The 172,913-nt window shown below is 43.2% G+C and carries 157 protein-coding genes and 2 tRNA genes; 75 read left to right on the forward strand and 84 right to left on the reverse strand.

Translation table 11 applies throughout. The features are described from left to right. Nucleotides 1-127 precede the first annotated feature (127 nt). Genes P8629_RS06020 through ftsY form a run of 3 tightly spaced genes read right to left on the reverse strand, consistent with a single transcriptional unit; the run spans nt 128 to nt 2,933 of the window. Nucleotides 128-790, reverse strand: coding sequence for a transglycosylase SLT domain-containing protein (locus tag P8629_RS06020; protein ID WP_278165225.1), 663 nt, complete (start codon nt 788-790; stop codon nt 128-130). 9 nt (nt 791-799) lie between these two features. Further along, nucleotides 800-1,858, reverse strand: a complete 1,059-nt coding sequence (locus P8629_RS06025) for a DUF2914 domain-containing protein (RefSeq protein WP_278165226.1) — start codon at nt 1,856-1,858, stop codon at nt 800-802. After that, on the reverse strand, nt 1,836-2,933 hold the full coding sequence (ftsY, locus tag P8629_RS06030; protein ID WP_278165227.1) for a signal recognition particle-docking protein FtsY: 1,098 nt from the start codon (nt 2,931-2,933) through the stop codon (nt 1,836-1,838). The genes P8629_RS06025 and ftsY overlap by 23 nt, the downstream gene beginning before the upstream one ends. An 87-nt stretch (nt 2,934-3,020) precedes the next feature. On the opposite strand from ftsY, the gene P8629_RS06035 reads away from it, so the two are divergent. From P8629_RS06035 to P8629_RS06055, 5 genes are all read left to right on the forward strand, one after another. Continuing rightward, the gene (locus tag P8629_RS06035; RefSeq protein ID WP_278165228.1) at nt 3,021-4,382 is read left to right on the forward strand and encodes a M16 family metallopeptidase; all 1,362 of its coding nucleotides are present in this window, start codon (nt 3,021-3,023) and stop codon (nt 4,380-4,382) included. Beyond that, nucleotides 4,382-5,695, forward strand: coding sequence for a M16 family metallopeptidase (locus P8629_RS06040; protein ID WP_278165229.1), 1,314 nt, complete (start codon nt 4,382-4,384; stop codon nt 5,693-5,695). The genes P8629_RS06035 and P8629_RS06040 overlap by 1 nt, the downstream gene beginning before the upstream one ends. A 172-nt stretch (nt 5,696-5,867) precedes the next feature. Further along, nucleotides 5,868-6,224 (forward strand): CidA/LrgA family protein, encoded by a 357-nt coding sequence (locus tag P8629_RS06045; RefSeq protein ID WP_278165230.1) that lies wholly within the window; start codon nt 5,868-5,870, stop codon nt 6,222-6,224. A 3-nt stretch (nt 6,225-6,227) separates the two neighbouring features. Next, nucleotides 6,228-6,965, forward strand: a complete 738-nt coding sequence (locus P8629_RS06050; RefSeq protein WP_278165231.1) for an LrgB family protein — start codon at nt 6,228-6,230, stop codon at nt 6,963-6,965. A gap of 65 nt (nt 6,966-7,030) precedes the next feature. Then, a complete protein-coding gene (locus tag P8629_RS06055) occupies nt 7,031-9,421 on the forward strand; it encodes a transporter substrate-binding domain-containing diguanylate cyclase (RefSeq protein ID WP_278165232.1) in 2,391 nt (796 codons plus the stop codon). Nucleotides 9,422-9,435: 14 nt separating this feature from the next. On the opposite strand, the gene P8629_RS06060 is transcribed toward P8629_RS06055, so the two are convergent. Genes P8629_RS06060 through P8629_RS06075 form a run of 4 tightly spaced genes read right to left on the reverse strand, consistent with a single transcriptional unit; the run spans nt 9,436 to nt 11,109 of the window. Then, the gene (locus P8629_RS06060) at nt 9,436-9,903 is read right to left on the reverse strand and encodes a hypothetical protein (protein WP_278165233.1); all 468 of its coding nucleotides are present in this window, start codon (nt 9,901-9,903) and stop codon (nt 9,436-9,438) included. A gap of 45 nt (nt 9,904-9,948) precedes the next feature. Next, nucleotides 9,949-10,233: an encapsulin-associated ferritin-like protein gene (locus tag P8629_RS06065; protein ID WP_278165234.1), complete on the reverse strand. Its 285-nt coding sequence runs from the start codon at nt 10,231-10,233 to the stop codon at nt 9,949-9,951. Nucleotides 10,234-10,285: 52 nt separating this feature from the next. Beyond that, nucleotides 10,286-10,759, reverse strand: coding sequence for a hypothetical protein (locus tag P8629_RS06070; protein ID WP_278165235.1), 474 nt, complete (start codon nt 10,757-10,759; stop codon nt 10,286-10,288). A 59-nt stretch (nt 10,760-10,818) separates the two neighbouring features. Further along, nucleotides 10,819-11,109 carry a coiled coil domain-containing protein gene (locus P8629_RS06075; protein WP_278165236.1) on the reverse strand — a complete coding sequence of 97 codons (291 nt, stop codon included), beginning with the start codon at nt 11,107-11,109 and terminating at the stop codon, nt 10,819-10,821. Nucleotides 11,110-11,359: 250 nt separating this feature from the next. Between P8629_RS06075 and rsmD the strand changes: the two genes are divergently transcribed. From rsmD to coaD, 3 genes are all read left to right on the forward strand, one after another. Further along, on the forward strand, nt 11,360-11,977 hold the full coding sequence (gene rsmD, locus P8629_RS06080; protein WP_278165237.1) for a 16S rRNA (guanine(966)-N(2))-methyltransferase RsmD: 618 nt from the start codon (nt 11,360-11,362) through the stop codon (nt 11,975-11,977). Nucleotides 11,978-12,039: 62 nt separating this feature from the next. After that, nucleotides 12,040-15,093, forward strand: a complete 3,054-nt coding sequence (locus P8629_RS06085) for a PAS domain S-box protein (RefSeq protein WP_278165238.1) — start codon at nt 12,040-12,042, stop codon at nt 15,091-15,093. A gap of 127 nt (nt 15,094-15,220) precedes the next feature. After that, the gene (gene coaD, locus P8629_RS06090; protein WP_278165239.1) at nt 15,221-15,700 is read left to right on the forward strand and encodes a pantetheine-phosphate adenylyltransferase; all 480 of its coding nucleotides are present in this window, start codon (nt 15,221-15,223) and stop codon (nt 15,698-15,700) included. Between the two features lie 54 nt (nt 15,701-15,754). Here coaD and P8629_RS06095 read toward each other — a convergent pair whose 3' ends face one another. Further along, the gene (locus P8629_RS06095) at nt 15,755-16,699 is read right to left on the reverse strand and encodes an HPP family protein (RefSeq protein ID WP_278165240.1); all 945 of its coding nucleotides are present in this window, start codon (nt 16,697-16,699) and stop codon (nt 15,755-15,757) included. A 170-nt stretch (nt 16,700-16,869) separates the two neighbouring features. Between P8629_RS06095 and P8629_RS06100 the strand changes: the two genes are divergently transcribed. The 4 genes from P8629_RS06100 to modC all read left to right on the forward strand — a co-directional run bounded on the left by P8629_RS06100 (nt 16,870) and on the right by modC (nt 20,374). After that, nucleotides 16,870-17,682, forward strand: coding sequence for a TOBE domain-containing protein (locus P8629_RS06100; RefSeq protein WP_278165241.1), 813 nt, complete (start codon nt 16,870-16,872; stop codon nt 17,680-17,682). A gap of 59 nt (nt 17,683-17,741) precedes the next feature. Next, nucleotides 17,742-18,503 (forward strand): molybdate ABC transporter substrate-binding protein, encoded by a 762-nt coding sequence (modA, locus tag P8629_RS06105; protein ID WP_278165242.1) that lies wholly within the window; start codon nt 17,742-17,744, stop codon nt 18,501-18,503. A gap of 91 nt (nt 18,504-18,594) precedes the next feature. Beyond that, on the forward strand, nt 18,595-19,290 hold the full coding sequence (gene modB / locus P8629_RS06110; RefSeq protein WP_278165243.1) for a molybdate ABC transporter permease subunit: 696 nt from the start codon (nt 18,595-18,597) through the stop codon (nt 19,288-19,290). Nucleotides 19,291-19,294: 4 nt separating this feature from the next. Beyond that, nucleotides 19,295-20,374 (forward strand): molybdenum ABC transporter ATP-binding protein, encoded by a 1,080-nt coding sequence (gene modC, locus P8629_RS06115; protein ID WP_278165244.1) that lies wholly within the window; start codon nt 19,295-19,297, stop codon nt 20,372-20,374. Between the two features lie 14 nt (nt 20,375-20,388). Here the strand turns inward: modC and P8629_RS06120 are convergent, their stop codons facing one another. From P8629_RS06120 to mutM, 4 genes are all read right to left on the reverse strand, one after another. Next, nucleotides 20,389-23,046: an ATP-binding protein gene (locus P8629_RS06120; RefSeq protein WP_278165245.1), complete on the reverse strand. Its 2,658-nt coding sequence runs from the start codon at nt 23,044-23,046 to the stop codon at nt 20,389-20,391. Between the two features lie 195 nt (nt 23,047-23,241). Continuing rightward, nucleotides 23,242-25,935, reverse strand: a complete 2,694-nt coding sequence (locus P8629_RS06125; RefSeq protein WP_278165246.1) for a cation-translocating P-type ATPase — start codon at nt 25,933-25,935, stop codon at nt 23,242-23,244. 83 nt (nt 25,936-26,018) lie between these two features. After that, nucleotides 26,019-26,507 carry a hypothetical protein gene (locus P8629_RS06130; protein ID WP_278165247.1) on the reverse strand — a complete coding sequence of 163 codons (489 nt, stop codon included), beginning with the start codon at nt 26,505-26,507 and terminating at the stop codon, nt 26,019-26,021. Between the two features lie 121 nt (nt 26,508-26,628). Continuing rightward, nucleotides 26,629-27,444: a bifunctional DNA-formamidopyrimidine glycosylase/DNA-(apurinic or apyrimidinic site) lyase gene (mutM, locus tag P8629_RS06135; RefSeq protein WP_278165248.1), complete on the reverse strand. Its 816-nt coding sequence runs from the start codon at nt 27,442-27,444 to the stop codon at nt 26,629-26,631. 149 nt (nt 27,445-27,593) lie between these two features. Here mutM and P8629_RS06140 point away from each other — a divergent pair, with 149 nt between their 5' ends. After that, on the forward strand, nt 27,594-27,794 hold the full coding sequence (locus P8629_RS06140) for a hypothetical protein (protein WP_278165249.1): 201 nt from the start codon (nt 27,594-27,596) through the stop codon (nt 27,792-27,794). A 129-nt stretch (nt 27,795-27,923) separates the two neighbouring features. Next, nucleotides 27,924-30,554 carry a diguanylate cyclase gene (locus tag P8629_RS06145; RefSeq protein ID WP_278165250.1) on the forward strand — a complete coding sequence of 877 codons (2,631 nt, stop codon included), beginning with the start codon at nt 27,924-27,926 and terminating at the stop codon, nt 30,552-30,554. A gap of 102 nt (nt 30,555-30,656) precedes the next feature. Here the strand turns inward: P8629_RS06145 and rpmG are convergent, their stop codons facing one another. The 3 genes from rpmG to radC form a co-directional block, all read right to left on the reverse strand. Then, nucleotides 30,657-30,809 carry a 50S ribosomal protein L33 gene (gene rpmG / locus P8629_RS06150; RefSeq protein WP_011371336.1) on the reverse strand — a complete coding sequence of 51 codons (153 nt, stop codon included), beginning with the start codon at nt 30,807-30,809 and terminating at the stop codon, nt 30,657-30,659. 11 nt (nt 30,810-30,820) lie between these two features. Further along, nucleotides 30,821-31,057 (reverse strand): 50S ribosomal protein L28, encoded by a 237-nt coding sequence (gene rpmB / locus P8629_RS06155; RefSeq protein WP_278165251.1) that lies wholly within the window; start codon nt 31,055-31,057, stop codon nt 30,821-30,823. A gap of 232 nt (nt 31,058-31,289) precedes the next feature. Beyond that, the gene (gene radC / locus P8629_RS06160) at nt 31,290-31,967 is read right to left on the reverse strand and encodes a RadC family protein (protein WP_278165252.1); all 678 of its coding nucleotides are present in this window, start codon (nt 31,965-31,967) and stop codon (nt 31,290-31,292) included. 59 nt (nt 31,968-32,026) lie between these two features. On the opposite strand from radC, the gene P8629_RS06165 reads away from it, so the two are divergent. The 7 genes from P8629_RS06165 to betT all read left to right on the forward strand — a co-directional run bounded on the left by P8629_RS06165 (nt 32,027) and on the right by betT (nt 41,860). Further along, nucleotides 32,027-32,413 carry an acyl-CoA thioesterase gene (locus P8629_RS06165; protein WP_278165253.1) on the forward strand — a complete coding sequence of 129 codons (387 nt, stop codon included), beginning with the start codon at nt 32,027-32,029 and terminating at the stop codon, nt 32,411-32,413. Next, entirely contained in the window at nt 32,410-33,627 is a 1,218-nt protein-coding gene (gene coaBC / locus P8629_RS06170) for a bifunctional phosphopantothenoylcysteine decarboxylase/phosphopantothenate--cysteine ligase CoaBC (protein WP_278165254.1), read from the forward strand. Before P8629_RS06165 ends, coaBC begins: the two co-directional genes overlap by 4 nt. 50 nt (nt 33,628-33,677) lie before the next feature. After that, the gene (locus P8629_RS06175) at nt 33,678-34,004 is read left to right on the forward strand and encodes a DUF4156 domain-containing protein (protein ID WP_278165255.1); all 327 of its coding nucleotides are present in this window, start codon (nt 33,678-33,680) and stop codon (nt 34,002-34,004) included. A 149-nt stretch (nt 34,005-34,153) separates the two neighbouring features. Continuing rightward, nucleotides 34,154-37,561: a PAS domain-containing protein gene (locus P8629_RS06180; protein ID WP_278165256.1), complete on the forward strand. Its 3,408-nt coding sequence runs from the start codon at nt 34,154-34,156 to the stop codon at nt 37,559-37,561. Further along, nucleotides 37,558-38,622 carry an HD domain-containing phosphohydrolase gene (locus P8629_RS06185; protein ID WP_278165257.1) on the forward strand — a complete coding sequence of 355 codons (1,065 nt, stop codon included), beginning with the start codon at nt 37,558-37,560 and terminating at the stop codon, nt 38,620-38,622. The genes P8629_RS06180 and P8629_RS06185 overlap by 4 nt, the downstream gene beginning before the upstream one ends. A gap of 98 nt (nt 38,623-38,720) precedes the next feature. Continuing rightward, nucleotides 38,721-39,812: a hypothetical protein gene (locus tag P8629_RS06190; protein ID WP_278165258.1), complete on the forward strand. Its 1,092-nt coding sequence runs from the start codon at nt 38,721-38,723 to the stop codon at nt 39,810-39,812. Between the two features lie 65 nt (nt 39,813-39,877). Next, nucleotides 39,878-41,860 (forward strand): choline BCCT transporter BetT, encoded by a 1,983-nt coding sequence (gene betT, locus P8629_RS06195; RefSeq protein WP_278165259.1) that lies wholly within the window; start codon nt 39,878-39,880, stop codon nt 41,858-41,860. A 149-nt stretch (nt 41,861-42,009) separates the two neighbouring features. Here the strand turns inward: betT and P8629_RS06200 are convergent, their stop codons facing one another. Next, entirely contained in the window at nt 42,010-43,332 is a 1,323-nt protein-coding gene (locus P8629_RS06200; protein WP_278165260.1) for an APC family permease, read from the reverse strand. A 166-nt stretch (nt 43,333-43,498) separates the two neighbouring features. After that, nucleotides 43,499-44,215: a ZIP family metal transporter gene (locus P8629_RS06205; protein ID WP_278165261.1), complete on the reverse strand. Its 717-nt coding sequence runs from the start codon at nt 44,213-44,215 to the stop codon at nt 43,499-43,501. 150 nt (nt 44,216-44,365) lie between these two features. On the opposite strand from P8629_RS06205, the gene dut reads away from it, so the two are divergent. From dut to P8629_RS06220, 3 genes are all read left to right on the forward strand, one after another. After that, a complete protein-coding gene (dut, locus tag P8629_RS06210) occupies nt 44,366-44,827 on the forward strand; it encodes a dUTP diphosphatase (RefSeq protein ID WP_442908692.1) in 462 nt (153 codons plus the stop codon). A 71-nt stretch (nt 44,828-44,898) separates the two neighbouring features. Continuing rightward, nucleotides 44,899-46,284 (forward strand): phosphomannomutase/phosphoglucomutase, encoded by a 1,386-nt coding sequence (locus tag P8629_RS06215; RefSeq protein ID WP_278165262.1) that lies wholly within the window; start codon nt 44,899-44,901, stop codon nt 46,282-46,284. A gap of 117 nt (nt 46,285-46,401) precedes the next feature. Next, the gene (locus P8629_RS06220) at nt 46,402-47,220 is read left to right on the forward strand and encodes an HDOD domain-containing protein (RefSeq protein ID WP_278165263.1); all 819 of its coding nucleotides are present in this window, start codon (nt 46,402-46,404) and stop codon (nt 47,218-47,220) included. Here P8629_RS06220 and P8629_RS06225 read toward each other — a convergent pair. Beyond that, nucleotides 47,215-48,405 carry an aminotransferase class I/II-fold pyridoxal phosphate-dependent enzyme gene (locus P8629_RS06225; RefSeq protein WP_278165264.1) on the reverse strand — a complete coding sequence of 397 codons (1,191 nt, stop codon included), beginning with the start codon at nt 48,403-48,405 and terminating at the stop codon, nt 47,215-47,217. The genes P8629_RS06220 and P8629_RS06225 overlap by 6 nt on opposite strands. 176 nt (nt 48,406-48,581) lie before the next feature. Here P8629_RS06225 and P8629_RS06230 point away from each other — a divergent pair, with 176 nt between their 5' ends. Both P8629_RS06230 and P8629_RS06235 read left to right on the forward strand, forming a co-directional pair. Further along, the gene (locus P8629_RS06230) at nt 48,582-49,067 is read left to right on the forward strand and encodes a YajQ family cyclic di-GMP-binding protein (protein WP_278165265.1); all 486 of its coding nucleotides are present in this window, start codon (nt 48,582-48,584) and stop codon (nt 49,065-49,067) included. A 237-nt stretch (nt 49,068-49,304) separates the two neighbouring features. After that, complete coding sequence (locus P8629_RS06235; protein WP_278165266.1) at nt 49,305-50,597, forward strand: hypothetical protein; 1,293 nt, start codon at nt 49,305-49,307, stop codon at nt 50,595-50,597. A 35-nt stretch (nt 50,598-50,632) separates the two neighbouring features. Here the strand turns inward: P8629_RS06235 and P8629_RS06240 are convergent, their stop codons facing one another. After that, nucleotides 50,633-51,169 carry a hypothetical protein gene (locus tag P8629_RS06240; protein ID WP_278165267.1) on the reverse strand — a complete coding sequence of 179 codons (537 nt, stop codon included), beginning with the start codon at nt 51,167-51,169 and terminating at the stop codon, nt 50,633-50,635. Nucleotides 51,170-51,359: 190 nt separating this feature from the next. On the opposite strand from P8629_RS06240, the gene argB reads away from it, so the two are divergent. After that, nucleotides 51,360-52,274, forward strand: a complete 915-nt coding sequence (argB, locus tag P8629_RS06245) for an acetylglutamate kinase (RefSeq protein ID WP_278165268.1) — start codon at nt 51,360-51,362, stop codon at nt 52,272-52,274. A gap of 20 nt (nt 52,275-52,294) precedes the next feature. Then, nucleotides 52,295-53,059, forward strand: a complete 765-nt coding sequence (locus tag P8629_RS06250) for a sulfite exporter TauE/SafE family protein (protein ID WP_278165269.1) — start codon at nt 52,295-52,297, stop codon at nt 53,057-53,059. 59 nt (nt 53,060-53,118) lie between these two features. Here P8629_RS06250 and P8629_RS06255 read toward each other — a convergent pair whose 3' ends face one another. The 3 genes from P8629_RS06255 to pyrE all read right to left on the reverse strand — a co-directional run bounded on the left by P8629_RS06255 (nt 53,119) and on the right by pyrE (nt 57,935). After that, nucleotides 53,119-56,619 (reverse strand): methyl-accepting chemotaxis protein, encoded by a 3,501-nt coding sequence (locus P8629_RS06255; RefSeq protein WP_278165270.1) that lies wholly within the window; start codon nt 56,617-56,619, stop codon nt 53,119-53,121. A gap of 99 nt (nt 56,620-56,718) precedes the next feature. Continuing rightward, the gene (locus P8629_RS06260) at nt 56,719-57,246 is read right to left on the reverse strand and encodes a SixA phosphatase family protein (protein ID WP_278165271.1); all 528 of its coding nucleotides are present in this window, start codon (nt 57,244-57,246) and stop codon (nt 56,719-56,721) included. Between the two features lie 44 nt (nt 57,247-57,290). Continuing rightward, nucleotides 57,291-57,935 carry an orotate phosphoribosyltransferase gene (gene pyrE / locus P8629_RS06265; RefSeq protein WP_278165272.1) on the reverse strand — a complete coding sequence of 215 codons (645 nt, stop codon included), beginning with the start codon at nt 57,933-57,935 and terminating at the stop codon, nt 57,291-57,293. Between the two features lie 294 nt (nt 57,936-58,229). Here pyrE and P8629_RS06270 point away from each other — a divergent pair, with 294 nt between their 5' ends. Further along, nucleotides 58,230-58,727, forward strand: a complete 498-nt coding sequence (locus P8629_RS06270; RefSeq protein WP_278165273.1) for a hypothetical protein — start codon at nt 58,230-58,232, stop codon at nt 58,725-58,727. Between the two features lie 135 nt (nt 58,728-58,862). Continuing rightward, complete coding sequence (locus tag P8629_RS06275; RefSeq protein ID WP_278165274.1) at nt 58,863-59,960, forward strand: hypothetical protein; 1,098 nt, start codon at nt 58,863-58,865, stop codon at nt 59,958-59,960. A 2-nt stretch (nt 59,961-59,962) separates the two neighbouring features. Here the strand turns inward: P8629_RS06275 and ppx are convergent, their stop codons facing one another. The 3 genes from ppx to yidD all read right to left on the reverse strand — a co-directional run bounded on the left by ppx (nt 59,963) and on the right by yidD (nt 64,115). Beyond that, nucleotides 59,963-61,471 carry an exopolyphosphatase gene (gene ppx, locus P8629_RS06280; protein WP_278165275.1) on the reverse strand — a complete coding sequence of 503 codons (1,509 nt, stop codon included), beginning with the start codon at nt 61,469-61,471 and terminating at the stop codon, nt 59,963-59,965. A 99-nt stretch (nt 61,472-61,570) separates the two neighbouring features. Next, nucleotides 61,571-63,682: a polyphosphate kinase 1 gene (ppk1, locus tag P8629_RS06285; protein ID WP_442908693.1), complete on the reverse strand. Its 2,112-nt coding sequence runs from the start codon at nt 63,680-63,682 to the stop codon at nt 61,571-61,573. Nucleotides 63,683-63,839: 157 nt separating this feature from the next. Next, nucleotides 63,840-64,115, reverse strand: coding sequence for a membrane protein insertion efficiency factor YidD (yidD, locus tag P8629_RS06290; protein ID WP_278165276.1), 276 nt, complete (start codon nt 64,113-64,115; stop codon nt 63,840-63,842). A 179-nt stretch (nt 64,116-64,294) separates the two neighbouring features. Here yidD and P8629_RS06295 point away from each other — a divergent pair, with 179 nt between their 5' ends. The 4 genes from P8629_RS06295 (at nt 64,295) to P8629_RS06310 (ending at nt 69,233) form a co-directional block, all read left to right on the forward strand. After that, nucleotides 64,295-65,629: a dihydroorotase gene (locus tag P8629_RS06295; protein WP_278165277.1), complete on the forward strand. Its 1,335-nt coding sequence runs from the start codon at nt 64,295-64,297 to the stop codon at nt 65,627-65,629. A 204-nt stretch (nt 65,630-65,833) separates the two neighbouring features. Further along, complete coding sequence (locus tag P8629_RS06300) at nt 65,834-67,036, forward strand: EAL and HDOD domain-containing protein (RefSeq protein WP_278165278.1); 1,203 nt, start codon at nt 65,834-65,836, stop codon at nt 67,034-67,036. 44 nt (nt 67,037-67,080) lie between these two features. Beyond that, nucleotides 67,081-68,451, forward strand: coding sequence for an NAD-dependent succinate-semialdehyde dehydrogenase (locus P8629_RS06305; RefSeq protein WP_278165279.1), 1,371 nt, complete (start codon nt 67,081-67,083; stop codon nt 68,449-68,451). Continuing rightward, on the forward strand, nt 68,451-69,233 hold the full coding sequence (locus tag P8629_RS06310; protein ID WP_278165280.1) for an EI24 domain-containing protein: 783 nt from the start codon (nt 68,451-68,453) through the stop codon (nt 69,231-69,233). Before P8629_RS06305 ends, P8629_RS06310 begins: the two co-directional genes overlap by 1 nt. A 16-nt stretch (nt 69,234-69,249) precedes the next feature. Here P8629_RS06310 and P8629_RS06315 read toward each other — a convergent pair whose 3' ends face one another. The 4 genes from P8629_RS06315 to ppnN all read right to left on the reverse strand — a co-directional run bounded on the left by P8629_RS06315 (nt 69,250) and on the right by ppnN (nt 73,119). Beyond that, nucleotides 69,250-69,708 carry a hypothetical protein gene (locus P8629_RS06315; protein ID WP_278165281.1) on the reverse strand — a complete coding sequence of 153 codons (459 nt, stop codon included), beginning with the start codon at nt 69,706-69,708 and terminating at the stop codon, nt 69,250-69,252. Next, complete coding sequence (locus P8629_RS06320; protein WP_278165282.1) at nt 69,705-70,334, reverse strand: TetR/AcrR family transcriptional regulator; 630 nt, start codon at nt 70,332-70,334, stop codon at nt 69,705-69,707. Before P8629_RS06320 ends, P8629_RS06315 begins: the two co-directional genes overlap by 4 nt. 120 nt (nt 70,335-70,454) lie before the next feature. Beyond that, entirely contained in the window at nt 70,455-71,660 is a 1,206-nt protein-coding gene (locus P8629_RS06325; protein ID WP_278165283.1) for a DEAD/DEAH box helicase, read from the reverse strand. Between the two features lie 85 nt (nt 71,661-71,745). Next, nucleotides 71,746-73,119 carry a nucleotide 5'-monophosphate nucleosidase PpnN gene (ppnN, locus tag P8629_RS06330; protein ID WP_278165284.1) on the reverse strand — a complete coding sequence of 458 codons (1,374 nt, stop codon included), beginning with the start codon at nt 73,117-73,119 and terminating at the stop codon, nt 71,746-71,748. 40 nt (nt 73,120-73,159) lie between these two features. Between ppnN and P8629_RS06335 the strand changes: the two genes are divergently transcribed. Both P8629_RS06335 and P8629_RS06340 read left to right on the forward strand, forming a co-directional pair. Beyond that, a complete protein-coding gene (locus P8629_RS06335) occupies nt 73,160-74,263 on the forward strand; it encodes an AI-2E family transporter (RefSeq protein ID WP_278165285.1) in 1,104 nt (367 codons plus the stop codon). 144 nt (nt 74,264-74,407) lie between these two features. Further along, nucleotides 74,408-75,511, forward strand: coding sequence for an MBL fold metallo-hydrolase (locus P8629_RS06340; protein WP_278165286.1), 1,104 nt, complete (start codon nt 74,408-74,410; stop codon nt 75,509-75,511). A gap of 113 nt (nt 75,512-75,624) precedes the next feature. Here the strand turns inward: P8629_RS06340 and P8629_RS06345 are convergent, their stop codons facing one another. Further along, nucleotides 75,625-76,497, reverse strand: a complete 873-nt coding sequence (locus tag P8629_RS06345) for a tetratricopeptide repeat protein (RefSeq protein WP_278165287.1) — start codon at nt 76,495-76,497, stop codon at nt 75,625-75,627. 129 nt (nt 76,498-76,626) lie between these two features. Beyond that, the gene (locus P8629_RS06350; protein WP_278165377.1) at nt 76,627-78,249 is read right to left on the reverse strand and encodes a 2-isopropylmalate synthase; all 1,623 of its coding nucleotides are present in this window, start codon (nt 78,247-78,249) and stop codon (nt 76,627-76,629) included. Between the two features lie 231 nt (nt 78,250-78,480). Here P8629_RS06350 and P8629_RS06355 point away from each other — a divergent pair, with 231 nt between their 5' ends. Continuing rightward, nucleotides 78,481-78,954, forward strand: a complete 474-nt coding sequence (locus P8629_RS06355) for an Lrp/AsnC family transcriptional regulator (protein ID WP_278165288.1) — start codon at nt 78,481-78,483, stop codon at nt 78,952-78,954. Here the strand turns inward: P8629_RS06355 and P8629_RS06360 are convergent. The 5 genes from P8629_RS06360 to P8629_RS06380 all read right to left on the reverse strand — a co-directional run bounded on the left by P8629_RS06360 (nt 78,951) and on the right by P8629_RS06380 (nt 83,872). Continuing rightward, the gene (locus P8629_RS06360; RefSeq protein ID WP_278165289.1) at nt 78,951-79,688 is read right to left on the reverse strand and encodes a hypothetical protein; all 738 of its coding nucleotides are present in this window, start codon (nt 79,686-79,688) and stop codon (nt 78,951-78,953) included. The genes P8629_RS06355 and P8629_RS06360 overlap by 4 nt on opposite strands. A 238-nt stretch (nt 79,689-79,926) precedes the next feature. Beyond that, complete coding sequence (folE2, locus tag P8629_RS06365; protein WP_278165290.1) at nt 79,927-80,874, reverse strand: GTP cyclohydrolase FolE2; 948 nt, start codon at nt 80,872-80,874, stop codon at nt 79,927-79,929. A 176-nt stretch (nt 80,875-81,050) separates the two neighbouring features. After that, nucleotides 81,051-82,061: a CobW family GTP-binding protein gene (locus P8629_RS06370; RefSeq protein WP_278165291.1), complete on the reverse strand. Its 1,011-nt coding sequence runs from the start codon at nt 82,059-82,061 to the stop codon at nt 81,051-81,053. Then, nucleotides 82,045-83,385, reverse strand: coding sequence for an FAD-dependent oxidoreductase (locus tag P8629_RS06375; protein WP_278165292.1), 1,341 nt, complete (start codon nt 83,383-83,385; stop codon nt 82,045-82,047). Before P8629_RS06375 ends, P8629_RS06370 begins: the two co-directional genes overlap by 17 nt. A gap of 112 nt (nt 83,386-83,497) precedes the next feature. Continuing rightward, on the reverse strand, nt 83,498-83,872 hold the full coding sequence (locus tag P8629_RS06380) for an ArsR/SmtB family transcription factor (RefSeq protein ID WP_278165293.1): 375 nt from the start codon (nt 83,870-83,872) through the stop codon (nt 83,498-83,500). A 181-nt stretch (nt 83,873-84,053) separates the two neighbouring features. On the opposite strand from P8629_RS06380, the gene P8629_RS06385 reads away from it, so the two are divergent. From P8629_RS06385 to P8629_RS06420, 8 genes are all read left to right on the forward strand, one after another. Next, the gene (locus P8629_RS06385) at nt 84,054-84,983 is read left to right on the forward strand and encodes an MBL fold metallo-hydrolase (protein WP_278165294.1); all 930 of its coding nucleotides are present in this window, start codon (nt 84,054-84,056) and stop codon (nt 84,981-84,983) included. A 23-nt stretch (nt 84,984-85,006) separates the two neighbouring features. Further along, entirely contained in the window at nt 85,007-85,969 is a 963-nt protein-coding gene (locus P8629_RS06390; RefSeq protein WP_278165295.1) for a permease, read from the forward strand. Between the two features lie 11 nt (nt 85,970-85,980). Further along, nucleotides 85,981-86,463 carry a DUF6428 family protein gene (locus P8629_RS06395; protein ID WP_278165296.1) on the forward strand — a complete coding sequence of 161 codons (483 nt, stop codon included), beginning with the start codon at nt 85,981-85,983 and terminating at the stop codon, nt 86,461-86,463. Between the two features lie 92 nt (nt 86,464-86,555). Next, nucleotides 86,556-87,179 (forward strand): MTH895/ArsE family thioredoxin-like protein, encoded by a 624-nt coding sequence (locus P8629_RS06400; protein ID WP_278165297.1) that lies wholly within the window; start codon nt 86,556-86,558, stop codon nt 87,177-87,179. Nucleotides 87,180-87,262: 83 nt separating this feature from the next. Continuing rightward, nucleotides 87,263-88,285, forward strand: a complete 1,023-nt coding sequence (locus P8629_RS06405) for an ArsJ-associated glyceraldehyde-3-phosphate dehydrogenase (protein WP_278165298.1) — start codon at nt 87,263-87,265, stop codon at nt 88,283-88,285. Nucleotides 88,286-88,292: 7 nt separating this feature from the next. Further along, a complete protein-coding gene (arsJ, locus tag P8629_RS06410; protein ID WP_278165299.1) occupies nt 88,293-89,489 on the forward strand; it encodes an organoarsenical effux MFS transporter ArsJ in 1,197 nt (398 codons plus the stop codon). 72 nt (nt 89,490-89,561) lie between these two features. After that, nucleotides 89,562-90,260 (forward strand): dihydromonapterin reductase, encoded by a 699-nt coding sequence (folM, locus tag P8629_RS06415; RefSeq protein WP_278165300.1) that lies wholly within the window; start codon nt 89,562-89,564, stop codon nt 90,258-90,260. A 108-nt stretch (nt 90,261-90,368) separates the two neighbouring features. Further along, nucleotides 90,369-90,611: a hypothetical protein gene (locus P8629_RS06420; protein ID WP_278165301.1), complete on the forward strand. Its 243-nt coding sequence runs from the start codon at nt 90,369-90,371 to the stop codon at nt 90,609-90,611. Between the two features lie 3 nt (nt 90,612-90,614). Here the strand turns inward: P8629_RS06420 and P8629_RS06425 are convergent, their stop codons facing one another. The 3 genes from P8629_RS06425 to hemH form a co-directional block, all read right to left on the reverse strand. Further along, nucleotides 90,615-91,388 (reverse strand): FRG domain-containing protein, encoded by a 774-nt coding sequence (locus P8629_RS06425; protein ID WP_278165302.1) that lies wholly within the window; start codon nt 91,386-91,388, stop codon nt 90,615-90,617. 4 nt (nt 91,389-91,392) lie between these two features. Beyond that, nucleotides 91,393-94,128, reverse strand: a complete 2,736-nt coding sequence (locus tag P8629_RS06430; protein ID WP_278165303.1) for a class I SAM-dependent DNA methyltransferase — start codon at nt 94,126-94,128, stop codon at nt 91,393-91,395. A gap of 181 nt (nt 94,129-94,309) precedes the next feature. Continuing rightward, entirely contained in the window at nt 94,310-95,446 is a 1,137-nt protein-coding gene (hemH, locus tag P8629_RS06435) for a ferrochelatase (RefSeq protein ID WP_278165304.1), read from the reverse strand. A 178-nt stretch (nt 95,447-95,624) separates the two neighbouring features. On the opposite strand from hemH, the gene P8629_RS06440 reads away from it, so the two are divergent. Both P8629_RS06440 and P8629_RS06445 read left to right on the forward strand, forming a co-directional pair. After that, entirely contained in the window at nt 95,625-96,623 is a 999-nt protein-coding gene (locus tag P8629_RS06440) for a YbgA family protein (RefSeq protein WP_278165305.1), read from the forward strand. Nucleotides 96,624-96,826: 203 nt separating this feature from the next. Continuing rightward, entirely contained in the window at nt 96,827-97,036 is a 210-nt protein-coding gene (locus tag P8629_RS06445) for a cold-shock protein (protein ID WP_011371279.1), read from the forward strand. Between the two features lie 290 nt (nt 97,037-97,326). On the opposite strand, the gene P8629_RS06450 is transcribed toward P8629_RS06445, so the two are convergent. Next, nucleotides 97,327-97,403 (reverse strand) — tRNA-Arg (locus P8629_RS06450). A gap of 186 nt (nt 97,404-97,589) precedes the next feature. Between P8629_RS06450 and P8629_RS06455 the strand changes: the two genes are divergently transcribed. The 4 genes from P8629_RS06455 (at nt 97,590) to P8629_RS06470 (ending at nt 102,565) form a co-directional block, all read left to right on the forward strand. Then, the gene (locus P8629_RS06455; RefSeq protein ID WP_278165306.1) at nt 97,590-99,476 is read left to right on the forward strand and encodes a sensor domain-containing diguanylate cyclase; all 1,887 of its coding nucleotides are present in this window, start codon (nt 97,590-97,592) and stop codon (nt 99,474-99,476) included. A gap of 206 nt (nt 99,477-99,682) precedes the next feature. After that, complete coding sequence (gcvH, locus tag P8629_RS06460) at nt 99,683-100,072, forward strand: glycine cleavage system protein GcvH (RefSeq protein ID WP_278165307.1); 390 nt, start codon at nt 99,683-99,685, stop codon at nt 100,070-100,072. 148 nt (nt 100,073-100,220) lie between these two features. Then, nucleotides 100,221-101,417, forward strand: a complete 1,197-nt coding sequence (locus P8629_RS06465; protein ID WP_278165308.1) for a class I SAM-dependent rRNA methyltransferase — start codon at nt 100,221-100,223, stop codon at nt 101,415-101,417. A gap of 11 nt (nt 101,418-101,428) precedes the next feature. Further along, nucleotides 101,429-102,565, forward strand: coding sequence for a hypothetical protein (locus tag P8629_RS06470; protein ID WP_278165309.1), 1,137 nt, complete (start codon nt 101,429-101,431; stop codon nt 102,563-102,565). A gap of 56 nt (nt 102,566-102,621) precedes the next feature. Here P8629_RS06470 and lysA read toward each other — a convergent pair whose 3' ends face one another. Next, nucleotides 102,622-103,878 (reverse strand): diaminopimelate decarboxylase, encoded by a 1,257-nt coding sequence (gene lysA / locus P8629_RS06475; RefSeq protein WP_278165310.1) that lies wholly within the window; start codon nt 103,876-103,878, stop codon nt 102,622-102,624. Further along, nucleotides 103,875-104,069: an LPS translocon maturation chaperone LptM gene (lptM, locus tag P8629_RS06480; RefSeq protein WP_278165311.1), complete on the reverse strand. Its 195-nt coding sequence runs from the start codon at nt 104,067-104,069 to the stop codon at nt 103,875-103,877. The genes lysA and lptM overlap by 4 nt, the downstream gene beginning before the upstream one ends. Before the next feature lie 142 nt (nt 104,070-104,211). Here lptM and P8629_RS06485 point away from each other — a divergent pair, with 142 nt between their 5' ends. Beyond that, on the forward strand, nt 104,212-104,883 hold the full coding sequence (locus P8629_RS06485; protein ID WP_278165312.1) for an alpha/beta hydrolase: 672 nt from the start codon (nt 104,212-104,214) through the stop codon (nt 104,881-104,883). 69 nt (nt 104,884-104,952) lie between these two features. After that, nucleotides 104,953-105,879 carry a hypothetical protein gene (locus P8629_RS06490; RefSeq protein WP_278165313.1) on the forward strand — a complete coding sequence of 309 codons (927 nt, stop codon included), beginning with the start codon at nt 104,953-104,955 and terminating at the stop codon, nt 105,877-105,879. Here P8629_RS06490 and P8629_RS06495 read toward each other — a convergent pair. From P8629_RS06495 to P8629_RS06540, 10 genes are all read right to left on the reverse strand, one after another. Beyond that, entirely contained in the window at nt 105,871-106,296 is a 426-nt protein-coding gene (locus P8629_RS06495; protein WP_278165314.1) for a hypothetical protein, read from the reverse strand. The genes P8629_RS06490 and P8629_RS06495 overlap by 9 nt on opposite strands. Before the next feature lie 9 nt (nt 106,297-106,305). Continuing rightward, nucleotides 106,306-107,247 (reverse strand): PilZ domain-containing protein, encoded by a 942-nt coding sequence (locus P8629_RS06500; protein WP_278165315.1) that lies wholly within the window; start codon nt 107,245-107,247, stop codon nt 106,306-106,308. Between the two features lie 108 nt (nt 107,248-107,355). Beyond that, nucleotides 107,356-107,628, reverse strand: a complete 273-nt coding sequence (locus P8629_RS06505; RefSeq protein WP_278165316.1) for a FeoC-like transcriptional regulator — start codon at nt 107,626-107,628, stop codon at nt 107,356-107,358. Nucleotides 107,629-107,650: 22 nt separating this feature from the next. Then, nucleotides 107,651-109,960, reverse strand: a complete 2,310-nt coding sequence (feoB, locus tag P8629_RS06510) for a Fe(2+) transporter permease subunit FeoB (RefSeq protein WP_278165317.1) — start codon at nt 109,958-109,960, stop codon at nt 107,651-107,653. Then, nucleotides 109,957-110,205 carry a FeoA family protein gene (locus P8629_RS06515; protein ID WP_278165318.1) on the reverse strand — a complete coding sequence of 83 codons (249 nt, stop codon included), beginning with the start codon at nt 110,203-110,205 and terminating at the stop codon, nt 109,957-109,959. Before P8629_RS06515 ends, feoB begins: the two co-directional genes overlap by 4 nt. Before the next feature lie 82 nt (nt 110,206-110,287). Continuing rightward, entirely contained in the window at nt 110,288-110,905 is a 618-nt protein-coding gene (gene metW / locus P8629_RS06520) for a methionine biosynthesis protein MetW (protein WP_278165319.1), read from the reverse strand. A gap of 3 nt (nt 110,906-110,908) precedes the next feature. Then, complete coding sequence (gene metX, locus P8629_RS06525) at nt 110,909-112,072, reverse strand: homoserine O-succinyltransferase MetX (protein ID WP_278165320.1); 1,164 nt, start codon at nt 112,070-112,072, stop codon at nt 110,909-110,911. A 103-nt stretch (nt 112,073-112,175) separates the two neighbouring features. After that, nucleotides 112,176-112,748 (reverse strand): YggT family protein, encoded by a 573-nt coding sequence (locus P8629_RS06530; RefSeq protein ID WP_278165321.1) that lies wholly within the window; start codon nt 112,746-112,748, stop codon nt 112,176-112,178. Beyond that, the gene (proC, locus tag P8629_RS06535) at nt 112,745-113,602 is read right to left on the reverse strand and encodes a pyrroline-5-carboxylate reductase (protein WP_278165322.1); all 858 of its coding nucleotides are present in this window, start codon (nt 113,600-113,602) and stop codon (nt 112,745-112,747) included. Before proC ends, P8629_RS06530 begins: the two co-directional genes overlap by 4 nt. A 128-nt stretch (nt 113,603-113,730) precedes the next feature. Continuing rightward, nucleotides 113,731-115,005: a Glu/Leu/Phe/Val family dehydrogenase gene (locus P8629_RS06540; protein WP_278165323.1), complete on the reverse strand. Its 1,275-nt coding sequence runs from the start codon at nt 115,003-115,005 to the stop codon at nt 113,731-113,733. A 347-nt stretch (nt 115,006-115,352) separates the two neighbouring features. On the opposite strand from P8629_RS06540, the gene P8629_RS06545 reads away from it, so the two are divergent. Further along, the gene (locus tag P8629_RS06545) at nt 115,353-116,363 is read left to right on the forward strand and encodes a hypothetical protein (protein ID WP_278165324.1); all 1,011 of its coding nucleotides are present in this window, start codon (nt 115,353-115,355) and stop codon (nt 116,361-116,363) included. Between the two features lie 104 nt (nt 116,364-116,467). Here the strand turns inward: P8629_RS06545 and P8629_RS06550 are convergent, their stop codons facing one another. Next, complete coding sequence (locus tag P8629_RS06550; RefSeq protein WP_278165325.1) at nt 116,468-117,151, reverse strand: YggS family pyridoxal phosphate-dependent enzyme; 684 nt, start codon at nt 117,149-117,151, stop codon at nt 116,468-116,470. Nucleotides 117,152-117,317: 166 nt separating this feature from the next. Between P8629_RS06550 and ppk2 the strand changes: the two genes are divergently transcribed. Further along, on the forward strand, nt 117,318-118,109 hold the full coding sequence (ppk2, locus tag P8629_RS06555; RefSeq protein WP_278165326.1) for a polyphosphate kinase 2: 792 nt from the start codon (nt 117,318-117,320) through the stop codon (nt 118,107-118,109). Between the two features lie 20 nt (nt 118,110-118,129). Next, the gene (locus P8629_RS06560; protein WP_278165327.1) at nt 118,130-118,354 is read left to right on the forward strand and encodes a hypothetical protein; all 225 of its coding nucleotides are present in this window, start codon (nt 118,130-118,132) and stop codon (nt 118,352-118,354) included. A 19-nt stretch (nt 118,355-118,373) separates the two neighbouring features. On the opposite strand, the gene P8629_RS06565 is transcribed toward P8629_RS06560, so the two are convergent. From P8629_RS06565 to metK, 11 genes are all read right to left on the reverse strand, one after another. Next, nucleotides 118,374-118,970: a hypothetical protein gene (locus P8629_RS06565; protein ID WP_278165328.1), complete on the reverse strand. Its 597-nt coding sequence runs from the start codon at nt 118,968-118,970 to the stop codon at nt 118,374-118,376. Between the two features lie 15 nt (nt 118,971-118,985). Beyond that, on the reverse strand, nt 118,986-120,272 hold the full coding sequence (locus P8629_RS06570; RefSeq protein WP_278165329.1) for a dihydroorotase: 1,287 nt from the start codon (nt 120,270-120,272) through the stop codon (nt 118,986-118,988). Next, complete coding sequence (locus tag P8629_RS06575; protein WP_278165330.1) at nt 120,269-121,288, reverse strand: aspartate carbamoyltransferase catalytic subunit; 1,020 nt, start codon at nt 121,286-121,288, stop codon at nt 120,269-120,271. Before P8629_RS06575 ends, P8629_RS06570 begins: the two co-directional genes overlap by 4 nt. An 18-nt stretch (nt 121,289-121,306) precedes the next feature. After that, nucleotides 121,307-121,711 carry a Holliday junction resolvase RuvX gene (gene ruvX, locus P8629_RS06580; protein WP_278165331.1) on the reverse strand — a complete coding sequence of 135 codons (405 nt, stop codon included), beginning with the start codon at nt 121,709-121,711 and terminating at the stop codon, nt 121,307-121,309. Further along, nucleotides 121,704-122,270: a YqgE/AlgH family protein gene (locus tag P8629_RS06585; RefSeq protein ID WP_278165332.1), complete on the reverse strand. Its 567-nt coding sequence runs from the start codon at nt 122,268-122,270 to the stop codon at nt 121,704-121,706. The genes ruvX and P8629_RS06585 overlap by 8 nt, the downstream gene beginning before the upstream one ends. A 63-nt stretch (nt 122,271-122,333) precedes the next feature. Further along, complete coding sequence (locus tag P8629_RS06590) at nt 122,334-123,389, reverse strand: FAD:protein FMN transferase (protein ID WP_278165333.1); 1,056 nt, start codon at nt 123,387-123,389, stop codon at nt 122,334-122,336. A gap of 125 nt (nt 123,390-123,514) precedes the next feature. Then, nucleotides 123,515-124,480 carry a glutathione synthase gene (gene gshB / locus P8629_RS06595; protein ID WP_278165334.1) on the reverse strand — a complete coding sequence of 322 codons (966 nt, stop codon included), beginning with the start codon at nt 124,478-124,480 and terminating at the stop codon, nt 123,515-123,517. Beyond that, entirely contained in the window at nt 124,477-125,787 is a 1,311-nt protein-coding gene (gene gshA, locus P8629_RS06600) for a glutamate--cysteine ligase (protein ID WP_278165335.1), read from the reverse strand. Before gshA ends, gshB begins: the two co-directional genes overlap by 4 nt. 68 nt (nt 125,788-125,855) lie before the next feature. Continuing rightward, nucleotides 125,856-126,593: a 16S rRNA (uracil(1498)-N(3))-methyltransferase gene (locus P8629_RS06605; RefSeq protein ID WP_278165336.1), complete on the reverse strand. Its 738-nt coding sequence runs from the start codon at nt 126,591-126,593 to the stop codon at nt 125,856-125,858. Between the two features lie 20 nt (nt 126,594-126,613). Then, nucleotides 126,614-127,471, reverse strand: a complete 858-nt coding sequence (gene metF / locus P8629_RS06610; protein WP_278165337.1) for a methylenetetrahydrofolate reductase [NAD(P)H] — start codon at nt 127,469-127,471, stop codon at nt 126,614-126,616. Between the two features lie 83 nt (nt 127,472-127,554). Further along, entirely contained in the window at nt 127,555-128,712 is a 1,158-nt protein-coding gene (gene metK, locus P8629_RS06615; protein ID WP_278165338.1) for a methionine adenosyltransferase, read from the reverse strand. A gap of 340 nt (nt 128,713-129,052) precedes the next feature. Here metK and P8629_RS06620 point away from each other — a divergent pair, with 340 nt between their 5' ends. From P8629_RS06620 to P8629_RS06630, 3 genes are all read left to right on the forward strand, one after another. Further along, on the forward strand, nt 129,053-130,852 hold the full coding sequence (locus tag P8629_RS06620; RefSeq protein WP_278165339.1) for a GGDEF domain-containing protein: 1,800 nt from the start codon (nt 129,053-129,055) through the stop codon (nt 130,850-130,852). Between the two features lie 151 nt (nt 130,853-131,003). Continuing rightward, the gene (gene purE / locus P8629_RS06625) at nt 131,004-131,519 is read left to right on the forward strand and encodes a 5-(carboxyamino)imidazole ribonucleotide mutase (RefSeq protein WP_278165340.1); all 516 of its coding nucleotides are present in this window, start codon (nt 131,004-131,006) and stop codon (nt 131,517-131,519) included. Between the two features lie 116 nt (nt 131,520-131,635). Next, the gene (locus tag P8629_RS06630; protein WP_278165341.1) at nt 131,636-132,745 is read left to right on the forward strand and encodes a 5-(carboxyamino)imidazole ribonucleotide synthase; all 1,110 of its coding nucleotides are present in this window, start codon (nt 131,636-131,638) and stop codon (nt 132,743-132,745) included. On the opposite strand, the gene P8629_RS06635 is transcribed toward P8629_RS06630, so the two are convergent. From P8629_RS06635 to P8629_RS06645, 3 genes are read right to left on the reverse strand one after another with little or no spacing between them, the layout of a single operon-like run. Further along, complete coding sequence (locus P8629_RS06635; protein ID WP_278165342.1) at nt 132,746-134,218, reverse strand: NAD(P)H-hydrate dehydratase; 1,473 nt, start codon at nt 134,216-134,218, stop codon at nt 132,746-132,748. It abuts the gene before it with no gap. Nucleotides 134,219-134,248: 30 nt separating this feature from the next. Further along, a complete protein-coding gene (locus tag P8629_RS06640) occupies nt 134,249-135,016 on the reverse strand; it encodes an undecaprenyl-diphosphate phosphatase (RefSeq protein ID WP_278165343.1) in 768 nt (255 codons plus the stop codon). A 13-nt stretch (nt 135,017-135,029) separates the two neighbouring features. Continuing rightward, nucleotides 135,030-136,217 carry a class I SAM-dependent methyltransferase gene (locus P8629_RS06645; RefSeq protein WP_278165344.1) on the reverse strand — a complete coding sequence of 396 codons (1,188 nt, stop codon included), beginning with the start codon at nt 136,215-136,217 and terminating at the stop codon, nt 135,030-135,032. A 142-nt stretch (nt 136,218-136,359) separates the two neighbouring features. On the opposite strand from P8629_RS06645, the gene P8629_RS06650 reads away from it, so the two are divergent. Continuing rightward, the gene (locus tag P8629_RS06650; RefSeq protein WP_278165345.1) at nt 136,360-136,824 is read left to right on the forward strand and encodes a FliG C-terminal domain-containing protein; all 465 of its coding nucleotides are present in this window, start codon (nt 136,360-136,362) and stop codon (nt 136,822-136,824) included. Between the two features lie 33 nt (nt 136,825-136,857). Continuing rightward, a complete protein-coding gene (locus P8629_RS06655; protein ID WP_278165346.1) occupies nt 136,858-137,322 on the forward strand; it encodes a FliG C-terminal domain-containing protein in 465 nt (154 codons plus the stop codon). 70 nt (nt 137,323-137,392) lie between these two features. Here P8629_RS06655 and folB read toward each other — a convergent pair whose 3' ends face one another. Continuing rightward, nucleotides 137,393-137,755 (reverse strand): dihydroneopterin aldolase, encoded by a 363-nt coding sequence (folB, locus tag P8629_RS06660; RefSeq protein WP_278165347.1) that lies wholly within the window; start codon nt 137,753-137,755, stop codon nt 137,393-137,395. 101 nt (nt 137,756-137,856) lie between these two features. On the opposite strand from folB, the gene plsY reads away from it, so the two are divergent. Further along, nucleotides 137,857-138,462 (forward strand): glycerol-3-phosphate 1-O-acyltransferase PlsY, encoded by a 606-nt coding sequence (gene plsY / locus P8629_RS06665; protein WP_278165348.1) that lies wholly within the window; start codon nt 137,857-137,859, stop codon nt 138,460-138,462. Nucleotides 138,463-138,497: 35 nt separating this feature from the next. Here the strand turns inward: plsY and P8629_RS06670 are convergent, their stop codons facing one another. After that, nucleotides 138,498-138,740 carry a helix-turn-helix domain-containing protein gene (locus P8629_RS06670; RefSeq protein WP_135796443.1) on the reverse strand — a complete coding sequence of 81 codons (243 nt, stop codon included), beginning with the start codon at nt 138,738-138,740 and terminating at the stop codon, nt 138,498-138,500. 356 nt (nt 138,741-139,096) lie between these two features. Between P8629_RS06670 and P8629_RS06675 the strand changes: the two genes are divergently transcribed. Beyond that, entirely contained in the window at nt 139,097-140,413 is a 1,317-nt protein-coding gene (locus P8629_RS06675) for a Wzz/FepE/Etk N-terminal domain-containing protein (RefSeq protein ID WP_278165349.1), read from the forward strand. A 46-nt stretch (nt 140,414-140,459) separates the two neighbouring features. Here P8629_RS06675 and tsaD read toward each other — a convergent pair whose 3' ends face one another. Beyond that, nucleotides 140,460-141,536, reverse strand: coding sequence for a tRNA (adenosine(37)-N6)-threonylcarbamoyltransferase complex transferase subunit TsaD (tsaD, locus tag P8629_RS06680; protein WP_278165350.1), 1,077 nt, complete (start codon nt 141,534-141,536; stop codon nt 140,460-140,462). Between the two features lie 183 nt (nt 141,537-141,719). On the opposite strand from tsaD, the gene rpsU reads away from it, so the two are divergent. The 5 genes from rpsU (at nt 141,720) to P8629_RS06705 (ending at nt 146,416) form a co-directional block, all read left to right on the forward strand. Then, nucleotides 141,720-141,935: a 30S ribosomal protein S21 gene (gene rpsU / locus P8629_RS06685; protein ID WP_278165351.1), complete on the forward strand. Its 216-nt coding sequence runs from the start codon at nt 141,720-141,722 to the stop codon at nt 141,933-141,935. 26 nt (nt 141,936-141,961) lie between these two features. Continuing rightward, nucleotides 141,962-142,414: a GatB/YqeY domain-containing protein gene (locus P8629_RS06690; RefSeq protein ID WP_278165352.1), complete on the forward strand. Its 453-nt coding sequence runs from the start codon at nt 141,962-141,964 to the stop codon at nt 142,412-142,414. Nucleotides 142,415-142,578: 164 nt separating this feature from the next. After that, nucleotides 142,579-144,309 (forward strand): DNA primase, encoded by a 1,731-nt coding sequence (dnaG, locus tag P8629_RS06695; protein WP_278165353.1) that lies wholly within the window; start codon nt 142,579-142,581, stop codon nt 144,307-144,309. Nucleotides 144,310-144,446: 137 nt separating this feature from the next. Then, the gene (rpoD, locus tag P8629_RS06700; RefSeq protein ID WP_278165354.1) at nt 144,447-146,231 is read left to right on the forward strand and encodes an RNA polymerase sigma factor RpoD; all 1,785 of its coding nucleotides are present in this window, start codon (nt 144,447-144,449) and stop codon (nt 146,229-146,231) included. 108 nt (nt 146,232-146,339) lie between these two features. Beyond that, nucleotides 146,340-146,416: transfer RNA gene (locus tag P8629_RS06705), tRNA-Ile, on the forward strand. 2 nt (nt 146,417-146,418) lie between these two features. On the opposite strand, the gene P8629_RS06710 is transcribed toward P8629_RS06705, so the two are convergent. Further along, nucleotides 146,419-147,585, reverse strand: a complete 1,167-nt coding sequence (locus P8629_RS06710; RefSeq protein WP_278165355.1) for a nucleotide sugar dehydrogenase — start codon at nt 147,583-147,585, stop codon at nt 146,419-146,421. 275 nt (nt 147,586-147,860) lie between these two features. Between P8629_RS06710 and P8629_RS06715 the strand changes: the two genes are divergently transcribed. From P8629_RS06715 to glnT, 7 genes are all read left to right on the forward strand, one after another. Further along, nucleotides 147,861-148,874, forward strand: a complete 1,014-nt coding sequence (locus P8629_RS06715; protein ID WP_278165356.1) for a fatty acid desaturase — start codon at nt 147,861-147,863, stop codon at nt 148,872-148,874. A gap of 18 nt (nt 148,875-148,892) precedes the next feature. Next, on the forward strand, nt 148,893-149,675 hold the full coding sequence (locus P8629_RS06720; protein ID WP_278165357.1) for an N-acyl homoserine lactonase family protein: 783 nt from the start codon (nt 148,893-148,895) through the stop codon (nt 149,673-149,675). 5 nt (nt 149,676-149,680) lie between these two features. After that, nucleotides 149,681-150,529 (forward strand): sugar phosphate isomerase/epimerase family protein, encoded by an 849-nt coding sequence (locus P8629_RS06725; RefSeq protein ID WP_278165358.1) that lies wholly within the window; start codon nt 149,681-149,683, stop codon nt 150,527-150,529. Nucleotides 150,530-150,558: 29 nt separating this feature from the next. Continuing rightward, complete coding sequence (locus P8629_RS06730; RefSeq protein WP_278165359.1) at nt 150,559-151,413, forward strand: DMT family transporter; 855 nt, start codon at nt 150,559-150,561, stop codon at nt 151,411-151,413. A 181-nt stretch (nt 151,414-151,594) separates the two neighbouring features. After that, on the forward strand, nt 151,595-152,572 hold the full coding sequence (locus tag P8629_RS06735; RefSeq protein ID WP_278165360.1) for an ABC transporter substrate-binding protein: 978 nt from the start codon (nt 151,595-151,597) through the stop codon (nt 152,570-152,572). Nucleotides 152,573-152,724: 152 nt separating this feature from the next. Then, the gene (locus P8629_RS06740) at nt 152,725-153,492 is read left to right on the forward strand and encodes a creatininase family protein (RefSeq protein WP_278165361.1); all 768 of its coding nucleotides are present in this window, start codon (nt 152,725-152,727) and stop codon (nt 153,490-153,492) included. A gap of 15 nt (nt 153,493-153,507) precedes the next feature. Continuing rightward, the gene (gene glnT / locus P8629_RS06745; RefSeq protein WP_278165362.1) at nt 153,508-154,863 is read left to right on the forward strand and encodes a type III glutamate--ammonia ligase; all 1,356 of its coding nucleotides are present in this window, start codon (nt 153,508-153,510) and stop codon (nt 154,861-154,863) included. 73 nt (nt 154,864-154,936) lie between these two features. Here the strand turns inward: glnT and P8629_RS06750 are convergent, their stop codons facing one another. The 13 genes from P8629_RS06750 to P8629_RS06810 form a co-directional block, all read right to left on the reverse strand. Next, entirely contained in the window at nt 154,937-156,892 is a 1,956-nt protein-coding gene (locus P8629_RS06750) for an alpha-amylase family glycosyl hydrolase (protein WP_278165363.1), read from the reverse strand. 58 nt (nt 156,893-156,950) lie between these two features. Then, on the reverse strand, nt 156,951-157,832 hold the full coding sequence (locus P8629_RS06755; protein WP_278165364.1) for a carbohydrate kinase family protein: 882 nt from the start codon (nt 157,830-157,832) through the stop codon (nt 156,951-156,953). Further along, the gene (locus tag P8629_RS06760) at nt 157,816-158,682 is read right to left on the reverse strand and encodes an HAD-IIB family hydrolase (RefSeq protein WP_278165365.1); all 867 of its coding nucleotides are present in this window, start codon (nt 158,680-158,682) and stop codon (nt 157,816-157,818) included. The genes P8629_RS06755 and P8629_RS06760 overlap by 17 nt, the downstream gene beginning before the upstream one ends. Then, nucleotides 158,682-160,856, reverse strand: a complete 2,175-nt coding sequence (locus tag P8629_RS06765) for an HAD-IIB family hydrolase (RefSeq protein WP_278165366.1) — start codon at nt 160,854-160,856, stop codon at nt 158,682-158,684. The genes P8629_RS06760 and P8629_RS06765 overlap by 1 nt, the downstream gene beginning before the upstream one ends. 228 nt (nt 160,857-161,084) lie before the next feature. Continuing rightward, on the reverse strand, nt 161,085-162,884 hold the full coding sequence (atzF, locus tag P8629_RS06770) for an allophanate hydrolase (RefSeq protein ID WP_278165367.1): 1,800 nt from the start codon (nt 162,882-162,884) through the stop codon (nt 161,085-161,087). Further along, entirely contained in the window at nt 162,884-166,504 is a 3,621-nt protein-coding gene (uca, locus tag P8629_RS06775; RefSeq protein WP_278165368.1) for an urea carboxylase, read from the reverse strand. Before uca ends, atzF begins: the two co-directional genes overlap by 1 nt. 49 nt (nt 166,505-166,553) lie before the next feature. Continuing rightward, nucleotides 166,554-167,198, reverse strand: coding sequence for an urea amidolyase associated protein UAAP2 (locus P8629_RS06780; protein ID WP_278165369.1), 645 nt, complete (start codon nt 167,196-167,198; stop codon nt 166,554-166,556). Beyond that, the gene (locus P8629_RS06785) at nt 167,185-167,949 is read right to left on the reverse strand and encodes an urea amidolyase associated protein UAAP1 (protein ID WP_278165370.1); all 765 of its coding nucleotides are present in this window, start codon (nt 167,947-167,949) and stop codon (nt 167,185-167,187) included. The genes P8629_RS06780 and P8629_RS06785 overlap by 14 nt, the downstream gene beginning before the upstream one ends. Beyond that, the gene (locus tag P8629_RS06790; RefSeq protein ID WP_278165371.1) at nt 167,942-168,415 is read right to left on the reverse strand and encodes a CopG family ribbon-helix-helix protein; all 474 of its coding nucleotides are present in this window, start codon (nt 168,413-168,415) and stop codon (nt 167,942-167,944) included. Before P8629_RS06790 ends, P8629_RS06785 begins: the two co-directional genes overlap by 8 nt. Continuing rightward, nucleotides 168,415-169,326, reverse strand: a complete 912-nt coding sequence (locus tag P8629_RS06795; RefSeq protein ID WP_278165372.1) for an ABC transporter ATP-binding protein — start codon at nt 169,324-169,326, stop codon at nt 168,415-168,417. Before P8629_RS06795 ends, P8629_RS06790 begins: the two co-directional genes overlap by 1 nt. 12 nt (nt 169,327-169,338) lie before the next feature. Then, the gene (locus P8629_RS06800) at nt 169,339-170,319 is read right to left on the reverse strand and encodes an ABC transporter permease (protein ID WP_278165373.1); all 981 of its coding nucleotides are present in this window, start codon (nt 170,317-170,319) and stop codon (nt 169,339-169,341) included. Nucleotides 170,320-170,511: 192 nt separating this feature from the next. Further along, nucleotides 170,512-171,339 carry an amidohydrolase family protein gene (locus P8629_RS06805; RefSeq protein ID WP_278165374.1) on the reverse strand — a complete coding sequence of 276 codons (828 nt, stop codon included), beginning with the start codon at nt 171,337-171,339 and terminating at the stop codon, nt 170,512-170,514. Nucleotides 171,340-171,349: 10 nt separating this feature from the next. Beyond that, nucleotides 171,350-172,489 (reverse strand): histone deacetylase, encoded by a 1,140-nt coding sequence (locus P8629_RS06810; RefSeq protein ID WP_278165375.1) that lies wholly within the window; start codon nt 172,487-172,489, stop codon nt 171,350-171,352. Nucleotides 172,490-172,913 lie beyond the last annotated feature (424 nt).

Genomic DNA, 172,913 nt, shown 5'->3' on the forward strand with positions numbered 1-172,913 from the left:
TTGGGGAACTGAAAAGGTAGCTCATTAGCTAACCTTTTTCTATTCCTAGGTGTTGCACTTGCTTGTTGAATCTATGACTTATAAAAAAGGCCGCTTTTGCGGCCTTTTTTTATTGCGGAAATTCACTTTAACAGTATGGCCACGCTGCTCGACATTGAGCATTTCCTTTGGTCGGTTTAGAAGGCGTGTAACTTGATTTTGTGTACCGGCTACAGTTTTTAAGTTGTGCTTTATAGCGCACAGACTGTTTGGTTACTTTGTAAGCAACTTTCTTAAGCCAAGGTTTTTTCAAGTAGGTTTTACGGGAATATCCACCTTGCCCTTCGTGATACGCTAGATAAAGGCTATAAGTATCATGTCGAGAGATACCGTTGCGTTTGTGAGACTGATAGTTATACCAACCAATGAAGTCCATAGTGTCGTCAATATTGTTCCGTCTTGCTGACCAGTTTCCAGTCGATTTTTGGTAATCATACCAAGCCGGATCTTGCGCTTGACTGTACCCATAAGCAGAAGATCGTCTAGGCAAAGGAATCATGCCTAATGCATATTCTCTTGCAGGTTGAGCGTCATGCGTAAAACGTGATTCCTGATGAACAAACGCCATTAAGATATAAGCAGGGGTTCCCCATTTTTCTTCCGCGTCCTGAGCCGCTTCTTGCCAGTCTGAATCATGGTCAAAGACTGAACAAATATTATTATAAGACGACTTAGGCGGGTTACTTGAACAGCTAGCCAACAACAAAGCGCTTAGCGAGATCATAATGAGGGTAGAAAATTGTTTTAACATATGGCTTTTTTACTCTATATAGCAAAATGAATAACGGGCGATGACATTTTTTTGCTGATTAAGTACTTCAACATGCCACTGTCCTTTCCAAGCACTGGTTAATCGTTTGCTCGACCAAGTACGATAAAGAGGGCTTGTTATTTTTAATGGCACTGTTGCCATCACTCGGTTCTGATAAATCCAACGATGATAAATAGTCAGATCTTTTGCATTGGCAATCTGGGTGAAAAAATAAAGTTTGCGGATATATTTTGGAACCACATTAGACATTGTCGTAGTCGGTTGGTGGTTTTTAATTTCAGACGTAAATTGTGCAGCTTTAATGACTATGCCACTGTCTAGAATTTTTGCCAATGGCTGCTGTTGCGCAGTTTTAGCAGCTTGTTTTTCTTGTTGGCTCGCCGCTAAGTCAGTGCGTTGCTGTTCGGATAAAAGCGTTAAGCTATCTGTTTCCGGTTTTGATTGAGTCGATTCTTCTTTAGTAGATAATAATTGGTTTTCTGGGGGGATCGACTCTTTGTCGAGTTTTAAAGGTTTGCTCGGCTTAACATCTTCAACAGGCATTTCAGGATCAATTAAACTCAAAGATTCATCAATGAAGACGATTTTATCAGAGGGTGTTTCAGGCAGTTTTGGCAAGGCTTCTTTAGGTGAAGTCGATGCTTTTAACGAAACAGGTTTTGATTCTTGTGAGGGTGTCTTGTCTGTTTGAAACAGGCTTTGATCAATACGGTGTTGTTGCTCTGTTTTATTGTCATTGATGTTGCTGATCATTAAGGACGCGGTACCTATCCCAGCAAGCATCATCATTAGAAACCATGCAAAACGGTTTCGCCAAGGTGGCTTTGCTTCCATCTCGTTGGATGCGGCTACCTCTTCATGAAGTTGGCCCCAGCCTTGTTGAAAATACTTTCGCATTTCTGAATCACGTTTAATCGAGCTTGGCATATACGACAACGGTTTCCCGTCCATCGCCATGCGATAGCCTTTTTTAAAAGCATAATGATGATTTGCATTGGCTGTTTCAGGCGTATTCATGGATGTTTTAACCGTTGTTAGATTGGTCAAATAAAGCCTCTGAAAATTCATTGGCATCAAAAGGACGAAGGTCATCAATTGCTTCCCCAACACCAATAAACCGCACAGGGATGCCCATATTTTCAGCAAGTGCGAAAATAATGCCTCCTTTTGCAGTTCCATCTAGTTTGGTGAGCGTCAGTCCGGTAACTTCCACCGCTTCATAAAATTGTTGCGCTTGGCTCAAAGCATTTTGTCCTGTTCCAGCATCTAACACCAGCATGACTTCATGAGGTGCAGTGTCATCGACTTTCTGGATAACGCGTTTGACTTTTTTGAGTTCTTCCATCAGGTTGGATTGTGTATGAAGTCTGCCTGCTGTGTCGGCGATTAGGACATCAATGTTTTTAGCCGTGGCCGATTGAATGGCATCAAAAATCACCGCAGCAGAATCCGCTCCGGTTTTCTGAGCAATTACAGGGACTTGGTTACGTTCTCCCCAGGTTTGGAGTTGTTCAACTGCCGCTGCTCGGAAGGTATCGCCAGCAGCCAGCATCACCGACTTACCTTCATTTTGAAATTTTTTCGCCAGTTTTCCGATGGTGGTTGTTTTCCCGACCCCATTGACCCCGACCATTAAGATGACAAAAGGTTTTTTATTTTCAGGTAAAACCAGAGGCTGTGTTACCGGTTCCAGTATGGTTTCAAGCTGCTGTTTCAATGCTTGAACCAACTTTTCGGGTTCCTTTAATTCTTTACGGGATACTTGTTCGGTGAGGCTCTTGATAATTTTATCAGTCGCTTCAACACCGACGTCTGCGGTTAATAGAATCATTTCCAATTCATCCAGCAAGTCATCATCGATTTCCTTCCGACCCATTACCAAGGTCGCAAGGCTTTCGGTAAATCCGCTACGCGTTTTGCTTAAACTGTTTTTTAAGCGCGTGAAAAATCCAGGCCTGATGGTTTTTTCTGCCCGCTCGCTGGTATCTGGCGTGTCAGTCGTAGCAGCTTCTTCGGGTAATGGTACCGTTTCCACTGTATGTTCAGTGAGGCTCTCGTCATGGACGTCTTTTTGCGTCTCTGGTTCAACGGGTTTATCTTTGCGTTTTAAAAAACTAAACATGTGTCTTCCTGTTTTCAAGTTTCGTTCATACTTGAATGATTTATTTCGGTTATTATAAATGAAATTACGGTTATTTTAGGAGATTCAATGATGATGCGAATCGGTTTATTTGGACTGATTTTAATTTTTGCTTATCCCGTGCAGGCAACTGTTTCAATGTTTAAGTTGGATAACGGGATGAACGTTTTGGTCAAAGAAGATCATCGTGCCCCTGTCGCGGTGCAACAAGTTTGGTATAAAGTGGGCTCCAATTATGAACATGGAGGCATTTCAGGGCTTTCTCATATGCTTGAGCATATGATGTTCAAAGGAACGAAAACGCTTGCACCGGGAGAGTTTTCAAAAATCGTTTCTAAATTGGGCGGACAGGATAATGCCTTCACGTCTTCAGACTACACCGCTTATTATCAAGTGGTTGGTAAGCAGCATTTAGAAAAAGTGATGTCATTGGAAGCCGATCGAATGCGAAATGTCGTGATAACCGATGCAGAATTTCAGAAAGAAAGGGATGTGGTTACCGAAGAACGCCGTTGGCGAGTAGAGGATCAGCCTGAATCAAAATTGTATGAACTGTTTAAAGCCACCGCTTTCGTCAACAGCCCACAACATCACCCAGTGATTGGTTGGATGACCGATATTCGGCATTGGACAGTGGAGGATGTTCGTCATTGGTATCAAAAATGGTATGCGCCGAATAATGCAACCCTGGTTGTTGTTGGAGATGTGGATCCACAACAGGTTTATCAATGGGCTAAGAAATACTATGGAGCTCATCAAGCGGAACAGATTACGCCTCCAAAGCCACGTATAGAACTTGAACAGGCTGGTGAACGTCGTATTCAACTTAAGGGGCCAACGAAATCACCGAGTGTGATGATGGGGTTTCATGCTCCAACGCTTGTGACAGCCAAGACCCCAGAAGAAGTGTATGCTTTGTCCGTTTTGGGAAGTGTTTTGGACGGGGATGACAGTGCTCGATTGACTAAAAACTTGGTGCGAGGTTCAAAAATCGTGGCGGGCGCCTCAACAAGTTATGACGAGACCAGTCGCTTAGAGACGCTATTTCGTTTTGATGCAACGCCTTCGGCAGGAAAAACCTTGCAAGAGGTCGAAGCTGCATTGTGGACAGAAATTGAGAAACTGAAATCAACGCCGATATCTCAAAAAGAGTTACAACGCGTGTTGTCTCATGCCGAAGCACAGTATGTTTTTCATCAAGATTCTATTCAGACACAAGCGATGATTTTGGGGTCTTTGGTCAGTGTTGGGCTGCCTGTTGATACCTATGATAATTGGATTAAAAATCTTAGAAAAGTGACTCCTGAGCAAGTGCAAAAAGTGGCTCAAAAATATTTGAAACGGGATGCGGTGACGATTGCGACTTTATTGCCGAATGGTGAAGAAGCCAAACCCCGTTCTGGTCAAGCGATGCACGGAGGGATTCGATAATGAAACAATTAGTCATTAAATTGATGTTGCTAACGAGTGGGTTATTGCTGTCTTTGCAAGTGTCTGCGACTGTTAATATCCAAACGTGGGAAACCACTAAAGGCAGTAAAGTGCTGTATGTACACGCGCCTGAATTGCCCATGATGGATGTAGAAGTCTTGTTTGATGCGGGCTCTGCCAGAGATGGTCAAAAGTGGGGTATTGCTTCATTAACTGCAGGTTTAATTGGTACTGCAACGCCTAAGCATAACGAGAATAGTATTTCTGAAACCTTCAATAAACTCGGTGCTCAAATTGGATCCTCTGCAGGGCGTGATACTGCAAGCCTTCATTTGAGAACGCTCACCCGACCTGAAATTTTAACCCCGGCGTTAGGCTTGATGTCAGAAACGCTGAGCCAAGCGATTTTCAGACCGTCTATTTTGGCAAGAGAAAAAGCGCGATTGTTGATTGGGTTAAAACAAAAAAGTGTCCAGCCGCAAGCGATCGTATCGGATGCCATGTGGGCAAAACTATATGGAGACCATCCTTATGCTCACCCAACCGTGGGTACCATTAAGACCGTTCAAAAAATCACGCCACAGCAACTAACCGATTTCTATCATCAGTATTATGTGGCACGTAATGCACAAGTAACGATTGTCGGGGCAGTTGACCGTACTGAGGCAGAAAAAATAGCCGAACAATTAACGCGTAATTTGCCCTCTGGTCAAAAACCTGCGGCATTGCCAGAGCCTAAACCGCTCAAGCAGGCGCAGAACGTCTTGACCCGTTTTGATTCTTCACAAACATATTATGCTTTGGCTCAGTTAGGGGTTAAACGTGGGGATCCGGATTATTATGCGTTGTTTTTAGGAAATCATTTGTTAGGAGGCAGTGGGTTTGGCTCTTTATTAATGGAAGAAGTGCGCGAAAAACGTGGGCTGGTTTACGGGGTCTCGAGTGGCTTTTTTCCGATGAAAGTTGCCGGCCCCTTCCAAATTGGGTTGTCGACCAAAAATTCGACTGCTGCAGAGGCAAATAACGTCGTTAAGAAAACCTTATCTGACTTTATGAAAGACTTTTCTGATCAGAAATTAGCAGCAATTAAAAGTAATCTGATTGGTGGCTTCCCTTTGAGAATTGACAGTAATTCGAAGATTGCGGGATATATTTCAATGATCGGGTTTTATAACTTGCCTTTGAATTACTTAGAACAGTTTCCGAAAAAAATCGAATCTATCTCTAAAGCTGATATCTTAAAAGCGTGGAATAAAAAGATTCACCCTGATAAGTTGTTAACTGTCATGGTGGGGCAACCTGATTTGAAATAAGCATGGAATCTTTGTCATCAAAAACCGCCAGGCCTGGCGGTTTTTTTATGCCTATCAAAAATCCCGCAATATGATCAAGGTTGTATTATCGTGAAATATTGAAAGGCATTTTATAGAATAGGGCTTCTTTGGGACGTTTGAGAATGTTTTTTGTGACAGATAAGGACAAACAATGAATTTTTTGCATGGCATTACCTTACTGCTGATTTTTCAACTTATCGGCGAGATGACCGCAATTCTTTTCAATTTGCCGATTCCCGGGCCGGTGATCGGTATGATTCTGCTGTTTGCCATACTGTTATGGCGAGGTCGCTCCAGTGAATCGCTTGATGACGTTTCAAATGGGCTACTCAGCCACTTGTCGTTGTTGTTTGTGCCTGCAGGTGTGGGCATTATGGTGTATTTTGATCGTATTGTCAGTGAGTGGATTCCTATTGGGTTGACCTTGGTTTTTAGTACTTTGGCAACCATGATGGCCACCGCGTTTGTCATGCTATGGGCGCAAAAAAATTCTCTAAAAAGGCGGTGAGTCATGACTGAAAATCAGTTGAGTCACCTATGGGTTTATTTATCTGCCTCGCCTTTGATGGGGTTAACTATGACTTTGGTTGCTTATTCTTTGGCGATAAAACTGTATGAAAAAGGGCATAAGAATGCATTATTGCATCCAGTGGTTGTTGCCATAGCATTACTCATTCTTTTTTTATCATTGTCAGACATGTCTTACGAAGATTATTTTGAAGGCGGTCAGTTCATTCACTTTTTGTTGGGCCCTGCAACGGTTGCTTTGGCGATACCTCTTTATCGGCAATTTAGTAAATTGAAACAGAATTGGTTACCAATTAGTTTGGCTCTGTTCTCAGGGGTTGTTATTGGTGCGATCAGTTCTATTGTGATTGCTCGCGTTTCCGGCGCCAGTTTGGAAACCCTTTTATCTTTGGCCCCTAAATCGGTTACGGTACCGATTGCGATGGGGATTTCAGAAAAAATAGGAGGCTTGCCATCGTTAACCGCAGTCTTAGTGGTGGTGACTGGGATTTTAGGCGCGATTATGGGCATTAAGTTGTTCCAAATCCTAAAAATAAAAGATGACAGTGTGAAAGGCATTGCAATGGGGGTGACGGCACATGGCATCGGAACAGCGCGTTCATTTCAAGAAAGTTCCGAAATGGGCGCTTTTTCAGGCTTAGCCATGGCTTTGTCAGCTGTTTTAACGGCGCTTATCTTGCCTTACCTGGTGACGTTTTTACACTGGCTGGATGTTTTTTAAAGAAGCGCTGACAACCGAGTTAGAATTGTTTATGATGGAATTATAAACAATAATGAGAAAAGCAAGTGGTACAACAAGTCTTGAATACTGTTCTGAACGGGGTGTGGCCTGAAAAGAATGACATGATTTTCAAGCGTGGATTGATTGGAATTGTATGGTTTTGTATAGGATTGAGCATTTTTTTATCAAATGCCGCTTATGCAGATCCCCCATCCAAACTCAATGAAAGCGCGTTGGAAAAAGTAACGCTGCAATTAAAGTGGCATCATCAATTTCAATTTGCTGGCTATTACGCTGCGCAAAAAGAAGGCTATTATCAAGCCGAAGGACTGGACGTTGACATTCAACCTCGTGACCTTCATGAAAATAACATTCAACAAGTCATCGACAACAAAGCCCAATATGGGGTTAGTGATTCCATCTTGTTGTTGTATCAAGCTAAAAATGCACCGGTAGTCATTGTTGCCCCCATTTTTCAACATTCCCCGCAAGTGTTATTCACCCTAGCCTCTTCAGGCTTAGGCAGTCCTTATAAACTCAAAAATAAAAAAATCGCTTTGTATCAACAAGATACCGATGGGTTTTCGGTTTTAGCCATGTTACACGAAGCCGGTGTTTCCCCGACCATTGAACGAACGATCAAGTCTGATATGGGGATGTTGGTTCAAAATCAAGTCGATGCCTACTCTGGGTATTTGACCAATGAAGCATATGCGTTTCAAGAGAATAATATTCCAATCAATGTGATCAATCCAATTAATTACGGCGTTGATTTGTATGGCGATATGCTTTTTACCAACCAGAAAGAGCTTGCCAATCATCCTGAACGGGTTGAGAAAATGCGAAAAGCCACTTTGAAAGGGTGGCGATATGCCATGAACCATAAAGCAGAAATGGCGCGCTATATTCAGTCTCACTATAACGTGAAAAAAAGCTTTAGGCATTTAATGTATGAAGCGAATGCGATTGAAGATGCAATGTCTTTAAGTACTACGCCTATCGGAAAGCTAGATGAGGGCCGCTTACAGTTTATTGCCAATTTATTTCAAAAACACGGATTGATTGACAGCAAAGTTAACTTGAAAAAGGGGATATATCGTTCTAATGAACGGGCAATCGAATTTACACCCCCAGAAAAAAAATGGCTTAACGAACATCCTGTCGTTCATCTAGCGATTGATCGTTTTTATGCGCCCGTCGAGTTTGTGGATGAAAATGGCCGTTATTCAGGGATCGCCAAAGATATTTTTCAAGTCATTCAGCAGAAAACAGGGATTCAATTCAAACCCGCGATGCATTTGAGTTGGCCTGAGGCGACTGAATTTATGAAACAGAAAAAACTGGATGTGTTTTCTGCGGTGATTGAAACAGAGGAAAGGAAAGAATATGTTAACTTTACCAAACCTTATTTTAAATTGCCGATGGCGATTGCCACTCGTGAAAGCACGCCTTATATTGCAGATTCAAAGCAATTAAGCGGTAAAGTGATTTGTGTGGTCCGGGGTTATGCCTCTCATGCAAAATTAAAACGATTTTATCCGAATTTGTCTTTGTTGTTGGTGGACACTCCGAAAGAAGGCATAGAGGCGGTCGCCAATGGAAAGGCGTACGGGTATGTGGATAATGTTGCGGTCATCGGGCATCATATCAAAAACAGTGGGTTGGCTAACGTTAAAATATCAGGCGAAATGCCGTTTAGAGCTGATATTGCCATTGCGGTTCGTGATGACTGGCCCGAGCTGTACAGTATTATTCAAAAAGTATTGCAACAGGTTTCCTCGGAAACTTATACCGATATTTCAAATAAATGGCTGCAAGTCAGTTATCAAAAACAATATAACTGGCAGCAAATGACGATTGTGTTAACACCGTTTTTTTTATTGTTACTGGTGTTTGCATTTTTTAACCGTAAGCTTCGAAATACACAAAAAAAATTAAAAGAAACAAACAAGCAACTTTCGGTTTTATCGGTGACGGATCATTTAACGGGTGTTTATAATCGACAGTATTTAGATCAGTGTTTGGATGGTGAAGTTGAGCGAGCCAATCGCTATGATTCAACGTTCAGCATTATTATGATGGACTTGGATTATTTTAAAAAAGTGAATGATCAATACGGTCACTTAGTGGGCGATGAAGTTCTGGTTGTGAGTACACAAACGATTGAGACCATAATTCGTAAAACCGATATTTTTGGCCGCTGGGGGGGAGAGGAAATTATTTTAATTTGCCCTGAGACCTCTTTAGCACAAGCAACGCGCTTAGCCAAGAAAGTACAGAAAACGATTGAACACCAAACATTCCCAGAGAATATTTCACAAACCTTTAGTTTAGGTGTGGCGGAATATCAGAAAGGAGAAGCCATTAATGATTGTTTGAATCGTGCAGATCAAAATTTATACAAAGCCAAACAGCTTGGCCGAAACCAAGTTTGCCCAGCTCTTGAATTAGATTGAATAAAAGGAACCCGTTAAGGTTTCTTTTCGATTGAGGTACTGAGTTTTTGATAAACCCCTAAGCCGACAATCAATACCACGGCAGCGATAATCATTGAGGTTGGATATAGTAGCAAGGTAATGTCTCGACTGCCCGCTTTAAAGATAAAAATCAACCCTTCAATGCCCACCGCAATAGAGAGAATTACAATGACCTTGGTAATGGTCTGTCGGGCTTCTTTAGGGGAGCGTAGTTCTTTGTTTCGGAAAACTTCTTCTTCTACCATGTATTTAGCAACATCGATAATGGCAACCGAAATAACGATCGCACCGACAGACTGCAGCATAATCGAGACAAATTCACCACTGAGCAACTCATCATTGTCTACTTGCATGATGACCTCATAAACCGACCAGCCAATGGTGGTAAAGGCCATGCCAAATAACACTAAAGCTGCTAAGGAGTAGCTTAAGGTCATAATAAAATCAAAAAACTTTTTCACTGTGAACCAGTCTCCATTTTCTAAAAGAGGTAACAGGTGCTCTCTTTATCCTTTGTCAGTAATTGGTTTGTCAGTAAAAAGATACTCTTTCATCTGTTGATCCAACGCTTTATCTTTACGACGAACCCATTCCAGCATCATGGAAGCATGTTCTTTTTCTTCATCACGGTTGTGAATTAAGATAGATTTTAGCGCTTCATCTTGACAGGTTTCGATTCGTTGATTGTACCAATCAATGGCCTCGAACTCCTCCATGATTGACATTAATGCGCGGTGCATATCTCGTGTTTCATGTGATAGTTCGTTCACCGGTTCATGGTATCCTGACATAAACGTATTCTCCTTTTTAAGTGTTTTAATCTAAAAGTTACACGAAGCTCAATCAATCGGCGGACTGAAAGGCTTCAACAGACTTTTCCCAGGCATCGTTAACAGATTGGTAGGCATCAGAAAACCCTTGTTTAATATGATTCCAACTCTCCGCGGAACTATTTTTAAGGCTTCCATACCATTCCGCGACTTTGTTTCGCTGTCTGTGCAATGCTCTGAGACTTTTTTGTGTTTGTTCTTGGGTGGCTTTATCCATCGCATTCCAGTTTTCTCTGACGTCTTCTTCCAAGCGTTCAATGCGCGCGTCTATCTTGTCTAAAGCTTTTTTGGTCGCTTGCACAGCTTCATCTTTCTGATTGGCAGAATAAGATTTCAACGACTGCAATAATTCCTGTGATTCCTTTTTAACCTCTTTGAAAGACGTGTCATGCTCTGCTGCCAGCACTGAAGGGCTGTTTGTCATAAAACTGAATGCCATGATGCTCACTAAAGCAGATACAGCGAGGTTGCTTCTTTTGATTTTCATATTAATACCTCGTCTAGTTGATCTTGAGTGTAAGTAACGTTAGGAAAGGGGGTAAGAAATTAGAAACGATCTGTTGCAGACTTGATAGCCGCTTGTAGGCTTTTCCAGGCATCTTCAGTACCACTTTTTAGATCTTGCCAAGCATCATCACTGGCTGACTTAAGTTCTGATAATTTTGAATTGGCTTGCGCTTGGTAAGATTTGAGCGTTTCGATTTCTTTGTTGTAATCAATTTGTGCATCCGCACTTGCCTGACTGGCTTTGGCTTTTAACTGATCAATCTCAGCAGACCATTCGTCAAGTTGCGCTTGAAGTTTTTGTTGGTAGGCTTGTTTGTTACTTGTGCTCATAGTCACTCCTAAAATTTGGATGAATTGTGTGCATGTAACGTCATTCATTTAACGTCTGTATTTAAATGAACTTGGTATTACCTTACCAATTGAGTCGGTGATTTGTCAAATTAAGTATTACTGCTTAATTATATAAGCTGGGTTTACCCTGTGATAGTCAGATTTTGTCTGTTTTTTTTAAACGCAAGTAAATTGAGTCCGTTATTATATAACTATAAGATTTTATAAAAAATATACTGAAACACGATAGATGAAAAAACGAATTGAAAGAAAACCGAGTCGAAAGCAATCCAATCAAGCTGGCGGGAGTCTTCGTATTATTGGCGGCGATTTTCGGGGTCGAAAGTTACCTGTTATGAATGCAGAAGGACTCCGCCCCACCTCTGACCGTGTTCGTGAAACGCTTTTTAATTGGCTGCAGTTTGATATTTCAGGTGCGGAATGTCTAGACGTTTTTGCCGGGTCTGGCGCTTTGGGATTGGAGGCGCTTTCTCGAGGCGCGAAATCAGTCTGTTTTTTAGAGCTGAACAAAGAATCAGCTCAACAGATTCAGCAGAACTTAGACACTTTGAAAATACCCGGCTCAAAGGTCATACAAACGGATAGTTTGCAATGGTTGCAACAAACGCCGTCTAAACCGTTTGATGTGATTTTTTTAGATCCTCCTTTTCATCAAGGGTTGATGCAGCCCGTGGTGGATCTTCTTTTTCAAAAGCATTGTGTAAAAAATGACCAGGCCTGGCTGTATTTAGAGCAAGAAAAGGCGCTTGAATGGCCTAAGTTACCAAATGGTTGGTGTTGTCATCGTGAGAAAACAACATCAGAAGTTAAATATGGTTTATTTAAATTTGAAGAGAAGAGTAATTAATGGGGTGTATAAAAGTGAACAATTCTTTTTATAGCATGATTTCGTTAACAGTTGATTAAACTATGATTCTTAACGTGATGAAGTTGGTTCGTCCACCTTTTTTGGTGTTGGCAATGGTGTGTTATGTCGGTGTGGCTTATGCCTTGCCGACGTTTGACGATTTTTTTGAGCGTCAGGGCGCAGTGATGCTGATTATGAACCCAGTCACGGGAAAGATTGTTCGTGCTAACCGGGCGGCAGAAAATTTTTATGGCTATGCTCGTGAAGATTTAAAGCAAATGTCCATTCAGGACTTGAATACCTTGACGCCGAAGCAGATATCGAAAGAGTTGGCGTTAGCGCGTGAAGAAAAGCGTAATTACTTTATTTTCCGTCACCGTTTAGCAGATGGAACTACTCGCAAAGTAGCCGTTCATTCTCTGCCTTATTCCTTTGAAGGCCAGTCTCTTTTAGTTTCGACCATTCATGATCTATCCACCGGTCGTCATCAAGAAAAGGATCTGCAACATTACCAAAGGAATTTGGAAGAATTATTAGTACTCCAAGAAAAAGAACTTCAAGAAAGTCATGAGCGTCAATCCTTAATTCTTGTCTTGGCAGTTTTTGCGCAAGCTATTTTAATTTTGTTTTTGTTCTTCGATATGGTTCGTCGTAAACAGTTACAGGCTGAATTGAAACAGGTTGCAACCACCTTGACCAATATTATGGATGCCTCAACCGAAGTAGCGGTGATCGCAACGGATACTGACGGTGTGATTACACAGTTTAATTCCGGCGCGCAAAAGCTTTTGGGGTATTCCGCTGAAGAAATCGTGGGTAAGGAAACCCCTTTAAAGTTTCATCTGGAAAAAGAAGTACAAGCACGGGCTCAGAAATTATCGGAATGCCTAAAACGTCCCGTAGAGGGATTTCAAGTTTTTATTGAAAAATTAGAGAATGAAACGTCTGATGATCACAGGTGGCATTATCTCCGTAAGGATGGTGTTTCCGTTCCCGTGTTTTTAATCATCACTCCGATTCTCGATGAAAATCAACACAAAATTGGTTATTTAGGGGTGGCTCAAGACGTGTCTGAACTAGAGCGATCCCAACAAGCTTTAATTGATGCTCGAAATCAACTGTCAGCCACACTGGATACAATCCCTGATTTATTGTTTGAGGTAGATCATGACGGTTGCATACTCAACTTTCATACCGCCGATATCAGCAAGTTGTATTTAAACCCCGAACAATTTCTCGGAAAAAAAGTTAATGAAGTACTTCCTGAAAGTGTCAGCGACGTGATCTTTCAAGCGATGGCTGAGGCTAGGAGCACAGGAACGTCACACGGCCTGGAATATTCTTTGGAGATAGAAGGTAAGACACGTTATTACGAGTTTTCTGTCGCGGCGAAAACCAATTATAAAAACGAAGTAGTCTCTTTTATCTTTTTATCACGAGATGTGACGACAAGGGTGCTGCAATCTAAAGAACTGGCCGAAAAAGATGAACGCCTGAACTTGATTCTGTCTGCCAGCAAAATCGGACAATGGGATTGGGATATCAAGAATGACGTTATGCTTTGGGATGAACGTTCTTATACCATGCTGGGTTATGAGCCGGGTGCCTTTAAAGTGGATCATGATAAATGGTTATCATTATTGCACCCTGATGATCTGTATGTGTCTGAGCGTTTAAGGGCTCATCTGGATAAAGAGGAAGCCTATAGTGTGACTTACCGGTTACATTCGCCAGAGGATAATTGGGTTTGGATTGAGTCACAAGGACAAATAGTAGAGCGCGACTGGGAGGGTAACCCTCGCCGTATGGTTGGAATCCATATGGATATTACAGACCGTAAGGTGTCGGAAGATTTATTGATCAAAAACGAAGAACGCCTACGCACCATTTTTGAAATCTTACCCATCGGCGTGACTTTGACAGATAAGCATGGACAGATAGTAGAGTGTAACTCTGCGTCAGAGTCATTGTTAGGGATTTCACGTGAAGAGCACTTGGCTCGTAAGTACGATGCTGAGCAATGGAAAATTTGTCGGCCGGATGGCACGATAATGCCACCAGAAGAATATGCCAGTGTACGTTCATTAAAAAATCAAGAGACAATCAAAAACCAAATTATGCACGTTCGTCATCCGGGTGGGTGTGTTTGGTTGAGTGTGAGCGCAACGCCTTTAAATCATCCTACTTATGGGTTGGTGGTGAGCTATGTGGATATTTCTGACAAACGTGAAGCCGAAGAACGTTTGAATTTAGCGGCCAGTGTTTTTACTTATGCGCGTGAAGGTATTATGATTACCGATAGTCATGCGCGCATCGTTGATGTGAATGAGGGCTTTACTCAAATTACGGGATATGATCGAGAAGAGGTGCTGGGCAAAAATCCGAATATTTTAAACTCAGGTTGTCAATCGAAAGAGTTTTATAACTTAATGTGGAAGTCATTGTTTGAAAAAGGGCATTGGACGGGCGAAGTTTGGAATCGTAATAAAAGTGGTACTGTTTATCCTCAAATGCTTACCATCAGTACGATTAAAAATAGTGAAGGAAGTACACAAAATTATTTGGCGCTATTTACTGATATTACCTCTCAGAAAGAGCAACAAAAGCAACTTGAGCATATTGCGCATTATGATGCGTTAACTGAGTTGCCTAATCGATCCTTATTAGCCGATCGATTACAGCAAGCCATTTTTGCCTCTCAGCGACATGACTCTATGTTTGCGGTGTTATTCATTGATTTGGATGGATTTAAACAAGTGAATGATCAACATGGGCACGAAGCGGGAGATGAACTGCTGGTTGAGGTTTCAAATCGTATGAAAACGGTCTTGAGAGAAGAGGATACTCTGGCTCGCATTGGCGGGGATGAATTCGTGGTTGTGTTAGCCAACTTAGAAGACTTTAATGATTGTGAAATGATTTTAGGACGTTTGTTGGAATCTATCTCTGAACCGATTGACGTTCAAGGGGGCACGGTGGGGGTGACGGCCAGTATTGGGGTGACTTTTTACCCTAGAGATAATGTCGATGCCGAGATATTAATACGTCATGCTGATCATGCCATGTATCAAGCTAAACAGATGGGGAAAAATCAATACCGTTATTTTGAGGTTTAAATTGGGAAGGTTTGTTTCTTAAAAAGTTGGTAATGAAAGGTTTAATACGGATTCAAGCTAGAGAGATGGTTTATTCTCAAGTAGAATAGCTCCATTCCATTTTTTGTGAAAAAGGTTAAGAGAAGTTATGTCAATCACCGCAGTTTATCCTGGTACATTTGATCCCATCACCTGTGGACATTTTGATCTGATTGAACGTGCCGCCCGGTTTTATGATCGCTTGGTGATTGCGGTGGCAGATAATCGTAATAAAACGTCATTATTCTCGTTGGAAAAACGGGTGGCGCTTGCGAAAGAAGTGACAGCGGATATACCGAATGTTGAAGTGATTGGGTTTAGCGGATTGCTGGTCGATTTTGTCAGAGAAATTGACGGTAATGTTTTGTTGCGAGGGTTGCGAGCGGTGTCCGATTTCGAGTATGAGTTTCAGCTTGCCTCAATGAATCGAAAGCTAGCACCAGAAGTCGAGACGATGTTTATGACGCCTGCGGAGCAATATGCTTTTATTTCATCTAGCTTGGTCAGAGAAATTTCCGCGCTGGGAGGCGATGTCTCGGATTTTGTTCACCCAGTGGTTGCAAAAGCGCTGAATGAAAAGCTCTCTTGACTTAGCTTTGTTTGCAACGCTTCGCTAAGAAGCGTCTTATCTGGACCGATTCTCTTAATCTTGTGGGCTTTTCCGGCGCCATAAGCCATTTTCTTTAATCATTGGATATTGTGCCCAATGCGCAAATTCTGATCGCGTAATGCAGTCAGAGGTCTTTTTTGCCTGCCCCGCAATTTGTTTGAAAATGACATAGTCTTTTGACGGTTTTTGACTGCGTGATTCATCGACAATTTGTCGCATCGACCAATCCTTTCCGACCTTACCATTACTATAAATCTCTCCAAGTTGTATGTCTTCTGGGGCAAGATGGGTTGTATGGGCATTTAAGTTAGCCAGTTCAAAGATACGCTTTAATTCATGCTCATTAATATCGACGAAAGAATCAATTTCTTTTAAGGCGTGAATAAAGTCTTCATGCGACAAATTTTCATGAGATGGATCGCTTGGGTAAGAACTTTGTTGAAAAGAGGCTGGGTAACGACGCCAATGGAAAAGCGCATTAAAAATCATCGCCACCACGAGAATGGACAGTACATTTAATAGCACTGGTGTGACTATAAATTGATACCCCAATGCGTGAATACTTTCCCCCCCAATGGCTGCGGTTAAGGCTGTGGCTCCGCCTGGAGGATGAATGCATTTAAGGTAATACATCGCTAAGATTGCTAAACCAACCGCGGAACTTGCCGCTAAGATGGGTGGGTCAATCAGCAGTGCGCAGCTCACACCAATGAAAGCGGAAATGAGATTACCGCCCACCAGTGGCCAAGGTTGAGATAGAGGACCATGTGGCACAGCAAACAATAAGACAGCAGAAGCCCCCATAGAAGCCACCAAGGCGACACTGGCAGAGAGCTCTAAAAAGGCGCGGCTGATCAAAAGAATCAGTAGAATCGACAAAAAACCGCCTAGGGCAGAAATGAGTTTTTCATGATGGCTAGCCTGAGTCTGGTTGATTCCCCAAAACTCTTTGAATGAATGCAGTTTGCTTCGAATCATAAACTTTTGGACCCTGTTTTAAGCGGTATAAATAAGAAAAATAACATGATGCTGACAATTAAACAATTACTTCATGACAAAGAACTGTGAATTTATGGAAATGTTGCGTCATGGACTTTTCTGTTTTATACTTCGATATGTATTTAAGGTAATAACGAGAATAACCTCTAATGTCTTCTGAGCAATCATCCGAACAATTAGTGCAGTCATTTTTAATGGGCAGTAAACAATCCCAGTCAGGACAGCGTCGTTTGGATTTGTTAAATAAAATTGACGCGCTAGGCTCTTTATCAGCAGCGGCCAAGGCATGCGGTATGAGTTACAAAGGTGCCTGGCAGGCCGTCGAAGCGATGAATCAATTATCCGGTGTGCCATTAGTGACTCCTCAGAAAGGGGGCGCAGGCGGGGGCGGAATGGTTCTGACACAAGCAGGACGCTCTTTGGTGGCAGCTTATCAATTATTCAACGAACAGATGCAACATTGGTTGAGAGAATTGGAAACAATGTCTCCTGATGTGCTAAGTCAGCTAGATTTAATGAGGAAGATTTCGATGAAAACCAGTGCTAGAAACTTATTCCATGGTTCTGTGACAAAAATTGAAAAAGGTGCTGTGAATTGTGATGTTACCTTAGCGATAGGGGGCGGCAGTGAAGTTGTTGCACAGATTACGCGAGGAAGTTTGGAGCGGTTGGCGCTAGAAGTCGGCTCTGATGCCTATGCTTTAATTAAAGCAAGCTGGGTCATCTTGATGGAACCGCAAAAAGGTGCGTTCAAAACAAGTGCCAGAAATCAATTCTGCGGTTCCATCATGAAGATAGACGTCGGTGAGATCAACAGCGATGTTTCCATTCAGCTGGAAGGCGATCAGGCTATCTCTGCCATTGTCACTAATCAAAGCGTTGCAAGCTTAGGTTTGGTGGCGGGGCATCGTTGCTGTGCTTTGGTTAAAGCCAGTCATGTATTATTGGCCGTTTCGGATTAAAATTTTTTACATTTCGATATGTACCAAAGGTAATAAAGATTAATTTAAGGGAGGTTAGGATGAAAAATTTGATTGGTTGGGGGAGTCTGGTCGTGAGCATATTGTTCAGCACTGTGGTTTATGCTGAAAGTGCAACCATTGCAGTGGCCTCAAATTTTACCAAAACAATTGAAGTCATTGGGCAGGCTTTTGAGAAGGAAACCGGGCATCAGATTAGGTTTTCTTTTGGCCCGACCGGCAAGTTGTATGCCCAGATTAAAAACGGCGCACCGTTTGATGCGTTTTTCGGTGCAGATGAACGCCGTCCAAAAAAGACCATTGAGGATGGACTTGGCGTTAAACAAAGCTATTTTGTTTATGCACAAGGTCAGATTGTTTTATATAGCGCAAAATACCCTGTCGATAGCCAACCGATTGAGGTTTTAAGGTCGGCTGATTTTAAACACTTGTCTATTGCCAATCCTAAAACAGCACCTTACGGAGAAAGAGCAGTGGCTTTTCTAAAGAAAAAAGGGCTTTATGAGCACGTTAAATCTAGAATCGTCAATGGAGAAAGTATTGCTCACGCTTTTCAATATGTGGCGACGCATAATGCACCGATTGGCTTTGTTGCCATGTCTCAAGTGGTCGACCCCAAGAGCCCAGTTTACCAAAAAGGTGCTTATTGGGTGGTACCAGCTTCAGATTATGCCCCTATTAATCAGGGCGCTTTGGTTTTGAAACGTGGCGAGAACAATGTAGCTGTTCAGGCTTTCATGAACTTTATGAAAACCCAAAAAGCAATTACGATTATGAACCGTTATGGCTATAAGGTGGATTAAAGAACGCGGTATAATGCGTTCAAAAATAGCCAGGCCTGGTTATTTATAAAGGATTTTGGTTTTCTAAAATAGGATTAAAGCAGGGAAGAACATGCTTGAACTTTTCGGTACAGAAGTCAATTTAGCGCCTATTTGGCTAACGCTTGAAGTCGCAACGATGACGACTTTGATTCTACTGGTGGTGGGCACCCCTTTAGCTTGGTGGATGGCTCAAATGCGTTCTTCCAATAAGGTGTTGCTGGAGGCATTGGTCGCTTTGCCTTTAGTGCTGCCGCCCACGGTATTAGGGTTTTACTTGTTGATTGTCTTTAATCCAACAGGCCCAGTAACAGAGTTCCTTCGCTGGTTTGGTTTTGAAGGTCAACTGACCTTCAGCAAAACCGGCTTGGTTATCGGATCGGTTTTTTATTCATTACCTTTTGCCGTGCAACCTTTGATGCATGCTTTTGAAGCGATCCCTCATCGTTTACTGGATGCAGCCGCCACTCTGAGAGCCTCTTTTTTAGATAGATTTAGAACCATAGTCTTGCCATTATCTCGGCGAGGTATTCTGATTGCTGCAACTTTGACGTTTGCGCACACCGTGGGGGAATTTGGTGTGGTCTTAATGGTAGGCGGTAATATTCCTGGTGAAACGCGTATGGTTTCCATTGATATTTTCGATCATGTGGAAAGTATGGAATATACTCAGGCGCATCTGCTATCCGGCATGATGTTGGTATTCTCCTTGGCTGTTTTGATGTTGGTCTATGGCATGAATCGACGTTTTGGCGTTAAGGTAGGATGATCTGATGAAGCAATCGATACAGATGCAGGGCAATCTCCAACTCGAGTTGGGTCACTTTAAACTCGATACGGGTCCTTTCGATTTTCCTTTGCAGGGCATTACGGTTTTGTTTGGTCGATCGGGAAGTGGTAAAAGTACATTGCTGCGAGCAATTGCTGGACTGGATAAACGAACGAATGGTGCTTTACAAGTAGGGGGTGCCGTGTGGCAGGTTGGAAAAAGTCATGTAAAAACTGCTTCTCGAGATATTGGTTTTGTGTTTCAAGATGCTGCCTTATTTCCGCATATGACGGTGCGTGAGAATTTGTTATATGGTCTTAAACGCTTGCCTAAAAGTGTGACCCCGATGGATTTTGATTCCTTGGTAGATAAAGTCGGTATTCGCGATAAATTGGATCGCGCCGTGACCTACTTGTCGGGTGGGGAGCGTCAGAGAGTGGCAATTGCGCGCGCATTGCTCATGCGCCCGAAGTTGCTTTGTATGGATGAACCGCTCTCGGCGTTAGACTGGCAAGCCAAGGCAGAAATGTTAACGCTGCTGGAAAATCTTATTGCTGATTATGGTATTCCGGTGTTGTATATTACCCATGTGCCTGCAGAGGTTGAGCGCTTAGCTGATCGGGTGGTGTTTATGTCGAAAGGCAGAATAGAGTCGGTCGAATCGTTACAAGAGGCTTTGAATCGAGTTGATTCTCCTTTGTTTGATGAACAGGGTGCTGTATCGGTCATTCAGGCAAAGATGTTGTCACCAGAACATGGCCTAACCCCTGTGCAACTCGGTCAGGATACGCTTTGGCTCTCCGGCCCGGCTTTATCAGACAAGAGTGCTGTGCGAGTTAGGGTGTTGGCAAAGGATGTCAGCCTGGCATTGTCAGACCCGCAAGCTTTGAGCATTATTAACCACCTTGAAGTCACCATTGTGGAATTGATCCCGCAAGGGTCACATCGTTTATTAGTGCGATTGAGGCTAAGAGATGGTCAAAATTTGTTTTGTGAAGTGACACAGCATTCAGCTGACCGCTTAGCGCTGAAGCCAGGCTTGGTGGTTTTTGCATTAATCAAATCTGTTGCGGTCACCAATTAAATTAATGACAATCGTCAAGCATGTTGTTGCTCTTTAATGATTGAAATAATTTCGGCCACATTGATCGGTTTGGTGAGGTATTTATCGAACCCTTGGGTGAGCCCTTTTTTTACATCTTCTTTCATGGCATTTGCTGTTAAAGCATAAAGCTGGGCTCCTTGGCTCATCAGTTCAGGAATGGCTCTTAATATTGGCAATGCCTCATCGCCATTCATGCCTGGCAAATTGATATCGACGAAGACAATATCAGGCAGGGTTTGCTGTGCTTTGACAATACCATCTTCCGCATTGGCTGCAATGACCAGTTCACAACCCTCAAGCGTTTCGATGATATTGGCCATCAGTTGCATGTTGGCTGGGTTGTCTTCGATATACAATATTTTTAAGCGTGTTGTATTTGGCGAATCGCTTTTCAAAGCAGGTTCATCAATCAAAGTTTCTGTTTTTGAAGAACATTGTTCTAATGACTTTGAGTCCATGTCATTTGCGATTGGAATCTCGAACCAGAATTTAGAACCAACCCCTTCCGTACTTTCGAATCCAACTTGACCGTGCATTTTTTCTATAAGGTCTTTCGTGATGGCTAGTCCGATTCCTGTGCCTTCAATGGTTGAAGTTTCATGACCCAGTCGGTTAAATGGCTGGAAGAGTTTTTTCTGATGTTTTTCAACGATACCATAGCCAGTGTCCTGGATATTAATCCTAATGCAATCCTTTGACAAAGCGGAATTCTCGTGTGATTTTTTTTCAGCGAATAGGGTGACTTCGCCATATTCACGATTATATTTGATGGCATTTGTTAAGAAGTTTACTAATACTTGTTTGAGACGTAAGTGATCAGCGATTACAAAAAAGTTACAGTTAGATTTTTCAGCAATATTGATTTTGATATGATGCTTTTCAGCCGCCGTGTGAACCATTTGTAAGCATTCTTCTACAACTGGTTTGAGCTCAGTTTTTTCAATTGAGAGTGAGATCTTACCCGCTTCTATTTTTGCCAATTCCAGTAAATCATTAATCAAATGCAAAAGATGTTCGCCACTGGTGGAAATGTTTTTTAATTGTTTTTTCTGTTTTTCCGATAAATCAGAAAGCTCTAGTAACTGCGCGAAGCCGATAATTGAATTTAAGGGCGTTCGTAATTCATGACTCATACCAGATAAAAATTCTGACTTGGCTTGGTTTGATTTTTCAGCGACCAGTCTTTTTTCTTCAGCATCTTGTTTGGCTTGTTCAAGAGAGTGTTCCAAGTTAACACGTGCGGTGATGTCTTCTCGAATAGACAAATATTCTTTGATATTTCCGGCTTTATCCAGCAGAGGCATGATGTAAGACATCACATAATAGGTTTCCCCATTTTTTCGTAGGTTTTTTATTTCACCCGACCAGATTTTTTTGGATTGTATGGTTTTCCAGATATCTACAAACGTACTTTTAGGCATGTCGGGGTGGCGAACAATATTGTGAGAATTTCCAATAAGTTCTTCTTTTGAATAGCCACTTATCTGACAAAAGTTGTCATTGACATAGAGTATCGTGCCTTGCGGATCCGTTTGGGAAACAATTAAGGTCTGGTCTATGGCTTTTTGTTGATAATTAATCGAGTAGATCAGCTCGTTGATTTCAGACAATAACAGATTGAAACGATGTTTCATCTGTCCAATTTCATTGTTCTCAAAAATTTCTACTTTCTGGTCAAACGCTTTGCTTTGAATGATTTCACTCATAACATGATCTAATCGACTGATTGGTTTGATGATTTCTTTACGCATCATGGCTAGTAGCATCACACTCAGGCCCAGCAAGATAATGAAAATAAAAGCAAAGACGATAATGTAGTTTTGGGTATTTTGCCAAGCTTCTGATTGGAGGACTTGATTCGGTTCAGAAACGACAATGGCAGCTTTAATCTTGCCTTGGTTATCAAATAAATTATGGGTGTAAAGGACCTGATGTTTTTGAAAATGCAAAGTATTATTGAGTAAGTCTCTCTCCGTAAAAGAGAGATTTTGTAGAGACTGTGTGTCATAAATCGGATTGTCATCCTGTACAAACTCTACTGGGGTTTCATTATCAGGTCGAATCGCTTTATAAATCGCAAACTGAAACCCGGATTGGTTCATGGTTTCTAGGATAGAGATGAAGCTTTGGGAAACGCTGATGAATCCAATCACTTCTTCTGGGTCGTCATCGGCAAAAGCAGGAATCATATCGATAAGCCGGTAATTGGTGGAAGCACCGCCTATGTCGATTCCGCTGACATTTTTTCGGGTTTTCATTACTTTTTGAATCAGGTTGTGTCCCGTTAAATCCTGATTGTAACTGGGAATGTCGTAGCTTCTAATTAATGTGCGGCCATCTGCTGTAATGATATGCATACTAATTTGTTTAAATCGCGTCCATCGGGCAAATTTTTGTCGAGTGTTTTGTAATTCTTTAATTAAGAAATCACGGTCTTCAAAGGCCATTGCTTTTTTGAGTTGGCTATTGTTCACGTATGAGAGGTTGATGGCCTGACCGACGTCAAATTTCTTTTTAATTTGCTCATCCAATAGGGTAGAGATGACTTCACTGAAGTGTTCTTCAGCTTGCTTAAGATGAAACTGGTGTAAAAAGAAAGAAGCAGCGCTAAACAAAATAAATAAAATGACAAACAGCCATAGAATAAGCATGAACGGTTTTCGTAGCAAAGAGGACTTATTTATCATAGTGTCAGAGGCTTATTTTTATTATGGTTAACGAAAGCTTAGTTTATCGAATTGTTCATTGAACTTTATTTAAAGTTTTTATACCCTTTTTATTTTCTTAATCACACACTAATAAAAGGGTTTTGTCTTGAGCCAAAAATAACCAGGCCTGGCTTTGTGTTATAACCATCTGACTTTAAAGAGTTCTTTGATGGCCGATAAGATGAATGTTGGCAGGGCCGCGATAAAGAAAGTCATGACCAGGTGTTGTAGCTGAAGAGGCGTCGTTCCCAAAGCTAAATTGCCGAAAGGTGTATAAACCATGAGAATGGACAGCATTCCAGACGCAAAAACTGCCAATAGTAAGAGTCGGTTAGTAAAAGGGTTGCGTCGATATAACGTCGAGAATGTTCGGGCATCAAATACATGAAATAATTGGCCAAATATCAATGTCATGAACGCAAGCGTTTGGGCATATTCTACTGTCTTGCCGATATCGAGCGCATACTCAAACATCCAGAAGGTGAAGATCCCCATAACCAGTCCTCGGGCGATAATTCGAGTTCCTAGATTATCAGCAAAAAAACTGTCTTCCCGAGCACGAGGCGGGCGAGCCATGACATCGTTTTCGGCAACATCCACTCCTAAGGCTAAGGAAGGCATGCCGTCACTGATGAGATTGACCCACAAAATCATTAAAGGGGCTAAGGCGAGAAGAGGGTCGCCCGTCATTAACAAGAAAGCAAATAGAATGGCGGACACTTCACCGACATTGGCGGTCAGGTCTTGACGGATGAATTTACGGATATTGTCATAAATTCGACGACCTTCTCGAACGGCCGTTACTATGGTCGCAAAATTATCATCAAGTAAAATTAAATCAGCGGACTCTTTTGCCACGCCAGTGCCGGTATTGCCCATAGCGATGCCGATATCTGCTTTGCGTAAAGCAGGAGCATCATTGACACCATCCCCTGTCATAGCAACCACTTCTCCCTGGCTCTGAAGCGCGTTGACGATGCGTAATTTATGCTCTGGGGTAACACGGGCATATACAAAGGTTTTGCTTACCAGCTGTCTAAGCGCATCATCTGATAAGGTGTTTAACTCCGATCCGGTGATGACTATGGCGTCAGCCGAGTCAATGATGTGCATTTTGTGTGCAATGGCACGGGCGGTGATGGCATGGTCGCCGGTAATCATCACCACTCTAATGCCGGCTTCATGGCACTCTTTGACCGATTGGGTCGCTTCAGGTCTAGGTAAGTCCAGCATGCCATGCAGGCCGGTGAATGTCAGTTGGGTTTCAAGCTCTTCCTGAGGAAGATGAATCTGGTCGTCAGACAAAGATCGGTAACCAATGGCAAGGGTTCTTAATGCTTGAGAGCCAAAATCGTGAATGACGTCATTCACAAGGTGTTGGTTGCTGGTGGCATCCAAATGCTTGTCTTGAAATTCGATGATTTCAGAGTGGTTTAGCAAGACATCCGGCGCGCCTTTAACGATGAGTTTGTAGTTTCCATTGGCCTCTTGTATGACGACGCTCATCATTTTTCGTTTGGGATCAAAAGGAAAGGTGGCGATTAGTTTTTGCTGTTGCAGTAATGTCTCTTTATCAATATCGGCTTTAGCCGCTGCGACCACCAGAGCGCCTTCAGTTGGCAAGCCTTGGATAAGGTAGTGACCTTCCTGTTCGACGAGTTGCGCCTCACTACACAATGCCGACATTTCTAACAGGTGTTTTAAATGGGGGTGACGTAGCGGGTTCACGACTTGTTGTTGGTTATCGCTAAAATCACCAATAGGGCGGTAACCTTCTCCTTGGATATGATAATGTTCGCCGCCAGCCCATATCTGAACGGATTGCATTTTATTTTGCGTCAAAGTGCCTGTTTTATCAGAGCAGATGACCGAGGTGGAGCCTAATGTTTCAACCGATGCCAAGTATTTCGCTAAGGCGTTATTACGCATCATGTGGTTAGCACCTAGCGTTAAAACGATGGTCACAACGGTCGTCAGGCCCTCAGGAATGGCTGCGACGACCAGAGAAATGCTGGTATCAACCATGCCAGAAAGATTGAGTCCTTTATAAAACCCGATGCCGACAATGATTGCAACAATAAAAAGTGCTGACCAGATAAGGGTTTTCGATAAAGCATGAATACGTGTTTGTAAGGGGGTGAGTCGATGTTGTGTGACCTGCATTAAGCGAGCGATCTTTCCCACTTCTGTTTTCATGCCGGTCGCCGTTACGATTCCAATGCCTTTTCCGTTATGAATAGGCGTACTCATGAAGCCCATATTGAGTTGGTCGCCTAACGTTAAATCAGATGACTCTATAGTGGATGTATGCTTTCTTATTAGATTCGATTCACCCGTGAGGGCCGATTCGTCCACTTCAAGTTGTGTTGTTTCAATTAGGCGGCAATCTGCGGGAATAATATCTCCCGTTTTCAGGAGGATGGTGTCTCCCGGTACAAGCTGTACTGCGGGTAGCTCTTGCCAGCCCCCGTCTTGCATGACATGACATTTTGGTGCAGACATACCTTGTAGGGCATCAATGGATTTTTGAGCTTTATATTCTTGAACAAAGGTAATTGAGGCGTTGATGAAAATGATGGTGCTGATGGCAATCGCATCAATATGGTGGCCTGTGTAAAATGACAGCAGTGCGCCTAATGCGAGAATGATCAGTAAAGGGTTTTTGAGTTGAGTAATGAAAATACGCAAGGCCGAGGCATGTTCGGCCTGGTGGATTGTGTTCAGCCCATAAGATGTTTGACGTTCTAGTCGTTGAGCTTCAGACAGGCCTTTTGTCGTATCCGCTTGTAGGGTTTTAATGACGGAATCGCTAGACTGATTGAACCATTGCATAATGTCATTCCCAATTGAGTGATTTTTAGTTTGACATAATTTGTGCCGAATTCAAATAGTGATTTCTTGAGTGACAGTATTTGTTATCGGGTTCGAGTGGTTAATGCAAATGGTGCTTGAATGAGAGTTTGATTTTTGCGTGTGATGAGAACGGATAAGTGCCAGTCCATTTTGTCATTGGTACAGAAAGCCAGCATAGATTGTCCTTCATAGAGATTAGGTTGGTCTTTTACAGGTGTCAAGGTAACGCGGTTATAGCCCATGTACATATTCTGGCCGGTAATGTCCAACTCTACCATTTCTGCTTGAATGTCGGTTAGCTTAACGCGAACGTTTAGCATTCGAGCCACTCGAATTGGTTTGGGTTCGATGTCTAAAGTGATGGATTTGTTTTGGACTGAAGTGGTACAAGCAGAGGCATTTAAATCACAGGAGGAATTAACGGACCATTGTATGAGTTTTTTATCAGTAGGCAAAAAATCAGAGTTGCACCCTGAAAGAACGATGGAGACAAGCAGCAGGGGCACTAAAACAAACAGTTTCGGTAAATGACATAATTTAGCAAAGTGCATATTTTTCGTCTCTAAATCTCAAAAAGAGTTTTTCAGCCATATTAATGCTTTTTAAACCCCTACTCAATTTTGGGGTGCTAGAAATACCCTCAAGTCATTTTATCTTAACAGTTGATTCAGTTTACTTTTGACAATTTGAGCAAAAGTAAGCCGCTCGTTGATTTAGAACAATTTTTTCAATCGCCGAGTCACACAAAGGGCAAGGCAACCCCTCTTTGCCATAGACATTTAATTTTTGTTCGAAATAGCCTGGTTTGCCATCAGGCGTTAAGAAATCTTTTAAAGTGGTTCCGCCTTGTTCAATCGCCGCACTTAAAACCGTTTTGATATGACCCGTTAATTGGGTGGTTTCTTTTATAGTTAAACTGTGTGCTGGTCTGGTAGGGTGTATACCGCTTAAAAAAAGCGACTCATTCGCATAGATGTTTCCAACCCCCACCACAATATGATTATTCATGATAAACGTTTTGATTGCCGTTTTACGACCTTGCAGCTTTTGGAAAAGATAGTCCGCGTTAAAATCATCTGTTAAGGGTTCAGGACCGAGTGCTTTCAGTAAAGGATGTTCTTGTAGAGGCTTATCTGTCCATAGCCAGCTTCCGAAACGTCGGGGGTCGTGGTAGCGCAATAAAAAGCCATTGCCGAGTATCAGATCTATGTGGTCATGTTTGATGGCGGGTTCTTGTTGCGGAAGCACTCGCAGGTTGCCCGACATACCTAAATGAATAATTAAATGTCCTTGAGTGGTTTCTAAAAGAAGATATTTAGCGCGACGCCTGACACTTAAAATGACCAGGCCTGGAAGTTTTTTGACCAGGTTCTGCTCTACTGGCCATCGAAGTTTCCCGTTGCGGATAATAATTTTTTGAATGGTCTGGCCTTCAACCTTTGGTTGAATGCCTTTTCGGGTGGTTTCCACTTCAGGTAATTCTGGCATGCTTATTTCTTAGTTTTTATAGAGAAGTCGATATTTTAAAGAAGTTTGGATGAAATGACACTGGGTTATCGTTTTTTGTTTCATCTTTAAATGTAGGCGGCCGATAAATTAAATAAGGGCACTCTATATAGAGAGGGAGAATCTTTAAAATGACAGAACAAAATTATTATGTTGATTGCGATGATTTAGGGTATTGCGTTAAAAACTCAGAAGGAACCATTGCGAGTTTTGCAATGATTGAAGATGCTTATGCTGCCTTACGAGAATTTCAATCGAAAAATTTTCCAGAAAACTGGGCTAAGATTCCACCGGCAATGCAGTTGGTGAAACTACGTTGTTATGGTGAATGAGTTAAAAATATTTTAAACATTTCTTGTTTGAATAAAATGCTGTTAAATAAGTAAAATTATTCATATAATGTTTATATGGATATTCATGGAATTTCAGTTTGTGCTTATTTGCGTAGACTTATTTTATTGATGTCATTTTTCTTTTCGGTTAATGGCTATGCAGCCCCACAATCGAAAATACCCTCTCCTGATTCTCCCACGCTTTTGTCGGTTCAAGTTAACTGGAACCATCAATTCCAATTTGCCGGGTTTTATGCCGCCCTTAAACAAGGGTATTACCAAGATGCGGGATTGAGAGTGACTATTAAGGATTGGCGGCCTGGGGTTCGTGTGCTTGATGAAGTGTTATCGGGGCGTGCCGATATTGGTGTCGGTTACAGTTCGATGATTGCCGATTACGCCAAAGGTGCCCCCATTAAACTCATTATGAGTTCCTTTCAATTTTCTCCTATGGTTTTGCTTTCCCATAAACAGATTAATGATCTCACTGAGCTCGATGGTAAAACGGTGATGCATTACAGAAATTTGCAAATTCTGGGGTTAATTGATAAAGCCAGTAGCGTAGTGAAACACCCAATTATTTCTGTGGATTCTTCCGGTAATTTACAAGATTTTATTGATCATAAGGTTGACTTGTATGGCGCCTATGCCACCAATGAACCGTTTCGTTTAAAACAACAAAACAAGAATTTTTTTGTGGTTGATCCTAAATCATTTGGCATACAAAGTTACGGCGATTTAGTTATTACGTCAGAGTCTTTCGCAGCGAAGCATCCAGATTCCATTCAAAAGTTTAAAACCGCCACGGTAAAAGGTTGGGAGTATGCCATTTATCACCAAGCTGACATGGTGGACTATATTATGCAGCACTACCCTGTCGTGAAATCACGGGAGGCTTTGTTGAATGAAGCGATGATAACGACGCGTTATGTCAAATCTGGATTGGTTCCGATTGGACAGATCGAACCGGCCAAGTTATTGGCGACTGCAGCCGAGGCAAAAGAAGTCGGGCTGATTTCTCAAAAAGAATTTAATCAGTTGAATATGGAACAGTTTATTTTCAACGCGTCGAAGTATGCCTATACAGCAGAAGAGTTGGCCTATTTAGCGGAGCACCCTGTTATTAAGTTGGCCAATGATATTGACTGGGAACCATTCGAGTTTATTGATAAGAAGGGGCAATATCGAGGGATTGCAGCAGATTATTTTGCATTGCTGGGACAAAAATTAGGCGTTACTTTTGAGGCTCAAAAGAATTTGAGCTGGGTCGATGTGCTATCTCAAGTTAAAGCAGGCAAGTTAGAGATTTTTTCATGTGCGGTTGCGACCCCTGATCGCAGGAAATATATGCGGTTCACTAAACCTTATTTGTCTTTTCCAATGGTGTTGGCGGGAAGAAATGATGTATCGTTTATTGAAAACTATGAAGCTTTAGAAGGCGAAAAAGTAGCCGTGGTCAATGGGTATTGGTCACATGAAACTTTAAAACAATATTATCCGGGCATAGAATTGGTGGTCGTTGACTCGGTTAAAGAAGGTCTGGAGGCAGTGATGGATGGCCGTGCTAAAGTGTATTCCGGGAATTTAGGGGCAATTAATTTTGCGATTAACCAGTACGGATTAACGGGTATTCATGTCGTAGGGCAATCAAGTCACCGGTTTGAGCTCGCGATTGGTGTGAGTAAGAATAATCCTATTTTGTTTAGCATCTTACGAAAAGGCTTGGCATCCATTACGGATGAAGATCGTCAGGCCATCTTTAATAAATGGATTCAACTGGAAGTTGTCAATAAGTTAGATCGTAAACAGTTGATTGAAATGGGTAGCGTCATCTTTGTCATTATCATAACGTTGTTGTTTTTCTTATTGATGTTTCGCTATCAAAAAAATCGGCAACAAGCTTATATTGAAAAAATTCATGAGCTGACTTATGCCACCTTAATCAATATGGAGACGTTAAAATTTGACTGGGTCAGTGATTCATTTATACGATTGGTAGGGTATAGCCGTGAAGAAGTAGAAGATATACGTTATCTTGATTTGGCAACAAGCCGTTTATCTCAAGAAGAGCAGAATGCTATTTTAAAACAATTAAATTCCGGCCAGTCTTGGAAAGGTGAAATGGAAGGACGTGCAAAAGATGGCAGTTCTTATTGGGTTGAATTGACATTAACGCCAGTGCAAGATGTGATGGGACACATTAAGCAAGTATGGGCAACCCGGGTTGATATTACGGACCGAAAACGCAATGAGCAGTTATCGATAACGGATGAGCTGACAGGGTTGTATAATCGGCGTTATTTTAATCTGCTGATTAAGCAAGAAATCAACCGTGCTAAACGAGAGAAAAGAAGTCTCTCCGTTGCCATGATGGACATTGATTTCTTTAAGAAGATTAACGATACTCGTGGACACCAAGAAGGGGATGAAGTTCTTAAGCAAGTGGCGGATGTTTTCCGATCATCTTTTCATCGTGCTACTGATTTTGTATTTCGAATGGGGGGAGAAGAGTTTTTCGTCATTTCTTTGTTCAAGAGTGAAGCCGAATTTCAAACCTATTTAGAACAGTTCTGTTTAAGAGTGCAAGCGCTTGGCATCGAAAACAAAGCCTCGTCAGAAGGGGTGTTGACGGTTTCCATTGGGGCTGCTTATTGTGAGGCAGAGGCGCTGGAAAGTTCAGAAGCACTTTATAAAACAGTCGATCAGCGCTTGTATCAAGCGAAGCAATCGGGACGAAATAAAGTCGTCATGGCAGACTGAAAAGGTGAGCGTTTGGTTCGAATAATGAAGCATTAAATAGATTTTAGGCATAAAAAAACCCAGCCTTTTGAGCTGGGTTTATCATTTAAGTTATGGTAAAACTTATTTGATTTTAGCTTCTTTAAAGAGAACATGTTTACGCAAAACTGGATCATACTTTTTGATCTCAAATTTACCAGCCATGTTACGCTTGTTTTTATCCGTAGTATAAAAATAAGCGCTTTCTGTCGATTGAAGTTTAATTTTATCGCGCATGTCGGGCTCCCTTAAACTTTCTCACCACGTGCACGCATTTCTGCAAGCACTGACTCAATACCATTTTTGTCGATAACACGCATTCCAGATGTTGAAAGGCGTAGTTTTACAAAACGGTTTTCGTTCTCAACCCAAAAACGGTGAGTTTGTAGGTTTGGTAAAAAACGACGACGAGTTTTACGATGAGAGTGGGAAACATTGTTACCGACCACAGGCTTTTTACCTGTTACTTGGCATATTTTAGACATTTCTCAATTCCTCTCAAAAACGGCTAGTTATTAAAAACTAACCACACATTAAAAATATTCGAATATTTCTATGTTAAAACAGCCTAATCAAGACTGTGAAAAACAAGAAGCGGAATTATCCATAAAATAGAATAGAAAAGCAAGCCATATCGCAAAGTAATTCAAGATTAAATCGTTTATTCAGAGCGGATTTTCAATGAAACCGTTTTTGAAAGCATTCTGCTTGAGTGATTTACAACAACCCTTCTTGAGTGAAAGAATACCAGCGACCATGATCTCCAAGGATAATATGATCTAGGCAACGTGCTTCAATTAACTGCAATCCCTGTTGAATCTGATGGGTAAGATCTTTGTCGGATTGGCTGGGCGTTGGATCGCCAGAAGGGTGGTTGTGTGCCAGAATGACGGCTGCTGCGTGGTGCTCAAGAACCGTTTTCAACACTTCACGAATATGAACAGTGGCCTGATTGATGGTGCCGGTAAACAAAGGCATAAATTGAATCAGTTGGTTTTGTTGATCGAGTAAGACTAGACCAAAGGTTTCCCGCGATTGATTGCCTATGTGATGTTGAAGCAAACGCGCCACTTTTTCAGGCTGGGTTAAAGCTTCTCCTTTTTTTAGACCGGACTCAAAATGACGGCGAGACATTTCCAAAACCGCTTTGAGCTGAACATATTTTGCCTGCCCCAATCCTTTTGCTTCACAGAACTCGACTTCATCTGCTTTCAATAACACATCCAAACTACCAAAGTGGTCGAGTAAATCCTGTGCGAGTTCCACCGCACTTTTCCCTTTCACGCCGACGCGTAAAAAGATGGCTAATAATTCCGCATCTGATAAATGAGGAGCGCCAAACTTCAACAGTTTTTCTCTTGGGCGGTCATTTTCGTGCCAATCGGTTATTGCCATGTTTTTACTAATTTTTTGGTAAGATATCGCCATCATAATTAAAAGGGATGCCACTGGCAATGTTTAAACTTGAAATGCGCGTTCGCGACTATGAGTGTGATTTACAAGGCGTGGTCAATAACGCGGTTTATCAGAATTATTTTGAGCACGCGCGCCATGAGTTTTTGTTGGCCAATAAAATTAATTTTCCTGCTTTAGCCGAGCAGGGCATTGATTTAATGGTGGTGCGGTCTGAAATTGACTATAAAGCCTCGTTACGTCCACACGACCATTTTTACATTACGGTGGAAATGATTAAAGAAGGGCGGGTTAAAGTCATTTTTTTACAAAATATTTATCGATCCGATGGCACCTTAATGGTGTCTGCAAAAACGTATGGCGCGACCGTTAAAAATGGTCGGCCAGTTCGATTGGTTGAAGAATTGGCGAGTTTGGTGGCAGGATGAAAGTTTTACTCGGTGTGACAGGGGGCATTGCTGCTTATAAATCACTGGAGCTGGTGCGTTTGTTTGTGAAAGCAGGGCATCAGGTACAGGTGGTCATGACGGCGGGTGCCAAGGAGTTTATCCAACCGTTGTCGTTTCAAGCGCTGTCCGGCAATCCTGTTCGTGACCAACTGTTTGACGAAAACCAAGAAGCCGGAATGGGGCACATTGAACTGGCGCGTTGGGCTGACTTGGTTGTGATTGCACCTTGTTCGGCGGAAACTGTGGCAAAATTGAGAATGGGACGCGCGGATGATTTGTTGATGACATTATGTCTGGCAACGGATCGTCCAATGATGCTGGCACCAGCGATGAATCGTTTGATGTGGTCAAATGACGCTACCCAAGAAAATATCGCGATGCTTCAGCAAAGAGGGATGGAAATTATTGCACCGGCAGAAGGTGAACAAGCGTGTGGTGAGGTGGGGGCTGGGCGGATGCCTGAACCGGAAGCGATTTTTGCACAAGCAGAGCGTTATGTAGCAGAGCAGCAAAAAAACGCCCAGGCCTGGGCAGAATTAAGTCCTTTTTGGCGAGGTAAACATCTTTTAATTACCGCAGGCCCAACGTTTGAAGACCTAGATCCCGTGAGATTTATCGGCAATCGTAGCTCTGGAAAAATGGGATTCGCCATTGCTGAAGTGGCTCATAAGCTGGGGGCGCAAGTGACGCTGATCGCCGGTCCTGTGGTATTGAACAGTTCTCCTGACATTTCAAGGGTCAATGTGCGTTCCGCACAGCAGATGTTTGAGGCGGTGCAGTCTCGTTACGCCAAACAAGATGTTTTTATCAGTGCCGCGGCAGTCGCTGACTTTCGCCCAGCCAAGCAATCAATTCAAAAAATAAAGAAAACGACCGATCAAGAAGAGATGACGTTACAGTTGGTCAAAAACCCTGATATTGTTGCTTGGGTTGCCCAGCAAGAAAACAAACCCTTTGTGGTCGGGTTTGCGGCTGAAACTGAAGATGTGCTAAGTTATGCACAATCCAAGTTGAAACGTAAACAATTGGATATGATCTGTGCCAATCAAGTTGGAGGTAATTTAGGGTTTGAATCCGAGCAGAATGCTTTAACACTGATCACCCGTGATACCGTTGAGGCATTGACGGCTTCGAATAAAAAACAACAGGCATTAGAATTGTTAAAATTCATTGCATCGCTTAACCCCCTTTAAGGTGGCATCGTTCATATCACTATGTACTCAACCTAACTCAGGAGTAAGACATGTATCAAATCAAACAGGCTTTTTTAATTTTTATGCTAGGTGGATTTTTATTGGCAGGTTGTTCTTTTAACGAACCGACCGAAGCCTCCAAACGAGTGATGTTGGTAAAAGACTTCAACGTGACGAACTGCGAAAAACTAGGTGATACGGTCGTTAGAGTGAAAGATTCTTTGGGGGGTGTTAAGTTCTCCGAAAAAGAAGTGCAAGAAGAGTTGATTGTCATCGCTAAAAACGACGCTGCGAAAATGGGAGGCGATTCGATTGTGGCGGTATCAGATGTGAAAGGTGGCGTACAAAAGTTTGCTATTTTTCGTTGTCAAAAATAAGGCATTTTCGGTTCTAAATTAACGACCGGTTTCGCTCAGGCGAGCTCTGCCAGTGTCGAAGGTCATTAGCAATAAACCTAATTAATGTAAGCCTTTATGAAGATTGATTGGGGTACCTGTTTGGTGTCTTAAATTTAGGTGTATAATACTTGGTAAAAAACCTAAAACGACTGGTGAAGCCAGCCACTAGAGTTGCCAGAATGAAGCCTGAACCCATAACGCCAGACCTAAAAAATGATTTTATTAATAAGTTATCTAATCATTTAGACAACCTATTGTCAGAGATTCGTAGTTTAAATGTTAAGACAACATTTGGTTCAGATCTTCAACCGTTTTATTACGTTCTTGAATCCTTGTCCTATGTGTCTAGGTCTTACGGCTCGGCCTCTTTTTCAAAAATTCTCAAACAATTAGAAAGTCTCATTTGGCGTCCCAAGGCATTACTGTCTCTTGCTGAAAAAGCAGACTTTATTGCTTCGCTAGAAGCGTTGAAAGAGACTATCTTTGAGGATAAAAATACTCAGCCAAGTGCGCTCCTTTCCCCTCGTATCTGTTTCTATGGCATTGAACCCGAAGAGATTGAAACCGTTTTACAAAACACGTCTGAATTGTTTTTGCGTTATCGCGTGTTCTCTTCGTTAGACGCACTTAAACGTTTAAAAAGCGATGATATTTTAGTGTTTCGGTTAACCGAAGAAGAGCAACAAACAGTCGCTTGTATTCACTCTTTAACGTCGCTGGTTTTTTCAGTCGATCAGGCTATTTATCTTTTGCCAGAAGAAAGTCTCGCCAGTCGATTAAATTTGGCATCTCAAGGTGTTGAGAACCTTTTTATTTGGCCGGATGAAGCCTTTTATTTTCGTCGTTATTTTTATCACCTCTATCATCGGGCATTACCCGTCTGCAAGCCTTTCAAGGTGCTTTTTGTCGGGGTGTCAGAACGGAGTGAAGAACTTTGTGCTCGTTTACAAGCGTTTGGCGTGGACATGCGTCATGTCGGCGATAGTGTGACGGTTCTGGAAAACTTGCAGCAAGTCTCCCCTGATTTGGTGATGATGGACGCTGAAGAAGACGAGTTTGATGTCCAGGCGTTAAGTACCGCCATTCGACAGCTTCCGAATGCAAAACGTTTAATGGTGCTTAATTATCAAACCATTCCAGAGCGTTTAAGACGATTTAACCGTTTAGCGCATTTTGAAGCCGACATTGCGGTTTCAAAATTGCAAACGGTGGACGAAGCCTGTGCTGAGGTGTTGGCGCGTCTGGCGCATCAGCGAGATGTTGTGTTTTTATCGTCTGCAACCGACGATGCACTTCAAAAAACAGCCGACTTTAAAACCGGGCTAGATTTCCATAACATTGTATCGGTGACCGATAAACACGGGCGTATTATTGAAGTTAATGATACGTTTTGCCGAATCAGTGGCTATTCACGTGATGAACTGCTCGGACAGGATCATCGAAAAGTCAATTCAGGCATTCATTCAAAAACCTTTTTCAAAGAAATGTGGCAAACCATTTCGGCTGGTCACGCTTGGACGGGTGAAATTTGTAATCGTGCCAAAAACGGTACTCTCTATTGGGTTGAATCGAGTATTTTGCCAATTTTAGACTCCCATGGATACCCGCAAAAGTACATTTCCATTCGAACCGATGTAACGCATTTAAAGCAAACCGAGCGTAAGTTGACTGAAGCTCAAAACCTGGCAAATTTAGGCCATTGGGAAGCGGATTTGATAACGGGCGCGCTGGAATGGTCAGATACTATTTATGAGATTTTCGGGTTTGATAAAGCGCACTTTTCACCCAGTGTGGAAGCCTTTAAAAAAGCGATCCATCCAGAGGATGTTGAACTGGTTGAGGACAGTGAGCGTGAAGCGGGCATTACAGGGATTCATAACGTGGTTCATCGTATTGTTCGACCAGATGGTGAGATACGTTACGTACATGAACTGGGCCAAGGGCATCGTCAGGATGGAAAATTGGTACGAATGTCGGGAACGGTTCAAGATATTACCGATTTAAAAGAAGCGGAAGCAGCGCTAAAAAAGAGCGAACAAAGACTGAATGTAAGCCAGCGCTTTGCAAATATTGGAACCTGGGATTGGAATATTAAAACCAATGAGCTTTTTTGGTCTGAGCGTATCAGCCCATTATTTGGGGGAGAGCAAGCAGAGCTGGAAACCAGTTATGATAGCTTTTTGAATGCCGTGCACCCCGAGGATCGCCAGAAAGTCATTGAAGCAGTGACAAACTGTATTGAACACGGAACCGAATACGATATAGAGCATCGAGTGATCTGGCAAGATGGTTCTGTGCGATGGATGCAGGAGTTGGGTGATACCGTTCGAGATCAAGACGGCAATCCAACGAATATGCTTGGGGTGGTTCAAGATATTACCCGTCGAAAAGAGGCGGAAGAAAATTTGATTCAAGCACTTGATCGAGCGGAAAAAGCCGATAAAGCCAAATCGGAATTTTTATCGAGTATGAGCCATGAATTGCGGACGCCATTAAATTCAATCATTGGGTTTTCTGATTTATTAAGTATGGCGAACTTGCCGGAAAAGGAACAGCATCAAGTGGACCATATTTCTGAAAGTGGTCATCATTTATTGGCTTTGATTAATCAACTTTTAGAATTGTCAAAAATTGAACAAGGGGAAGTGGAACTTAAGATGGCCGATGTGAGCTTGGAGGACACGGTTCATTATTGTCTGTCGACGGTTGACCCAATGGCGCAAAAATATTCGGTGGAGTTGGAAAGGCCGGACTGGGAAGATTTTAATTATCATATTTACGCGGATGAAATTAAGTTTAAACAGGTGATGTTGAACTTTTTATCGAATGCGATTAAATATAATCAGCCAAAAGGCAAAGTGACTTTGTCTGCCGAGTTAATTGCTGGAGATCACATTCGTATCTTAGTTTCGGATACAGGATGTGGTATTCCAAAAGATAAACAGGCTAATGTATTTAATTCGTATGATCGGTTAGGGCATGAATCGTCTCCCATAGAAGGCACGGGTATTGGTTTGAATATTACGCAACAGTTAGTCTTTCTGATGGGAGGTGAAATTGGCTTTTCCAGTGAAGAGAATAGAGGGGCCTGTTTCTGGGTAGACTTTCCGTTATTCAACATCACGCAAGACAATTTTCAGCAAGATAAGCCCGTTGAACAGAATGTTGAGTCAGATGCTTTGATGAAAGTGTTGTTGATCGATAATCAGCCTCAAAATATGCATGTTATGGCTAGATTGGGTAAAATTGGAGAGTTGATGGAACTGAAGGTGGCGCCTGATTTAGAGCTTGGAATGAGCATGGCTCAAACCCTGAAGCCCGATATGGTTTTTGTGGGGATGAGTTTGACAAAGGAAACTGCACAGACGGCGGTCTCTAATCTAAAGCAGCTGTCCGCTTTTAAAGAAAAAAAGGCTTATTTTGTGACAATCAATCATCCTGATGTGGAGGGGGTTGATGGCAAGCTTTCATCTCCTTTGGACGAAAAAGCAATACAAGTGTTGATTCATAAGGTACAGGAGTCAAGAAAATCATGACACAACTCTATGATGCTCGGGTTTTGGTGTTAGATGACCAGCAAGTCAATTTGGATCTTGTCATGGATCTTTTGACACTGGAAGGTTATGAAAATATTGAACTCTTGAATAATCCACTCCAGTTAAGCACCGTTCTGGAATCTCAAACCATTGATCTGATTTTGTTAGATATCAATATGCCTATCTTGGATGGATTTGCTGCTTTGGCGATGATTAAACAACATTATCAAGACCAGGATATCCCGCCTGTTGTGATGTTAACGGCGCAGAATGATCAAGAGAATCGTCTCAGAGCGTTAAAAAGTGGTGCCAGTGATTATGTGATGAAACCTTTTAATCGTCACGAGTTACTCAAACGGATTGAAATTCAGCTTCAAAACTGGCAAATGAAAATGATGTTGAAAGAACAAAATCGACTGCTTGAACAAAAAGTACAAGAGCGTACGCAAGCATTAGAAGATGCGCATCATGAAATTATTTATCGGTTGGGACGCGCCGCAGAATATCGAGATAATGAAACAGGCAATCACGTCAAACGCGTTAGTTACTTTTCAGAGTTGATCGCACTTAAAGCGGGCTTGGATAAAAAAGAAGCGCACATGATTCGAATTGCCTCTCCGATGCATGATGTCGGTAAGATTGGTATTTCAGACACGATTATGATGAAGCCTGGCAAACTTTCAAATGAAGAGTATTTGGAAATGCAGCGTCATGTTGAAATAGGGGGCGAGATTTTGGAAGGCCATGATTCCGATGTCTTAAGGACGGCTTATGAGATTGCATTAACACATCATGAAAAATATGATGGCAAAGGCTACCCCAAAGGATTGTCTGGAAAAGATATCCCTGTCTCAGGGCGCATCGTTGCCATAGCAGATGTTTTTGATGCGTTAACGTCCGAACGCCCTTATAAAGAAGCTTGGCCTGTTGAAAAAGCGGTGCATTTGATTCAGTCTGAAAAAAATAAACATTTTGACCCTGAGTTAGTGGATTGTTTTCTCGCTGTACTGCCAGAAATTATTAAAATTAAGAAAAAATATTCTGATAAAACAAGTGGTTAATAATTGTTTCCTAATTTGTTTTATTGTTTAGTTCTCCTTGCATCGTCGGCAGTACAGTTGTTAAACTGATTTAAATTCATATTTCGTTAAGGAGAGCCATGATGCGATTATCTTCTTTATCTTTGTCCACATTTTTATCTATTCCGTTTATTTTTTCGCAAGCCCAAGCTTCCAATCAATTGGCCGGGGGTGTTTGGTTTAACTATAACCAGTCGTTTCATTCCGGTGCGAACGAACCCAATAACGGCACCATTGGGGATGAAGCCTTAATTCTGTATGCTGATGGTCAAGCCGATGAAGGGCAAGGCAATTGGTCTTACTCCGCAGAATGGCGAATGGGGCCGGGCAGCTTTACCGACCCTGATAACAACTCAACTGGTGACCAATCAGGGATGCATAAAGCCTGGGTGGGATTTGACTTCAATGATTCTTATAAGTTGATTGTCGGGAAAAGCCAAGTGCCCTTTGGCTGGAAGACTTATAACTTCTGGCCTGGTGATATGTTGCAAGGTGGTTATGGCGATCAAATGGATGTAGGTCTTAAGCTGCAAGGTAAAGCCACTAATCTCCACTATGATGTGGCTTACTATCATCAAGATGATTGGGGGAAAACCAGTACCGATACCATGGATGATAATCGACATTGGGGATCTTCAACCACCTATCGAAAGGTTCAAACCTGGGTGGGAAATCTTGATGTTAACTTAACGAAGAATCACACCGTTGGGGCGGCCTTACAGGCTGGAAAGCTACAAGACTTCAGTTATACGAATAGTAATGATGGTAGTAAAGTTGATGGGGATCATTCTGCTTTAGTTGTTTACTATAAAGGAACATTTGGAAAGACTTTCTTAAACGGGGAAGTTATTCAAGCGCAACGTAATTTACCTGAAAATTATGCAACCAGCAACGGGTTGGAACGTAAGGTTGAAAATACACGTTATGCCTTTGAAGTCGGGCGTTCCAGTGGGAATTGGACGTATTATTTGGATGCTTCTTGGGCTGATCCTCAAACCAAGGGCAATGATGCCAATCTTGTCGCCGCTTATGCGCCCGGCATTAAATATAATTATGGTCCGGGTTGGATTTATGCAGAGTATTTGACGCAAGACGGTTATATTGATCGGAATGGTACGGTCGGTAAAGGCGATTTCAATGCGCTGTATCTAACAATGGACTTTTACTTCTAGTCACCGTTTTCATATTGACAGTAACCCCCTTTTTTACAATCGAACATTACGATGAGGTCTCACGGATGAATCAATCTCCTACTTCAGAACCCGCAAGACTGAACCCCCCTGTTTTTTTTACCGCCTCAGGCCTGGTTATTTTATTGTTGCTCTATGCGGCGATCTTTCCCGAGCAAGCAGATGGTAATTTCAGTCACCTCCAAAACGTGATTGTTGATAATGGCAGTTGGTTTTATGTGCTGACAGTCGCCATTATTCTACTTACCGTGGTATTTCTGGGGCTGTCCCGTTATGGGAATATTAAATTGGGTCCGGACCATGCCTCACCCGACTATTCTAAAATCACCTGGTTTTCAATGCTGTTTTCTGCAGGTATGGGGATCGGTCTCATGTTTTTTGGGGTTGCAGAGCCGGTGATGCACTTTCTTGCGCCGCCTGTTGGAGACCCTCAAACCGTCGATGCCGCTCGTCAGGCCATGAAAATTACCTTTTTCCATTGGGGGCTGCATGCGTGGGCCATTTATGCGATTGTGGCATTGATTTTAGCGTTCTTTAGTTATCGCCATGGGTTGCCGTTAACGATGCGTTCGGCCTTATATCCTTTGATTGGTGAGCGTATTTATGGGCCGATAGGACACGCAGTGGATGTATTTGCTGTTATCGGGACGGTATTCGGGATTGCGACCTCATTAGGGTATGGTGTTCTGCAAATGAACACCGGGTTAAACTATTTGTTTGAAGTGCCTGTCGGGGTTGTGACCCAAGTCATCCTGATCGCAGCCGTGACCGCTCTTGCGGCAGTTTCCGTGGTGACAGGGCTGGATAAAGGGATTCGTCGTTTATCTGAGTTGAATATGAGTTTGGCTGTTATTTTAATGCTGTTGGTGTTGTTTTTAGGCTCAACCATTTTCTTGATGCAAGCGTTGATTCAGAATGCGGGGAATTATTTGTCAGACATTGTTCGCGTGACGTTTAATTTATTCGCCTATGAAAAAACGGACTGGATTGGGGGGTGGACGATTTTTTATTGGGCATGGTGGCTAGCCTGGGCACCTTTTGTTGGTCTGTTTATTGCGCGTGTTTCGCGAGGTCGAAGTATTCGAGAATTTGTGACAGGGGTGCTGTTTGTACCGGTTGGCTTCAGTATGATGTGGTTTACCTTCTTTGGGAATTCGGCCATCGATATGATTTTGAATGGTGGATTGGCAAGTTTGGGGAATGCGGTATCGAATGATGTCGCCATCGCTTTGTTTGCTTTCTTGGATCAGTTTCCGTTTGGTTCTGTGTTGTCGTTTATTGCGATATTAATGGTGATCATTTTCTTTGTTACGTCTGCTGATTCCGGTGCGCTGGTGGTGAATATGTTGTGCTCCAATGGTCGAGATGATACGCCAATCTGGCAAAGACTTTATTGGGTCATCGGTGTTGGCTTGATTGCTGCCATTCTGTTGCTTGCCGGAGGATTGGGTGCATTACAGACATTGACAATCGCCAGTGCGTTACCATTTTCCATTGTTTTATTAATTGCCACTTATGGTTTGATTATGGCGTTAAGGGTTGATATCGCCAAACGGGACAGCTTGCAGATGAATGTGGCGCCAACACCACCTTCTACCTCGGATGGTAACTGGAAAGAACGATTACATAATATTGTCGATTATCCGACCAAATCGGTGGTAAGCCGCTATATTCAGAGTGTGGCAAGGCCCGCTTGTGAAGAAGTCGCTGAAGAGCTTAAAGCACAGGACTTGGATGCTTTGGTCGAAAATGAAAAGGACAATGACCGTGTCCGTTTAATCGTTCGTCATGGTGAAGAAGCTGATTTCATTTATGAAATTCGCAGTCGTTCACATTTGAAACCGGAATTTACTCAAGTTGAAACCGCAATCGATGAGATGGATGAATCGGCGCGTTATTACCGTGCTGAAATTCATTTACGAGAAGGTGGGCAGGATTATGATGTGATGGGGTGGTCAAAGCAGGCTATTATTCATGACATTATTGACCATTATCATAAGCATATGCATTTCTTGCATGTGTTGCGTTAACCTCACCTCGTTTAATGTATGACAATAAAAAAGCCCGTTTAATAACGGGTTTTTTATGCCTAGAGGTTGATTAAGAAGAATCTTATTTGACCATAATAAGGAGTCTTTAGACCACTCTAGAAACTAAAAACAGCCAGGCCTGGCCAATTTTATGTGGCCTTGCGTTGATGGGTTAAAAAGAGCCTTTCTCCGACAAAAATCAACCCTAACCCTATTAGAGCGGCGTAGATAACAAAGGGGTCGGTTTGAGCTTTAACCGCAATCAATGCGATGAGAATGACGATGTCTAAAATGATCGCCGTTATTAAAATGGCGGCATTGGCGTTTACTTCCTCACGAAGATAGCGAAATACCCCCCAATGAATAGCGATGTCCATGATGATATAAAAGATTGCGCCTAATGCTGCAATACGACTTAGATCAAAAAATATCGTGAGTAGCATCGCAATAACAATAGTGTAAACCAAGGTGTGCTTTTGAAGATCACCCGGCATGCCAAAGTGGCGATGGGGAACCAATTTCATTTCTGTCAGCATGGCCAGCATTCGGCTCACCGCAAAGACACTGGCAATGACACCCGAAACGGTTGCGGTGATTGCGAAAATAACGGTAAACCATAACCCTGCACCACCAAAAGCAGGTCTAGCCGCCTCTGCCAAAGCATAATCTTTGGCTTGTACGATTTCTTCAATGCTCAGGTTGGCACCAATCGCAAAGGTCACCAACATATACAAAGTTAGACAAAGTGAAATCGAAATAATAATGGCTCTACCGACATTTTGATGAGGGTTTTCAATTTCCCCGCCACTATTGGTGATGGTGGTAAACCCTTTATAAGCCAATACCGCCAAAGCGACTGCACCCAAAAAATCTGCACTGCTGGAGGCTGCAGGAGGGGTGGCCGAAATGCTTTCAAAAGACAAACCAGAAACCCATAAGCCGGCTAATGCAAAAACAACCAGGCCTGCAATTTTGATGAACGCCATAAAAAAAGAAAAACGTTCAATAAATCGGTTGCTTAAGATATTGATGAAAAAAGCAATGAGCAATAGCCCAACCCCTAAGGCCGGAATTATCCAATCTGGGTATTGCTCAGCGTCAAATAATTCCATGGTGTAGGTGCCAAAGGTTCTGGCGACCAAACTTTCATTAATAACCATTGAAAAATACATTAATAATGCACCCGCACCCGTCATGACGGTTTTGCCATAGGCTTTTTTGAGGAACATCGCAATCCCACCTGCAGAAGGATAGGCATTCGACATTTTGACATAAGAATAAGCACTGAACCCAGCCACAATGGCGGCGGCAAGAAAGGCAAGTGGAAACCAGCTTTTTGCCAGCTCGGCTACTTGTCCGGTTAGCGCAAAAATACCTGCCCCAATCATAACCCCCGTCCCCATGGCGACAGCACCGGTTAAGGTTAAACTATTGGATTGGTAATGCGTTGATTTCATCTGAGAGTGTTCCATAAAATCCTCTTTTTTGAAATGTCGTGACGGTTCTAAAATAAAGGTGGTTGCGTATGCATTCAGTCAGAGAGCTTATTAAAACCGGGATGTCGATAAGCCCATCCTAAGCCAAGAGGGTTTTCGAGTAAAGTCTATGTGAAAAAAAGCCCGTGTGTATTGATGCGATTTAATGCCAAAAAGCCTGACCCAACATACCGAAGCAAAAGCCAAGAATGGCACCCATAGGGGGTGCCCAATGACGATTCATCTTAGCTTGCGGAGCAATATCCTGAAAAATTAGATACAAGATACCGCCTGAGGCAAACAGCATCACTGCGCCCAGTAATAACGTATTGCTACTTAAATAATACCAACCGATGACGGCAATGATCGGACCAAGTAATGCCAAAATCGCCATAAAACCTAGAATCTGTTTTTTACTGGTACCGGGCTTGGCAACAAGTTCACGATAAGCATTGAAGCCTTCAGGTAAGTTTTGCAGCCCAATAAATAAAGCCAGTAAAGGTGCGGAAGCGGCGCCGATTGCAAAAGCCCCACCCAGAGCAAGTGACTCTGGCAGGTAGTCTAATAGCATCGCGGTAAGCTGGGGTTTTTCTCGGCGCTTGGTACCTAAGTATCGCTCCATCAAAAAGAAAAAAATGCCCCCTAGTAAAAAGAGTCCAACACTCCAAAAATCTTGGTTAACGTAACGCTTACCTTCCGGCAATAAGACTAATGCAACAGCGGCCACCAAGATACCTCCACCGAACGCAATAACCGCATGGCGAAGCTCGTTTTCTAACCATTGCGGTCGAATTTTTTCGAAATATCCCAGCAGACCGCCGAGGGGAATACAAGCACCAGCAAACAAGGTATAGAGAATAATTTGAGTAATTTCAGTCACAAAGGCCACTTGCTTAAAAAGGATGAATTGTTATCGTAATTTAAATCTGGGAAGTAAGCAAAAATTGTTATTTTTTATTTAATCCCTATCTAAGGAAGACCCCCTTTTTATTGTAAAATAGCCTGATTAAAAGAAAGAGGAACAAAAAACATGACGATGCAAGTGCAATATAAAATTCTAGACGCTCGTTTAGGGAATGAAATTGAGATGCCGCATTATGGTACAAAAGGGTCAGCCGGATTAGACTTAAGGGCCTGTATTGAAACCGATATGGTCATTGAACCAGGACAAACCGTTCTGATTCCAACCGGGATGGCGATTCACTTGGATGATCCCGGGTTAGCGGCCATGTTGTTGCCTCGTTCTGGGTTAGGGCATAAGCACGGTATTGTATTGGGAAATTTGGTGGGGTTAATCGATTCCGACTATCAAGGGCCGTTAATGGTTTCTTGCTGGAATCGAAGTGAGCAAGCTTATAAAGTTGCTGTCGGTGAACGAATCGCCCAAATGGTGATTGTTCCTGTTCTTCAACCTGTTTTTACTCAGGTGGAAGAGTTTGGCGATGCGACAGAACGAGGTGAAGGTGGTTTCGGTCACACTGGAAGTCATTAAAATAATCATTTTTCTGTAATGTCTGTCAATTAAAATCAATACACAACTCTTATAACTAGTCAGGTAAATGAATGTCACACGTTGAGCCTAGTATTTTCAGAACCTACGATATTCGTGGCATTGTCGATCAAGCTTTCAGTGAAGAAACGGTTGAGCTGATTGGAAAATCGTTAGGCTCAGAGCTGGTTCGTCAAAACGAGAAAGAGATCGTTTTAGGACGAGATGGTCGGTTATCGGGAGACCGTTTTTCAAAGGCAATGACGAAAGGACTGACTTCTGTCGGTGTCAATGTAATGGATTTAGGGCAAGTAACCACCTCAATGGTGTATTTTGCTGCAGAAACCTTACCGAATGTCAGTTCTTGTGTTGTGATAACGGGGTCGCATAACCCTCCAAACTATAACGGCATTAAGATGGTGGTTAATGGTCTGACGTTGTATGGGGATTATATTCAAGCCCTTCTAAAGCGTATTCAACAGCGTGATTTCGTGAACGATGTCAGCTCGGGTAATTATTCACAATACGATATTGCTCCCGCTTACCAACAAAGCATTGTTTCAAATATACACTTGTCACGTCCTTTGAAAGTGGTGATGGATGCAGGCAATGGCATTGCCGGGGCTTATGCACCTGAAATTTTTCGTCGACTAGGCTGTGATGTTATTGAGTTGTTTTGTGAGGTAGATGGACACTTTCCCAATCATCACCCCGATCCAGCTAAGCTCAAGAATCTGGAAGATCTCTCTCAGAAGGTGATTGAGACGCAAGCTGATATTGGGTTTGCTTTTGATGGAGATGGCGATCGTTGTGGTGTGGTTGATGACCAAGGGGTTGCACTTTATCCTGATCGGCAAATGATGTTGTTTGCTCGAGATATTCTGAGTCGACAGCCAGGGGCGGAAATCTTGTATGACATTAAATGCACTGCCTTGCTGCCGAAATTAATTCATGAAGCTGGCGGCAAGCCTACAATGTGGAAAACCGGACATTCTTTTATGAAAGCGAAGATGCGAGAGTCGGGTGCTGCTTTGGGAGGGGAAGTGTCAGGGCATATGTTTTTTAAAGAACGTTGGTATGGCTTTGATGATGGCATTTATACTGCTGCGCGGATGTCGGAAATTGTAGCAGGACAAACGCTGAAAACCTCGGAGTTATTTGCTCAATTGCCAGATGCCTATAACACGCCTGAAATCGATATCCCTTTTGCGGAAGGTGAACACTATGCTTTTATGAAAAAAATTGAAGCCGTTGCCGATTTCCCCGAGGCAGAAATATTTGATCTGGACGGTATTCGTGCCGATTTTAAAGATGGCTGGGGGCTTATTCGCCCTTCAAATACGTCACCGGTTATTGTGCTACGGTTTGAAGGGGAAACGCCACAAGCGTTACAGCGTATTCAACAGCAATTTAAAACCCTGATGTTAAAAGTGGATCCGACTCTGTTACTGCCTTTTTAATAGGGAGTGTATTAACATCTAATAATGTTAGTGAGTTTACGGAGTTTTTTATTGTGAAATAAAGGGTTGCTGATTAGAATACAGTTACTCATTTCAATTAAAGTGAATCAAACGATAATGCAAGAGCGATTAAGAGCGGGTTTAAAAGCGATACAAGGGGTAAAAATCCCAGACTTACCAAAAGAAATCATGGAGTTAGATGCAGCTCTGAGTAGTAAATTTCCCAATAATCAAGCCATAACAGATATTATTGAAAGTAATACGAAGTTATCAGGTGAAGTATTGCGAATCGTAAACTCGCCTGTCATGAAGCTTAAGACGCCGGTGAAATCGATTCGTGAGTCGGTTGATGTACTCGGCTATGTTAATTTAAGAAACCTGGTAATCTCGGCAGCCATTAAGAATCTGTTTAACACCCATGAAGTTGAAGGCATTATCGAGCATTCGAAAGATGTGGCATTTTGTTGCGCCGAACTGTCAGAATACATTGCTGATATTTCACGCGATGAAGCTTATTTGTTAGGGCTTTTCCATAATGGAGGGAGTTTGTTGTTGGCGACCAAAGATGCCGACAATTATGACAAAATGTTTTCACGTTTAAATACGCATCCTGTTTCAGGTGTTCAAAAAGAAATTGATGACTATGGAGCAAGTCATGCCGATATTGGTATTTTATTAGGACAAAAATGGAAGCTTTCGGTAGAAATGCTGAACGCGATTATGTTGCACCATATTCCTGAAAACAATGTCGGCAAAGATAAAGTTCGCGGTATGATTGCCATGTTGAAAGTTGCGAATGTGGTTGTTAATGAAGTTTCTTATGGTGCCTACATGACAGAAGAAGCGCGTGATTATATGGCAGAAGGGCAAGAAGAATTGATGCTGGAAGCCGCTGTCGTGAATCAATTGCGCCGTGTTTTAATCAGTTCATCATAAAGTCGACGTTTCGATAAAGGCGCTGATTTTCTGAACCGCCTTTTTTAATTGATCTTCTGTGGTTGTATATGCCAATCGAACATGGCGGTTGGCTTTGTAAGTACCGAAGTCTGTTCCCGGCGTTAAAGCCACTCCCGTTTCTGCCAGTAATCTTGAACAGAACTGTTCCGAATCATCTGTATAGTTTGAAACATCCCAATAGAGATAAAAGGCTCCTTGAGGCAAAATGCTAGGTGCAATGCCGGCTTTTTCCATGGCTTGAAACAGAGTGTTGCGCCGATTTTCAAATATTTTTCGACGTTCTTCCAGCAGTGTTAAAGCATCTGAATCCAATACTCTTAAAGCACCATATTGCGATGGTGTTGGCGCAGAAAGAAACAAGTTTTGCCCCAGTCGTTCCAGTACCGACATTAAATGAGAAGGCGCCACCAACCAGCCTAAACGCCATCCGGTCATATTAAAAAACTTAGAAAAAGAGTTAATGACAATCACATTTTCAGGGAGTGAGGAATGGCTTAAAATTGATTCAGGTGGACGTTCGTAAACCAACCCTTGATAAATTTCATCGACTAAGAAATAAGCATTTTTCGTTGCTGCAAACTTTGCCATTTTGATAAGCTCATCTTGTTCAATCACGGTACCACTTGGGTTTGCCGGGCTGGCAACCATGACGACTTTGATGCCTTCTTGCCAGTGAGTTTGGAGATGTGACAGAGTCAATTGATAGTTACTGTCAGCGTCGACTGGCAGCAGTACTAGCTGACCATGCAACAGCTGAACAAATTGACGATTGCAGGGATAGGTTGGGTCTGACATGAGTACCTTATCTTCTGGATTGAGAAGGGCGGTCAATGCTAACTGTAATGCTGATGATGACCCTGGTGTCAGCATGATGTTTTCGCTTTTTACTTTGGCATGGTAGAAACTGGCATAAAACGCACTGAGTTTTTGACGGAGTTCAGGTAATCCTAACGTGGGAGTGTAATGCGTTTTCCCTTGGTCTAAAGCATTTTTAACCGCGGTGTGTACACTTTCAAGGGATTCGAAATCCGGCTCACCAATTTCCATGTGAATAATGTCTCGGCCGGCCTGTTCAAGCGCTTTGGCTTCGCCTAAAATTTTCATCACCCGGAACGGTTGGAGGGTTTTAGCCTGGTCTGAAATGCTGGTCGTAAAGTCGGTCATAAGAGTTCTTCAAATCGATAAGATAGCTTATCCTACCATGCCTTTCCAGACGGCTATCTTTATTCACACTTAAAAATAGCAACTGAGAATGACAAGGGAATGTTAAAATAACGCTTTATTTTAGATAGGCTTATAAGGCTGAAAAGCAGCCAGGCCTGGTCATTTTAGGAGAAGATATGCCTTCATTTGATATTGTTTCAGAATTAGACCAACATGAGTTAACCAATGCTGTTGACCAAGCAAATAAAGAAGTGACAACGCGTTATGATTTTAAAGGAACTGATTCTAGTTTTGAGCTAAAAGAATCTAAAGTAACATTAAAAACCGAGTCGGAATTTCAATTACAGCAAATGCTAAATATTCTGATTGAGAAAGCCAATCGCCGTGGGATTGATGTGAAATGTATGGAAATTAATGATCCTGATATTCAGTTAAAAACCTCAAAACAAGTGGTTGAGATGAAAGAAGGGTTAGATGCGCCTCTGGCTAAAAAAATCATTAAAACCATTAAAGAATCAAAGCTCAAAGTGCAAGCGGCAAAGCAGGAAGACTCGATTCGTGTGACGGGTAAAAAACGGGATGACTTACAAGCCGTGATGCAGTTATTGAAAGGAATGGAAGATCTTGAAATGCCATTACAGTTTAATAACTTTAGAGATTAATCTGCCTGATTGACTCAATAAAATGTCTTACTGGTCGATACCCTATTTAAGCTTCCACCAAGAATGAAGCACTCTAAACAATAGAAAAGAAATTGCCAAAGCAATTCGACTAGGCTAATAAGCCGTCACCGTTCATCGACCAGAAATGAAAGTGTGATTCTACGACCTCGTACAAGTTCGCTTGTTGCGGTTAAACAAGGGAAATTTGTTTAATAACGTATCGTGGAGCACTAAAAAATGATTATTCAATCCTCCGCTGTTCGCCTGGAACAGCAACATCAGTTTGACTCGTCTTTATCAGAAAAACAAACCTTAGCCATCGGCGAAAAAATTCGTCCACAGTTGCTGGCCAATAGTGAGCGACGAGTTGATTTTCAACAAACAGAACGTTTTGATTATTTGCATCACAAGCAACGCCAGTTTGAATCCACCAGCCAAGTCACTCAGGGCCAACAAGAAACGGTTTTCAAGCATAATCAAATTGTTCAAGAGTTAGCGCAATTAAGTTTGGCAGGTGAGTCGGCCTCTGTTGCATCACAAAGAGCTTTTCCTGCCAGTGATAAAGCCAGTATTGAAGTCAGTGGTGATGTCGCCTTTTATTTTATGTATCAACTTCACCTGAAAACGTCATCTTTTTCCGCCATGTCTGCTACCGGTCAAGTCTTATTAAATGATGGGCGTTCAATCAATTTCAAATTGCTCACCACTCATTCAGCTCAAACCGAAGTGACTGCTGAAAGCAAAGCATCGCTGAGTGTGGCGATGATGCAAGATCCTTTAGTCATTAACTTTGGTGCGGATTCAGTCACCTTAAAGGATCAAATTTTTGAATTTGATATGCAAGCAGAGGGCGAGCAACAGCATTTTGCACAGTTAGGGACGGGAAGCGGTTTTCTGGTGTTTGATGAAAACCAAGATGGCCAAGTCAATGACGGTACTGAGTTATTTGGGACGCAAACTGGCGAAGCCTTCTCTGATTTAGCGGCATTTGATGCCGATGGCAACGGTTGGATTGATGAGGCCGACCCTATTTTTCAACATTTAAAATTATGGACGGACCAGTCGGATCAAACCAATTTAGTGAGTTTGGCTTCGAAAGGGGTCGGTGCAATTTATCTGGGTAATGCGGCACAGGAAGAAGATTTAATGGGGCAGCAAGGTGAAAAGCTTGGCCATATTAAGTCGGCTGGAATTGTACTGATGGAAAGTGGAGCGGTTCGAACGGCACAAGCCATTGATTTGGCAGAACGTCAATCCCCAGAAAATTCAACAGGACACGCCTTTTTCTCCGTGTCTCAGCAAAACATGTTAAAAGCGTTTGGCGAAGCCATGAATGACCTTCAGCAAATGACGCCGGAACGAAGCGTTGAAACAGTGAACCCAAAGATGTCTTTTGCTTCTTTAGAAAGAGGGCAAGAAGCGGCCCAAGATGCCAAAAGTTTTTTTGAACAATTGCGAGAGCAGATTCAAAAAATGATTGAACAGCGTAAAGCCATATTGGATAGAATTCAGCAACGTTACTCTGCTTAAAAAGAAAAAAGCCTTCTTAAAGAAGGCTTTTTTCTTTAAGCGTTTTTATCCTTGATCATCTGAACTGCTTCTGGTGGCACCATCTGTTTGATTTGGTTTAGGCTATCATCCATCCATTCCAAAAACTTTTGAATTTCTAAAAGTTGAACCTTCTCATCTACAAAGGTAATGGCTGTTTGTACTTGGCCGGCTCTGTTTTCAGGAAGCATTGAAAATTTTGCAAAATTTAAATGGCGATTTAGCGCAATGACTAAAACAAACAGTTCAGGTGAGTGCTGATACTCTTCTTTAATTTCAAAAAGACGAGAAACGATAATGCGACTTAATCCGTCTTCAATAACCTTAGGTTCCATTAAAAAATCATGATCGTTATAGCGAACCAATAACTGTGTGGGTGAAATTGCTTTAGCCGTAAACCCATTATTTTGTAAGGTGGTTACAAGTGTTTCTGTCGCTTCAGAATTGTTTTGATATTGTAAATCAATGGTATTATCCGTTGAAATACGGTGTGGCAGAGTGTCACATCCTGTTAAAAATACCAACGTAAGCAATGCTAAACTCAACCGTTTCATGCTTGTTCCTTTAAAGTTGTTTGATTGTGGCGTGATTGTAACGGTACATGACCATCATCACAAGTGAAAGCTTTCACCATCAAAGCCCTTTTTTAGCAATTAAAAATGGTAAAATTGTGTCGTTATTTTTAGATGATCGGATTCGATTGAGTCGGTTGTTTATTTTCCTTTTTAACCTTAAGAGTCTGTCATGAGAGTTCAAAAAACCATGAATTTAAATAAAGCCCAAGCACAGAATATTGCCTCCGTTTTAGCCGAAGCCTTGCCTTATATCCAACGTTTTTCTGGAAAAACAATCGTTGTGAAATATGGTGGTAATGCGATGACGGAAGAAGCTTTGAAAAATGGCTTTGCTCGTGACATCGTACTGATGAAATTAGTGGGCATGAACCCGGTGGTGGTGCATGGTGGCGGACCACAAATTGGTAATTTGCTTGAGCGAGTCGGAAAAGAGTCTGAGTTTATCCAAGGGATGCGTGTGACGGATGCCGAGACCATGGATATTGTTGAAATGGTGTTGGGCGGTATGGTCAACAAGGAAATTGTGAATCTGATTCATCAGCATAATGGTAATGCTGTTGGGCTAACGGGAAAAGACGGTAATTTGATTCAAGCCAAGAAAATGGAAATGACGGCTTTTAATGAAGATTTAAATGCACCAGAATTAATTGATTTGGGCCATGTGGGTGAGGTTGAACGTATTAATACCAAGGTTCTTGATATGTTGATTCAAGATGATTTCATTCCTGTGATTGCGCCAGTCGGCGTTGATCAGCAAGGGCACTCCTATAATATTAATGCTGATTTAGTCGCGGGCAAGGTTGCAGAAGCATTACATGCCGAAAAGTTGATGTTGTTAACGAATACGCCTGGCTTATTGGATAAAAAAGGTGAGTTATTAACGGGACTGAATGCAGAGTCTGTGGCAGCATTGATTGAAGACGGAACGATTTATGGGGGCATGTTACCTAAAATCCAATGTGCCTTGGATGCGGTACAGAATGGGGTTGAATCTTCACATATTATCGATGGTCGCGTAGAGCATGCGGTCATGCTAGAAGTCTTTACCGATGAAGGGGTAGGGACATTAATTACTTCTCGTTAAGCGGTTTGATACCTTAGTTCATGGAAGGTATTTCTGAACAACTTGCTTTATTTGTTATTTCTCTCATTGCAAACTTGCTTTCAGCCTTAGCCGGCGGGGGGGCAGGACTGCTTCAGTTGCCTGCACTTTTATTCTTAGGGTTGCCCTTCAGTGTGGCGTTGGCTACCCATAAAGTTGCCAGTGTTTTTCTTGGTATTGGTGCGACCACTCGACATCTTCGATCTGCCAAACTTAATTTGCGTTTTGTCTCGATTATTTTAGTTTTTGGATTGCCTGGGGTGATTTTAGGCGCCAATTTAATTCTTCAGTTAGATGACCGTCTAGCGCAAATTGCATTAGGCGTTCTGACATTAGGGTTGGGCGTTTATTCCGGATTAAAGCCTGAGTTAGGCAAGGTTTCTTTAGCGAAGCATCAAAATTTACCAGGCCTGCTGTTTGGGGGGATGGTTCTGTTTCTGATTGGCGTATTAAACGGGTCTTTGACTTCCGGCACTGGCTTATTCGTAACCATTTGGCTTATTGCCTGGTTTGGGTTTGATTATAAAACGGCTGTCGCTTATACCTTGGTATTAGTTGGCATTTTTTGGAATGGATCAGGTGCTTGGACACTGGGGCTGCAAGGTCAAATAGAATGGAGTTGGTTGCCGGCACTCATTTTGGGATCATTAATCGGTGGCTATCTCGGTGCGCACTTTTCAATTGTGCGAGGAAACCAATTGGTTAAACGAAGTTTTGAAGTCGTGACTGTTTTAGTGGGCGTTGCTTTGATTGCCAAAGCGATTTAATGATAGGCATAAAAAAACTGGGCAGAGCCCAGCTTATTGATTTTGATTAAAGTCTCTGTTTAAAAATCACTCCACTCATCTGGATTAATGTCCTTGGGTTGTGAACGCGCGGGTTTTTGGGTGTCTTTATCCATAGTTGACGTTTGACTCGGTTTCTCAACCCCAGCACTTTGTTTAGAATGAGAACTCTCCGTTTTCGCCGGAGCAGCCTTAGAGGGTTGCTGAGTCAGTTTCGATGTCGGCGTTGATTTCACTGCACGCGGTTGGTGAGTGACACGGTGTGTTCTATCGTTTGCCAATGATTGCTCTAATTGCGTAAGACTATGGATCACATTCTCACTGGCTTTATCCAAGTTGTGGAATTCTTTCTTGATGCTCTCAATATCATCCACTTGATGAGCGGCAAGAATGCGTTTAATCGTCGCATGTAACTCTGCGTGCCATTTTTCGAGGGTTTGCATTTCAGGTTTATTGGCATATTGTTGTCCTTCCGGCCCATAGAACCATTGTCCTAAAGCACACTTGTGATGGTCGGTTGCCGCCTCCTTGTCAAACTCAACATCAACCCCTTCTACATAAGCGGTTACCAATCCTTTCCACTGGCTGTGAGCACGTCGTGCATTGGCAAAGGTAAATTCACCGGTTTGCATTGCGGTATCAAACCCAATCTGGTGCAAATCGATTTTAAAGGTGCTGATGACATTATTGACGTCTTCCGCTAACTGACTCATGTCAGTGGTTCTTTCTGCCGTTTCATCCACCAAAGCGGAGTTTTGTTGCGTCACTTGATCAATACTGCTGATTGCAATATTGACTTGCTCAACACCTTTTGCCTGCTCTGCTGTTGTTTGAGAGATTTCACTGACATAGTTACCAATTTTGGCAATAGAGTCGTTAATTAATTCAAGCGCTTTCCCTGATTCATCTGCAAGCTTGGCGCCTTCATGGACCTTTTCAACTGTATTATCGATGAGTTGTCGAATATCTTTTGCGGCTTCAGCCGATTTCCCTGCAAGGGTTCTGACTTCACCTGCCACGACGGCAAATCCACGACCATGGTCGCCAGCTCGTGCCGCTTCGACAGCCGCATTAAGTGCCAGTAAGTTAGTTTGGAAAGCAATGCTATCAATCAAGGTGGTAATTTCTGAAATCTTCGTGCTGGCTTCATTGATCTCATTGATCGAAGCAATGGTTTTTTGAACTACTTGGTTTGCATCTTGTGCTTCGACTAAAGATTCATTTGCCGCATCATTCGCTTCTCTGGCATTATTCGCCGTTTGTTGAATGGTGGAAGTAATCTGTTCCATACTGGCTGCCGTTTCTTCCAATGAAGCTGCTTGTTGCTGTGTTCGAGCAGACAAGTCGGAAATGTCCTGTGAAATTTTGATGGTACCATCAGACAGCTTTTTAATGGAGTAGTTTGACTGTGACAGCAAACTCCCGATATTGGTGACTGAGTTGTTGATTCCAGCTTTTAGAACAGCCAATGTGCCGTTGGTTTCCATCTCAATTCGTTTTTTCAAGTCCCCCGTTCCTTGTGCAATCATGACTTGGGTGGTTTCTTGAATGACGGCTTCCAGCTGATCTAGAGAGGCATTGATGTTGTTTTTAAGTTCTTTGATTTCGCCTTCCGCTTCAGCGGTGATACGTTTTCCAAAGAAGCCTTCAGCTACTTGAGACATCAGTTCGTTCACTTCATAGAAAACGCCTTTTAAGATAGCCATTGCCGCTTCAGCATCTTGCATGGCTTCCTTAAAGTCGCCTTGGGTCTCGTGGGTTGATTCGTAACTAAAGTTTCCTGAACGGATTTCTTTTAGAATGCTTCGAACTTCTCCAAACGTTTTTTGAAGGACTTTCGATGCTTCATTCAAATTGGTTTTCATAACGTTGAAATCACCCACCATTGGGATGACGGTTTGAGTTTTGAGATGTCCTTCCGACATGTCTTTTAACATGCGGCCTGCTTCACCGAGTGAAATCTGTGCGGCTTGCATCTGGTCATTATAGGCTTTGGCCAGTTCGCCCATTTCATCATGACGAGAGTTGTCAACACGGGTACTCAAATCGCCTGAGTCGGTCGCATGGTTCATGCCTTTAACAATTTTACGTAAAGGGTTCGTGACACTGTTTCGAATAATCAATAAGAAAATGATAATCAAAATCAACATGGAAAGGGTGACTTTGACGACGGATGAAATGGCCGCTTCCAAACTCAATTTATTAAGGGCATTGATTTGTGATAAGTCTTCGATAAAGATGTGATATCCGACCAAGCTCTCGTTAGTATCTATGATCGGCATCATGGCAAAGAAATCGGTTGCCGTTGTTAATACGCCTTGGCTTTTTAACTGGTTTAAATCAATTTGTGCTAATTTCTCGACGGCTTCAGGTGCAAAATCCTTGGTGCTGGCTAAAGTCAGATTGCCAAACTTAGGGTTGTCTTTTGCTTTGATCGCAATGTCTAGTGCATTGGGCGTGAAGAGAGAGACATAATTGATAGAATCTTCTTTGAAATGCTTAACTAAGGCCTTGATGCTTGAGACGACCTCAACCGACCCTAAAAATTGACTGCCATCTTTACTGAAGATAGGGGACAAGCTTCGGATAGCTGCGCCTGCACGACCCAGTTCAATCCCTGTTACAGAAGTTTGCTTGTCTCTAACTTGGTTAACGGTATAACGGAATGACTTTAAATCATCGCCGTGTTTGTCACGCCATGAACGAACAAAAGAGTGCCCTTGTGCATCATGGATGTGCGCGCGAACGGTTTGTCCAGAAACGTTTTTGACAAAGTTCAGTTCCTTTTTCAAGGCGGCTCTGGCTGCTTCGCTCGAATCATTTTCAAGTGCGGTGATAATGTCGGAATTTGTGGCTAAGCCCAAAGCAGTATTTAAACTGGTTCTTTCCATTCCTTGAATATAGCTGTTGATATCTCTCTTAACTTGCTGGCTTCGAACTTTACTGTTTTCGGCAACGGTTTTATCATACGTTGAATTGGCGAGAAAGGCACTGGCTAAGAAACCAATAATGACCAAGAAAATCCCCGCTGTGGCCAACTTTCCAAGAATGTTGAATTTTCGGAAAGGGTTCATCTTTAATCGACGATATTCCGATGCTTTGTAAATATGACCTTCTTTTATAATGAGTTTACCGGTATTAATATCTTTATAGGCTTGAGAGGCCAACTTAATTTGTTCTTCGGTGGCGGGAGTTCTAACCGAAATATACCCAGTTATTTTATTGTTTTCAAAAACGGGCGCGGCATTGGCTTTTACCCAGTAACTTCGACCATCTTTCGCACGGTTTTCTACAATTTGTGTCCATGACTTTCCCGCTTGAAGGGTTTCCCAGAAATCTTTAAAAACGGCTTTAGGGACATCGGGGTGACGTAAGATATTGTGAGGTTGACCAATGATTTCATCTGCTTCATAACCACTGATTTCAATAAATTCTGAGTTTGCCTCTAAGATGGTACCGCGCAGATCTGTGCGAGAAATGATGCGGTAATGCTCAGGAATGGTGATTTGTTCATTAATAATCGGTCTGTTCGGGTTTGTCATGTTAATGCGCCTCAAGAGTATCCGTTGTATTTACTTGTTTTTTTTATGGGTATAGCAATTGTCGTGCCTATCTAACAGTTTGAAAATAAAATAAAAAAATCAGACTTCCTTGCAAGAAGCCAATGTAATGTCTTTTGGTCGAATAAAGTTGATGAGTTTGGCATCTCCTATGGATAAGTCGTTCCATTGATTTGGCAGAATAAAGTGGGCCAAAGTTGCCGTTGGAAATAATTCTGGCTTCGTAGGGTCATCCGTTGCCATTAACTGTCGCATCAATTTTTCAAATCCGGGATTATGTCCAATGAACATTACACGACCAAACTGGTCCGGGATTTTTGATAAAAGGGCTTTTAACTGATCGGTGTCAGCAAGATAAAGTAATTCTTGTGTCTCAACAGGAATATCTTTAGGGAGGTTTAGTCTTTTGAGGGTTTGTTGCGCTCGTTTGGCGGGAGAGACCCAAACGAGATCGGGTAGGGCATTATTCTGACTGAGCCAGTTTGAGATCTTACAAGCGGATTTTTTACCCTTATCAGATATAGGTCGGTCTATATCCTGAAGATCGGGTTCTTTCCAGTCAGATTTGGCATGCCTTAGTAGCATTAATTCGCGCAGTTGTTTACTCACTCTGTTTATCCACTGTAATCCGTTGGTGTCTAAAGACGTCCTGTCTAATTTGTAATGCCATACTCTGCTCGATAGGTTTTCATCGAATCTAAAATTGATTGGTTTGCACTATTGTGTGTTTCAAGGTAATCAATAATGTCATTTAAGTTAATAATGCTGATGACAGGAATACCGTATTGTTCTTCAACTTCTTGTATGGCTGATTTATCACTTTGACCTTTTTCCATACGATCTAAGGCGACAACAACGCCTGCTGGGCGTGCACCATTTGCTTGGATAATCTCCATTGATTCTCGAATGGCGGTTCCAGCGGTAATAACATCATCGATGATTAAAATATCACCTTCTAACGGGTGGCCGACAATGTTACCGCCTTCGCCATGATCTTTAGCTTCTTTACGATTGAACGCATAAGGCATGTCTTGTTGAAAATCCTGCGCTAAGGAAACACTGGTTGTCGCTGCAAGCGGTATGCCTTTATAGGCAGGACCAAACAAAACATCGTAGTTCAGCTTGCTTTCAGCAATGGTGGCCGCATAAGCTTTAGCCAGTTCAGCCATTTGCCCGCCAGTATTAAACAGGCCAGCGTTGAAAAAGTATGGGCTTTTGCGCCCAGATTTAAGTGTGAATTCACCCAGCTTTAATACGCCGGCTTGCATAATGAATTCAATAAATTCAGATTTATTCATTGAGGTGTCGAGTTGTCATTAGTCATTAAAAATTAACCTTTATCTTATCATGGGTTAGCTTTTTCTCAAGCATTAGACGATAAAGATTTTTAATACATCAGAGCATTTTTTGAAATAATTCAAAAAGATAATGCGCCTTATTTCTTATGTTTTTGTACTTTTTCTTAAATTGGCACTCAATATGCTTTGAGAGAGTTAATAAAATAATAAATGACAAAAAATTGACACTTCGCTTTTGATTGATGGAAAGTGAAGTGATAATTTTCTTTGACGGACAGACACGAGGAAAATGATATGGCGATTGATTTAAGACAAGTAGAACCATTAGGGTCAAAAAGTGTGCTTCTGGAGCAAGCTTTAAGACGTCATAAAGCGCAATCTAATGCGGAAGAGTACGATGCGATGGATATGTCCGATATGGTTACCCCTGATTTTGAATGGCTGAAAGAAGATAAGTCAGCCGTTCAGAGCCTTGTCAAGCAAATGGATGCCTCTATCGGTCAGCTCGCAGTCCAAATGCGAGATTTAGAGAGTGTTTCTGAAAAATCTCGTGCCAAAATGGAAAAAGAGCAACACTTGCTTTTTAAACAAATCCGAACCTTAAACGGACTGTTAAAAAAACAGGTAGATGTGTTCGGGGCGATTGAGCGTCAAATGTCTGACGTTGAGATTAAAAACAATAATTTAATTCCGCAAATCGGGATTGGGTTGATTTCCGGGTTAATGTCAGCGGTAACCATTCTGGCCACCGCGCCGTGGCTAACGGTTCTGATTGAACATATCCGAGGATAATCCTGTCTATAGCTGGCCCAACTCAGGGCTGGCAAAATTTTATAATATTTCTCTCTCATTTCAGTTTTCTAAAAATTTTGTATACTTATCCAAGCACTTTATAATAAAACCCTGAGTAAAAATAAGGATAGGTGGATGCAAGCGACAGTTTTATTTAATGAATTGCTTACCCCGAATCACCCTGAGAAAGATGTTTATCATATCGCATTGGAAACTGAAGAGCCTTTAGGGTATTTGCCTGGAGACTGGTTGATGGTTTCTGGAGAAAATTCACCTGCATTGGTGGCGCGAGTGTTAGAGACGCTAGGGTTGTCTGGAAACGAAACCATTGAGCTGAGACGACTCGGCGAAATGCCGGTCAAGGAAGCTTTGCACTATCATCTAGAACTCACTCAACTCAGTCCTGCCATCCTGAATAAACTCAAAAGACAGTACGATTTGAATGATTGGGCTGACAGAGCCGAGATGATGGCATACGCTGAAGGGCGCGATATTTTAGATTTGCTCGAGGCATATCCTTTTTTAAAGGGTATTGAAGTCTGTAGTTTGTTAACGCCTTTAGCCCCACGTTATTATTCGATTGCCTCGGCACCGAAAGCAGTGGGGGATAATCGTGTGGATCTGGTGTATCGAAAAGTTTTTTTTGAACGGGAAAACCGTGAGCGACAAGGGGTAGTCACCACCGCCTTGAGCACGTTGGAACCTGGCCATCATCTTGATGTGGCTTTGAGTAAAAATCGAAACTTTAAATTACCCATTGCGTTAGAAGAATCCATGGCACACCATGCTCCGGTCATTATGGTTGGCTCGGGAACCGGTGTGGCACCTTTTATTGGCTTTTTACAAGAATGGTTTTTAGAAGAGAAGCTGGCCAAAAATCACCAGGCCTGGTTATTTTTTGGTGAAACACATGAAGAAAAGAGTCATCTATTCAAAGACATGATGGCTGAGTGGAAAGCCGCGGGCTTGCAATTAAGAACGGCATTTTCTCGAGATCAAGCGCATAAAGTGTATGTTCAAGATCGATTATGGGAAGAAAGGGGAGCCATTTGGAAGCTTTTAGAACAAGGCGCCTTCTTCTATCTATGTGGCGATAAGATTCGCTTGAAAACTTCGGTCGAAGATACCATGCTGTCTATCCTGCAGACAGAAGGAGATATGACAAAAGACGCTGCGGAAGCACTTTGGCATGATTGGAAAAAACAGCGCCGTGTTCAGTTGGATGTTTACTGACTTTATTCGTAAGTCAAAATGAAATCAGCAGCAGCTAAACGCTCAGCTTCAACGTCCAGATCCATTTGTGTCAATGGATGAGCGCTTAACCAATCTTTTTCAAATGCCAAGTGAATGTTTTTTTCACCAGTCGTGTGAAGCAGGATGTCAGGAATATCTTTTTCTCTTCCACGGTGGATTCGAACCGCTAGGCGCAATAACACGGTAAGACATTTCAGTTTTTCTTTATGTGGCGAGGCAAACCGTTCATAAGCTTCCGGCACGAATTTCCCACGATGGTTCAGTAGCATGGTCGCCAGCATTTGTTTTTCTTGCTGAGTAAACCCGGCCAATTCTGAATTTTCAATCAAATACGCACTGTGATGTCGGTAGCGTTTATAGCTCAATGCCATGCCGGCTTCATGAAGCTGAGCAGCCCAGTCCAAGAGTTTTTTGTAGTTGTAGTCCGCATCATGAAGCTGCCAACTATTATGTGCCTGTTTGTAAAATGTTTTGGTGGTATGGGCAATCGCTTCGGCCTGCACGGTATCGATTTTTAACCAGGCCTGCGCGGCAGCAACACTTGTTTCACGAACATCTTCCGCGAAAAGGCGTCCTAAGGTATCAAAGACCAAGCCTTCTCGAAGAGCATTGGATGAGACGTGCATTTGTGCAATTTTCAGTTCTTCAAAGGTGGCAATTAAAATCGCCAATCCGCCAGCGAGTACCGGGATTCGCTCTTCTTTCAAGCCTTGTAAACTGGCGGATTGAATGGAACCGGCTTGAATCAAAGCATCCTTCAGTTTTAGCATGCCTTCCAAGGTGATTTCGCCTTCTGTCCAGCCATTTTCTTTTAGAATGGAACCTATGGATTTGATGCTTCCTGACGCACCGATGGCACTTTCCCATCCAAGGCTGGTCAGTTTGGTTAAGTGAGGACGTATGATTTGTCGACAGTTGGAAATCGCCTTAGTCATCCGCTTTTCAGTGATTTCAGGCTTTGAAAAGAACTGTTGGGTAATGCTGACGCAGCCCATTTCAGTGCTGGTCAAATGTTGATAATTAAAATTTTTGCCAATGATGTATTCGGTACTGCCGCCGCCAATATCCATCACTAAACGCTGTTCATCATTTTGGGGTAAGCCGTGTGCAACCCCCAGATAAATTAAGCGAGCTTCTTCCTGACCCGCGATGATCTGAATTTCATGTCCGAGGACTTTGCGTGCCTTCCTTAGAAATTCCTGACTGTTTTTGGCATTGCGTAAGGTGTTGGTACCGACAGCACGAACCTGATGACCTGGAATGTTTTTAATAAGTTGCCCAAAACGTTCTAAGCATTCAATTCCGCTTTGAAAGGCTTCCGGGGTGAGGTTACCCTTTTTGTCGAGTCCAGAGCGAAGACGAATCATTTCTTTATGCTTATCAATAACCTGGAGTTGTCCATGTACTTCACGCGCAACCATCATGTGAAAGCTGTTCGATCCAAGGTCAATCGCTGCATAAGTGTTTTGTGATTGGGTCGTCTCTGTCATTTTAGGCTTCTAATTTGGCAAAAGGGCGCATAGTGTACTCCCTTTTTGAATAAATGAAAATAGTAACGCCGTCCCTTTCATAGCAGCGTCCATAGCGGTTTAACTGGAGTATTTTTCGATTAACCAGTTTTGCGCACTGAAAGGTAGTTCACCTTTTTTAGGTTCTCTTTTTGAGTAAGTGTCATCCGGTTGAAGAACCCAAGCTCCGACATTGTCGTCTAAATAAATAGCCAGTCCTTCAGTATAAACTTGTTGGAAGTGATTTTTGTCTAAAATCGGAAAACAGGTTTCCACACGGGAAAACAGATTACGACGCATCCAGTCCGCACTGGAACAAAACAGTTCAGGGGTGTTGTCAGAGTTTTCAAAGTAGTAAACACGATGATGTTCCAAAAATCGTCCGATAATGCTGGTGACGGTAATATTGTCCGATACACCTGGAACGCCAGGGCGAAGACTACAGATTCCGCGAATGATCAGATCAATTTTGACGCCCGCTTGAGAGGCGTCATAAAGCGCGTCGATAATACCTTGTTCTTGTAAACCGTTCATTTTAGCAATGATACGTGCGGGTTTTCCTTGGCGTGCATTGTCCGCTTCGCGCTGAATGCGCTCCACCATGCCGGGCTGTAAGGTAAAGGGCGATTGCAATAATACCAATAAGTTATTGGTATCCCCTAGACTGGTTAATTGCTGGAAGATTTTTGAGACATCTCGTCCCATTGACGGATTGGCGGAGAAAAGACCGAAATCGGTATAGAAACGAGTGGTGATGTGATGGTAGTTCCCTGTTCCTAAATGCACATATTGTCTGAGTTGGTCTTCTTCACGGCGTACCACAAGAATCATCTTGGCGTGGGTTTTATAGCCCACCACGCCATACACAACATTGACTCCGGCATCCTGCAACCGATTGGCTTGAAGGATATTGTTGTCTTCATCAAAACGCGCTCTTAACTCAACCACGGCGGTCACTTCTTTACCATTTCGTGCGGCTTTTTCCAAAGCATCAATAATGGCGGACTTTTCACCGGTTCGATAGAGTGTCATTCGAATCGCTAGCACATTCGGGTCTTTGGCTGCCTGTTGCAGAAACTCAATGACGGGCGTAAAAGATTCATAAGGATGGTGCAGCAAAATGTCTTTACGTCTAATTTGTTCAAATAAGGTTTCAGGTTGTTTGCTTCGGCTAAAGAGTTTGAAACCAGCTTGTTTTTTCTTCTTAAGACTCAGTTGTCTAGGAGAATAAGGAGCAAATAATAAGTCAGGACGTTTGGCCAAATCCGGCACCGCATCTAAACGATGTAAGTTAACAGGGCCGTTGACCATATACAGCTGGTCATTATTCATGTCGAACTGATCTAATAGATATTCATACATGTTTTTAGGGCATTGGTCAGAGACCTCGAGGCGAATGGCGCCACCATATTGACGGCTGGTCAATTCACCTTGCAAAGCGCTCATGATATCGTCCACTTCTTCTTCATCGATAAAGAGGTTGGTGTTCCGCGTTAATCGAAATTGGTGACAGCCTGTGACGGTCATGCCCGGGAATAGGTTCGACACGTTAGAGTGCAAAACGGATGACAAGAAGACGAAGTCGTTCGATCCATCTGTCGCTTCAGGCGGCAGTTTGATAATTCTGGGTAAAGAACGCGGTACTTGCACGATCGCTAAACCATTCGTTCGACCAAACGCATCTTTCCCTTCTAAAGACACAATGAAGTTTAAACTTTTGTTTAACAGTCTAGGAAACGGGTGCGAGGGATCTAATCCCATTGGACTCATGACCGGTTGTAAAGACTGAATAAAATACTCGCGTATCCACTCTTTTTGCTGGTCTGTCCAACGATTACGACGTAAAAAGCGGATCTCTTCCTTTTCCAGGTCCGGAATCAGGATGTTGTTCAGCGTATGGTATTGATCTTTGACTAAATCATGAGCAACCTCGGAGAGCATATCAATCGCATCTTGGGGTTCCATGTTATCCGGCTGTGTTCTAGCGGCCGGGTCATTTCTCAATTCGTATAGACTGGCGAGTCTTACTTCAAAGAACTCGTCCATATTGCTACTAGAGATACAAAGAAATTTCAGTCTTTCTAATAAAGGGATTTCAGGGTTTTTAGCTTGTGCCAGAACACGACGGTTAAATTCGAGCAGACTTCTTTCGCGGTTTATATAAGGGGTCTCTGGCGTCGCTTCGGTTTGCATACTGTCCTCTTTATTATTGTTTTTGGTTCTTTTGTGTCTTTATTTTTCGGAAAGACTATCCCTTGATTTTACTCGTTTTGATTCGAGGTGAAAACATTAAAAAACAGGATATCGGTTTTAAATGACGGTTAGGTGACTTTTTCAGATAATCGGTGCATTAAGTTTTATCTGTGTTTTCTGGTGGTTTATTTTGTTTAGAAGTATGACAACCACATTCTGGAACAGGATCAACGCCGCCCGGGTTTCCAGGGTGGCATTTTATAATTCGTTTGATCGCCAGCCAAAGACCGCAAAACACACCATGTTGTTGCACCGCTTCAATCGTGTAGTGAGAGCAGCTTGGATAAAAACGACAACGAGGACCGAGTAATGGGCTAATAAAAAGCTGGTAAAAGCGAACAGGGAGGATAATCAGCCATTTAAGAGGGTTCATAGTTAACTCTGACAGTTGGGAATGATTTAAACGATTCGTGATAAGCTTACCATAAATAGCCTGTGACGCTCGAAAAGCAGTCTATGCGTTAGGGCGTATGGATTGAAATAAAATACTGTTCGAAAGCTGTTGTTAGCGTTTAAAATACCTCTAATTATCGAAATGGACAAAGTGAAGTTATGAAAACGATTCTGATTACCCAAGCCAAAGTTGTGAACGAAGGCAAGATATTTGAAGCAGATGTTCTTATTAAAGATGGGCTGATTCAAAAAATCGCGCCGCAATTAGACGTTTCAGCGGACACAGTTATTGATGCAAAGGGGCAGCATTTATTGCCTGGCTTTATTGATGATCAGGTGCATTTTCGTGATCCAGGACTGACGGCAAAAGGCAGTATTGCGACAGAATCAAAAGCGGCCATTGCGGGGGGTACAACCTCGTTTATGGACATGCCAAATGTAAAGCCAACGACCACGACGCTTGAAAATCTTGAAGCGAAGTTTGAATTAGCGTCTAAAACGTCTTGGACAAACTATTCATTTTACCTAGGAGCGACCAACGATAACCTTGAAGAAGTGAAAGCCTTAGATCCAAATCAAGCGTGTGGGGTCAAAATTTTCATGGGAGCATCGACTGGAAATATGCTGGTGGATCGTGAAAAAGCATTAACCGATATCTTCACACACAGCCCGACTTTGATTACCACGCACTGTGAAGACACGCCGATGATTCAAGCGCAAGAAGCGATTTATCGTGAAAAGTATGGAGAGGATGTGCCGATGAAATACCATCCTGATATCCGGTGTCGCGAAGCGTGCTATAAATCGTCTTCTTTCGCGGTGGATTTAGCGAAAAAAACCGGCGCAGATTTACATGTCTTACACCTTACGACGGCAGAAGAAATGGCTTTGTTTGAACCGGGTCCGGTTGCAGGTAAAAAGATTACAGCAGAAGCGTGTGTGCATCATCTCTGGTTTGCCGAAGAAGATTATGAGACCAAAGGCAGTTTGATTAAATGTAATCCGGCAATTAAAAAAGTGTCGGATCGTGAAGCGATTCGCCAGGCGGTCAGAGAAGGTCGAATTGACATTATCGCAACCGACCATGCGCCGCACACCTGGGATGAAAAGCAGAATAAATATTTCACAGCACCAGCAGGGTTGCCTCAGGTTCAACAGTCTTTAACAGCATTGTTGGAGATGGTGGATCAAGGAGTGTTTGACTTGGAAACCGTCGTACAGAAAACCGCCCATAATGTTGCCATTCGTTATGAAATCAAAGACCGTGGTTATATTCGAGAAGGGTATGCTGCAGATATTGTATTGGTTGATTTGAATAAACCCCATACCGATAATAAAGCCGATAACCTTTATCAATGCGGATGGTCACCTTGGGAAGGGCATACCTTTAAATCGAGTGTGATGACGACCATCGTCAATGGCGAGATTAAATATCATCAAGGACAATTTTCAGAATTTACCCCTGGACAGAGATTGTCATTTGATCGTCGATAACCGGAAAGAATAAAAACAACCAGGCCTGGCTGATTTAAATAAACGACCTTGATCAACTTTACTTCGAAATAAATGATTTTTGCTTGCGTTCAATAAACGTGCGGAGTAAAGTTTTTATAAGCCTGATAAAAGCCTTTAAACAGCGGTTTATATAAGTAAAGGCTGATAGAGGACTCATATTTAGCGATTTTTTAGGGGTTACAAATGTCAGAAGTTTTTATTGGTCGTCAGCCGATTTTAGATCAATCCATGCAAGTCTTTGCCTATGAGCTTGAATTTCATCAAGGGCTCAATCCAAATCAAACCACGGTTGCTGCAACCGAACAGCTTCTTCAAAAAACCGAAGACGAGATCGGGTTTCAATCGATTGTTGGCAAGCATGTTGCCCTGATGCAGTTGCCTAGAGAATTGATTGCGCATGCCAAACTACCTGCTTTTGATTCTAATCACCGTATCGTATTAGAGATTCCAAATGATGTGACGCATGATGTGGAAATCTTGAAAAGTTTGAAAACGCTTAAGATGGAAGGTTCTGCCATTGCGGTGGATAATTTTACCGATGATGAATCGAGTCAAAAGCTGGCCACAATCAGCGACTTTGCCAAGATTGATAATGAAGCCTGCTCAGAAGTGAAAATGAAATCGATGTTAAAATCGCTTCATGAACAAGGCATCAAAGTCATTGCAGAAAAAGTTGAAACGGAAGAAATGTTCAACTATCTAAAAAAGATGGGGTTTGACTATTTTCAAGGTTACTTTTTTACCAATCCTGTGATCATGAATGGGCATAAACTGTCGGGTAACAAGCTGACATTGTTACAATTGGTGTCCAAAATCAACAATCCTAATACTGGCTTTGAAGAACTTTCAGAAATTTTAAGTCACGATGTTGCTTTAAGCCACAAACTGCTGGTTGCGGTGAATAATCCGGCGGCGATGATCCCGATTAAAGTAGAAACCATTGCCGATGCATTAAAGTATATGGGGCTTAAGCGTTTGAAGTTTTGGGTCAATATGATGCTGCTGTCAGACTTGGAAGATACTCCCAAAGAATTGTTGACAACCTCGCTGGTTCGCGCAAGATTTTGTGAAAAACTCGCTGAAAAATCCGGCCATGGTCGAGATAAAGACAGTTTCTTTTTAGTGGGCTTGTTTTCTAATTTAGGTGCATTTTTCCGTGCCCCTATCGAAACAATTGTTGAAGAGATGCCGTTGTCAGATGAGATTAAAACCGCATTAATCGATAAAAAAGGCCCCATGGGAGAGGCATTGAAATGTCTGCAAAAGCTTGAATCAACCGATGCCAGCAGTATTGATTTATGCTTTGAATCGGTTGGCATCAGCGATATTGCCAATATTTTTATGTCGGCATCCGCTTGGGCGCAACAGGCAACAGATAGTATTTAACACTCAATTAACACTAACCATCCAACACAAAGAAGGAATAGGAAATGGCCATGCAATCAATTAACCCTGCGACGGGAGAACTCATCGCTGAATTTGAAACTTGGGATCAAGCAACATTGGACGATGTTGTGACACAAGCAGGGTATGAATTTGCAGACTGGTCAAAACTGACGCCTTTAGAAGACCGCATTGCTTTATTAAAGCGATTAGGTGATGTTTTGATGGATGACCAACAGGTGTTAGCCGAATTAATCACGCTAGAAATGGGCAAGCTCTATTCGGAAGCATTGGCTGAAGTAGAGAAGTGCGCCTTATTATGTGACTACTATGCAGAACATGCTGAAAAATTTTTGGCAGATGAACCGATTGAATCAGGTGCTTCTCGTAGTTATGTCGCTTACCTTCCTTTGGGGGTGGTATTGGGGGTCATGCCATGGAACTATCCATTTTGGCAAGTCTTCCGTTTTGCAGTGCCAACTGTCACGGCCGGTAATATTGCTTTATTGAAGCATGCGTCAAACGTTCCCCAATGTGCATTGGCGATTGAAGAAGTTTTTCGTAAAGCCGGATATCCTGACGGAATTTTCACCAACTTGATGATTGGTTCAGATAAAGTGGAGTCGGTGATTCGTCATCCAGCAGTTAAAGCGGTCTCTTTGACTGGGAGTGAGCATGCTGGACGCAAGGTGGCCAGTGTCGCAGGGGAAGAATTGAAAAAAACGGTTTTAGAATTAGGCGGGTCGGATGCGTTTATCGTTTTGGATAATGCGGATATCAAGCAAGCTGTTGTCGGCGCTGTCAAAGGACGTTTCTTGAATGTGGGGCAAAGCTGTATTGCCGCAAAACGTTTTATTGTTGATAGTATGATCTCAGAGGATTTTACAACTCAATTTCAAAAAGCAATAGAAGATCAATTCACCCCTGGTGACCCGATGGATGCAGCAACCACTCTAGCGCCGATGGCGCGCCAGGATTTATTGGATGAACTTCATCAACAAGTCATGGCATCAGTTGAGCTGGGAGCGAAAATTGTGACCGGCGGTTATCAATTGGATCGTCCAGGATATTATTATGCGCCCACTATTCTGACAAACATCACCAGTAATATGCCGGCCTTTAGTGAAGAGTTTTTTGGCCCGGTCGCCATTATTTTGAAAGCGTCTGAACCAGCACATGCGTTAGGACTAGCGAATGCAACTGATTTTGGTTTGGGCGGTTCTATCTGGGGCGATGACCTGGCAACAGCCGAGACCATGGCAAGAGGCATGGAATCCGGCGCCACTTTTATTAACAGCCCAACCTTTTCGGACCCCCGTCTACCTTTTGGGGGAGTGAAAAACTCAGGTTATGGCCGAGAACTTTCTGCACAAGGCATTCGAGAGTTCACCAACATTAAAACCATTTGGGTGAAATAATGACACTACTATGGAAAACGTTAGTTGATCTAAAAGAACCTGCTATCTTGATTCGGTTGTTCATTCCCTTTGTTGTTGGGTTGATAGTGGTCTCCCTGATGGGGTATGGCCTGTTTGGATTTATTTTGACCAGTGATTTTGTGACACAAAGTACTTTTGTGCAAGACTTTCAAGGTTGGCAACAACAGGCTGAAGATACGATTGGTGCCATTCCGTTGATTGGTGGATTGATCCTTTGGTTTTTAGGGTTTACGGTTGCAGTGATTGCAGGCATGCTGGGCATCGTATTGGGCAGTTATTTAGTGCTGCTGTTTGCAATGATCGTAACAGGCTTTATGACGGATTCATTGGTTAAAGTCGTGCATGACAAACATTATCCCCATACAACTTATCGTGGGCATGGTTCGATGGTAGGCATGATTTGGAAATTAGTGAAATTCGGCTTACTGATGTTGTTACTGATTTTAGTGACTTTCCCTTTGCTGTTCGTGCCATTGATTAATGTCGTTTGGTTCTGGTTGATTGGTTTTTTGTTCTTTCATTATGCGATAGTGCAAGATGTGGGACAGGTAATTTTACCAGAATCGCTGTTTAAACAATTAAAGCCCATTACCAATTGGCCGCCGACGTTTTCCATCGGCGTGTTGTATGCTTTGAGCATTTTCCCTATCATTAGTTTTTTCGCACCGGTGTTGGCTGTTATCGCGTTATCGCACTATTATTTCGATCAACTCTCATTGGAGCCAGAACTGAAAAGCAACGACGACGCAATTATTGACTGAGCGCATAGTTTTACGGCTAATCGGTGGAAACTTTAATTTGATAGGTCGCATGGCAGCTGATACACGTCTGTTGTAACTCTGCCAGCCGTTCCAATATAACAGCCGAGTCCCCCATGGTTTCAGCTTCATAGGCAATGTCTTCAAAACCTTTGTGAATTTTTGGACCTAACGCTTTAAAGCCTTCTGGTAGTTTTTTTGTCAAGCTGGCAGGCGTTGAACGCATTTGCTTAATACCAACCTCACGTGCTGTCGTTTCAACCGATTCCATCTCCTCTTTTAAACTGGCGGCCAATATCTTCTGGCTGGCCACTAGAAACTGACGCATTTCTTTGAGGAGCATGGCTTTTTCATTTTCATTTAACCATACCGCTGTCCGGTTATCTGCTGAGACTGCAGGAAGGGTTGTTCCTAGCAGTAAGACGCTGAGTGCAACCTGTTTTACAAGCGATTGTATGTTAGTTTTGGGTAATGTCATGTTAGACCTCCTTTGGTCTTTTTAATCAGGCCCGATTGCAGGATATCAATCAGTTGCTGGGTGAATTCTTCTAAGGTTGGATCAATTTTTTCGGTACTTTCAATGCGATCACGCATCGGTTGGCTGGTGAGATAAAAACACAAGCTGCCGATAATCATAAAATGTGGGGTTAAGGCATTGATTGGTTCGAAGTTTGGATTAGGGTCTTCTGTGTCTAAGATGAATTTTAAGGTAGATAACAATCGCTGCATTTGATGTCTGGCGGTCACTGGCATGTTGTGTCCGCCTGAAGCAATTTCGCGCATCAAAATAGCGGGCATCGCCGGAGTGGCATTGGCCAGCTTCGCAAATGTTTTTACGAAAGCCTTTAGTTTAGGCGTACCCGGCGTAGCAAGTTCGGTTGCATTGATCACGGCATCGGCTACATTGGCGAATAAATGCGTCAGGCACTGTTCATAGAGATTGGATTTGTCCTGGAAATGGTAATAGATGCTGGCTTTGTTGACACCGGAACGGACTGTTAGTTCATCCATTATTGTGCCATCGTAACCCTTTTCGGCAAACATCTCAGTCGCAGTGGTGCGAATTTTCAACGCGGTAGCATTTTGTTTATTGTTGCGAGTCATGGGGCAGATCGTCCTGAAATGCGAATAATTTAACTATATAGTTTAACTATTTAGTTAAAAATATCTAGATCTCAAATGTGAAAGAAATGTGCGACTCATTAAAAGGTGAGAAAGAAAGATTTATTTTTTCTTTTTCTTGGCGGTCTTTTTCTTCTTTTTCTTAGGCTTTTTCAAGGCATCTTTTAATTTAAAGTTAGCCTCAAGTCCTTTGATCTTGCCGACTGGAAGGGATTGTTGTAGATGGTATTCAATGCGTTGCAAGTTTGGTAAGTCATGACGTTCCACCAAATTGATGGCAATACCGACTTGTTGCGCTCGCCCGGTACGACCGATACGGTGAATGTAGATGTCTCCACGATAAGGCACGTCATAATTGATGACATGGGTGACGTTTAAGATATCCAAGCCGCGAGCAGCCACGTCCGTAGCAACCAATACTTTGATTTTTCCTTGTTTGAATTTTTGGGTTTTTTCCAGGCGTTTGGCTTGGATAAAATCACCATGCAACACTGTGCTGGATATATGTTCATTTTGCAGCCAGTCTGCCAGTTCTATGGCGCGTTCTTTTTTATTGCAGAACACAATAGCGCTTTGACAAGTGTCGTCTTCCAATATCGCTTTTAGCAAGGCTTGTTTATGTGGCTTATCATTTGCCAGGTAAACCAATTGCTGAATCTGGTCGGACTTTTCATTTGGCGCGTTGACTTGGATGATTTCTGGGGAATCCAAGACTTCATTGGCAAATTTTGTAATGCCCGAGCCGGCGAGCGTTGCCGAAAAGCAAGCTGCTTGAAAATCACCCGGAATGGCTTCAATCAATGCTAAAACATCCGGACCTTGACCCATATCCAGCATTCGATCTGCTTCATCAATAATCAATAACTCTATGTCTGATAGATCAATGAATTCCTTACTCATAATGTTTAAAAGACGTCCCGGCGTTGCGACCAGGATGTCGATTTTGGACTGCAGTATTTCCAGTTGTTTGTCTGAGGCAAACCCACCGGTGACAACATTCGATTCAAAAGAGCAGTACTGACTTAATTGCTTAACCACTTTATGGATTTGAAACGCCAGTTCGCGTGTTGGCGCTAAAATCAATACTCTAGGCTGACGGCTTGGTCGAGGGTCATCCAGTAAAAACTGTAATGCAGGTAACACAAAAGCGGCTGTTTTTCCCGTTCCCGTTGCGGCTCCGGCAAGCACATCTTTACTCAACAGCATTTCGGGAATTGCCTTCGCCTGAATAGGCGTTGGTTTGTGATAGTGCTGTTCCTCAATCGCCGTTAGCAGTTTGGGATCAAGATCTAGTTCTTCGAAAGTCATGGCAGCTCTTTGGTTATCAGTTTCAGCTTTTAACGTGTTAAAAGCATCAATCGTACAGAAAAAATAAGGATTGATTCACTCGGAATTAATCAGAAACGATATTATAACAAGGCTCATAGTTTTCCGTTCCTAATTTCATTCGGCGTTGTTGAATGAATTGTTGTAGAAGCTTGTCCATGCGGTGCATAATTTCCGGATCGCCTTTAATTTTAAAGGGGCCATGCTTTTTAATTTGCGCAACACCTTCGGTTTTAACATTCCCTGCAACGATTGCTGAAAAAACACAGCGTAGATGACTGGCCAGTTCATGGATGGGCTGTTTTTTATGCAGTTGTAATTGCGCAACGGTTTCATGTGTTGGGTTGAACGGCTGCTGTAATTCGAGTGGAATATGTAAATTCCAATTGAAGTAATAGGCATCGCTGGTCGCTTTTCGGTGATCTTTAACATCTTGAATACCACGTTGAATAAAATCAGCCGCCTTTTGAGGATGGCCAATTAAGAGCGTCAGTTTGTTAGTGGCTTCAGGACCTAAGGTATAGTCAATAAACTCCATTACCGCATCAAAATAGGCTTTTCCTGATCTAGGCGCCGTCAGCACTACGGGTAAAGGTACGTCTTTATTTTTAGGATGCATTAAGACGCTCAGTAAATAGAGAATTTCTTCCATTGTGCCCGCTCCGCCAGGGAAGATAATAATACCGTGCCCTAATCGCATGAAGGCTTCCAGGCGTTTTTCAATGTCTGGCATAATGGTGAGCTCATTGACGATGGCATTAGGCGCTTCTGCGGCGATAATCCCGGGCTCGGTCAATCCAATAAAACGTCCTTTGGTATAACGTTGTTTACCATGCCCTAACACAGCGCCTTTCATGGGGCCTTTCATCGCGCCAGGACCACAGCCCGTACAAATATCGAGTTTGCGAAGTCCGAGCTGATAACCGGTTTGTTTAGTGTATTTATATTCTTCCAGGGTAATAGAGTGGCCACCCCAACAAGTGACAATGTTCGGAACACAGTCGGGTTTCATGAGTGCGGCATTTCTAGCAATATGAAATATAGCATTCGTGATGCCGAATGAAGTGTTGAGGTCAAACTCGCCACTGTCCATAATTTCGTTTCGAGCGTAGATCAAATCTCGAATGACGGCGGTCAGATGCTCTTGTAACCCTTCAATCATTGCGCCATTCACGAAAGCATTATCAGGTGCATTCTCAATTTCCATCTGTAATCCGCGGCCTTTGATATATACCCGGATCTGAAAGTCTGGGTGTGCTTCTAACAAGGCCAGACCGTTATCATCTTTGGTGCCGGTATTCAGTACAGCCAAACTACATTGTCTGAAAACATCGTTCAGCCCCTGATCAGTTTGGTCGCAAAGTTGTTGTGCTTCTTTATAAGAAAGGATTTGCAGGGCACCTGCGGGGCGAATTAAAGCTTTTTTGATAAGATTATTCATGATAGATTAGTGTTACTAAATTTCTGTCAAGGTTGATATTATGCGCTCAAATGCCCCTTATGAAGAAGGTTTTTTAATTATTTTACTCTTGACCGCGGTTGTCGGGTTATTGTGGTTGTTTTCGCCTTTTTTAGAGGCTTTGCTGTTTGCGATGATTTTAGCCACCGCAACCTATTCCCTGTATTTAAAAGTATTACCCAAAGTAAAGCAATCACCAAATTATGCGTCGGCCATTATGAGTGTGCTTGTTTTTGTAACTGTTATTGCACCCGTGACTTATTTATTGTTGGAGGTTGGTTTGCAGGTGGGGCATATTGTCAGCCAAGCGCAACAATGGTTGTCACAGCAGACGCCTGAAACCTTATCTGAGCTGAATCAAAACCTAGTGAAAGTGATTCCTTTTCCGGAAAGCACCCAAATGGAACTGATTCGTCAAGTTAAGGAAAACTCTGACAAATTGATTACCTTTGCACAAGATACGATTATGTTTTTGGTAAAAGGGATTTTTGGCAGTACAACGTCCTTTCTGACGTTTATCTTTTTAGCAGTATTTGCCTTGTTTTTCTTTTACCGTGATGGTCATCGCATTTCGCATCACTTAAAAATCCTGTCACCATTAGAAAATTATTACGACACGATGATCATGACACGTTTTTCAAATTTATCGACCATTTTGTTGTTGTCAGTACTGGGCGTGGCGTTGATGCAAGGGGCGGTGTTTGCTGTGGTGGCTTGGTTTTTAGGTATGCCTGGCTTGTTTATCGGGATGGCAATTGCCATTACCTCGTTTATTCCAATTGTCGGAGCGGCATTAATCTGGATTCCTTTTGCATTGGTGATGGCGGCTCAGGGAGATTATACGGCCGCTGGTATTGTGGTGTTCTTTGGTGCCGTTGTGAATGGATTCTTTATTGATAATGTCGTGCGTCCAGTTTTGATTCAAAAAATTTCTGCTTCCTTAGGCGGGGCATCAGAATCTTTAGCGGTAGCCAATCACACTTTAATTACCGTGCTTTCAACTTTTGCCGGACTGATTCATTTTGGGATGATAGGGTTGTTTTTCGGGCCGGTCATCGCGGCAATGGCCATTACTATTTTTGATGTTTATGCCCATAAAAACTCTGATCTTTTGGATAGAACCTAATTTATTAGAACGAGCGTATTGAATTATTTTGGCGGCGATTAAAAACCTCAATGAGGTTTTTGGAGTGTAGATGTTATTATCTCTTTACGTATTATTTCCTGTTGCAACAGGTAAAAAATGATTGAACGTAATCTAGGAGGAATAATGAGAAGCGCTTATAAACTAAGTTTTATTGCTTTAATCGCCGGACTGGGTGTTTTGCCTAACGCGAATGCGGAATCCAACCAAGATCCTTATGTCGCCGGATTTGAAGCATGGGCTAAAGAGGTCGGCGGCGGAGGGAGTAATATCCAATCTCAGGCTGCAAAAACTTATGTCAATGATGTAAAAGCGACAGAGAAAAAGGCCGGTTATATTGGGAAAAAGTTGCCTTTACCGCAAGCGGTGAAAGTGACGGATGGGGTGTATACCATTGTCGGTAGTCAGATTTGGCATAATCCGTCCAACTTCGGATTGAATAACAACATTTCATTTGTGATCTTCAAAGATGGCGTGTTTGTCTTTAATGCGGGCGCCAACCCAGCCATCGCGTACAGCGTGCACCAGCAAATCAAAAAAATCACTGACAAACCCGTTAAATGGCTGGTGGTTGAAAACAACCAAGGGCACGCTTATTTAGGCGCGAGTTACTGGGTGGATGTCGGTGTTAAAAATCTGTATTCCAGTGAGTTGGCGAATATGCAATTCGATCAGGCGTTTGATGCCATCAAACAGGAATGGTCGATGCGAGTCGGCAAGGCAATTACCGATTCAGCGCGTAATGTTTCGGACAAGTTCACGACCTTTAACAATAAAATGGAAGTGGATGTCGGTGGTGGTGAAAAATTCATTTTGATGGATTTTGGCCCTGGGCACACCCCAGCCTCCACCAGTGTTTACATTCCATCAAGAAAAGTCTTTTTCTCTGGCGATTTAGCGTTTAATGAACGGATGCCGGTGATGTTCCCTTACACCAACAGCTTTGATTGGATGAACTCGTTTGAAAACATGATGAAAGTCATTCCAAAAGATGTGTTTGTGATTCCAGGGCACGGAACGCCGACCAATATGGCAACGGTAAAAAAACAAACCTATGACTATTTCCGTTACTTACAGAAAGAAGTACAAAAAGTCGTCGATGAAGGTGGGCATCAGGAAGAAGCAGAAAACGTCGATCAGTCGATGTATAAAGATCGTCCGGTGTTTGACCAAGCCGCGAAAAACAATGCCAGAAGAATCTACAATGAAATTACCGGGGGTGATTTTTAATGGATTGCACCATAAAGAAGATACGGTAAATATTAAAAAAGGGCTTTTCAGCCCTTTTTTATTGTCTGCTCGGCATGATTAAATTTAACCAGGCCTGGCTAATTCTAAGTCGGTTACGCGACTAGATTTCCTAGAATTCGACGGAATTCATTCGCTTGTTCCGGGTCGTTCGGTGCCAGCATTTGAATCACACTGACCGTCATTTCTTGCGCTGCACCGTCTTTATAATCCGGTTGCGCTTCCAGAATGGTGAATAGCTGATCCATTGCTTCCATATACTGATGGTCAGCGATATAACAAATCGATAAATCAAACCGCGCATCAAAATCACTTGGGTTGGCTTCCAGTTGACCTATTAGCGTTTCTTTTCCAGCAGTCTTATTCGCCAGCCCTTTAAAGGTGATTTGGCCAACCAAAGCACGACCCGTTTCACTGTCTCTTTCCTTTTCAGGGAGCCTGTTGAACAGTTCGGTAGCTTGTTTCAGGAGCCCTACGTCCAGCATGACTTGAATCATATCCATCGCAATCATGACATTACCCGGGTCTTTTTGAATGGCTTCTGTCAGCAGCTGAATTGCTGTTTCTGTGTCCCCTTCAATATGTTTTTGACGGGCTTGCTCTCGCATATCATCCGACTCACGGAAAATACCAAAGTTTTTTAACAGCACACGTAGTTCATCTAAATCCATTAACCCCACTTCGTGGTGAACAATTTCGCCATCTTTAAAAACTTTTAACGATGGCACATTGACGATGTCATACATTTCGCGTAAATCCACTTCCATGTCTGTGTCAACGCGCCCGAAAACGAATTGTCCTGCAAACATTTCGGCTAAATCCGAAAGCGTGTTTTCCATTTGAATACATGTGCCGATGGAAGGGTTCATGAATAAAACAAATACGGGAAGTTTGTAAGAGTTGGTCAAAACAATATTGTTGAAATTGTTTTTCGAGACTTCAAAGTTGTAGATTTCTGGTTGGCTCATAATGGAATTCTTGCATTAAGGGTTCAAGTTGGTTTAAGGTAATAGCTTGTTATTATAGCAATTTCAGAACGTTCTGCCGTTCTGGTTTGGTTGTGCGAAAAAAAACCGCCAGGCCTGGCGGTTTTACAATTAATGAATGGTGGACAACAAAGCCTGAATCATCGCGGATACGGTGTCTTCTGCCATGGCGATGCCGATGCGCTTGCTGTCTTTGTGTTGCACATACACATACGCAATCGCTTTCGACTCTTTGCCTTCATGTAATGCATGTTCGCTGTAATCCAAAACATCCACTTGCTGTCCGGTGCGTCGTTGCCAGGCATCACACAATGCGCTTAAGGTACCATTGCCTTGGCCTTGCCAAGTTTCGCCGTTCACTTCCACACTTAAATGCTCTTTGCCTTCCTTGCGGGACAATTGGTAATTGTTCAATTCCGCTAAAGATTTGTCCAAACGATAATGTTGGATAAACGCATCATACAGCATTTGATGACTGACAATCCCGCCGGCTTGTTCAGCAATGGTTTGAGCGACTGGGGCAAAATCTTGCTGCACCCATTTCGGTAAGTTCAAATCATATTCCTGCGTCAGTACGAACGCCGCACCGGCTTTGCCGGACTGACTGTTGACGCGAATAATGGCCTCATAGCTTCGATTCAAATCTTTGGGATCAATCGGTAAATAGGCCACATTCCACGGTTCATCGTCTTTCTGGCGCATCAGGCATTTGCGAATCGCATCCTGATGGCTGCCGGAATAAGCGGTGTAAACCGCTTCGCCCACCCATGGATGACGAACATGGGTATCAATTTTGGTGACTTCTTCAATCACCGGCACCCAGCTGTCCGGGTTGGACAGATTAAGTTCCGGGTCAATGCCTTCACTGTAAAGATTCATCGCCAGCGTGACGATGTCCATGTTCCCGGTGCGCTCACCATTGCCTAACAGCGTGCCTTCAATTCGGTCCGCGCCCGCCAGTAACGACAGTTCCGCCGCCGCCACGGCGCAACCGCGATCGTTATGGGTGTGGATAGAAATAATCGCCGATTCACGGTTTTTCAAATGAGTGATGAAATATTCCACCTGGTCGGCAAAACGATTCGGAGAGGTACTTTCCACCGTGGCCGGCAAATTTAAAATGCAGCGGTTGTCTGGTGTCGGTTGCCACACATCCATCACTGCCTGACACACTTCCACCGCATAATCGGTCTCGGTTTGAGAAAAGCTTTCCGGAGAATACTGGAATACCCAGTCGGAATCCGGATGTTCTTTGGCATAACTTTGCACCCATTTTGCGCCTTGAACCGCCATGGCTTTGATATCGGCTTTCGATTTACAGAAAACCTTTTCACGTTGTACGGTAGAGGTGGTGTTATACACATGCACCACCGCTTGCTTCACGCCTTGCAACGCTTCATAAGTACGCTTAATCAAATGTTCTCTGGCTTGCACCAGCACCTGCACCGACACATCGTCCGGAATGCGGTTTTCTTCAATTAAGCGGCGCGCAAAATCAAACTCCAACTGACTGGCGGCCGGGAAACCGATTTCGATGGTTTTAAAACCAATCGCCACCAGTTGATCCCAAAGCTTAAGCTTTTGCTCCACCGTCATTGGGTTGGCTAACGCCTGATTGCCGTCTCGTAGATCGACACTTGCCCAAATCGGTGCCTGGGTAAGGCGTTGGTTCGGCCACTGGCGATTGGGTAAATCGGGCGTGATCGTTGGGCGATATTTTTCAGGCGTCATCATGTTCACAGTTTTTTTTCCTATGGATGTTCGGTTATTGATTGCATTTTCAGCGTTGCGAGCGAAGGTGCTCACCTCTGGAGAAAATTGTAACAATTTGAGGGGGCTATTTAATTGTGAAAAATTGGTTAATTTACGGTAATATCACAATTAAATATCAATATTGTAGTTAAAATAGAAATAAACTGCTTCTATATAAAGTTTTATTAAAATAATTGGATAAAAATAGCGATTATGACAACCGAACATTTCGATAAATACGACAAAGCGATTCTGCGCACCTTGCAAGATAATGGGCGCTTAAGCAATCAAGAACTCGCGGAAGTCATCGGCTTGTCGCCTTCAGCTTGCTTAAGGCGTTTCAAAGCGTTGGAAGAGGCGGGCGTGATTGTCGGCTACCGTGCTTTGTTGGATGCCAAATCGCTGGGGTTGGACTTAATGGCGCTGGTACACATCTCGATGGACAAACACACCCAAGAGCGCTTTCGTGCTTTTGATGAAGCGGTGCAGGCGTTGCCGAATATTGTCGAATGTTTGCTGCTCACCGGGCAAACCGCCGACTATCAATTGAAAGTGGTGGTAAAAGACTTGGAAGCCTATCAAGATTTATTGCTGAATCACATTACTCAAATCGAAGGCGTCAGTGGGGTTCATACCAGTTTTGTCTTACGCAAAGTGGTGGATAAAACGGCGTTGCCGATTGATTAATTTTTTTGGCTTAGTATTTCAAAGTAGCCTTTCACTTCTTCTGAACTAATTGTCGTAAAATTTGGTTTGATGGAAAATCGTCTTTTATGCTTAGTATTTCCAATATCAAGATATGATATATCTATTGTGATATAGGGAATGTTGCGAATATCTGCGAGTTTATTTTCTTGAGGCTTATGAGAATTTATAATTAAAGTCAAGAGAACTGAGATTAAGCTAGTATATGAAGAAGGTAAAAATATTTTTTCAGGTGTTTTGTCTATTGAACTAGGAACTACAAAATCTAAAATTTTAATCTGATGTCCATTCCATATGATAGATGTTGATGTTGTTTGATTTTCTGATTCTAAAATCAGACAACCATCTTTTAATTCAATTTTATATTTAAAAGAGCTATCTTGAACAAGCTGGTTAGCCATTAATACCATTTTTTTTATAGAGTAAGACCATTTTATTTGAACTTCTTTAGCTGAACCTAAGCCAATATTTTGAAGAAGAATATAAATTATTTTTTGTGCAGCTTGCTCGTTATCTGTTTTAGGTTCTTTTAAATAGTCGCTTTTTAAAAACTTATCTTTATTTTCAAGTATGAAGCTTGATCCTATAAGAATTAATTCTGGTTTATACGAAGCTTTACTGTGCTTAGAAGAAAGGTAAACAGCAAAAAGTGCAGCAATAGCAGAAAAAAATGCAGCAACGCTTGTAGCTAAAGATATACCTTGATCAAGTGTCATATGAATCCTAAATTGTTCTTTAGTATAAAGCCTGCTGGTTTTGAAACGAACCTTATTTAGTTAGCGTTAATTATTTTGTCTCGTTTAGGCAATAAAAACAAGAAACTTTCTATGTCATTCGGTTTTTGTATAAATAGCTGGTGGCGTATTTGATGATTATCGCCATTAAGCGAAAGACTAAATTGTAGATATAAAAAACGCCCAGGCCTGGGCGTTTTTTGATTGAGAGTAGAATGACTTAGTTCTGGAAACGTTCCATAAAGTTCGGTTCGTCGGAATACCCGCCCGGCACGTTTTTGGTGACAATCGCCACGGCATCGTGCGGGTGTAAGCTTTCCAAATGGTTGACACGCACCCAGTAGTCTTTGTATTCCGGGCAGCTTTCCAATTTGGCTTGTAAGCGGCGTGCGGCGTCTTCACAGAACATCAGGTTAGTGGCGTTCAAGCGGGCAAATTCTTGCTCGTCTTCTCGTTTCACCGTCGATTGCACCGGTGTCTTAACCGCATCCTCAATCTGGTTGATGACATTGGATAAATTCAGCGGATGCTCGGCATTCACTTTCAATTTCACCTGTGCATAAGAACGCTGGCTGTGCGGCGTGGCACAAATGCCTTCCGGCGTGCCGAGCCATTCCAATACTTGGTTGTAATCCAACGCCTGACCATTGAACTGTTGTTCAAAGGCTTCTTGAATCAGTTGGCGCGAGAGCGCAGCTGAACAAGGGCAAGTGGAGGAATACGGCACGCTGATGCTGATTTCACACTCGAATTGACCGTTTCGCATTTCCCCTCTTAGGGTACAAGGGTAATGTTTCCAACCGGAGTTATCCGATTTGAGCGAGCGACGTCTTTCATAGTAATCAAAACGAAACTCCACAAAGGCATTCTGGCTGAGGCCTTGGTGTGATTCGATGAACGCGGTTAATAGGGTTTGAATGCTGGCCGGGTTAAGAGGCGCATTCGATCCCATTTCATCGAGTATCAAGTACAGACGAGACATGTGGATGCCTTTGCTTAAAGGGTCATCGAGACTGACGTAAGCTTGAACTTGTGATGAAAGGGTTAAGGTTTGCGAATCTTGTTCGATTTTGATTGGCAGTTCTATGCCACTCATTCCGACCCAGTTCAGTTTGCCTTGTGGGTCTTGGTGGGGCTGGCAAGCGATATCGGGCATGTGCTTTGTCATGCAATTTCCTTCGGCTTTTTGAGTGCTTTGGTTTAAAGGGTTTTAAAGCAAAGTCGTGCTCATATTGTAAAAAAGAAGAAAATTATACCATATGTTGTGATTATCTGAGTCAACGACTCAAGTTTATTTATCATTGAGCGTGGTTACTATTCTGCTTTGTAAGCAAAAGTTCGGGGTTATGGGTCGCGAACCAGCAGTGCTTTCTGTAACTCCGTTTCGATGGCTGTCAGTTGGTCGGTGATGTCGGTTTGGTAGATGAGTTCTAAACGGCTGTCTTGACGCCAAGCGATGTCTTCCAGTGTCATTTGGTCATCGATTTGATTGAACAGTTGCCATTCATTGCCAGTTCTTAAAATACCTTTGCCACGGATCAAATTGGATTGTTGGGCGATGAATGCTTTGAATTGGGTGCGGTTGAATTGCACTTGTGGAGTGAACTGCCAACCAATCGTGCTGGTGCTTCCCGTTTGCACTTGTATTTTCAAGCAATGTGGTAAAGTGGATGGATATTCAATTGGCGTATGCTGAGTTTGTTCGGCATGTTCGGCCAACCCTTCCAATAAAGTAAATGGCACTTGGGTTTGTTTAAAATCGACCAGGCCTGGCTGTTTTTCGGCAAAGTCGCCGAATTGTGTGAGCAGGATGTTTTCTTTTGGAGGATAAACGCTCTGCAACAGGGTTTGGGCTTGTTGAAGTTCTTCTGGCGAAGCGGTATCTATCTTGTTGAGCAAAAGAGTGTCGGCCAAGTGAACTAAGTCTCGCATCACGGCGGATTTTTGCCAGCGCTCCGGTGTCAGTTGTGCGGGGGTGATCAGGCAGATAATGCCAGCAAGGTAAATTTGCGGCTGAAAGGCTCTGAGAGTATCAATGATTTTAGCGGGGTGGCCCAATCCTGTTGGCTCAATGAGAATGCGATCCAGCGGATGTTTTAGCAAAGACTGTAATGCCTGTTGATAGCCCATTTGAGCACTGCAGCAAATACAGCCGCCGGAAACGGCTTCAATAATGTCGCTGTCGAGATTGAGGGTGGCGGCATCAATGCCGATTTCACCAAATTCATTGATGAGCAGTCCCCAGGTTTCTTGCGCGGGTTTGTGCTCAAGTAGATGGTGAATGGCGGTGGTTTTGCCACTGCCAAGCAGACCCGTCACCAAGGTGACAGGGATCGATTTAGAGGTCTTTTCCATCCAACAAGTCGTTGATGAGCTCGTCTTTTTTCAGGTTTCTGCCGAGACGTTCGCAAATGATTTGCGCATCCCGATACGCATTCCCTAAGCAAGTGGTGGCACCTGGTGACGGGGTCATGTTGAAAATGACATTGCCGGTTTCTGGAACGATGCTGGCTTCCCCCAGTTTTAACTGTTTGGTGGTTTTGTCGATAACCTGTGGGCGTACACCACCAAAGCCTTCGGCATAAGTCAGATCGTCGGTTGTAAGGTTCGGCAGAATCTTACGCGCATCTTTGACGAATAGTTTTTTGTTTAACCATGGAATTTCAAATAAGAAATTACGGAAAATATAGTTTCGGATGGTGCTGTCTTTTAATAGATCCCAGAAAACGCGTAACACTTTGGTGTCCAGCTTAAGCGTTTTCCAGAAATCCCAGTAAGTGCCGCCTGTGTAGCGTTCCAGTTTTGGTAACGCCAGTGCGGTTGGCCCTAGGCGGGTCTTGCCTGGTTCGGTCAAGTCAGGGTCACCATGCAGCGCAGCAAAAGGCAGTTTGTCGTTTTGCATGGTATACACTTTTCCGTTCAGCATATTGGGTGCAAAATAGAAGCTGCCGGCCATCGGTAAAGTGGATAAGTCCATGCCGTGTCCCATTTGGTTGGCCAGCAATAAACTGTGTGCACCGGCTGAGACGACCACAAAATTTGCCATGAAGGTACCGTGCGCGGTTTTTAATTCGTAATGGTCTTCAAAGTCTTTGATATCGTCGACTTTCGAACTTAAGAATACCTGAATGTCTTTTCCGGTTTTGCGCGCGCTTTCAATAAAAGATTTAGAAAGGATGCCGTAATTCACTGCGGAATATTCATCGGTGCAGCCGCTGGCAAGAATCTTTTCCGGACGCGGTTTGCCATCGATTAAGGCGACATTCGGTTCGACTTCGGCAATTTTTTCAGCATCCCACAGTTCCATGTAAGGAAAGCCATCTTTAAATTCTTCATGACGTTTTTCCAGACGGTCGCATTCTTCTTCACCCACCGCAAGAATCATTTTCGGGTATTTAAATAGGAAGTCGTTTTTATCCACCTGTTCAGCGTACTTCACCAGCATATTGGCGGTACGCTTGACTGAAATCGCTTTTTCCAACGTGTAGTTGGTTTCGATGTCGCCACAATGTAACGTTTGGCTGTTGCTGCGCGCATTGGAATTCAATGGTGCCAGAGAGCCGTACTTTTCCAGAATGGCGATGGATTTGATGTCGGTGTATTTGGCTAGAGTATAAGCCAATGCGGTTCCAGTGATGCCACCGCCAACAATTACCACATCAAACATACGATTTTGCATAGTATTTCAGTCCATTAGAATTTTTTAGCAAGCTGGCTATTATATAAAATTCTTTAGGGTTTGCATAATTAGAATTGCGGTAAGCTATTGTTATTCGGTTAGTCGATGGCTTTTAGGAAGTCAGTTGACAGCTTCTTGGATTGTTTTCATATTGTTTTAACGCGGCTAAATCTGTCTGACACTCCAAGGTTGCATTCAGCAAAGTTTGAAATTGTGGAAGGTTGAGTATGGAAAGAGCCGATTGTTCGATTTGATAATGCATCCAAGTTCCTTCGCGCCAAGAATTGACCAGGCCTGCATTTTTCAGATAGTTGAGGTGGCGTGAAATGGTGCTTTGGCCTTGTTCTAACACGGTGACGAGGTCGCAGACACATAAGGTCTCTCGTTGAAGTAATAAAGATAGGATGCGCAGTCTGAGCGGTTCAGAAAGTGCTTTAAAAAGGCGGGCAGTGTTGTCTAAGGTCACGGTTTTATTTTCAGTTATCATAATTAATTGTTTATATCATATCGTCAGTTTGGATGATTAGGCAACTTTGTTGATTTTTTATCGGCCATATCAAAAAAGTTTACTTTTGAGTGTCGACTGGCGTATTATATATCTGTCTATGCGGATATATGAATTTAATTAAATGGATCCATTAAAGTCCTAAGTTAGGAGGCTTGTTAAAATGAATAAAATTATAAGATGGTTTGGGGTGTTGTTCGCATTCGGGATGATGTCATCGGCTTGGTCGGCTGAGGTTGAGTTTCGTCAAGTGACGCCAGGCGTTTATGCTTTTGTTGGCCCTTTGACAGATCGTACGCCTGAAAACTTAGGGTTGAATAATAATATCGGTTTGATCGATACGTCGGAAGGATGGGTCTTTGTGGATTCCGGTGCCGGTGATCTGGCCGCAAAAGCATTGGAAAAAGCCGCTCAGAAAATTAAAGCGCAACCGGTTGTGGCGGTGGTTAATTTAGGCAGTCAGGATCATCGCTGGTTAGGGAATGATTATTTTGCTCGACAGGGCGCTAAGATATACGCTTACCAAGGCACGGTGAACACGCAAAAAAAGATGTTTGCTCAGCTGCAAGATTCGGTTGTGAAAAAAGTGCCGGCTTTGAAAGGTATGAAAATGAAAACGGCAGATAAGGTGTTTGAATCGACTCAAAACCAATTTTCAATTGGTGGGGTTTCGATGCAGCTTAATTTCTATGGCGACGCCCATTTTTCGGGCGATGCGGTGCTGTGGTTACCGGAACAAAAAGTTTTATTTACCGGCGATGTGGTGTATGTCGATCGAATGCTAGGCATTCATCCCTGGTCGAACGTAGTGTCTTGGAATAAAGCTTATCAAGCCATGCGTGCTTTACCGGCAGAATTCGTTGTGCCGGGACATGGTCGAGTGACAAACTGGCAGAAAGCGGATGCGGAAACCGGCGATTATTTGGCAAAGTTGGTTCAGACCATGACGGAAGAAGCTGAGAACTTCTCAGGTGTGGGCGTTGCCGTATCTAACAATAAGAACTGGCCAGCGTTTAAACACTTAAAACATTACGATTCATGGCATAAAAGAAATTTGAATCGCGCATATTTACAGATAGAAGCGTCGCTTTAAATCCTTAAATAGAAGGGAATTTCATGTTTGAGTTATTGGGAAACCAAATCGCCTATGATGTCCTAAAGCTAGATCCCGCAAGTGCCTTAGGCGCTTCGGTGCAGTTTTTTGTCATGGATACAGTGAAAATATTCGTGATGCTGGTGGTGATTATCTACCTAATGGGGCTGCTACGGGCGTTTGTATCGACTGAGAAAGTTCGGACGATTATTGCCGGAAAACCCAAGTGGATGGGGCGTTCTTTAGCGATTTTATTAGGCGGGGTGACGCCCTTTTGTTCCTGTTCATCGGTGCCATTATTTATCGGGTTTGTGGAAGCGCGTATTCCCTTAGGAATCACGTTTGCATTTTTGATTGCCAGTCCGATGATTAATGAAGTGGCAGTGGTGCTTTTGATCGGTATTTTAGGATGGGAAGTCGCCTTGCTTTATGTGTTGGCTGGTGTCGTTGTGGCGTATGTCGGATCGATAATCATGGAAGCATTTAAGCTGGAGCGTTGGGTGGAAGCTTATGTTTGGGATATTAAAGTACGACAAGCGCAGGAACAGAAAGCGAACACAGGCGGTTTGAGCGAACGTCATAGCTTTGCTTGGAATGAAGTCAAAGTCATTGTGCAGCGTATTTGGTTGTGGGTGGTTATCGGTATCGGGCTAGGGGCGGCATTTCATGGATATGTGCCCCAGGCATGGATTGAATCGACCTTGGCCGATGCGCAAAACTGGTGGAGTGTGCCAGCTGCGGTGTTAATTGGGGTGCCTTTATATTCTAACGCGACCGGGGTAATCCCGATTGTTGAAGCCATGCTTGGCAAAGGCGTGCCGATTGGTACGAGTTTGGCGTTGATGATGAGTGTTGCGGCGTTATCATTGCCGGAGTTATTGATTCTTCGCAAAGTCATCCGTTGGCCAGCATTGATGGTGTTTGTGGGGGTGCTGACGGTAGCGTTTATTGTCGTCGGTTATTTATTTAATTTTTTGTATCCCTAAAGTTAGGAGTGATGATGTTTTTCACAGAGTTTCAACGAATTTTAAAAGAGCATTCATCAAAAAGACTGAAGTTTGTTTTGCCGGATGGTAACTCCGTGCCTGAGCATTTTCATATTACCGATGTAGGAAGCGTCTTTCGGCATTTTATTGATTGTGGAGGGCAGCTTCGAGAGGAGTCTTATGTTCAAATCCAATTATGGTTGGGGGCGGATAAAGAGCATCGGATAACGTCTGAGACAGCCACGAAAATTTTGCAGCAGAGTCAGCCTGTTTTAAACAAAATTCAGCAGTTGGAGAGCTGTGAGGTCATGATCGAGTATCAGACAATGTTAACGGCTCTTTATTCTATTCGTGAAATGAAGAACACAGAGGCCGAGATTATCTTCTTTTTGGAGGCAACCAAGACGCAGTGTTTGGCCGCGTTACGTCATGAGCAAGAAAAGAAACAAGGTTATGAAAGCAGCTGTTGTTCTAAAGACAGTTGTTGCGGTTAACGTTCAACGCGTTGTTTTAAGAAAATGAATTGATTAAAAATCAGCCAGGCCTGGCTGATTTTAGACAGAATTAAAATAAAAGGAGAGACAAGATGAAAGGGAATTTAATGGTGAGAATGATGACGTTCATGATCCTGTTATCAATCGGTTTAGCACATGGATTTGGTCAAGTGAATTTATGGGAAGTGAACTGGTTATGGTTGGCGATATTTGCGAGTGCAATGGGCTTGCAGGCGACTTTTACCGGGTTTTGCCCTTCTAACTTAATCGGTAAGTTATCGAAAACGGGTGAATGTTGTCCTGAGGGGGCTTGCGGTACGACACCTAAAACTGAAAAAACCGATAGCGCGGCATCAAAGTCGAGCTGTTGTGGGTCGGATAATGACACTCAACAGAGTTCTAGTGCGTGCTGTGGTTCGGATGATGCTGAAAAATCCAGCTCTAAAGGATGTTGCGGTTCGCAAGAAGGGCCTATTATTAAGGTGTTGGGTACGGGCTGTGCCAGCTGCGAGAATACGGTGAAGTTGATTCAGTCGGTGGCCGATGAGAAAAAGATTGCCGTGCAGATTGTGAAAGTTGAAGACGTTAGCGAAATCGCTTCTTATGGTGTGATGAGTACCCCAGCCATCGTCATTAATGAAGAAGTCATTCACAGTGGCAGTCTGCCAAGTAAGGATAAAGTGGCTGAATGGTTAGAGAGTTTGGCGTCGTCATAATTCATACAACTGCCATATACGGATGGTTTGTGGGCTATAAAATAAGAATTTAAAACAGATGAACACATAAAAGAGAGAACAACATGATTAAGATTGCCATCAATGGATTTGGTCGAATGGGGCGTTTGGCGTTAAGAGAAGCCTATGATTGGCCGGATGTTCAATTTGTGCATATTAATGAAACGGCGACGGATGTCGTGGGGTCGGCACATCTGTTGCATTTCGATTCGGCACATGGCCGTTGGTGGCATGAAGCCGAAGCGGAAGATGGCAAAATTCACATTGAAGATCAGGTCATTTCCTATTCGTCCAATGAAGCGATTGCCGATACGAATTGGGGGGCGCTGGAGGTGGATATCGTGATTGAAGCGACGGGAAAATTCCGAACGCAAGACAGTCTGCAGGCGTATCTGGATCAAGGTGTAAAACAGGTGATTGTGGCGGCACCGATGAAAGAAGACATCAAGAACATTGTGATGGGCATTAACGATAATGTGTTTGACGCAGGCCAAGACCCGATTATCACGGCAGCGTCTTGTACCACCAACTGTATTGCGCCAGTGATTAAGGTCATGCACGAAAAAATCGGCATTCAACACGGCATGATTACCACCATGCATGATCGTACCAATACCCAGAAAGTGGTGGATCATGGACATTCCGATTTACGTCGTGCACGGGCTTCATTCGAGTCGTTGATTCCGACGACGACCGGGTCGGCCAAAGCGATTGGCACTATTTTCCCTGAATTGAATGGGCGTTTAAATGGGTTGGCGGTGCGTGTGCCGTTGATGAATGCCTCTTTGACGGATTTGGTGCTGGAAATGAAACGCCCGACATCGGTGGAAGAAGTAAATCAGTTTTTAAAACAAGCCTCTGAAAATGAGCTGGAAGGTATTCTAGGGTATGAAGAGCGTCCTTTGGTGTCGGTCGATTATGAAGGCGAAACCTGCTCTTCGGTGATTGATGCGCCTTCAACCATGGTGGTGAATGGCACACAAGTGAAATTGCTAGCATGGTATGACAATGAAATCGGTTACGTCACGCGAATGATGGAGTTGGCGGTTAAAGTGGCATTGTTAAACCGTCACGCAGACGCGGAATAAATTCAGCATGACGTTATCCCCTTTACAGCAATATGGCTTGGTCACGGCCAATTACTGGGCGTTTACCGTTACCGATGGTGCGATTCGAATGCTGGTGTTGTTGTATTTTCACCAGTTGGGTTACAGCCCGCTCGAAATCGCTTTGTTGTTTGTGTTTTATGAGTTCTTCGGCATTGTCACCAATCTGTTCGGTGGCTGGTTAGGCGCTCGATTAGGCTTGAATGTCACCATGAATTTAGGCTTGGGATTACAGATCATTGCTTTGATGATGTTGACGGTTTCTCCGGAATGGTTGACGGTGGCTTATGTGATGGCCGCGCAAGCTTTGTCAGGCATCGCGAAAGACTTGAATAAGATGTCGGCCAAAAGTTCGGTGAAGAGTCTGGCCTCGGAAGCAACCGGGCAGCTGTATCGCTGGGTGGCTCTCCTAACTGGCTCTAAAAATGCCTTGAAAGGGGTTGGCTTTTTTGTCGGAGCCGCCTTGTTAGGGGCGGTCGGTTTTGTAAATGCATTGTATGTATTGACCGCCTTGATTGTGATTCCGCTAATCTTTTCGTTACTTTGGTTGGATGGGTCGATTGGTAAGGCGAAGAACAAACCGAAATTTCGAGAAGTTTTTTCTAAGTCATCGGCCATCAATTGGTTATCTGGTGCGCGTTTCTTTTTGTTTGGCGCACGGGATGTCTGGTTTGTGGTTGCCTTGCCGGTCTATTTGCAGGCGGTTTTAGGCTGGTCTCATACCGCGGTCGGCGCATTTATGGCCAGTTGGATCATCGGTTATGGAATGGTGCAGGCGTTTGCACCGGCGTTGACGGGGCGAGGAAAAGGGCAGGCGAACCCGACACAGCAAACCGCAATGAAGCTGGCGTTGATGCTGGCGTTGGTGCCGGTCACTATCGGATTGCTGTTGTCTTTTTCACCGACGTTTGTGGTGGTCTTTGGGCTGCTGGTGTTCGGTGTGGTGTTTGCGTTGAACTCTTCGGTGCATTCTTATTTGATTGTGTCTTACGCGGATGCCGATGGCACGTCTAAAGATGTCGGGTTTTACTATATGGCCAACGCAGCCGGGCGTTTAATCGGCACGATTTTGTCGGGTTGGTTGTATCAAGTCGCAGGGTTGGAAGCCACTTTGTGGGTCTCGAGCTTGTTTGTGATTCTAGCAGCCTTATTGGTTTTGAAAGCGAAACCGGTACAAACCGTTTAGAATAGAGACAGTCATGAATGAAAAAATAGCCAGGCCTGGCTAATTTTGGAACCGCTTAAGAAAGGAAACCATGTGATCTCGGATGCGATTTTAATCACAGGAGCAGGGCAGCGCATTGGCGAATACCTTGCGCAACAGTTTTTAGCGCAGCATCAGCCTGTTGTTTTTACTTATCGAACCGAGCGCCCCGCGGTTGACGCGTTAGAAGCGCAGGGCGCGCTGGGGTTTCAAGTGGATTTTACTCAGCCAGACCAGTTGACGCAGTTCTTGCAAGATTTGCCGCAACAGGTCGCCAGTCTAAGAGCGGTGATTCATAATGCGTCTTTATGGTTGCCGGATTCTAAAATTGAAGCAGCCGACATGCTATCGGACTTGATGACGGTGCATGTCACCGCACCGTATCAAATCAATCAGGCCTGCGCGCCCTTATTACGAAAAAGCCAAGCAGCGGTAACCGATATCATCGCGCTGTCGGATGCAAAGGTGAGCAAAGGGCACGCTGACTATGCGGGATACTTAGCTTCCAAAGCCGGGCTGGAGTCGTTAACCTTGTCGTTTGCCAAAGCGTTTGCGCCGAACATTAAAGTGAATACGATTGCGCCAGGTCTGGTTATTTTTAATGAAGGGGATTCTGAGGCGTATAAAAAAGCACGCTTGGCCGAAAGTGCCATTCCGGTTGAACCGGGCATGGATTCGATTTGGCAAGCCGTGCAGTTCTTGATGAACAGCCCGAATGCCACCGGTTCAACCGTGTCTCTTGAACCGTTATAAGCAGTAGCATTTTTTCTGCGACCAACTTTGATTACACTTAGTTTTACTGATATCGTATTTTTTGGTAAGTTACATTATAAATTATCCAAAAAAACAGGAGATTACACGATGGGAACTAAAGAATATTTTTCTCAAAAGATGTCGTTAGATAATGAACCTAGAGTTAAGTGTAAGCCTCAATGGGTTGAAGTTTTAGATAACCATTCGATACCGGAAATTTTAATTGGCCCAGTTGATGCGCCTTATGAAGGACGCAGAGCCACGTTTAATGATTGGAAACAGTTTGAGCGTTTTGTAGAAGACCTTAATACATTGAGAAATCGACTTGCTCCAATTCATACCAAGCGATAATTACTATTTCGCATAAGTCATTAAATAGAATGCGTTTATTGACTCGTCCTTAATTAAATCAAATTGTGAATTTTTTGCATCCGCCGCGATACCACCAATCCCTGGATAAATAAAGCTGGTTGAAACGCCAAGCGTTCTTAATACTCTCCGCAACTTAGGCTTTAATTTTCTGCTAAAAGTAATTTTTTGTAACCCTTCCATGTTTAAAGGCTCAAACGGATTTGGTGAACATGCAAATACCGATTGTTGGTTTAAATAACGGCGATCCGTATATTTGGGTCTTACAAATAAGGCGTTTCCAAGATGTCTAACGGTTGACATTTTGGGTGGATTAACGTAGTTAGCAGTATATGGGCTAAACAGCTCGTATTTGTCTTGGATTGAAGCTTGGGTGTAATAGATAAGCCCATCTTTATCATCGTATTGCTCAATAGCAAAATATAGCGCGACTAATGGATTGGTTGACCAATCCAGCAAACGAGTTGGCAGACCATAGTGCTGCGCCAGAAATAACCACTCCCAGTCCGTTTCTGGTGTCTTGTCCAGCTCGGCGGCGGCAAGGCGCTTGAACTCATCCATAATCAAACGCTCTAAAGTTTCGATGCCGTTTTTCGCATGTTTTTCAGTAGTTCGGCCAATCGAGGGTTTTAAATCGTATTCGCTGTCAGCGGCACCTCTAAAAACCAAACTAGCGGATGCTTCTGTGTTTAAAAACCTAGTTGAGTAGTCCAGCCAGAAGCTATCGAAGTCTTGAAAATCGCAGGATTTTTCAGTCATTGTTTTAAGCCTGTTTTATCAGTTGTTGGTATAGCTCGAACAGGTGTTTGACACGGTCAAGTGGGGTTTTGAAGCCTTTTGAGTTGTAGAGTTTATCGACGGCTTTATCCAGCGCTTTATGAGCTTTGCGCAGGGCGGGCGGCATTAAATCCGGGTCGTAGAGGTCGGCGCGGCTGGTGGTTGGGTCTTTATCGAATTCCGCTTGACGCGCGTCCAACACCGCTTGCGCCATTTTTTCGATTTGCGCTTTTTGCTGGTTATTGGTTTGCGGCCAAGGGAAATTGTTATACACCAGTTTGGCGGAATATTGATAATCGCTTTTTAAGCGTCCCGTAACCGTTCGCACCCAGTCCATATGTATCTGGCTAGTTAATATGCCAAATTCATACTTGGTGGCATTGGGAATCATTTGCAACTTATTGCTGGCAATTATTTCGGGGGTGAAGTAACCGATAGGAATATATTCTCTACGTTCAGAGGAAACTTCTGGAATCACTAAGTAGTTAGATTGTGGTTGGCGAATTTCATCAAATAGCCAAGGTGTTTCGGCTTTTTTGCGGGTTGCAGCTTTAGTGCTTGCTAAACGCATTTGTTTAACGGCATCAATACGTTGTTTGATTTCCGGTATTTGCATTAGCTCACGCAGTTCTTTGGTGCTGGCATTCGCCAGCCATAAACAATAACGCTCGCCATTATTTAAAAATTCAACTGAGCCCAACATAGGTTTAATCCAATTAACCATGTCCGGTTGTTTGGCTAATAAGTCATTTTTTTCTTCGGGCGTTAAAAGTAAATTGCCACCATCAGTCGGTTGGCTACCTTTGGTCATAATTGACACATTACAAATGGGTTTAGTTCGATTGCCAACAACCAGGTTGGGCGCGTCAATTAAATAAGGATTTATGTTTTCAACTTGAATTCTGTTAGGCTCTCCTTTGATATTTGGGTAGTCATAAAGCCATTTTTCAGCACAATCAAAATGGGCAAAACCAACAATAATGCAATGCACCGCCGCTTTGCCTTTGGCATCGTTCTCCCAAGCAAAAGTGCGATGGGCAAAATTGATTTTAATGCCCAACTCCAGCATCGGTTGCCAGAGTATGCTGGCTTGTTCACCCATACTAATCGAATTGGTAGATACTAGGCCTGCTTGTATGTGAGTATTGACGCTAAACTGGGCAGCTTTGTAAAACCAACTGGCAACAAAATCTAACTTTTTGAAACTAGCTGAACCTTTAAATACCTTTTCTTGAGATGCGGTTTGTTCTGGTTTTCGATAGACATAACCCACAAAGGGCGGATTGCCAATAATATAATTCAGTTTTTGCGGTTCAATCACTTGCGCCCAATCCAGTTCCAATGCATTGTCGTGATGAATATTGGCGTGTTCTTTTAGCGGTAATAAATCCGGTTCTTCACCAAAAGTTTTGGCGAATTCGACATTCATTTGGTGCTGTGTCAGCCACATCGCGACTTCGGCAATGCGTGCTGGCCATTCGTCGATTTCAATGCCGTAAAAATTATTCAACGGAATGCCGGGTTGAATTTCTAACCCGAGCGCCATTGAACCGCCGTGTTGTGCGTGCAAGACTTTGAGTTCCAAACGGCGCAGTTCACGATACGTAATAATCAAGAAATTGCCGCACCCGCACGCCGGATCTAAGAAACTGAGCGAACGCAGCTTTTGGGTGAACTCAATCAGGCGTTGATTGCGCTTTTTCAGTTGTTTGAGCGTGAGAATATCGTCGAGTTCGTTTTTTAAATCGGTCAGAAACAGCGGTTCAATCACTTTTTGGATGTTGAGTTCGCTGGTGTAGTGCGCGCCTAAATTGCGGCGTGCCTGTTTGTCCATAATGCTTTGAAACAAGCTGCCAAACACCGCCGGGCTGATGTCTTTCCAGTTGAAATAGCAGCACTCAATCAGCTGGGTGCGCATTTCGGCATCAAAGCTGGGCATGTCGATACGTTCGCGGAATAAATGGCCGTTTACATAAGGGAATTCGGCTTGTTCGTCGGGCAGGTTTTTATTGCGCTGGTCGTAAGGTTTGTCGAGCACTTGGAAAATTTTCTGCAAATGCAACTCGGTGTCGTGACCGGTGTCAGCGGTAAACCGTAATAAGTAGCGAATGAATTGGCGCGGGTTAAAGACGCCGGTGTCTTCGGCGAACATACAAAACAAAATGCGCACCATAAACACTTGCAAATCGTGACCTGCGTAGCCACTTTGTTCCAATGAGTCGTGCAGTTGTCCGAGTAACAAAGCCGCGCGTTCGTTGAGTTCGTACTCGGTGATGTCTTGCATTTCCTTACCGAGCATAAAGCTGAATAAATCCAGGTTGTCGGCTAGGTCGGCCAGTTGGATGGTGTAATCGCGTTTGTGGTCAAGATCATAAATTTTGAAGGTATTGAGGTCGCACACCATCACATATCTGGGCAAGTCTTCATCTTTAAGACCTCTGAAATAGCCAATGCCTTGCTGGTAAGCTTTTTCAAGATTTTGGCCTTGCGATTTCATCTCTACCAGTAGCACGCCCGGCCAGAATAAATCGATGCGTTTGGTGCCTTTTTCATCCACTTTGACCGGGAGTTCAAAGCTGGCAACACGGCGCCGAGGAATGCCGAAAATAGCAAAAAAATCATTCAGAAAACTTTGTGATTCAGCGTTTTCTTTGTAGGCTTCGGTATAAGTTTGTACAAATTTGTGCGCGTTGGTGCGCATATCGCGGATGGAAAGAGGCATCTTTTATTTATTTAATCTTTATTGGGTTGTCTATAAAATTCCGTCAATCTTAACGGTATATGCTTTGTTTTGGTAGGTTTTTTACGAATAAATACCCAGGCCTGGGTGTTTTAATGATTTGCCCGAATGCCACCGGTTCCACTGTGTCACTCGGGCAATTACAACACGAAACGTTTTAGCGTTATTGACCAAATTCGTCAGAGAGCTTTTTCTCTAATTGGTCGGCTAACTTGGCTTGTAAAGCACGTTCTTCTTTATCTGCTTCGGCGTCAAAGCCATCTCTTTCCGGCCAGCCACGCGTCTGCTGCAAAATGATTTGCGTTAGCGCCGTGGTATGGTCATCGCGATCATTCAAGGCTGGAATGTAACTGAACTTTTCCCCACCGGCTTCTTCGAAATACTCGCGGTTTTCTTGATCAATTTCTTCAATGGTTTCTAAACAATCGGCCGAGAAGCCCGGGCAGATGACCTGTAAGTGCTTGACACCTTTATCAGGCAGGCCTTTTAAGGTCGCATCGGTATAGGGTTTCACCCATTCTTCCTTACCGAATAAAGATTGGAATGTCACCATGTATTGGTCCGAGTTGAGTCCAAGCTCTTCTGCGACCAAACGAGAAGTGGCGCGACATTCGCACGGGTAAGGGTCGCCATTGTCAAAATATCGTTGCGGGATACCGTGATAAGACATGACCAGTAAATCCGGTTTGCCATGTTCTGCCTGATGTTCGCGAATGCTGTTGGCGAGGGCTTTTATGTAGGCGGGGTGCTTGTGGTAGTTACGCACAAAGCGTAATTCTGGGATCCAGCGCCACTGTTGTAATTCGGCTGATACCGCATCAAAGGTGGAGGCGGTGGTCGCGCCGGCATATTGTGGATAAAGTGGCACAATGATTAAACGCTGCACATTGCGATCTTGCAAGGATTTCAAAGCATCCGCAATAGAAGGGTTGCCATAACGCATGCCCAGTGCGAATTCGACTCGGCCTGAAAAATGGGCGCGTACTTTTTCTTCAGTATCAGCCAGCTGGCGATTACTGATGTCTAATAAAGGCGATCCGTCACCATATTTCCCCCAAACTTCTTGGTACGCTTCGGCCGATTTAGCGGGACGCGTGTTGAGGATGATTAAATTCAGAATTAATTTCCAAAGCCATCTGGCTGGCGGCGGCTCGACCACTCTTGGGTCCATTAAAAATTCTTTTAGATAAGGTTTCAGCGCCTCTTTGGTGGGCGCGTCCGGCGTGCCCAGATTGGTGATGAGAACGCCGACAGCGGGTTCAGAACCATGTTGATAGGCGGTATAGTTTTTGTATTCCATTATGGTATCCCAAAATAATTTTTGGCCATTTTAGACCGATTTGCGTGTCAGGTAAACTGCTCTGATGTATCCTAGTTTGTATTAAAACAGAATAATCAGAAAATTCTACATATTTGTGCAATAATTGTACAAAACTTATTCAAAATGTATTGAATGTCTTATGTTGAGGAGAATCAATATGCCTACATCCAATGTTGATCATACTATTTTTCCTAAGCTTAGAATCGCCGTTTCCGATTGTCTAAGAGGCACCGAGTGTCGTTACAATGGTGGGCATGCACAAGATGATTTTATTAATCATCATCTTGCCCCTTATGCTCAGTTCCTGCCTTTTTGTCCTGAAGCCCCTGTTTTGGGAACCCCGCGTGAAACGATTCGTCTTGTGAATATTGACGGTAATATCCGGGTAAGAGGTACTAAATCTGAAAATGATGTCACCGAAGGGATTCAAAGCTATAACCAGAAGATGATTCCGAAATTGCTCGAGCAGGGCGTAGATGGTGCAATTGTGAAATCACGGTCGCCCACCTGTGGCATGGAGCGCATCAAAGTTTATCGCCCAACCGGAGAGTGGTATGGCTCACAAGATAAAATGGGTCAAGGGTTGTTTACGGCAGAACTGCAACAGCAAGCACCCCAGTTAGCCGTCGAAGAAGAAGGACGATTACAAGACGCTTGGCTGAGAGAAAATTTTATCGTACGCGTCTTTACGGCGGCGCGTTGGCGAGAATTTTTAGAGTCGAATCCAACCGTGCACGATTTGCAGGTTTTTCACCGAGATCATAAGTATCTGTTCCTTTCCAAGTCGGAATCGATTTATCGTGAAATGGGCCCGATCGTAGCGCAAGCTACCCCAGATAATTTAGACGTGCAGTTGGCGAGATATGAAGAAAAGCTTCATGCCCTTTTGGCATGCCGTTCCACCCGAGGAATGGTGATTAATGTGCTGGATCATATTTACGGTTATTTCAAAAAACAGTTGATGGACGATGAAAAAGAACATTATCGAGAAACTTTGGAAGAGTTCCGTGATGGAATTGTCCCGTTGATTGCAGTGATCAAAGTGCTGCAACAATTTTTGAAGCATTACGGGTCAGACTATCTGGCAACACAGGTCTTTTTACAGCCATACCCGGCAGATTTGGCGTTGAGATCTAACGTAACAGCGTATCGCTAACGATACGAAGGTCGAACGAATACCCTTTAAAGAGAGCGCTGGCAGCTATTTGATTGATTTTTATTATAAAATACGAAAAAATAATGAGTATTTCGTTGTAAATTCTTTATAATGGAATTGCTGAAGTTTATTAATACCCTAATTTTCTAGTAATTTTAAGGTGTTAGCTTTAGTTTTAATTATTTGTTAGTAAAGGAAAAAGCATGTCAGAGTTAGTTACAGGTACAGTTAAATGGTTCAACGATGAAAAAGGTTTCGGATTCATCGAACAAGAAGGCGGAAAAGATGTATTCGTTCACTTTTCAGCTATTAACGGTGCCGGTCGCAAATCATTGATGGAAGGCCAGTCGGTTACTATGGAAGTAACTCAAGGTCAAAAAGGGCCACAAGCAGAAAACGTTACTGCTCAGTAAAAATCACTCTATAAGCCCTTTGTTGATTTTTCACTGAAGGGTTTTTTTGTATCTTTTTTTAGCTGTTTTCGTTTTATGGCTCATTTTTTAAATAAAGAACGATTCTTTTTGAGTGTGTTTTATTTAACAAATAAGTCCCTAGAAGGTTTTTGAAATTAGGGACGAGAATTCCCACAACACTTTTACTCCATTCATTTAGGTTTTCTTCTCGAACATTCATTCGTTTGATTTCATGTTATGACAGTATGAGGTGTGTTAGCGATAACGTTAGCAAAGATTGCCGTGTTTAATGGTGCGCCCGAAGGGATTCGAACCCCAGACCTTTGCCTCCGGAGGGCAACGCTCTATCCAGCTGAGCTACGGGCGCATATAGATAATGTAGATTGTTTGCGCGGCTATTATAAGATATTTTTTAGTGAAATACTCAGTCGTCTTTCAATCAATATTGACTGTGTTTGTTCCGTAAGGCGTATTAAATTCACTTATTTTAGTAAGGTTTTGTTTTATTGGACTTATCCCCTAAAAAATAAGAAAATATAAGCCAATAATTATAATGACAACAAAAATATATAACACTCTAAATATGCCGCACTTTGCAAAATTTTTAAACCAACGCCTTTTCGCTTTCAGCACGCTGTCAATCTTAATTGCGCTTCCCATTATTTATTTTTTATATCAGTGGCAAATTGAAACCGCACGAAATCAAGAATTCCAGTTTTATAAAGCCAATTTGACTGAAAAAGTAGATGTTCTAATTCAAGAAAAACAGAGCACGACACATGCCTTAGCCGTGGCAATGACTTCACCGCCTAATTTTAAAGAAGCATTACTGAATGATGATAAATCCATCCAGTCGGAGCTTGAACGCTATAGCCAACGTCTTAAGACATTGACTAAGTATAAAGGGATCTGGATTCAATTAATTGATAAAAATGGAATCAGCATTGCGCGAAGCTGGACTAAAAAGCATGGCGATGACTTAAGTGAAGTTCGACAAGATGTTGCAGCATTAATCCACAACCCACAACGGATGAATAATTTTAGTGTCGGCAAGTTTGCTTTGACCTTCAAATCGATGGTGCCATTGTTTGACGATAATGATAAGTTCATTGGTTTGGTGGATGTGATTTCCCAGATTAATTCAATCGACCATTCTTTGGCTGAAACCAATGGTGTCCGTTCAGTGGTATTGGTGAATAAACGATATCGTAAACAGCTTACCAATGCGTTTACGGGTAAGTTTATTGACGATTATTATGTCGCTAACAGTGATGCGGATACTAGAGACATGGCTTTAATCAATAAATTTGGTGTGGAGAAAATTTTTTCCAGTTCAAATTATGTGTTGTTTGAAAACCAGTTGATGGTGACACGTCCTATTTATGACATTCATGGTCAGCCGATGGCGACTTGGGTGACTATAAAATCATTAAACGATTTTCCTTTTGTGAATGTGCAGAAAACCCAGCGTCAGTTCATTGTGATTACGGTTTTTATCTTTGCTTTGTTGCTGATGTTGTTGGCAATGATGTATTTTAAGCGCCAAGCCGAATTTGAGAAACGTTTCTTTTTTGAGGTGTTCGATACCTCAACCGAAATTGTGTATGTTTCTAACCAACGCCGAATTTTGTTTGCCAATAAACGCTTTTTCGAGTTTTTCAATGAGTTTGAAACATTGGACGAATTTCATAAAAAACATCACTGTATTTGTGAACTATTTGTGCCGGAAGAAGGGTTCTTGAAACGCCATATGAATGGTGTTTATTGGTTCAATCATGTTGTTCAAAATAAGCACGAACCACATTATGCCAAGGTTCAGGTGAACGGCAAAGAATATGTCTTCCTTGTCAAAGCCACTGAGATTTCGAATGCTAATGGGGAGCAATATGTCAGTGTGTTAATGACGGATATCACCGAAGAAGAGCGTTATAAATCACAATTAGAGCATTTGATTATTCATGATGAATTGACCGGCATTTATAATCGACATTATTTTAATCGAACGCTTGAACAAGAAATTAAGCGTCATCACCGCTACCAATCACCGCTTTCAATGGCGTTTTTGGATATTGATCATTTTAAAAAGATCAATGATTCTTATGGCCATGATGTTGGGGATGCAGTGTTATTGAGTATAGCGAAAAGCATTAGCTCGTTGTTACGGAGTTCGGATGTATTGTGCCGAGTAGGGGGAGAAGAGTTTGTGGTGATTATGCCTGAAACCAGCCTTGAAAATGCTTTAATTATTTCTGAGCGTATCCGAACGTCTGTCGAGCAAATTTCCAGCAAAGAAGTGCCTGAAAAAATCACTATTAGTCTTGGGTTGGTTGAACTCCATGACTGGGATAACCTGCAAAGCTTTTACAAACGTGCTGACGAAGCGTTGTATAAGGCAAAAGAAAAGGGCCGAAACCGTATTGAAACCCAAGCAGAAGAGTGAGTTTAAACTCGCTTAATTGTCGTCTTAAGAAAAAATAGCCAGGCCTGGCTATTTTTTAATCTTCCGATATCATTAATCCGCAGTGCTTTTTTGTCTGAAGAAAGCTTTTTCAAGCAATTTTTGGTATCATGCATTTTATTTTTCAGGGCCAACTTATTAATTCTAGCTGGCAACTTTTGACCGAACTTATTAGTGGGAGAGTCGCCGTGAGCGTGTTACCAAGTCATTTAAAATATGCAGAATCGCATGAATGGGTTTATCTGGATGAAGAGGGCAATGCGGTGGTCGGTATCACCGATTTTGCACAAGAATCTTTAGGTGACTTGATGGATGTGCATTTGCCAGAACTGGGTGCGGATATTGATCAAGGTGAAGAAGTCATGTCCTTGGAGTCCGTGAAGGCCGCATCGGATATTTTTTCCCCGTTAAGTGGTGAAGTGATCGCGGTCAATACTGAATTAGAAGATGAGCCTGAGCGAGTCAATGATGAACCGTATGACGGCGGGTGGTTATTTAAGTTGGCACCGCATGATGAATCGGAAATGGATGACTTATTGTCGGATGTAGACTATCAGGGCTTGATTGACCAATCATAAGTTCATTAAGTCATTCATTAGCGAATGACTTTACTCGCGTATGGTTTGAAGAATACGCAAATATGATATTTACAAATAGGGCGTGCGGGATGAGAAGGTGTGATCTATCTTTTTTCATCCACATGCCCTTTTTGTTTCAGGAGAAAGCATGACAATGTCAGCGATAAGGTTAAAGAAAAACGAAGACAAGCGTTTAAAACAAGGTCACTTGTGGATTTTCAGCAATGAAATTGACAATCAGGTCTCGCCCTTGAAGAATTTTGAAGCGGGTCAGGTTGTGACGGTTGAAGCAGCCAATGGCAAAGCCATTGGTGTGGCTTATGTGAATCCGAATACATTGATTTGTGGTCGATTGCTGAGTCGAAACCCGAAGGTACAATTTAACCAGGCGTTTTTAAAAAAACGCATTCAAGCCGCGCAGGCATTACGCGAAGTCAATTTCGATGCCCCCTTTTATCGTTTGGTGTTTGGGGAGTCTGATGGGCTGCCTGGTTTGGTATTGGATCGTTTTGGCGATGTGTTTGTCGCACAGATCACTACGGCTGGCATGGAATCCTTAAAAGAGGAATTGGTTCAAACGATTGAAAATTTATATCACCCGCAGGCGTTGGTATTAAGAAATGATAGCCCCAGCCGAGAACTGGAAGGCTTGCCGCTATATACAGAGGTGGCAATCGGGCCTTTGCCTGAAGAGATTGTGATTGAAGAAAATGGTGCCAAGTTTGCCATTCCGACAGAGAATGGTCAAAAAACCGGCTGGTTCTATGACCATCGTATGGCGAGAGGCCGTTTACAGGATCTTGTCAAAGATAAAACCGTGTTAGATGTGTTCAGTTATTTAGGCGGTTGGGGTATTGAGGCAGCTGTGGCAGGCGCGAAAGAAGTGACGTGTGTTGATGCATCCACTTTTGCGTTGGATGGCGTTGATCGTAATGCGGAATTAAACGGTGTTGCCGAAAAAGTCATTACTATTGAAGGCAATGCCTTTGATGTTCTCAAAGCGCTGGCAAGTGAAGCGCACAAATACGATGTGGTGATTGTTGATCCACCGGCTTTCGTGAAACGGAAAAAAGATCTTAAAGCTGGTTCTGAAGGGTATCGCCGTATTAATGAATTAGCGATGCGTTTGCTTAATACAGATGGTATTTTGGTGTCGGCTTCTTGCTCGCATCATATGAGTCGAGATGCGTTGTTGCAGCAAATTCAACTGGCTTCACGTCATATTGATCGCAATATTCAGATGTTCGATCAAGGGCATCAAGGGCCTGATCATCCGATACATCCTGCGATTCCGGAAACGGAATACATTAAAACCTTTTTCTTTAAAGTGTCTAAAAGCTGGTAAGGCGATTTGATATGAAACCTGTGCTTTCCATTCAAGAAAGACAATTGGCAAAACACTGTTTCTGGGATGAGGAAGATCAGACCCTGTGGGTAGACTGTCGTCGTTGGATGCCGGAATATGGTGTTTTTTCAATTCCCAGCTGGGATGCGATGATGATGGGATCGACGCCCATTCCGGACTATCCTCAGAATTTATCGGTGCTTGAGTGGTCGGATTATTCTCAATTGAGTTATTGGAAAAAACAGATTCCTGCTTGGGTGGTGGAAAGCTGTGCATTATTTCCAACCCATCAATTGCAATTATTGCATTATGTGGGGCGTTACCCTCAGCTGTTAGAGCTGTTAGATCATTCTCCGATGTTGGCATGGCGCCTAGTTGCGTCTAACCTAACAGAGTCCGATATTGTAAATCTGCTGCAAGATAAGCGTACTCATGTGGTTGCACAGTTGGGCTGGCCAGGTAAAAAAGAAACCGTTCAATTTTTACGAAAACTTCGATTACGTTATGTCACCGCAGAAATTTCTGAGTTTGTTGAAACCTGTATTTTAGATGAAGACCGATTATCCGCATTACAAACATTGCCTAGAGTAAATTCGATGGCGCTGTCTTTAGCCGCGCGTTTTCCAGGGCTGATTGGCTCGCGTTTGCATCAAACTTTGGCACAGTTGCCATGTCGTCCGATGCAGTGCCAAAGTATGATTGCGCAGTTGGAAGATACATTTCGGTTGGCTGACTTTTTACAGCTTTCTAAAGAGGAAGTAGCGAAAATTGGCCAATGTCGTTACTTGGTTGATGTTGAAAAAATCTACCAGGCCTGGTGGGAACCTGTTCGTGTTGAGAATGCGGCGGCATTACAGTTAAATGAACAGCCGCAGCAGTTAACGGAATACTCGTCATGGTTGGCATTAAGTAAAGTACAGAAGCATTATTGGCTAACGGATTGGCCTGATTTTCAAGCTGGCAAGCTTTCGTTGTGGGCGGCAAAAATAGAAGGGGTTCCGGTTGCTATTTTGCGAGAAGAGGCCGTTCGTGTCGAACCGGGCGAAATGACTAAGATTCGTCGTATTCGTCAGTCAGATAATCAACTGCCCACTTCTCAGCAGCTTGGTTTCTGGCATTTATGGCAGGTAGGAAAAGATACCTCTTAATGACGGGTCGGTACTCATAAAAAAGCCCTTTATAAAAGGGCTTTTTTGTAGGAATATTATGGAATCAGCTTTTCTTTGCCAATCAAGTCATTATAAGTTTCTCTGGGGCGAATTTCGTAAGCTTGTTTATAGTCGACCAGAATCTCCGCTGCGCGTGTCCGTGTATTGTAGTTTGAGCTCATGGTAAACCCATAAGCTCCGGAGGACATCACGGCTAAATAATCGCCTGCTTTCAGGTTGAGTTTGCGTTGTTTTCCTAAAAAATCACCCGTTTCACAAACTGGACCCACTAAATCCCATTCAACCTCTTCACCATCAGTGCGAGGGGTGACAGCCTGAATGGTTTGGTGTGATTGATACAAGGCAGGACGAATCAAGTCATTCATTGCTGCATCAATGATGGCAAAGTTTTTGTGTTCGGTAGGCTTTAGATATTCGACTTCTGTCACCAAAACACCCGCATTACCGGCAATGGCACGACCCGGTTCAATGATCACTTCAATAGATTGATCATTTAGTTTTTTCAATAATGCTTGGATGTAATCTGCAATTTCCGGAGGAGTTTCATCGGTATATTGAATGCCGAGCCCGCCGCCTAAGTCCAAGTGGTGAATGTTGATGCCTTGGTCTGCTAGTGTATTTTTGAGCTGTAAAACTCGTTCAAGTGCATCCACGAAAGGGGTGATTTCAGTTAGTTGTGATCCGATATGGCAGTCAATTCCGATAATGTCGATATGTGACATGGCTTGAGCGTCAGCATACAAAGCTGGCGCGGTATTAATATCGACCCCAAACTTATTGTCCTTCAGCCCTGTAGAAATATAAGGGTGGGTTTTTGCATCCACATCTGGGTTGACACGGATAGAAATCGGCGCGATTTTATTCAGTTTTTTTGCAACCGTTTGAATGCGATCCAATTCCGCATGAGATTCTATGTTAAAACACCGGATGCCGACGGTCAGCGCGCGTTCAATTTCAGAAGATTTTTTAGCCACGCCTGAAAAAACCACCTTGGAAGGATCACCACCAGCACGCAGTACACGTTCAAGTTCCCCCTGAGACACAATGTCGAAGCCAGATCCTAAGCGAGCCAATAGATTTAAAATTGCAATATTGGAGTTGGTTTTGACAGCATAGCAAACTAAATGTGGTTGGCGGCCAAAGGCTTGGTCAAACGCACGCCAACGGTTCTCAAATTCCTGACGGGAATAAACATACAATGGCGTTCCATATTTTTGTGCCAATGCGTCTAAGGGGCAACCTTCGGCATGGAGGATATTATTTTGATAATGGAAAGATTGACTCTGACTCATGATTGTTCCTGTGCTTTTTCTTGAGTGGGCTGTTCAGATGCGGGAGCGACGTTTGCTTCTTTAGGCGGTTTTTCCGGTAAATATAAAGGACCTTTTTTGCCACAGCCAGTTAAAGATGACAGCATTAACGCGATGGTAAAGGGGATTAGAACGGAATTGATTTTTGGTGTCGTACCAGATAAATGTAGCATTGGGTTATCCAAAACAGTAAAGACGCTATTTTAGCTTATCGCTTGATGAAATTAAAAATTTTAAAGGCTTTGCTGAGCAAAATAATGCATGGTTTTTCGTTAAAATAGACTAGATTAAGCATAATTAAAAAGGAAAAAGAATATGGACTCAATGCTTCCCCCGATTGTTTTAGAGCCGGAAACCAAAGCTGACGCATGCGTGATTTGGTTACATGGTTTGGGAGCGGATGGTCATGATTTTGAAAATATCGTTCCTGAACTGCAGTTGCCGGCAGATCACACGATTCGTTTTGTGTTTCCTACCGCTGGAAAAATGCCCGTAACAGTCAACTTAGGTAGTGAAATGACGGCTTGGTATGATATTCGGTCATTAGATCTTTTGAATGATGTCGATTGGGAAGGCGTTGATAATAGTGTGCAATTTGTGCATACATTGATTGAATCACAGATTTCTTCAGGGATTGAGAGTGATAGAATAATCTTAGCAGGGTTTTCACAAGGTGGAATGATTATCTTGAATGCAGGCTTGACCTTTGAAGAGCCGTTAGCAGGCATGATGGCGTTATCCACTTATTTTCCTGAACCTCGTGGTACAGGCGCTTTTTTTCTACAACCTAAAAGCTGCCCGGTTTTTATGGCTCATGGAATGAATGACCCCGTTTGTCCATTTGTTGCAGCTGAGCAATCTCGGCAGACGTTAATAGGCTTAGGATTGCAGCCACAGTGGCATACCTATCCCATGCAGCACCAAGTCTGTTTGGAGGAGATAAAAGATATGGGGAGTTTTATTCGTCACTGTTTGATGATTGAATAATAAAAAATAAGATTTGGAAGAAATAACATGACACAGCAATTATTAAAAAAGTGTTTTAAGGAAAATTAGATGGCGAATGTAAGGCGTTTTTTTCGATATGACGTTGAAGTACCTTTGTATTTTGAAACGGTGGATGAGCAAGGTTATCTTCTGAAGGTCAACAGAAAAAAATTAATTTCAGAACAAGAAGAAGCGCATCTCGAATATTTAAATTTGGAGATTAAAGCGCTGCTGTCTGAAGCATTTTCTGCGGAGTCTGATGCGTTGCGTATCTTCACTATGCTTAACCATCGTATTAACTACATGGCTTGGTTATTGGATGACTTAATTGATCAGGTAGATCCGCGATTGAGATCTGACTATAAATTTCGATTAAGAGAAGACCATAAGCTTAAGCTGCCAGATGTTCGCAATGAGTCGAAAGTAGGTCCGCTCATAGAAGGGTTTTTCTTACAGTTATCAGAGCATATTCATGAATTGATTGAATCAGTGGAAAACAGTATTGAAGGTAAAATCTTTTTATTTCCTAGAAAAATCAAACCGAATTTTAATGAACAGGATTATGTTAAAAATTTGAAAGAGTTGAGTGATAAAGGTATTGCACCGGCAAAGGTACTGGTTTTATTGGTTGAACGATTAAATTTATATGAAACGATTTTAGGACGTTTAAAAGAAGCTTATCATTCGATTTCTGATCCCGAAACTTGGGCGGTTCAGAAGATTAATTTAAGTGCTGGCGGCTTTAGTTTTTTTACCAATGAGACATTCGATAATTTTGCGCATATGAATATTTTTATGCAGTTAGACGAACATATTCTGGTGTGTCGCGGCAAAATCGTTCTCAATAAAAAGTTAAAAAATGCAACGTTTTTATATCGAGTGGCAGTTGAATTTGTGTTTCTGAGTAATGAACACGCTCAAAAAATCACACTTTTTGAGCAACGTCGTGAATTACAAGATGCGATGAAGATGGTCTCTAACGATCTGTTAAATTAGACCTTTAGACTTAGCGTGTTTAACAAACTCAACGCGGACGTCCTGTACTTGTTTTAACCAGTCCGCAAAAAAGGCGTAATCTTTCTCGACGCGTTTATAGAGCTCGCTTAAATTGGCATCAGGTTCATGTAAAGCGAAGGCGGTAATTTCCAAAAGCTTATTGATGTGCCTAGGCGTCATTTGTGTGGTGACTTCAAAATAACTGACCTTGGTCAGGATGACGGCATCCAGTGCTTGAAGCCATTGAATGGTTTTTAGGTCAAAGCGCTGTTGTAGGTCATTTTTCACGCCTTCTTTACGCATTTTGATTAATTGAGACAAGCGGTAATAATGCAATAGGTCAGCAGCTGCAGGTCTTAGAGTGTTTGGAAGTGAATCTAAAAATCCGGCTTCGACAGAGTGGTTTCTTCCTGGCATAATCTAACTTTAGAGCGTTAAGCTCATGCATTCCTCTAGTTCATAGCGTTGAATTTCATTTTGAAGGAAGTCTTGTGTTTTACCATCTGGAAATTCAAAGTTAACTGCAACCCTTTCTTTGTATTGATCATCAATGCTTCTGACATCAACAATGCTTCCATTAAAGGATAGTGTGGCATTCTGTGATGGAAAATAAAAATAAACATCAACTTTTTCAAAGTTTTTAAACCGTTTGTTCAGCAAAAGGGCTATGCCAGATGCGCTGACATTCGCTTGTTGCAATTTCCATTCTTTCGGGTATTGGCGCATGACATTATCATTGTTAATTTGTCGATAGGCCTCAACATAAGTATCCATGAAAGTGCTTAATGACAGAATAGCCTGAATCAGCGGGATTTTTGCAAACTTGTCGCTTTTAAACATTTCCAATGTTTCATCAATTTTGAAGCCATAAGGCAAATTAATATTGGCTTTGAATTCCGTTGGAGTAGAGTTTGAAATACTGTCGGCAATTGATTGTAAGAACAGCAAGTATTTTTCTTCGATTAATTTAAAGTAACCATAGGTTTTCGGAGAGGAAATCTTGAGGCTTTCAATGGTTTGAAATCCGGTTAGTCGTTGATTGATTTGCATCCAGTATTTGGGGTCTATTTTCGGGTTGATTCCTTTTGAAACCGATTCAGCACATTGGCCAAAAAATTCAATGGCTTCAATCGTTTCTTGAAAGAGCGCTGAGATAATTTCTTTTTGATCTTGGATTCGGTTCACCCAATAAAGGGTTTCATTTTTTTGTCTTTCAATGAGCCGTTTGATGGTCGGCGGGAAATAATCAATGCCAGTGGCAAATATTTCGCGATCTTTGATGGGGGAAGAGGGTGCAATAAATAAACGCACAGGCATATCTATTCGAAAGAATCGCCGCGAGTTACCTTTGTGAAACCATCTATTCATCAATCGTGCTCTTTAAGAATTATATGGGTTAAAAATATGAAATATTGCCATGCAAAGTTAGTGCCAAGCAAGAGATAAGATATTTTATTTCTGAAACCATATACGATTCTAATGAATCTCGAGCGGAATGTGTATAGATTTATGCCGTTGATCAGTCCAAAAATATTCTTTTTGGGCAGTGCTAGAAGAGCAGTTGGTTTGACAAGTTCCTGTACTACAGCCGCCGCCAGCAGGCTGTACTTCTTTAATATGCCCTTGTTCTACCAATGGACGAATCAGGCCTTCCAGTGCTTCCTCTGAGATATCGAAATGGTTTTGGATGTTTTGGGCAGAAACAGATTGATGTTTTTTTATATAGCGTTTGAGTTCCAATAAAATCATAATCCAATCCTTTTGCCCAAGATTATCGTTGACGAGCCGGTAAAGAGGCTTTGCCGATTTGTTTAAGGCCTAAATAGAGCAGTAGGTAACAAAGTGCAAAAAAACTCACCCATAGCAAACTGCTGCTTGGATGTTGTTGATATGTCATGAGTTGGTAAAATGTGACCGCTGTACTGTACCCTAAAAACAAACTCCAACCTCCACTTGAGAGTGCCCAGCGCCATCCCAATTCTTTTCGAATGGCGGCAAAGGTCGCAACGCACGGGAAATATAAGAGGACAAGCAGTAAGTAAGCGTAAGCCCCGACTTCACCATTGAAATGCTGAACCATTTTGGTCAAGGTTGAAGATGCAATATCCAGCTCCGACGAAGCTCGATTACTGTCTTCAACACTCGAGAGAGATTTCAGGCCTAAAGGGTCAGAGAAATCGTTAAAAAACTTGCTGAAGTTGCTGGGAATGGTTTGAACTGCTTGCGTCAGTTTTTTCCCAATGGTGAATTGAGGAGTTGGCTCTTCAGAAGGTGATTTATCAAGCGATTGATAAAGGGCATCAAGCGCACCCACCACGACTTCTTTTGCAAGAATACCTGTGATCAATCCAACGGTTGCCGGCCAATTTTCTTCGTCAACACCGAGCGGTTCTACGATCGGTGTAGCGGTTTTAGCGATACTGCTCAATACTGAATTGCTCTGGTTTTCATTTCCAAAACTGCCGTCAGTTCCCATACTGTTAAAGAAATTGATAAGCAAGACAATAATGACAATGATTTTTCCAGCGCCAAATATAAACCCTTTCAATTTGTTGTAGGTATTGATACCAACATTCATGATTGACGGTTTATGGTAACTGGGCAGCTCCATTAAAAGCGGTGCTGCCTGACCATGCAGCAGTGTGTGTTTTAATAATAAAGCGGTCACGACAGCGGCAGCAATTCCGATTAAATATAGCGAGAAAACCAATAGGGTTGCATGGTCAGCAAAAAAGGCGGTTGCAAATAGTACATATACCGTCAAGCGGGCGCTGCAAGACATGAAGGGGGTCATCATGATCGTCATGATTCGGACGCGTTCATCTGGCAAGGTGCGACTTGCTAACACGGCAGGTATATTGCACCCAAATCCAACGACTAATGGAATGAATGCCTGCCCTGAAAGCCCTAGTTTTCTCATGGCTCGGTCCATAATGAAGGCGGCACGTTGCATATAGCCGGTTTCTTCAATAATAGAGAGCAATAGGAACAGTGCCCCGATGACAGGGATAAATGTGGCCACTACCTGCAAGCCGCCACCGATGCCGTTTGCCAATAAAGCAGTCAACCACTCTGGCGCATTGAGCTCAGTCATGAATTCGGTTGGCGCATCAACAAAGAGTGCTTGTGCACTTAGGTCAAAAAAGTCAATGAATAAGTTTCCAAGTGTGATCGACAAAGCAAACAGTAAATACATGACCCCTAAGAAAATTGGAATTCCCCAAATAGGGTGCAAAGTCCAATGATCGATTAACTCGGTGGTGTCACGGGTGAATTTGTCTGTGTGCGTTTGACTGGCGTGAGCGGCATCATGCGCAAACTGGAAGTACAGGTCTGCAGCAATTAACGCCAGGTCTTCTTCGTAATAGTCTTCCAAACGCTGCTTTTCTTGTTTTGCAAATGCTTGCAATGTGGCAGGCGCATTTTCCGGTTTGATTAGGTAATGTAAAGATTTCCAGCAGGATTCATTACGATTTTGATCCGGTAAACGATCTCTGATGGCATGCACTGAATTATGAAGTTCGTCGGGTAGATCAAAATGAAGTGGGTTATGGCTTTCAAGTATACCGGACAGCATCTCCTTAAGCTCATCAACGCCTTGGTTGTAGTATGCGGAAATCGGAATTACCGGACAGCCAAGTTTTTCAGATAAAACGGTTTCATCTAGTTCTAAGTGATGGTTTTCGAGCTTGTCCATCTGGTTTAAAACCACAACAACAGGCAGTCCCATATGTAGCAGTTGAGCCGTCAAGAAAAGTTGTCGTTCTAAGCAGGTGGCATCAACAACATTAATTAACACGTCAATAGGATGGTTCTGTAGGAAATCACGCGCAACCTTTTCATCCAGTCCGGAACGTGTTGAGTTCTCCAGACTATAGACACCAGGCAAGTCAGTGATGTGGTAGTTATGTAATCCTGCCTGAAAGTCACCGACCTTTTTCTCAACAGTTACACCTGGCCAATTCCCTGTCGTTTGGTTTGATCCGGTTAAACGGTTAAACAGGGTGGTTTTCCCCGAGTTGGGGCTACCAATCAGTGCAACCTGATGAGGGATTTTTTTCTTAATTTGAGAAAGTTTCATGAAAGTAACTGAACTTGAATATGTTGCGCAACACTTCTATCAACCGCAAAGCGACTACCATCGACTGAAATAATTAAACTGTCATTACTGATCATGGCAAGCTTTACATGGCTTTCGGTATGGAAGCCTAGGTTTACCAAATGCAGCTTACATTCTAAGTCACCAGTCAGAGAGATTATTTGACAGGTCTGTCCTTGAAGGCATTCTGCTAAGCTAATTGTCGGTTTTTTAGAAGTATAATTCATAAGGTAAATAATAATTATTATTGATTGCAATTAGCATATTAAGCAAAAAGAAAGGGTTTGTCAAATGAGCATTTTGTCTGAACTAGGTCTTGCGTTGCACCCGATAAAGCGCAATCTCTCCCAGCCAGTTGGGCGCAAATCTCATTGCAAAAGTCGGTTCATGGCGGCTATTGACTACGGTTCGAGCAACGATTTCGATATCTTTTTCTTCACATAAGTCTTCAAAATCATTAAAGGTGCATAAATGAATATTGGGCGTATTGTACCAAGGGTTAGGCAGGCTTTTGTTTTGAGGCATATGGCCACCAAAAAAGAGTTGTGCCCGGTTTCGCCAGTGCCCAAAGTTCGGGAAAGTGATAATACTTTGTTTTCCAACCGCAAGCATTTCATCCAGTAATAAGTCAGGTCGACTAACGACTTGCAATGCTTGGGTCATAATAACAAAGTCAAACGAATCCTCATCAAAGTAGTCACAAATATCATGGCTGTTCAAATTGCTTTGAATTACATTGATCCCGCGTTCGATTGCCTTGATGTTTTTTTGCGGATCAATCTCCATCCCGTATCCAGTAATGCTGCGGTGCTGAATGAGGTAATCAAGTAATTGACCATCGCCACAGCCTAAATCAAGCACTCTGCTTTGAGTATGGATCCAATCGGCGATTAATTTAAATTCAGGAGAAAGTGTTTTTGACGCCATTTCCTATGCTCCTCCTGATTTTGTTTTTGTTTGCTGGTTGGACTCTGCGTGGATTCGATCTATATAGGCACGAAAAACACCTTCATAATGATCATTAGGCAATAAGAAAGCATCATGTCCATGCTGTGAATTGACCTCGGCATAACTGATGTCAGCATCATTATCGAGTAGCGCTTTTACGATTTCATGCGAGCGATCCGGAGAAAAACGCCAATCCGTGGTAAATGAAATAATCAAAAATTTCGCTGTTGCTTTTGAAAGCGCTTTAGATAAATCATCATCAAAGTCCGCCGCTGGATCAAAGTAATCCAATGCTTTGGTCATCAATAAATAGGTGTTGGCGTCAAAATTCTGTTTGGTGGCGAATTTTTCCCCTTGATATCTTAAGTAACTTTCAACTTGAAACTCAACATCAAAATTATAGTTGAGTTTGCCTTCTCGAAGCTCTCGACCAAATTTCGACCCCATCATGTCATCCGATAAATAGGTCAGATGCCCCAGCATTCTTGCTAAAGCCAACCCTCTTTTAGGGGTTGTACCGGCTTCAATAAAACGACCTTCATGAAACTCTGGATCGGTCATAATGGCACGGCGGGCGACCTCATTGAAAGCAATGTTTTGTGCCGATAACTTAGGGGCAGCGGCAATGACGATGGCATGGCGGATTTGATCTGGGTAGTCAATGGCCCACTGTAATACCTGCATCCCTCCCATTGAGCCACCAATGACCGCTGCCCAGGCATCAATGCCTAAATGCTGACGCAGCGTGTTCTGACTGTGCACCCAGTCTTTACAGGTCACAATGGGAAAATCAGGTCCATACACTTTTCCTGTCAGAGGGTTGATGCTGGCCGGGCCCGTTGATCCGTGACAACCCCCTAAATTATTTGAGCAGACCACGAAAAATTGATTGGTATCAATCGGTTTTCCAGGGCCAATATACCCATCCCACCAACCTTTCGTGGATTCTCCTTCATATTGTCCGGCAACATGATGGTTTCCACTTAATGCGTGACAAATTAAAATGGCATTGCTTTTATCGGTGTTTAAGCTGCCGTAGGTTTCATACGCTAAGTCATATTGAGGCAAAGTGGACCCACTGACCATCTCAAGTGGGGTCGAAACGTGAAGTTTTTGAGGGGTTACTATGCCGATTTCGTCTGTCATGGGGTTTATTTTACAGTATCTATTAAAGTCAGTGGGTGATTAACGGGGTCAATTAAAAGCGCTTCTTTACCAAGGTAGCAAAGCGCTGTTCAACATATTAAGTCTAAACCAACATGTTTTGGCCAATCTGTGCAATCGACCCTACAATGACAATCTGTGTTAGCTTAATGGCAATAATGGCGACAATAGGCGATAAATCAAGCCCTCCCATTGGCGGGATTAATCTTTGAAATGGACGCAAAATGGGTTGAGTCATTTGATCAAAAATAGCCGTGTTCGGGTTGTAGCCTTGTGATACCCAGCTGAGAACCACTTGAATGATGATTAACCAAAACATCATGTCTAGCAATTGATTCATAATCTCAGTGACAGAAGAAATCAGGATTAAGCTCACACCAAAGCTCCGATCTGTTAAAAATCCGATTAATATCACTAAAAGCGCTTGCACCAGCATAGCCGTCACGAGGGCGCTCCAGTCCCAACGATTTGGCTTGGGTAAGACCATATTTAAAGGGGCACAAATAGGGTTGGTGACTTTGGCAATAAAGTTGACAATTGGATGACGCCAGTCAACAAAGGTTGCACGCATGACAAAACGTAACAGCAAGGTAAAAATGACCAGGCCTGCTAAAAATTGAATTAAAAACAAACCGCCTTGACCGACTGGTGTCATCATTTTTCTCCTGTTTTATTGTGAAATTCTGTTTGGGTTGATCCCAGTTCATTCGCTAAGCTGATTGCACGATCTTTGGCAGCGCCCATTGCTTCTTCAACAATCTCACGTAATTGATGGCTTTCAAAGCTTTGGATAGCTTTTTCTGTTGTACCGTTTGGTGAAGTTACTTTTTGTCGTAAGGTTGCACAATCATCCGGACTTTCAAGCGCCATTTTCGCCGCACCAAAAGCTGTCTGAATCGTTAATAAACGGGCGGTTGCTTCGTCTAAACCGAGTTTTTGACCCGCTTGTTGCATGGCTTCCATAAAGAGGAAGTAATAGGCTGGACCACTTCCTGAAATAGCGGTAACGATGTCTAAATCCGTTTCTTTGGGCACCCAAACTGTGATGCCAGCGGCACGTAAAATATGTTCCGCTTGTTCTTTTTGCTCTTCATTCACCGCATCATTGGCAAATAAGCCAGTTGCTCCGCTGCGGATTAAAGCAGGGGTATTGGGCATGGTTCTCACGATGGCTGTATTTCCACCCAACCAATAGTCAATATCGGTTGATCTGACGCCGGCAGCAATTGAAATTACCAACGGATGTTTTTTCTGAATCGTCGCGGCCAGTTGCTGACAAACTGATTCAAGCATTTGTGGTTTGACTGCCAAAACGATGATGTCAGATTTTTCGGTGGCTTCAAGGTTGTCTTCTTCGCAGTGAATTCCCATGGATTGTGTTATTTCACGTCGTCTTGCTTCAGATGGATCTGTTGCCAGTATTTTGTCTTTAGGGTAGCCACTGGCAATGAGTCCGCCAATTAAACTGACCGACATGTTTCCGGCGCCAATAAAGCAAATGGTTAAGTTCATGGAAAATCTCTTTCGTTTAAATTTGAGTTTTGCTCAAATGGTTTGAATAGCAAATTTATGAGACCCATTATAACGAATTCTTATAAAATTCGGTAAGTCTGAGCGTTAAAAAAATCACGCTTTTGGTCTTAATTTTTCTTAAATAGTTTGCGGTTACCTCGTTGATTAATCGCGCCAGCAAGTCGTTCAATTCCATGAATGTAAGCAGCTGTTCTTAGAGAGGTTTTATAGCGAATGGCTAAGTCATAGATGGTGTTAGATTCCCGTTTCATGATTTTAGCCAATTTTGTTCGTATTTCATCGGCTTCCCAGTAAAACCCGGCGCGGTTCTGAACCCATTCAAAATAACTGACGGTGACCCCGCCCGCATTAGCCAACACATCCGGAATGATTTGAATGTTCTTGGCATACAGCACTTCATCTGCTTGAGGAGAGACGGGACCGTTGGCAATTTCAAGAACGGTGTGGGCTTGGATTTTATCGACATTCTCTAGCGTGACTTGGTTTTCCATTGCTGCCAACACTAGAACATCAATTTCCAGTTCTAATAAATCTTCATTGGTTAGTTTTTCATGTTCAATGACATTGCAGACAGTTCCATCGCAATAAACCGCTTGCAGTTCAGATGTTTGATCTTTGTATTGTTTGACATCATCAATGTTTAAACCACTGGGCGTCAAAATGGCACCAGAGGAATCAGAGACCGCAATGACACGGTAACCTTCTTGCTGGGCTAAGCTTGCAAAGTTATAACCGGCGTTCCCAAATCCTTGTATCGCGATGGTTGTATTTTTTATGTCCCAGCCTTGGCGTCGTGCATACTCGTTTAGACAAAATAAAGCCCCTTGCCCCGTTGCTTGTGTTCGGCCTTCAGACCCATTCAGGTAAATTGGTTTTCCTGTAATAATACCGGGTATTTGTTGACGAGAGATGATGGAATATTCGTCTGCCATCCATCCCATGATTGTGGCATTGGTATACATATCAGGCGCGGGGATGTCTCTTGTTTCTCCTATGACATCTGCAAAGGCACGAATATACCCTCGTGAGAGTCGTTCGATTTCCAGCTGTGAGAGTTCTTTTGGATTAACGGTGATGCCTCCTTTTGCGCCACCAAAAGGCAATCCTGCGACCGCACATTTCACTGTCATCCAAAAGCTTAAAGACGTGACCTCGTCCTCGTTGACGCGAGGGTGGTAGCGTATGCCCCCCTTGGTAGGGCCGCGGGTGTCATCGTATTGCACACGATAGCCGGTAAAGATACGAAGACTCCCGTCATCCATTCTGACTGGAATGCTCGCTTTGATCGATCTTTTAGGGACGGATAGTCGAGTGATGACCTCCTCTTCAACTTCAATATGTTTAAAAACATCACTCAATCGTTGTTTTGCAATTTCAAACATAACACGCTCTTTTTCAGTTAAATGGGCAAACTTTTAAGACAAGCATTAAGTAAGTTTACTTGTTCGTTAAGGATAAGGGAAAATAGCTGGAATGCAATAAAAATAAAGGGATTGAAGCTGAATCATCAAATTTAGGCCAAAAAATTATATTGAGTTAACACAGGTAAATTCATGTATTAAAAAAGGATAAAAATAGAGAGTGTTAGATAATTTACTAATTTTTTTTGAATTAAAATAAAGTTTTTAGAAAAGTGGCCGTTAACTTTATCGTAAGCTATAAAAATAATAATAAGGGAATCGTTTAGTGAAGACGAAACCCCACTCAGAATTAGAAAAGGAATTTTCTTATGGCAACTATTACACCTCAAAATGATTCTGTCAACTATGCACAGAATCATGACCGAAAATCGGCCCAAGCATTGGATGAGGCTTTAAAAGCAAGACAAAGAACCGAAAGTGTGGCGGTTCAAGATAAGGATTTGCCTTCTGCGCAAACAGCTTCCGATTTCTACTCGCCAACGACGAAAGGAATGCAGGCTGCTTCAGCGGTGGAGAAGTTTCAGCAATCTTATCAATATAGCCAAACGATGACAATGAAGTTGCAGACTCAGGAAGGGGATGTTGTTCAAGTCGATTTTCGACAGTTGTATGCCCAATACCAATCGTATAAGCAGGAGCAGTCCATGCAGGAAGGGCCAAAAGGCGCTCGTTATTTTGAAAGCACTCAAGCCATGGAGGCAACTGCTTTTCAGGAGCGTTTTGGTTTTTCCGTTAAAGGCAATCTGAATGAAGGTGAATTGAAAGCCGTCTATGATGTCTTTGAAAAAGTCGACAAACTGGCGAGCGAGTTTTTTAATGGTGATATTGAAAAGGCCTTTGAAAAAGCACAAAGTTTGGAAATTGATTTTGGTCAGATAAAGAGTTTCAACTTGAATTTACACAAAAGCGAAAGCGCAACGATGGCGTATCAACAAGCTGAAGCCTATAAAGCGACTAAGCAACAAGCCGATGAGCCATCGGAAGAAACAAAAGGACAGATTGCGCAATTGCCGGCTTATTTGCAAAATTGGCAAAATATCGTTGAAAAAATGAATGAAAAATTTGTAAATGCGCGCGAAACTTTTGATCGCTTATTGGCTGGCACCACCGCTCAAAGAGCCGGGGATGAGTCAAATTTTTCCACCTGGTATGATCGGGTAAAGTCTTTTCATGATCGATTAGCGGAAGCTGCTGGTTTAGATAAAAAGTCATTAAAACCCAGTGGGGTTGAGGTGGAACCTTTAATTCACTCTAATGACGTAGAAGGTACTTCAAACGAAGCTACTACTGAGGAAGAAAACAGTTCTTCTAAAACGTAAAACTTCATGTGAAGTGCTTTTTCTCGCAAGCGATGTTGTTCGACACATAAAACCGAATCCGTTTTAAGGTGGATTCGGTTTTTTGTTTTCATGATGACGTTTTTTTAAGTGCGAGCACCAAATATATCCGTTCCAATTCGGACAATGGTCGCACCTTCCTCTATGGCCGCTTCCAAGTCAGCTGACATCCCCATTGACAAAGTGTCTATAGCTTCTTCAGGAAATGCTTTTTGCAAAGATTCTAGCAGCGCTTTCATTTGTTGAAATGGTTGTTTTTGTTCTTCATGTGTTTGCGCTTTGGCTGGAATAGCCATTAACCCGCGCAAAGAAATACTTGGCAGTTTAATAATTTCTTTGGCAATGTCCAAAACGTCGTTTGGAGAAAACCCGGCTTTAGAAGGTTCATTGCTGATATTCACTTCCAATAAAATATTCAGCGGTGGAAGACTCTCTGGACGTTGCTCGGATAAACGACGGGCGATCTTATAACGATCGACACTGTGAACCCACTGAAAGTTTTCTGCGATGGGTTTGGTTTTGTTGGACTGAATGGGGCCGATAAAGTGCCATTCCAAATCCGGTCTTTGTTCTATTTTGTCCAGCGCTTCTTGAACGTAGTTTTCACCAAAGGCCTGTTGTCCAATGTTTGCTAAGGCAATAATGTCTTCAATCGGTTTGGTTTTGCTGACAGCCAATAATTGAATAGGATCTGTTCGGTTGGCGGATTGCATAGCCGAGTCAATGCGTTTCTGGACGTCTTGATAACGTTGTGTCAGAGAGGAGGTCATAAAAATTCCATATATAAAGTCAGTTTGTCTATTTTATTAATATATTTCATTACAGCTTGGATTGCTACCAGCGTAGAATAATAGATAAAGATTATAAAGCTCTCTATTTTAGGTTGTATTCTTTGAGTCGTGTCAGTCATCTTTGTTTAGATAATTAGGAGAATAAATGAAAAAAATTAAATCCAGCGATGTGAGTTATCCCTATAGCGAGAAAATGTCTCGAACAGAGTATGAAGAGACCAAAAAATTATTGCAAATAGAGCTTTTAAAATTACAAAAATGGATAAAGCATAACGGAGAACGTTTGGTGATTTTATTTGAGGGCCGGGATGCCGCTGGAAAAGGGGGGACCATAAAACGTATTATGGAGCATTTAAATCCTCGTGGTGCCAGAGTCGTTGCCTTGGATAAGCCAAGCGAAACTGAAAAAGGCCAATGGTACTTTCAACGCTATGTGCAACATTTACCCACGTCAGGAGAGATGGTGTTATTTGATCGCTCTTGGTATAACCGTGCCGGTGTGGAACGCGTGATGGGGTTTTGTACCCCCCCGCAATACAACCAATTTGTGCATCAAGCGCCTGAATTTGAACGTATGATTGCCGCCAGCGGCATTCATTTGATGAAGTTTTGGTTTTCGGTAAGTCGAGAGGAGCAATTACGACGTTTTAATGCGCGTCAAAATGATCCTTTAAAACAATGGAAGTTGAGCCCGATGGACTTAGCCTCGTTGGATCGTTGGAATGATTACACCAAAGCAAAAGAGGATATGTTCTTTTACACCAATACTACGGAAGCTCCCTGGACGGTGATTAAATCAAATGATAAAAAGCGTGCGCGACTGGAAGCGATACGTTTTATATTGAATTATTTTGATTATGAAGACAAAAATGAAGGGGTCTTACAACAAGATCCGTTGATTATCAGCAGTGGCGAAGATGTTTTTAAAGAAGATTAAATTGGAAAGGAATAATCAGCATGAGTTTACATTATCAAAAGCACGCTAAAGAAGTGGTGGAGCGCTTTCAGAAAATGCTTTCCGACGATCAGGTGAATGTGATTACCGAAGCGCACTTTCAAGAACTGGAAACCTTAATTACAGCCGCTTTAGGGGTGGTTCACTCTGAAGTGTCGCATAAGGCTGCCAAGTCTTTAGAAGCGGTTGCGAAAGACTTGCGGCAAGAGGCGAATGAAACCGATTAAGCCTGACTTAATCATGCGGTTAAAAATCGAGTTGATGACAATCAATGGTTTGCCAATCACTTGGCGGAGACCACCCTGAAAATAGGTCAGAAAAATTCCCTTCATAACTTCCTGGCAGGAAAGCGTCACAACAGAGTCGGTTAGGAATCTTCCAATCCTCCAGTAACGTGGATGCGCCAATCGCATAGGCTGGGAAGTTAGCAAACATAAATCGGGCTGGTTTGATCTGAAAAGGAAACGCGTTTTCAGCATGCAAAATAACTCGAATGTCGAAGTCTTTAGACAAAGCTTTCGAAAGATAAAATGCGGTGGCGATTTTTATTCCAGATGCCAAGATGAGGATGGGTTTCTCTTTAGATAACGCTTTAACGATATCGTTCAAAAATAGCCAGGCCTGGCTGTTTTTGGGACTATTTATTTGGCTTCCGGGGGATAAAGACACTGCCTGTGTGGTCAGAAACTGTAAACGGCTCTGTTGTTGAGCAAACAATTGCAACGCAACACCGTCAACAGTCAGTTGCAAGTTAATGGGCGCAGGTTGGGTATTATCCTGCTCCATTTCAACTAACCAGTAATGATTAGGTTGTTCTGTCTGTTGGATAAACTGAAAAGTCACCGATAACCTGTTTTTTTACACTTGGTTGTTACGATAAACAGGGCGACCTTGGAAGTAAGTCGTTTCAATTTGTCCTGTAAATTCCCACCCTTGGAACGGAGAGTTATCCCCTTTACTGACCATTTCTGCACGATCTAACGTCCAAGGTGTTTCAGGGTTGAAAAGACTGAAATCGGCGTAGTGCCCCTCAATCAAGCTGCCATTATGAATTCCCAATATATCCGCTGGGCGTTGCGTTAAAGCACTGATGGCGGTATTAAGGTCCAATACGCCTTCTTCAACCAGTCTGAGTGTTAACGGCAGCAAGGTTTCTAAACCACTAATGCCTGGTTCACTCTCTCCAAACGGTAATAGTTTGACGTCACGATCCAATGGGGTGTGGTCACTGACAATGGCATCAATGATGCCCATTTTGACACCGAGGCGCAGCGCCTCTTTATCTTCATGTGTCCGTAACGGAGGTGTCACGTTAAACAAGGAGTCAAAATCCATCACGTCGTATTCAGTCAGGTGTAGTTGGTGGATAGCAACATCACAAGTAACGGGCAGCCCCCGTTTTTTTGCTTCAGCAATCATTTCCAATGAGCGGGCAGTTGAAATCTGAGAAAAGTGAACCCGTGCGCCAGTTTCCTCAGCCAAAATTAAATCACGCGCTAATGCAGCGGTTTCTGCCGAAGCAGGAATTTCAGCAAGGCCTAACCGACTGCTGATCACACCGCTGTGAACCACGCCATTATTCTTTAATTCGTCGTCTTCGCAACGCAGCATCAGTAATATCTCATTGCTGGCGGCATAGGCCATGGCATTTTTCATTGTGAGCGGGTTTTGGATTGGTTGGCTTGCTTGGCTCAACGCAATACAGCCGGCATTTTTCAAAGCCGCCATATTACTGAGCATTTTGCCTTCCAGTCCTTGGGTAAGCGCGCCAATCGGTAACACAAACGCGGTGGCTGCTTGGCGAGCACGGCGTTGGATGAGCTCGGTGACCGCTTGAGTATCATTCACCGGGTTGGTGTCAGGCGGGCTGCAGATGGTGGTAATGCCGCCAGAAACGGCCGCTTTGGTTTCCGATGCAATATTCCCTTCATAACGGCTGCCGGGTTCGGCAAGGCGGGCGTGTAAATCTACCAGGCCTGGCAAAACCCATTTTCCGCCACCATCAATGACTTGGTCAGGGGTAAAGCCTTCCGGTACCGTGTCACTGATGGCAAGAATGCGTCCGCGTGAAATATAAAGGTTCGATACTTGATCCATTTGTTGGCTCGGATCAATGATGCGAGCATTTTCAATTAAAAGTCTCAAGAGCGAGCCTCCTCTGTTACTTTTTTCGGGATTTGTTTTTCAGCATTCAACTGTTTGGCGTTATCGATAATGATGCTCATCACCGCCATGCGGACTGCAATGCCGTAAGTGACCTGTTCCAAAATAACCGATTGATGACCATCTGCCACTTCTGAGTCGATTTCTACCCCACGATTCACCGGACCAGGATGCATGACAATGGCATCGGGTTTGGCGTAACTCAATCTTTCTTTGGTGAGGCCGTACAAATTGAAAAATTCTTTTTCACTTGGCAGGAGGGCGCTTTTCATTCGTTCGCTTTGCAAACGAACATTGATAATGACATCGACACCGTCCAGACCTTCTTCAATGTGATCGTATACATGAACCCCAAGCGCTTCCGGGTGTGAAGGCATTAAGGTTTTAGGACCGATCACGCGGATTTCACGTGCTTCCAAGATGCTCAACGCTTGGATTTGAGAGCGAACCACACGAGAATGTTGTATATCGCCGATAATGGCGACCTTGAGATCAAAAATATCCCCTTTATGTTTACGGATGGTAAACATATCCAGCATGGCTTGGGTTGGGTGAGCATGTTGTCCATCGCCAGCATTCACAACGTGAACATGAGGGGCGACATGCTTTGCGATAAAGTGTGCCGCGCCACTTTCACTATGGCGCACCACAAACATATCGACGAGCATGGCTTCTAAGTTCCAAAGGGTATCGAGTAAGGTTTCGCCTTTTTTGGTGGAGGAGGTTTCGATATTCAGATTGACGACATCGGCAGACAATCGTTTTTCAGCAATCTCAAAAGTGGTTAGCGTTCTTGTACTGGGTTCGAAAAAGAGATTCATGATGGTTTTACCATGCAAGCTAGGGACTTTGCTGATATCACCGGTGAGAGGGTTAATGAAACTTTCCGCAACATCTAATATTTCGGTTAAATGATGCTGTTTTAACCCTTCTAGGGTTAAAAAGTGGCGCAACTTTCCTTGTTCATTCAGTTGGAGGTTGGGCGTTGAGAGTCTCATTGAAGTTCCTTTTGATATTTAGAGAGCGTCTAACCAATTTTCTAAAATAATTTGTGCGGCATGGTCATCTACCGGCTGACGGGCTTTTGTTTTTCGTTGTTCTGCTTCGATTGAACTAAGTTGTTCTTCGATATAAAAAACTGGTCTTTGATAACGACCACTTAAGCGTTGTCCAAATTTTCGGGCGGGTTGTGTTAACGCCTGTTCTTCACCATTTAGGCGCATCGGCAATCCCACCACAATGGCGCTGGGCTTCCATTCTTCAAACAGGCGAGTGATGTGTTCCCAATCCGGTTTGCCATCTTTGCTGGCCACAATCGCTTCTGGCGTTGCGGTGCGTGTAATGGTTTGACCAATCGCAACCCCAATTCGTTTTAACCCGAAGTCAAAGCCGATGATGACCCCTTCAATGGGTTTATCCATGCCCTGCATCCATACTCAACGACTCGGGCGAAATACCGAGTGTTTTCAAGGCGACTTGCCATTTTTGCTCACTTGCCACATCAAATAATAATGCTTCATTATAAGGAATCGTCAACCAATTATTGGCTTGGATTTCTTCATTGAGTTGACCTTTTTCCCAGCCCGAGAAGCCTAGGCAGACCACGGTTTTTTCCGGCGCGGTCCCTTCTGCCATCGCTTTCAGGAAATCTTCGGAAACCGTCATGGCTAAGTTGTCTTGTAAGGGTAGGGTTTTCTGCCAATCGCCTTGCGGTTCATGCAAAATAAATCCATGTTCCAAATCAACCGGGCCACCCATTAAAACAGGTCGGTCTGCATAAATTTCCGGGACTTCCACGGGTAATTCGAAGTGATCTAATAATTCAGGAACGGTTAAGTTATGTTCTAAATTGATGACCAATCCCATCGTGCCGTGTTCATTGTCTTCGACAATATAAATAACGGTTTTATCAAACCAGCTGTCCGTTAAATTGGGCATGGCGATAAGAAAGTGGTGTTCCAACGAGTTTAAATGTTCCATAAATTCGAATTATATCAGTTTGTATGGCACATGGCAGATAACATGAAGATTGAAGAGATTTTTTTAATCTGAACTATCATCGTTCACTTGTAAGCGCTTTTTCATGTCATCTGTTATGTACATTTTTTGGTTGTCATCAATCATAAACGCTTCGGTGACGTGCATTTGTCGGGCGATTTTTTGCCAGTGTTTCGGCCCAGCAATCATTAAAGCCGTTGCAGCAGCATCCGCCGTGGTGGCATCTTTGTGAATGACGGTAACAGAAATAAAGTGATCTGCCGGGTAGCCGGTATTGGGGTTAATGATGTGGCTATAACGTTTGCCTTTCCATTCAAAGTAGCGTTGATAAGAACCCGAGGTGACAATGCTTTCATCCCCTTGGATTTGAATCGCGGCTAAGATCTGTCCGGGATGTTTGGGATTTTGAATGCCGATGCGCCAGGCTTGATGTTGATTTGGATTTTTAGAACCAATAATGCGCATATCGCCGCCAATATTCACAATAGCATTTTGAATGCCAACCGACTGCAGGCTATGAATGGCAATATCCAGCGCTAAGCCTTTCGCATTGCCACCAAAGTCGAGCTGAACGTTCGGGTTGTCGCAGAGTAAGCGGTTGTTATTAAAGTGGACATCTTTAATGGAGGGGCGACTGTTCAGCCACTGCTGAATCGTTGCCTGTGAAGGCGGCGGCCCATGCCAGTCTTCGGAATGAAATCCCCATAAATTAATGAGCTGACCAATTCCCGGATCAAACAAATAATCAGACTCCGCTGCCAATTTTTTCGATTTTAAAATAAAGGCTTTGATACTGTCTTGAACGACAATCGGTTTTTGTTGCGCAATGGCAGTATTGATTTTAGCGATGATGCCGCCGGGTTCCCAGGCATGCCAGTCACGATTGAACTTCTGGAAGCGCGCTTCAATGGCTTGAATGGCGTGTTGCGCTTTGTCTTTTGGTGTATCGACGATTTCCACCTGAACTTCGGTACCAAACACATAAAAGGTTTGTTGTACTTTTTCATAGCTTTGTTGGGCGCAGCTGCCAAGCATAGCGAGGATGAAAAACAGGCCAAGCCATTTAATTAGCAAACTTAGAGGATAAGAGAATGAAGTCATAAAACGGTGTGTTTTCTCCAATAAAAAACAGACAACCTAACGGCGTGTCTGTTTGTGAATAGTGAATCGTCACGCGTTATCGGCATTAAAAATGCCCAGGCCTGGGGGTTTTTAAGCCATAAAAACTAAGAACGGAGAGACTCTAAATGGTCAAATAGTTGCCCGGCAATATTTAAGTTGTACTGTGTATCCAGCTCGCGAATACAAGTAGGGCTGGTGACATTGATTTCGGTAATGTAATCGCCGATGACGTCTAGTCCCACAAAGTGGAGTCCTTTGCGCTGTAGGGTCGGGGCAATCTGCTGGCATAGCCAGAGATCGCGTTCGGAAAGTTCAATGCCAACCCCTTTGCCGCCTGCAGCAATGTTGCCACGCGTTTCACCTTCTACAGGAATGCGTGCAAGCGCGTAAGGCACGGGCTCGCCATTGACTAATAGGATACGTTTGTCGCCCTGTTTGATTTCCGGCAAATAAATCTGTGCCATTATGTGATGTTGACCATGATCTGTCATGGTTTCGATGATGACATTGATGTTGGGATCGTTTTGTTTCACGCGGAAAATAGAAGCACCGCCCATGGCATCCAGAGGCTTCAAAATGACATCTTGATGGTCAGCAATAAATGCTTTCAACTGTAGTGCATTTGCAGAAACTAACGTCGGCGGAATACAGTCGGGAAACCAGCTGGCAAATAATTTTTCATTCGCATCGCGCAACGATTGCGGTTTATTAACAACTAAGACGCCTTCTGCTTCAGTCAGCTCAAGCATATGAGTTGAATAAAGATAGTCATTATTAAATGGCGGATCTTGTCGGATCAAAATAATATCCAAGTCGGAAAGCTTGCTTTCGTAACTGGCACCGAAACCATAAAATTGCGAGGTCGTATCGGATTGCGCGCGATCCCAAACCTTGAGCTCACTGATGTTTGCATGAGGTTGACCATTTTTTAAAAAAATATCTTCCGGCTGCATGTAAAAAATTTCGTGTCCACGACGCTGAGCTTCCAAAAGCATGGCGAAAGAACTGTCTTTGTAAGGTTTTATGTTCGCAATGGGATCCATTACGATACCGACTTTACAAGGTTTCATGAGGCTTTCTCAACATCATTGGCATTTTTCGAAGCGGCAATTTCACGTGCTGCTGCTAATAATGCCAAACGCGCAACCACGCCATAAGCATAAAAGCGGTTTGGACCGGCATCAGGGGCTTGGTTTTGGTCTGGCATCACACATGAGCTTTGGAATGAAATGGACTCGAAGTGCATACCTGGAGAGTTTAAATTGTCTGTTGAACCTTTACCTGTATGGACGCGATAAAATCCGCCGATAACTTGGTTATGCATCATATAAACCACTGGCTCTGCAACGGCATCATTAATGCGTTCGTTGGTATAAACCCCTTCTTGCACCAGCATTTGTTCGGCAACCAACCCCTCTTTGGCAGAAGACATTTTATTACGTTGTTTACGATTCAAATTAAGGATGTCTTCTGAGGTGTTGACGGACATGATGGCCATGCCGTAAGTGCCGCTATCGGATTTCACAATCGCAAACGGTTGGTTGTCGATGTCATGTTGATCGTAGTATTGCTGTGTTTCTTGTAAAACGGTATTGACCGCGCCAGCCAAACATTCTAACCCGGTACGTTCTTTGAAATTAACCGGTCCACACTGTAAGGACATCGGGTTGATTAACCATGGGTCAATATCAATGATTTTTGAAAATTCAGTACTCACGTTTTTATAATGATCAAAATGCTCGGTTTTATAACGATTTGCCCAGCCTAAGTCTAAAGGCGGTAATAAAGTTTGATCGATGTTTTCTAAAATTTCCGGGCGACCACTGGACAGGTCATTGTTTAATAACACGGCGCAAGGGAAAAAATCTTCCACCCCGACACGATCTCCTTTTTTGACTAACGGTTTTAAGGTTAGATTCTTGCCGGACGGTAAGTCGATGGTGGTATTTTCCGTGATTTCTGGGTTGAGGCTACCGATTTGGACTTCATACCCTGCCGAAATCAAAATCTCTTGCAGGACGGCCACGTTTTCCAGATAGAACTGGTTACGGGTATGGTTTTCAGGAATCAGTAAAACACCATCGGCAACGGGACAGGCTTGGGTGATGGCACTTTGTGCCGCTTGAATGGCGAGAGGCCGTAAGTCAGGATGCAAGTTATTAAACCCAGCTGGAAATAAATTGGTATCGACTGGCGCTAACTTATAACCAGCGTTTCTCAAATCAACCGAAGCATAAAAGGGCGCAGGGGTCTGCTTGAACTGTTTTCGGAACCAACACTCTATGTCGGCTTGATGATTCAGAAGATGTTGTTCCAGCTCCAGTAAAGGACCCGTTAAAGCAGTTTGTAAATGAGGTACCTGATTGACTGTTGGCATAGTGCTCTCTAATTTATCTTAATGAATTTTATTATACAGATTCGCATTGAAAATTTTTGCATCTCAACTTAACGAAAATCACCCCATAAGGTTTGTAGTGCTGACAAAATCACCACACCTGCGGTTTCTGTGCGCAGAATACGCGGGCCTAATCGAGTTGGGGTCAATCCTTTTTGAGTGCCTTGTAAGACTTCGTCATCGGTTAAACCGCCTTCAGGGCCAATAAGCAAAAAAATAGTTGTGTCTGACAAGGACGAAGGTAGTGTATTAAGTGTGTTTTCTGCCGTCGGGTTCAGTACGACGCCTGAGACTTCCGTTTGCGCGTTCAACCAATCGTAATAGGAAAGTGGTGGTAAAATAGTGGGCACAACATTACGGTTTGATTGTTCACAGGCATTAATGGCAATCTCCTGCCATTGTGTTCGTTTTTTATCCAGTCGGTCGCCCGTCAGTTTGACGTCACACCGTTCGGTAAAAATTGGTTGGATGGTGGTAATGCCGAGTTCGACCGATTTTTGAATGGTGTAGTCCATTCTGTCACCTTTCGAAATCCCCTGGAGTAAAACCGTGTGCAGAGGTGATTCGGTATTAATCGAATCGCATTGCTCAATTAAAACCTCTGCTGTTCTTCGTCCGGTGACAACCAGTTTCGCTTGCGCTTGATTGCCTTTGCCATCAAAGACCTCGATAGGGCGCTGATCTTTTAACCGTAATACCGTCAAGGCATAGTGCGATTGTGATTTATCCAGCGGGATAGATTCACCTTCTTTAAACGCCGTCGGTAAGTGGAAACGAGGAATTCTCATAACGTTCGCACAGTTGAGTGTTAAGCGTTTTTAAAGGTTAAAGCATTCACAATGTTCAGCGTCGGAGCTGATTGGTTCATGCTGTAAAAATGTAACCCAGGCGCACCGGCATCCAATAAACGCTGTGAAAGTTCGGTGACAACATCTTCACCAAACGCTTTTAAGCTCTCGGTATCATCGCCGAAACTTTCCAAGCGACATTTTAACCAGCGGGGAACTTCTGCGCCACAGCCTTCCGAAAATCGGATCAGGTTTTCATAGTTTGTGATGGGCATAATGCCAGGCACAATCGGCAAATCAATCCCTGAACGTTCACAATTATCGATGAAGTATAAGTAACTGTCGACATTGTAAAAGTATTGCGTAATAGCGGAATCGGCTCCTTGGTCAACCTTATGTTTGAACCACTTGATACCGATGTCGCAATTGCGTGCCTGTGGATGCGTTTCAGGATAGGCAGCCACTTCCAGTTTGAAGGTGTCGCCTCGCTCTTGACGAATAAAGGCAATTAAATCACTGGCGTACTTAAACTCACCCGGATCCATCATGCCGGAAGGTAAATCCCCTCTTAATGCCACGATACGTTTGATGCCCATCGCTTCATAACGATCCAACAGTTCAATGACGCTTTCTTCTGAAGCACCAATGCAAGTCAAGTGAGGTGCCGCATCAAACTGGGTTTGTGTTTGGATGTATTCAACCGTTTCGATGGTGCGGTTTTGAGTGGTTCCGCCTGCGCCATAGGTCACTGACATATATTCCGGGTTCATTGTGCCGAGTTTTTCAATCACCGTTTTTAGTTTCTCAACGCCTTTTTCGGTTCTGGGCGGAAAAAACTCTAAACTCAGTTTTTGCTCGTATTGTTGTTGAGATTGCATAGGGTTCCTTGTGGTTAACCTGATAAAAACGACCAGGCCTGGCTGTTTTTATCGGATTAAATCATCTTGTATTGCTTTAAATATTATAAGCCTGCATCCGCTTTTAATGCCGCGGCTTTATCTGTTTTTTCCCAGGTAAATTCAGGGAGTTCTCGACCGAAATGACCATAGGAGGCGGTTTTTTGATAAATCGGGCGATAAAGGTCCAGCATCGCGATTAAGCCTTTCGGGCGCAAATCAAAGTGGTCGCGCACCAGCTTTTCAATTAATGAAACGGCTACCTTTTCAGTGCCGAATGTCTCAATGCTGATGGAGGTCGGTTCTGCGACCCCAATGGCATAAGAGATCTGAATTTCGCATTTGTCTGCGAGTCCCGCTGCCACAATGTTTTTCGCGACATAACGCCCGGCATAAGCGGCAGAGCGGTCGACCTTGGAAGGATCTTTTCCGGAAAACGCGCCACCGCCATGGCGCGCCATACCACCATAGGTGTCGACAATGATTTTGCGCCCTGTTAACCCGGCATCTCCAACCGGTCCGCCAATCACAAAACGACCCGTCGGGTTGATGTGATACTGTGTACCGGAATGTAGCCAGCCTTCTGGTAGAACGGGTTTGATGATTTCTTCCATGACCGCTTCGTGCAGGTCTTTATTATCGATATCAGGCGAGTGTTGAGTCGACAGTACGACAGCATCCACGCCGACAGGTTGGCCGTCTTCATAGCGTAAAGTAATCTGGCTTTTTGCATCCGGTCTTAACCAATCTAGTTTGCCTGACTTGCGTAGTTCGGCTTGTTTTTCCATTAAACGATGCGCGAAATAAATCGGCGCAGGCATCAATACGTCAGTTTCATTGGAGGCATACCCAAACATCAATCCTTGGTCGCCAGCGCCTTGTTCATGGTCTTCATATTCATCTACGCCTTGCGCAATTTCAGGAGATTGTTTTCCGATAGAGCTCAGTACAGCGCAAGTTTCGCCATCAAAGCCTAAATCGCCATGGTTATAACCAATGTCATTGACGACTTTTCGCACCAGTTCTTCCTGATCCACCCAGGCAGAGGTGGTGATTTCCCCGCCCAGCATGACCATGCCGGTTTTTACAAACGTTTCGCACGCCACACGTGCTTTGGGGTCTTGTTTCATAATCGCATCCAACATGGCGTCGGAAATTTGGTCTGCGATTTTGTCTGGATGGCCTTCGGAAACGGATTCTGAAGTAAATACAGTGGTTGTCATGGGGTTCGTGTCCTCAAAGTTTATTAAATACAAAGTTGAGATACGGGATATCAGGCGGGAATACTACAAAGACAGTTCCTCGCTTTAGCCGTACTTTTTATGCGCCCGCAAGCTGATGATTCAAATCGGCGCTAGGGCGTCATTTTCTTTAAAAAAGCATTACGATGCAAGTTTTTTATGCATTTAAAAGTGAATGGGTCGTTAGTAAGACTTATAGAGAAAGGGTTATCACGAAACTGTCACATTGATAAAAATGCATTTTGCTATCATCCAAAATCATTAAACGCTATCAGCGTAGGTTAACGCTCAACAAAGGTTAATGGTTAATAAAGGGTTCGTTGTGGAAAAAGTTGTCTTGCCAGCAGAAAAAAGCCAATCATTAAAGAATACTCAGTTGGGGCGAGAGCTTCAACGGGTGTTTGAATCGCAGGCTATTAGCACGCATTTTCAACCGATTGTTGGCCTGAAAACACGTTCAATTTATGCCTTTGAAGCCTTGACTCGCGGGCCTGAAAATTCTGCTTTATATTCCCCGGCCAATTTGTTCAATGTGGCTTCGGAGCATGACTGCCTGCTGGAAATGGATTTGATGGCGCGACGCGTTTCCATTAAAAACTTTATGAAAACAATCTCCACTCACCAGAATCAGGCCAAGCTGTTTTTAAATATTTCTGTCAGTTCTCTAATGAATACGGAACACCGCACCGGGTTAACGCTTGATTGTTTACAGTACTATGGTCTGAATATTCGTCAAGTCGTCATTGAAATTACCGAGTTGCAGCCAGTGGAGGACAGTGGTCTATTCTTAAATGCGATTAAACATTACCGCAAGATGGGGTTTAAGGTCGCAATCGACGATTTGGGGTCTGGCTACAATGGCTTGAAATTATGGTCGGAAGTTAAACCCGATTTTGTCAAAATTGATAAGCACTTTATTGCCAATATCGACAAGCAAGCCGATAAATACCGTTTTATGGAAACCATCCTGACGCTGGCCAAAAGCTTAGGCACCAAAATCATTGCCGAAGGCGTTGAAACAGAAGCGGAGCTACAGATTTTAGAAAAGCTCGGTGTCGACTTTGTGCAAGGGTTTTTGTTGAAAAGACCGTCTCCTTCAACCGCGCTCACGTTGGATTACCAATGGCGTGAATCCATTAAAGATATCGCCAGTCCGAAAGAAACCGTCAAGCTCTTATGCCGAGAGGCGTTTACGATGTCGCCAGATACTTCAGTGGACGAGGTGACAGAAGAATTATTACACCGTCCCGGTGTAGAGTTTGTTCCGATTGTGGAGGACGGCTTAGTGCATGGTGTCGTCTGGCGGCAGGAGCTAATTGAGCTCTTGGCCAGTAAGTTTGGCCGTGACTTACATGGGCGTAAGAATATTTCAAAAGTGATGGATAAAGCACCGTTGGTTTTTGATTGGAACACTCCATTGGTTGAGGTCAGTCGCGAAATTACTGAAAACGGCTCTTATGACAAAGGCACCTTTATCATTACTGAAAAAGGACTTTATCAAGGGTATGGTTCTTTTATGGAGCTGCTGCGAGTGATTACCGACTTAAAGATCCGCAGTGCGCAATACGCCAACCCTTTGTCGGGACTGCCCGGAAATGTGCCTATTCAAAATACCATCCAGGAGTATTTGGATAAGCAATCCGCCTTTGTGGTGATTTATGTCGACGTGGATAATTTTAAGCCTTATAACGACTGCTATAGCTTCGAACAAGGAGACCAAGTGATCAGTGAATTGGCTAAAGTACTTCAAGACGCAGTCGGACAACAAACTAATTTTATCGGACATGTTGGCGGAGATGATTTTGTGGTGGTGACTCCGGTATTGGCATATGAGGAAATTTGCGAGCGTATTTTGACAGGGTTTCAAACCGCCACGGAAAGCTTTTATACGCAGGAAGACCGCGAGCATGGAGGCATTTATGCAGAAGATCGATCGGGTCAACAAGTTTTCTTTCCTATGATGACACTGTCTCTAGGGGTGTTGTTGGTTTATCCCGGCGTATTTGACCACACCCAAAAGTTATCGTCTTATGCGACCCGTGCCAAAAAAGGCGCGAAATCGAAAGGTGGGAATACATACTTTGTGATGGATTCTCGCCAAGTAGCACTATTACGCGCCTAACTTTCATCTTCTCCATCGACTCATTTTGATTTAAAATACATAAAAATTAATAGTAACAAAGACTTGCTGCCTATGCGCTTGAATGATATTGCTTGCATATCTTCAGAAGTCATGTAAACTTAGCGGCTTTTTTAAAAACAGGTACGAAAGTATGTCGACCGCAGAAACAGGAAGTAACACTCCTTTAGTGGGTGTGATTATGGGGTCCAAGTCAGATTGGCCAACCATGGAAAAAGCCGTTGAAATGCTTGAAGAATTCGGCGTCCCTTACGAGGTAAAAGTTGTCTCTGCTCACCGTACACCCGATTTAATGTTCGAGTATGCGGCAGAAGCGGAAGCGCGTGGCTTACAAGTTATTATCGCGGGTGCAGGAGGTGCGGCGCACTTACCCGGTATGGTTGCGGCTAAAACCATCGTGCCTGTTTTAGGGGTGCCTGTTCAATCTCGTGCCCTCAGTGGTCAAGACTCTTTATTATCGATTGTGCAAATGCCAGGCGGTATTCCGGTTGGAACCCTTGCAATTGGTGAAGCCGGAGCGAAAAATGCGGGCATTATGGCGGCACAAATCGTGGGGAATCAAAACACAACGGTTCGTGAAAAAGTCAAAGCATTTCGAGACGCACAAACCCAGTTTGTTTTAGATAACCCAGATCCAACCATCCCTTAAAAGATTAATTTCAATCTCGCAAAACTTTTAACGTAAAATATTCATTTTAGAATGAATCGGTCGACATCGTCGGCCGAGCTTCATACAGAATTCAGAACTTCAGCTTGAGGAATGTTATGACCCCAGTGACAAAAAAGATTGGTGTTTTAGGTGCCGGCCAACTTGGTCGCATGTTGGCGATTGCCGGATATCCATTAGGACAAAAGTTTGGATTTTTAGGCACCAGTCATGAAGAACCTTCCGCGTTATTGGGGCATATGTACACGGAAAAGGATGATGCATCATCCTTGTCGGAGTTGATTGAGTTTGCCGATGTGATGACTTATGAAAGTGAAAACACGTCGGTGGAGCTGGTTCGAAAAATTGCCGAAACAACGCCTGTCTTTCCGGCTGAAAAGTCTTTGTATTATTCTCAGCATCGTGGGCGTGAAAAAGGAATGTTTGATTCTTTGAATATACCTTGCGCGCCTTATCAAGTGGTGGATTCATTAGAGAGTTTGACACAAGCGGTGGATGAAATTGGCTTGCCAGCCGTTTTAAAAACCACGACAGAAGGGTACGATGGTAAAGGCCAGTTTGTCATCAAAGAAGCCGATCAAATTGACCAGGCCTGGAAGGAAATTGGCGGTCGAGAATTGGTTTTGGAAGGTTTTGTGGATTTTAGCCGTGAGCTATCGATTGTTGCGGTTCGCAATGCCGATAATGAGCATGTCTATTATCCTCTGGTCCAGAATGTCCATCACGAAGGCATTTTGCGTTACACCATTGCGCCGGCACGTCAGGTTTCTGAAGACGTTCAACATCAAGCAGAGCAATATATGCAGGCCTTGTTGGACGAACTGGATCATGTTGGTGTGTTAACGCTCGAGTTGTTTGAAACGGTTGATGGTTTGGTGGCAAATGAAATGGCGCCTCGTGTGCACAACTCTGGGCACTGGACAATTGAAGGCGCGCTGACCAGTCAGTTTGAAAATCATATTCGAGCGATTACCGGCTTGCCATTAGGAGATACCGCACCGCGCCAGGAAATTGCTGCAATGGTCAATATTATCGGTGAAACCGGTCCTGTGCATGACGTCTTGAAGATGCCAAATGCCTTTTTACATTTGTATGATAAAGCGGAAAGAGCCGGCCGTAAATTAGGCCATATTAACGTCGTCGCCAAAAATGAAGATGAGCTTTACCAGCAAATCAATCAGCTAAGTGCTTTTTTGCCTAAAGTGTAATCAATCGCCGTTACTGGCGTAACTTAACAGCTGGCTCATGACCAAAGCCAGGTCGGAAGGAATGACACCGGCTTGGCTTTTTTGATTGGCCAGTGTGTCACCGCTATGCGCGTGTAAAGAAACCCCTAGGCAAGCCGCCGCATACAAGTCCATGCCTTGTGCAACTAGGCTGGTGATAGCGCCCGTCAAAACATCCCCCATACCTCCTACAGCCATGCCAGCATTGCCTGCAGTGCACAATTCCATTTGGTTGCCATCGTAAACTAAGGTGCCATTACCTTTTAAAACAATCACCCCTCCATATTTTTGATGCAGCTTTTTAATGGCTTCAATGCGATTGCTTTGAACGGCTTCCGTGCTGATACCCAGTAATCTGCCCGCTTCTCCCGGGTGTGGAGTGAGAATCCAATTGGCTTGTTTCTGGGGGTGTTGTGCCAAAAGATTGAGCGCATCGGCATCTAGCACCTTGGGCAAATTTTTGAGTAGTGTTTCGTTGAAACGATCAATCGCCCAAGCGTCTTGGTCCAACCCCGGGCCGATGCCGATGACTTTAGCCGAGTCAGCTTGCTGTTCAAACTCGGCTTGGGTGTAGGTCATGAGTTCAGGCTGTGATTGAGTCAGTGCCGTCACATGGTCAGGCTGTGTGATAATTTTAACCAGGCCTGCCCCAGTGGTTAACGCCGCTAAACTCGCCAATTGAATTGCACCCATCATATGAAGGTTTCCACCAATCAATAAAAGGGTGCCTCGAGAGCCTTTGTGACTAGAAGGATGCATTTGAGGCAGTTGATTCAACCAGTGTTTGAGAGGGTGGTTTTCAGCAACGGCTGCTTGCCTGTTATAGCTGCTCTGGCTTAAAAACAAAGGGCTATAATGGATTTTGCCTGCTGTTTCCGGGCCTAAGTAAGTGTAAAGCCCCGGTTTGTGAGTGATAAAAGTACAGGTGTGGCTGGCGCGAATTGCCGTGCCCAAAATATTACCGGTATCCGCTTGTAACCCACTGGGGATATCGAGTGCCAGAATAGGCGTATGGGTATCGTTTAAGGTTTCAAAAACCTTGGCGTATTCTCCCGTCACGGGTTGGTTCAGACCGGTCCCAAAAACAGCATCGACAATCGTATCGGCATTTTCAAGCAGTGTTGCATTGAAGGGTTCTGGAGAGAGTCCGAGCGCCAGACATTCCTGTAAACAGGTGCTGGCATCGCCTTTGATTTTATCCTGCGCGCCCAATAATGCAATCGACACTTCGCAGCCACCAATATGAGCATATTGCGCCAACGCAAATCCATCACCACCATTGTTGCCAGTGCCGCAGACAATTAACAAATGTTGGGCATCCGGGTAGCATTGTCTTAGTGTCTGATAACTGAAATAAGCCGCGCGTTTCATCAAAAGGAGTCCTGGAATGTTTTGCTTGTCAATCGCAAAACGTTCAATGGCTTGAGTGCTATCAGTGGTGTACAGCTGCATCATGACAAGTCCTTTTGATGAAAAGCTAAAACATTAAACGAACCAAATTAATAAGATGATCCCAAACACTATACGATATATCCCAAACGCATTGAAAGTAAAGGCTTGCAAGAATTTAATAAAGACTTTGATCGTCAGCCAAGCAGCAATAAAGGCCATTAAAAAGCCGACCATTAAGGGGGTCCAGCTCGTACTGGCGAAGTCTTCATAGTGTTTGATCAAATCTAACCCTGAAGCCGCCATTAAGACAGGTAAGGCCAGCAAGAATGAAAATTCAGCGGCGGTTTTTCGGTCTAAGCCCATCATGACCCCACCGACAATCGAAGCGCCCGCGCGGCTGGTGCCGGGAATCAAGGCAAATACCTGAATAATTCCAATCCATAATGCTTGTTTTAGCGTTAAGTCTTCAATGTCTTTTGTTCGGTGTGTACCGTCAACATACAGTCTTTCAACAATCAGGAATATCACCCCACCAATAATGAATAACCAGGCCACGGTTTCAATAGTAAAAAACGCTTTGACCGTATCTTGAAAGATAAACCCGATTGCTGCGATAGGCAAAAAAGCAATCAGTACATTGTTCCAGAGCCGAAGGTGTTGCAGTGAAAATTTCTCTTTGTAGTGAGAAAAAATCGCCAAGATTGCAGCGACCTGAATAATCACTTCAAAGGCGGTGTTTTGTTTCGTCTGTTCGATTCCAAGCCAGTCACTGACCACAATCAAATGTCCAGTGGAGGAGATGGGTAAAAACTCAGTAAGTCCTTCGATAATGCCTAATATAGCGGCCTGAAATATTTCCATGGAAAGAAAATCCTTAAAGTTGGTGGCGTAAGTCGCGTAATTTAAATCCGATTAATGAAAGATCAACCTCTTTGGTTAAGGCGATGACCTTGAAGCTCTCACCCATTTCATCGGGTAAGGTCAAGGTTTTGATTTGCTGGGCAATTTTCAGCGATTCGGTAATGTCCGCTGTCGGGTCGCCAGACATTTCCAATAACCCACTGCTCATCAAAAAGTGCGCTTGTGTGGTATAGCCTGAAATTTTAAACCCCGTGTCAAAGCCTGATTCCGCCACACTGGTAAAATCCACATGCGCGGTAATGTCCTGTAACCCTGGGTAAAAGAAAGGATCTCCATGCGCTCGGTGTTGGTAATGACAGCGGAGCGAGCCCATGTGACGGGAAGGTTGATAATATTCTTTGCGACTGTAGCCGTAATCAATCAGAAGCACCGCTCCTTGGCTGAGAAAATCAGCAAGGGATTGTAACCAAGGGTGAATGTTTAAATTGATTTCCGTTTCATAGCCACGTGATGGCGGCGGGGTGCCAATGAGTTTTAAAATGGCATTGCTTGCTTTCTGAAGAGTCGAATCGGTAATAGGGTGATAGTCCCATTCAAATCGTTGTTTATCTTCATTGTAAGCAACATAGCCACGCAGGCATTGTTCTTCTTCCAGTCGAAGCCTTTCAACCGGCATAGCATCCAAAACTTCATTCGCCAAGATTACGCCTTGCAGAGGGTCCTTAGGTAATTGATCTAGCCAAACAACTTTATTGAATAATGCTTCCGGTAATGCCTGAAGGGTTTCTTGTTGTCGAACTCTTAAATCTGCACTGAGTTCGACAATGTAGTAATGCTCAATCGGTTGGTTGATGGCTTCCAGCTCCAGCAAAATGTCTTTTGCCATGGTGCCTTTCCCGGCACCGAATTCAATCACATTCGGTTTTTCTAAAGTTTCAAGCACCTGCGCGGCTTGACGGGCCAAGCAACGTGAAAAAATAGGGGAGATTTCCGGCGCGGTAATAAAATCACCTTGTTGTCCGATCTTTGGCAAGCCGCTGGCATAATATCCTAGCCCGGGGGTGTAAAGCGCCATTTCCATAAAGCGAGGAAACGGCATCATGCCGTGACGTTTAAGCATTTGACGGATTTTTTGCTGTAAAGAAAGACTTTTTTGTTGCGCTTCTTCAGAAGGGAGGGGGAGTTGTTGATTTGGTTTCATGGTGATCAGTCTAGCGTTTAATTTAATTAAAATCTCAAAACATTATATTATAGTATGAATCAAATAACTGGTTGGTATTTGGCAGTCTTTTTGCTTTAATCTTTACTTAAGAGTGCTTACCCGATTTTTAAGGCAGGACAACATGAAGTTAGGAATCAAAAAGGTTCAAGAAAATGAATGGTTAATCCATATCGGTTATGCATCGATCAAAATGGATCGTTTTTCGGTTGAGCTGTTGAATATTACATTAGAACATTTGATTGCGTTAGAACATGGCGAATCGCATTCTGTGTTGAATAGTTACACCCAGTTGGCATGCAAAATTAAAGAATTGGAACCTGCGGGCATTCAATTGTTGGTGCGCTCCATTGATAATCAAGACTTGTTAAAGTTGATGCAGGTTGCAAATGATGACAGTTTGACGCAAATGGTGGTCGAGAATGTGGGCGGTATTTTGGCCAAACAGCTTAATTCGGATCTTGAAAAGTCGATTATGCCGACAGAGTCAGATGCTAAAGCCGCAATCAAACGAGTTGTTGTGAAAATGTTTGAACTTGAATCGCAAGGTAAAATCGAATTTATGGACGAAATGACGCAATATATTTGATTGGTGTCATAAATTAACGGATTAGGATCACAGATGGAAATTACCGCTAAACGAGACAATGATGGCCTCTATATTCTTGAAACAGGACCGGTTTTTTTTGAACTGCCGGAAGATGCGTTAGAAACCTTGCAAAAGGTAGTCAGCCAGCGTTTAGGGCAAGCAACGTCTTCTAGCGCCGAAAGCTTGAACCGAAAAGTGGCCACCTATCGTAATTTGGCGACAAAAATGATTACGGTGGATGATCGTATTTTACAAAGCTTTTTGCCGCAAGCCACGCCTGAGCAGTTGGTGACATTGGTGCGTTTGGCAGAGGGCGAGCGATTGTTTCATAAAATCATGCGTAACATGTCGCGCCAAAATGGTCAGCAATTCCAGCAAGACTATCAAGATCTGAATAAAATTACCGAACATCAAGCCTGTTTGTACATGGAACAAATTGTTCCGTTGATTAAAAAGGCGGCGCAGGAACAAAAAGAGATGGCTGGTCAATCAAGTTAAATTGATTGCTTATAAAATGAGAATATTGTTAGAAACGACCAAGCCTGGTCGTTTTTTGTTTTAACGGCTTTCAAGAACGAGAACGGATAATTTTTAGCCCAACAGTTTCCGCTTCAACCACCGCATTGGGCTTTTTCAAAGTCAGTTCAATTTGTTGCACCGCTTGATGGTGTTTAAAAATATGTTCACAAGTAACTTCTGCCAAGCTTTCAATCAATTCATAACGACTGTTTTCCACCAATTGAATGATTTCATCGGCAATGGTTTTATAATTCACGGTGTCGTTAATGTCATCCGACTGAGCAGAAGCTCGAAGATCGGTGAATAAAGACAAATCAAAAATCAAAGGCTGTTTGAATTGCTTTTCCCAGTCGTAAACGCCGATGACGGCGTTGATTTTCAACCCTTGAATGAAAATGATGTCCAGTGCCATAAAGTTCTCTTGTGCTTGTAATAAAGGAATTAAGTACGAAATTATCGCACATTCCGCTAGAATAACGCTCCAAGTTTTTAAGATAAATAAAGGGACCATCGGTGATAGGCTTGTCAGAAATAGAGTTAGCAGGGATTGCAGGCGCATATTTTTTAGGGTCGCTGTCGTCAGCGATTATTGTCTGTCGTTTAATGGGATTGGGCGATCCACGTCAGGAAGGGTCGGGCAACCCTGGCGCGACCAATGTTAAGCGGCTTTATGGCTCCAAGCCTGCGGCGATCACTTTGTTGGGCGATATGCTGAAAGGGGTCGTTCCTGTTGCGTTAGCGAATATGGCAGGCTGGTCGCCTTTGGCCATTATTCTGGTTGGGTTTGCCAGTTTCATTGGTCATCTTTACCCAATTTTCTTTGGCTTTCGTGGTGGTAAAGGGGTCGCCACTATGTTGGGGGTGATGTTTGGGTTGTCTTTGCCAATCGGTGCCGCCGTTGCCGGTACATGGTTGTTTGTGGCGAAGGTTCTTAAAATTTCCTCTTTGTCGGCCTTAATCGCCACGGCCTTGGCGCCGCTTTACATTTATTTATTGGCCGACGGCAATATGGCTTGGGTGTCGGTGACGGCCATCATGACCCTTATTTTGTTCTGGCGTCATCGAAGCAACATTGAGCGATTGCTAAAAGGCGAGGAAGATTTGATTAAAAAGTCATAGGCTGAATTAGTAATGACTTTTTACACATTTAAATTTTAAGTGTGCTTTTCTGTGTAGAGTTGTCGTATCCCTTCAATGGGGTCGAACCCAAGGGAGCGACAATACCAAATAAATTCAATCACATCTAAACGTCGTTGACCGACTTCTATTTTTCCAATAAAAGAATGCGGCTTTCCAAGTAAATGGGCCGCTTCTCTCATTGTGAGTCCTTTTAGTTCTCTTTGTTTTCTTAACCAAAGGCACAATATTTTAGATTCTGGGGAATAAATGGTTTTCATTTGTTCCTATTATCGAGACAAAATGCTTGTACCTAAATTGGGAACAGGATAGAATCAGCGACTGTTTATAAATACGTGTTTTTAAGGAATAAAGTTTTGAATTGGTTTTTAAAGTGTCCTTCTCTCAAGGTCTGCTCTTTTGGTATGGTGATGACGTTTTTTTATCCTGCCATTTTAATGTTGCCTTCTAAATTAGGGTTCATTGCAATGAGCCTATTTCAGATTTTTGTGTTGTATCTAATTTGGCAATGGGGCGTAAGTTACGTAGGCATGTTTTTACTTATGATCATGCTGGGGGCGTTATATCAGGTCAGAAAAAGACGTAATACTGACTACTTATGGGTTAGGAAAAACCAATGAATACGACGCCTGATCGTGCCCATGTAGACGATGAAATTGATTTGTTTGAATTGTGGCGCGCTTTAGTTCGGCAAAGAAAGTTAATTGTCGGAATTGTGTTGACTGTGTTTCTGCTGGCGGTGATTTATGTGTTCACCGCACAAAAAATATATCAATCTGAAGCGGAAGTGGCACTGCCCAATAGCAGTCAAATTGCATCGTTAAAGACTTTGTTGAACGCCCAAAATATTGATCGTGAATCGGTTTATGTTGAGTTTTTAAAGAATTTGCAAAATCAGAATACATTTCAAGTTTTATCTAACTCAGAAACGTTGAGTCAACTCCTAGCCAATGCAGGATACAATTTTGACTCTGCATCAGAGTTGCAAGTGTTTCTGAGTGATGACAAATTGAAGGTGGCATGGCCAGAGCAAAATAAAAAAGTACAGCTATCCGTTCTTCAAAAGACCAAACTTTCGATATCGTTGCCTTCTGCGCAAGCCAGTCAAAAAGCATTGGCGCTTGCTTTAGAAATTGCGAACCGTCAAGCGGTGAATGCCCTTAAACAAGATTTAACCTCTCATTTAAATGAAAGGTTAGCAACAAATCGTTTTCACTTTCAGCTGGAAAATCAAAAAATTAATTTAGAAATCGAATCAGAAATTGAACGCATACAAGAATCAGATGCTTTAAAGCGTGAACAAATAGAACAAAAAATCAAAGCGCTGATTGATAATTCAAAAGAAAATTTGGATGATCAATTACAGCGGTTAAATGAAAACTTACGGATTGCCCAAAAGTTAGGGATTACAGAGCCTATTGAACCAGGGCGATATGGCAAAATAAAGCAAGCAAAAAATACGTCTAATATGATTGTTGATGTGAATACGCAATCTGGTATGAAAGGATATTGGATGGGAACGAAAATCTTATCGGCAGAAATAAACAGCTTGAAACGCCGTCAGAATTTAGCCGCCTTTATTCCGCAAATTTCAGCTTTAAAAGCAGATTTATTGCTTTTGAAGCAAAATCCGCGTGTTGATCAGCTTAAAAATCGTCAAAGTAACTTGCCTTATTCAGAGCGTTTAAGAATGCTGAAGATTGAAAAAGAAAAGATATTACATGATTTAGATGTTCTGAAAACAATCACGTTTGATACCTTTCTTGCACTCAAGTCGCCAAGCGCACCGGAAGCCCCAGTGAAACCCAAAAGAGCATTGATTATTGCAGTTGCTATCGTTTTAGGATTGTTATTGGCGGTGTTTGTTGCACTTATTCGCTCTGCGGCATTAAATCATCAAGAAAAGAGACGTTTTGAGAAGACTGAAGTTTAAAACGACCAGGCCTGGTCGTTTTTTTGTTTGTAAGAGTTGGAAGGCGTTAAGCCACTTCAATGGGGTCTATCGGCTCCAGTGATTCCAAATCCCAGCGAGGTTGGCAGGCAAAATTTAAATCAGAAGATTGCCCGGCGGCTAATCGTTTTGACCCGGCATAGGCAATCATCGCCCCGTTGTCGGTACAGAATTCAAGCCTTGGGTAAAAAGCGCTGCCTTTTCGTTTCGCCATTAACGCATCCAGCTTCGCTCGAATTTCACGATTCGCACTGACGCCGCCGGACACCACTAAACGATTCAGCCCTTCCTGTTCTAAAGCACGCTTGCATTTAATGCTCAAGGTATCAGCCACCGCCACTTCAAACGCACGGCAAATGTCGGCTTTGGTTTGTTCAGAATCATCACCGTTTTCTTTTGCTTTTAACCACGTGTTGAGGGTAAAGGTTTTCAAACCACTGAAACTCATGTCCAAGCCAGGGCGATCAACCATCGGGCGAGGAAATTTATAACGTCCCGATTCCCCTTTTAAAGCCAGTTTAGACACTTCAGGCCCACCCGGATACCCCAATCCCAGCATCTTGGCCGTTTTATCAAATGCTTCACCGGCGGCATCATCTAAAGTGTCGCCAAGTAATTTATATCGCCCAATACCATCAACTCGTATAATCATGGTGTGACCACCAGAAACCAACAAGCAAATAAAAGGAAATTCTGGTTGCGTGTCTTCCAGCATCGGCGCAAGTAAATGACCTTCCATATGGTGGATGGCAATGGCTGGTATTTGCCAGGCAAAAGCCAGGCTGCGAGCCACCGATGCGCCCGAAAGCAGGGCGCCCATTAAACCCGGTCCCGCCGTATAGGCAATGCCGGTAATGTCTTTCGCGCTGACCTGACCTTTTTTCAAGGTTTCCTGAATCAACGGGGTGATCTTTCGAATGTGGTCACGGGAAGCCAGTTCCGGCACCACGCCACCATACTCCGCATGAAGTTTTATCTGGCTGTAAAGCGTGTGTGCAATTAATCCTTTTTCAGAATGGTATAATGCTATTCCTGTTTCATCACAAGATGTTTCAATGCCAAGCGTTAAAGACGAAGATGGCGGATTTGAATGAGTTGTTTGCATAAAATGTATTTTACTGAAGCCTGTATGAGTGTCGAGTACTTAAGAAAGGTTAACGATTTTAACAAAAACTCACTAAATGTCTGAAGTTTTGTTTGCAAAATAAGGCACTTAAATTTATAATTCGCGTTTTCCCGATTTTCCCTATTGAAAGTCATAAAACGAATTTTAAAGAAAGAGTATATTATGCCAAGCGTAAAAGTAAGAGATACAGAACCATTTGACGTAGCACTACGTCGTTTTAAACGTGCTTGCGAAAAAGCAGGTGTATTAACAGAATCACGTAAGCGTGAGTTCTATGAAAAGCCAACCTGGGCTAAGAAGCGTATGAAAGCGGCTGCCGTTAAGCGTTTAGCAAAACGTTTATCTCGTGAAAACCGTCGTACGACACGTATGTACTAAGTTTGACTTGAGAAAAAGGTCAATCAATGCCAAGTGAATTAAAAGCCCATCTGACTTCAGAAATGAAGGCAGCTATGAAGGCGAAAGAGAAAGAGCGCCTAGTTGTTATTCGTTCTATGCTAGCTGCAATCAAGCAAGTGGAAATCGATAATCAGACCACGCTTGAAGATGACGCGGAAGTGTTGCCCATTTTAGATAAAATGTTGAAGCAACGCCGTGATTCATTGCAGCAATATGAAGAAGCAGGTCGACCAGAACTGGCTGAGCAAGAAGCACTTGAAATGAAAATTATTCAAGATTTCTTGCCACAACCACTAACAGAAGCAGAAGTTTCGCAATTAGTAGATGAAGCCATTGCAGACGTTTCAGCGTCCTCCATGCAGGATATGGGGAAAGTCATGGGGCTGTTAAAGCCAAAGATGCAAGGTCGTGCCGATATGGCAGAAGTCAGTAAACTGATTAAGGCAAAATTGAGCTAATACAAAGACTGTATTAATTTAATTCACTTAGCTGATAGTTGATAAGATAAAACCCGTTGGTGATTTCACTAACGGGTTTTTTGCGTTTAGAGCCTGTGTATTTTTCTGTGGATAACATGTGTTTAGTTTGATTAAGCAAAATTAAAGTTAAGGATTGCGCATTAGTGAATAAGACGGCTAAAGGAACGATTCCCCGTTCATTTATTGAAGACTTGCTGGCACGAGCTGATATCGTGCAAGTGATTAATCAGCGAGTGCCGTTAAAAAAGGCAGGTGCCAACTATAAAGCCTGTTGTCCGTTTCACGATGAAAAAACCCCCTCCTTTAATGTCAGCGCCCAAAAACAGTTTTATCACTGCTTTGGCTGCGGTGCCAGTGGCGATGCGCTCAAGTTCCTAACCGATTATGATGGCTTATCTTTTGTTGAAGCGGTTGAAACGCTCGCGGCGATGAACGGTATGGAAGTGCCTAGAGAAAAACTCACGCAGAAGGAAGCCAAACAGCAACAAAAAACTCGCGATTTATATGATGTGATGCACAGTGTCACGAAATTTTATCGTCAGCAGCTCAAAAATCACCCTACCTCAGATGAAGCCAAGACCTATCTAAAGCAAAGAGGGCTAACGGCCGAAATTGCTAAAGAATTTGTGATCGGGTTTGCCCCGCCAGGTTGGGATAGTTTGGTGTCGGGTTTAAAGGCAGACGCCACTCTAAAGACTCAACTGATTGAAACAGGCATGTTGATTCAAAAGGAAGACGGCAAAACCTATGATCGTTTTCGGCACCGAATTATGTTCCCCATTCGTGATGGTCGTGGGCGCGTTATTGCCTTTGGTGGGCGTGTTTTATCTGCCGAAGAACAACCTAAATACTTGAATTCTCCAGAAACGCCCATATTTCATAAGACAGTGACCTTGTATGGTCTGTATGAAATGCGTCAAGCGCGCCAGCAAGTCAACCACATTATTGTGGTTGAAGGCTATATGGATGTGGTTGCATTAGCACAATTTGGTATTCGCAATGCGGTTGCCACGTTGGGTACCGCGATTACCTCCGAGCATTTAGACATTATGTTTCGTCAAGTCAATGAAGTGGTGTTTTGTTTTGACGGAGATGAAGCGGGTCAAAAAGCGGCTTGGAAAGCGTTGGAATTGGCTTTGCCGAAAATGCAAGATACCCGGTCTATCAAGTTTTTATTTTTAGACCAAGGAGAAGATCCCGATTCTACCGTGCGCCAAGAAGGGGTAGACGGGTTCCAAAAGCGTGTTCAGCAATCCATGACATTGTCCGGGTTCTTGTTTAAAGGATTAATTGGGCGTCTGGGGTCTCCCGTTTCAACGGTAGAAGGCCAGCAGCAGCTAATTTCCATGGCCACGCCCTATATTGCATCCGCACCAGGGGCGATGCCGGATTTATTGACCAAAGTACTGTCAGACTATGTAGATGTGCCTGTCTGGCGTTTAGGTCAGATTATGGGTATCCGGGTTTCCTCCACCAAGAAACCTGCGGCGCAAAAGAAAAATGAACAACCAGTCAGAATCAAAGCCACCAGCATTGTTTTAAGACTGATTCGGCTGTTAATGCTGCGTTCTCATTGGGCGACAGTTTTTTCAGACGGTTTATTGCAAGATTTACAAACATCGGAAAGTGCAGAGTTTCGTTTTTTAGCGCAAGCCATTCAGGTGTTAAAGCAAAATGCCTATATCAGCGAATCTTTGGAAAGCTGGTTAGGAGAACCAAACAGGGCACATGTTCTAAAACAGGTGTATGCCATTGTAATCCAAGAGAATGAAGCGTTCATTGAAAATGAATTCAAAGCGATTGTATTGCAGATTGGGTCAGAATTGAAAAAAGAAAAAGATAAAAAAACATTACAAAAAAAATTAATGAGTTGAAAAAACGGCATTGATTTTGCAAGGCAAAAATTAGAATTTAATTAAATTTCAAAGCGTTAAATTAAAAAATCTAGTATAATATTCTGTTCTATTTTTTGGGAGGCATTCCTTCCTTAGAATCTAAAATTGAGGCGAAGATGACAAGAGTAGAAAGAAAGCAGCAATTAATCGATTTGATTGAAAGAGCCAAGGATCTTGGTTACTTAACCTTCTCTGACGTGAACGATGTTCTGCCAGATGATATTGAAGAAGATCAGCTGGGACAAGTTTTAACGATTCTAAAGGATTTTGGAATTCAGTTATTTGAATCTGCCCCCGATGCAGATGAGTTATTGACCAAAGAGGGTGAAACCTTTGATGATGCTGCCGCTGAAGCAGCTATCCTCGCATTGGCGGAAGTCGATGCTGAGTTTGGTCGTACAACAGACCCAGTCCGTATGTATATGCGTGAAATGGGGTCAGTTGAGCTATTAACACGCCAAGGCGAAGTCGAGATTGCAAAACGTATTGAATACGGCATTCGTGACATGCTTGAAGCTATGGCTAAATACCCTCAAGTGGCCATGGAGCTACAAGCTTCTTTCGCACGTATTGAAGAAGGTGAAGGTAAAACGGCTGACTTGATTCAAGGCTTTATTCGCCCGGCAGACCTGATTGATATTCCAATTGAAGAACTTTCACCAGACAGTGATTCAACTGAGCCGAAAGAAGATGGTATCAATCCAGAAGAGTTGGATGCATTTTTACAAAAGCTTGCCAAGTTAAATGCCGATACCCTTAAATCGGAAGAAAAGAACGGCTATTCAGATCCTAAGTCTGTCAAAAAACGTGCTGAAATTGTTAAATTGCTAGCAACCGTTAAATTGTCGCCTGTCTTCGTTAATCGTATGATTAAAGGCGTTAAATTACGCGTTTCCTCAATTCGTGAACAAGAGCGTAATGTTGTAAACGTGGTGATGCGTCAAGTGGGTGTGCCTCGCCCAAGTTTCCTAAAACTATTCGTTGGGTCTGAAACTGATTATGAAGTTTTAGATCGCCTGAAAGAAGCGCATCCCGATAAAGCAGATGCGTTAGAAGAAGTGAGAGCCGATGTAAAACGTGCTCAAAAACGCTTGGCGATGATTGAAAAGGCTGAAAAAATGCCTATCAATGAATACAAAACAATTTACAAAGATTTAAGTAAGGCCGAAAGTCTAGCGCGCGTCGCAAAACGTGAAATGATTGAAGCCAACTTACGTCTTGTTATCTCGATTGCCAAAAAATACACCAACCGTGGTCTGCAATTCCTGGATTTGATCCAAGAAGGGAACATCGGTCTTATGAAAGCCGTTGAGAAGTTCGAATACCGTCGTGGTTATAAGTTCTCAACTTACGCCACTTGGTGGATTCGTCAGGCCATTACGCGTTCGATTGCCGATCAGGCGCGCACGATTCGTATTCCGGTTCATATGATCGAAACCATCAACAAACTGAATCGTATTCAGCGTCAGTTACTTCAAAAAATGGGGCGTGAACCAACGCCGGAAGAACTGGCTGAAGAAATGGAAATGCCAGAAGATAAAGTTCGCAAAGTGATGAAAATCGCTAAAGAGCCTATCTCGATGGAAACACCAGTTGGAGATGATGAAGATTCGTCTTTGGGTGATTTCATCGAAGACTCTAATATCTTGTCTCCACAAGATTCGGCTGACTTAGAAGGCATGGGCGAAACGGTCCGTGAAATGTTAAGCACCTTAACGCCACGTGAAGCAAAAGTGCTTCGCATGCGTTTCGGGTTAGGCATGAACACAGACCATACGCTGGAAGAAGTGGGTAAACAGTTTGATGTAACGCGCGAGCGTATCCGTCAGATTGAAGCCAAAGCTTTGCGTAAACTTCGTCACCCAAGTCGTGCGGAACGCTTAAAAAGCTTCTTAGATTAATATCGTTTTGCAGGGGTCAAAAACCACTGCAAAAAATATTAATTTGCCTATAATAGGCAACCAAAAAACCACCAGGCCTGGTGGTTTTTGTTTAACACCTTTCTTTACGCCTCCTTAGCTCAGTTGGTTAGAGCACCCGACTCATAATCGGTAGGTCCTGTGTTCAAGTCACAGAGGAGGCACCAATTTAATCATTTCCAAATAAATCTCGACTGTAAATTTTCTCTTTTACATCGTTTAGTTCAGGTGTAATTCGATTTGCTACGATAATATCTGCAGCATATTTAAACTCTTTAAGATCACTAAATACTTCAGAGTTGAAAAAACTAGGTTTATTTAAAACGGGTTCATAAATAATTACTTTTATCCCCTTTGCCTTGATTCTTTTCATAACACCTTGAATTGCAGATGAACGAAAGTTGTCTGATCCTTGTTTCATTACGAGTCTATAGATTCCAACTGTTTTTGGGTTTTGTTTGATAATTGACTTTGCAATAAAATCTTTACGTGTCAGGTTGGCGTCGACAATCGCTTTAATTAGGTTATTCGGTACTTTGTCATAGTTTGCAAGTAGCTGTTTGGTGTCTTTTGGAAGGCAATAGCCTCCATACCCGAAAGAAGGGTTGTTGTAATGATTTCCAATTCTAGGATCGAGACCTACACCGTTTATTACTTGTTTTGTGTTCAGGTTTTGAGATTCACAGTAGGTGTCGAGTTCATTAAAATAAGCAATTCGCATTGCCAGATATGTGTTGGAAAAGAGTTTTATCGCTTCAGCCTCTGTCGAGTTGGTTAAGAGTACTGGTATTTCTTTTTTTAAAGCGCCATTACTGAATAGTTCAGCAAGGGCTCGAGCTCTTTCACTTTGTTCGCCAATAATGATCCGAGAAGGATATAGATTGTCAAAAAGAGCTTTACCTTCTCTTAAGAATTCAGGCGAAAAAATAATATTTTCTGTATTAAAGAGTTTTTTTATTTTTGCGGTATAGCCTACTGGAACGGTTGATTTGATAAGAATAATGGCATTAGGGTTTATCTCGAAAGTTTCTGTAATAACTTTTTCAACACTTGTGGTGTTAAATGTGTTGGTTTCTACATCATAATCAGTAGGAGTTGCAATAATGACTAACTGAGCATGAGTATAAGCTTCGTGCTTTGAATGCGTAGCTCTTAAATTTAAGTCTTTATTCGTCAAGAAATTTTCAACTTCTTGGTCAGCGATGGGGGATGATTTTTGGTTAATCATTTCTATTTTTTCTTCATCTATATCATACGCTGTGACCTGATTATTTTGTGCTAATAAAATAGCATTTGATAATCCTACATATCCTGTTCCAATCACTGTTATGTTCATTTTTATTCTCTAATTGAGTGTCCAGTATTTTCAATATTAATTTTTAGAAATAAAAGAAATATGATTCTTTTATGAGGGATATATTGATTTTTAATTAAAGATTTAGTGATAAAACAGCACTTTATTGGTGCAAGTCTAACTTCTTTAAATTAAGAAAATATTAATAAACACTTAAAAATCAATTGCTTAATGTGATGGCATAGTCACTGCTATCTTAGTTATTACAAATTTTGTATTTCATAATAATTAAGGCGTTTAAGGTCGGGTGGTGTGTGATGGATAGCAAGCAGTCTTTATTCAGGCATGAAGATGCAAAATGGCCAAATTTTTTAGCATTTACCTATATTGCAGTTATGTATGTTTTTGGGTTTACGTTTATTTTGTCAGACCCTTTTTGGTTGAATTTAATTGGGGTGTTGATGTTAGCGCATTCGATGGTGATTGCGGCTTACTTGATTCACGAAGCGGCACATCATAGTTTGTTTCGGGACAAAAAACATAACCAGTGGTTTTCAGAAATCTTGTTATGGGTGACAGGCACCAGTTATTCCCATTTTGAAGACATTCGAAACAAGCATAACCGACATCACATTGACCGAGCTGATGTGGTCTCTTTTGATTTCCGCCCTTTATTACAAAAGCATCCTTTGTTTTTAAAAGTCATTAAAGCTTTCGAATGGGCTTATATTCCTGCGCTGGAAATCTGGATGCATTTCCTAGTCATTGTCCTGCCGTTTATCAAAGAAAGTCGTCGTCCACGAAGACTGAGAGTTGTGACAGTTCTGATTTTAAGAGTGGCTTTCTTCTGGGGCTTGGCCTCCATTTCTATCGATGTGCTTTGGTTGTATCCGATCGCTTATTTACTGTTTCTGACCGTGATGCGTTTTATGGATGTGCATCAGCATACTTATGAAGTGTTTGAAACCTTGGATCAGAAGCGTGGGCCAGAGGCGAAATTAAGAGATGCTGAGTTTGAAGAGCATAATACTTATTCGAATTTATTGTCGTTACGGTATCCGTGGCTGAATTTATTGGTGTTGAACTTCTGTTACCACAATGTGCACCACAACAGCATGTTGCAACCTTGGTATCGATTGCCGAAATTACATGCCGAGATGTTTGGCAATGACTATCAACAGATTTTGACCTTTAAGCATTTAATCAAAAGTTTCCATCGATATCGTGTGCCGAGAATTTTGAATGGAGACCCCGTTAATTTACCCGTGAAACAAGACGAAGGCGAAAGTTTTATCGGTGTGGATGGGGTGTCTTTTTTAACCGCACATTAATGATTAAAGGACAGGACGATGACACAAGTCACAAAATTTTGGCCGATTTTAACCGGCCGACATACCTATGAAAAAACCATTTCAACTCGTAATAGAGGGCATGGAGAACTAATTAAAGCACCGATTCTGGCCTATTTGATTGAAACGAAAAATGGTCGAATTTTGTTTGATGTGGGATGTGATTACCAGAAGATTCAACAAGATGATCAAAGAAAATATTATTACGAAAATGAAACCTTTCCATTTGGTCCGCCAGAAATGTCTGAAGAAGAGCGGTTGCCTAATCGTTTGGAAGTGTTAGGACTTCAGCCAGAAGATATTGATTTGGTTTTTTGTAGTCATTTGCATTTTGACCATGCGGGTGGATTATGTGAATTCTGTCATGCGGAAGTGCATGTGCATGCCAAAGAATTACAAGCGGCTAAAGAGCCGGCGGATGATGCGTATTTTGCGTCCGATTTTGAATTGCCTTTAAATTGGAAAGTTCAAACCGGTGAGTATGACTTGGTATCAGGTGTCAGTGCCATTGAAACGCAGGGGCATACCGCAGGCCATATGTCGATGTTGATTGAAATGCCAAAAGGCAGTCCGATCTTATTGGCGGGCGATGCGGCGGATCTTTCCGAAAACATTGAAGAGGAAATCGCGCCGGGACTGTGTTGGCAAGATAATGAAAAGTTGGCGATTGAAAGTATTCAAAAGTTGAAATACTTGAGCCAAAAGAATGAAGCCAACTTGTGGCCGAATCATGACTGGGACTTTTTTCAGCGCCATAACCGTTTTCCGAAATATTTTGAGTGATGATGATGGATTTAAAACTGTTTAAAACCCTTTGGGGAAATACGCTTAAATTTGACCAGGTCTGCCTTCAGGCCAAAGACGCTATGTTTGACGGTATTGAAGGCCCTGCGCCTTTAGTTGTGTCAGAGCAACAGGAATGGCGCGAGCAATTAAATCAAAATGGATTGGATTACATTGCCGAGATTGTAACGGGCGGGAATTTTGTTCCTCAACGAGATTGGACACCCAAGCAGCACTTAGAGGATTTGAAGAGACGGGTTGAAGACAGTTTGAGTTTGTCTCCTTTGGTTGCAACCTGTTTAACCGGGTGTGATGCGTGGGAGGAATCTCAAAGTGTGGATTTTTTTGGCGAAGCGTTGGAAATTGAAAAAGAATATGGCTTGCCACTCAGTTTTGAAACACACCGGAGTCGGCCGTTTTTTAATCCGTGGTCGACATTAAGAATCGTGCAGCAGTTGCCCGATTTAAAATTGAATGCAGATATCAGTCACTGGTGTGTGGTGTGCGAGCGTTTGATGGATTCAGAAATGGAGACTTTGATGCAATTGGTTCAGAGAGTGAAGCATGTGCATGCTCGTGTGGGGTATGACCAGGGCGCGCAAGTGCCTCATCCGGCCGCGCCGGAATATGAATCGGCGCTTCGTTCGCATCAGGCTTTCTGGCAAGCCGTTTGGCAGCATCAGCTAAACGAGGGGCACGCGTTTACAACAATGACCCCTGAATTTGGGCCGGATGGTTATTGTCATTTACTCCCTTTCACGCAAGCGCCCGTCGCTGATATTTGGCAAATCAATCAATGGATGGCGCAGACCGAACGTCAACATTTCTCTCAGTTTTTAAAGTCTCAAGATTAATCGATACGTAAATTAATAAGGATGTTTTTATGGAAGCAGTGGCGATCTTCGTGCTTTTTAGTGCCTCAGTTTTATGGGGGTTAACCTGGCTTCCTTTGAAGTATCTGAATGAGTTAGGGTTTGATGGGGTTCCGTTAACCCTTTTTTTGTATCTGATTATGTTGATTTTAATTTTGCCATGGGCTTGGCGAGAGCGGCAGCATATTTTGACATCATGGAAAGTGTTGTTAGCGGTGGCTTTGTTGGGCGGGGGCGCTCAGCTCGCATTTAATACTGCTTTGGTTTATGGGGAAGTGATTCGGGTAATGGTGTTGTTTTATCTGGTACCGCTTTGGGGTGTTCTTGGGGGGCGTATTTTTCTGCAAGAGAAAATCGATCAAGTTCGCTGGCTTGGGGTGGGGCTTTCTATTTTTGGCGCCTTTTTAGTGGTCGGAGGCTTACATGCTTTTGTCGCACCTCCTTCCTGGATTGATGGCATCGCTTTATTGTCCGGTTTTTTGTTTGCCATGAACAACATAATGTTTCGAGTGTCGCCCACGGTGCCTGTCAAAATCAAGTTAGCCTTTATGTTTTTAGGAGCCTTCTTGTTAGCCGGCGGGGTGATCACCCAGATGGAAATGCCCGTTTCATTGGACGTTTCTGGCCAGGCCTGGCTGATTTTGTTTTTATATGCTGCCGTGTGGATGATGGCCGCTAATTTTGGAACACAGTGGGCGGTTACGCATATTGAATCAGGGCGTTCGTCCATCATTGTCATTATGGAACTGGTCACTGCGGTGGTGTCCGCCAGCTTGATTTTGGGGGAAACCATGACCACGCTTGAAATGGTGGGCGGCAGTTTGATTGTATTGGCTGCTTTTTTAGAAGCCAGGCGTGCACAATAATGATACATTGTATGTTTTTGTGTTCTATATTGATGCAAGTTAGTCTAAAATTAGAGTGTGTTTAAAACAGCAAATAATTGTTAAGTAATTGATAAATATAAGTATATAAATAATTGGTTCATAGTGTGTTTATAAGTTATTACCTTTCTTTTAATTTGTAATAACTTAGGGTGGTATCAAGATGTTCTCTCGTAAAAAACTATTAGGATTATTTTCAGGATTATTCCTTTCCGCTCAAGCACTTTCTGTGAGCGCTGAACCGTTGAAAATTGGTTACAGTGATTGGCCAGGATGGGTGGCTTGGGAAGTCGCTATTGAAAAAGACTGGTTCGCTAAAGAAGGTGTGGACGTTAAGTTTGAATGGTTTGATTATGTTGCCTCTATGGATGCATTCGCAGCGGGTCAGATTGATGCTGTGGGTATGACCAATGGGGATGCTTTGGTGACGGGTGCAACCGGTGCCCAAAGTGTGATGTTCTTAATGAATGACTACAGTAACGGTAATGACATGGTGATTGGTGCACCGGGAATTTCGTCGATTAAAGATTTAAAAGGCAAAAAAGTGGGTGTCGAAGTTGGTTTTGTGAGTCACTTATTGTTGTTAAATGCGTTAAAAGACAATGGTATGTCAGAATCTGATGTAACGCTGGTGAATGTACCAACCAATGAAACTCCACAAGTTTTGGCGTCTGGTCAAGTTGACGCGATTGTGGCATGGCAGCCAAGTTCTGGTTCAGCTTTGGACCTTGTTCCTGGATCAAAACCGATTTATACCAGTGCAGATGAGCCGGGTCTAATCTATGACATGCTATGTGTATCTCCAAGCAGTTACTCTGCTAAGCGTGATGAGTGGGAAAAAGTGGCTAAGGTTTGGTACAAGGTAGTTGACTATGTGAACGATCCTAAAACCAGAGATGATGCGATTGCGATTATGGCATCACGCGTTGGTCTAACACCTGAGAAGTATAGCCAATTTGTAGAAGGAACTAAGATTCTGTCTCTTGAAGAAGCAAAAGAGCACTTCAAGAAAGGTGATAGTTTCAGTTCAATTTATGGATCAACAAAGTTATCTGACGACTTTAACGTTGCCAATAAAGTTTACCCTGATCCACAAGATGTTAAGTCTTATATTGATCCTTCTTTAACGTTGGGTTTGTAATTCATAGCCAGGCGTTATAAATAATCATAGCCGCAGTTCTTGCGGCTATTTTCTTCATTAAATTCTTTTTGATATTCAACGTGTTGTTAGAAACCTTACTTTCTGGCAAGGGATTCGTTTGTGTATGAAAAAGGGTGACTGAGGTAGGAAAAATGAATCAATGGCATCAAATGACATGGGAAGAAGTTTCCCGATTGGTGAATTCCGGTATCGATTCGGCGTTGTTGCCGGTAGGGGCAACGGAACAGCATGGTCCGCATTTGGGGTGTGGCATGGATTCGGAAATTGCCAGCCAGCTTGCAGCAAAAGTGTCTGAAAAAACCGAAGTGGCTTTGTTGCCCACTTTGCCTTACGGCTGTTCTATCGGGCATTCCGAACGCTGGCCGGGCACGATAGCCCTGCAACCGAAAACCTTGATTGATGTGGTTAAAGAAATTGGCGATTGGGTGCATGCTTCTGGGTTTAAGCGCCTGTTTATTTTAAACAGTCATGTTTCCAACTTTGCGCCTTTGCGATGTGCTTTAGAAATGCTGCGTGCCGAACATGATGGTTTTATGGTAGCGCTGGTGAATTCCGCGACGGTGAGTGAGCGAGTCAAGAATCGACATTTTGACGATGCCGAAGATTGGCATGCCAATGAAGCGGAAACGTCATTGATGATGGCGTTAGCCCCGCAGTTGGTGCGCGAAGATAAATTGCAGGACAGTGATGATCCTGACCGAACGGAAGACTGTGTCTTTTCGCACCCTGTAAATCGTACCAGTATGAATGGCGTGACTGGAAGCCCAAGCTTGGCAACCGCCGAAAAGGGCGAGACCTTATTTGATTGGATGGTGGAAGATTTAAGCGGTGTGGTGAAAAAAGGTATGACAGAAACGTCTCCTTTGCCTTATGGCTACTTTGATAAAACAAACCTTTAAAAGAGATAACACGTTATGAGTCATGATATTGAGAGTACAAAACAAAAATTAAAAGACATGGGCGTCAAATATTGTTTAGGCGCTTATGTCGATATTCATGGGATACCAAAGGGAAAATTTGTCCCGATTGATCATTTAGGGCATATGCTTGAAGGGTCTGAGTTGTATACCGGTTATGCCCTAGATGGATTGGGGCAAATGCTGAATGAAGATGAAATTGCTTCGGTTCCGGACCTGGATAGTCTAGTTCAGTTGCCATGGCAGCCGGAAGTCGCTTGGATGGCGGCAGACAATACTTTGCATGGTGAGCCTTATGAGATCAGCACGCGAGTTGCCTTAAAGAAAGTATTAGCTGAAGCTGAAGAAATGGGGTTCGGGTTTAACCTAGGGATTGAGTGTGAGCTGTTTGTTCTGAAAGAAGAAGAGGATGGCTCTTTATCGGTGCCAGACCGCGACGATAAGTTGATTAAGCCTTGTTACGATGTGCGGAGCTTTATGAATCGTTTTTCTTGGTTGGACAAAATGGCCACCACCATCAATGATCTGGGGTGGGATTTGTATTCGTTGGATCATGAAGATGCGAATGGTCAATATGAATTTGATTTCCAGTACAGTGATGCACTGACCATGTGTGACCGTTTTATTTTCTTCCGCTATATGGCGAAGCATTACGCACAGGAAGAAGGGTTGTTAGCGACATTGATGCCGAAACCGTTTGCAGATAAAACGGGGAATGGCGCGCATTTCAATATGTCTTTGTTTGACAAGGAAACCGGTAAGAATGTGTTTGCTTGTGATCCGAAAGACGATCCAAGAGGGTTAGGTCTGACGGAATTGGGTTATCACTTTATTGCGGGGGTTTTAAAGCATGGCCCGGCATTGTGTGCCGTGTTTTCGCCGACGGTGAACAGTTATAAACGACTCATTCGACAAGGAGCTATGGCAACCTTTTCTTGGGCACCTGTGTTTAATTCGTTTGGATCCAACAACCGAACCAACTCAGTGCGCGTTCCTTTAGGGGGCGGACGTTTTGAATCGCGTAACGCGGATGGATCGGTCAACCCATACTTGGCTTCGGCATTGGTATTGGCTGTCGGGTTGGAAGGTATCAAACAGAAACTTGATCCTGGCTTGCCGCAAGAAGAAAACTTATATGAGTTATCTGAAGCGGAAAGAGCGGAAAAGGGGATTGATTTCTTGCCGCAAAACCTAGGCGAAGCGGTGCGTGCGTTTGCCGACGATCCTTTTGTTGAAAAGGTATTGGGGAAAGGCTTGAGTGATGAGTTTATTAAATATAAATCTCAGGAATGGGAAGAGTACCATCGTACGGTTTCCGCTTGGGAAATTGAACGATACAGCCACTTGTTTTAAGACTCTCTTTTAACGATCTAGAATAAAAAACGACCAGGCCTGGTCGTTTTTTCGTTTTAAAGCGTCATATTAATTACATTTCATATAACCAATAAAAACCAAAGCCGGGTACAACCAATGCGTTGTTAAATATTTCAGGGCTTTGTCGAGTATGTAAGTCCATTAACTCGCCATTCTGATAACTGCCCCAGCTACTGACTTCTTCAAGATTCAAAGATTGTGGTTTGCTATTGAAGTTGGCCACCACCAAGACCCGATCATTAAATTTATGCGGATCGAATCGACTGATGACAAATAAGTTGGGGTTATCCACTTCAATGAGTTCACGGTTGTTAAAATCAGAAAACACTTGGATTTCTTTGCGCACGGCAATCATCTTTTTCAACGCACTGAAAATTTGATATTCAACTGTACCGCTGGTATTTCGGCGTTTTGTTTTTTCCCAGTCTATGTTTGGACGATGCACCCAGCGGTTATCATCCATTTTGTTTGGATCGGATAAATAAGCATCATCATTTAAGGTGCCGATTTCATCTCCGTAATACAGTAGCGGAATACCACCAAATGACAGAATCATGCTGTGCAACAATAAAATGATTTTAACGGCATCTTCAATGGCTTCAATATCGCCGGTTTCCATGGCGTACTGTAAACCGACTAACGAGGCGAGAGACCCTGAAATACGGGCATCACCGGTTTTTGCATTTTCCCCAAATGGCAGGCCGCGCGCATGAGAGCCGTCGAATTTCCCGGTTAGGTAGTCAATTAAAAAACGTCGATGGGAATTCGGTTCATAGCCCGCTTTGATAATGTCTTTGTCATCAAATCCGAGCCCGATATCATCGTGACAGCGTACATAGTTTAGCCAGGTCGCGCGCTCCAGTTTGACGGGCAGGCTTTTAATGCCTTGGTTTAACAGTTTGGCATTTTTGGTGGCAACGGCATCCCACATTAACGCCATAAAGGTCGCGTTATAGGCAATTTCGCATTCTTTGGCGATGACGGCATCTTCCCCGAAATATTTGGTGACTTCAACTGGCGCCACAATGGCTTCCGCAATAAAGAGTACGCCGGGCGCGGTGACCTGACAACAATCTTTTAAAAGCTGCAATATCAGATGCGCTTCGTGTTCATTTTGGCAAGTGCTGCCAATTTTTTTCCACAAGAAAGCGACCGCATCCAGTCGCAAAATATCAGCGCCTTGGTTCGCCCAGAACAGAATAACATCCAACATTTCGATAAAGACGGCGGGGTTGCTGTAGTTCAAATCCCATTGATAATCATTGAAAACCGTCATCACCCAACGTTGCATGTCTTCATTCCAGGTGAAATTACCAGGGGCGGTTTCAGGAAAAACTTCCAGCATGCTTTGTTCAAACATGTCGGGAATATTGCGCGAGTCAAAGGTGTAGTAGTAGTCTTGGTAGATGGGGTCGCCAGCGCGTGCTTTTTGTGCCCATTCGTGTTCATCAGAGGTGTGATTCAAGACCACATCGAGCACCAGAAGAAGGTCTCTTTGCTGCATTTCAGAGGAAAGTTTGTTTAGGTCCTCTAAGGTTCCGATACGCTCATCGATTTCTCGAAAATCACTGATGGCATAGCCGCCATCACTTCGTCCTTCGGGGCATTTCATAATCGGCATGATGTGCACGAGGTTAACGCCTAATTCCTGGAAATAACTCAAGTGCTCTTTCATGCCTTTAAGGTCGTTGGCAAACCCATTTGAATAAAGCGCCATTCCGACCCATTCCTGACTCAGAAACCAGTTGTAATCGTTCTCTCTTTCAATATCCAAGTCTTTCAGCTTATCTGGGCGCTTGATATATTGGCGCGCCATGGTTTCCACCAAACGAAGGGATTGTTGTTTAAAGTCCGGTCGGTTCCCATAGAGTCTTTCAAACAAGGAATGAATGGCGTAGAAGTTTGCCCCCAAGCGAGTGTAGAAATGCCGTAAATCTTGCTCATAGATATCTGGTTTAATCTGGTTCAGAATATCATTGAGTAAAGAATGAGATATTTGTTCGTACATACGCTACCTAATAGTTTGAATTAAACGTTCTTGGGTGCTGCTTAAGGTGTCTCTTTCGCTAAAGTGTTTCAATAAAGCGTTGATAAAATGCGGGGTCGGTTGAAGTGGCACCCCGGATGCCAATAACTTGGCTGGCAAATTGTTGCGCGGCCGCCAGTGTTTTGTCAATCGACCAATTAGACATTAGACCATGAATGTAAACAGCAGTAAAGGCATCGCCTGCGCCGACCGTGTCTATAAAATTTTCTAAAGTGCTTGGTGTATTTTGATGAAATTGGTTTTCCTGGGTTAGCACAATGGTTCCTTGAGCGCCACGGGTAACAATGACTTGCTCTAGATTAAATTCGGCTTGGAAGTTGCGCATGTCGGATTCAACCGTCTTGCTGGAAAATCCGAGTGTCTTAAGTTCATCAATGTTGAGTTTGACCCAAGTGGCTCGTGCTAACCATTGTTCAGTCTCTTCTTTCTGCCACCAGGGCTCTCGAAGATTTACATCCAAAAACAATGGGGCACCAGAGGTTTTCGCTAATGCCTCGAATGTTTGACGTGAGGTATTGTTCCTTAATGCTAAGGTGCCATGATAAAGAATATCCGGCGGAGAGGGCAGTCGAATTAGGTGCTTGTCAATGAAGTCATAAGCGCTGTCAGGCATAATCAAGTAATGCGGTTCATCGTCTTCGACCGTAATGGAAACTTGCCCTGTCGGATGGACTGGATCCAGTTGAATATTATCTGCCTGAAGCCCCCAATCCAGTGCGCTTTTGATGATTTGTTTGCCCAAATCATCGGTTCCGACTTTTGAGATAAAGGTAGGCGAATCTCCGAGTGCTTGAAGATGCCAGGCGATATTAAACGGTGCGCCGCCCAATACTTTTTCGCCGGTTGGAAAACAATCGAATAGAACTTCGCCAAAAATGGCAATCTTAGAGGGAGTCATCATAAGAAAGAGGGTCACCTTTTAATGAATTCCGAAATGCTTTGATGTAATGGCCAACGCCTTGCAAAACCCCTGCTGAGTAGTTACCACTTTCATTTGTATTATTTTGCGCTAGGTACAAGGCGTCAGTGGTGTGATTGGCTTGTGCCTGTTGCAGGGCTTGTTTTTTAATGTCGTCACCGGCATTGGCCACCAACACGGAATGAATTTCACTGGTCAATACCGGCAGGTCATTACCGCTGTCTCCTGCAAAAACGACTTCATCAAGAGAGTAATCCAAAAAGTGTTGTAAAAACTGTATGGCATGCAGCTTGGTGGCGTTTTTGGGTAAGACATCCAATAGGCCAATATTCTCTGCTTCATCAATGCTCCAAATCAAACTGGCATCAACATTTTGCGCTTTCAATACCGTGGCGGCATCGCTTAAAAGCTCATCGACATCGGTTGATAAAGGAACATAATAGCTGAGTTTGTGGGTGTTTTGCTTGCTCGGTTCTTGAAGCGTTAACGCTTTGAATATTTTTAAACTTTCTCGTAAATTATGATGGGTTTTGCCATGCCAATCTTGATTGATTTTCGCCTCCCACTGTGGCAGTGGCTTCCAGTCTTTTGATTGGGTTTGGTATATTTTCGTTCCCACATCACTGATAACGTAATCAGGGGTAGGGAGTTGATATTCTTCAATCGCTTCTTGAACGAGTGCCTGATGACGTCCGGTAACATAAACCAAAGTGACCTCTGGACGATTACAGAAGTCTTTTAAATCTTGCCTAGCGGTTGACTGTTCTTTTTGGGCACCATTGGGAATAATGGTTCGATCCATGTCAGTACAGAGTAATAATCGGACTGGCATTAATGGGCTTCCTTTGAAAGGTCTTCTGGTGGGGTGCAGCTATCAAAGAAATCATAATATTCCAACGCCTCCAAAATACCTTCTTCAAACGGTTTTTTGGCAAAGTAAATACGGTCAATATCATTGAGTTGTGATAGTTCTTCTTTATTACGGTTGGCGACAACCGCCGCTAAAGGGTTACCACGCATCATGTCTTCATCTGAACCGGATCCGCCCGCTACAAAAATACGTTCCAGAGGAATTTGCCAGCGGTTGGCGACATAACGCAATGCCATTCCCTTAGATGCACGTATCGGTAAAATATCCAGATACTTTCCAAAAGAGAGTTGTACCGTGACTGATTGCTCTTCCCAGTGAAGTAGCTGTTTGATTTCTTCAACATCGGCCATCTCGGTATCGATGGTATAACTGATCTTGAAACGGTTCTGTTCAGTTTTGGGTTGTTTCTTTAAACCGGGATATTTATCGAGCAAGCTGCGAATCTTATGCGGCATCCAGTGGTAATCAATGTGCTTTTCCCAAGCATTATCATTTGTCAGTTTTGGGGCATAACTGATCTCGGTTCCGCCACTACTGATTAAAATATCAGGCTCTGGGATATGATAATGCTTTAGAAGCCTCAAGGCCGAATCTAATCGTCGTCCGGTTGCGATAATAAAGAGGGTGCTTTTTCGGTGTTCCCGTAACAACTGAACGAGATCTCGCAAAGAATCGGAATCCCCAATTAAGTTTTGATCCAAGCTACTGACAAATGCACGGTCTCGATACAGTTCAGAACGTCGTTCGGTAATTTTGCGTTCTAAACGTTCATTTTCTTTCACAATTGGACAAAGCAGGTCGATATAGCTATCGGCGTGCGCTTCCCAAGCGTAATGGGTAAAGACACCTTTTAACCCCTGGTCAATATAGGTCTGTTTTAAAGATTGATTTCCGAGCAGTTTCAACAGGGCATCGCTAATGGTTTGCGGTTCTAACGGGTCAATTAAAATACCGTTTTTACAATTCCCGATGATGTCTCTTGGGCCGCCATCTTCGGTGGCGACAATCGGCAGTCCAGAAGCGGCTGCTTCGATTAAGGTCAACCCGAAAGGTTCGGTTAGCGCCGGGTTTACAAATACGCCGCCGGATGCTGCAGCAATACGGTAAATATAAGGAACTTGACCTCGTTGGTGATGCTTGGGCAGGGTAACTTTGCCATATAAATCATAGCGATCAACCGCGACCAGCAATTCGTGAAAGACAAGGCGCGCACCATCTTCCAAATCGTCAATGTCATCACGATTACCTGCAATAATGACGAGATTGGCCAGTGCTTGCAACGGTTTGGACTGTCCATAAGCTTCAATCAGTGCGGCAATGTTTTTTCGTGCATCTGGACGAGACAGAGCAAGGATAATCGGCTTATCCGGTGTTTTTAAATGCTGCGTCATATCAAAATATAAATCAGATGTAAGTTCATCGCCTTTGGGCGGCATAAAATGATTTAAATTGGTGCCAGGAGGCAAGACCCTCATTTGCTCCGGTTGATAAAAATCATACAACTCGTACTGTTCTTCAATTTCTTGGTGGGTGCTGGTAATCACCCTTTCAGCGGAAGCCAGTGTTTCTTCTTCCGCATCAATTCGGCGCGCCATGTTATAGACGGATTCGATTTCATCTGCACTCAGACCATTGGCCAGCAGTCGAGCGCGTTTCACACGGCCTAAGGAGTGCCCAGTATGAATCAGCGGAATGGCAAGCTGATTGGCCAAGTGATAGCCCACGTAACCTGCATCGGCATAATGACTGTGGATAATGTCGGGCATTTTTTTCTGTAAGCGCAGGTGGTCCATCATATTGTCGGTATAGGTATCGAGATAATCCCATAGACGTTCTTTGGCAATATATTGGTCCGGCCCGGCGGCGATGCGGACAATGTTGAGTTTGTCGCTGATGGATTCAACGGGTTGGGCGTAATCTTCGGAAACGGCCGAGTCGATGACTCGGCGCGTAAATAAATCGACTTTAGCCACTCCAGGATGGTTTGCTAATGCCTGTGCCAACTCAAGGACATACAGCGTTTGTCCTCCTGTATCGGCATCTCGTCCTAATTCCAGATTATGCCCGCGGATTAATCCGTGAACACTGATTAAAGCAATGTATAACTGACCCGTCTGTTCGTTCTGTTCGCTCATAGTTTAGTATTTCACTTATCTTGGTCGTTGAACGTTATGTGTCGTGATTATCACTCCAAGTAGAGTGATGCGAAAGAAATGTGTTGCTAACGGAAGAAGTTATTTTCCGATTTTATACGTATGATTTTTTTAAAAGAAGTTAGTTTGATTGTACAAAAAGTGGTAAATAAAACAAGGTTAAATAATAAAAAATGACCAGGCCGGGCCATTTTTTATGAATTAATTCAGTTAGCTATTTGCGTGGTTTTTTTGCTGTATCCAGTTTCGCCAACCGCCTGTGTGAGTGATTTCAGTGGCGCCTTCTAGGCCATAAGGTTCGCAAATAAATCCAACCACTTGATCGCCTTCCATAAGCTCAACTTTTCCTAATCCCAGAGGAGAAGGGATTAAGGCAAGAAAAGACCCTAAATGATGTTTAGGCATGGCCCAAACTTCGACTTCAATTGAGCTGCCGTTGGAATCATCTTTGATTAAACCGGGTTTTAGAATAGGGCCGCCTGCCAGCTCAAAAAAACGATATTTAGGCGCGGTCTGAGTGGTTTTCAATAACCGAGCGCCGCGTTCAATTAATTGAGTATTCAACGGAAAGCCGGTGAGGTGAGCGCCGACCACCGCTAATGGAATCGTGTCGGTTGCTTGAAAAAGGCTTGGGTTTGGAATGGGAAGCGGTGTTTTATGAGCGCCGGCTACATCAATAAAGTTTCCATGGAGTTCGTCAGTCAATTGTAGCAGTTTGCGATCACTTCCGGCGGGCGCAAACAAAGTGATGCCGGTCGGTATTTGATCGGCTCTGAAGCCGGTTGGCATGGCCACCGCGGCATAGTCCAGCAAATTCATAAAATTGGTGTAGGTGCCCAATACCGAGTTTAACCCGACTGGATCGGATTCGACTTCTTCAATACTGAAAACAGAGGGGGTGGTAGGGGTGAGCAAACAGTCCACGGTTTCCCATATGGCTTGGGTGTCATTTTGTGCTTTTTGCAAAGCATAGCTGCCTTTGTAGGCATCCGCAGCCGAGAGATTTCTGGCACCGGCAATGATTTTGCCTACCGTTGGGTCCAAAGCGGATTCGTTCGCGTCAAAGAAGGTTTCAATGGCAGCATAGCGTTCCGCCACCCAAGCACCGCCATACAGTAATTTTGCGGTTTCCAGCCAAGGTTGAAAATCGATTTCTTTGATTTCGAATCCGAGTGTTTTGAGCTTTTGGATGGTTTCAATAAAATTGGCTTCAGCCTTTGCATCATCATTGAAAATTAAGCTGTTTTTGTCAGGGATTCCGATTACCGGTTTTTGAGGCCAAGCCGGTAGGGTTAAAGCGGTTTCTTGTCGGCTGAAATCATCGGTTGAATCCGGTTGTGCTGCCACATCGAAAACCGCATAAGCGTCTTGGGCGTTTAAAGCAAAAATGCTCACTACGTCTTGCGAGCGTACTGCAGGCACTACGCCTGACGTACTTAGGAGGCCTTTTGAAGGTTTTAATCCGACTAAATTATTAAACGCGGCTGGCACACGGCCTGATCCGGCGGTATCAGTACCGAGTGAAAAGCTGCATAACCCTAAAGAGAGTGCCACAGCCGAACCTGAACTTGAGCCGCCAGAAATCATGTCAAAATCGAACGCGTTATGGCAAACCCCATAAGGCGAGCGTGTGCCAACCAGGCCGGTCGCAAATTGATCCATGTTGGTTTTGGCGAGAGGAATCGCGCCAGCATCCATTAAAAGTTGCACCACAGTGGCTGATTGCTTAGGCGTATAAGCGAACTCTTTACAGGCGGCCGTGGTAGGTATGCCTTCCAGGTCAATATTGTCCTTAATAACAAATGGAATCCCCCAAAGTGGCAGGCTGTTCGCATCAGTTGATTCCAGTCTGGCCAAATAATATTCCAGTTCTTGTTCGCTTAACAGATGGGTAAACAGGTTGTAAGCATCATATTCGAGTGCTTGTTGTCTTAAGGTCACCACCAGTTGACGAGGGTTTAATTCGCCTGACTCATAGCTTGTTTGTAATTGAGCGATGCGGCAGTCCATTAGTCTGTGACCTCCATCACCATTAAAGCCTGACCGTTTTGAATAAGGTCGCCTTCATTAATTAAGATTTCAGTGATCACGCCATCGGTTTCTGCTTCCACTGGAATTTCGATTTTCATGGTTTCCAAAATGGCAATTACATCGCCTTCTTCCACTTTGTCGCCCGGCTTAACCGTGATTTTCCAAGCACTTCCGGTAATAGGAGACAGTGCCGCTTCAAAGCCTTCCGGGATTTCGGCCATCGGCTCATTCGCAATTTCTTCCTGGTCTGAAGAAACATCGTAATTGGCTTGCCCATTTTCTTCCCAACGTTGACGTTCGGCTTCAAAAGCCGCTTGCTGTTTGGTTCTGAAAGCGTCGATGCTGTCGGATTCTTCCGCCAAAAAGGCTTGGTATTCTTTTAATGATAAGGTCGTTTCTTCAATCGAAATATCATAGCGTCCCAGCGGGAAGTCTTGTCTGGCTTGCGCTAGCTCTTCTTCGCTGACTGGGTAGAACTGGATTTGGTCAAAGAAATCGAGCAACCACGGTTTACCGGGTGGGAAAAATTTTGTATTACGATAAGCATTCCACATTTGAATAGTTCGACCCACAAATTGGTAGCCGCCCGGGCCTTCCATACCATAGACGCACATGTAAGCACCGCCGATACCGACAGCATTTTCCGGTGTCCAGGTACGAGCCGGATTGTATTTGGTGGTGACCAAGCGGTGACGAGGGTCTAGCGGTGTCGAAACAGGGGCGCCCAGATAGACATCTCCTAACCCCATGACCAAGTATTTGGCTTCGAATACGATGCGTTTCACGTCTTCAATGGAATCCAAGCCATTGATGCGACGAATGAACTCAATGTTGCTCGGGCACCAAGGCGCATCCGGGCGAACTGAGTTCATGTATTTTTCAATCGCCAGTTTGGTACTCGGATCATCCCATGATAACGGCAGCTTCACGATGCGGCTTTTCACGGTTAAATCTTGCGCGGAAGAAATCTCTTCTTCTAAAGCAATCAGTTTTGCAATGATGTCTTTTTGAGAAATCTTGCGAGGGTCATAATGCACCTGCAAAGATCGAATGCCAGGGGTTAAATCGTTTAAAAAGGGCCAGGCCTGGTCATTTCTCAGTTGTTTCAGTTTGTCCGCCAGAACCTGAATTCGGAATCGTAAAGCCAGATCCAATTCCATTGCACCATATTCAATCAAGACATGGCTGTCTCCAGAGCGGCGGTATTTGACACCGAATTCATGTTCTTGGTCAGAAAGTTCAAATGCGAGGCACGATTGTTCGGTCGGTTCATTTAAGAACGTCAGAGCAGGTAAGGTTTTCGGCGTTAAACTTTGTAAAGCGGCTTCTTGTGCTTTTAAAGCGGCTTCGGCCGTTTCCGTTGAAACCGGCTTGAAGCGGATTTTATCGCCTGGTCGCAATTGCCCCATTTTCCATTGTTCCGCTTCGATGATCGTGGCAGGGCAAACAAACCCGCCTAAGCTTGGGCCGTCTTGCGCTAGGATAACCGGCATATCACCGGTGAAGTCAATCGCGCCAATGGCATAGGCGTTGTCGTGAATATTGGAAGGATGCAGTCCGGCTTCGCCGCCATCGGTTCGAGCCCAGTTCGGTTTGGGGCCATTTAATCGAATCCCGGTACGGCTGGAGTTGTAATGCACTTCCCAGTCGGTGGCAAAGAAGGTGTCAATATCTTCCTCTGTAAAGAAATCCGGACACCCTTGTGGACCATAAATCACCGCAATTTCAGCATAATTGGTCAACTCAGGTATCAGTTCCGATGGTAGGTGGTTTATTTGTGTGTCGTCAACCGAGGTCGATAAATGCAATACGTCGCCGGCACGCAATAGACGACCGGCATGACCCCCAAACCCACCCAATGAGAAGGTGGTTTTACTGCCCATGTAATCCGGCACATCAAACCCGCCTTTGACGGCTAAATACGCTCTCTGCCCTAAAGACTTGATGACTTTTGATTTCAGCAGTTGTCCTGCTTTCACCGACACCGCTTCATTTTGCGGAATCGGTTGCTTGTCGAGAGTGGGGTTAATGTCCGCCCCAGTAATGCAAATCACCGTATCACGATCAAATTTCAAGCTGACACCGGAAACCGTCATCTCAATGGTGGCCGCATTTTCATCATTGTTCAAGCACCGGTTAGCCAAACGATGAGAGAGTGCATCCATTGGACCTGATGGCGGTACGCCGATGTCCCAATAGCCTAAACGCCCAGGGTAACTGACCAGCATGGAATGTGTACCCGGGTTGGTGATTTCCACCGTATTCGGTTGATGACTAAAGCCATTTAAAAACTGAGTATATAAGTTTTCGGCTTTGATAAAGGCCGGCGCATGACTGAGTGCCGCCAGATAAATAATATTGGTTTCAAATCCGTCGATACGAGTTTCGTCTAACGCGGTTTGTAGTTTATGGACGGCCGTTTCTCGATCATCGCTTTTGACGATGATTTTTGCCAGCATAGGATCATAATAAGAACTCACGTCTTGTCCACTGGTGCACCAAGTGTCGACACGACAATCGGTTGGCATTTTCCAGCCAGTCAGTTTCCCAGAACTAGGTTGGAAGTTTTTGAAGGGGTCTTCGGCATAAACACGCACTTCAATGGCGTGACCTCGCGCAGGCTTGACCGCTTCCGGAAAGGTTTGATTGTAAGCAACTTGAATCATCCATTGAACCAAATCCACATCACGCACCGCTTCGGTAATCCCGTGTTCTACCTGTAAACGTGTATTCACCTCAAGGAAGTAATATTGATTGGTGTCGGCATCATAGACATATTCCACCGTGCCGGCAGATTGGTAATTCACCAATTCACCGAGTCGAACGGCATGAGCTTCCATTTCGGCAACTTGTGTTCGGCTGATGCCGACGGCGGGTGTTTCTTCCACCACTTTTTGGTTACGGCGCTGTAATGAGCAATCACGTTCCCCAAAAGAAACCACTTTTCCAAGCCCGTCACCAAAGATTTGAATTTCAATATGGCGAGCATTGACCACGAATTTTTCTAGAAAAATACCACTTTGACCAAAGGAGTTTTGACTGAGACGAGCGACTTGATCGAATGCTTCCGAGAGGTCCTCCGGCGAATCACAGCGCTGCATACCGATACCACCACCACCCGCGGTGCTTTTTAACATCACCGGGAAGCCGATGCGGTCCGCTTCTTGTTGTGCTTCTTCAAGTGAGGAGAGTAAGTCTGAACCAGGTAGTAAAGGCACATTGGCTTTAATGGCCAGCTCACGAGCAGTGTGTTTGAGTCCAAAATCCCGAATATGATCAGGGGCAGGTCCAATGAACTTAATGCCCATGCTTTCACAGGTTTCGGCAAAGCCATCGTTTTCACTTAAAAATCCGTATCCCGGGTGGATAGCTTCCACACCTAACTCTTGTGCTTTTTCTAGGATAAGGGGCACGTTTAAATAAGTTTCGGTTGCCACATTTCCCTTCAAAAAAATGACTTCATTAGCTTGCTGCACGTGGAGTGATGCACGGTCTGCATCGGACGCCAGCACCACGGACTGAATGTTCATTTGTTTCAAGGTACGGATGATTCGGGTTGCGATGGCTCCGCGGTTAGCAATGAGAATTTTTTTAAACATGTCTATTCCTTTTCAGCTCGTTCTGAATGGTTCAATTTCGTTTTGCTGTCTATTTCCAGATAATCATTTCGACAGGCGTCGGGTTGTATCCGTTACAAGGGTTATTCAGTTGTGGGCAATTGGAAACTAAAATTAAAGTGTCCATGTGCGCTTCCATTTCCACATAGCGCCCAGGCGCTGATATGCCGTCATCAAAATCTAAATGACCGTCTGGCGAAACCGGCACATTCATGAAGAAATTGATATTGCTGGATAAATCGCCTTTGGTCATTGGCTTGTTGGCATTGCAGTCACATTGTCCGAGAGCGGTTAAGAAGGAATCACGACAAGAGTGCATGTGTCGTTTTTCGATGGCATAACGCACGGTGTTACTTTCGGCAGAGCAAGCGCCGCCAATGGTGTCGTGTCGGCCACAGGTGTCATCCACAATTGTCAGCATCGGGTTCAGTAAATTCGATTGAAGCACCGACCCTTTGGTTAAATAAATATTGCCTTGTTCCCGAATTGTATCCGTCGCGGAATAACGCTCTGAATGGTCGTGAGCATTGTAAAACAGGGTATCTACCGCTTGGTTTCCTTCAAGGTCGACGATGCGAAAGCGTTGTCCGGCTTTGACTTCATGCATCCAAGGATCGCCGGCTTCGACAACTTCACGGTAAACAATTCGGCTGGCATCAACATTAGCATTCGTCATTGGGATTTTCTCCATAGTAGATTTTGGTGTTGTAGTAAGCGCGCTCGTTTTCTGCGCGATGCAAACGACACGCATCGTCTTTTTTCACTGAGTCGGCTTTGAATACGGTCAGATCAATTGGCTTTGGATCGTAGTCTGGGTTCGGGTCAAGCGGGTGTTGGACGGTTGAAAGGCAGACAATGGCATCCATTTCAAAACGCAGATCAACATAGTTTCCAGCCGATGAATTGTTCGGCACATAGATCATGCTCCCGTCCTCTTCAACGCGGACTTTACTGAACCAGTTGATATTCGGCATGATGTCACTGGCATTGAGTCCCCATTTACCTAGCTCATTGATAAGGCTGTCATAGCCGTTTTTAAAATAATCGTTATGCGCGGCTTGGTAGCTTTTGTCACCATATTTTTTATGAACCAATGTGGCATGAGATAGTCCGCCGATGGTGTCATGCCAGCCACAGGTATCTTCAATAATCGAGCAAATGACACGACCCATATCGGTGAAGCACATGTTGGGTTGGGTCAAAAACGCCGTTTTTTGCGCTTTTAACGTGTCTGGCATGTTGTAGCGTTCATTTTTGACTTCAATGTTATTCATTAGCATTGATACATTGGCATTGCCTTCAATGTCGGTGAGACGAAGTACCGTGCCACGACGAATGACGCCAGACCAATGTGCGCCACCCGGCAAATGCTCTTGCCAGATAAACCCGTCAGGCCTGGTTGTTTTTTGAGAGGTGTTTTCAGTCATTAGACGTCTCCTGTGAAAAATCATTGGGTGCCGTAAAAATAGGCGGCAAAGCAAAATTAGTTAAATAAAGATTACCTGTTTTGACCCCTCGGTTAGAGAGGAATCTATGGCTGATATTGTTTAAATCTTGTGCAGGTCCTTGCATCAAATTTACTTCCAATGTGTGGTGGTTCATCAACTGGATTTGAGTCGAGGAGATGATTTCAGCTACATACTGGTGTTTTAATTGGTTTAGTTTTATCTGTAGTCCTGGCGCAGCATGGTCATACACCATCGTTAGGGTGCCGGCCATGACTTTGTTCGTATGATCTTGTTGGTAAGCAGACACCTCTTTTTGAATGATGTCTGTCAGCAGCGCAGAGCGATTGTTGAAGCCACGGTCAATGACCAGTTTGTCTAAATCTTCCAAGACTTTGGCAGGTAAGGACGCGCTGGTTCTCACTAAATGGTTATTATTCTGTGTCATTAGAATATATCCGGTACTTCAGCATTAACAGGAACAAGACGCACCATGCTCAGCTTCTCTTCAAAATCCATTTCAGGTTGAGGAGGGTGCACCAAGCTTTCTAAGTATTCTTTGGTTGCCATGAAAGCAGGGCTGAGCAAAGTATCTTCTTGACGTGGTCTTGGTAAAGGCACATTTACAACTTCATGAACTCGACCTGGGTTGGCATCTAACACTAAGATTCGATCGGCTAAATAAATCGCTTCGTCCAGATCATGCGTAATAAAAAAGATCGTGATGTCGATGTTTTGCCAGATTTCCAGCAGGTATTGCTGCATTCGCATACGGTTTTGTGGATCAAGTGCGGCAAACGGCTCATCCATCAGTAACACTTTAGGCTGGTTTGCCAGTGCGCGAATGATGGCAACTCTTTGTTTCATGCCGCCTGATAACTGATGCGGATAAGCTTCAGAAAACTTTTCCAGTCCAACCAAGTCAATCCACTGTAAAGCCTCTGTTTCAGCGGAGTTTTTTGACATACCGCTTTGCGTTAAGCCGAACATGACATTTTCTTTGACCGACATCCACGGGAATAAAGAGTAGCTTTGAAAAACCATGCCACGATCGGGGCCTGGTTCAACCACAGCAGTGTCTTCTACATAAATTTCACCAGCTTCTTTGGTTTCTAATCCCGCAATCAGGCGCGCCAGTGTGGATTTACCACAACCGGACGGACCAACGACGCAGACAAACTCACGTTTGTAGGCGGTAAAATCAATGCCGTCAAGCACCTTGTTGGTTTTGCCTTTATGTTCGAAAGACTTTTCAAGCGCATTGATCTCAAGGGCTTTAGGACGCTCTGTGATGCGTTGGTTACGGTCTTTGATGGCAGGTGTCTGCCATTTTTCTAAGGGATGGTTTGATTGTGTCATTTGTCTCACTCCTTAGTGTGAACCATGCCATGGGAAAAGACGCTTCCCAATGCGAGCTAAAATCATGTCGGTAGTAATACCGATGAACCCAATAATTAAGATAGCGGCAAATACGTTGTCGAAATTTTTATAACGCGCTTGCTGTGTGATGAACCAGGTAATACCTGAGCTAGTACCGATCAATTCGGCAACGATTAAGTAAGTCCATGCCCAGCCGAGCAGGATTCTCATATCTCGAAATAAATCAGGCAACACGCAAGGAATAATCACTTGGCGAATCATGGACATGCCTTTACACCCTAAGGTCAGAGATGCTTCAATCAATGCCATATTCAGTTTCCGTGTGGTATTGGCTGAAATCAAAACCATTTGAAAAAAGGTTCCGATAAAGATAATTGATATTTTGGGAGCATCATAAATCCCTAGGATAGCCACTGCTAATGCGCCGAAGGCAGGTGCTGGTAAGTAACGAAAAAACTCGGTAAAAGGTTCGATTAAACGAGAGGCCGAGTCATACGTTCCAGCCAGTAGCCCAAGCGGTAAACCAAACACCATGGACCAAAAGAACCCCCAGGCGATAATTTGAATAGAGTGCCCTAGGCTTTCATGAAACCAGGGTTCGTTGCTGCGTTTTGGGGGCGTGGTGAACGCAGTGTAGAGTGCCGTGGCCACTTCATGCGGTGCAGGAAGGTACACCGGATTGGCCGGTTCACCTTGCGGTAAGTGGACAGTTTTATCTGTTTCGGCTTGTTTAACGAGAATCTTATCGACTTCTCGCTGATAAATGTCTTTGTCTATTAAAGTGCCTTCTCTAAAGTAGCTAACATCCCCTGGGTCGGTAATTTCAACCTGTGGATGCCAGATGAAAGGCACATAACTGACGATAGACCACAGCAGAATAGGAATCGCGAAACTGGCGAACGTTAACCAGATTCTTGAACGCTTATCTAATTCAACGCGCGGGGTTGTCCAAGATTTTGAAAATATAGCCATAGAAAAGGTCTCTTGAGTTATTGTTCGTTTGAAACAACAAACATAATCAGTATTACGTTTTTATCTAATCGTAATAAGCAATGGGTGTACCAATTAAAAAATATCACTTAATTCAAGTAGTTAGTGTATTTGTGAGATAAGTTCCTGGAGTTATGTTTCGAGTTGGTGCTTGTTTGGATTTTTTTGGGGCGATTATTTTGAGGGGTGAAATAAGTTTAAGGCATTCTGGTAGGCGATTTTTTCAGCAACGGGTTTAGGGAGTTGTTCAAGCCAAAGTCGGATTTTGCTGACGGCATCATCAAATTTTAACCAGCGCTGGGTGCTGAAAGTGTCCACGGCTGCCAGTAACTTATCTTGGTGCTGTATAAAGAAAGTTCTCCACTCGGGTTTGAGTTGGTTTGTCTCATTAATAAATAAGGTGTCTCTAACCGATGTATCCATATAAAGGTGTGTTGGATGGCGTTTAAAAACCTGAGATAAGAATTCTGGAGTCGGTTGCGTTCCTAGGTGTGCCCAAATCACAGTGGTCTTTGGTGCCAGTTTGAAGATCTGGTCGACAATTTCGGCGTCTCCATGGATCATGATCATCAAGTTTCTTTTTTGAGCTGTTTTAATCACTTGAGTTAAGACCGGGCTGTATACGTCTTGTTTAAAGATATGAAATTCCCCGACACCTTGATAAGGGAAATGGTCGAGTTTGGTTTCTAAGGTGTTAAGGGTTGTAAGGTCTAGCATCCAATTGGGTTTGTTTGCTTTGGTTCGATAGAGGCTTAAAAAAGGAATGATGCGATTTGGCATCGCTTGATAGAGTAACTCGGTTTTGGAGGTGGGGGTGCTGGAGATTAAAGCGCCGATAATATGGTTTCGGTCATAGCGTTGTCGAATCTCTTTTGGGGAGAGCGCCTGACTGTCTGCTAGAGAATAATGAGAGTGGCTATCAAAAATGGGCATTGATTCAGCGGAACTATTTAACGATAGCCCTATTAATAGTGTCAGAAAAATAGATTGAAGTTTTTTCATTTCGACTCTCTTATAAGTGGTGTGTTACCAATTCATTTATGCGCTGTTGATAGTTTACTTCTGGTGTTGGCGCCTTTCCAATGGGATCAATATTCTTTTCAGGATTATTCAATAAGGTATGAAACGTGCCGACTGTGCATTTTGCTAAGGGGTCTAAGTTATACCCGCCGCCCAGTGAAAAGCTGATCCGGCCGCCGCAGAGGTCTTTGGCAGATTTTAAGCATTTTTCGACCAATTGATTGAATCCCAATACTGAGGCTTGGTGTTCTGCCAATGGGTCTTGCCAGTGCGCATCGTATCCTGCAAACACAATAATATGTTCAGGTTTAAAAGCTTCTAACTTAGGGTGAATAACTTGGTCATAGACTTCTAAATAAGCGTTGTCTCCTGCGCCTTTTGGAAAAGGGCAGTTGACCACTGTGCCTTTGGCTTTCTCTTTGCCGGTAAAAGTATGCCCTCCGGTCATTGGCCAAAATGGATGCTGGTGAATAGAGATCGCCATGATGGAAGGGTCGTTATCAGATAGGTCTTGTGTGCCATTGCCATGATGGACATCAAAATCAATAATGGCGATACGTTTCACTCCCCGATATTTTTGTAAGGCACGGGCTGCGATAATATCTGAGTTGAAGATGCAGAATCCCATCGCTTTGTTTTGTAAGGCATGATGCCCTGGTGGGCGAAGTAAGGCAAAGCCATGGTCGATCTTTCGGTCATAAATGGCAAGGTTTAAATTAATGTTGCTCCCAGCTGCCATTTTGGCGGCATCAAAACTGGAAGCATTTAAATAAGTATCGCCTTGATAGGGTTCGTAAAAACCGCCGCCAGAGTCGCTCAAGATTTCGATTTCATCAATATAGCTTTGTGTGTGCGCTAGTCGAAGTTCTTCATTGGTTGCCAGTCGGGTTTGAATGGGGGTGAGCTGTGGCCAGATGTTTTGTTTTTCCATCTCATTATTAATAGCAACTAATCGTTGAGCATTTTCAGGGTGATCTTTCATGTCGTGTTTAAAGAATAAAGGGTCAAGTACGACGCCCGTTGAAAATTGACCAGGCCTGGCTGCTTTTCCAATGCTTGCGGTCGTTATGGGGCTGATACCTATTGCACTAAGGGCTAATAAGTTTTTGATGAAATCTCTTCTGCTGGACATGATAGGGCTCCTAAAAAGACTTTTTAGTTTTGTTATACATATAAGTGTAAGTTTTTTGCTTAAAAAGTATAGAGGGAAAGATGCGGTTCAACATTTGATTCTTATTTCAGAGTGTTTTAAGTGTAGAAGAACAGAGCTAATGCCCTAAAAATACAGGAAAGCAGGCGTTTGAATCGTAGTAATGCGAATGAAAAAGGTCTTAATGTAAAAAAAGTAAAAAAAGAAGCAAAAAAGGGTTGCAAAAAAACGGGTGGCGGTTAGAATACGCATCTCTTTCAAACAGAGCCCAAATAAAGCAGCCAAGGCCGCGGCGTTTGGAGACGTTTAAAAGGGTTTTTTGAGTGGTTATTTGAGATGAAAATCGAGAATAAAAACTTCGAAAAAAAAGCGTAAAAAAAGCTTGACGTTGATTAGATGTTAAGCC

Origin of the sequence: Hydrogenovibrio sp. 3SP14C1 (genome assembly GCF_029625905.1) — a bacterium.
Lineage (GTDB): Bacteria > Pseudomonadota > Gammaproteobacteria > Thiomicrospirales > Thiomicrospiraceae > Hydrogenovibrio.

Coding starts and splice junctions, on each gene's coding strand:
- P8629_RS06505 (WP_278165316.1), bottom strand. CDS start 107,628: ATGATTTTATTGGAACTCAAACGCTATATAAAAAAACATCAATCTGTT.
- yidD (WP_278165276.1), bottom strand. CDS start 64,115: ATGAACCCTCTTAAATGGCTGATTATCCTCCCTGTTCGCTTTTACCAG.
- P8629_RS06690 (WP_278165352.1), top strand. CDS start 141,962: ATGCCAAGTGAATTAAAAGCCCATCTGACTTCAGAAATGAAGGCAGCT.
- P8629_RS06540 (WP_278165323.1), bottom strand. CDS start 115,005: ATGTTTGAAATTGCAAAACAACGATTGAGTGATGTTTTTAAACATATT.
- arsJ (WP_278165299.1), top strand. CDS start 88,293: ATGACGTTATCCCCTTTACAGCAATATGGCTTGGTCACGGCCAATTAC.
- P8629_RS06395 (WP_278165296.1), top strand. CDS start 85,981: ATGATGTTTTTCACAGAGTTTCAACGAATTTTAAAAGAGCATTCATCA.
- P8629_RS06545 (WP_278165324.1), top strand. CDS start 115,353: ATGGCAACTATTACACCTCAAAATGATTCTGTCAACTATGCACAGAAT.
- lysA (WP_278165310.1), bottom strand. CDS start 103,878: ATGAGTCAGAGTCAATCTTTCCATTATCAAAATAATATCCTCCATGCC.
- P8629_RS06235 (WP_278165266.1), top strand. CDS start 49,305: ATGATTATTCAATCCTCCGCTGTTCGCCTGGAACAGCAACATCAGTTT.
- P8629_RS06720 (WP_278165357.1), top strand. CDS start 148,893: ATGACACAAGTCACAAAATTTTGGCCGATTTTAACCGGCCGACATACC.
- hemH (WP_278165304.1), bottom strand. CDS start 95,446: ATGGAATACAAAAACTATACCGCCTATCAACATGGTTCTGAACCCGCT.
- tsaD (WP_278165350.1), bottom strand. CDS start 141,536: ATGCAAACAACTCATTCAAATCCGCCATCTTCGTCTTTAACGCTTGGC.
- P8629_RS06085 (WP_278165238.1), top strand. CDS start 12,040: ATGATTCTTAACGTGATGAAGTTGGTTCGTCCACCTTTTTTGGTGTTG.
- P8629_RS06305 (WP_278165279.1), top strand. CDS start 67,081: ATGGCCATGCAATCAATTAACCCTGCGACGGGAGAACTCATCGCTGAA.
- P8629_RS06140 (WP_278165249.1), top strand. CDS start 27,594: ATGACAGAACAAAATTATTATGTTGATTGCGATGATTTAGGGTATTGC.
- metW (WP_278165319.1), bottom strand. CDS start 110,905: ATGGCGTCAAAAACACTTTCTCCTGAATTTAAATTAATCGCCGATTGG.
- P8629_RS06650 (WP_278165345.1), top strand. CDS start 136,360: ATGAAGTTAGGAATCAAAAAGGTTCAAGAAAATGAATGGTTAATCCAT.
- P8629_RS06185 (WP_278165257.1), top strand. CDS start 37,558: ATGACACAACTCTATGATGCTCGGGTTTTGGTGTTAGATGACCAGCAA.
- rpsU (WP_278165351.1), top strand. CDS start 141,720: ATGCCAAGCGTAAAAGTAAGAGATACAGAACCATTTGACGTAGCACTA.
- P8629_RS06240 (WP_278165267.1), bottom strand. CDS start 51,169: ATGAAACGGTTGAGTTTAGCATTGCTTACGTTGGTATTTTTAACAGGA.
- metF (WP_278165337.1), bottom strand. CDS start 127,471: ATGCAATCTCAACAACAATACGAGCAAAAACTGAGTTTAGAGTTTTTT.
- P8629_RS06145 (WP_278165250.1), top strand. CDS start 27,924: ATGTCATTTTTCTTTTCGGTTAATGGCTATGCAGCCCCACAATCGAAA.
- P8629_RS06530 (WP_278165321.1), bottom strand. CDS start 112,748: ATGATGACACCAGTCGGTCAAGGCGGTTTGTTTTTAATTCAATTTTTA.
- P8629_RS06715 (WP_278165356.1), top strand. CDS start 147,861: ATGGATAGCAAGCAGTCTTTATTCAGGCATGAAGATGCAAAATGGCCA.
- P8629_RS06800 (WP_278165373.1), bottom strand. CDS start 170,319: ATGGCTATATTTTCAAAATCTTGGACAACCCCGCGCGTTGAATTAGAT.
- P8629_RS06335 (WP_278165285.1), top strand. CDS start 73,160: ATGCGCTCAAATGCCCCTTATGAAGAAGGTTTTTTAATTATTTTACTC.
- P8629_RS06345 (WP_278165287.1), bottom strand. CDS start 76,497: ATGAGCCAACCAGAAATCTACAACTTTGAAGTCTCGAAAAACAATTTC.
- rpoD (WP_278165354.1), top strand. CDS start 144,447: ATGACAAGAGTAGAAAGAAAGCAGCAATTAATCGATTTGATTGAAAGA.
- P8629_RS06560 (WP_278165327.1), top strand. CDS start 118,130: ATGAGTTTACATTATCAAAAGCACGCTAAAGAAGTGGTGGAGCGCTTT.
- P8629_RS06590 (WP_278165333.1), bottom strand. CDS start 123,389: ATGACTTCATTCTCTTATCCTCTAAGTTTGCTAATTAAATGGCTTGGC.
- P8629_RS06270 (WP_278165273.1), top strand. CDS start 58,230: ATGGCGATTGATTTAAGACAAGTAGAACCATTAGGGTCAAAAAGTGTG.
- mutM (WP_278165248.1), bottom strand. CDS start 27,444: ATGCCAGAATTACCTGAAGTGGAAACCACCCGAAAAGGCATTCAACCA.
- P8629_RS06035 (WP_278165228.1), top strand. CDS start 3,021: ATGATGATGCGAATCGGTTTATTTGGACTGATTTTAATTTTTGCTTAT.
- P8629_RS06810 (WP_278165375.1), bottom strand. CDS start 172,489: ATGTCCAGCAGAAGAGATTTCATCAAAAACTTATTAGCCCTTAGTGCA.
- metX (WP_278165320.1), bottom strand. CDS start 112,072: ATGACAGACGAAATCGGCATAGTAACCCCTCAAAAACTTCACGTTTCG.
- purE (WP_278165340.1), top strand. CDS start 131,004: ATGTCGACCGCAGAAACAGGAAGTAACACTCCTTTAGTGGGTGTGATT.
- P8629_RS06710 (WP_278165355.1), bottom strand. CDS start 147,585: ATGAACATAACAGTGATTGGAACAGGATATGTAGGATTATCAAATGCT.
- pyrE (WP_278165272.1), bottom strand. CDS start 57,935: ATGAATAAATCTGAATTTATTGAATTCATTATGCAAGCCGGCGTATTA.
- modC (WP_278165244.1), top strand. CDS start 19,295: ATGAAGCAATCGATACAGATGCAGGGCAATCTCCAACTCGAGTTGGGT.
- P8629_RS06400 (WP_278165297.1), top strand. CDS start 86,556: ATGAAAGGGAATTTAATGGTGAGAATGATGACGTTCATGATCCTGTTA.
- P8629_RS06630 (WP_278165341.1), top strand. CDS start 131,636: ATGACCCCAGTGACAAAAAAGATTGGTGTTTTAGGTGCCGGCCAACTT.
- gshA (WP_278165335.1), bottom strand. CDS start 125,787: ATGCCAACAGTCAATCAGGTACCTCATTTACAAACTGCTTTAACGGGT.
- P8629_RS06275 (WP_278165274.1), top strand. CDS start 58,863: ATGCAAGCGACAGTTTTATTTAATGAATTGCTTACCCCGAATCACCCT.
- P8629_RS06230 (WP_278165265.1), top strand. CDS start 48,582: ATGCCTTCATTTGATATTGTTTCAGAATTAGACCAACATGAGTTAACC.
- metK (WP_278165338.1), bottom strand. CDS start 128,712: ATGACAACCACTGTATTTACTTCAGAATCCGTTTCCGAAGGCCATCCA.
- atzF (WP_278165367.1), bottom strand. CDS start 162,884: ATGGACTGCCGCATCGCTCAATTACAAACAAGCTATGAGTCAGGCGAA.
- P8629_RS06500 (WP_278165315.1), bottom strand. CDS start 107,247: ATGAATAGATGGTTTCACAAAGGTAACTCGCGGCGATTCTTTCGAATA.
- P8629_RS06645 (WP_278165344.1), bottom strand. CDS start 136,217: ATGAAACCAAATCAACAACTCCCCCTCCCTTCTGAAGAAGCGCAACAA.
- P8629_RS06300 (WP_278165278.1), top strand. CDS start 65,834: ATGTCAGAAGTTTTTATTGGTCGTCAGCCGATTTTAGATCAATCCATG.
- P8629_RS06065 (WP_278165234.1), bottom strand. CDS start 10,233: ATGTCAGGATACCATGAACCGGTGAACGAACTATCACATGAAACACGA.
- P8629_RS06740 (WP_278165361.1), top strand. CDS start 152,725: ATGAATCAATGGCATCAAATGACATGGGAAGAAGTTTCCCGATTGGTG.
- P8629_RS06575 (WP_278165330.1), bottom strand. CDS start 121,288: ATGAGACTCTCAACGCCCAACCTCCAACTGAATGAACAAGGAAAGTTG.
- P8629_RS06310 (WP_278165280.1), top strand. CDS start 68,451: ATGACACTACTATGGAAAACGTTAGTTGATCTAAAAGAACCTGCTATC.
- P8629_RS06780 (WP_278165369.1), bottom strand. CDS start 167,198: ATGACGAATGCTAATGTTGATGCCAGCCGAATTGTTTACCGTGAAGTT.
- radC (WP_278165252.1), bottom strand. CDS start 31,967: ATGGCAATAACCGATTGGCACGAAAATGACCGCCCAAGAGAAAAACTG.
- P8629_RS06455 (WP_278165306.1), top strand. CDS start 97,590: ATGACAACAAAAATATATAACACTCTAAATATGCCGCACTTTGCAAAA.
- P8629_RS06760 (WP_278165365.1), bottom strand. CDS start 158,682: ATGCCAGTCCGATTATTACTCTGTACTGACATGGATCGAACCATTATT.
- argB (WP_278165268.1), top strand. CDS start 51,360: ATGAGAGTTCAAAAAACCATGAATTTAAATAAAGCCCAAGCACAGAAT.
- P8629_RS06315 (WP_278165281.1), bottom strand. CDS start 69,708: ATGACATTACCCAAAACTAACATACAATCGCTTGTAAAACAGGTTGCA.
- coaBC (WP_278165254.1), top strand. CDS start 32,410: ATGAAAGTTTTACTCGGTGTGACAGGGGGCATTGCTGCTTATAAATCA.
- P8629_RS06470 (WP_278165309.1), top strand. CDS start 101,429: ATGAAACCTGTGCTTTCCATTCAAGAAAGACAATTGGCAAAACACTGT.
- P8629_RS06340 (WP_278165286.1), top strand. CDS start 74,408: ATGAGAAGCGCTTATAAACTAAGTTTTATTGCTTTAATCGCCGGACTG.
- P8629_RS06200 (WP_278165260.1), bottom strand. CDS start 43,332: ATGGAACACTCTCAGATGAAATCAACGCATTACCAATCCAATAGTTTA.
- P8629_RS06380 (WP_278165293.1), bottom strand. CDS start 83,872: ATGATAACTGAAAATAAAACCGTGACCTTAGACAACACTGCCCGCCTT.
- coaD (WP_278165239.1), top strand. CDS start 15,221: ATGTCAATCACCGCAGTTTATCCTGGTACATTTGATCCCATCACCTGT.
- ftsY (WP_278165227.1), bottom strand. CDS start 2,933: ATGTTTAGTTTTTTAAAACGCAAAGATAAACCCGTTGAACCAGAGACG.
- lptM (WP_278165311.1), bottom strand. CDS start 104,069: ATGCTACATTTATCTGGTACGACACCAAAAATCAATTCCGTTCTAATC.
- P8629_RS06050 (WP_278165231.1), top strand. CDS start 6,228: ATGACTGAAAATCAGTTGAGTCACCTATGGGTTTATTTATCTGCCTCG.
- P8629_RS06255 (WP_278165270.1), bottom strand. CDS start 56,619: ATGACAAACCCGAACAGACCGATTATTAATGAACAAATCACCATTCCT.
- P8629_RS06485 (WP_278165312.1), top strand. CDS start 104,212: ATGGACTCAATGCTTCCCCCGATTGTTTTAGAGCCGGAAACCAAAGCT.
- P8629_RS06190 (WP_278165258.1), top strand. CDS start 38,721: ATGATGCGATTATCTTCTTTATCTTTGTCCACATTTTTATCTATTCCG.
- P8629_RS06040 (WP_278165229.1), top strand. CDS start 4,382: ATGAAACAATTAGTCATTAAATTGATGTTGCTAACGAGTGGGTTATTG.
- P8629_RS06725 (WP_278165358.1), top strand. CDS start 149,681: ATGGATTTAAAACTGTTTAAAACCCTTTGGGGAAATACGCTTAAATTT.
- P8629_RS06490 (WP_278165313.1), top strand. CDS start 104,953: ATGGCGAATGTAAGGCGTTTTTTTCGATATGACGTTGAAGTACCTTTG.
- P8629_RS06075 (WP_278165236.1), bottom strand. CDS start 11,109: ATGAGCACAAGTAACAAACAAGCCTACCAACAAAAACTTCAAGCGCAA.
- P8629_RS06795 (WP_278165372.1), bottom strand. CDS start 169,326: ATGACACAATCAAACCATCCCTTAGAAAAATGGCAGACACCTGCCATC.
- rsmD (WP_278165237.1), top strand. CDS start 11,360: ATGAAAAAACGAATTGAAAGAAAACCGAGTCGAAAGCAATCCAATCAA.
- P8629_RS06420 (WP_278165301.1), top strand. CDS start 90,369: ATGGGAACTAAAGAATATTTTTCTCAAAAGATGTCGTTAGATAATGAA.
- P8629_RS06755 (WP_278165364.1), bottom strand. CDS start 157,832: ATGATGACTCCCTCTAAGATTGCCATTTTTGGCGAAGTTCTATTCGAT.
- proC (WP_278165322.1), bottom strand. CDS start 113,602: ATGAACTTAACCATTTGCTTTATTGGCGCCGGAAACATGTCGGTCAGT.
- modA (WP_278165242.1), top strand. CDS start 17,742: ATGAAAAATTTGATTGGTTGGGGGAGTCTGGTCGTGAGCATATTGTTC.
- rpmB (WP_278165251.1), bottom strand. CDS start 31,057: ATGTCTAAAATATGCCAAGTAACAGGTAAAAAGCCTGTGGTCGGTAAC.
- P8629_RS06515 (WP_278165318.1), bottom strand. CDS start 110,205: ATGAATTATACTTCTAAAAAACCGACAATTAGCTTAGCAGAATGCCTT.
- P8629_RS06640 (WP_278165343.1), bottom strand. CDS start 135,016: ATGGAAATATTTCAGGCCGCTATATTAGGCATTATCGAAGGACTTACT.
- betT (WP_278165259.1), top strand. CDS start 39,878: ATGAATCAATCTCCTACTTCAGAACCCGCAAGACTGAACCCCCCTGTT.
- P8629_RS06425 (WP_278165302.1), bottom strand. CDS start 91,388: ATGACTGAAAAATCCTGCGATTTTCAAGACTTCGATAGCTTCTGGCTG.
- P8629_RS06385 (WP_278165294.1), top strand. CDS start 84,054: ATGAATAAAATTATAAGATGGTTTGGGGTGTTGTTCGCATTCGGGATG.
- P8629_RS06360 (WP_278165289.1), bottom strand. CDS start 79,688: ATGACACTTGATCAAGGTATATCTTTAGCTACAAGCGTTGCTGCATTT.
- folE2 (WP_278165290.1), bottom strand. CDS start 80,874: ATGACAAAGCACATGCCCGATATCGCTTGCCAGCCCCACCAAGACCCA.
- P8629_RS06635 (WP_278165342.1), bottom strand. CDS start 134,218: ATGATGCAGCTGTACACCACTGATAGCACTCAAGCCATTGAACGTTTT.
- P8629_RS06070 (WP_278165235.1), bottom strand. CDS start 10,759: ATGAAAATCAAAAGAAGCAACCTCGCTGTATCTGCTTTAGTGAGCATC.
- P8629_RS06735 (WP_278165360.1), top strand. CDS start 151,595: ATGTTCTCTCGTAAAAAACTATTAGGATTATTTTCAGGATTATTCCTT.
- rpmG (WP_011371336.1), bottom strand. CDS start 30,809: ATGCGCGATAAAATTAAACTTCAATCGACAGAAAGCGCTTATTTTTAT.
- dut (WP_442908692.1), top strand. CDS start 44,366: ATGACGATGCAAGTGCAATATAAAATTCTAGACGCTCGTTTAGGGAAT.
- P8629_RS06175 (WP_278165255.1), top strand. CDS start 33,678: ATGTATCAAATCAAACAGGCTTTTTTAATTTTTATGCTAGGTGGATTT.
- P8629_RS06225 (WP_278165264.1), bottom strand. CDS start 48,405: ATGACCGACTTTACGACCAGCATTTCAGACCAGGCTAAAACCCTCCAA.
- P8629_RS06440 (WP_278165305.1), top strand. CDS start 95,625: ATGCCTACATCCAATGTTGATCATACTATTTTTCCTAAGCTTAGAATC.
- P8629_RS06605 (WP_278165336.1), bottom strand. CDS start 126,593: ATGAGAATTCCTCGTTTCCACTTACCGACGGCGTTTAAAGAAGGTGAA.
- ppx (WP_278165275.1), bottom strand. CDS start 61,471: ATGACAGAGACGACCCAATCACAAAACACTTATGCAGCGATTGACCTT.
- P8629_RS06370 (WP_278165291.1), bottom strand. CDS start 82,061: ATGGAAAAGACCTCTAAATCGATCCCTGTCACCTTGGTGACGGGTCTG.
- P8629_RS06250 (WP_278165269.1), top strand. CDS start 52,295: ATGGAAGGTATTTCTGAACAACTTGCTTTATTTGTTATTTCTCTCATT.
- P8629_RS06020 (WP_278165225.1), bottom strand. CDS start 790: ATGTTAAAACAATTTTCTACCCTCATTATGATCTCGCTAAGCGCTTTG.
- P8629_RS06355 (WP_278165288.1), top strand. CDS start 78,481: ATGACAACCGAACATTTCGATAAATACGACAAAGCGATTCTGCGCACC.
- P8629_RS06375 (WP_278165292.1), bottom strand. CDS start 83,385: ATGCAAAATCGTATGTTTGATGTGGTAATTGTTGGCGGTGGCATCACT.
- P8629_RS06165 (WP_278165253.1), top strand. CDS start 32,027: ATGTTTAAACTTGAAATGCGCGTTCGCGACTATGAGTGTGATTTACAA.
- P8629_RS06350 (WP_278165377.1), bottom strand. CDS start 78,249: ATGATGACGCCTGAAAAATATCGCCCAACGATCACGCCCGATTTACCC.
- P8629_RS06655 (WP_278165346.1), top strand. CDS start 136,858: ATGGAAATTACCGCTAAACGAGACAATGATGGCCTCTATATTCTTGAA.
- uca (WP_278165368.1), bottom strand. CDS start 166,504: ATGTTTAAAAAAATTCTCATTGCTAACCGCGGAGCCATCGCAACCCGA.
- P8629_RS06125 (WP_278165246.1), bottom strand. CDS start 25,935: ATGCAATGGTTCAATCAGTCTAGCGATTCCGTCATTAAAACCCTACAA.
- P8629_RS06215 (WP_278165262.1), top strand. CDS start 44,899: ATGTCACACGTTGAGCCTAGTATTTTCAGAACCTACGATATTCGTGGC.
- P8629_RS06390 (WP_278165295.1), top strand. CDS start 85,007: ATGTTTGAGTTATTGGGAAACCAAATCGCCTATGATGTCCTAAAGCTA.
- glnT (WP_278165362.1), top strand. CDS start 153,508: ATGAGTCATGATATTGAGAGTACAAAACAAAAATTAAAAGACATGGGC.
- P8629_RS06465 (WP_278165308.1), top strand. CDS start 100,221: ATGACAATGTCAGCGATAAGGTTAAAGAAAAACGAAGACAAGCGTTTA.
- P8629_RS06095 (WP_278165240.1), bottom strand. CDS start 16,699: ATGATTCGAAGCAAACTGCATTCATTCAAAGAGTTTTGGGGAATCAAC.
- P8629_RS06790 (WP_278165371.1), bottom strand. CDS start 168,415: ATGACACAGAATAATAACCATTTAGTGAGAACCAGCGCGTCCTTACCT.
- P8629_RS06320 (WP_278165282.1), bottom strand. CDS start 70,334: ATGACTCGCAACAATAAACAAAATGCTACCGCGTTGAAAATTCGCACC.
- P8629_RS06495 (WP_278165314.1), bottom strand. CDS start 106,296: ATGCCAGGAAGAAACCACTCTGTCGAAGCCGGATTTTTAGATTCACTT.
- P8629_RS06295 (WP_278165277.1), top strand. CDS start 64,295: ATGAAAACGATTCTGATTACCCAAGCCAAAGTTGTGAACGAAGGCAAG.
- P8629_RS06405 (WP_278165298.1), top strand. CDS start 87,263: ATGATTAAGATTGCCATCAATGGATTTGGTCGAATGGGGCGTTTGGCG.
- ppk2 (WP_278165326.1), top strand. CDS start 117,318: ATGAAAAAAATTAAATCCAGCGATGTGAGTTATCCCTATAGCGAGAAA.
- P8629_RS06430 (WP_278165303.1), bottom strand. CDS start 94,128: ATGCCTCTTTCCATCCGCGATATGCGCACCAACGCGCACAAATTTGTA.
- P8629_RS06730 (WP_278165359.1), top strand. CDS start 150,559: ATGGAAGCAGTGGCGATCTTCGTGCTTTTTAGTGCCTCAGTTTTATGG.
- ppnN (WP_278165284.1), bottom strand. CDS start 73,119: ATGAATAATCTTATCAAAAAAGCTTTAATTCGCCCCGCAGGTGCCCTG.
- P8629_RS06445 (WP_011371279.1), top strand. CDS start 96,827: ATGTCAGAGTTAGTTACAGGTACAGTTAAATGGTTCAACGATGAAAAA.
- P8629_RS06805 (WP_278165374.1), bottom strand. CDS start 171,339: ATGAAAAAACTTCAATCTATTTTTCTGACACTATTAATAGGGCTATCG.
- P8629_RS06220 (WP_278165263.1), top strand. CDS start 46,402: ATGCAAGAGCGATTAAGAGCGGGTTTAAAAGCGATACAAGGGGTAAAA.
- P8629_RS06785 (WP_278165370.1), bottom strand. CDS start 167,949: ATGACTGAAAACACCTCTCAAAAAACAACCAGGCCTGACGGGTTTATC.
- P8629_RS06120 (WP_278165245.1), bottom strand. CDS start 23,046: ATGCTTATTCTATGGCTGTTTGTCATTTTATTTATTTTGTTTAGCGCT.
- folB (WP_278165347.1), bottom strand. CDS start 137,755: ATGGCACTGGACATCATTTTCATTCAAGGGTTGAAAATCAACGCCGTC.
- P8629_RS06130 (WP_278165247.1), bottom strand. CDS start 26,507: ATGCACTTTGCTAAATTATGTCATTTACCGAAACTGTTTGTTTTAGTG.
- P8629_RS06585 (WP_278165332.1), bottom strand. CDS start 122,270: ATGGAACATTTAAACTCGTTGGAACACCACTTTCTTATCGCCATGCCC.
- P8629_RS06750 (WP_278165363.1), bottom strand. CDS start 156,892: ATGTACGAACAAATATCTCATTCTTTACTCAATGATATTCTGAACCAG.
- feoB (WP_278165317.1), bottom strand. CDS start 109,960: ATGAAACTTTCTCAAATTAAGAAAAAAATCCCTCATCAGGTTGCACTG.
- ruvX (WP_278165331.1), bottom strand. CDS start 121,711: ATGGATAAACCCATTGAAGGGGTCATCATCGGCTTTGACTTCGGGTTA.
- gshB (WP_278165334.1), bottom strand. CDS start 124,480: ATGAAACCTTGTAAAGTCGGTATCGTAATGGATCCCATTGCGAACATA.
- P8629_RS06325 (WP_278165283.1), bottom strand. CDS start 71,660: ATGACTTTCGAAGAACTAGATCTTGATCCCAAACTGCTAACGGCGATT.
- P8629_RS06670 (WP_135796443.1), bottom strand. CDS start 138,740: ATGAAAACCATTTATTCCCCAGAATCTAAAATATTGTGCCTTTGGTTA.
- P8629_RS06045 (WP_278165230.1), top strand. CDS start 5,868: ATGAATTTTTTGCATGGCATTACCTTACTGCTGATTTTTCAACTTATC.
- P8629_RS06550 (WP_278165325.1), bottom strand. CDS start 117,151: ATGACCTCCTCTCTGACACAACGTTATCAAGACGTCCAGAAACGCATT.
- P8629_RS06765 (WP_278165366.1), bottom strand. CDS start 160,856: ATGAGCGAACAGAACGAACAGACGGGTCAGTTATACATTGCTTTAATC.
- ppk1 (WP_442908693.1), bottom strand. CDS start 63,682: ATGCAAACCGAAGCGACGCCAGAGACCCCTTATATAAACCGCGAAAGA.
- P8629_RS06100 (WP_278165241.1), top strand. CDS start 16,870: ATGTCTTCTGAGCAATCATCCGAACAATTAGTGCAGTCATTTTTAATG.
- modB (WP_278165243.1), top strand. CDS start 18,595: ATGCTTGAACTTTTCGGTACAGAAGTCAATTTAGCGCCTATTTGGCTA.
- P8629_RS06675 (WP_278165349.1), top strand. CDS start 139,097: ATGAATACGACGCCTGATCGTGCCCATGTAGACGATGAAATTGATTTG.